Origin of the sequence: Streptomyces lincolnensis, assembly GCF_021173675.1 — a bacterium.
GTDB classification, from domain to species: Bacteria; Actinomycetota; Actinomycetes; order Streptomycetales; family Streptomycetaceae; genus Streptomyces; species Streptomyces lincolnensis_B.
This window is the reverse complement of record NZ_JAIHON010000007.1, coordinates 1-224,734: the sequence shown is the minus strand read 5'-3', so window position 1 is coordinate 224,734 and position 224,734 is coordinate 1. Positions and strand designations below refer to the sequence as shown.

Sequence of the window (224,734 nt, the reverse complement as noted above, 5' to 3'; positions counted from 1 at the left end):
TCCGGGTCCTCCGTCCGCGCCACGGCCGCCCGCCGCCTCCGCGAGGAGTTCATGTGCCCGCTCCGCGCCCCACCGGTCCTGCGGGTTCTTCGCCAGCAGCCCCATGATGACCCGGCCGAGCGGCTCGCTCGCCCGCCGCGGCACGGACGGTTCCGTGGTCAGGACCGCCAGGAGGGCCGCGTCGAGGGTGTCCCGCTCGAAGGGTCCGGTGCCCTCGACGGCGTAGTAGAGGGTGACACCGAGCGAGAACAGGTCGGAGTCCGCGGTCGCCTCGCCGCCGGACAGCCGTTCCGGTGCCACATAGCCCGGGGTGCCGACGACCATGCCGCTCTGGGTCACGCGGGTCTCGCGCGGGCGCAGCGAGATGCCGTAGTCCGTGAGGAGGACGCGGCCGTCCGCGGTGCCCGAGTGGTCCGGTGCCAGCAGGATGTTGGAGGGCTTCACATCGCGGTGGATGATGCCGAGCCGGTGCCCGGCCCCGAGTCCGTCGAGCGCGGCCGCCCCGATCCGGGCAGCCTCCTCGCTGGACAGCGGGCCGCGCTCCTTGACCACCGCGCGCAGGTCGCGCGTACCGGGCAGGTACTCCATCACGATCCACGGGCGGTCGTCGTGCTCCACCACGTCGTAGACCGTGATGACGTTCGGGTGCTCGCGCAACTGGGCGGCCTTCAATGCCTCGTTGCGGCCCCGGTCGGCGAGGTCGCCGACGGCCGGGTCCGGTGCGGGCGGTACGTCGATCTCCTTGACGGCGACCTGCGCCCGGAGTCTGTCGTCCTCGGCCAGCCAGACGCTGCCGCCGCCACCGGCGCCCAGCCGCTGCCGCAGCCGGTACCGCCCGGCGATGACGCGCTCCCGTTCCGTCGCCATCAGGGCTGTTCTCCTTTCCCGCGCGTCGGCGCGTCGCGGTGAGGGCTCGCGAGACCGGTCATCGGACCACCAGCGGTTCGAAGGCGGCGCGGACACCGGACTTGGAGGTGGTGACGTACCTGGTCGACGGCGGGGCCGTGTCGCCGTCACCGGTGGCGAAGTACGAGAACCTCGACGGGCAGCTCGTGCCGCCGATCTGGATCCTGCGGTCGGTGACCAGCCTGCCGGTGCGCACCTCGTAGACCTTCACGGGAATCGCGACCTTGTGGAAACTCACGTAGGTCACCGCGCCGGTGGACTCGTTCTCGTACGGGCAGGTCTCGACGGAGGTGCCGAAGGTGTCCTCGCCCATGCACACCACCAGTGCCGCGTCGGAGGCGTCGCCGGCCTTCCAGGAGCCGGGGAGCTGCTTCACGTAGTCGCGCAGGACGCTGTACTCGTCCCCGCCGTAGAACAGCGCGCGGTTGGTGCCCTTGCCCGCGGGCCTGGCGCCGCTGTACTTCGCCGGGTCGGAGCAGTACGCGGGCTGCCCGTCGGCGCTGTCGACGAGCAGTTTGCGGACGGTGTCCAACTCGATGCTCAAGGTGGCCTTCCTGGCGCCCTTGCGGGCCCGGTCGGCGAGGTCGCCGCCGGGGTACCGGTCGAGCAACTGCTCGTACCGGGTGCGGGCCTCGTCCCAGCTGTCGTCCGCCATGAGGTCGTCGCCGCAGCCGACGAGCGCGGCGGGCGCGGTCCGTTCGGCGGTGGCGGTCGAGCGGTCCAACACGTCCTGGCTGGGCGCCCGTTGGCGCAGCCAGTCGGTGAGGGCGACGGTGGTGCAGGGGTCCTCGGTGGGCAGGCCGCGCAGGAATCCGTTCAGGGTCGTCTCGACCGTCCTGGCGTTGCCCGGTTCGGCGAGCACCCGCGCGAGGGTGCCGAAGCCCTTCTCCAGTGCCTCGGTGTCCCCGGTCAGCGCGCTGTTCAGTTCGGCCGTGGCCGTCTCCAGCCGCTCGCACGCCCGGACCATCTCGTCGCCGGACGCGGTCAGCGGTGCGTCGCCGACGCGGTCGCCCCACCACACGTCCCGCTGCGCGCTCACCACCCGTGCGCAGTCGCCGTCCCGGCGGGCCTCGGCGACGTCGTCCGCGATCCGGTGCGCGTCGTGGCGCAGCAGCCCCGCGGTGAGCAGCACCGTCAGCGTCATCGCGAGCCCGAGCAGGCGTTGCCGTCGTACCGCGACCCTGTGCGTGGCCCGATGGGCCAGGAACCAGCCGTGGGCGATGCCGAGCACCCACCACACGGCCACGGCGATCTCGTACGACGTGCGGGCCCGGGAGACGACCAGGAGCACCAGCACGAGCGAGGTCGTCGCGGCGGCGAGCGCGAGCTTGCGCCGCCCCAGCATCAGATAGCCGATGCCGAGGAGGGAGGCGTTGCCGAGGGCCGCGGCCAGCGGGTCGTGCGGGCGGGGCCGAGGAGGTACGGGGTGGAACACGGCGAGTTGGTCGGAGGGCGGTGGGGCGAAGTCGCCGGGGGGCTGTCCGGTGGGCTGAGGTGGATCTGTGGGCTGAGGCGGATCTGTGGGCTGAGGCGGGCTCGTGGGATCGGGTGATCCGGTGGGCTCGGGCGGGCCCGTGGGATCGGGTGTGGCAGGCGGTTTCGGGGTGTCCATCCTGGTCTCCCCCTGTGACGGAACGGATCTGGTTGTCTCAGGGTGCGGCCCTGTCTGCGGGAGGGGTCCCGGAGCGGGAGGGGCGGCCGGGAAGGGCGTGGCCTCGCCGGGCGTCGTCCTAGGGTGCGGCTGCCTCGGTCATCCGCAGCACCGCCCGCTTCCCTCGCACGGTGACGTTCAGTTCGTGCCCGCCGATGTGCAGCCCGCCCGGCGAGAACAGCGTGACGGTGCTGCGGGATCCGTCGGTGCGCCGCCATTCGAGCGTGGTCTCGTCGCCCTTGATGCTCGTCACGTGCATGACGGGCGTGCCGAACGCCGCCTCCGGAACCGGGACTTCGGCGCCCTCCCCGACGCTGACCTCGCACTCGCCGTCGGCGCACGCCGACAGCCGGGTTCCGTCGGCCGGGGAGGCCGAGGAAGGAGTGGGAGAGGTGGAGGCGGAGGCGCTGGGAGTGGCCGGGGGCTTGGACGGTCGTGGGCTCGGCGAGGACACCGGCGTGGACGCGGAGCGCCGGGACGGCGGGTCGGAGGGAGACGCCGTACCGGACGACGTGGAACATCCCACGAGCGTGACGAGTGCGCCGACGGTCAGTGCTGCGTGACGAACGGAGTGGGCCATGACGGAAGGGTGCGGTCACACCGCGGGACCGGTCCCGGCCGTGCGACCGGCCGGCGTCAGTCGGACCTCTCGACGTACGACGCCAGGTTGGCCAGCGAGGAGGCGATCCCGGCTTCGTGGTCCGCCTGGTCGATGCCGGGTGGCACGTCCACGGCGGTGACGGTCACCTCGGTCCCGTCGGTCCCGTCACCTGTGGGTACGAGGTGCCAGGTCATCGTCATGGTGCCCGCGTACGCCGGGTCCTCGGCCTCGAACACCGCCCGCTGCACCACGCGTTCCGCCGGCACCAGGTCGGCGAACTCGACGTCCACGACGTCCGTCGCGTCGGAGGTCTTGCCCGGGCTGTCGGACGCGTCGAGGTACGTGAGGATCATCCGGAACCCGCCGCCGGGACGCGGATCCCACCGCTCCACCCGGCCCCGCATGCCCTCCGGCGGCATCCAGACCTCAAGGGACTCGCGGTCGAGCAGGGCACCGTAGACGGCCGCCGGTGATGCCGCGATCACCCGGCTGGCGCGGTCGATCCTGTCCATGGGCGGACTCTACCGGCCGCCACCCGACTCGACCTCGGCACGACGACGTTGGATACCATCCCCGGGCGATCTTCTCGCTGCCGACGACGACGGTGTCGTCCTCCTTCCGCCCCCCACCCGACGACCTCTTCAGAGGGGAAGCCCGTGCTCCTCAAGACCTTCGGCTGGTCGTTCGCGGTCACCGCGCTGGCTCTGACGGCGGCGGTGTTCTACGACGGCTGGACCGCACTCGGGGTCGTGGCGATCCTCGCCGTCCTCGAGATCTCGCTGTCCTTCGACAACGCCGTCGTCAACGCCGGAATCCTGAAGAAGATGAACGCCTTCTGGCAGAAGATCTTCCTCACCGTCGGTGTCCTGATCGCGGTCTTCGGCATGCGGCTGGTCTTCCCGGTCGTCATCGTCGCCGTCAGCGCCCAAATGGGCCCCGTCGAGGCCGTCGACCTCGCCCTCAACGACAAGGACCGCTACCAGCAACTGGTCACCGACGCCCACCCGTCCATCGCCGCGTTCGGTGGCATGTTCCTGCTGATGATCTTCCTCGACTTCATCTTCGAGGACCGTGACATCAAGTGGCTGGCCTGGCTGGAACGTCCGCTGGCCAAGCTCGGCAAGGTCGACATGCTGTCGGTGTGCATCGCCCTGATCGCCCTGCTGACCACCGCGTTCACCTTCGCCACCCACGCCCACCAGCACGGCGGCACCCACGTGGACAAGGCGGAGACGGTCCTGATCTCCGGTATCGCCGGGCTGATCACCTACCTGGTCGTCGGTGGCCTCTCCGGCTTCTTCGAGAGCAGGCTCGAAGCGGAGGAGGAGGCCGAGAACACCGGCAAGCAGCAGTCCGCCGTCCTGCTGGCGGGCCGGGCCGCGTTCTTCATGTTCCTCTACCTGGAGGTCCTGGACGCGTCCTTCTCCTTCGACGGTGTGATCGGCGCCTTCGCCATCACCAACGACATCGTGCTGATGGCGCTGGGCCTGGGCACGGGCGCGATGTACGTCCGGTCGCTCACCGTCTACCTGGTCCGCCAGGGCACCCTCGACGACTACGTCTACCTGGAGCACGGCGCCCACTACGCGATCGGCGCCCTCGCGGTGATCCTCATGGTGACCATCCAGTACCAGATCAACGAGATCATCACCGGCCTCATCGGCGTCGTCCTGATCACCTGGTCGTTCGTCTCGTCCGTACTGCGCAACCGTGCCCTCGCGGCAGCGGACGGACGACCACTGGAGCGCCTCTCCTCGTGAGCGAGGCCGTGGACAGGTCGCCGGCACCGCCGGTTCGAGAAGGGCACAGCACGATGACGAGCGGGGATGCCGCCGTACTGGACGACCCGGTGGGTGAGTCGCTGCGCGGCCGACACGAAGCTCTCGGCCGCCGGATCCGCCGGGCCGCCACCTTCCTGCCGGACGTCGCGACCTTCTCGGCGGTGCCCCTCGATCCGGACGCGGCGGACTGGGCCGACCTGGCCCGGCTGCTCGGCCGGGGCGGGTTCGCCGACATGTTCGGTTGCCCGGCGAGCCCGCCGCCGGACTGGGCGCCGGTCTTCGTCCTCGAAGGCCGCCAGATGATCTGGGCCGGCGGCGACCGGCCCCGTCGGGCCCGTGCCGCGATCGACTCCGGCGTGGTCGAACTGGGTGCGGCCGATGTGCCCGAGATGCTCGACCTGGCCGCGCGGACCCGACCCGGGCCGTTCTGGTCGCGCACCCACGAACTCGGCACCTACCTCGGCATCCGCCACGGCGGCAGGCTGGTGGCCATGGCGGGCGAACGGCTCCGCCCTCCCGGCTGGGCCGAGATCAGCGCCGTCTGCACGGCCCCCGAGGCACGCGGGCGAGGCCACGCCGCCCTCCTGGTGAACACACTCGCCGCCCGCATCCTGGCCCGCGGCGAACGCCCCTTTCTGCACGTGGCCGAGACGAACACCGCCGCGGTCGCACTCTACGAACGGCTGGGCTTCGAGACCCGCACACACGTGACCTTTAGTGGGTTCCGCACCCCTTGAGCAGTGAAGCAGCCTTACGGAGTCCGACGCGAACGGTGGCTTGTCGACTCACGGTTCCAGGAGACGGACATGCACGGTCAGTCCCTCCGTACTGCGCAACCGCGCGACGGGACGGCCGGTCTCGTTGGAGCAGGCGACTGAGCCCGCGTCCTGTGCGCGTCCCCGTGCGAGAACGGCGTCCACATCGGCGACGCCCACCACGAGTTCCCACTGCGGGGCGGACGCGGAAGGTCCTGGGGCGGTTACGAAGTCGGCGTGGGCAAGGTGGGCCCCTGTCGTCGCGCGGTAGAAGTGCCTGGCGCGCTCCGGCTCCTCGCACGCCAGGACCATGCGTGTCGGAGCATGCGCCAGGCCGGGCGGGACGTCCCATCCGGTGAAGCGATGCGGCTCCCCACAGGGAGAAGGCGGCGCCGACCGGATCGATCAACGTCACCATGCGGCCCTGATCGCCCGCGTCGAACGGTGGGACGACCAGGCGCGCGCCGTTCGCCACGGCCGCCTCGGTACGTCGCTCGACGTCGTCGACCGCCAGGTAGTAGGCGATGTGGGCAGGGATGTCCGGTGGATAGACCGGGTCGGCCAGGTCGCTCACGCCACCGATCCGGCAGCCTCCGGCAGTGATCTTGGTGGCGCGGCGCCAGTCCTCCTCGTCCACCGCGAAGCGCCGGCCGAGAGTCCTGGAGAAGAAGTCGGCGGTGCCGGACGGGTCAGGGGTCCCGCCTCGCGGGACCCTGTACAGCGCACCCGGGGCCGGCTCAGCGTACGAGGCAGGGGCGTTTGGGGTCGAAGGCCCAGTCCTCGATCAGGTGGCGCATGCCCACCGCGTCGTCCCGGCCCGACACGGCGATCTCCTGGTGGAGTTCGTGGGCGGCGTGGAGCCGGTCGAGGTCGAGGCGGACGCCGAGGCCGGGGGTGTCCGGCACCGCGACCTCGCCGCCGCTGATGCGTGGGGGGTCGACGGTGAGCCGTTCCAGGCCCTCCTGCCAGATCCAGTGGGTGTCGAGGGCGTTGTACTCGCCCGGGGCGGCGGCGCCGCAGTGGGCCATCATCGCCAGGGAGATGTCGAAGTGGTTGTTGGAGTGGCATCCCCAGGTCAGGCCGGTCTCGTTGCACAGCTGGGCGACGCGGACCGAGCCCTGCATGGTCCAGAAGTGCGGGTCGGCGAGCGGGATGGACACCGACTGGAGGGCCAGGGCGTGGGTCAGCTGCCGCCAGTCCGTGGCGATCATGTTGGTGGCGGTCGGCAGGCCGGTGGCCCGGCGGAACTCCGCGAGGATCTCGCGACCGGAGTAACCGCCCTCCGCACCGCACGGGTCCTCGGCGTAGGCGAGCGTGCCGACGAGCGGGCGGCACAGTTCGACGGCCTCGCGCAGGGACCAGGCCCCGTTGGGGTCGAGGGTGATCCGGGCGTCGGGGAACCGCTCCTTGAGCGCGTGGACGGCCTTCACCTCCTCGCTGCCCGCCAGCACTCCGCCCTTGAGCTTGAAGTCGTGGAAGCCGTAGTGGGCGTACGTCGCCTCGGCCTGGCGGACGATCGCCTCCGGTGTCAGCGCCTCCTCGTGCCGGATGCGGTACCACTCCACGTCCGCGTCGGGCTCGCGGACGTAGTCCAGGTCCGTACGGTCCGGGTCACCGACGTAGAAGAGGTAACCGAGGACGCGTACGGCGTCGCGCTGCTTGCCGTCGCCGAGCAGGGCGGCGACCGGGACGTCGAGGTGCTGCCCGAGCAGGTCCAGGAGCGCCGACTCGACGGCGGTGACGGCGTGCACGGTGGTGCGCAGGTCGAAGGTCTGGGCGCCGCGGCCCCCGGAGTCACGGTCGGCGAAGGTGTCCCGCATCGCCCGCAGGACGCGCTTGTAGTCGCCGACACGGCTGCCCACGACCAGACGTTCGGCGTCGCGCAGGGTGCGGGTGATGCTCTCGCCGCCGGGCACCTCGCCCAGGCCGCTGCGTCCTTCGGAGTCCTCCAGGACGACGACGTTGCGGGTGAAGTACGGGGCATGGGCGCCGGAGAGGTTGAGAAGCATGGAGTCCCGGCCGGCGACCGGGTAGACGGTGAACTTGGTGACGACGGGCTGACTCATGACCGGCGATACCGCTCTCGTGAGATCCGACAGGACAGGGGGTGCTGCGGGTGATTCAGACCTTCAGGACGTCCAGGACCTGTTCCAGGACCAGTACACCGCCCAGGCCGAGGATCGCCAGCACCGTCGTATAGGTGGTACGGGCCTTGATCGCGTCGATGACGGAGAGGTTGAAGTACTCCTTGAACATCCAGAAACCCGGGTCGTTGACGTGTGAGAAGGCGATCGAGCCGCAGGAGACGGCGAGGACCATGACCTCGGCGTGGATGCCGCTGCCCGCGAGCAGCGGGAGCGCCACGCCGGAGGCGGTGACGACGGCGACGGTGGCGGAGCCGAGGGCGACGCGGAGGATGGCCGCGATCAGCCAGGCCAGGATGATCGGCGAGATGGACCAGCCGTCGGTGGTGTCCTTGATGTAGTCGGATATCCCGCCTTCGACGAGGACGTTCTTGAAGGCGCCGCCCGCACCGATCACCAGCAGGATCATCGCCATCGCCTGGGCGGCCTCCTTGCACGAGGTGCTGACCTCCGCCAGGCTGCGCCCCATCCGCGGTCCGAAGGCCCAGATGGCGACGAGCAGGGTGAGCAGCAGGGCGATCGGCGCGGACCCGATGAAGGCGACGAAGTGCAGCACCGGGCCGTCGCCCGACCCGGCCAGGTCGGTCACCGCGGCACCGGCGATCAGCACGACGGGCAGCAGGGCCACCGCCAGCGACCAGCTCATGCCGGGCATCTCCTCCTCCTCGAAGACCCGCTCGCTGACCAGGCCCTTGGGGATGGTGGGGTTCATCCGCCGGATGAACGGCAGGCGCGGCCACAGCAGGGCGATGAGCGCGCCGGCCGGGACGGCGATGAACAGGCCGTAGAAGAGGGTCAGTCCGACGGACGCGTGGAAGGTGGCGGCGACCGCGGTGGGGCCCGGGTGCGGCGGCAGGAAGCTGTGCATGGTGGACAGGGCGATCGACATCGGCAGGCCCACCCAGAGCAGGTTCGACCGGGTGACCCGGACGAGCGTGAAGGCGACCGGCACGATGATGACGAAGGCGACCTCGTAGAACATGGTCACGCCGATGAGCATGGCGGACAGCACCATCGCGACCTGCACCCAGCGTGGGCCGCAGAGGTCGAGGAGTCGGCCCGCGATCCGCTGGGCGGCTCCGGAGTCCCCCATCACGCGGCCGACCATGGCCCCGAGCCCGATGGTGAGCATGGTGTCGCCGATCTGGTCCCCGATGCCCTTCGAGAGCACGTCCGGGATCTCCTCCAGCCCGATCCCCTGCACCAGGGCGACACCCACGGCGACCAGGAGCAGGGCGGCGAAGCCGTTCAGTCTCAGCTTCGTCATCAGGAACAGCAGGACCAGGACGCTGATCGCGACCACGACGAGCGGCATGGGTCAGTTCTCCTTTGAACCGGCAGGCGGGTGAGGGGCCAGGGCCCATCGGGTTCACACCGATGAACCGGCTCCTCATACAAAGACAGCGTCTACATATGAAGACGGAGGCTAGATCTGTGGACCGCCCCGGTCAATGGGTGCGCACGAATTCCCTTACGATCGGCGCATGTCGCAGCGCGCGGGCGTACCCGAGGTCAAGTCGGCGGTCCGTACCGTCGCACTGCTCGAACTGCTCGCCGCCCGCGGCGACCGGCCCGCCCGGCTGCGCGAACTCGCCGAGGCGCTGGGCGTACCGCGCAGCAGCATGTACGCCCTGCTCCAGACCCTCGTGGAGTGCGGCTGGGTCCGCACCGACGCGACCGGTTCCCTCTACGGCATCGGGATCCGCGCCCTGCTCACCGGCACCGGCTATCTGGACAGCGACGTACGCGTCCGAGCGGTCCGCCCGTATCTCGACAAGGCCTCGGACACGCTCGGCGAGACCATCCACCTGGCCCGGCTGGACGGTTCGGACGTCGTCTATCTCGCCACCCGGGAGTCGCACGAGTACCTGCGCACGATCAGCCGCGTCGGCCGCCGCGTCCCCGCCCACGCCGGCGCCCTGGGCAAGGCGCTGCTCGCCGAGCGCCCCGACCACGAACTCCCGCTGCCCGACGAGCCGTTGAGCGCCCCCACGGACAACACGCACACCACCCGCGCCGCCCTGCTCGCCGACCTCGCGGAGACCCGGGCCCGCGGCCACTCCGTCGACCGGGAGGAAACGGTCGCGGGTATCGCCGGATTCGGGTTCGCCCTCCGCTACGACACGCCCGCCGTCGACGCCATCAGCTGCTCGGTGCCCGTCTCCCGCCTCACCGACGAGCACGAACGCCACATCGTCGCCGTCATGCGGGAGGTCCGCGCGGAGATCGAGCGGTCACTGCCGTCGAGTCGGGGGGAGATCGTGTGGCGTTAGCCCGCGAAGCTCAGCGCGACTTCCGGCTCCTGCCCAGCAGGTGAAGACCGGCCACGATCCGGTGGACGCCGTAGAGCGTCGGCACCCAGCCCACGAAGTACGCCACTCCGCCCGCTCCGCCCTGGTCCTCCCCGTGGATGACGGCGGTGATGAGCAGGCCCCCGATGAGCCAGGCCGTGCCGAACTCGAGCGCGCGCCTGCCTCTCGCTTCCCGTACGGCTCGTTGCTCCGGGGAGCTCCGCCGGCACGGAGCGGGTGAACTCCCGTACGGCCGTCCGCCGTTGTCAGTCAACGTTGTTTCCCGAGTCCCTTGCTGCCCGAGTTCCTCGCGCCCCGAGTTCCTCGCGCCCCGAGTTCCTTGCGCCCCGCGTCCCCTGCTTCCCGCGTCCAGTGAAGGTGTGCTGCCCGCCCACCGGGATCCGCGGGGCGCGCCGCACGGCCGGTCGGACGGTCCCCCGCGCCATCCGACCGGCCGCCGGTGTACACGCGGGGACGTTATCGGCCGGTGGCCGACCCGGTCTTGGACGAATTTGCACTCGCCGAGAGCGCCATGGCCCCTTCCACCCGGCGGGCGGCCATCATCCGTCCGGGTGTGGTGCCGGCGATGGCGCGGAAGTCGCGGTTGAGATGTGCCTGGTCGTAGAAGCCGCAGGCCGCCGAGATCTCGGTCAGGCTCCCGGTCCCGCGGTTGAGCATCGCCACGGCGCGCCGGAAGCGCAGCACCCGGGCGGACGCCTTGGGCGTCAGTCCGGTCTGTTGGGTGAACCGGCGGATCAAGTACCCCTGGCTCCAGCCCACTTCGGCTGCGATACGGGCGATCGGCACGGTCCCCGCGCTGCCGGAGAGCAGGTGCCAGGCATGGCACACCTCGGGTGTGGGTTCCGGGCCTTGATCCAGCCGGGCCAGCAGCGCCGCGTCCAACAGGTCGAACCTGACCGCCCAGTCCCGGGTGGACGCCAGCCGCTCCACCAGCACACCCGCTTCGGGCCCCAGCACGTCCCGGATCTCGACGGCCAGGTTCGTCAACTCGCTCATCGGCATGCCGAACAGCCGGTAGGCGCCCAGCGGGGTGAACTCGACGCGGATCGCCTCCTGGCCACCGGGATGGACGCAGATCGCGGGCCGGTCCTCCACCCCCACGACCAGTGACCCGATTCTCCCGCTGTCCCCGCCCGCCATGCCCAACCGACGGACCTGGGTGAAGGGTTCGGCGAGGTTGATCAGCAGGGTCGCGCATCCGGTCGGCACCAACCGCACCTCGTACGGTGAGGTCACCGCTTCCCAATAGCCGACGTAGCTGCGCAGGAACGGTCGCAGCCCCGGATGCCAGGGCCGTGTGACCCGCCACAGACCGCCGAGCCGCGCGATCTCGACGGCACCCGCGCCCGCGAGGCCGTCGCGTAAGGCCTGAACCACCAAGAGGCTCCCCTCACCTCCGAGGGACCGCCCGGAGCGAACCGCCTGGCCGCTCCGCCACACCCCCGTCGGCTGTCCGGTGCAGCAGCGGGTCGTTCCGCACGCTTCAGGATATCCATGGCGTCGCACCCCTCTCACGGGTCGGGCACGTGAAGCGGGCGTGCAAAGGGTGCGGATCCCGTGAGGGGCCGCGAGGGCCCTGGCCCCATGACCTGGGACGCCGAACAGTGCCTGACCGGACCAGCTCGGTGGGTACCGAGGTGGTCCGGCCAGGCACTGCCGGTTTCGGAGGGGAAGGGCCGAGGCCTTGTCACCGGTCCAGGTGGGCCAGTCGCCGGGCCAGCACCGGGATGATCACGGCGGCGGCCACGAGGTGCGACAGGGCCAGGACGATCTGGGTGGAGACGGCGGTGTGCGGGGCGGCGGCCGGGCCGGCCAGGGACAGCGCGGTGAGGACGACGGTGATCACCGTGAAGGTGCGGGCGGGGCGCTTGGCCCACCGGGCGAGCGCCACGGCCAGGACGATTCCCGCGAGCGACCAGAACAGCACGCCTCCGGCGAAGCCGCCGATCGGGATCTCCACCGCCGCGCTGTCCCCTGGACTGGCCGCGGCCATGGGGACTCCGGCCGCCCGGGTGACGAGTGCGAACGCCTCGGTGACGACCGCACCGGCGAGCATCGCCGCGATACCGACCAGCCACACGGGACGGGCCGCGAGCGAGCGGAGCGAGGAGGAGGAGTGGAGGGTCTGGGGCTGGGGCTGGGCCTGGCTCTGGGGCGAGGTCACGCTCATGGCACGGTCTCCTTGTTCGGTGTGCGTTCTCGGTGTGCCTTACGCAGGGTTAGACCGGGCGATCCCCCAGAACTCATCGGTCGTCGGGGGAACTTGTCGAATTCCGAGCGGCAGGGCACGACACCGCCGTCGACGGACAGTCGGGACGGACGGTGCGGGCGCGGCGGCCCTTACTTCCTTGCCCTCCCCCTCACGCCCACCTACCCTGACTTTGTGCCGCTAATAAACAAATCCCGAACGCACAACGCCGTGCCGGGCAACGGCAACAACCTCACCCGCCTCCGCATCGCCCTGACCACCTTCTTCGCCCTCGACGGCTTCATCTTCGCCGGCTGGGTCGTCCGCATCCCCGCCATCAAGCACCAGACCGGGGCCTCGGCGAGCGGCCTCGGGCTCGCCCTCCTCGGGGTCTCCGCCGGAGCCGTGGTCACGATGATGATCACCGGTCGGCTCTGCCGCCGTTACGGCAGCCACAAGGTCACCGTCGTCTGCGGGATCCTGCTCTCGCTCAGCGTGGCGCTGCCGCCGCTCACCCACTCCGCTCTCACCCTCGGCGCCGTACTCCTGCTCTTCGGCGCCGCATACGGCGGCATCAACGTCGCCTTCAACAGCGCCGCGGTCGACCTGGTCCGGGCCCTGCGTCGGCCCATCATGCCGAGCTTTCACGCCGCGTTCAGCCTCGGCGGCATGATCGGCGCCGGAGTCGGGGGACTCGTCGCCGGATCGCTGTCCCCCACCCGGCACCTGCTCGGCCTCACCCTGATCGGCCTGCTCGTCACCACCCTGGCGGGCCGCACCCTGGTGCGCATCGAGGCGCCGGCACCGGCGGAGAGCGCACCACGGGCGGAGTCCTCGCCCCGCCGCCCGGAGACCCGCACCCGCGGACTCGTCGTCATCTTCGGCCTGATCGCCCTGTGCACGGCCTACGGCGAGGGCGCCCTGGCCGACTGGAGCGCCCTGCACCTGGAACAGGACCTGGACGCCTCACCGGGCATCGCGGCGGTCGGCTACTCCTGCTTCGCACTCGCGATGACCATCGGCCGGCTCACCGGCAGCCGGCTGCTCCAACGCCTGGGCCAGACCCGCACGTTGGTGTACGGCGGTGCGACCGCCGCGATCGGCATGCTGCTCGGCGCGCTCGCCCCGGCCCTGTGGGTGGCACTGCTCGGCTTCGTCGTCACCGGGCTCGGCCTCGCCAACCTGTTCCCCGTGGCCGTCGAACGCGCCGGCACCCTGGCCGGGCCCGACGGAGTCGCGGTCGCCTCCACCCTCGGCTACGGCGGCATGCTCCTGGGACCGCCCGCCATCGGCTTCATGGCCGACTGGTTCTCCCTCCCCATCGCCCTGACCAGCGTGGCGGCACTCGCGGCGACGGCCGCGGCCATCGCCCTGCTGACCCGTCGTACGGCGACCGGCTGACGGTACGGCAAGGCTGACGCCGGGCCCGACCTCCTCGGGACGCCGGGCCGGGCCTCCTCGGAACGCCGGGCCGGGAAAGGCCTCTCAGAGCCGACGCTGTGCCGCTTCGACGCTGTCCCCGCCGCTGGTGTTGAACGCGATGGCGGCCTGCGGCGCGTGCCGGCGGACCAGGTTCACGACCTGCTCGAAGAGCGGGAGCAACTGCTCCGCCTTGCGGATCCCGCCGCCGATGACGACCACGTCCCACGGACGCTCGCTCAAGGATGAGATGAGGGCGGGCTCGGCCGACTCGTCGAACACGATCAGCGTCATGGCGGCGTCGATGCCGTGCTCGCCGAACCGCGCCAGCTCCGCGTCGAGGGCCGCGTACAGCGCCTCACCGTCGACGCCGGGGATCGCTCGTGGGTCATAACCGACCACCAGGACAGAGGACATGCGGTCAACCTATTACCCCCGGGGTAATCGACCGCCCTCGCCCCCACCGGCAGGATCGAGCACGTCGAGGAAAGCCCTCGAGAACAGGATTCCGCCCGCGGCCGCGAGGAGTGCTCCATGTCCGTCAAGTCCCCCGCAGCGAACGCTGATTCAGCCACCGTCGCGAGTTCCGTCGCCGAGGCGACCCGGGCCGTCGTGCAGGACTTCCTAGCCGCACGGCCGGCCGGGGGCACCGAGCGGCTCGTGGCGCTCTTCGCCGACGAGGTCGACTGGGTGCTCGCCGAGAACCCGTCCGTCCCGTGGATCCGCCCGAGGGCCACCGCCGCGGAATGCGCCGCCCAGGCAACGGAGTTGATGGAGCACACCGTGCCCGAGGACGCGCGCGCGTCGGTCGACACGTTCCTCGTCGACGGCACCGACGCCGTCCTGATGGGTCACCTGTCGGGGACCGTCCGGGCGACCGGGAAGTCCTTCGAGGGCCCTTTCGCACTGCACCTCACCGTCGAGAACGGCCGGATCACCCGACACCGGCTCTACGAGAACAGCCTGTCGATCGCCGAGGCGTGCGCTCGGTGAGAACGCGGGAGGGGGCGACTCATTCGCCGCCCGGCGAGAACACCGGAGAGGGCCGACTCATCCGCCACCCGGGGAGAACACGGGGGCCGGCCAGGGCACCGCTCGGCGCCGAGGGCTGAGGACCGGCTCACTCGCCTCCGTCGGCGGAGAAGATCCGGTCCAGGTGGTAGTCGAAGATCGCGCTCGCCGACTCCGGGTCGCGCTGGCCGACGAGGATGCTGGTGCCGAGTCCCGCGGACATGGCCAGCAGACTGACCGCCTCCGCCCGGGTGTCCACGCCCCGCCGCAGCAGCCCGGCCTCCTGCGCCTGCCGGAGGAGGCCGACGAGGGCGGCCTCCGCGGCGTCCGGGTCCTTGATGAAGGGCTGGGCCGCGAGCGCCTGGTCGTGGACGGCCAGAACGGCGTACGAGGTGTAGAGGTGGTGGAAAGTGCGGCTTTCGAGGTCGGTCGGCAGTGCCGCCGTCAGCAGCGCCTCGATCATCGCGCGCGGCCCTGGTTCCTCCCCGGCGGCCCGGATCCTGGCGGACACCCGCTCACCGAATCTCTCGGTCAGGTGCCGCAGCCCGAAGAGCAGCAGTTGCTCCTTGGTCTCGAAGTAGTACTGCACCAACCGCAGTGACACGCCCGCCTCGGCCGCCACGTCGCGCATGCCCACGGCATGCAGTCCGCGCCGGCCGGCGACCCTGACGAGCGCCTCCGCGATCTCGGTACGCCGCTCTGCGTGATCCACGCGCTTGGGCATCGTCGGGTTCTCCGCTCCTGGTTCGCGTCGTTCGCCGGTCGCCGGTGCGGGATCCGCCGGCACTTTTTATGGTACACCCGTACCACGGTTGTGGTACGGTCGTATCATGAAGACCGACTACCCCGGAGGTGGCCGTGCCCGACACCGCTGCAATCCGCACCCAGGCCGATGTCGGCCGCTATGTCAGCGACGCCTGGCGCGAGCGCTACTTCGCCGCCTGTGACGTGCTCTACGCGCTGGGGGCCACCGCGCTGGCGGAAGAGGACGTGGAGACGACCTTCGGCACCACGCACGTCTACCGCTACGGCCCCGCGGACCCGGCCGCCCGTGAGCGCACGCCCGTCGTCCTGGTGCATGGAGCGGGCTCCTGCTCCGCCATGTGGTACCCCAACACCCCCGCTCTCAGCGCCGAACGGCCCGTCTACGCGATCGACACCCTGGGCGACCCCGGCCGCAGCGTGCAGTGCGAACCCATCCACCAGCCCGAGCGCGCCGCCCAGTGGCTGGACGAGACGCTCGACCAACTCGGTCTCGACCGGGTCCATCTCGTGGGCGCCTCCTACGGCGGCTGGCTGGCCCTGAACCAGGCGCATCTGCGGCCCGACCGCCTCGTCTCGGTCACCCTCCTCGACCCCGGCGGCCTGGAGAAGGTGGGACTGCGCTTCTTCGTCTGGCTCTTCGCCGGCCTCTTCGCGACCTTCGCCCCCAAGGCCCTCCGCCCCAAACTGGCCGCCTGGCTGGAGCAGCCGGTCCTCGTCATGCCGGAACTGCGCACGATGATCAGGACGGCCGTCCGCGCCTACCGCATTCGCCGTCCGGCACCCGTCCCGCTGACCGAGAGCGAACTGTCCACGGTCCGCACCCCCCTCTACCTGGTGCTCGGCAAGCGCAGCCTGCTCGTCCACCCGCAACGTCAAGTGGAGCGCGTGCCCCGCCTGATACCGGGCGCCCGCGCGGAGATCATCTCCAACACCGGCCACGGACCGTGGATCGACCACGCGGAGGAGGTCGGCCGCCGCATGCTGGAGTTCATGAGCACCGCCGACTGACACCTGCCCCGTCCGCCCGTGCCGGGGTCTCGCGCTCCGGTGGCATGCTGGGGCGGTGTTCTCCTCCACTCCTGCGGGCGCCGTGTTCTTCGATGTCGACGGCACCCTCGTCCCCGGCACTAGTACGTCGCTCTTCCTGACCGGTTTCCTCGGCCATCGGGACGAGTTGGCCAGGGCCGAGGACGCCTACGCCACCGGCGCCATGGACAATCGGCAGGTCTCCGAACCGGACGCCGCGGGGTGGGCGGGAGCCTCCGAGGACCAGGTCTCCGGATGGCTGGACGGGCTTCCCCTGGTCGCGGGCATCGAGGAGACCGTGGACTGGTGTCGGCAGAACGGCTTGGTGCCCGTGCTGGCGACCCTCGCCTGGTCGGCGGTCGGCGGCTGTCTGATGGACCGGTTCGGCTTCCAGGGGTTCTGCGGGCCTCAATTGGCCACGGCCGGGGGCCGGTTCACCGGCCGGGTCGCCCGGCACTTCGACGAGCACGACAAGCGGGACTTCGCCCTCGCCCGGGCGCGGGAACTGGGCCTGGATCCCCGCTCGTGCGGTGCCGTCGGAGACAGCCGTTCCGACCTGCCGCTCTTCGCGTCCGTGGGGGTGAGCGTGGCATTCAACGCCTCGGCGGGAGCGCGAGCGGCCGCCACCGTCGCGGTGGACGACGACGACCTGCGCAGCGTCCTGCCCGCCCTGAACCGCTTGGTCACAGCCAGTCGTTGACGACCTGTCAGGTCCGGGCCCGGGTACCGCACCGGCGGTCCGATGACGCTCAGTCGTCGAAGTAGGCCTTGGCGACGGCGTAGCTGTCCTCGTAGAGGTGGTAGCGGGTGATCAGCCCGTCCTCGACCGTGGTGTGCAGGGCGAACGCGGTGTCGATGTCCCGGCCCGTCTTCCTGACCTCGGAGACCATGCGCCCGATCAGGACCACGTCGTCGCCGTCGGCGATGACCTGACGGAGGTCGAACTCCTTGGGCCGCACGTGGGTCCGCAGCAGTTCGAAGAAGGTCCGCATGTCCTCGGCCGAGCCGACCTCCGGCACCCAGGGAATGCCTGGCGGGTGCGGGATCGAGAACGACACCGAGTCGGCGAACAGGGCCGCCGCCTCTCCGGTCTTCCCCTCGGCGAGCAACGGGAACAAACCTTGGACGATCTGCGCCGGCGACTCTGTCGTCATGTCTCTCGACACTACACGCCGGCCCATCTCGGCGGCCCTCAACAGAGCGATCGGGGACCTTCCTTCGGCGGCCCCGGGTGCGCGACCCGCAACCGGCAGGAACCCGTTTCAGGCCGTGGGAGTCGCCGTGAGCCGTCGCGCCAGTGTGGCCGCGAACTCCTCCGCCCGGGACATCTGGGTGCGCAGGTCCTCGACCCGCTGCCGGGTGGCGTGCTCGAAGCCGCGGATCCGCTCCAGCAGCGCTTCGCGTTCCTCGGGCGGCAGTTCCTCGTCGGCGTCGAGGCGGTCGGTGGCCTCCAGCAGAGCGCGCATCTCGTCCAGGGTGAAGCCGAGCGGCTTCATACGGCGGATGACCATCAGGCGGGCGACATCGGCCTCGGTGTAGAGGCGGAAGCCGCCCTGGGAGCGGGCGGAGGGGACGACGAGGCCGGTGTCCTCATAGTGCCGGATCGTCCGCAACGACAGCTCGGTCCGTGCGGCGACCTCGCCGATCTGCATGTGCTCGCTGGTCACGCGGGGTGTCCTCCTCGTCCCTGGCCGCAGTCGGGGACCGCCGACGCCGATCCCTACCCTAACGTCAGGGTAGAGTTTCCCCGGTGTCGGGCTCGCCGTCTGCCGTGCCCGTTGCCGTGGTGCGGGACGTCGTGGTGCGGGATGCCGTCCCGTGGCCGTGAGCCGTGTCAGGGCCGACGAAGCCCCCGGCGAAGACCCGCGAAGACCGTGGTCCCCCCAAGCAGGAGAGAGCGTGCGCATGTCTGTGATGCCCGGCGCCGCTGCCTGCCCACCGTGACCCGTCGCCCCCGAGCAGCGCCCGCTTGCCTCAGCGGTTGCCCGGCGGCCGCCCCCTGACCTCGGTCCGCCGTCCGCCGACCGCCGACTTCGTGACCGGCCCGGCCGTCCACGCCTCCCCACTTCCCCACCTCCCCGCGCGCCCGCCGCCAACCCGGGTGTGCCCGAGCACGACAGGTTCCTCGTCTCTTGTCCTCCTCCGCTCTGTCCCCGTCCACCTGGCTGCAGGCTCCCGACGTCCGTCCTGGCTGTCCGACCCGAAGGTGCTGCGCACCGAGGTGCTGGCCGGGCTCGTGGTCGCGCTGGCGCTGATCCCGGAAGCGATCTCGTTCTCGATCATCGCGGGGGTCGACCCGGCGGTGGGCCTGTTCGCCTCGTTCACCATGGCCGTGACCATCGCGCTCGTCGGCGGCCGACCGGCCATGATCTCCGCGGCCACCGGTGCCGTCGCCCGTCATCGCCCCGCTGAACCGTGAGCACGGCTTCGGCCATCTCGTCGCCGCCGTCATCCTGGCCGGCGTCTTCCAGATCGTCCTCGGCGCGCTCGGCGTCGCCAAGCTGATGCGGTTCGTGCCGCGCAGCGTGATGGTCGGCTTCGTCAACTCCCTCGCGATCCTCATCTTCATGGCGCAGGTGCCGGAGATGACGGACGTGCCCCGGCCCGTCTATCCGCTGATCGCCGCCGGGCTGGCGCTGATGGTGTTCTTCCCGAGGATCACCACGGTCGTCCCGGCTCCCCTGGTGTCCATCGTCATCCTCACCGTGATCACCGTCGCGGCCGGCATCGCGGTGCCGACCGTGGGCGACAAGGGCGAACTGCCCTCCGCCCTCCCCATGCCGGGCCTGCCGGACGTGCCGTTCACCCTCGACACGCTGACGACCGTCGCCCCGTACGCGCTCGCCATGGCGCTGGTCGGGCTGATGGAGTCGCTGATGACCGCCAAGCTGGTCGACGAGATCACCGACACCCACTCCTCCAAGACCCGCGAGTCCGTCGGCCAGGGCGTCGCCAACATCGTCACCGGCCTCTTCGGCGGCATGGGCGGCTGCGCGATGATCGGCCAGACGATGATCAACGTACGGGTCTCCGGCGCTCGCACCCGGCTGTCGACGTTCCTGGCGGGTGCGTTGCTGATGGTGCTGTGCATCGTCTTCGGGCCGGTCGTCTCCGACATCCCCATGGCGGCGCTGGTCGCGGTGATGGTCATGGTGTCGGTGGCCACCTTCGACTGGCACTCCATCGCCCCGAAGACACTGAAGCGGATGCCGGCCGGGGAGATCACCGTCATGGTGGTCACCGTCGTGTGCGTCGTGGCCACCCACAATCTCGCCGTCGGCGTCGTCGTGGGCTCCGTCACCGCCATGGTCATCTTCGCCAAGCGTGTCGCCCGTCTCGCCGAGGTCACCGCCGTCACCGACCCCGACGGAGCCACCGTCGTCTACCGGGTGACCGGCGAGCTCTTCTTCGCCTCGTCCAACGACCTCGTCGGCCGGTTCGACCACGCCGCCGACCCCGACAAGGTCGTCATCGACCTGTCCGCCGCACATGTCTGGGACGCCTCCTCAGTCGCCGCCCTCGACGCCGTCGAGACCAAGTACGCCCAGCGCGGCAAGACCGTCGAGATCATCGGGCTGAACGAGCACAGCACCCGGATCCACCAGACCCTCAGTGGCGAGCTCACCGGGGGCCACTGACCGCGAGACACATGAAGCGCAGTTCGGACCGTCCCCCGACAACCGGCCATTGCTTACGAGAGTCTGACGCGGCCCGCGTTCCCACCCACCCCACAGCTCCCCCTGGCCACGCTTGTCACGTCCACGAACACCCACACGGACGCACCGGCGCCGACAGCGGCACCGGCGTCGGCACCGGCGTCGGCACCAGCGCCATGAGGAACGAAGGAGCGGGACGTGAGCCACAACCGGCACGACGCGAAGACCAGGACCCACCACGGTCACCGGGCCAAGTCCAGGACCCGGCGGATCGTGATCGGCGCGAGCGCCCTCGCCACCGTCGCGGCGGCCACCGTGGCCGTCTCCCTCGCCTCGGCGAACCAGTACGGGACGTCCGGGGCGGGAACCGGTCGTGCGGTCTTCGTGCAGGGCAACGAGCTGAACGGCAACACGATTCACGTCTTCGCACGGGACGCGCAGGGCCGGCTGAAAGCCTCGGGCACCTACGCGACGGGCGGCAAGGGAGGGGATCAGGTCGACGCGCCCACGGACTCCCTCGCCTCACAGGACTCCCTCGTCTACGACGACACCTCCCGGACCCTGCTGGCAGTCAACGCCGGCAGCGGCACGCTGACCTCCTTCCGCGTCGAGGGGACGAGGCTGAAGGACCGTCAGGTCATGGACACCGGCGGCGAGTTCCCGTCCAGCATCGCGGTGCGGGGCAGGCTGGCCTACGTCATGAACGCGGGCGGCGCCGGCAGTGTCCAGGGCTTCCGGATCACGGCGAAGGGGCTCGTGCCGATACCCGGGTCCTTCCGCTCCCTGGGGCTGGCCAACGAGGACGTGCCCCGGTTCGACACCTCGCCCGGCGAGGTCGAGATCACCCCGGACGGCCGCAGCATGGTGGTCACCACGAAGGGGAACAACACGATCCAGGTCTTCCCCCTGAAGCGGAACGGCCTGCCGGCCGTCGCCGAACCGGTCGTCAACAAGTCCGTCGGGAACGTGCCGTTCGCCGTCAGCTTCGACAGGTCCGGCGGCCGGATGCTGGTCGCCGAGGCCGAGAAGTCCACGGTGACCACGTACCGGGTCGGCCACGACGGCAGGCTGAAGGTCCTTCAGAAGCCCCTCGCCAACGGCCAGGAGGTCCTGTGCTGGCTGGCACGCGCGGGCTCCTTCTTCTACGGCGGCAACACCGGCAACTCGACCGTCAGCGGATACCGCATGGACAGGCACGGAAAGCTCGCCCTGACCAACCAGGTGGGCGTCGCCACACCGCCCTCCGCGAAGTCGCAGGGTGTCATCGACATCGCCGTGACCGAGGACGAGAAGTTCGTCTACGTCCAGAACGCCGTCTCCGGCACGGTCGACGGCTTCCGCGTCGAGAGGAACGGATCCCTCACCAAGATCACCACCGCCGAGGGCCTGCCCGCCTTCGCCGAGTCCGGTATGGAGGGCATCGCCGCGATGTGACGATCTGCGGAGTGACTCGTCCGCGGAGTGACTCATGGCCGTCGAAAAAAATCTCGGACGGCGGTGTCGAGAATCCCCGACCGGCTCCGTCCCCGGGGTGAACACGACCACAATGGGTCGCACCGGCATCGAGGAGAACACCATGGCCAAGTACCTGCTGCTGAAGCACTACCGCGGTGCTCCGGCTCCGGTCAACGACGTGCCGATGGAGAAGTGGACGCCGGAGGAGATCTCGGCGCACGTGCAGTACATGCGCGACTTCGCGGCCCGGCTCGAGGAGAGCGGCGAGTTCGTCGAGAGCCAGGCACTGGTCCCCGAGGGCACGTTTGTTCGATACGACGGTGAGGGGCGCCCGCCGGTCACCGACGGTCCGTTCGCCGAGACCAAGGACCTCATCGCCGGCTGGATGGTGATCGACGTCGACAGTCACGAACGGGCCCTCGAACTGGCCGCGGAGCTGTCGGCCGCCCCCGGAGCCGGGGGGAAGCCGATCCACGAGTGGCTGGAGCTCCGGCCGTTCATGGCCGAGCATTCCACCTGCATCACGGAGTGACGTCATCGATGGACGAGGCCCTGCTGCGCAGCCTCACACCGAGCGTGCTCGCCGTCCTCGTCCGCCGCGGAGCCGACTTCGCGGCGGCCGAGGACGCCGTCCAGGACGCGCTGGTCGAGGCGGTCCGCGTCTGGCCGGCCGATCCGCCGCGGGACGCGAAGGGCTGGCTGATCACCACGGCCTGGCGCAAGTTCATCGACCAGGCCCGGTCGGAGGCCGCCCGCCGCCGGCGTGAGGACCTCGTCGACGAGCAACCGGAGCCCGGTCCGGCCCCCTCGGCGGACGACACACTCCAGCTGTACTTCCTGTGCGCCCACCCCTCGCTGACGCCGTCGTCGGCGGTCGCGCTCACACTGCGCGCCGTCGGCGGGCTCACCACCCGCCAGATCGCCCAGGCCTACCTGGTGCCCGAGGCGACCATGGCCCAGCGCATCAGCCGCGCCAAGCGCACCGTCTCCGGCGTGCGGCTCGACCGGCCCGGCGACGTCGCCACCGTGCTGCGCGTCCTCTACCTGGTCTTCAACGAGGGCTACGGCGGCGATGTCGACCTGGCCGCCGAGGCCATCCGGCTCACCCGGCAGCTCGCGGCCGCCATCGACCACCCGGAGGTGGCGGGGCTGCTCGCCCTCATGCTGCTCCACCACGCCCGGCGCGCCGGGCGGACCGCGCCCGACGGCAGCCTGGTGCCCCTCGCCGAGCAGGACCGCACCCGGTGGGACACCCGGCTGATCGCCGAGGGCGTCGCGATCCTTCAGGTCGCCCTCTCCCGCGACCGGCTGGGCGAGTTCCAGGCCCAGGCGGCCATCGCCGCCCTTCACGCGGACGCGCCGGCCGCGGAGGAGACCGACTGGGTGCAGATCGTCGAGTGGTACGACGAACTCGCGCGCCTGACCGACAACCCGGTCGTGCGGCTCAACCGCGCGGTGGCCGTCGGGGAGGCCGACGGACCCCGCGCCGGTCTGGCGGCACTCGCCGAACTGGACGCCTCGCTGCCCCGTCACACCGCGGTGGCGGCGCACCTCCACGAGCGCGACGGCGACCTGGCGACCGCGGCACGGCTGTACGCCGAGGCGGCCCACAAGGCGCCCACGCTCGCCGAGCGTCAGCACCTGACACGTCAGGCCGCCCGGCTCAACGCCCACCGGCGTCACTGACGGCTCCCCGCCGGGCCCTCACCGGGAACCGTGACGGGCCGGCCGAGTCCGCCGACGGCACCGAGGACGTGCGGCCGCGGCGACCCCCGCGTCTCAGGCGCCGGCCGACGGCGGAGCGAGGTCGGCCGCCACTTCTACGGCGATGGCAACGGCCCGGCCGGCGAGGGGCGAGTGGATCCGTCCGGCCTGCCAGTGCAGGTAGATCTCCCGTGGCGGCAGGGACGGCAGCAGCTCGTGGACGCGGAGCCGGTCGTCGGAGGCGACATCGGCGCCGCGGATCGCGAGCCAGGGCAGCACGGCCGATCCCAGACCGGCCCGCACTATCGACAGCAGGGTGTCGTTGACCGCGCTGCGGAACACGAACTGCGGGCGGGCGCCACCGCGGGCCATCGCCTGCTCCATCACGGGCTGGTCGCAGATCAGCGGCCAGGCCACCATCGGCGCGCCGTCGAGCCGCGCCAGCGGGACCGGCCCCTCGGGGAAGGCGCCGGGGGCCGCCACCAGCAGGTAGGGATCGTCCAGCAGCTTGCGGTGCTCCAGGTCGCCGTCGAGGCGGCCGTCGTAGAACAGCAGGTCGAGGTCGCCGATCCGCGGCTGCTCCGGCTCCTCCTCGAACAACCTGATGTCGCAGCCGGGGTGTTCGTCCCGCAGTCGGCGTACGACCGACGGCAGGATCACGTTGGACACGCTCTGGAACGTGCCGATGTCGATCCGGCCGTCTCCCGCCTTGAACCGGTCCACGGCATCGGTCAGCGCCTCCGCCTTCGCCAGCAGGGCGCGACCGTGCTCCAGGACCACCGAGCCGAGCGGGGTGAGCCGCACCGGCCTCGGACCGCCCGGCCGGTCGAACACCGGACCGCCGACGGCCCGCTCCAACGCGGCGACCTGCTGGCTCACCGTCGACTGGGTGTACCCGAGGCGGGCGGCGGCCCGTCCGAACGAGCCCTCCTCGGCGATGGCGGCCATCGCCGCCAGATGGCGCAGCTCGACGTTGCTCACGCGCGCCAGCGTAACGGCACCCCTGGCCCGTCCATGGGCCCTTTCATCGCCTCCAGCGATCGCATCGATCGGAAATCATCGCTTTTCAGCATGGAGTCGCGGGCTCTAGCGTGCTGGACATGACCTCACACCCATCGCACGGCGAGCACCTGCTCGGGATCAACGGCGTCGAGCTGTGTGCGGAGGCCTTCGGCGACCCCGCGGCCCCGGCGATCATGCTGATCGCCGGATCGGCCGCCTCGATGCTGTGGTGGGACGCCGGCCTGTGCGAACAGATCGCCGCCCACGGCCGGTTCGTGATCCGCTACGACCAACGGGACACCGGCCGCTCGACCTGCTACCCGCCGGGGCAGCCCGCCTACTCGTTCTCGGACCTGGCCCTCGACGTGCTCGGCCTTCAGGACACGTGGGGCATCGAGCGCGCCCACCTGGTCTGTCAGTCGATGTTCGGCGGGCTCGGCCTCGTCCTCGGTGTGGACCATCCCGACCGGGTCGCGTCGCTGACGTTCGTCTCGACCTCGACCGGTGCCGACGACCTGCCGCCACCGTCGAGCGAGCTGGCCGTGCCGGCCGAGCCGGACGTCTCCGACGAGGCCGCGGTGGTCGAGTACGTGGTGGCCGGCGCGAAGGCGTACGCCGGTGGCTCGCCGTACTTCGACGAGGCCGCGATCCGGGCGCTGGTCGAGCGGGACGTGACGCGCGCCAGGAACTACGCGTCGACCCTGGCCAACCACTACCGCATCGCGTTCGACGGGCCGGCGCGCGGCGGCTTCGGCGACATCACCGCGCCGACGCTCGTGGTCCACGGCGACCACGACCCGGTGCTGCCGCTGCCGCACGGCGAGGCGCTGCGCGACGCGGTCCCGGGTGCGGAGCTGCTGGTCCTCAAGGGAGCCGGACACGACCTGCCGAGCGCGGTGTGGGACGAGTTCGTGTCGGCTCTGGTGCCGCACACGGAAGGAAGTCGCCCATGAACCGGCTGCGCTCCGCTCTCTGGCTGCCGCTCTTCGAGGAACTCGCCGACCCGCGGGCGGTCGCGCGCCTCGCCGCCGACGCGGAGGAGGCCGGGTGGGACGGCTGCTTCGTGTGGGACCAGTTGTCCTGGCGGGAGCCGGTCCGGCAGGTCGCCGACCCGTGGATCACGCTGGCAGCGATCGCGACCGCGACCGAACGGATCCGGCTCGGCCCGATGATGTCGGTGCTGCCCCGCCGACGGCCGGCCAAGGTCGCGCGCGAGAGCGCGACCCTGGACCGGCTCAGCGACGGCCGTCTCACCCTCGGCGTCGGGCTCGGCAGCGACCGGTTCGCCGGCGAACTGTCCAAGACCGGCGAGGAACTCGACGACCGGCGGCGCGGGCGCATGCTCGACGAGTCCCTGCAGATCCTGACCGCCGCCTGGTCGGGCGAGCCGGTGCGTCACCGCGGCGAGCACTACACCGTCGACGGCATCACCTTCCTGCCGCGGCCGGTTCAGCGGCCGGGCGTCCCGGTGTGGGGCGCCGGATTCCCGGGCAACGCCAAGCCGATCCGCCGTGCCGCCCGCCTCGACGGCTTCTTCCCGGCCAATCTCGAACACCCGGACCAGCTCGCCGACGTCGTCGCCTCCCTCACCGAACTGCGCCATGGTGAGATGGCCTCGTACGACATCGCCGTCGCGCTGCCGCTCGGCGTCGATCCCGCACCGTACGCGAGAGCCGGCGCGACGTGGTGGCTGCCGGAGCTGGACCCGGGGATACGGCTCGACGCCGTGCGGGGAGTCCTCCGCGACGGCCCCGCGATGTGAGGAGACGCTCGCCTTGTTCGACTACGACTCGGAGCTCGTCCGATACCAGAAGCGGCTGTGGGAGGCCCTCGACGTCCGACCCGGCGATCATGTCCTCGACATCGGCTGCGGCTCCGGCACCACCACCCGGGACGCGGCACGGGCCGCCTCGCCGGGCACCGCGCTCGGCGTCGACGTCTCGGGCCCGATGCTGGCACACGCCCGCCGGCAGGCCGAGGCCGAAGGACTCCGCACTGTCGAGTTCGTGCAGGCCGACGCCCAGACCCATGCCTTCCGGCCGGAGCACTTCACCCTGGGCGTCAGTCGGTTCGGCACGATGTTCTTCGCCGACCCGGTCGCCGCGTTCGCCAACATCGGGCAGGCCCTGCGCCCGGGCGCGCGCTTCGTCCAGCTGGTCTGGCAGGCCGCCGACCGCCAGGAGTGGCACACCGCGATCCGGACCGCGCTCTCCGGCGGGCAGACGTCCTCGACACCGGCCCCGGCGGCCGCCAACGCCTTCGCCCTGGCCGACCCGGACGTCGTGGGCAGCGTCCTGACCGCGGCCGGCTTCACGGAGATGGACATCGTCGACGTAGCGGAGCCCGTCTGCTACGGCCCGGACGCCGACCGCGCGCATGCCGCCGTACTCCAGCTGGGCATGGCGAAGGAACTGGTCGCCGATCCGGACGCCGCGTCCGCCGAGCGCGCCCGCGAACGGCTTCGCGCGATGCTCGACGCGCACGACACCGGCGACGGCGTGTGGTTCGACTCCCGAGCCTGGCTGGTCACCGCGCGCCGCCGTTGACCACCGGCGAGCGCGCGGCGGCCCGGACCCCGTCATGGGCCGACGCCGTCGGGCGGTCGGGGATGTGGTGAGCGACGCCGCAGGAGAGTGATCCCGAGGGCGGGACCCCCCAGGGTGAGCATCCGCGGCCTCCTCTTCAAGGACACCGACCCCACCGAGATCCTGCGCGCGAACGCGACGTGCTCGCCCTCAGCCGAACCGCAGGACGCGGGGCGCGAAGGTGTTCTCGGGGCCGGTGGCGCGGCCGACCGACCAGACCGTCTGCGTGCCCGGCACCGGGGCCAGTCGGAACGTACGGGAGTCGCCCTCACCGGCCACGGCCGGTTCGCTGTACTCGGTGAAGGACTGACCGTTCCAGGAGAGGAAGTCCGGGCCGGGGACGAACGGCGGGGAGCTGCCCGGCGGGCCCCACTTCTGCGAGTTGGCCACCGAGACCCAGGCCAGTTCGCCGGACGGGCCGGGCACCAGTGAGGTGATCCCGCCGAAGTCGGTTGGCATGGTCACCCGGTTCCACGCCTGCCCGTCCCAGCGGAGCAGCAGGGGCGGGATGGGCCGGCCCACCGGGCCGCCGACGAACCCGGCCGTGCCACCCGCCCACACCTCGGTCGGCGAGACCGCCAGCACACTGCCCACGGCCGATCGCGGGAAGCCGTTGACGAGCGTCTGCTGCCACGCGTGCCCGTCCCAGTGCGACACGGTCGCGCCCGAGACGGTTTCGCCCGCCGCCCAGACGTCGTCGGCCGCCTTGATGTGCAGGCCGTACACGGCTCCGGGCGGCGCCGGCAGGTCCTGCCAGCCGCCCCCGGCCCGGCGCAGCAACACCTGCGCGCCGTCCCGCGAGCCGATCAGCCAGGTCTCACCGCCGCCGGCGACGACCTTCGTCAGGACGACACCGCTCGGCGGCCGGCTCTCGCGCCAGGCCTTGCCGTCGAAGCGGAGCAGGTGGGCGCCGCCCGCGGAATCGCGGCCGACGGCCCAGGCCGCGGTCGGTGAGGTCGCGGCGATCGACAGCAGCTCTCCCTGCCAGTCGACCCCGGGCAGGCTCTGGCGCTGCCACGCGGTTCCGTCCCAGCGCAGCACCAGCGGGAAGCCCGGCGCCTCGCGGCCGACGGCGTCGGCGCCCACCGCCCACGCCCGGTCCGGCCCGAGCGCCACGGCCTCGTTCAGCCCGGCCTGCGGGCGCAACTGCGCCGGGACCGGAACGTGTTGCCAGGACAGGGTGTCCGCCGCGGCCGAGCTCATCACGGTCATGATGGTCATCACGACGGCGAGGGCCGCGACGAGAAGTCTTCGTGCCATGGTCAGCCTCCCAGCCGTTCACTCATCAGGTTGGGTTTCGAGCCGTAGATCTCGACGGTTCCGAAGGACAGCAGCGAGGACCCGGCCCTCGTCAGGGCACGCGGTCTGACGTCGATCGCGTCGGTGCGCTCGGGGCCGTAGGAGAAGGTGGTGCGGGGGCCGTTCACCCGCGCGTACTTCGACTGGAACGCGCGGTCGCTGCGCACCGGCAGCCACAGCGCGCCGTCCGGGCCGCGCACCATGGCCTCGGTGTAGGTGTCGCCCAGGGGCGGGTAGGTGGTGCGCCAGGTGCGCCCGTCGAAGGTCATCAGGTAGGTGTGGGGCACGCCGTCGATGTACCGGCTGCCGCCGATCGTGGCCCGGCCCGACGGTTCGAGCAGGAGCGTGTGCACGTTGCTGTCGGGCGGCAGGGGCACCCGCGCGTCCCGCCAGGCCGTGCCGTCCCAGCGCAGGACGGTGGTCCCGGTGGTGGTGTCCGCCCAGGCCCAGGCGTCGGTGGCGGTACGGGCGGTGATGCCCATCAGGTACAGCACACCCTCCGGGGTGGACTGTGTGGTCCAGCCGGAACCGTCGTGGTGCAACACCTTCAGCCCGGTGTCGTCCTCCCCCACCACCCACGCGGCCCCGGGTACCGCGGCGAAGTCCTGGTAGGTCCACAGGGTCTGCGGCAGCGGCAGGGAACTCCATCCTCCCGCCGACCTGCGCAGGATCTGCCCCACGCCCACGTGGTTGTGGAGGATCCACACCTCCTCGCCGACGAACTGCACCTTGCCGAGCCAGCCCAGCTCACCGGCGCCGGGGAAGGCGGTCTCCCGGTGCCACGCCCTGCCGTCCCACCGGTACAGCATCGGCCGGAGTCCGTCGGCGGCGTGCTCGTACCCGCTCGCCCATGCCTCGCCCGGCCCGCGGGCGGCGAGATCGGACACGGTCACCGGCGATGCGGCCGCCGGCGGCACCGGCAGCGCCGACCAGCCCGGCGTCACGGCCGCGGCCGGCGTGACCACCGCGGCACACGCGACGACAAAGCAGACGACGAGCGCACGGAGACCGTTCACGGAACCTCCCCAGACCGCGAAGGGCGCACAGCCTAAGGGCGTTGACCCCAACTGTGAACACACGGCACAGGGTCGATCAGGCGCTCCGCGACGCGCGGGGGTGTTCCGGGCCCCTCGGTTCTCGGCCATCAGCCCGCCGAGGCTGTAGAGGGTGAGGTTGCGGCGCAGCGGCATCCGCCCGCCTTGGCGGGTCTGTTACGCCTCCGTGACCTCGCGCGGTGTTCACCAGTTGATTCCGGCCGCCACCGGCAGATGGTCGCTTCCGGTGGCGGGGAGTACCCAGGAGCTCTCCGGACGGACGCCGCGGACCAGGATCTGGTCGATCCGCACCAGCGGGAAGTCGGCCGGGTAGGTGAAGCCGAAGCCGTCTCCTGCCGCGGCCTGGGCGGAGTGCAGCTGCGAGGTGATTCCGTCGAGCGCGCGGTCGTCCGTGGTGCCGTTCAGGTCGCCGAGCAGCACCACCCGCTCGTTCCGCTCGTCGGCGAGGGCCTCGCCGAGCGCCTGGGCGTTCCGGTCCCGCGTGTCGGTCCAGAAGCCCGACCTGGGGTTCACGCGTACGGACCCCAGGTGGGCCACGTACACGGCGAGGGGCCCGTGGTCCGTGGCCACCGTGGTGCGCAGTGCCCGGTTGTCGGCCATCTTGGCCTCGGCCGGTTTGGTGGCCCCCAGCGGCCCGACGTCCTGTTTGATGTCGACCGGCCGGGTGTCGGACAGCGGCAGCCTGCTCCACAGCCCGACCGTGCCCATCACGGCGTGGTACGGGTACGTCGTCGCCAGTTCCTTCTCGTACGTGCCCCGGGCCCGCGGGGTGATCTCCTCCAGGGCCAGCACATCCGCCCCGGATCGGGCCAGGTCGCGGGCGGTGCCGGCCGGGTCGGGATTGTCGGCGCCGACGTTGTGGCCGACCACGGTGAGCTCGTGGCCCGTCCCGGACTTGTCGGTGAGCAGCCCGCCGAAGAGGTTCAGCCACACCGTGACCGGCAGCAGCAGCGCGACCACCGCGGAGGCGGAGCGGCGCCACAGCGCCCCGGCCAGCAGTACCGGGACGAACAGGCCGAACCAGGGCAGGGAGGTCTCCACCAGGCTGCCGAGGCCCCCACGGTCCGTGATCCGCGCGTGCAGCAGCATGACCAGGCCGAGCAGCAGCGCCGGCGCGGCGAGGACCGTACCGCGCTTCCAGGGCCCCGGCCGGGAGCCGAGGAGGATCACCCGGCGGAGGCCCGCGCGCCAGGTCCCGGAGCCGGTGTCCCGGCCCGGTCGCGGGCGGCCGGCGCCGTTCTGTCCGGTCTTCGCCGTATCCCCCGTATCCCCCGCACCCCTCGTATCCCTCGTATCCTCCGCACCCCCCATATCCGCTGTATCCGCCGTATCCGCCCGCGCCACCATCGTCCGGCCTCGCTCACTGTCGGTCACTGCTGCATCCTCGGGTCCTGGGTGGGGTCGGCATACATACGCGGGCAGTCGTGACCGACCGCTTCGGGGCGCAGTTCGTAGTGCCAGGGTTCGTTGCGGTAGATCTGGCACAGCCCGTACGCGGCGCCGTGCCTGGACAGCCACGCCATCGCATCGGAGCGCCCGATGTCGACCGCGTCCCCCGACACGTGCGGCGAGGTCTCGGGGGTGGCCACCCACCGGACGGCCTCCTCCGCGGACCCGTACTCGGCGACCGCGTCGCGCAGCAGCCGGTTCTGGTAATCCGCGGAACGCCAGCCGCTGTTGACGTAGAAGTCGACTCCGTCGTCCGCCGCGTCCGTCGCGGCCCGGCGGAGGGCCTTGAGCAGCTCCGGATCGAGGTTCGCCACGGCCGGGATCGTGTCGTCGAAGACCGTCACGCGGTCGGGGACGGCACCGTGGGCCTCACCCTGCGCACCGCGCTGCTCGGTGCGCAGGGAATTCAAGGGTGATACGGCCGAGGGGGACGCGGATTTCGGGAGCTGGGAGACGAGGGCCGCGGTGATCGCCGTGATGACGATCAGGAGTCCGACGCCGAGGAGCCAGTGAAACCGGCGACCCGCTGTCCGAGCCGATGGCGGGGTTCCAGTCATGCTGCCCAGTCAAGGCAGGGTGGTGTTGTCGGCGCGTATGCGGTTTTCGATACGCCGACGATATGTGTCGGCTCGTAGCATCGACGGCATGCGTGTGCTGATCGTCGAGGACGAACCCTTTCTGGCGGACGCCGTCCGCGACGGCCTGCGCCTGGAAGCGATCGCGTCCGACATCGCGGGCGACGGCGACACCGCCCTGGAACTGCTGAGCGTCAACAGCTACGACATCGCCGTACTCGACCGCGATGTCCCAGGACCCTCCGGTGACGAGATCGCCCGACGCATCGTCGCCTCCGGCAGCGGCATGCCCATCCTCATGCTCACCGCCGCCGACCGCCTCGACGACAAGGCCACCGGCTTCGAACTCGGCGCCGACGACTACCTCACCAAACCCTTCGAACTCCAGGAACTCGTCCTCCGGCTCCGGGCACTCGACCGCAGACGCGCCCACAGCAGACCGCCCGTGCGGGAGATCGCGGGCCTGCGCCTGGACCCCTTCCGCCGCGAGGTCTACCGCGACGACCGCTACGTCGCGCTGACCCGCAAGCAGTTCGCCGTACTGGACGTACTCGTCGCCGCCGAAGGCGGTGTCGTCAGCGCCGAAGAACTGCTGGAACGGGCCTGGGACGAGAACGCCGACCCCTTCACCAACGCCGTCCGCATCACCGTCTCCGCCCTGCGCAAACGCCTCGGCGAACCCTGGATCATCGCCACCGTGCCGGGCGTCGGCTACCGCATCGACGCGCGACCGGAGGCCCTCCGTGAGGGAGACGACCGTGGATAGGCAGGCCGGGCTGAGCGTTCGCGTCAAGCTCACCCTCAGCTACGCCGGGTTCCTCATGGTCGCGGGCTTCCTGCTGCTCGCGGCGGTGTGGGTGTTCCTCCTGCGGTACGTCCCCGAACGGGCGATGCTCATCAACGCCGAAGACAACGCGCACCTCAACGGTGTGTTCCCCGTCCGGTCCTCCCTGCTGAACGTCTTCCTGCCGAGAGCGGCCGCGGTCCTGGCGTTCCTGCTGGTGTTCGGTCTCGTGGGAGGGTGGATCCTCGCCGGCCGCATGCTCGCCCCGTTGACCGGCATCACGAACGCCGCGCGCATGGCCACGAGCGGGTCGCTCTCCCACCGGATCCGGCTGCCGGGCCGGAAGGACGAGTTCCGCGAACTCGCCGACGCCTTCGACGCGATGCTCGCCCGGCTCGAAGCACACGTCGCCGAGCAGCAGAGATTCGCGGCCAACGCCTCGCACGAGCTGCGCACCCCGCTGGCGGTCTCGAAGGCCCTTCTCGATGTGGCCCGCGCCGATCCGACCCGCGACACCGGCGAACTCGTCGACCGCCTCCACGCCGTCAACACCCGGGCCATCGATCTCACCGAGGCACTGCTCCTGGTCAGCCGTGCCGACCGGCGGTCCTTCACCCGAGAACGCGTCGACCTGTCCCTCATGGCGGAGGAAGCCACCGAAACGCTCCTCCCCCTCGCGGAGAAGCACGGCGTCACCATCGAGACGCGCGGCGACATCACGCCCACGACCGGATCGCCGGCGCTCCTGCTGCAACTGACCACGAACCTCGTCCACAACGCGATCGTCCACAACCTGCCCGAGGAAGGCGCCGTGTGGGTCACCACCGGTGTCCGCCCCAAGACGGTGGTCCTCACCGTCGAGAACACCGGCGAGCAGCTCACCCCGGAGCTGGCCGCGACACTCACCGAACCGTTCCAGCGCGGCACCGAGCGCGTGCACGGCGACCACCCGGGCGTCGGCCTCGGCCTGGCCATCGTCAAGACCATCACCCACGCGCACGACGGAACGCTCACCCTCACCCCGCGCCCGGCCGGCGGGATCCGCGTCACCGTGGAACTACCCGCCGTATCCCCCCACTCCGGCCCGGTGTCCGAAATCGGCCACGTCCCGCGGTGAGCGGCGAGCGGGTGTGCGACGAGCGATCTCCCGTTCCACTATGGTCTGGTGGCCTGCTTCGCAGGTGAACGGGATGTCCCTGTCCGGAAGAGGTAACCAGCTTGCGCACGCACCGCCTTGCCATGGCAGCGGCCAGTTCCGCCGTCCTGGCGCTGACCCTGGCCGCCTGCGGAGAAGGCGACGCCGAGTCGCGGTCCGTCGAATCGACGACCACGGAATCCACCGACCCGGCCCTCACCCCCTCGGCCACCTCGCCGTCACCGTCGCCGTCGACGACGACGTCGGCCACCGCCACGGAGGACAGCGCGAAGGACGCGGATGCCGAGAACTCCGCAGGCGGTTCCGGAAAGGACGGCGGCACCGGGGCGGGCGACTCCAACTCCCCGTCCAGCGGCACAGTCCCCGGCGGCGCCAAGCCCGTGGACTGCACCACCGGTTCGCTGAAATTCGCCATCAAGAAGGTGAAGAACCCCGTCGACCACGTCCTCATCACGGCGACCAACACCGGTTCCAAGGCCTGCCATCTCTACAGCTACCCGGCCCTGCGCATCAGCGAGAACTCGCAGGCCGTCACCGCCAGGGTCGGCGAGAGCAAGCCGCGGACCGTCGTCACCCTCGACCGCGGTGCCACCGGGTACGCGGGTCTGATCACCGCCTCCGCCGACCGCAACAGCGAGACCAAGGTCACCACGCCCTCGATCGGCCTGAGCCTGTTCGGCCCCGACGAGGGACCCACCGGGTCCGCGGTGGACATACCCGTTCCCGGCGGTTCCCTGTACGTCGAGGAAGACAACGCCCAGGTCACCTACTGGCAGGACAACCCGGGCGACGCTCTCGCCTGGTGACCTCCAACAGGCCGTCGGGGCAAGGGCTTTGGCCTAAGCTGGGCCGCTGATCCGCGTCGGAAGAAGGTGTCACGGTCCATGCCGTTGCGAGAGGGTGATCCCGCGTCCGTAGGGGGCTATGCCCTGCTCGACAGGATCGGCGCCGGCGGCATGGGCACCGTGTTCCTGGGCCGCTCGGCCGCCGGACGCAAGGTCGCCGTGAAGCTGGTGCACCCCCAGCTCTGCGAGAACGAGGAGTTCCGCGCCCGTTTCCGGCAGGAGATCGCGGCGGTCCGCCGGGTCAGCGGGGCGTTCACGGCACCCGTCGTGGACGCCGACCCGGATGCCGAACAGCCGTGGATGGCCACGCTGTTCGTGCCGGGCCGGAGTCTGTCGGCCCAGGTGGAGAAGGACGGCCCGGTGACCGGGCCGGAGCTGCGCATCCTGGCGCTGGGGCTCATCGAGGCGCTGCGTGAGATCCACCGGGCCGGCGTGGTGCACCGCGACCTGAAGCCGGGCAACGTGCTGATGGCCGAGGACGGCCCGCGTGTCATCGACTTCGGCATCTCCCGCGCCGCCGACAGCCAGACGCTGACCGTCACGGGCAATGTGATCGGCACGCCGCCGTTCATGTCGCCGGAGCAGCTGCGCTCGCCGCGCGATGTCACCTCCGCCTCGGACGTGTTCTCACTCGGCTCGCTGCTGGTCTACGCGGCCACCGGGAACGGCCCGTTCGACGCGGACACCCCGTACATGGCCGGCTACCAGGTGATGTACGAGGAGCCGGCGCTGGAGGAGGTTCCGCGACCGCTGCGCTACATCGCCGCACGCTGCCTGGACAAGGACCCGGCGGCACGGCCCGGACTGGCGGAACTGCACGAGTGGTTCCTCGCACTGCCGGAGAGCGGGACCGGCGCCGCCGAGGCCGCCCTTCGTATCCCGCCCCCGGGCGGCTCCAACTCCACCTCCGATTCCAACTCCGGCGACACCGGCGACCGCGCACTCTTGGGGGCCACCACCGAACCCGTCACCCACGGGGGTCTGCCCCGAAAGCGTCGTCGCCGACGGCTCACGCGAGTGCTCACGGCCGTCGGTACGGCGGTCGCCGTGACCGGGGCGGGTCTCGCTGCGGTCAACGCCTTCGGCGGCGACGACCAGGGCTCCGCGCCCACCGCCTCGCTGCCCGCCGGCTGGCGGCCCTGGCAGACGACGCTCCGCCAGTCCTCCGGGTCCGACACCATGATGGATTCCGGCCCGCCGGGGTGCGTGTCCGCGGGCACCGTCCTCTACTGCGGCGGCGAGGGCTTCACCGTCGCGAAGGTCGATGCCGCCACCGGCCGCGTCCTGTGGCGGTCCGGCGACTCCGTGCAGAACGGGACGCCGTACGGCGTGCGGGACGGAGTCGTCTACGTCGCCGAGCAGACCCAGGGCGAGTTCCGGACCGCGGCCGTGGACACCGCCACCGGGAAGCGCCGGTGGGCGCGAGACACCCCGAACGACGACTCGGCCGTGTTCAGCGGCGGGCTGCTGACCACCACGGGCGACATCAACGGATTCATCGCGTACGACACCTCCGGGAAGAAGCTGTGGCAGTCGCGGAAGGCGGCGTTCTGCGACCCCTTGTCCCTGGCCGGCGTTCCGTACGCCGAGTGCACGATCGCCGGCGAGCCCGGCCATGTGCCCGTCACGCTGCTGCGCCTCGACCCCGCCGACGGCACGGCGCGCAAGCTCGCGGCCCTGCCGATCGGGTCGAAGGGCCTCGGGCAGTCCGGGGGTGAACCCGTCTACGCCCAGCCCGCGGCGGCCGCCAACCAGGACGGGGAGATCGAGAGCGAGCGCCGGTACACCACGCTGCTGCGGGTCGACCCGCGGACCGGCGCCGTCCGTCCCGTGCCGCTGCCCCGCACCCTGCGCGGCACGCCGACCCTGCTCGGTGGCGACGTCGTGGTCTTCGCCCAGACCAACGGAACGGTCACCGCGGTGTCCGCCACCGACGGCAAGCAGCTGTGGCAGCGGTCCACCGGCATGGAGGGCCTGTCGCAGCCGGTCCTGTCGGCTGCGTACGGGCGGATCTACTTCTCCAACCGCATCGGCCGCGTGCTGGCCCTGGAGCGGAGCACAGGGAAGGAACTCTGGCGCACCCCCGCCGTCGACCTTCTGGGGGACGCGTCCCAGGACTGGGTGCCCAGCGTGACCCTCGTCCGGGACGCGGTCGTGGCGATGACGGGCAACACGCTGTTCTCCGTCGGCCCGGACGGCCCGGACAGCCCCGGGACACCGGCCGCCGACGGGCGTTGAGCTGCTCATCAACAGCGGATGAATCAGGCGCCCGTTGACTCCCGTCAGCTCCCGTTGACTCCCGTCAGCTATGTGCCGGCCGAGCCTCCGGCTCGGGGGTCCACCCACAGCGCCGAGGCGATACCGCAGAGGTCGCCCGCCGCCGTGGTCAGGGCGACACCCATCCAGTGCTTCCGCCCTTCCTCCCGGAGGACCCACGCATGGGTCACCAGCGGAGCGGAGACCGGCACCGGCCGGAGCAGCCGCGCCGTGAGGGAGGCCGTCACCGCGCCCGCCCGCATCGTCCCCAGCTGCCGGCCCGCCGCGTTCCCGGGGCAGTCGAGGGCGCCCCACACCAGTGCCTCGGGCAGCTTCCCCGCCGTGTCGGCGAGCGCGGGGCCCGCGGTCCACGCCGTGGCCACCAGATCCCGTCCCGGCACGACTCCGCAGTGCTGGCGCAGGCCGGTGTCCGGCGTACGGTCGAGTCCGCACCCGAAGCAGTCCACGACTCCCCCGGGAGCGGCCGCGCGGTACGCCTCGGCCGCCGCCGACGCCTCCTCCCAGGAGGGCGGTTCGGGTACGTCGAGATCCAGTTCGTCGGGCGTGGCCACCGCGAGCACCCCGTCCGCACCGCTCAGCACGGCCCCGCCGCCGTCCGTCCCCGTGAGCTCCACCGGCACCTCCACCGGGGTCGGCCTCCGGAAATCCACCCGTACGGCCCCGGCCGCCGCCCGCCCGGCGAGCACCCCCGCCACGTATCCGCCGAACGCCACCCCGGGGTACCCGCGCAGGTGGTCGGGCACCGTGATCATCTCGCTGTCGGTCATGGCGCCCACTCCACCACACGGTCGGCGCGGGTGAGTTGACCGGCTTGTCCGGGACGCCCGGCACGTCGTGCCGCCGCGGCGACAATGAGAAGGCGACGGAGTCCAGGGCTGGAGTCCGTCGGCTGAAGTCCAGGGCTGGACTCCAGAGTTTGGGGGAACGGGATGCTGACCGGGATCGTGATCGACGCGCTGGACGTCGCGCGCCTGGGCCGCTTCTGGGGGGAGGCGACGCGGGGCCGGACGGGCGGCCTGCGGCTGCGGTTCGTGGCGACTTCGGAGCCGAAAGGGGCGTACAAGAACCGGCTCCACCTGGATCTGGCCGGGGGGCCGGACCGGGTGGCGGAGGTGGCGCGTCTGCTCGCTCTCGGTGCGACGCCGGTCGACATCGGACAGGGGGACGTCCCGTGGGACGTGCTGGCCGATCCGGAGGGCAACGAGTTCTGTGTGCTGCGTCCCGGTCATCCGGGCGTGCTCGCCGACTCCGGCCTGGTCGCGGTCTGCCTGGACGTCGCCGAGGAGGACCGTTCCGCGCAGGCGGCCTTCTGGGAGTCCCAGGCCGGGTGGCGGGTGGTGGAGTCCTGCGACCGGGGTTTCCGGCTCCGCAGTACACCCACCGGCACGGTCTCGCTGGTGATGGGGCCGCCCGCGGCGCCGAAGTGGACGCGGAACAGGCTGCGGTTGGAGGTCACGCGTGGCGACCGGGAACCGGGCGAGTTCCTCGACGCCGCGGGCAACGAGTTCCACGTCACGCGCTGACCGAGGGCGAGAGCACGTGCGTGCCAGGGGGGGACGGTGGGTAACGCATCGCGGGCGGTGGGCTCTCCGCTTTATGATGATCGAATGCTGACGTTCACCGATGTCATCCTCGACTGTCCCGATCCCTGGAAGCTTGCCAGGTTCTACGCCGACGTCCTGGGCTGGGAGATCAACACCGACATCAGCACCGAGACCTGGGTCAACCTGCGCAACGACGGCATCGAACTGTCGTTCCAGCAAGTGGAGAACTACCAGCCGCCCAGCTGGCCGGGCCAGGAGCATCCGCAGCAGTTCCACCTCGACTTCGAGGTGGACGAGTTCGAGCCCGAGCATCGCCGGGTGACCGAGTTGGGCGCCACCTTCCAGAAGAGCTTCGTCGGCGAGGCGGGCTACGGCTGGCAGGTCTACACCGACCCCGCGGGACATCCGTTCTGCCTGTGCCGCAACCGCCCCTCGTCCTGACCGCCGTCGCCCGGGAGCGGACCTGCGGACCTGCCGTCCCCTCAGGCCGGCAGGGTGGTGTCGACCACGACACTGATCTCGACGGCCTGGCCGGGGAAGGTCAGTTCACTGACGCCGACGACCGTGCTGACCGGGCGGTGGTCGCCGAAGTACGCCAGGTTGCCCGCCATCGTCGCGTCGGAGTTCCGCCGCAGGTTCACCACGTACAGCGTCTGCGAGACGATCTGGTCGCGGGTGACGCCGTAGTGGTCCAGCACCTTGTCGATGTTGGCGTGGGTCAGCTGGAGCTGGGCGGCGAAGTCGTCCGGGTGGACGAACTGACCCGCCTCGTCGAGCGCGAGCTGTCCTGAGACGTGGATCAGATCGCCGGACCTGATCGCCTGTGAATAGCCGAAGTCGCTCTCGGCCGACACGTTGTGGTTGAACACGTGGTGGTTGACGACGTTGACCGTGGCCATGCTCGCTGGTCTCCTTTGCTGTACGTGCTCTCTTGTGGTTACTCGGGAACTGTAGGAGAGTCCTTGCTGACCTGGAAGAACGCACTTTTCGGTGACTGGGGAACCTGATGGTGACGAAACAGTTCACGGGCTCGCCCGAGGACGCGGACCTGCGCCGCGCGGACTCTCTGGCGCGCGAGATCTTCTCGGACGTCGCCAACAAGTGGGCGTTCCTGATCATCGAGGCCCTCGGTGAACGCACCGCCCGCTTCAGCGAGTTGCGCGACGAGGTGGAGGGCATCAGCCACAAGATGCTCACCCAGAACCTGCGCATGCTGGAGCGCTACGGCCTGGTCGAGCGCACCGTGTACCCCACGGTGCCGCCGCGCGTGGAGTACACCCTCACCGAGCCGGGCCACGGCCTGCGCGCCACGGTCGACACGATGTGCGGCTGGACCCACCAGTACCTCGGCGACATCGAATCCGCCCGCCGCCGCTTCGACGCCGGCCGCGACGAGTAACGGGTTCCGGATCGGCCGGGTGAACTCCGTCCCCGGCTTTGAGAGCCGGCGGTGAGCCGGAGGCATGGCGGCCTGACAGCAGGCGTTGCCGCCCGGGCCGTGGACACCACCGTCGTAGGTGACCCGGTACGGGCGGGCGCGGGACCAAGGCGGTGGACCGCCCTCGACGACCTCAGCACCTGCCTGAGCGGCGTCACTTTGCCGGAAGGTGAGCCCCCAGCTATCCTCATACTCAAAAATGCGACTAGGTGCCTAGTTGTTTAGTGATGGCCGTGTGCCACTTCCATCAGCAGCGTTGACGAGAGGCGGTCGGCCCGGTGTCGAGCAGTGGGTATCTGCGCTATGTCGCCCTGGGGGACAGTCACACCGAGGGACTCGGGGACGGCGACGACGTCCGTGGTCTTCGGGGCTGGGCGGACCGGCTGGCCGAGCAGGTAGCCCGCCACAGCCCCGGTCTGCTCTACGCCAACCTCGCGGTGCGCGGCCGCAAGGCCGGTCAGGTGCGCGCCGAGCAGCTGGCTCCGGCTCTCGCGATGCGGCCCGACCTCGCCACCGTGGTGGCCGGGGTCAACGACGTGCTGCGTCCGGGCTGCGACCTCGACGAGGTGGCCGGCCATGTGGAGGCGATGTTCGCCGCCCTCACCGCGCAGGGCGCCACCGTCGCGACCCTCATGTTTCCCGATGTCGGCCGCATCACGCCGTTGGCCCGCCCGATCGGTCACCGTGTTCTCGCACTCAACGCGCGCATCCGGGAGGCCGCCGACCGCCACGGCGTGCTGGTGGCGGAGACGGCCGCGCACGCGGCGGCCACCGATCCGCGGCTGTGGAGTGCCGACCGGCTGCACGCCGGCCCGCTGGGACACACGCGCATCGCGGCCGCCGTGGCCCAGGCGCTCGGTCTGCCGGACAGCGACGACACATGGACCCTCCCCCTTCCGGCCGAGAGGACGGACACCTCCGCCTGGAGGACCGTGGGGGCCGAACTGCGCTGGGCCGGTACCTTCCTCGGCCCGTGGGTCGGCCGCCGCCTGCGTGGCCGCTCCTCCGGCGACGGCCGCCACGCCAAGCGGCCGACGCTGCTTCCGGTGGCCGCGTCCGCCGGGGACACCTCCCCATCGGTGTGATGCTCTACCGACGTCCGGCGCCAAGGACACCTGGCCCGGGCTTGGGACTCGCGGTCGCGTGCCTCATCGGCTTCGACGCGACCCGGTCTACGAGCGCGAGGGACTGCCTTGGTCAGCCGTCGGCCCGGAGCGCGGCCGTGCGCTGTTCGAGCCTGCGCAGCGCCATGTCCCCCCACTGGAGGTTCTCCCGCTCGAACGACATCCCGCGCAGCAGGGTGAGATACGGGCCGATGCGCTCGGCCTCGGCGAAGTACGCCTCCTCGGAGCGCCCGTCGAGCAGGCGCTGCCGGAGCCGCTCGTAGCGGGCCAGCTTGACGGTGGCCCACTCCATGCGCTCGGTGATCGCGGTCCGGACCGCTTCCACGTCGCCCTCGTCCAGGCACTGCACCTTGACCAGCAACTCGTCCCGGATCACCGCCGGTTTGCCCAAGGGCTCGGCGGTGTAGGCGTGAACGGCCTTCCGCCCGGCCTCCGTCAAGGAGAACAGCCGCTTGTTGGGGCGGCGCTGCTGCTCCACGACGCGGGCCGTGACGAGCCCATCGGCCTCCATGCGCTCCAGCTCCCGGTAAAGCTGCTGAGGCGTCGACATCCAGAAGTTGGCGACCGTCGCGTCGAACGCCTTCGCCAGGTCATATCCGGACGCCTCGCCCTCCAACAGCGCCGCCATCACCGCGTTCCGCAAAGCCATGGATAAAAGCTAGCAGAGTAATCAACAACGTGACTAAAAGTCACCCCTTCCCTGTAGACAAGCCCATACGGCCTCTCTACCCTCAATCACACCTATTCAACTTGATGACTATCAGAGGTGGGCTCATGCATCCCTTCCGCAAGGCCGTCGAGAGCCGCGACCTGGACGCCGTGGCCGCTCTGCTGGCCGACGACGTCGTCTTCACCAGCCCCGTCACCTTCAAGCCGTACCCGGGCAAGGCCATCACCGCCGCGATCCTGCGCGGCGTGCTCCGCGTCTTCGAGGACTTCACCTACGTCCGTGAGATCGCCAACCCCGACGGCCGCGATCACGCCTTCGTCTTCACCGCCACCGTCGCCGGCAAGCAACTCCAGGGATGCGACTTCCTGCACTTCGACGACGACGGGAAGATCGACGAGTTCACGGTGATGGTGCGCCCCCTCTCCGCCGCCCAGGCACTCGGCGAGGCCATGGGCGCCCAGTTCGAGCAGATCGCCCGAGAGGCCGCCGAACAGTAACCACGACACCGGACCGACCGCCGCCACCCTCCAAAGCCGAGGCGCCGAGCGGGCCGCGTTCTTCGAAGGCTGGCCGAGTGTGCCGGCCCGGCAGGCGGTCGTGGCGCAGCACGCCGCGGTGCGGCCGACAGGCCGGCACGAGCACGGCCGCGCCCTGGACGAAGTGGTCACCGGCCGGCCCGCGCGAATCGTGCGGCACGAGACCGACGACCTCCACGGCGTGCTTCACCTCACCGGGCAGAGCCGCCCTCGCCTTCGTCGAACGCGGCGATCGATGTCGGGCACTGGACACAGGCGACACCCGAGGAGGCCGCCAAGGCGCTCGGCTTCGACCTGCCGTAGCCGTGGACGGCCCTGGGGGTGTGCTCATGGTGCCAAGACGGGGTGGGAACGCGTCAGCTCCTGCCGGAGGTCATTGAGGCGCTGTTGGTAGCGGGCGACGTTGTCGAGCTTGATCTGCTCATAGCCGCGGACCTCGTCCGGCAGGCCGGCGATGGTCACGGCGAGGGCGTGATGCTCAGGAGCGAGGGACCCGAGGACTTCTTCGATCACTCGGCGGTATTCGACGATCAACTCTCGCTCCACCCGCCGCACATGGGCGTACCCGAAGAGGTCGAACGGTGTGCCGCGCAACCGTCGCGCCTTGACCAGCAGGCGGAACACGGGGGTGAACCAGGGTCCCAGGGAGATCTTCTTACGCACGCCCAGGGTGCGGAGGATCGGCGGGTGGAGGCGGTGGGACACCCGTGTGCCCGGTCCGAACCGGTCGCGCACGGTGGCGAGGGTGGCCGGGTCCAGGGACAGTCGGGCGACTTCGTATTCGTCCTTGTACGCCATGAGTTTGTAGAGGTGGCGGGCGACTGTCTCGGCGAGTTCGCCGGATCCGGGAACACGCTCCGCCTCCGTCTCGCGCACGCGCCGGACCAGTTCGGCGTATTGCCTGGCGTAGGCGGCGTTCTGATAGGCGATCAGGTCGGGGATGCGGATCTCGACGAGACGGGCCAGCTCGGAACCGGCCCGGGCGCCCACCGCCGCGATCAGTTCCCGGGCTGCGTCGGACAGGGGCTCGCGTTCGGCGGGGCTGGTGGAACGGAGTGCGTCGACGGCCGCCGCGAATTCCTGAGGCGCCGCGACGGCCTGCCGGCCGCGGCGGAACGCCTGGATGTTGGCCTCGGCCTTCACTCCGTTGAGGGTGATGGCCTCCTCGATCACCTCGGCGGGCAGCGGCAGCGCACCGGCCTGGAAGGCGGCCCCGGCGAGCAGGATGTTCGCGAACTGGTCCTCGTCGAAAAGGACTTCGGCGACGTGGCGGGCGTCGATGAAGACGCCGCGGTCGGCGCGGGTCGCCCGGCGGATCCGGTCGGTGACCTCTGACGTGTCGGGGAAGGTCTGGGACGTGTCGACGATCATCCGCCCGGTGGGGACCTCGCTGGTGGAGACGACGGCGACGGTCCGGGCCGGATCCGCGACAGCGAGGTTCGCCGCGTCGGCCGCCACCAGGAGGTCGCAGCCCAGGTACAGGTCGCATTCGCCGGCCGCGGCCTTGTTGGCCGGCGCGGTGTCCCCGGTGGTGATCTTCACGTCGGAGACGACCGCGCCGCCCTTCTGCGCGAGGCCTGTCTGGTCCAGGGAGCGGACGCCGCGTCCGGCAAGGGTCGCCGCCATGCTCAGGATCTGCGAGAGAGTGACGACTCCGGTGCCGCCGACGCCCAGGATCCGGATGGTGTGGGTGTCCCCGCAGGGCATCGGGGTGGGTTCGGGGAGTGCGGTGGCCGTCAGGGGAGCGGAAGAGCGACGGACAGCGGGTGCGGTCGCGGACCTCCGGCCTCGGTGGCGCCGCCGGTCCTTCGCCGGGACGACCGTCAGGAAGGACGGGCAGTCGCCCTCCAGGCAGGAGTAGTCCTTGTTGCAGGAGGACTGGTCGATCCGTGTCTTGCGCCCGAACTCCGTCGGTACGGGCTGAACGGACAGGCAGTTGGACTTCTGTCCGCAGTCGCCGCAGCCCTCGCACACCCGCTCGTTGATCACCACGCGCTGTGCCGGGTCCGGGGCGAGGCCGCGCTTGCGCTTGCGCCGTAGTTCGGTGGCGCACTCCTGGTCGTGGATGAGTACGGTCACGCCGGGGGTCTTCGCCAGGGTCTCCTGTGCCTCGACGAGCCGGTCCCGGTGCCAGACCTCGGTGCCGTGGGCCAGCTTGGTCCGGCGGTAGCGGCGGGGATCCTCAGTCGTGATGATGATCCGCCCCACCCCCTCCGCGCGCAACGAGCGGGTGATCTGCGGGACCGTCATCACTCCGGCCGGCCGCTGACCGCCCGTCATCGCGACAGCCGAGTTGTAGAGCAGCTTGTACGTGATGTTGACCCCGCCTTCGACGGCGGCCCGCACGGCCAGGCTTCCGGAGTGGTGGAACGTGCCGTCACCGAGGTTCTGCAGCAGGTGCTCCCGGTCGAGGAAGGGTGCCATGCCGACCCACTGGGCTCCTTCCCCGCCCATCTGGGTCAGCCCGGTCACCGTCCCCGTCTGCTTCTCGTCCATCAGCAGGACCATCGCGTGACAGCCGATCCCGGCGCCCACCAGCGATCCGTCCGGCGTCTTGGTGGAACTGTTGTGGGGGCAGCCGGAGCAGAAGTAGGGCGTGCGCGGTGTCAGCGGCACCAGGGGAAGGTCGATCCGTCCGCGCCGGGAGCGCCGGTCGTCCTGCCGCTGCCGCCACCGCTGCACCGACGGGAAGTCCTCGTAGGTCGCCAGCCGCGCCGCGAGCCCCTTGGCGATGGCGTCCGCGTCCAGCTCACCGTACGGGGAGAACAGGGTCCTGCCGTCGGGGTGCCGCTTCCCGGTGATGCCGGGGGCATCGCGGCGGCCGTACAGCAGTTCCTTCAGCGCTGTTTCGACGAACGGCCGCTTCTCCTCTACGACGATGATCTCGCGCAGGCCCGCGGCGAACCGTTCGGCGACGGAAGGCTCCAGCGGGTGGATCATGCCGAGCCGCAGCAGCCGGATCCCGCGGCGCTCCAGTTCCGCGTCGTCGAGGCCGAGGGCGGTGAGTGCCTGCCGTACGTCGAGGAAGGTCTTGCCCGCGGCGACGATGCCGATCCGGTCGCCCGGCCGCGCACACTCCGTACGGTTGATCCGGTTGGCCGCGGCATAGCGGCGGGCCATCTCCAGCCGTACGCCGTCTCTGCTGCTTTCCAGGGCGGCGAGGTGGGGGCCGATCAGGCGGGCGGTGACCTGGTGGGCGAACGGGGCGCCGTCCACCTCGAAGTCGGGCAGCACGGGGACCACCCGGTCCGGGTGCACCTGGACCGTGCCGGAGCCGTCCGCGACATTGGTGACGATCTTCAGCGCCGTCCACAGCCCGCTGGCCCGGGACAGGGCGATGGCGTGCAGGCCCAGGTCCAGTGCTTCTTGCGGGTCGGCCGGGTACAGGGTCGGGAATCCGAGGTCCGCCAGGAGGAGTTCGGAGGCTCCGGGGACGGTCGAGGACTTGGCGCCGGGGTCGTCGCCGACCAGGGCGAGTGCGCCGCCGGAGGAGTGTGTGCCCATCAGGTTGTTGTGCCGCAGGGCGTCGGCGGCCCGGTCGAGGCCGGGGGACTTGCCGTACCAGATACCGGTCACGCCCTCGAAGCGGCTGTCCGGCGATGCGGAGGCCAGTTGGGATCCCTGGACCGCGGTGGCCGCGAGTTCCTCGTTCACCCCGGGCCGCAGGACGATGTCGTGTTCGTCGAGCAGGGTGCCGCGGCGGGCGAGCTCCAGGTCGTAGCCGGCCAGTGGGGAGCCCTCGTAGCCGGAGATGAACACCGCCGTACGGCGTTTCGCGCGACGATCCGCACGGCGCTGGTCCAGCGGGAGCCGGGCCAGGGCCTGGATTCCGGTGAGGTGGACGAGACCGTCCTCCAGCGTGTACCGGTCATCCAGCCTGGTCTGCGGGTCTCGTTCGGCCACGGCACCCATCTCCCTAGCGAAGTCGTGCATAGTCGGGGATCTCACAAGAATCGCCAGGGACGTCTCGCATCTACAGCGAGAGAATCCCGAATCTGGACCCGCTTCTTCGCGGATTCCACAAGGAGCTCGTGGATATGCCCTCAACCCCGGACGGCGCCCCGCGCCCCCTCGGCCCGGACCGGGCCTCGCATCCCGTCACCGCGGTCACCGGTCGGCTGGCGGACTTCTCGGCGACCGTCACCGACCGGATCCGGGCCGAGATCCCGGGCTACGCGGCCGTCCCGTACGCGGAGCACCGCCGAGACGTCCGCACGCAGATCGAGTACATCATCAAGGGGCTGCACGTCCGGCAGCCGCCGTCGGGTGCCGCGATCGAGCACGCGCGGTCGTTCGGTCGCCGGCGCTCCACGCAGCAGTTGGCGCTGGCCGATGTCATCGAGGCGTTCCACATCGCCTATCGGGAGCTCTGGAACGAACTGTTGCTGGAGACCCGCAGCCGCGACGACCTCGCCCTCGCGCTGGTGGGCGAGGTGGGCCTGCTGTGGAACTGGTTCCACCGGCTCAGTGCCGTCGTCGCCGAGGCGCACTCGGAGGAGTTCCGCAGCCGGCAGGCCACCCGGCAGACACTGCGGAGGCAGTTGCTGAAGATGGTCTCGGGCAGCCCACTCGGCCATGAACAGCAGGAAAGCCTCGCGCGGTCCCTCGGTTTCGAGCCGGACGGCGACTTCGTCGTGGCCTGCCTCGACGGGGTGACGGAGGCTCAGGTGGAGCCGATCAACCGGGCCCTGGGCGCCCTGGAACGAGGAGTGGCGCACTGCTGTCATGACGCGGGGAACGCGGCGGTCGTGGCGCAGGGCTGCGCGGCGGAGGATCTGCTGGCGGCCGTGCACCGCGGCGAGCCCGCCGTGTTGGTGGGTGTGGGGCTCGCGCGCGGCGGGCCGGCGGGAGCGGCGCTGAGTTTCGCCGACGCGACCCAGGCACTGGAGCGGGCCCGGCAGGTGCGCCAGGACGTGCAATTTGCCGACGACTGGCTCCTGGTCACGCTCGGCGGTGCCGGTCATCGGCTCGACGCGCTGTTCACCGACGGGGCCGCGACAGCCCGGAAGCATCCGAGGCTGGCGGAGACCGTACGGGCCTACGCGGCCCACGGTTACTCGCTCACCGCGTGCGCGCGGGCCCTGCAGATCCATCCCAACAGTGCCAAGTACCGGCTCGACCGGTGGCGGGAACTGACCGGATGGGACGTGCAGACCTTCGACGGGCTGGTGTCCTCGATGGTCTGCCTGGAACGTCGACAGGACGGTCGGAGCTGAACCGCGGGCACGGCAGGCCGCTTCAGGGCTTCCCGGTGCCGTCCCGCAGCATGCTGTCGATGAGGGCCGTGGCGCGCGGTTCGACCCGGCGCTCCAGCACAATCTCCGAGCGGGTCCGCTGCACGCCGCGCGTCCCGATGATCCGCTGCAGGACCGACTGCAGGTGCACATGGTCCCGGGCGATCACCCGGCAGATCAGATCGGCGTCGCCCGCGACCGAAGAGGCCTCCAGCAGCTCCGGGATGAGAGCGAGCTGGGGGAAGATCTGGTCCACTTCGCCCTGCGACACGTGCACATGGACATACGCCATCACCGGAAACCCCAGCGCGGCGGGCGACAGCTGCGGCCGGTAGTCGGTGACGACGCCCTCGCTCTCCAACCGGGACACCCGGGCCTGCGCGGTGCCCCGGGCGATGCCCAGCCTGCGCGCGTACTCACGCACACCGAGTCTGGGTGCAGCGACCATCAGCCGCAGGATCTCCAGATCGGCTCTGCTTGGCGGCATCCGCGTCCCCGTTCCCGAAGGGATGACCGGTCGACCGCTCCGGCCCTGGACCAGGTGCCCAACCCGGTACACACCCGCGGTTTCACGATTGGACACCTGGCCCAACTTTAGAACGCACTCTTGGCTGGGTGAACCGTCTCATCCCTATCCTCTGCGCTACCTGGCAGGACCGAGACGCCGATCGGTCGTCCAGGTGCCCAAAAGGAGGAGCCGATGGGCCGCACTCTGGCCGAGAAGATCTGGGACACCCACCTCGTGCACCGCGAACCGGGACAGCCCGACCTGCTGTACGTGGATCTGCAGTTGCTGCACGAGGTCAATACACCGCAGGCGTTCGAGGGATTGCGCGCGGCAGGCCGTACGGTCCGGCGGCCGGAGCTGACACTCGGCACCGAGGACCACAACACCCCCACCGACGACCCGCTGCGGGAGCTCACCTCCCCCGGCGCCCGCGAGCAGGTCGGCGCGATGCGGCGCAACTGCGAGGAGTACGGCATCCCGCTGTACCCCCTGGGCTCGGACCGGCGTGGCATCGTGCACGTCATCGGTCCCGAACTGGGCCTCACCCAGCCCGGAATGACCGTGACGTGCTGCGATTCGCACACCACCACGCACGGAGCCTTCGGCACACTGGCGTTCGGCATCGGCACCAGCCAGGTCGAGCACGTCCTCGCCACCCAGACGCTGCCGCTGGAGCGGCCGCGCTCGATGCGGATCACCCTCGACGGCCGACTCCCCGCCGGGGCCACGGCCAAAGACCTGATCCTCGCGGTCATCGAGCGGATCGGCACGGCCGGGGCGCAGGGGCACATCGTGGAGTTCGCCGGTGACGCGATCACCGCGCTGTCCATGGAAGGCCGTATGACGGTGTGCAACATGTCCGTCGAGGCAGGCGCACGGACCGGGATCATCGCTCCGGACGAGACGACCATCGACTATCTGCGAGGCCGTCCGCACGTGCCGCGGGGCGACGCCTTCGAGGAGGAGGCCGCCTACTGGCGGACCCTTGCCGGCGACCCGGACGCGGTCTTCGACAAGGAAGTGCGCCTGGACGCCTCGACGGTGAGTCCCCGGGCCACCTGGGGGACGAACCCGGCACAGAGCGTGCCCCTCGACGCCGTCGTGCCGCACCCCGAGACGTTCACCGACCGCGAGGAACGGGAGGCTGCCGAACGCGCCCTGGCCTACATGGACCTCTCGCCCGGCACCCGGCTCACCGACCTCGCGGTCGACGTCGTGTTCATCGGCTCCTGCACCAACGGCCGGATCGAGGACCTGCGCGAGGTGGCCCGGGTGCTGCACGGCCGTCATGTGGCCTCCACCGTACGGATGCTGCTGGTTCCGGGTTCGGAGCAGGTACGCAGGCAGGCGATCGAGGAGGGCCTGGACCGGATCTTCGCCGACGCGGGGGTCACCCTGCGCTACTCCGGCTGCTCCATGTGCGTCGGCCTGAACGAGGACCGGGTCGAGCCGGGCCTGCGTGCCGCCTCGACCAACAACCGCAACTTCGAGGGCCGGCAGGGACGCGGCTCGCGCACCCACCTGGTGTCACCGGCCGTGGCCGCCGCCACCGCGGTGGCCGGCCGACTGGCCGCTCCGGCCGACCTGGGCTGACGGACCGCCGTCGGCCCGCAGGGCGCTCACATCGGGAGCACCCACTGAACGCCTCACCCGAGGAGCTTCGTTGGACCCGTTCACCACCCACACCGGCATCGCGGCGCCGCTGCGCCTGACCAACGTCGACACCGACCAGCTCGTTCCCGCCCGCTTCGGCATCCGGACCACCCGCACCGGCTGGGCCGACGCGCTGCTGGCGGACAAGCGGTCCGACCCCGACTTCGTCCTGAACCACCCCGTCCACCGCACCGCCACGATCCTGCTCGCGGGCTCGGACTTCGGCACCGGATCTTCCCGGGAGATGGCCGTGTGGGCCCTGCTCGACCATGGGTTCCGGGCCGTCGTGGCTCCCCGTTACGGCGACATCTTCCGTGGCAACGCCCTGAAGAACGGACTGCCCGCGGTCACGCTGGCCCCGCACGAGATGGAGCGGCTCTGGGAACTCGTGGAGCGGGAGCCGACCTGCCCGGTCACCGTCGACCTGGAGCGCTCCGAGGTGCGCGGGGGCGACCTGCGTTTCGGCTTCACTCTCGACGACCACAGCCGCTGGCGGCTGCTGAACGGCGTCGACGACATCGCGCTGACCCTGCGCCACTCGGATGCCATCGACCGCTACGAACGCGGCCGACGGCACACCCTTCCCACCACCCGACCACGCGGAGAGGCCGGTGCGCGATGACGGCCGAGCCGTCCCAGCTGGCAGCACTGGCACCGCGGCTGCCCGGAACCGTGTCGGCCGACCGCATCGCGGCCGTGTCCGTCCGCCGCCACGCCTCGTCCCTCGTCGCGCCTCTGCTGGCGGTGCCGGACCTCTGCTCCGCCGTCGCCGACACGCTCGACGAACTCGGGACCGGCTCCGTCGTCCCCGGCCACGTCCTGAACCGAACCGCGGGCGGCGGACCGGTATGCGGCCCGGCGATCACCCTGCGCTATGTCGCCGTGGGCGGTGACGTCTCGGCCAACCGGGCGGCCGGCCGCGGCCTCCTGGTCGGCGACCGCGACCTGTACGGGCTCGCTCAGCCCGGTGACATAGCCGTCATGGACGCCTCCGCGGCCCACGGCACCGCCGTACTCGGCGGCCTGTCGGCGCGCTGGGCCACCCTCGCCGGGCTGGCCGGATGCGTCGTGGACGGAGCCGTGCGCGACACCGGCACGCTGCGCGAGGTCGGGCTGCCGGTATGGAGCGCGGGCCGCAACCCGGCCTGCGGGCGCTACCGCATCGAAGCCGTCGAACTCAACGGCTCCGTCTCGTTGTTCGGATGCCTCGTCCGCCCGGGCGACTACCTGGTCGCCGACGACGACGGCGTCTGCGTCATCCCCCACGACGACGTCCCCACGGTCGTGGAACGCTGCCTGTCCTCCGCCGAGGCGGAACACGAACTGACCGCGCTGCTGGCCTCCGGACGCAGCGTGGAGGAGGTGGTCGGCATCCTGCGCGGGCGCCGGACCCCCGCCTGACCGAACGGCGTACACGCGCACCCCGCTCCCGCTCCCCCGCGAGCCGCTCATCCCACGACGGTGCCCCGGTACTGTCGCGCACATCGGAGTCGACGATGACTTACCTGATATCCCTCCTCGCGCTCGCCGCCCTGTTCGCCCTCGGCACCGCCACCCCGGTCAACATGGGAGTGCTCGCGTTCGCCGCCGCCTTCACCATCGGCCCCCTCCTGTCCGACATGCCGCTCGACGACGTCGTCGGCTCCTTCCCGGCGAACATCTTCGTCGTGATCGTGGGCATCACCCTGCTGTTCGGTATCGCTCGCACCAACGGCACGGTCGACCTCATCGTCACCGGATTGCTGAGGCTCGTACGAGGGCGCAGGTGGGCGATCGTCTGGCTGATGTTCGTGCTGGGGGCCGTCCTGATGGCCCTCGGCGCCGTTCTCGCGGTCGGCATGCTCGCGCCGATCGCGATGCCCATAGCCCGCAAGCACAAGATCGATCCGCTTCTGATGGGCATGATGATCAGCCACGGGGTGCTGGGCGCCGCGTTCTCACCGATCAACCTCTACGGCGCGTTCATCAACGGCTGGCTCGACGATGCCGGGCTGCATGCCGACTCCCTCGCGCTCTTCCTGATCCCACTCGGCCTCAACTTCCTCATCGCCCTTGTCCTGTTCCTGCTGCGGGGCCGTCACCTGCTTCATGAAGACACCACCGAGGAGGCCGAGGAGGTGGGCGAGGAGGTGGGCGAGGACGCGGATTCCGGCCCGGCCGCCGCGAGCTCGGGAAGCGGGCCCGTCGCGGGTGCCGACGCCGCGGGCGGTGTCCCCACCGGTGGCGGTGCGGGGACCGGGGTGGCCTCACTCGTGACCGGAGCCGCCGTCCCCGTGCGCGAGGCAGGCGCCGCCGGTGAGAAACCGGGGCTCACCCCGATCAGGGCACTGACGCTGGTCGGCCTGGTCGGCCTGCTCCTCAGCGCGGCCTTCTACGACCTCGACGTCGGCATCTCCTCGATGTGCATCGCGGCCGTCCTGCTGGTGGTGGCACCGCGTCGGCACAAGGAGGCGATCAACAACATCACCTGGTCGGCGGTTCTGCTGGTCTGCGGAATGCTCACGTACATGAACGTGCTGGAAGCCAACGGCACATTGAAATATCTCGGCGATGCCGCCGCCGACCTGGGCTCTCCGTACCTGACCGCCTTCGTCCTCTGTCTCGCGGTGGCCGCGATCTCGGCGATCGGCTCCTCGATCGGCACCCTGGGCATCGTTCTCCCGCTGGCGGCGCCCATCCTGGCGCAGGGCGACCTGGGAGTCACCGCACTCGTCGCGGCGCTCGCCTTCTGCACCGTGGTGGTCGACGTCAGCCCCTTCTCCAGCAATGGCGTCATGGTGCTCGTCAACGCCCAGGTCGACGACCGGGACGCGTTCCAGCGCAGGCTGCTGCGCTACTGTGCCGCGATCGTCGGCGTCGCACCTGTCCTTGCGACCGCCTTTGTCCTGGTGACAGCGGTCCTGTGATGAGCCCCGGGTGAACCGGGTCCGTCTCAGCACCGCTTGAGGCGAACCGGCCTCCGCGGTCCGCCAGGGGTGACGGTTCAGTCGTGGGGCACCACCGCGACCGGCGTCGCCACCTCCCGCAGCACGTGGTGAGTCACCGGCCCGGCGTGGGGGCCGGCGGTACGGGGTGCGGCCTGCGGCCTGGGACGACGAGTGAGACGTGGTGGGACATGTGAGCCTCCTTCAGGACTTGCTCCACCGGCGGGCGCGACTGAGACCGGGGCTCAGCTCACCCCAGAGGGGTCCGTACCCGCCCCGCGACCGTCCCGCGCCCTGCCGGGGCAAGCGCGTCGAGGTGTGCCCGGATGTAGGGGACGGCGACGGATTCGAGCTCGCCGTCCACGAAGGCCGGTTGGACGTTGACCTCGAAGACGACGCCGCCGTTCTCGACGGCCAGGTCGACGCCGGCGAAGGGCAGTCCGACCGACGCGGTGGCGGCGACGGCGAGTTGGGCGAGGCGTGGGGGCAGGTCCTCGGGAGCGATGTGGACGGGCGTCGCTCCCCGGCAGGTGTTGCAGGGGACGTCGGGTGCCGGCTGGATGTGCTCCCGGGCGTGGACGATCCGCTCCCCCAGCACGAACACGCGGAACTGGTGACGGTGGCCCTCGGCGGTGATGTTCCCCGCGTCGCGGGACAGGAGCCAGTCGGTGCCGCGCTCGGCGTAGAAGTCGACCGCCTGCCGAAGCCCCGGCTCCGTCGTGATGTGGAAGGTGTCGTCGCCGCCGGTGCCGACGACCGGTCGCGCCCAGGTGTCGCGCCCGAGCCTGTCGAAGACGGCCAGAGCGTCCTGGGGACCGGGCCGGGACAGCACGACGGTCTCCATCTGCGCCACTCCGTCCCGGGCGAGGCGGGCGACGGTCAGGTTCTTCTCGGTCGCCGTCCGCCAGGCGTCGGGGTCCGCCGCTAGGGTCACCACGCCGTGACGCCGCAGCAGGAGCTGAAAGGCCGCGAGGGGGCGGCGCCGGTGGGGCGGGATCTCGTAGAGGACCACCGCGTCGGGCGCGACGTCCAGGTCCTGTTCGGGGACCCGCAGACGTAAGCGTCCGCCTTCGGGGACCCCGTGGCCGGATCCGCCCGCCGCGAAGTGCCGGGCGTCGATCCGCACCGGGGGTGTGCCGGTGAGGAGTTCGACGGCCTCGGCCAGGTACTCGCGGCAGCCCTCGGGCGAGGTGGGGTCGGCGATCAGGGCGATGCAGGGTCGGAACACGGCTGCCTCCACGGAAGCTTTCGACGTCCCCCGTGCCGTGGGCCGGTGACGGTTCGGCACGAGCGGACTCACGAGTGGTTCACGGTGGTGGTTCAGGGGTGGTTCCTGTCACGCGTCGGTGACCACAGGAGGTTCCGCCCTGCCGCATCCCTTCCGCAGGGCCGTGGCGCCACGGTAGGCGCCCGGCGGGAGCCCCGACAGGGCGCACACGGGCCGTCCGCCTGCTCCCGGCCCTGCGCCGTCCGCCCCCGCCCGTGCGCCCTGAAGGCGCGCACGGGCAACGGGCGCCGCCTGGTGAGGGACCAACTCCTCACCAGGCGCCGCCCGTTGCGACCGGTCCGGTGCCGCTCAGCCGTGCCAGGTGAACCCCTTGCGACCGGTCCGGTGCCCGTCAGCCGTCCCAGGTCCAGTCGGCGACCTCGGGCAGGTCGGTGCCGTGTTCGCGGATCCAGGCGTGGTGGCGCAGCCGGACGTCCTCCATCCGCTGCCGCAGGGCCGCGGCGCGCACCGCGAGGCCGGGGACGCGGTCGATGACGTCCATGACGAGCCGGTAGCGGTCGAGGTCGTTGCGGACGACCATGTCGAACGGGGTGGTCGTCGTACCGATCTCCTTGTAGCCGCGTACGTGCAGGTTCTTGTGGCCGGTGCGGCGGTAGGCCAGGCGGTGCACGAGCCAGGGATAGCCGTGGTAGGCGAAGATCACCGGTTTGTCGGGGGTGAACAGCGCGTCGTACTCCGCGTCCGGCATACCGTGCGGGTGCTCCTCCCGCGGCAGCAGCCGGGCCAGGTCGACGACGTTGACGACCCGGACGGACAGGTCCGGCAGCTGATGGCGCAGCAGCTGCGCCGCGGCCAGTACCTCCTGGGTGGGCACGTCACCCGCGGCCGCGAGCACCACGTCGGGCTCGCGGGAGCCGTCCTCGGTCCCGGCCCAGTCCCAGATCCCGGCGCCGCGCGCGCAGTGCGCCCGGGCCTGGTCCATGGACAGCCAGTCGAAGCAGGGCTGCTTGCCGGCCACGATCACGTTGACGTAGTCGCGGCTGCGCAGGGCGTGGTCGGCCACCGACAGCAGCGTGTTGGCGTCCGGCGGCAGGTAGACCCGGACGACCTCGGGGCTCTTGTTGAGGACGTGGTCGACGAAGCCGGGGTCCTGGTGGGAGAAGCCGTTGTGGTCCTGGCGCCACACGTGTGAGGTGAGCAGGTAGTTGAGGGAGGCGACCGGGGCGCGCCAGGGCAGCCGGCGGGTCACCCGCAGCCACTTGATGTGCTGGTTGACCATCGAGTCGACGATGTGCACGAACGCCTCGTAGCAGGAGAACAGCCCGTGCCGCCCGGTCAGGAGGTATCCCTCCAGCCAGCCCTGGCAGGTGTGTTCGGAGAGGATCTCCATCACCCGGCCGTGCCGGTCCAGGTGCTCGTCGACCGGCAGGGTCTGCGCCTGCCAGGCCTTGCCGCTCGCCGCGTAGACCGCCTGGAGCCGGTTGGAGGCGGTCTCGTCGGGGCCCACGATCCGGAAGTCGCGGCGGTCCTGCGTCCTGCGCATGACGTGTTCCAGGACGTCGCCCAGGACGCGGGTGGGCTCGTGCATCGAGGCGCCGGGCTTGTCGACCGGCACGGCGTACGTCTCCAGCTCCGGCAGCGGCAACTCGCGTAGCAGCAGGCCGCCGTTGGCGTGCGGGGTGGCGCCGAGCCGGCGGGTGCCGTCGGGCACGCAGGAGAGCACCTGGGCCCGGGGGCGGCCCTGTTCGTCGAACAGTTCCTCCGGACGGTAGGAACGCAGCCATGCCTCCAACTGCCGCAGGTGGTCGGGGTTGTCGCGGACGGCGGACAGCGGGACCTGGTGGGAGCGCCAGGTCCCCTCGACCGGCAGGCCGTCGACCTCGGCCGGGCCCGTCCACCCCTTCGGGGTGCGCAGCACGATCACGGGCCACGCGGCGCGCTCTCCTGTCCCTTCCTCGCGTGCGGCGCGCTGGATGGCGTCGATGCGCTCCACGGCCTCGTCCATGGCGGCGGCCATGGCCCGGTGTACGGCGACGGGGTCGTCGCCGGTGACGTGGATCGGCTCGTGGCCGTAGCCGCGCAGCAGGTCGTCGAGTTCGGACTCGGGGAGGCGGGCGAGCACCGTCGGGTTGGCGATCTTGTAGCCGTTCAGGTGCAGGATCGGCAGGACGGCGCCGTCGTGCACCGGATCCAGGAACTTGTTGGAGTGCCAGGAGGCGGCCAGCGGCCCGGTCTCCGCCTCGCCGTCGCCGATGACGCAGGCCACCAGCAGATCGGGGTTGTCGAGGGCGGCGCCGTAGGCGTGCGACAGGGAGTAGCCGAGTTCGCCGCCCTCGTGGATGGAGCCGGGTGTCTCCGGGGCGACGTGGCTGGGCACTCCGCCGGGGAACGAGAACTGCTTGAACAGGCGGGCCATTCCGTCGGCGTCCCGGGTGATGTCCGGGTACGTCTCGGTGTACGACCCCTCCAGCCACGCGTTGGCGAGCACGGCCGGGCCGCCGTGGCCGGGGCCCCATACGCACAGGGCGTCGCGGGCACGGGCCTTGACGACGCGGTTGAGGTGGGTGTGCACCAGGTTCAGTCCTGGTGAGGTGCCCCAGTGGCCGAGAAGTCGCGGTTTGACGTGTTCCGGGAGCAGCGGCTCGGTCAGCAGCGGGTTCGCCATCAGGTAGATCTGGCCGACGGACAGGTAGTTCGCGGCGCGCCAGTGGGCGTCCAGTGCCTGTACCTCGTCGTCCGTGAGCTCGGCGGGCGCCTTCTGGGTGTCGACGGGCATGAGGATTGCCTTCCGGGTCTGGGCTCGGGGCGGGCAGCGTGCGGGTCCCCGCCTTCCCCACTCTCACCCGTCGCCGGGATCCCGGACAGGGCCGAACGGGCCCACCGTGGTGGCGGTACGGTCCTGATCCGCGTCGACACGGACCGGACGGGCGCGCACGACCAGCACGTCCTGGTGGAGTTCGTCGGCGGCGATGTCCAGTCCTGCCCACAGCGTGGCCGCGGCCACCAGGTTGAAGGGGCGGTGCGGCGCGCAGCGCACGTCGGAGGCGAGGTCGGACGGTCGTCGCAACCGCTCGGCCAGGGCGCGGCAGGCCGCCTCCGCGTCGGCGGCGTGCGGACCGGCGGCCGTGGGGACGGGCTTGCCCGTGCCGGAGACCAGCGCCTCGGCCACCAGCAGTCGGGGGCCGTGCGGGGCGGTCCAGCGCTCCGGCCGCGTGGTCACCGTCGTACCGGGCGCGGCGTCGGCGAGCCTGCCCAGCATCCACGCGGCCTGCGCGACACCCGTGGCCAGGACACCCGCACCGGCGCCCGCCGACCACGGGCGGTTCCCCTCCCCCGCGCGCGCCCGGCCCAGCGCGCTCCACCCGTCGGCCCGGTCGGTGGCGGGAACCGGCACCGACATCGGCGCCTCCAGCACCAGCGCGGCCCGGCGGTCCGCCCCCAGACCCGCCACCAGGGACTGAACGGCGCCCTCGGGGTCGCTCCCCTGCCCGGCGACGGACAGGGCCGGCGTGTCGAGCGCGGCCCAGGCGAACCGGCCCAGAGCCACCGAGCCGACGTCCACTCCGACCACGCGTGCGTCCATGGGCCCAAGTCCAGCACACGCCGGGCCGAAAAGACCCTCCCCAGCTAATCAACTTTGACTAATCTAGCGGCCATGAGCGAGAAGACCATTCCGATGCTGCCGTGCCACGCCCTCCAGCCCGTCCTCGACTTCTACACCGCGCTGGGGTTCGAGGTGACCTTCCGGCAGAACAGCCCCAATCCCTACGCGGTCGTGGAGCGCGCCGACATCCACCTGCACTTCTTCGGGATGAAGCGGTACGAGCCGGCGCAGTCCTACAGCACGTGCTACATCCGCACCGACGACGTCGACCGACTGCACGAGGACTTCCGGTCCGGCCTCAAGACGGCGTACGGAAGCATCCCGACCCGCGGCCTGCCGCGCATAGGGGCGCTCAGGGACACCTCGCACGGCGTCCGGCAGTTCCTCATGACCGACCCGGGCGGCAACTGCCTGCGCGTCGGGCAGCCGACCAGCCCCGACCAGCGCCACCGGCCCGCACCCACGGAACCCTTCGCCCGCGCCCTGCACCACGCCTCCCTCTTCGCGGACTCCCGGGACGACCCGGCCGCCGCCGCGAAGATCATCGACCGGGTGCTGCGCGGCGAGGACGCGCCGCCCGCTCCCGTGCAGTTGTTCCGCCTGCTGGTGCTCCGGGCGGACGTCGCCGGGCGCCTGGGCGACGAAGGGACCGCGACGTCCGCGCTCGCGAGAGCCGCCGCGACCCCGCTCACCGCGCAGGAGCGGGAGTCGTTGCGCGACGAGCTGGAGCGCCTTGAGGAGCTGAGGTGCTGAAGCCCGCCCCCGGGGATGCGGCGCCCTTGGGTCTCGACTCGCACCCAGGTCTTGACTCGGGACCCGCCCGGAGGTGATTTTTATCGATACAAACAACCTCACCCAGGAGCGCCTACGTGCCGGACGCCACCGCGGTCATCAACCTCGACATCGAGGGCCCGACGATCAGCCGACACCTCTACGGCCACTTCGCCGAGCACCTCGGCCGCTGCGTCTACGGCGGTTTCTGGGTCGGCGAGGACTCACCGATCCCCAACGAGGGCGGCATCCGTCTCGACGTCGTCGAGGCCCTGCGGGCCCTGAACATCCCCAACCTGCGCTGGCCGGGCGGCTGTTTCGCCGACGAGTACCACTGGATGGACGGCATCGGTCCCCGCGAGCAGCGCCCCCGGATGGTCAACACCCACTGGGGCAACGTCGAGGAGAACAACCACTTCGGCACCCACGAGTTCATGGCCCTGTGCGAACTCCTCGGCACGGAGCCGTACATCAGCGGCAACGTCGGCTCCGGCACGGTGCGGGAGATGAGCGAGTGGGTCGAGTACCTCACCCGCGACGGCGACAGCCCGATGGTGCGGCTGCGCAAGGCCAACGGCCGCGAGGAGCCCTGGCGGGTGAGGTTCTGGGGCATCGGCAACGAGACCTGGGGCTGCGGCGGCAACATGCGCGCCGAGTACTCCGCCGACCTGGCCCGGCAGTACGCCACGTACTGCCGGGACCACGGCGACAACAAGCTCTACCGCATCGCCTCCGGCGCGTCCGACGCGGACTACGCCTGGACCCGCACCCTGATGGAGCAGATCAACTGCTTCGGCTGCGAGGCCACCCCGCGCACCTTCTTCCAGGGCATCTCCGTCCACCACTACACGCTCTCCGGCCCCTGGGAGGCCAAGGGCAGCGCGACCGGATTCGACACCGACGACTACTACCGGACGATGGTCTCCGCCCGGAAGATCGACGAGATCCTCACCGGCCACTCCACGGTCATGGACCTCTACGACCGCGGCCGTACGGTCGGACTGGTCCTGGACGAGTGGGGCACGTGGTGGGACGTGGAACCGGGCACCAACCCGGGTTTCCTGTTCCAGCAGAACACCCTGCGCGACGCGCTCGTGGCGAGCACCCACTTCGACATCTTCCACAAGCACGCCGCACGCCTGTACATGGCCAACATCGCCCAGACCGTCAACGTCCTGCAGGCGATGGTCCTCACCGACGGCGACGCGCTGGTGCTGACCCCGACGTACCACGTGTTCGAGATGAACAAGGGCCATCAGGACGCCACTTCGCTCGCCGTCCACCTGCGCGCCCAGGGCGTCCGCCGTGTCGGGGACGCCGAGTTGGAGACCCTGTCCGCCTCGGCGAGCGTCAAGGACGGGAAGGTACTCGTCTCCCTGTCCAACCTGGACGCCGAGGAACCCGCCGAGGTGACGCTCGACCTGCGCGGCGGCGGAATCGGCGAGCCGACCGCCCGGCTGCTGACGGCCGACACGCTCCAGGCCCACAACACCCCGGACGCCTCGGCGGCCGTCGCCCCGCGCCCCTTCGACGCCCTGAAGATCACCGACCGGGGCCTGACCCTGACGCTGCCGCCCCACTCGTTCGTCACCGTCCAGGCACCGCTGGTCTGATCCGTCCGGGAGGTTCCTCTCCGATAATGGTGCCGGGCGATCTCGGCACCGCAGACCCGGGGGTGATCATGGCGACGATCCAGGACGTGGCGAAGGCGGCCGGCGTCTCGGCGATGACCGTCTCCAATGTCATCAACGGCCACCCCAACGTGCGCGAGACGACACGGGCGAAGGTCCTCGATGCGATGGCCCGGCTCGGCTACCGCGTCAACGTCTCCGCCCGCAACCTCCGCAAGGGCCGCACCGGCACCATCGGTCTGGCCGTGCCCGAGGTGAACCGCCCCTACTACGGCCGGCTGGCCGCCGCCATCGTCAACGCGGCCGCGCCACTCGGCCTGCACGTGAGCATCGAACAGACCCGCGCGCGACGGGAGAACGAACTGGAGGCCCTCTCCCTGTCGCGCAACCGCATGTACGACGGCCTCATCCTCAGCACCGTGGGCATGGGGCCGGCCGACGCCGACTGGCTCAAGGTGGACCACCCGGTGGTCATCCTGGGCGAGCGGATCTTCGGCGGGCCCGTGGACCACGTGGCCATGCCCAATGTCGAGGCGTCCCGGGCGGCGACGCGGCACCTGGTCGAACGGGGCTGCCGGCGCGTCGCGTTCCTGCGCGGGTCGGTGGGCGAGGACGTCGACGTGTCGAGCCTGCGCCGGACCGGCTACCGGCAGGCGCTGAAGAGCGCCGGTCTGCCCCTGGATCCGGGTCTGGAGCAGTGTCTGACGTCGTTCACCATGGCCGAGGGGGCCCGGTGCGCCCGGCGGATGGTCGAGAGCGGACTCGACTTCGACGGCGTGTTCTGCGTGACGGACACCGTGGCCATGGGCGTGCTGCGCGGCCTGGCCGACACCGGGGTGCGCGTGCCGGAGCAGGTCAAGGTGATCGGCTTCGACAACATCGAGGAGAGCGAGTTCCTCGTCCCCGCGCTGTCCACCGTCGATCCGGACCACGACACGATGGCCGAGCGCGCGGTCACCCTCCTGGCCCGCCGGATCGAACAGCCGGACCTCCCGAGGGAGCCGGAGGAGTTCGTCGGCCGGTTCTCGGTGGTGGTCCGGGAGTCCACCGGCGGCCACCGGCGCCCCTGAGCCGACTCGCGCTGACCCGGGCGACCCTGAGCCGACTCGCGCCGCGCCATCCGTCGGTCAGGACACCACGGCCGTAAGCGCGAGGATGGCGCCGAGGGACGTCAGGGACAGCAGCGTGTGGGAGACGGTCCAGGTGCGCAGGGTGCCGCTCACGGTGAGCCCGAAGTACTCCTTGAACATCCAGAACGAGGCGTCGTTGACATGCCCCAGGAAGGCCGCGCCCGAGCCGAGCGCGAGGGCCAGCAGAGCCGCGTGGGTGGAGTCCAGACCGTGCGCCAGCGGACCGATGATGCCGGCCGCGGCGACGGTGGCCACCGTGCCGGAACCCGTCGCGGTGCGCATGAGCGCGGCGACCAGCCAGGCCAGCAGGATCAGCGGGATGTGCAGATGGGTGGCGGCCCGGCCGATCGCGTCGTTGACGCCGGAGTCATGCAGCGCCTGGGAGTAGCCGCCGCCCGCTCCGACGATGACCAGGACGCCGGCGATCGGCGTGAACGAACGCGACAGCGTCTCGTGGACCTGCCGGCGCGAGGCGCCCACCGACCAGCCGAAGGTGAACAGGGCCACCAGTACGGCGACCAGCAGGGCGACGACCGGGGTGCCGAGGAACTCGATCGCGCTGAGCAGCCCGCCGCCGGCCCAGTGGAAGGTGTCGCAGGACGCCTTGAGCATCATCAGCGCGAGCGGCAGCAGGATCGTCGCGAGCGTCACCGAGAAGCGCGGCATACGGCGGTTGTCCCCGGGCAGTCCCGCCCCGCCGTCGCCGGTCTCGCGAACCGCTCGCGGGGGCTCGGCCACGGCCGTGCCCGCGGCGGCCACGGCGCCCGCCGGCACACGGGCCCCCGGCCCCGGCATCGCGCCCGCCGGGCCGGACCCTGCCACGCCTGCCGTCAGCGCGCCGCCGGCGGTCCGGGACACCGTGGTGGTGAACGCCTCCAGCGCCGCCTCGGGAGGACTCGCGGTGACCCGCGGCCAGACGTACGCCGTGAACAGGGGCCCGACCACGACGGCACAGGGGACGGCGACGAGCAGGCCGTAGGCGAGGGTGAGGCCGATGTCGGCGTGTACGGCGGTGACGGCGACCAGGACACCGGGGTGCGGCGGTATCAGGGCGTGCACGGTGGCGAGGCCGGCCATGGCGGGGATCCCCACCCGCAGCACCGGCTGCTCGGTGCGCCGGGCGAGTTGCAGGACGAGCGGGACCAGCATGACGAAGCCGACCTCGAAGAACATCGGCAGGCCGACGACGCACGCGACGGCGGTGACGGCCCACGGCAGGTGTTTCGGCCCGGTGAGGCGGGTCAGTGTCGTCACGATCTGGTCGATGCCCCCGGAGTCCGCCATCAGGCGGCCGAGAACCGCGCCGAGGACGATGAGGATTCCGACCTTTCCGGTGGTGTTGCCGAGACCGGTGGTGAAGGAGTCCGCCGCTTTGTCCAGGCCCGCTCCCGACAGCAGGGAAACCGTGAAGGCGCCGAGCATCAGGGCCAGGAAAGCGTGGACTCTCGCCCAGCTGACGAGGAGGACGACCACCACGATGGAGAGGCCCACCAGGGCCAGCAGCCAGGTGTCGTGGCCGGACCAGGGCACGCCCGTGGAGGCCGCCTTCGCGGACTGTGATGCCAACGCTGCCATCATGCGCATTCAGCTTTCCCTAGTTTCCGGGACGGGGACCCGGGACCTTTTCGCGAACGCGTTCCGCCGAATGCCCCGGGAATTCTGCCGGGCACCGTACGCAGAAAGGAACCCGCGCCACCAGAGGCGTAACGGTTGCGTTAATTGATGGAGCCGGAAATCTTTCCGCGCATTCTGCTCGTTTTGCGCACGGCCCGATTTCGGTGTGCGTGCTTATACGCTACTGCCATGTCCCGTTCCCGGATCGCCACGCAGGCGCTGCTCGCCCAGGTCGTCGTCCTCGTCGTCGTCCTGGGCGCCGGATTCGCGGTGACGGCACATCTGCTGCGGCAGTCCGCCGAGCGGCAGTACGAGCAGCGCGCGCTCGCGGTGGCCAGGACCGTCGCCCAGAACCCGGTCCTGGCGCGGCGGGTCTCCGCCGGGTCGGATCCGGGCGGCGAGGTGCAGCGCACGGCGCAGGCGGTGCGGCGGCGCACCGGCATGCTCTTCGTCGTGGTGACCGACCGGAAGGGGATCCGCTGGTCGCATCCGGACTCCGCCGAGGTCGGCAAGAAGGTCAGTACGCCGCCCACCGCGCTGGACGGCCACGAGTCGGTGTCCATCCAGCGCGGCACGCTCGGCGACTCCGCGCGGGCCAAGGTCCCCCTGCGGAGCGTGGACGGCTCGGTCGTCGGCGAGGTCAGTACGGGCGTGCGGGTCAGCACGGCGTTGCGGGCGGCCGTTCCGCTCGTGCGGGAGCAGGGCGCGCTGTCGGCGGGGGCGCTGCTGATCGGCGTGGCCGCGGCGGTCCTGCTGGCCCGGCGGCTCAAACGGCAGACCCTCGGCCTGGAACCGGCGGAGCTGACCGAGCTGGTGCGGGAGCAGCAGGCCGTCCTGCACGGGGTGGGCGACGGGGTGGTCGCCGTCGATCCCGCGAACCGGGTCACGGCGTGCAACGAGGAGGCGGCCCGGCTGCTCGGCGGCCCGGTGGCGCCCGGTACCCCGCTCGACCGGGCGGAGCTGCCGGCGGCGGTGCACCGCGCCCTGGCGGGGCGTCAGGAGCTGCGCCAGAGCGTGGCGGTGGTCGGGCCCCGGCTGCTGGTGCTGACCGCGCAGTCGGTGCGGCGCGAGCAGGAGGACCTCGGTCATGTGCTGACCCTGCGGGACCGTACCGAGGTCGACGAGCTGGAGCGGGAGCGGTCGGCGCTGCGCGCGTTGTCGGACGCCCTGCGCGCCCAGGCGCACGAGTACACCAACCGGCTGCACACGCTCGCCGGCATGCTCGGCGCCGGAGACATCACGGAGGCACAGGCCTATCTGCGCGAACTCGCCGCCGCCCCGCTGGCCACCGAGGGCCGCGACGGCGCCCGGATCGCCGACCCCTACCTGCGCGGGCTGCTGGCGGCCAAGACGGCGACCTCCTCCGAGCACGGCGTACGACTGCGCCTGGACGAGGACTCCTACCTGCCGGTCCGGCTCACCGAACCGCTGGACGTGGTCAGCGTGATCGGCAACCTGATCGACAACGCCGTCCGGGCGGCGCGGGGCGGCCGTCGGCAACCGGCCTGGGCGGAGCTCGGTGTGCTGGCCGAGGGGGATACGCTGCACGTGGCGGTGGCCGACAGCGGCGACGGGGTCCGGGCCGAGGACGCCGAGCGGCTCTTCCACCTCGGGTTCACCACCCGGCATCCCGAGGAAGGCGCCGGCCACGGCATCGGGCTCGCCCTCGCCCGCCAGCTGGTGGCCAAGCACGGCGGCGAACTGCGCCTGGGCCAGGCCGGTGGAGACGAGCACGGCGCCGTCTTCCTGGCCCGCATACCCGGCGTACTGGAGCGCCGGCCGCCCGCCGGGACGGAGCGGGCCGGAACCCACGGAGGCGAACAGTGATCAGGGTCCTGGTCGTGGACGACGACTACCGCGTCGCCGAGATGCACGCCCGCTTCGTCACGGCGACCGACGGGTTCACCGTCGTGGGCACCGCGCACTCCGCCCTCCAGGCCGTGGAGCTGTGCCGCGCGCTGCGCCCGGACCTGACCCTGCTCGACCTGTATCTGCCCGACCGCCTGGGGTCGGAGGTACTGCCGGAACTGACCGGTGACGTGCTGATGGTGACGGCGGGCGCGGAGGCCGCCCAGGTGCGGGCGACGCTGAGCGGTGGCGCCATCGGCTACCTGATCAAGCCGTTCGACGACCGCGACCTCAGGGACCGTCTGAGGGCCTACGCCCGCTACCGCACCCAGCTGGCCGCCGACCGGCCCCTGGCCCAGGACCAGGTGGACCGGGCGCTGCGCGCCCTGCACGGCGCCGACCGCACCGGCCGGGTCCGCCACCCGCGCACCACCCCCACCGGCAAGCTCGTGGCCGACACGGTCCGCTCGATGAACGGCCCGCTCACCGCCAGTCAGGTCGCCGAGCACCTGGGCATCTCCCGCGCGACGGCCCAGCGCTACCTGGCCTCCATGGCCGCGGACGGCACCCTGCGCGTCGAGTTGCGCTACGGCGCCGCGGGCCGGCCCGAGCACCTGTACTCGTGGGCCGGTCGGAGTGACCGAACCGACGAGGACCGACCGGACGGACGAGGACCGGGCGCGGCCTGAGGGCCGGGCGCGGCCCCCAGAGGATCGCCAGACCGGGTCCTGCCCGCCGTCCTGCCGAGGGCCGGCGTCGCCCTGACGGGTCCGGCTCAGGGACAGGAGCGCCGCGACGAAGCCCCCGAAGGCCAGGGCCACCCCGACGGCGCAGACGATCATCCCGAGTGCCATCGCGACGATCACGCCGTCGCCGGTGTCGTCGGCGCCGGTGGAGTTCAGGTGCCGGAACATGACCACGAGGGGTACGGCGAAGGCCGCGCCGACCAGCGGCAGCGTCCCGAGCCAGATCAACGGGCCCTTGCGCGCGCTCTTCACGGGGACCGCGTCGGGGCGCCGGGCGAGCAGCGTCCGGGCGATGACGGGTCCATCGGCGGTGTACCCGTCGATCCTGATCCGGGATCCGTCGGTGAACCGCACCGCACAACGGAAGTTCCGGCCCAGGCTCCGGGACAGGCGCACGTACGGGATCTCGGCGGGCGCCTCGCCCGCGGCGTCCGGGGCGGCGCGCACCACGGCCACCTGCTCCCAGGTCCAGCTTCGGACCCTGCCCGGCCTGCGGTGCGCGAGGCCGTTCTCGTACAGCTCGTAGGTCTCGCCCCGGCCGCCCCGCAGGGCGCGGGTCAACTGGAGCGCGGCGATGGGCAGTCCGGCGATCGTGGGGATCACCGCGATGCCGAGCAGCTTCCCCACGACGAAGTCCGGGCGGGCGATCAGGACGGCCATGAGGAGGACGCCGCCGAGGCCGAACGCCAGCGCCTTGAGCCCGGTGTTCCAGTACCGCCCGCCGGCCACCGGGTGGGTGCTGAGCAGACGGCCGAGCCGTTCGTCGACCGGTTCCGACGTGACCACCACGGTCTTCCTCCACCCCATCGGCAGCGCGTCACCAAGGACGTACGCAGTGTGGCACCGCTGCTCGGGACCGGTCCCGGAAGGCAAAAATTTGCTTGCGTACGTAACTTTTAACTTGCGTGCGCGAGTAATCAATCGTAGAACGGGAGGCATGAAGCACAGCGACCAGCCCGGTCCCCTCACCGCGGACCCACGGGCCGCGGAGCACGCAAGACCCTCCGCACCGCCGGGCCCTGGCGGGTCCAGGGCAGGCCTGCTGCTCGTCCTGGGCCTGCTGACCGCGGCCGGCCCGCTGGCCATCGACATGTACGTGCCGGGCTTCCCCGCGATGGGCGCCTCACTGCACACGGGCGGCTCGGCCGTCCAGCTCACCCTGACGGCGTTCCTGGCCGGAGTGGTGGTCGGGCAGCTCGTCATCGGCCCGCTCAGCGACGGTCTCGGCCGCCGCCGGCCGTTGGTCGCCGGCTGTCTCGGATTCGCCCTCGCCGCGCTGGCCTGCGCGCTGGCTCCCGGCGTCGAGGCACTCGTGGCCGCGCGCTTCGTCCAGGGTGTGGCCGGCGCCGCCGGCATGGTGCTCGCCCGGGCGGTGATCCTCGACCGCTTCCACGGCCATGACGTGGCCCGGTACATCGCCCTGCTCGGCCAGATCCTGTGCGTGGCTCCCGTCGTGGCACCGGTCATCGGCGGCGGGATCATGGCGGTCTCGTCGTGGCGGGCCGTGTTCCTGGCGCTCTGCGTGATCGGTGTGCTGCTGGCCGTCGGCGTGATCGTCGGCGTGCCGGAGTCGCTTCCGCCGCGGCGGCGACACCGCGGCGGTCTGCCCGGCACGTTCCGCGCGATGGGCCACCTGGTGCGCCACCGGGCCTTCCTGGGGCACACGCTGGTGCTGGGCCTCAGCTCGGCGGCGCTCTTCGCCTACATCAGCGGCTCCAGCTTCGTCTTCGAACGCATCCACGGCCTGTCCGCCGGCATGTACGCGGTGGTCTTCGCCGTCAACTCCGCCGGCCAGCTCGCCGCCGGTACCGTCTTCTCCCGGCTGGCCCACCGCGTGCGGATGAACACCCTGCTGACCTGCTCCGTCGCCCTGGCCACGGGGGGTGCGCTCGCCCAGGTGCTGCTCACGGCCACCGTGGGCGAGAGTCTCACGGCGGCCTGGATCACCCAGTTCGTGACCGTGGCCGCGTTCGGCACCACCGTCCCGGCCGCCATCACCCTCGGACAGCACCTCGGCCGCACGGCGCCCGGAGCGGCCTCCGCGCTCCTGGGCGGCCTCCAGTTCCTGTGCGGCGCGCTCGCCTCCTCACTGGTCGGGCTCTTCGGGCAGGCCAGTTCGCTCCCCATGGGCCTGATCATGCTCGGCGCCCTGGTCCTCTGCGCGCTCGCCCTGCTCACGCTGGTCCGCCCCTGGCAGGGCCACGGCGAGGTCACCTCCCACCGGGCCTCCCGGTGAACAAGCCACCGGCGCACGTTCCCACCCCTCCCGCGCCGGCCCCTCCCCACCCACGGAATCGAGCTCTCATGAAGGACAACGCCGGAGCCGGTCGCGGAACCACACGACGCCATCTCCTGCGCGGTGCCGCCGTCGGCGCCACCGCTCTCACCGCGACCTCACTCCTCTCCCCCGTCGAGGCGTGGGCGGCACCACGAGGACGCGGCGGCTCCCAGTACGTCGAGGGCGTCGACGTACTGCCCGACACCTCCCACGCCACCCGGGCCCTGGCCGCGCACATCCGCGGCTACTACCAGGCCAAGAGCGACAAGAACCTCGACTGGCAGATGTCGTACTTCTCCCGCACGCGGTTCACCTACATCGACGCGATCCTCGGCTGGCACTGGTACGCCTGGAAGGACATGCGCGACGCGCTGGCCGGGTGGTACCCGACCTGGCCGAAGGACAGCAGGTCCTACCCCACCCGGCTGCTCGGGGACACCACCAGCGCGATCCTCGTCTTCACCGACACGCCGGGCATGTTCGGCCCCGGCCAGGTCCGCAACTTCGGCGCGGTCGACTTCGGCCCCGACGGCAGGATCGAGCGCTGGGTCGACTACTGGGACGCCCGTCAGTTCGGCGTGGCCGGCTGGCGGAAGGAGGAGGAACCCCCCGCCCAATGGCCCTCCGACTTCCGGCAGTCCACCGTCGGGGAGACGGCCTCACCCCTGATGCGGCGCGTCGCCACCGGGCTCGCGAACGCCCTGCGCAGCGGCGACATACCCGCCGCCATGCGGTTCTTCGCCACGGACGCCGTCTACGAGGACGTACCGGCACACCTCCAGATCACCAGCCGCTCCAGCATCCAGACCTTCCTGACCAAGGCCGCCGCCCTGCTGCCCTACGTCGGCGCCGGCACCGGCGTGCGGCACGTCCTGGGTAACGACACGGGCGGAGGCTACGAATGGACCGCCGCCGACGGTCCGGTCCCGCGCGGCATCACCGCCCTCGAACTCGACCCCTGGGGCAGGATCGAACGCCTCACCGCCGTGTGGAACGGGGCCTACGCCGACGCCTCCCTGCTCACCGGCCTCGCGGCGAAGACCGTCGAGCAGTGACACCCGGTGGCGTCGTACGGCGCGAAGAACCGTGCGGCTCAGTCGTTCTGCGCGATGCGCTGGAAGGCGAGGGCGAGTCTGCCGAGGTCGATCCCGTCGAGCTGGTCGAAGAAGTGGCGGCGGACGCTGGCGATGTGGACCGGTGCCGCCTGCTCCAGGCGGGCGAGACCGGCGTCGGTCAGTACGGCGTTGACGGAGCGGGCGTCCAGGACGGACTGCTCGCGCCTGACCAGCGCCTCGGACTCCAGGCGCTTGACCGTGCGCCCTATCGCCGACGCGGACTGCTGGCACAGCTCGGCCAGATCGCTCAGCCGCATGGTGCGCTCGGGTGCCTCGGACAGGAACATCAGCGCGATGTACTCGGCGTGGCTCAGCCGTAGAGCCCTCTGCAGGTCGTCGTCGAAGTCCCGCATCAGGGCCGCCATGGCCGGTCGCAGCGCCCGGATCAGGTGCTGCTCGTCGGCGGTGAGGCGGACGGTGTCGTCTTCGCGCATGGCGCGAGTGTAGACATGCTTACTGGCGCAAGCAAACAGATATGGCCTGCTTCCCCCACTCGCCCTTCACCACGGCGGGCGTGAGATTCGCGCTCCCCGACCGCCGCCCCGAGCCGACGGCCACGACGGCCGCCGCCGGCTCGGGGCGTGCGCTGCGTGCCGCGGATCTCCTCGCTCGACGGCGTCGGTCGTGGGGCAGCCGCCGATCCGCGGCGGACCCGCTCAGTGGGGGCCGTCCAGCGGGGTGAGCAGGACGACCGGGATCTCGCGGTCGGTCTGGCGCGCGTAGTCGTCGTAGAGCGGGAAGATGCCCACCATCCGAGCCCACAGGGACGCGCGTTCGGCCGGGGTGGCGACGCGGGCGCGGGCGGTGAACCGGCGGGTGCCGACCTGCACCCCGACATCGGGGTCGGCCTCAAGGTTCATGAACCACGCCGGGTCCTTGTCGGCACCGCCCTTGGAGGCGACCACGACGTACTCGGCGCCCGAGGTGCCGTAGATCAGGCAGGTGCGGCGCGGTGTGCCGGTCCGGCGTCCGGTCGTGGCGAGCACGAGGGTGTGTACGCCGTTGTTCTCATGACCTTCGGTGCCGCCCGAGGCCAGGTACGTGCGGGTGTGCTCGGCGACCCAGTCCCACTGCGAGTCGGTGGCGCGGTCGAGGTCCTCGGCGATGGCCATGGCGGCTGTCCTTCCGGTACGTGACGGTGCGGCCACGCCGGCCGCGTCTGCCCCTGGGACGGAGCCGCCCCGCCGGTCTCGACATCCCGTACGCGCGGCTTCCCACGAGGCGCTCGAAAACGAGTGGAACAGCGCCGCCGGCCGCCCTTACCGTGTGGCCGAACCGAGTCGTCCAGGAAAGGACGTGCCGTTGTACACCGTGTGAGACCTCCCGAGAGCTGACTCGTCGCGCGTCGCACGTGTGCGCCGCGCTGCTTTTTGCTGCGGACTTCTCACTGAAACCGGTGTACTTCTGTGCTCGAAAACTGGGTGGTCATGCCCACCTGCCTGCCGCTCGTTCTCCGGCGTTGCCACGCGTGCGCGTCCGGGCGCTTCCGGACCGACGGAAAATTCCGTGTCAACGCGAACCACAAGCTCCTCGACGTCTGGCTCCTCGCGCTCTGCACCGGCTGCGGGACGACAACGAAGCTCACGGTCCTGGAGCGGATGAACGTGCGGTCCGTACGACCCGGGCTGCTGGATCGGCTGCACGCCAACGACCCCGGCCTGGCGGCGGAACTGCTCCAGGATCCGGTGGTACGGCGTCGTAATCGCATCGCCCTCGACTGGGACGGCGCCTGGCGCCTCGACACCGGCGGAACGGGCCATCTCGACCGCGAGGTGATCGACGTCCGGGTCCGCTTCGCGGCGCGGATTCCGGTCCGGCCGGTGCGCGTGGTCGCGGAGGGGTGCGGTCTGTCACGGGCCGCCGTCGACCGGTTGATCAGGGAGGGGAAGCTCGTTTCGGCGGTCCGGCTGACCGGCAGACTCTCCGGCGACTTCACCTTCACGCTCAAGCGCTGAGCCCTTGGTGGGACCGGGGGCCTGTCCGGCAAGACCTGCCGGACAGGCCCCCGGTCGCGTCCCCTCCCGCTGTCGGCGGCCAGGTCCGCCGGACCCGTCACCCGGGCAGCGCGCCGCTCTGTTCCGCCTTGCGGTGGCGTGCGGCCAGGCGGGAGCCGGACTCGCGGCGGGCGGATCGACGGAGCAGGGGCACCGCGAGGAGGAAGCCGAGGACCGCCCAGGCCGTCAGGACCAGGGCCACCAGGGGCAGTTCCCAGGCGCCGGCCGCCTCGGCGGTCCGTGCCGCGTCCGGGAGCAGCGCCGAACGCAGACCCTGCGCCATCCACTTGAGCGGGAAGACCGCGGCCACCTGCTGGACCGGCACGGGCAGCGAGGTGAACGGGAACACCGTCCCGGAGATGAACAGCAGCCCCATCACCGGCAGCATGATCAACGCCAGCGCCTCGCGGGGATTGGGCAGCACGGCGCCCACGGCCGCGCCGAGCGGTACGACGGCGAGCAGCCCGAGCGTGGTGACCCACAGCAGTGTCAGCCAGCCGCCCGGACCGTGCGGCAGGGGCCCGTCCACCAGCAGCGCCGCGGCCGCCAGGAGCAGGGCCAGGGTGCCGAACGCCATGGCGACCACCAGCAGGCACTTGGCGACGAGGTAGGCCGGTATCCCGCCGGGTGTGGCGCGCAGCCGCAGCAGGGTGCCCTCCTCCCGCTCGGTGACGAGGATCTGCGGGAGGTTGATCAGCCCGACCTGGAACAGCAGGTAGGCGGCGAAGCCCGCGATCATCAGGTGGGCCATCGGGGTCCGGGTGCCGGGCACGTCGTCGCCGACGTAGGCGACGACGACCAGCACGACGACCACGTTGGTCAGATGGCCGGACATCTCCTTGCCGTTGCGCAGCAGGTGCCGCAGTTCGATGCCGCCGCGCTGGAGCCCGGCCCGCCAGGTGTTCGTCATGGGTGTCCCCCTCATGCGGCCGGCACCTCCTCGTGCGCGGCCCCGTCGGCTCCGGCGGCCTCCTGGTTCACCATGTGCAGGTAGGTGTCCTCCAGCGTCGGGCGGCGCACCTCCAGGTCGGGGATCGGGGAGTCCGCGAGCCGGTGGAGTTCCCAGACCAGCCGGGAGGGGTCCTCGGTCCGTTCGCGCCGGGGCGTCCCGTCGTCGGCGGTCCAGCGGACCTCGGCCCGGGCGGCGGCCCGCCGGGCCAGTTCCGCGGGTGTGCCGCAGGCCCGGATCCGGCCGCCGACCAGCATGGCGATCCGGTCGGCGAGCCGCTCGGCCTCCACCAGGTCGTGGGTGGTGAGCAGGACGGTGACGCCCTCGTCGCGGGCCAGTCGTTCGACCAGGACGTGGAAGTCGTGCCGGGCCTCCGGGTCGAAGCCGGTGGTCGGCTCGTCCAGGAAGAGGAGTTCGGGGCGGCCGACGATGCCGAGCGCGACGTCCAGCCGTCGACGCTGACCGCCGGAGAGCCGGTCCACCCGCTGGGCGGCCTGGTCGGTGAGGCCGACCAGATCCAGCAGTCCGGCCGGGTCGCGCGGGTCGACGTAGTACGTCGCGAAGTGGGTCAGCAGTTCGCCGACCTGCCAGCGGCGGTGGTCGCGCCAGGACTGCAGGACCAGTCCGATCCGGCCCCGCCAGGCGTCGTCGCCGCGCTCCGGGTCCGTGCCGAGGACGCTCACCTCGCCGGCGGAGCGCCGCCGGAAGCCCTCCAGGATCTCGACGGTGGTGGTCTTCCCGGCACCGTTGGGGCCGAGCAGCGCGAAGACCTCGCCGTGGTGGATGTCCAGGTCGACGCCGTGCAGGACGTCGATGTCGCCGTACGTCATCGTCACGTCGCGCGCGCGGACGACCGGCAGGGTGTCCCTCGGTGTCATCGGCCTGCCCCCGAGTGGTGTCGCCGTTCCGACGGTGTGTCGTCCGCCGGGCGGCCGGCGCCCTCCACGATCGCCCGGAGCGCCGCGACGTGCCCCTCGAAGGCGGTGCGGCCGCGGTCCGTCAGCCGCACCCTGGTGCGGCGGGTGCGGCCGCCGCCCTCCTTGTGGAGCTCCAGGTATCCGGCCTCCTCCAGGGTGTGCAGCTGCTTGGAGAGCGCGGAGTCGCTGAGCGAGAGGCTGTCCCGGACGAACGCGAAGTCCGCCCACTCCGTCGCGGCGAGCAGCGCGACCACCGACAGCCGGGTGGCGGGATGGATCAGCTCGTCGAACCCGGCGGGGGTGCTCATCGACCCGTCGCCTCGTCGACCGCCGGTTCGCCGCCGCTACGCACCGAGTCCGCCGCCCAGCGGTTGGCCGGACCGAGGGAGAGCAGGTACACGGCCACCGCGGCCGTGGCCTGGACCGGGCCGGCGCAGACCGGCGCCAGTGACTCGGTCAGGTGGTCGGCCAGCACGATCGTCCCGCCGACCAGGACCGCCACCGCACCGAACGCGGCCCACATACGCCCGGTGCAGCGGGAGCGGTGCAGTTGCATCCGGGTCCTGCGGCCGTTCCTCACGCACAGCGCGCCCAACAGGCCGACGTAGACGGTCATGAACAGCCCGACGCCCCACCAGGGCGGGTCCATGCCCACGCCGGTCAGGAACACCCACATGAGCGCGGCCGTGCCGTAGGCCGTGCCGCGTCCGCCGGACGCGGTGCGCTCGAACTCGTCGTAGACCCGCTCCTGGGGCACGCGGATGCGCTGGAGATCTTTCCATGCCTGTTCGGCGTCGACCGGCGTACTCATGACTCTCGCTCTCCCGTCCGCGTTCGACTTTCCCAGGAGGAAAGTTACCTTTGACTTTCCTGGTGGGCAAGTCGGATCGTCGCGGTCGACCGTCCGTCACACGTGGCCACACGTGGCAAGCGGGGTGGTTGTTAGGATGTCGGCGACGTTGTTCGTGTATCGAGGAGACACAGACGTGGTGGGTGACGACGACATCTCCGGGTGAGATCCGGATCTGACGGCCACCGGACGCGCCGAGGAGCGCCGCCGATGTGGCCGGTTCGTCGTACCCCTTTGCCCATGTCAGTCCAGGGCGGGACGCTGTCCGCCCACCGCCTTCTCGAGGTCATCTCCATGTCCGACGCCGCCATCGTCTGCTCGAACCTCTCCTTCGCCTGGCCGGACGACACCCCTGTCTTCCACGACCTGTCGTTCTCCGTGGCCGGCGGCCGCACCGGTCTGGTCGCCCCCAACGGCTCCGGCAAGAGCACCCTGCTCAAACTGATCGCCGGTGAACTCAAGCCCGCCACCGGCTCGGTGACCGTCGGCGGTACTCTCGGCCACCTCCCGCAGAACCTGCCCCTGACCGGTGACCTCACGGTCGCCGAAGTCCTCGGCATCGCCGCGGTGGTCCGCGCCCTGGACGCCGTGGAGTCCGGGGACGTCTCCGAGGAGCACTTCACCGTCATCGGCGACGACTGGGACATCGAGGAGCGCACCCGCGCCCAGCTCGACCGCCTGGGCCTGGCCGGCCTCGCCCTGGACCGCCGCCTGGACACACTCAGCGGCGGCCAGGTCGTCTCGCTCGGCCTCGCCGCCCAACTCCTCAGGCGCCCCGACGTCCTGCTGCTGGACGAGCCGACCAACAACCTCGACCTCGACGCCCGCCACAAGCTCTACGACGTGCTGTCCGACTTCAACGGCTGTCTGCTGCTGGTCAGCCACGACCGCGCGCTGCTCGACCGCATGGAACGCATCGCCGAACTCGGCCGCGACGAACTGCGCCTGTACGGCGGCACCTTCACCGCGTACGAGGAGGCCGTGCGCGCGGAGCAGGAGGTCGCCGAGAAGAACGTCCGCAACGCCGAACAGGAACTGAAGCGGGAGAAGCGCGAGTTGCAGCAGGCCCGCGAGCGCGCCGAGCGCCGGGCGAGCAATGCCGCCAAGAACCTCAAGAACGCCGGCCTGCCCAGGATCTTCGCCGGCACCATGAAGCGCGGCGCCCAGGAGTCCGCGGGCCGGGCCGGCCAGATGCACGCCTCCCGGGTCGGCGAGGCCAAGGCCCGCCTGGACGAGGCCGGACGCGCCCTGCGCGACGAGCAGCGCCTCACCGTGGACCTGCCCGACACCCAGGTGCCCGCCGGACGCACCCTCTTCCTCGGCGAGGGCATGCAGGTCCGCCTCGGAGACCGGCCCGTGTTCGCCGAAGGCGGCGTGGACTTCAGTGTCCGGGGCCCCGAGCGCATCGCCCTGACCGGGCCCAACGGCGCCGGAAAGACCACCCTGATGCGTCTGGTCACCGGCGAACTCGCCCCCGACGGCGGGGAGATCAAACGCAACGACGGCCGGATCGCCTATCTCTCGCAGCGCCTGGACCTGCTGGACCTGGATCGGACCGTGGCGGAGAACTTCGCCGCCTTCGCCCCCGAACGGCCCGAGGCGGAGCGCATGAACCTGCTCGCCCGCTTCCTCTTCCGTGGCCCGCGGGCGCACCTGCCGGCCGGCGTCCTCTCCGGCGGTGAACGGCTGCGCGCCACCCTGGCCTGCGTCCTGTGCGCCGAACCCGCCCCCCACCTGCTCCTGCTGGACGAGCCGACCAACAACCTCGACCTGGTCGGCGTGGGCCGGCTGGAGGATGCGCTCAACTCCTACCAGGGCGCCTTCATGGTGGTCAGCCACGACGAGCGGTTCCTCGCCGAGATCGGGGTGAGCCGCCGCCTGCGGCTGGCCGACGGAACACTCACGGAGACGGGAGCCCTCGGGGTGTGAGCCGCCGGCATGTGCAGTGGCCCGTGTCCGCGGCCGTGTTCCCGGCGGGCCGATCACCGATCACACACATGTGAGGGACAGCTGTGCCCCAGCCCGCTCTGCTCGCCCACGACCTCGTCCGCGACCTCGGCGGCCGCCGCGTCCTCGACGGCATCTCCCTGACCGCCTCCCCCGGCCACCGCATCGGCCTTATCGGGGAGAACGGCGTCGGCAAGTCCACCCTGCTGCGGGTGCTCGCCGGCGTGGACGAACCCGACGCGGGACACGTCACGCGCCCCGCCGAACTCGGCTTCCTGCACCAGGAGTTGCCGTACGACGCGGACGCGACCATCGCCACCGTGCTGGACGACGCGCTGCACGAGGCCCGGGCGGACCTCGCCGAACTGGAACGGCTCGGCGCGGAACTGGCCCGTGTCCCCGAGGACGCCCCCGGCCACCCGGAACTCCTCGACGCCTACGGCAGGCGCCTGGAGCGCGCCCAGGACCGCGAGTCCTGGGACGCCGACCGCCGTGCCGTCCTGGTGCTGGAGGGCCTGGGCCTCGGCGGTTTCGGACACGACCGCACACTCGGTTCGCTCTCCGGCGGGCAGCGCGGCCGGCTGGCCCTGGCCGCGCTGCTCGTCCGACGGCCACCGGCGCTGCTGCTGGACGAGCCCACCAACCACCTCGACGACGGCGCGGCCGCCTTCCTGGAGGAGCAGCTCCGCGCCCTGCCGGGGACCGTGGTGCTCGCCGGCCACGACCGGGCCTTCCTCGACGCCGTCTGCACCGACCTGATCGACCTCGACCCGGCGGTGGACGGCCCGGTCCGCCACGGCGGCGACTACACCGCCTACCTCGCGGAGAAGCGCGCCGAACGGGAGCGCTGGGAGCGGCGGTACGCCGAGGAGCAGGAGGAACTGGAGGAGCTGCGCCACTCCGCGGGGGTCACCGCGCGCCGGGTCGCCCCGGACCGGGGCCGCGCGACAACGAGAAGATGGGCTACGGCCACCGGGCGGGCCGGGTGCAGAGCCAGATCTCCCGCCGGGTCCGCAACGCCACCCGGCGGCTGGAGGACCTGGAGCGCACCCAGGTCGCCGAACCGCCCCGGCCGCTCCGGTTCGCCGCCGGGGACCTCGCCGCACGGGCGACGGAGAGCCCGGGGCCCCTGGTGTCCCTGGGCGGCGTACGGGTGCCCGGCCGGCTGGAGCTGGACGCTCTGGAGGTGTCGGCGACCGACCGGCTGCTGGTCACGGGCGGCAACGGGGCGGGCAAGTCCACGCTGCTCGCCGTGCTCGCCGGACACCTCCCGGCCGAGGGCGAGGTGCACAGGCAGCCCGGTCTGACGGTGGGGCTGCTCACCCAGGACACCGCCTTCGAGCGGCCCGACCGCACGGTCCGCGACACCTACGCGTTGTCACTGGACCCGGAGCGGGCGGAGAAGGTGCCGCTGGGCTCGCTCGGTCTGATGCACGAGGCGGACCTGGACAAACCGGTCGGACAGCTGTCCGTGGGGCAGCGCCGCCGGCTCGCACTGGCGCTCCTGGTGGCCCGTCCGCCGCAGCTGCTGTTGCTCGACGAACCCACCAACCACCTCTCACCGCGCCTGTGCGACGAACTGGAAGCGGCCCTGGGTGCCGGTCCGGGTGCGATCGTGGTCGCCAGCCACGACCGCTGGCTGCGCCGACGCCGGCAGGGCCGCGAACTCCGCCTGTGACGGCGAGGCGCTCGCGGCCGTCGGCACTCCCTGGAACGGTGACGAGCCTTGCGTTCCCCGGCAGTCACCTGTCAGGATGGTGATGTGAATCTTGACCATGTTTTCGTCTGCGGGCATCCCGCCCTCGACTTCGCGGCCACTCTTCGTGCCCGGCGCTCGACCCGGTTCGAGATGTTCGTGACACCGGAACGGCTGAACGCCTGGTACCTGGAGTCCGGACTCGTGGACACGATCACGCCGGGCGGGGAGGACGACGTCCGCGAGGCGATCAGCGTGCGCGAGGCCGTCTACCGGCTCGTCACCGACCGACGCCTCGGCGAGGAGTTCGACCCGGACGCGCTCGACGTGGTCAACGCCGCCGCCCGCAAGACCCCCGTGACGCCTCAGCTCACCCCGGCCGGACGCCTCACCGAGGCGACGCCCGACCAGGCCCTGGCCACCGTCGCCCGACAGGCGGTCGAACTGCTCAGCGGCCCGGACGTCCCCCTGATCAAGGAGTGCGGCAACCCCGAGTGCACCCGGGTCTACATCGACCGCTCCCGGGGCATGCGGCGCCAGTGGTGTGGCATGGAGTCCTGCGGCAACAAGATCAAGGCCGCCGCCTACCGCGCCCGCAAGAAGACGGCGACGCCGGTGGGACACGGATAAGGTGACACCCATGGGAAACACACGTTCGACAGGGGCGACGGGCTTCAGGTAGCCCGCCAGGAGATACCTGGCGGTTGCCGCGAACGGAGTCCCGTGTCACGCACCGCCCACCATCCGCCCCCTGCACGCGGCCGGAGGACACCCGGCCCCTCATCGAGAAGGCCCTGGCGTTCCGTGGTCCTCCATGACCTCCGGTACAGCGCACAGAGCCTCACCGACGCGGCACGAGAGTCCAGAAGGCCTCGACCTCGCCCGGTCCGCCGCACGGTGGACGTCTACTCCTTCCCTCGGTACCAGCAGGACCGCTCCGTCGCCGTGTGGTCCGCACTGGAGGAACGCCGGGCGCGACAGCGACTCCGCACCCAAGTAGGCACTCTGCTGCGGCTGCTGAACTCCACCACCGACGAACTCGCGCTCGATGCCGCGGACGCCGTGGACATACCTCCGGCGCGCCATCGGCGCGGCTCGCTCTGGCTCGCGTAGGCGGGCGGGCGCCTAGGGGCGGCGGGCGTGACCGAGATACGTGACGACGGGCTTGCCGTCGGGTTCGAGGACGAAGCCGGTCATCGCGGGGATGGCCGCATCGGTGATCTTCCCGCTCCGGCGCGCGATGACGGCACGCACGAGGCCGAGGACGCTCTCGGGCTTGAAGGAGCAGACGCCCTCGTGGCGCAGGCCGTTCGCGGCGAGCGCGGCCTCGACCTCGCCGGGCGTACGCAGCCGCGCGGCCGCGTAGCGGTGACGGGGCATGATCCGTGTGAACGGCAAGGTCTGGAAGGCCCCGAGGTAGATCAGCCGGGACACCGGTGTGCGGTTGACCGTGTCGTAGAACAGGACACCGTCCGGTCGCAGCAGGCGGGCAGCGTGCGCGAGGACCCCGTCCAGGTCGTCGGTGATCTCGAAGGTGTCGGTACAGAAGACGACGTCGAAGGACGAGCCGGCCAGGCCGGGGTCCTCGGCCGGCGCCGTGGCGTATTCGACGGCCCCGCCGCCCTCGACGCCCCCGCCGGTCTCGACAGTCCCGCCGGTCTCGACGGCCTCATCCTCGGATGCCTGTCGCGCCAGGGCCGTGGCCTTCGGGGACGGGTCGAGGGCGACGACATGGAAGCCGAGCTCCGCCAGGCCACGGGCGAGGACGCCCCGCCCGCTGCCGATGACCAGCGCGTCCCGGCCCGCCGCGTCGATGCCGAGCCCGCGCAGGGTCGAGGTCAGGTATTCCAGGCGTACATCCTGGAAGGTGAGGGCCCGGATATGGCGGCCGTCCACCGCTTCGGAGGTGGGCGAGTCGAGTTCGATGATCGGAGCCACGGCATCCTCCCCTGTGGATTCCCGGGACAACCCACCCTAGTTCCCTGGGGGAACTCGACCGCCAGCCGCGTCACCAACCTCTCCGAACAGCACACCTAGACGGTGTAGCCGCCGTCGATGCTGATCGTCGCCCCGGTCAGAAACGCCGACTCCGGCCCGGCGATGTAGGCGATCAGACCGGTCAGCTCGTCCGGAGAGGCGTACCGGCCCGCCGGGGTCAACGCGGTCATCACCTGGGCGAGTTCACCGTCGCGGGGGTTGGAATCGGTGTCGACCGGACCGGGCTGGACGTTGTTCACCGTGATCGCCCGTGGCCCCAGCTCCCGGGCCGGCGCGCGGGTGAAACCGCCGACGGCGGCCTTGGAGAGGGCGTACAGCGTGCCGTACGGGATCGGGATCCGCTCGGCGTAGACGCTGCCGATCGAGATGATCCGGCCGCCGTCCCCCATGTGCCGCAGCGCTTCCTGGGTGGCGACGAACATCGAGCGCACGTTGACCGCGACGGACTGGTCGAACTCCTCGAGCGTGAGGTCGTCGATCGGCCCGAAGGGACCACCACCCGCGTTGTTCACCAGGATGTCCAGGCGGCCCAGGTCCTCGACGGTGCGCTCGACCACCGCACGGACCGCCCCGGCGTCGGTGGCGTCGGCCGCGATCGCCACGGCCCTGCCGCCCTCGGCCGTGATCTCCGCGACGATCTTCTCGGCTCGCTCGGGGGACGAGTGGTAGGTGAGGGCCACGGCCGCACCCTCGCGGGCCAGCCGGCGGGCGATGGCCGCGCCGATGCCGCGGCTCGCGGCGGTCACCAAGGCGGCTTTTCCGGTGAGCGGTAGGCCCCGTGTGCTGTGCGGTAAGCCCTGTGCCCCGTCACGACCGGACGCGGATGTCTGGCTCATCCTCAACCCACCTGGATCCGGGAGGCGTTCTCGGCCAGCCAGGTGTCGAAGTCCTTCAGCGCCGGGTTGATCTCGCGCAGCCGGTCCAGATCGCGGGCGCCGGTGAACTCGCGGTCGAAGTCGCCGTAGTACTGGAACATGTTGGCGATCTCATCGCCCGCCGGGACGCCCAGGGAACGGAAGACGTCGTAGGGCACCGGCTGGAATCGCACCGGCTCGCCGAGCGCGCCCGACAGCTTCTCGGCGTACTGGGCGCCGGTCAGGTGATCGCCGGCCAGGCCGATGGTGTGGCCGATGAACTTCTCGCCGCCCTGGAGGATCGCGTAGGCCGTGCGGCCGATGTCGTCGACGTCCACACCGGCGAGCAGCTTGCCGTCCTCGAACGGCAGGGTCAGCGTCAGCACCCCGTCCTCGGCCCGCTTCGGCGCCATCGCCGACAGGAGGCCCTGGAAGAAGAAGGTGGTGTTCAAGAACGTGGTGGGCACCCCGGCCTGCCGGAACAGCTCGTTCGCCTCGCCCTTCACGTCGAAGTGCGGCACGTTGTACTTCTCCTGAAGCACCGGCATCCGCTCGTCCTCCAGCGGCAGCAGCTCCCGGGTGTCCTCCAGCGTCGACCACACCACGTGCTTCAGACCGGCGGCCTTCGCGGCCCGCACGAGGGTCTCGACCTCCTGGACCTCCTTGGCCGCCGAACCGTGCGCCCAGAAGTTGGTGACCAGGAAGGCACCGTAGGCACCCTCGAACGCCCGGTGCACGCTCGGCTCGTCGTAGAAGTCCGCCCGCACCACCTCGGCCCCGAGGGCGGTGAGTTCCTTGGCGGCCGGCGAGTCGGGGTTGCGGGTCAGTGCACGCACCGCGAAACCGGAGTCCGGATCGGCCAGGATCGCCCGCACGGCACCGCCGCCCTGCGCACCCGTGGCTCCGGCGACCGCGATGACCTTCTTCTCGCTCATGACACCTTCTCCTGTCCCAGGAAAGGAACCTGTTGATGCATCAACTAAATCACTCGTCCGTTGACACGTCAACTTCCGGGGGAACCCTGCCGTTCCTCGGCCGGAAGTTCGGACGGGCGTCGCGTGGGTACGGGGCCTGTCTCCCTGTCCCACCCGCACAGGAGGCGAGAACGATCGACACTGCGGCCCTCAGGACCGTGCACCGATACGCGGACGTCGACGGAGTCCGCGTCTTCTACCGCGAGGCGGGTCCCCCGGACGCGCCCGTCGTGCTGCTCCCGCACGGCTATCCGTCCTCCTCGTTCCAGTTCCGTGCCTTCATGCCGGCGTTGGCCGACCGGTGGCGGCTCGTCGCGCCGGACTTCCCGGGTTTCGGTTACAGCGACACCCCCGACCCGGCCGACTTCCCGTACACCTTCGACGGGTACGCCGGGTTCCTGGAGCGGTTCACCACCGCGCTGGATCTCCAGCGGTACGCCCTCTACCTGCACGACTACGGATCGCAGATCGGGCTGCGGCTGGCCATGCGCGCGCCGGAACGCGTCGCGGCCCTCGTCATCCAGAACGGGGACATCTACGAGGACGAACTCGGCCCGAAGTACAAGACGCTCCGCGAGTACTGGGACCACCCGACGCCCGAGGGGCGGACCCGGCTGCTGGAGGCCGTGACCGAGGAGGGGCTGCGCGACGAGTTCGTCGGCGAAATCGACGAGCGCCTGGTGGGGCGGATCAGCCCCGACCTGTGGAAGCTGTCCTGGCCGCTGCTGGACACCCCGCGACGACGCGAGATCATGGTCGGGCTGATGGAGGGGCTGCGGGAGAACCTCGACTGGTTCCCGACGTACCAGGAGTACCTGCGGGAGCACCGCCCCCCGACGCTGATCGCCTGGGGGCCCCAGGACGGCTACATGCCCGAGGGCGCCGCCCGCGCCTACCTGCGCGACCTGCCGGACGCCGAACTCCATCTGCTCGACGGCGGGCACTGGCTGCTGGAGACCCATCTGGAGGAAGTCGTCTCCCTGGTGCGGGACTTCCTCGGCAGGGTGCACGCCCGGCGGCCGGCCGGGTCCGGACCCTGACGTGCCGTCCGCACACATCATGATCGGCCTGCTCAACACATCATGATCGGCCTGCTAAACACATCGGGATCGGCCCGCCCCACACGTCGGGATCGGCCTGCTCACCACCTGCCACAACGGTGTCCCGCTTAACGACCGCAGCCGCACACTCCCGAGGCGACAGGTGTCTCAGGTTCCCCACGACCCGGCTAGACTCGGTGCGGTGAGAGCCGACGCCGCACGCAATCTGGAAGCCGTCCTGACCACCGGGGCGCGGATGCTGGCCGCCGATCCGGGCGCGAGCATCGCGAGCATCGCCGCCGAGGCGGGTGTGGACCGGCGTACCGTCTACCGGCGCTTCGCCTCACGTGAGGATCTCCTCGCCGCCATCTACGAAGCACGTCTGACGGCCATCGAACACGCCATCGAGGACGCACGGCTGCGCGAGGCACCCGTCGCCGTCGCCCTGCACCGCTACGTCGAGAACATCATCGCCGTCAACCGCACCTGGCCGGTCGACCTCGCCCGCATGCTCGCCGACGAGAGCGTCCACGCCCGCCGTGACGCCTCCATCCGCGAGGTCGACACGTTTCTCCAGCGCGCCACGGACGACGGGCTCCTGCGTCCCGACCTCCCCCAGGGATGGGCGAGCGCGCTGCTGCCCCAGCTCATGCACCTGGTGTCCCGGGAGATGCCCCGGCTGAGCCCCGGGCAGGCGGCGGACGTCGTCGTCGACACGCTGCTGCGCGGCCTCGGGACGCCCTGACGCACCGGACCGGCGCGGGTCCGCCTTCCGTCTCGCCCCCGCCGGCCGGGCCGCCGTCGGACAGGCCGCTCCGGGGCATCGGTGGAACTACCGGGGAGAACCGGCGCGCAGGCCGCGCAGGGCATCGCCGACGACGGTGATGCCCTCGTCGATCTCGTGGGCGGCTCCGGCCGCGTAGCCGAGGACCAGGCCGGGAGGGCCGGGGTTGATCCGGTGCCAGGACAGGGGGTGGACCTTGACGCCCCGTGCGAGGGCGGCCGCGGCGAGGTCGGTGTCGTTCGGGCCGCTCCCCCGACGGTCCTCGAAGGTGACCATGAGGTGCAGCCCGGCGGCCGCCCCGTGGACGCGGGCGCCGGGCAGGTGGGCCTCGATGGCCCGCAGCATCACGTCCCGGCGCCGCCGGTGGCGCAGCCGGACATGGCGCAGGTGCCGTTCCAGCTCGCCGGAGTCCATCAGCCGGGCCAGGACCAGCTGGGTGAGGATGCCGTTGCCGAGATCGGCGTACCGCTTGGCCGTCACGGCGGCGTCCAGCCGGTTCGGGGGGACGAGCAGCCAGCCCACCCGGAGCGCGGGCGCCAGGAGCTTGGAGACGCTGCCCGCGTAGCAGACGCCGTCGGGCATCAGTGAGCGCAGCGCCGGCACCGGAGGCCGGTCGTAGCGGTGCTCGGCGTCGTAGTCGTCCTCGATGACCACCCCGCCCTCGGCCGCCCAGCGCAGCAGCTCGCGCCGGCGTTCCCCGTCGAGGACGACACCGGTGGGGAACTGATGCGCCGGGGTCATCAGCACCGCCCGGGCGCCGCCGGCGCGCAGCGCGCCCACGTCGATGCCGCCGGCGTCCACGGGGACGGGGACGACGGTGTGACCGCCGTACTCCAACTGCTGCCGCGCCCCCAGCGATCCGGGGTCCTCGACGGCCACACGGAGGATGCCGTCCGCCCGCAGCAGCTGCCCCAGCAGGGCGAAGGCCTGCGCCACCCCGGCGACCACCACGACCTCGTCCGGGTCGGCGCGGATGCCGCGGTTGCGGGCCAGCCAGCCGACGACGGCCCGACGCAGCGCGGGGGCGCCGCGCGGATCGCCGTAGCCGAAGTCGGCCGGCGTGACGCCCGCGAGGACGGAGCGTTCGGCGCGCAGCCAGGCGGTGCGTGGAAAGGCGGCGAGGTCGGGGACGCCCGGGGAGAGGTCGATACGGCAGGGCAGGGAGCGCAGCGCGTCGATGACGCCGTCGCGGTCGGCGGAGCCGAAGAGCGCGGGCCCGGGTTCCTCGGGGGCGTGGTCGCGGTCGCGGGGCGCGGCGGGGGCCGCCACCACCACCGTGCCGAGCCGCCCGCGCCCGGCGATCTGCCCGGACTCGGCGAGCCGGCGGTACGCCTCGGTGACCACGCCCCGGGTGACCCGCAGCTCCTCGGCCAGCACCCGGCTGGCCGGCAGCCGCGCTCCGACCGGGAGCCGGCCGTCCGCGATGGCCGAGCGCAGCCGGTCGGCGAGCCAGGCGGTACGCCCGCCGGGCGGCGCCTGGCCGATGTCCAGCTGGAGGAAGTCCGACCCGAGGGACGGCTCGCCGACACTCGGACCGGACGGCATCGGAGGCGGCGTTTTGGACCCCTCGGACGGTGACTTCGTGGACCTGCCCATGGCGTCCATTGTGCGGGCAGGGTGGACGCCATGAACACTCCTTCCACCTCGTTCGCCCGGCTCGTGCCCGGCATGATCGGCATGACACTGGTCGGCAGCAGCGTCACCGTCTCGCACGCCCTCGTCGACGCCCCGCTGTTCACCACGCAGGCCGTCCGGTACGCGGCCGCGACCGCCCTTCTCGTGGTCATCGCCCGGTTCGCCGGTGCCCGGCTGGTGTGGCCGCGCGGACGGGAGTGGCTGTGGCTGACCGGGCTCGCGCTCACCGGGCTGGTGCTGTTCAACGTGGCCGTGGTCCGAGGCGTCGCCCATGCCGAGCCCGCGGTGATCGCCGTCGCCGTGGCGTGCGTCCCGCTGCTCCTCGGGGTGATGGGACCTCTCCTGGAGGGCCGCAGTCCCAGTCGTCAGGTCCTTCTGGCGGCGCCCGTCGTCATGGCGGGTGCGGTGCTGGTGGAGGGCACGGGCCGCACCGATGCCGTGGGCGTGGCCTGGGCGGCCCTCGCCCTGGGCTGCGAGGCCGGGTTCACCCTGCTCGCGGTGCCGGTACTGCGACGGCACGGCCCGTGGGGGGTGTCCGTGCACGCGGCCTGGCTGGGCGGCGTCATGCTGGCCGTCCTGGGTGTGACCCTCGAAGGGCCTTCGGCCGCACGGGAGTTGACCGGCGGGCAGTGGGCGGCCGCCGGATACCTGGCGCTGATGGTGACGGCGGTCGCCTTCGTCCTGTGGTACTCGACGGTACGTTCCGTCGGCGCCGGGCGGGCCGGTCTGCTCACCGGCATCGCACCGCTGGCCGCCGCGGTCGTCGGAGCCGCGGCGGGCTCCGGGGTACCGGGGCCGTCGGTGTGGCTGGGCATCGCCGTCGTGATCGTGGGCCTGGTCGCGGGCCTGTGGACGCGGGCCGTGCCCGCCGGTGAGGACACGCACCCGGTGCACGCGACCGTGCCGACTCCCCCGCCCGCCCCGGACACGCCGGTCGACGACGGCCGGCGACGGCCGGGAGGCACGCGTACGAGCTGATCCCCGGCGGAGGACCACCCCGAGCCTGCCCTGACCGAAGACGCCCTCGACGCCCCGCCGACTGCCGACCTGCCCTCCGATCGATCGGACGCGCCGCCAATCCGTCGCCCGACCTGCTCCGGATTACGCCCGGACACCTGATCTCGATGGGCAGGAGAAGCGGCGATGGAGCGGACGTCGAGGGACGGCCGGCACGACACCGGGGACGCCGGGGCGACCGAGGCGCGGCGTACGGCGGTGGTGGGCGCCGGGGTGGCGGGGCTGACCGCCGCGTACATCCTGGCGCGGACCCGTCACGTCACCCTCTACGAGGCCGACGACCGGCTCGGCGGGCACGCGCACACCCACGAGACGACATCGCCGTACGACGGACGGGTGCACCGGGTGGACTCCGGGTTCATCGTGCACAACCGCCGTACGTACCCGAACCTGCTGCGGCTCTTCGACGAACTCGGTGTCGCCACGCAGGAGTCGGAGATGAGCATGTCGGTGCGGTGCGAGGGATGCGGCCTGGAGTACGCGGGCGCCCGCGGCCCGTCCGGACTGTTCGCCCGGCCCCGCAACCTGCTGCGCGGCCCCTATCTGCGGCTGCTGACCGAGGTGCCGGCCTTCCACCGGGCGGCCGGACGGCTGATGGCCGAGGGCGGCGACGACCGGCTCACGCTCGGCGAGTTCCTGGACCGGGAGGGCTTCTCCGCCTATTTCCGCACCCACTTCATGACGCCGGTGGTGTCGGCGGTGTGGTCCTGCGACGCGGTCATCGCCCAGCGCTACCCGGCCGCCTATCTGTTCCGCTTCCTGGAGCACCACGGGATGCTGTCGGTGGGCGGCTCACCGGTGTGGCGCACGGTGACCGGGGGGTCGCGCGAGTACGTCGACCGGATCGCCAAGCACATCCCCGAGGTCCGTACCGCCACCCCGGTGCGGTCCGTGCGACGGCACGCCGACGGGGCGGCCGTCACGGCCGGGGACGGCACAAGCGCGTCGTACGACTCGGTGGTGATCGCCGTGCACCCGGACCAGGCGCTGCGGCTGCTGGCCGACACCACCGACCGGGAACGGGAGGTGCTGGGGGCGTTCCGCTACTCCCGCAACAGCACCCTTCTGCACACCGACACCGGGCTGCTGCCGCGCGCCCGCGGCGCCCGTGCCTGCTGGAACTACCTGATGCCCTCGTGTGCCGCGGGCGCGGACCGGGTGCGGGTCAGCTACGACATGAACCGGCTGCAACGCCTCGACGCCGCCGAGACGTTCGTGGTCACGCTCGGCGGCGAGGACCGCGTCGCCCCCGACCGGGTACTGGCCCGGATGGTCTACGAACACCCCGTCTACACCCCCGAGTCGGTGGCCGCGCAGCAGCGGCTGCCCGAACTCGACAGCCGGGTCTGTGTGTTCGCGGGGGCGTACCACGGCTGGGGCTTCCACGAGGACGGCTGCCGTTCCGGTGTCCGGGCCGCCGCCGCGCTCGGGGGACGCTGGTGAACGCCGTACCGGCTCTGTACCCGTGCACGATCACGCATGTGCGGGCGGCTCCGACGCGGTACACGCTGCGGCACTGCAGCTACCTGTGGCTGGTCGATCCGGACCGCCTCCCCCGACTTCCGCGTCCGCTCAGGCCGTTGGCCCGGTTCGACCCGCGTGACCACTTCGCCGGTGACCAGCCGTCCGTGCGGGCGGGGCTGGACGCCTTCCTCGCCGCGCACGACGTGTGCCTGGACGGCGGGCGGGTGGTGATGCTCACCCACGCGCGCGTGCTCGGGTACGTGTTCAACCCGCTCACCCTGTACTGGTGCCACGGCCCCGCCGACGAGCTGCGCTGTGTGGTCGCCGAGGTGCACAACACCTATGGCGGCCGGCACTCCTACCTGCTGCGCCCCGACGCCACCGGGACCGCGCGCACCGACAAGGAGTTCTACGTCTCGCCGTTCTTCCCGGTCGACGGCCGCTACCGCATGCGGCTGCCGGAGCCCGGGAAGCGGCTCGACCTGACCGTGCACCTGGACCGCGAGGGCGGCCGGGCCTTCTCCGCGACCGTTCGCGGCACCCGGCGCGCGGCGCGCCCGGCGGCCCTGCTGCGGCTGGCCCTGCGGCACCCCTGGCCCACCCTCGCCGTGTCGGCCGCGATCCGCGTCCACGGCATCCGCCTGTACCTGCGGGGACTGCCCGTCCAACCGCGCCCCGATGATCACCGCACTCCGGAGAACCCGACATGAGAACTGCCGACCCCGGCACCGCCCGCCACGGGCACACCGCCGCCGTCGATTCCTCCCGCTGGCCCGACGTCGCCGCCGTACCCCGTGCGTCGCGGTCCCGTACCGCCGTGACCGAGGCCGTCGTACGACGCGCCCTGCGCGGGCTTCCCCTGCTGGTGCGGTTCGCCGGTTCGGATCCCGTGGGCCGGGGCGGTCCGCTGATCGAGGTGCACGACCCGGACCGCTTCCACGCTCGGGTGGGGACCCACGGGCTGGTCGGCTTCGGCGAGTCCTACATGGCCGGCGAGTGGGACGCCCCCGATCTGGTGGCCGCTCTCACCGTGCTCGCCGCGCACGCCGCCGAGCTGGTCCCGGCCCCGCTGCAACGGCTGCGCGGTCTGTGGGCCCTGCGCCACCCGCACCACGAGCGCAACACCCCGGACGGCTCCCGGGCCAACATCAGCCGCCACTACGACCTCTCCAACGACCTGTTCGCCCTCTTCCTGGACGACACCCTCACCTACTCCTCCGCCCTCTTCCGCGGCTTCCCGGCCGGCGGTGACCTGCTCGCCGCGGCCCAGCACCGGAAGATCGACCGGCTGCTCGACCTGGCCGACGTGGGCGAGGGCACCCGGCTGCTGGAGATCGGGACCGGCTGGGGCGAACTGGCTCTGGGGGCCGCCGCCCGCGGCGCCCGGGTCACCTCGCTGACCCTGTCCCGGGAGCAACAGGCCCTGGCGAGGGAGCGGGTGGCCGCGGCGGGGCTCGGCGACCGGGTCCGCATCGAGCTGTGCGACTACCGCGAGGCGCGTGGGGAGTACGACGCCGTCGTCAGCGTGGAGATGATCGAGGCGGTCGGCGCCGAGTTCTGGTCCGAGTACTTCCGCACCCTGGACGCACGGCTGGCACCGGGAGGCCGGGCGGCGCTCCAGGCCATCACCATGCCGCACGACCGGATGCTCGCCACCCGCTCCACCTTCACCTGGATCCACAAGTACGTCTTTCCCGGCGGGTTCATCCCGTCCACGCGGGCGATCGAGGAGACCGTCCGCGACCACACCGGGCTGCGTCCGGCCCGCCGTGACGGTTTCGGCGCCCACTACGCCGAGACCCTGCGGCTGTGGCGGGAACGGTTCACCGAGAACTCCGACGCGGTCCACGCGCTCGGCTTCGACGAGACCTTCCGCCGCCTGTGGACCTTCTATCTGGCCTACTCCGAGGCCGGGTTCCGCTCCGGCTACCTCGATGTCCAGCAGTACCTGTTCACCAAGGACCGGATGCCGGGCGTACGGCCCGCGAGTACCGGCGGCATGCCGGGAACCGCGCGCCGGCGGGACGTGGGACCGTGAACGGCTTCCCGTGGAGCGCGTTCGCGCCGGCCCTCGCCTGGGCCGCCGCGGCGGCTCTGACCGTCATGCTGGTGACCTTCGCCGTGGCGGTGCGCACGGGTGTCCACCGGATCGTGGACACCGCCTGGGGGGTCGGCTTCACCGCCGTCGCCGTGGTGACCCTCGTCGCCTCCACCGGCCACGGCGACCCGGCCCGGCGGATCCTGGTGACCGTACTGACCTCGGTGTGGGGGCTGCGGCTCGCGGCGCACATCGCCCGCCGGGGCCGGGGCCACGGCGAGGACCCGCGCTACGAGGCGATGCTCGCCAAGGCTCCCGGCAACCGGAACGCGTACGCGCTGCGGATGGTCTACCTCTTGCAGGGCGCTTTGGTCTGGCTGGTGTCGCTGCCCGTCCAGGCCGCGCAGTTCGTGCTCGGCCCGCTGTCGGCGTTCGCCTGGGCCGGCGCGGCGCTGTGGGCGGTGGGCCTGGCGTTCGAGGCGGTCGGCGACGCCCAACTCGCCCGGTTCAAGGCGGATCCCGCCCACCGGGGCCGGATCATGGACCGGGGGCTGTGGTCGTGGACGCGGCACCCCAACTACTTCGGGGACTTCTGTGTGTGGTGGGGTCTGTTCCTGATCGCCTGCGACGCGCCGGAGTCGGCCGCCGTCTCCGTGGTGTCGCCGGTCGTGATGAGTCTGCTGCTGGTGAGGGGAAGCGGAAAACGCCTGCTGGAACGGCACATGGCCGACCGGCCGGGCTACGCCGAGTACCGGGCCCGCACCAGTGGCTTCTTCCCCCGGCCGCCCGGGCGGCGATGACGGACGATGGGACGGCACAGGACGATGGGACGGGAACGGATCGACAAGGGGGTGCCCGCCGTGCACCAGGACGAGACCGGCTTCGTCCCGTCTCCGGGCGGTGCGCTCGTGCCCCGATTCCTTCCCGCGAGCCCCCGGGCCGCGGTGCTGGTGCTGCACGGCGGCCGTGAGACCAGCGGCCGGCCGTCACGGCCCTGGCACCTCGCGGGGCTGCGCATGCTTCCCTTGCACCGCGAGATCGAGGCCGGGCTGCCCCACCAGGACGTCCTGCTCGCCCAGGTGCGGTACCGCCTGCGCGGCTGGAACGGCACCCGGGCCGACCCCGTGGCGGACACCCGGGAGGCGCTGCGCCGTCTCACCGAACTCGCCGGGCCGGTGCCGACGGTGCTCGTCGGGCACTCGATGGGCGCGCGGGCGGCCCTGCGCGCCGCCGACCATCCGCAGGTGCGGGCCGTCCTGGGGCTGGCGCCCTGGTGGCCGTCGGGCGAGCCCGTGGCACACCTGGCGGGCCGTCACGTGGTCGCCCTGCACGGCGACCGGGACCGCGTCACCTCGCTCTCCGAGACGGCGGACTGCGTACGCCGGGCACGCGGCGCGGCGGATCGGGCGGGGCTCGCCGTCGTCGGTGGCGGCGACCACGCCATGCTGCGCCGCCACGCCTTCTGGCACCGCACCGCCGCGGCCGTCGTGGCCCATCTGCTGGCCCCCGAGGCCCGCCCGAGCCCGCTGCCGGAGGAGTCCTACGGGGCGGGGGACGTCCCGCTGCTGTGACCGCGGGTGCCCTCGGCGGACGGGCGGCACAGACGGGCGGCCCGGCGTCCCGCTCGCCGCTTCAGCAGACACGAGGAACTCGGTGCGACGGCGTGCTGAGGCGGATCCGGGTGTGGGTGGTGCAGGGCGCCACCGCCTGCTCCGCTTCCGCGGTCACCGCGCAGAGGGCCGGCAGGACGGTGTCCGGGGACGCGTCCGGTTGCAGCCGGACCCGTAGCCGGACCTCCAGCCGCCGCCGGCGCCGGGGCAGGACGCGGGCGCGCGTGCGGGCGACACCCGGGACGGCTGCCGCACGCAGGGCGAGCGCCTCCGCCAGCGCCTGGCAGCGGACGGTTCCGCCGGGAGCGGGAAGGGGCAGGTTCCGGGTCGGGCCGACGCGGAACTGGGCGAGGAACCAGCACGTGAAGAGCGCGGTCAGGACGATCGCGGCGGCCATGGCGGTGGGTACCCACCAGTCCTCGCCCCGCAGTCGGACCAGCCGGTCGCGGTCCAGCAGGACGCCGCCCGTGGCGGCGGGCCACCAGGACGGCAGTCGTTCGGCGACGGCGGGCGCCGTGGCGGTGAGCCACCCACCCGCGAGGAGAAGGGCCAGGCCCGCGGCGCCGAGGAGCGACCGGTTGGGCGCGGTACGGGTCTGTCGCATCACGCCTCACCCTCCTCGGGCAGGCCGGGGCCTCGATCGGCCGTCGGCATCGCGGAAGGCGGCGGCTGCCAGGCGGCCTCGGGGGTGACGACGACCCGCAGCCGCGGGGGACGCCGCAGACGGCAGGACGCCAGGGCGTCGCCGGCCGCCGCCGTGACGTCGGCGCGCGCGCCCGCACGGTCCCCGAAGGCCAGCCCAGCACGCACCGTGAACCGGCGGCGCCGTACCCGTACCCGCACCGCCCCGATACCGGCCACCTCGCTCACCGCGTCGCGGACCAACGCCCGCACGGCGGAGCGGTCCACCGTCGCCTCGACGCGCGGTGCGGGGACGCGGACGGTCGACCGCCGACGCAGTCCGGGTGTGACGGCGAGCAGGACCATCCCCAGGCCCAGCAGGGCCGTCGCGGCGCCCGCGACGACCACGGACGCGTCTCCCGGACCGTGTCCGGACAACCAGTGCACGGTGGAGACCCGCCAGGCGGCGGCCGGGCGGTGCGCGAGGTGGACCCGGACCAGGTCGAACGCCAGGGCGCCACAGGCCGTGGCGGCCGCCGCGGCGAGCAGCGCGGCCGGAACCCGCCGCCGCGACCAACAACGCCTGGGCGTACGGCTGTCCGGTGCCTGCTCGTCGGCCGGATCGGCCGGATCGGCCGGGGGCACAGCGCCGCCGGTGGCTCGCGGCGGCGCGAGGGAGGTGACCTCGATGCCCACGGTGGGCACGTCCAGCCCGGTCAACTGCCGTGTCCGGCCCGTCACATGCTGCTGGACACTCCTGACCGTCCCGGCCAGCGGAGCCGGATAGGGCAGCGTGACCCCGAGGGAGACCTGCGCTCTTGTTCCGCGTACGGACGCGGCGCCCTTGGCCGGCCGGCCGTGCGCCCCGTCGGGCAGCGCCTCGGTGGCCGCCCGCTCGGCGACCTTGCGCACGGCCCGTTCCGCGACCGTGGTGGTCCCGGGCCGCCCGGCGGCGGTCATCGGCGGCTCCGCTCGAACATGTCCCGCACGTCCTGGGCCCGGCCGCCGCCCTCGATCCACCGGCCCACCGCCCAGCCGAGGCCGCCCAGTGCGGCCACCAGCAGGGAGGCGCCGAAGCCGCCGAACCAGCCGGCGAACGCCAGGGCCATCCCCGCGATCATTCCTACCAAGGGTGTGCTCACGTCCCTCCACCTCTCATCGGGATCCGGTTCCGGATCCGCCCGTCCGTGCCGAAGTACGGCTACTCCACCCGGGAGTCGGACCCGATCGAGGAGTCGTCGTCCTCGGGCAGCCGGACGTCGTTGACCGTGATGTTCACCTCGACGACCTCCAGCCCGGTGATGCGCTCCACCGCGCCGATCACGTTCTCCCGCACGTCGCGTGCCACGTCCGTGATGGGCACGCCGTACTCGACGACCAGGTCCAGGTCGACGGCCGCCTGACGCTCGCCCACCTCGACCTTCACCCCGCGCCCGACGTTGGGGCGGCCGCCGGGCACCCGGTCCCGCACGGCGCCGATGGTGCGCGACAGTCCGCCGCCCATGTCGTGGACGCCCGGGATCTCACGGGCCGCGCTGCCGGCCACCTTCACGACGACGAGATCGGCGATCGAGGTCCTGCCCCGGTCGGCGGCCGGCTGGTCCGCGCCGGTGGCACCGCCCGACACGGCCGTGGTCGCCTGGGCCGTGGACCCGGTCCGCGGCGCCGAGAGGTCCTTGGTGAGGGCTGCGTTCTGTGTGGTCATGGCATGTCCCCTTCTGGCTGAGCCGGTTGGCTCGGTGCCTTCACTTCGTCAGGCCCCGTCACTCCGTCAGACCCCGCCCGGCGCCGCCTGTGACGCGGTGACGCCGGGAAACCCGCACGGGTCCGGCGCGACGACGGCCGCCCCGGCCACTGGTGGTCGGGGCGGCGTACGGCGCTCGGCCGGTGCTCGCGGACAAGATGCCCGCGACCGGCGTCCGGTCAGGCGGTGGGCATCAGCACGCTGTCGATGATGTAGACGTTGGCGTTGGCGGTCTTGACGTTGCCGCAGACGACCTTGGCGCTGTCGTTGACGGTGTAGGACTCGCCGGAGCCGGAGGTGGTCAGCTTCGACTTCTCCAGGGTGTCGAAGGAGCCGTTGTCGAGGTCCTTCGGGGCGAGCTTCTGGCCCACGACGTGGTAGGTGAGGATCTTCGTCAGCTGGGCCTTGTCGTTGAGGACCTTGTCCAGGGTGGCCTTGGGGATCTTCGCGAAGGCGTCGTTGGTCGGCGCGAACACGGTGATGTTCTCGGCGTTGTTGAGGGTGTCGACCAGGCCGGCCTTCTTCACCGCGGTCACCAGGGTGGACAGGGCGGGATTGTTGGAGGCGGCGGTGGCCACGGGGTCCTGGGCCATGCCGTCGAAGGAGCCGGCACCGTCCTTCGGCACCGTCGCACAGGCCGGGCCGAACGGCGCGTCGGCCGAGGCGGCGGAGCCGGTGTCGCCCATGCCGTCGTCGGACGGGGTCGCCGAGGCATTGGTGGACGCGTCCGCACCGGAGGAGTCACCGCCGTTGTCGGAGCAGGCGCTGAGGGCGAGGGGCAGAACGGCGGCCGCCGCCAGGGTCACGACGATACGACGGGAACGGGTGATCATGGTGTTTCTCCTGTTGGTCACGGCAGCGGGAAGCTGCCTGCATAAAGGGATGGGGACAGTTGGTCAGGGGGGTCAGGGGAGGGTCAGTCGACGGTCACGACCACGGAGTGCCATCCGGAGGCACCGTCGGGGACCGTGCGGGTGCGCCGTTCGGTCTGCACCGCGCCGGTGCGGTCGGTGGCGCGCACGGTGAGGGTGTGGGCGCCTTTGGTCGCCTGCCAGGGAAGGGACCACTGGCGCCAGGTGTCGCGTGAGTCCTCCGCGGCGAGCCGGGCCTCCTGCCAGGGGCCGTCGTCCACGCGGACCTCGACCCTGTCGACACCGCGGTGCTGGGCCCACGCGACTCCGGCGATCATGACCGTGCCGGTCCGGGGGCGGGCGAACGGCTTGGGCGTGTCGATGCGCGACTGGGTCTTGACGGGAGCTTCGCGCGCCCAGCCGCGCCTGACCCAGTACGGGTCGTAGGCGTCGAACGTGGTGAGTTCGAGCTCCTTGATCCACTTGCAGGCGGAGACATAGCCGAAGAGGCCGGGTACCACCATGCGGACCGGGAAGCCGTGTTCGAAGGGGAGCGGTCGGCCGTTCATTCCGACGGCGAGGAGGGCGTCGCGGCCGTCCATGACGTCCTCGACCGGGCTGCCGATGGTCATACCGTCCACCGACCGGGCGATCAGCTGGTCCGCCGCGCCTCCCCGCGAGGGCGGCCGCACCCCGCACTCGGCCAGCAGCGCGGTCAGGGGTACGCCGATCCAGCGCGCGGTGCCCACGTACGGGCCGCCGACCTCGTTCGACACGCAGGTCAGTGTGATGTCGCGCTCCACCAGCTCCCGCCGCAGCAGGTCGTCGAAGGACAGGGTGACCGGCCGGACGACGCCCTCGCCGTGTACCCGCAGCCGCCAGCTGGTCGCGTCCACCTTGGGCACCACCAGGGCGGTGTCCACGCGGTAGAAGTCGGAGTTCGGCGTGATGAAGGGGCTGACCCCGGGGATCCGCAGCCCGGCGCCCCGGGGGATCGCGGGGGCGGCGGAGGCGGGTGCCGGCAGCACCAGAGCGTTGCGTGCGGCGACCGCGTCCCGGGTACGGGCTCCGCCCAGCGCTCTGCCCGCCGCACCGGCTCCCGCGGAGGCCACGGCAGCGGCCGCCGCCGCGATCACGAACCCACGGCGGTCCCATCCCGATTCGGTCGGTTCGGGTCCCGCGGGCCGTAGCGCGAGACGCCCGGCGAGGACGTACAGCAGTACGGAGCCGGCGATCCCGCCCGCCACGGAGGGCAGGGCGTCGGACGGACCGGCCGTATCGGGCCTGCTGACGGCCGCCACCGCCCCGACCGCGCCGAAGAGCAGCACTCCCGCGGAAGCCGTGCGCCGGAATTTCGGCGCGACAATTCCCAGCGCCACGGCGAAAAGCGTCAACACGGCCAGAATTCCGAGCTGAAGAACCAGCTTGTCCTGAGTACCGAAATTCCGGATCGCCCAGTCCTTCATGGCCGCCGGAGTGCGGTCGATCGCCGCGCCGCCCACCGCGACGACCGGACCGGCCTGCGGGCGGACGGCGGCCGAGGCCAGTTCGGCCGTGGCGAGCGCGGCACAACCTGCCAGAACACCGCTGAGCGCACCCGCCGCGAGCCGTGTCACGTCACGCGGATTTCGCCGTTCCTTCTCGTCGTCGATCACGTGGGGAATCCGGCTCCGCGCACCGGGCGGATTGGTCGTCTCCCCGATCGAATGAATTTTTCTTTCGGACCAATCCGTCCACGCTTCGGCTACGGATGAATCATATTGACGACGTTCATTTCCGGCCTGTGCGCCGGGCCGGCGCATCCGGTGGGGCGTTCCGCGCCGAAGTCGTGCGTAACAGGCACGGCACACGGGTGTCCAAGCCTTCGTACACCGCACGAGAGGAGCCGCCCAGTGGCGGGGGCCCGCACACAGAGCGCACCACCGGACGCCGGAGACGACACGGACGACACCCTGCTGGCGATCCGCGCCGCGGAGGGCGACGAGGACGCCTTCTCCGTACTCGTCCGCCGCCACGCGCCCGCACTGATCCGGTTGGCCACGCGCCTGCTCGGCAGCCGGGCCGAGGCGGAGGACGCCGTACAGGACGCCTTTCTCAGCGCTTGGCGCAGCCTGCCGGAATTCCACGGGCGGGCGTCCTTCGGCACCTGGATGTACCGGATCGTCACCAACCGCTGTCTGAACGTGCTGCGGGCCCGCAAACCCGTGGCGCCCCTGGAGACGGTGGGTGACCTGCCGGCGGCCGAGCACGCCACGTCCCCGGTCCGCATCACCGAGGCCCGCGACGCGGTCCGTGAGCTGCGGGAGGCTCTCGACCTGCTGTCGGCCGAACAGCGTGCCTGTTGGGTGCTGCGAGAATTGGACGGCCGCTCCTACGAGTTCGTCGCGGACGCGGTCGGCATCAGCCAGGAAGCCGTCCGTGCCCGCGTCTTCCGCGCACGCCGTTGTCTCACACAAGCACTGGGGGCCTGGCGATGACAGCCCACACCGACCCGCCGAACCACACGCCGGTCCAAGGCGACGACGAGCAACTGCCCTGCGGACGGCTGCTGTTCGAGGTCTGGGACGCCTGGGAGCGGCAGGCGGCCGATCCCCACCTGCGCTCCTGCCCGCACTGCCGGCAGGCCGTGCACGGACTCGACCAGCTGGAGTCGGCGGTGCGCGGGCTGCGGGAGGACGCGGCGGACGCCTCCGCCTACGACGCCGAACCACTGACGCGGCGGGTCATGGACGTCGTCCGCCTCGAACTGCGCCCCGGCCGGCCCCTGCCCCTGGGGGAACCCGACGAGGACCTGTGGATCATGGAAGCGGTCGCCGCGCGCAGCCTGCGCGCGGCCGCCGAGACGGTGGAGGGAGTGCGGGCGGGCTCCTGCCGCCTCATCGATGTCGCCGCCGACGCGGATCCCGACTCCGGCGCGGTCACGGTCCGCCTCGACATCCATGCCCCGGCCGGCGCCGTCCTGCCGCACCTGGCCGACCGGGTGCGTGAACGGGTACGGCAGGCCGCGGACCGCGAGTTGGGCATGGTCGTGGCCGCCGTGGACATCCGTGTCACCGACCTCGTCGACACCTCGGCCGACGGCCAGGAAGGTCGTACCTCATGACCGCGCACACCACCCGCACCGCGCACACTCCGCGTACCGCGCACACAACGCTCGTCGAGGACGTCGCCAGGGCTGCCGAGAGCGCCGAAGGGGTCGCCTTCCTCACACCGGGGCTCGCCGCCCGGCTGCGCTCGGCGGTGTCCCGGCCGGAGCCGGGCACGGGCGGAGCCGACCCCGCCGGGGTGCGGATGACCCGACCGGACGGCACCGGCGTCTGGCACGTCGAGATCCACGTCGTCGCACTCCGCCGGGCCCGGGCGGTGGACGTGGCGCGAGCCGCCCGGGAGTCCGTCGAGCGGCGCCTGACCGCCCTCTTTCCCGAGCAGCCCGCGCCACGGGTCACCGTGACCGTCACGGGCGTCGTCTGACCTGCCGTCCGTCAGGCGGGCAGGTCCATCAGCGCGAGCGGTGCGGACGTGGGCCGGCGCGAGCCGCCGGCCGGTTCGACGGTGACCCCCATGCCGGAGGCCCCGTCGACGGCACCGCGCATCAGGACCGTCTGGTCGGTGCGGGCGGGATCCATCAGACCGGCCGACCGCATGGTGCCGTCGTCGTCGAACCACAGCTGGTAGACCTTGCCGCCCGGGGGACGCGCCATCCCCGTGACGACGAACACGGCCTTGTCCCGGCTCCGGGAGACGACGACCGAACCGGTGGCGCCGTCGCCCAGGGCACCGGCCCGGGTCCGGGCGTCCGGCGCCGCCAGTACGGCGGCGATATCGTCCGCCGCGCGCTCGGCCCGGCTCGCCCGGTCGAGGGCGTCCTGGGCACGCTGGTGCTGCCATACCGTCGACCCGCCCAGCGCGGCGGCCGCCGCGAGACAGGCGGCCAGCGCCCAGCGGGACAGCAGCCTGCCCCGCGGAACCGTACGGCCCGCGCGGGCGGTCACCGGCGCGGTGGGCGACTGCTGGCGGACGGTGGTGATCCGGCGCAGCACCTGCTCGCGCAGGGCCGCGGCGGGTGCCACGGCGACGGCGAGTCCCAGACGGGCCGCGGTGGCGGACAGTTCGGCGGTCTCCTGTGCGCACGTCTCACAGCCGGCGAGGTGACGCTCGAACACCTCGCGTTCCTCGTCGGGCAGGGCGTGCAGGGCGTAGGCACCCGTCATCAGGTGCAGGTCCATGGCGGTCACGCGGTCACCCCCAGGCAGTCGCGCAGTCGGATGAGTCCGTCCCGCAGCCGGGTCTTCACGGTGCCCAACGGCACGGTCAGCGCGTCCGCCACCTGGCGGTAGGTCAGCCCGCGGTAATAGGCCAAGGTGACCGCCTGACGCTGGATCTCGGTCAGCGTGCGCATGCAGCGCCGCACCTGCTCCCGCTCCAACCGGGCCTCGACCTGCTCGGTCACCTCGTCGTACTCGGGCGTCCGGTCCAGCAGCGCGGCCTTGTGGTCCCGTGCGGCGGCGGCCTCCACCGAGCGCACCCGGTCCACCGCCCGGCGGTGCGCGAGCGTGAGGATCCAGTTGATGGCCGTTCCGCGGTCGGCACGGTAGCGCGGGGCGGTGCGCCACACCTCGACCAGCACCTCCTGGGCGACCTCCTCGGACTGGGCCTGATCACGCAGGACGGCGCGCACGACACCCAGGACCGGGCTCACGACCATGTCGTAGACCGAGGCGAACGCCTTTTCGTCCCCCAGGGCCACGCGGCCCACCAGTTCCTGAAGGTCGGAATCAGGTGAGGGATTTCTGCCGATATATACGGCTTCTTTCACAGGGGCCTCCGCAGCTCGGACATCTCCGGACGTAATCCGATCCCGGCGAGGCGGCGGATTGGTCCTGGTGGCGATGTAATCGCAGGTACCCCCAGATGGCACGAACAGCACGAACGAGCCATGCTCACGGGATTGGCGTAGACCTTTCCATGATCACCGGTTAGGCTCTGCCGCGCACGCCACGAGAGCGCTCTCAAAGCTCTGCTGTTCCACCCCACTTTGCTGGAACAACGAAGGGGCCATCCCTTGAGACGCACCACAGCCATGCGCACCGGACTGTCCGCACTCCTCCTGCTCGGCACCTGGGCGACGGCGAGCGTCCTGCCCGCCTCCGCCGCCGACACTCCCCCACGCTCCACCGAAGCACCGGCCTCCGCCGGTCTCCTCTCCGCGATGCAGCGCGACCTGGGCCTGACGAGGAGTCAGGCCGAGGAGCGGCTGTCCGCCGAGAAGAAGGCGACGGCCGTGGAACGCAAGGCGAAAGACGTCGCCGGTTCGTCCTACGGCGGCTCCTGGTTCGACGCGGAGCGCGGCACGCTGACCGTCGCCGTCACGCGTGGAGCGAGCGTGGACGCCGTGCGCGCGACCGGCGCGGACGTACGGCTCGTCGAGCACAGCGCCCGGCGGCTCGATGCCGTGAAGAACCGCATCGACACGCTGAACGCGCCTGACGGCGTCGCCAGTTGGTACGTCGATGCCGAGGCCAACAAGGTCGTCGTGAACGTCGTCGACGCGCAGCGGGCCGACAACGATGTCCGGAACTTCGTCGCCCAGGCCCGCGAGGCGGGCCCCGTCACCGTCCGGCACACCGCCTCCGCGCCGCAGACCCTCGCCGCCGGCACCGTGGGCGGCGACCCCTACTACACCGGCAACGTCCGCTGCTCCATAGGCTTCTCGGTGCACGGCGGGTTCGTCACGGCCGGGCACTGCGGCGGGACGGGTGCCGCCGTGTACGGCTGGGACCGGTCTTATGTCGGCACCTTCCAGGGGTCGTCGTTCCCGGGCGACGACTACGCGTGGGTGAGTGTCGGCAGCGGCTGGTGGACCGTGCCGGTGGTGCTCGGCTGGGGCACCATCCCCGACCGGCTGGTCCGCGGCTCCGCCGAGGCGCCCGTGGGTGCCTCGATCTGCCGGTCCGGCTCCACCACGCACTGGCGCTGCGGAACCGTTCTGGCCAAGAACGAGACCGTCAACTACAGCCAGGGTGCCGTCCATCAGATGACGAAGACGAGTGTGTGCGCCGAGGGCGGTGACTCCGGCGGCTCCTTCATCAGCGGCGACCAGGCCCAGGGCGTCACCTCCGGCGGCTGGGGCAACTGCTCCAGCGGCGGCGAGACCTGGTACCAGCCGGTCAACGAGATCCTCAACCGGTACGGGCTGCGGCTCCACACGGCCTGACCCGCACCACCTGATGCACACCGCCTGATCCGCACGGCCTGATCCGCGTCGCGGCGGGCGCGCGGGCTCCGTGGCGCACGACGGTCCACGGAGCCCGTTCGGTCGCGCCCCCTACCAGGCCACGGGCAGCTCCCGTACGCCGTGGATCGCGCGGCCCTCGAAGGCGTACTCCTCGGGAGCGGTGCCGGTCAGGCGCAGTCCGGGCAGCCGCCGGAAGAGCATCGGCAGCGCGATCTGGAGTTCGGCCCGGGCCAGCGACTGGCCCAGGCAGTGGTGCAGTCCGTGCCCGAAGGCCAGGTGCTGTCCGGCGTCCCGGGTGAGGTCGAGGGTGTCGGGGCCGGCGAAGACGGCCGGGTCGCGGTTGGCCACCTGGAGGGCGACCACCACGCCCTCGCCGGCCCGGACGGTGACGCCGCCGATCTCGACGTCCTCGGTGGCGATGCGGCGCATGCCGATGTGGACGACCGTCAGATAGCGCAGGAGTTCCTCCACCGCGCCCGGCACCAGGTCGTCGTCGGCGCGCAGCGCGGTGAGTTGGTCGGGGTGGCGCAGCAGGGCGATCGCGCCGAGGGAGAGCATGCTGGCGGTCGTCTCGTGTCCGGCGATCAGCAGCTGGACGAGCATCCCGGCCGCTTCCGCCGGGGTGGCCTCGCCGGTGGCGACCCGTTCCGTGGCGAGTTTGCTCATCAGGTCGTCGCCCGGTTCGCGCGACTTGGCGGCGAGGAGTTCCTGGAGGTAGCCGAAGAGGGCTGCCCAGCCGGCCCGCATCGCCTCGGGTCCGGCGGTGACGGTGGCGAAGGCGGCGGCCTGCCGGTGGATGAAGTCCCGGTCGGCGTAGGGCACTCCGAGCAGCTCGCAGATGACCAGCAGGGGCAGCGGCAGGGTGAAGTGCTCGACGAGGTCGGCGGGTTGCTCCTGTTCGACGAGGCTGTCGAGGAGCTCGCCGGTGATGGTCCGGATCGCCGGCCGCAGTTGCTCGACCCGGCGGAAGGTGAACTCGGGGATGAGCATGCGCCGCAGCCGCGTGTGGTCGGGCGGGTCCATCGAGAACAGCTGCCCGGGGGTGGGTGGCGGGGGCGTCGGCTGGAGGCCGGGGAAGCCCGGCCGGGTGTTCCGGGAGCTGAACCGCGGGTCGCTGAGGACGGCGCGGGCGTCCTCGTGCCGGGTCACGAGCCAGGGGTGCGTGTCGCCCCACAGGCTGATCCTGACGAGGGGCCGTTCGGCGAGCCAACGCCCGTACTCGGGGGCGGGATCGAGGAGGGGGCGGCGGGTGGGCAGGGGTGGCGGGGTGTCGGTCGTGTGCATGTGGGGGGCTCCGGTGCGTGGTGCGGGGGTCAGGGTGCGGGGATGCCGGCCAGGGTCAGGAGGAGGTCCTTGACCTCGGTCGCGTCGATGTCGTCCCGGGCGAGGTCGGGCCGGGAGCAGAGCAGGACGGGGCTGTCCTGCGGATCCCGCGGGAGACGGCCGTGACTGCCGCGTACGCCGGACGGGTCCAGGGGGACGGTCTTGATCCGGTAGCGCAGGCCGGCCTTCTTGCGGGCGACCTGGCCGATGGCGCGGGCCTTCACGCCGGGCACGGCGGGGTCGTAGAGGAGTTCGGCGGGGTCGTAGCCGGGTTTGCGGTGGATCTCGACCTGGCGGGCGAAGTCGGGGGCGCGCTCGTCGTCCAGCCAGTAGTAGTACGTGAACCAGGCGTCCGGGTCCGCCACGGCGACCAGCTCTCCGGAGCGTTCGTGCGCGAGTCCGTGGCGGGCCTTGCCGTCCTCGTCGAGCACCTCGTCCACGCCGTCGAGGCCGGCGACGATCTCCGCGGTCTTGGCGAGGTCGGCCGGGTCACGGACGTAGACGTGGGCGATCTGGTGGTCGGCGACGGCGAAGGCACGGGAGGTCCACGGGTCGAGGTACTCCATGCCGTCCTGGGTGTGGACTTCGAGCAGTCCGGCCCGGCGCAGCGCGCGGTTGATGTCGACGGGGCGGGAGACGGGCGCTATGCCGTACTCGCTGAGGATCACGACGGTGGCGTCCTCGCGGCGGAAGTGCTCCAGGAGGGGGCGCAGCGCCTCGTCGAGCCGTCGGGCCTCGCGGGCGGACTGCGGGGAGCCGGGGCCGGAGCGCTGGGGCTCGTAGTCCAGGTGCGGGACGTAGACCAGGGTCAGGTCGGGGCGGTGCTCGTCGAAGATCTGGCGGGCCGCGGCGAGGATCCACTGGCTGGAGGGCATGCCCGCGTTGGGTCCCCAGTAGGTGAACAGGGGGAACGGGCCCAGCCTGTCGGTGAGTTCGTCGTGCAGGGCGGGCGGGCGGGTGTAGCAGTCGGGTTCCTTGCGGCCGTCGGAGTAGTAGACGGGGCGCGGGGTGACGGTGAGGTCGACGTCGGCGCCCATGGCGTACCACCAGCAGACGTTGGCGACCTTGTAGTCGGGCCGGGAACGGCGGGCGGTGTGCCAGATCTTCTCCCCGCCGACCAGGGCGTTGTGCTGCCGCCACAGCAGCACTTCGCCCAGGTCGCGGAAGTACCAGCCGTTGCCGACGACACCGTGCTCGGAGGGCCGGGTGCCGGTGAGGAGGGTGGACTGCACGGAGCAGGTCACGGCGGGCAGCACGGTGCCCAGGCGGGCCTGGAAGCCCTGGTCGGCGACGGCCGAGACGGCGGGCATGTGGCGCAGCATGCGGGGGGTGAGTCCGACGATGTCGAGGACGACCAGTCTCGTCATGAGAGGCGTTCCTTTCGCGGGAGGGACTGCGGGAGCGGCTGTGGGAGCGGCTGTGGGAGGGATTTCAGGCCGAGGTCCTCGAAACGGTCGCGGGTCCAGGCCAGTTCGGCGGCCAGGCCCGCGACGAGGCCCGCGCGGTCCTTCGGGCGCAGGTGTGCGGGCAGCACCGACCAGGTGTAGGTCTCGACCTCGATGTGGTCGGTGAGCGCCCGCGGTCCGCCGACCAGCTCCCTCAGTGCGGCGGTCAGTTCGGGCGCCGTGGTGCGCAACGGCGGTTCGGGGTCGGCGTGCAGGGGTGCGTGGAAGTGCACCCGCCAGGCGGAGCCGCTGTCCAGGCCGCCGGCGAGGGCGTCCGGGAGGTCGTCCACTCCGGTGACCGCGCCGGTGACCGCGCCGCCGGTGGCGGTACGGGTCTGGTGCAGGAAACGGGGCTCGGCGAACCGGGCGAGGGCGCGCCGGGCCTCGGGGTCGGCCGGGTCGTCGGCCTGGAGGGCGCTGGACGCCTGGACCTTGACGACCGGAAGGCCGGCGTCGGCGAGGCGGCGCAGCGCCTGGGCGGGTTCCTCGAACTGTACGGCGAGATGGCAGGTGTCCAGGCAGATCCCGAGCCGTTCGGGGTCCACTCCCCCGAGTTCCCGGGCGGCCTGGACGGTGTTCTCCACCACGCAGCCGGGTTCGGGCTCGAAGCCGACCCGGACCGCTCTGCCGGTCTCGTTCTCCAACCGCGCCAGTTCCGAGGCGAGTTGATCCGTGGCCCGGCGGGCCGCGTCCCGGGCGGCGGTCGGCCAGGGGGCGCGCCAGGCCAGGGGCAGGGTGGAGACACTGCCGCGGCGGGCGTCGTCCGGCAGGAGGCCTGTCAGGACCCGGGCGCAGTCGACGGTGTAGCGCAGGCGGGCGGGGTCGGTCCAGTCGGGCAGGTAGACGTCCTTCTTGACGACCTCGCGGTGGAATCCGCCGTAGGGGAAGGCGTTGAGGGTGACGGTCTCCAGGCCGCGGGTGGTCAGCTCCGCGCGTAGACGGCGTACGGCGTCGGGGTGCTCCGACAGTTCGGTGACCACGTCACGGGCCAGCCACAGGCCGATGCCGAGCAGGTCGGCGCCGAGGGTGTGCCGTACCGGCTCGGTGTGGGAGGCGAGTTGGGCCACCACGCCGTCGAGGTCCTCGGCCTGGTGGACGTTGCTGCAGTAGGCGAGGTGGACGGTGGTGCCGTCGTTGTGCCGGAAGCGCACCGGAGGCTCACTCCCCGCCGCGTTTGATCGAGTTGCCCTCGAAGAGTGCCGTGTCGTCCTGCTTGACGTCTTCGAGGTCCAGGCGGCCGCTCTGGCCGTAGAAGGCCACCGGGTTGCGCCACATGACCTGGTCGACGGTGTCGTCGTCGAAGCCGGCGGCGAGCATCGCGTCGGCGGTCTTCCTGGTCTTGAGGGGATCGCTGCGGCCCCAGTCGGCGGCCGAGTTGACGAGCATCCGGTCGGTGCCGTGCTCCTTCAGGATCCGCACCATGCGGTCCTCGCTCATCTTGGTGTCCGGGTAGATGGAGAAGCCCATCCAGCAGCCGCTGTCGGCGACCTTGTCCACCGTGAGTTCGGTGAGGTGGTCGACGAGGACGTGCTCGGGCGGGATGCCGGACTCGCGGACCACGTCGAGGGTGCGGCGGGTGCCGACGGCCTTGTCGCGGTGCGGGGTGTGGACCAGCACGGGCAGCTCGTGCTCGACGGCGAGCTGGAGCTGGCGGGCCAGCGCCTCGTCCTCCTCGGGGGTCATGGAGTCGTAGCCGATCTCGCCGACGGCCACCACGCCGTCCTTGGCGAGGTAGCGGGGCAGTACGTCCAACACCCCTGTGCAGCGGGGGTCGTTGGCCTCCTTGGGGTTGAGGGCGATGGTGCAGCGGTGCTGGATGCCGAACTGGGCGGCGCGGTACGGCTCCCAGCCGAGCAGGGCGTCGAAGTAGTCGGTGAAGCTGGCCACCGAGGTGCGCGGCTGGCCGAGCCAGAACGACGGCTCGACCACGGCCCGAACGCCGGCCGCGTACATCGCCTCGTAGTCGTCGGTGGTGCGGGAGGTCATGTGGATGTGGGGGTCGAAGATGCGCATCAGACGGCTCCTGCGGGCACGGCGGCCCGGTGATCGGCGAGGGCCCGCTGCGCCGCGGCGCGGCGCTCGGGCACGGGTGAGTCGGTCTCGGCGGGCAGTCCGGAGGCCTCCAGGACGCCCGGGTGGGCGCGCACGAGCGGCCAGATGTCGGCGGGGACGTCACGGCCGGCGGCGACCCGTTCATGGGCGAAGTCGGCCAGCATGCGGGCGAGTTCCCGGTCCGCGCGGTCGGTCAGACCGGCGACCCGGTCCAGGGGGAGGCCGCAGAAGACGCACTTCAGTACGGCCTGCCGGTACCCGGCGTGGTCCAGGTGACGTGCGGCGTACGGGCCGAGGGCCGCCGCCATCAGGTCAGTGTCGTTGCCCCGCAGGGCCTCGCGCACCAGGGGCAGGCCCAGGTCGGCGAAGGAGGCGTCCTTGTCCTCCAGCAGCGCCAACGACCGCAGCACCACGCGCTGTTCGGCGACGTCGCCGTGATGGTGGAGGGCGGTGACCTCCTCGGCGAGCGTCGCGCCGCGCAACGGCAGGGCGGCCAGCAGCCGGGCGCGGGCGGCGTCGGCCACCGTCCAGTCGGCGAGGAGCGGTCCACGCCCGCAGCGTCGGCCGACGGCGGGGAAGACGGCGTGTACGGCGGCCGGGTCCTGTCCGACGCGGGCTTCGGCGTCCGTCAGCCAGCGCCGTGCGTCGGGGGTGAGATGTCGGTCCAGGGCTGTGGAGATGTGGGGGTCCACGGCAGGTACCTCCTGCTTTGCTGTGGGTACGGCGACGGCCGCACCGATGGGGATGTGCGCCGGGGCGGGCGGGCGTGCGTGCCGGGGCGGGGGGGCACGGCGGGGCGGGCGTGCCGGGGCGGGGGTGCGCGCCCGAGCGAAAGGGCGGTTCCGCGTCACAGCGGCTCGGCGGCCTTCAGGAACTCCAGGGAGCGGCGGGCGACTTCGGGGGCGTCGAGCGCGGCTCCCTGGATCTCCACCGAGACCGGCCCCTGGTAGCCGACGGCCTTCAGAGCGGCCAGCACCGGCGGGAAGTCGATCTCACCCGTGCCGAGTTCGAGGTGCTCGTGCACCCCACGCCGCATGTCCTCGATCTGTACGTTCACCAGATGCGGCGCCGCGAGACCGACGCAGTCCAGCAGGGGCAGGTCCTCGACGCAGTGGGCATGACCGATGTCCAGCGTGACCCCGAACAGGTCGGGCTCACCGAGTCGGCGGCGCAGTTGAAGCACCTTGTCCACGGTGTCGACGAACATGTTCGGCTCCGGCTCGAACGCCAGGGCCACACCGTGCTCCCGGGCGATGTCCAGGACCTCTTCGCACCCCACGGTCAGCTGCTTCCAGGCGTCCTCCGCCGACACGCCCCGCGGCGCCGGGCCGCTGCACAGGTGCACCGCCGGGGCGCCCAGATCCGCCGCGACGCGGATCGCCCGCGCCAGCAGATCGACGCGCCGCCCGGCGTCCCTGGCCGACATCAGCGTGGGGACGTGCTTGTGCCACGGATCCAGCAGGTAGGGCGCACCCGTCTCCACCATGACCGCCAGCCCCAGCCGCTCCAGCCGCCCCGCCAGGCGCTCGACCCGCCGGGGCAGGTCCGCGGCGAACGGGTCGAGATGAATGTGGTCGAGCGTGAGCCCTACCGAGTCGTACCCCAGGTCGGCCAGCACGGTCAGCACGTCGCCCAGCCGGTGCTGCGCGAACCCGTTGGTCCCGAAGCCGTACCGGAGCCGGCCGGTGGGGGTGGGGGGTGAGGGCATGTCGGGGCCGGGGACCGTGTCGGGGGCCGCGACGGCGGCCGGGGGTCGCTCGGGGCTCGGGTCGGTACCGGGACTCGCGCCCGCTTCGAGCCGCGGGGCGCCCTCGGAACCGGGGGTGTCCCTGGGGCTCCGGGCAGCCGCCGCCGGGTTGGGACCCGCCACGAACCCGGGGGCGGCCACGGCCATCCGGCGCCACGCGGTACCGACAACCGCCGCCGGCCTCACGAGCGCCCCGGGTCCAGGGGTCACCCCAAGCCCCGCCGCCGGAGCCGGACTTGATAACGCCCCCGACACTGAGGACGCCCAGGCTCCTGTCGGCGCCGGACTCAACATCACCCCGAGCCCCGAGTGACCCCCGGCTCCCGCCCCCGCCCCCGCCCCCGAAGCCGACCCGGACAACTCCCCGCGTCCCGAAGCCACCCCGAACCCCACCTCCGCAACCGCCCCCGATATCGCCCCGGATCCCGAAGCCACCCCACCCCCCGCTGCCGCCGAAGACCCCGCTGCCACCGCAGCCCCCGGTGCCGTCTCGTGTTGTGGAATCACGTCGGTGACACCTTGCGGGCGAGGCGTCGTGCCAGGGGATGGGCCAGGGCCAGGGCGCCGGCCGGGAGGGCGCTGCCGGCGGCCGCGGTGAGGGCCGCCTGGAGGGGCATCAGGGACATGATCCCGGTGCCGACGGCGGTGCGGACGTTCGTCGCGGAGGGCTCACGTACCGCGCGGACCTGCGCGGCGCCGTAGGAGGCGAGATAGCCGAGCGCACCGGTGGCCGCGCCAATGCGGGCGGTCCGGCCGCGGCGCCGTAGGCCGGGAAGGGCCGCGGCGGTCAGGGCGGTGGCGGTGCTGCCGGCGAGGGTGGCGGCGGGCAGGGCGCGGGGCGCGCCGGAGATCTCGTGGCGGCTCAGCGCCGTGACGGTGTAGGTGTGCGCGCCGATCAGGAGGGCGGCGGGCAGGGCGGTGGTCCTGCGTCCCGGCTCGGCGCCCGCCAGGACGTTCAGCGCCCTGGTGCCCGCCATCGCGGCGGGACCGGCCGGGGTGGACTTCAGGCCCAGGTCGTAGGCCCAGACCAGTCCGGTCAGGGGCAGGGCCACGCCGAGCGCCCGGCGTCCGCCCGTCAGGGCGGCCAGTCCGAGGCCGGCGGCGGTGAGTCCGGTCGCGGTGGCCAGTGCGGTGCGGCGGGCAACCCGGCCGGAGGGTATGGGGCGTTCGGGGCGCTCGACCGCGTCGACGGTCGCGTCCGCGTAGTCGTTGAGCGCCATTCCGGCCCAGTAGAGGGCGACGGAGGAGGCCATCGTGCCGAGGACGCGGGGCCGGGGCGGGCCGGCGCTCGCCACGGCACCGGCGAGTACGTCACCGGGCACGCTGAGCGCGGCGGGCAGACGTATCAGGTGCGCCAAGTCGGCGAGGCGCGGGGAGCGTTCGAAGTCGTTCGAGCCTGGCATGATCGGACCCTACGCCTCCGTTTCAATTTTGAGACAGCTCACCAGCCTCACTTCTTGTGAAGAATCCGTGTGTCCGACGCGTCGAACTGTCCGAAACTTTCGCAGAATCGGATCCCCCTTTCGTAGCGGCGAGCCACCGGCGCATAGTGATGGACGCTGTTCCACGACGTCGAAGGAACGCTATGACGCGTAAGAAAGCCCTGGTGGTACGAGGCGGCTGGGAGGGACACCGACCGGTCGAGGCAACGGAGTTGTTCCTGCCGTTTCTCCGAAACAACGGATACGACGTCCGGGTCGAGGAGTCGACCGACGTCTACGAGGACGCCGAGGAGATGGCCGGCACCGATCTCGTCGTGCAGTGCGTGACGATGTCGGCGATCACCTCCGAGCAACTGTCGGGCCTGAGCGCGGCGGTGGTCGCGGGCACCGGTCTCACCGGCTGGCACGGCGGCATCGCGGACTCCTTCCGCGCCTCCTCCGACTATCTCCACCTGGTGGGCGGGCAGTTCGCGACCCATCCGGGCAAGGAGCCGTGCGAGCGGCGGGGCGACGAGACGGACAACTTCCTGCCGCACGTCGTCTCCGTCACCGACCTCGGCCGCGAGCACCCGATCACCGCGGGCATCGAGGACTTCGAGCTGGACACCGAGCAGTACTGGGTGCTGCACGACGACCTGATCGACGTCCTGGCCACCACCACGCACCCGGTCCGGGCATGGCATCCCTGGCACCGGCCCGCCACCTCACCGGCGGTGTGGACCCGCAGGTGGGGCGCCGGGCGGATCGTGGTGACGACCCCCGGGCACAGTCTCGACGTCCTCCAGGAACCCAACGTCCGCACCGTCATCGAGAGGGGCATGCTGTGGGCGACACGCACCGCATAGGCGTCGTGGGCCTCGGGGTGATCTCCCGCGCCTATCTGGACACCCTCGTCGGCCATCCCGCCGTACGCGTCACCGCCGTCGCCGACCTCGACGCCTCCCGCTCGGCCGCGGTCGCCGCCGAACTGCCCGGCGTCGCGGCGCTGCCCGTCGGGGAGTTGCTGAGCAGCCCGGACGTGGACACGGTGCTCAACCTGACCGTCCCGGCGGCGCATGCCGAGATCGCGCTCGGCGCCATCGCCCACGGCAAGAGCGTCTACGGCGAGAAGCCGCTGGCCGCCGGCTTCACCGACGCCCAGGCCGTCCTGGCGGCGGCGACGAAGGCGGGCGTCGGTGTGGGATGTGCGCCGGACACCGTCCTGGGTACCGGGATCCAGACCGCGCGGGCGGCCGTGGAGGCGGGCGAGATCGGGCGCCCGCTGTCCGCGTCGGCCGTCATGGTCACCGCGGGGCACGAACGCTGGCACCCGCACCCCGACTTCTACTACACAACCGGGGGCGGCCCCCTGCTGGACATGGGGCCGTACTATCTCGCCTCCCTGGTCCACCTGTTGGGACCGGTGCGTGCCGTGATCGGCGCGTCCAGCCGGCTGCGCGCCGAGCGCGTCATCGGTTCCGGGCCGCGCGCGGGCGAGCGGATACCGGTCGAGGTGGACACCCATGTCTCGGGTGTGCTGGAGCACGCGGGCGGGGCGCTGACCACGATCACGACGAGCTTCGACGGCGTGGCCACCACGGCGGCACCGATCGAGGTGCACGGCGAGAGGGGGACGCTCGCGGTGCCCGACCCCAACCACTTCGACGGCGAGGTACGTCTCTTCCGCCTCGGCGAGACGCAGTGGCTCCCGTTGCCGCCCTCGGCGGGGTACGTCGGCGGCACCCGGGGCGTCGGCCTGCTCGACTTCGTCGCCGCCGACGCGGGCCGGCCGCCGCGCGCCGGCGGCGAACTCGCCCTGCACGTCCTGGAGACGATGACCGCCCTGCTCCGCTCGTCGGCCGAGGAACGCCGCATCGAGCTGACGACGTCGGCGGAGCCTCCCGCGCCCGTCCCGCTCACGGCCACCGAGAAGTGGAGGGGCCCGCAGACGGCCTGACGGAACGTCACCTATGGCGGCTGCGGGCCAGGACCTCGCGGGACGCCGCCGCCATCGCCTCGTCGACCATGCGGCCCTCGAAGCGCACCGCCCCCGCCCCTTCGGCCTGCGCCCGCTCCACGGCGGCGATCAGCCGTGCGTGGCGGGCGAGTTCGTCCTCGCCGGGCGTGAACACATCGTTGACAACCGGGACATGGGACGGATGGATGACCATCATGCCCTCGTAGCCGAGAGCCCGGTTGTCGGCGGCGAAGCGCTCCAGCCCCGTCAGGTCGGGGATGTCGGCCCACAGTCCGGCCACCGGGTGGGGGCGACCCGCGGCACGTGCGTCGAGCAGGACGCGGGCGCGCAGGTCGCGGGTCTCGGTGCCCTCGGGGCTCCACCGGTAGCCCACGGCACGCTCGACGTCGCCGCCCGGTGCGGTCAGCGCGCCGAGGTGGGCGACGCGGTCCGCGGCCCGTCCGATGTCGTAGGCCTCCCGCAGGGCCCGTGCCGTCTCCAGCAGCGGCAGGAGCGCGAAGTGCCCCTGGGGCAGGCCCTGTTCACGCTCGCACCAGGACAGCAGTCGGTCGGCCAGCCGGATGTCGTCGGCGGACGACACCTTGGGCAGGACGACGCCGTAGAGGCCCGGCCGGGCGACGGCACGCAGGTCGTCGGCGCCGCGCCAACCGCCGTCCGTGGAGAGCGGGTTGACGCGGACGAGCAGCCGCATCGGACCGTACGAGGCGGCGAGGGCGTGGGCGACGGAGTCCCGTGCGGCGTCCTTGGCGTCCTCCGGTACGGCGTCCTCCAGGTCCACAACAGCCGCGTCGGCGCCCGCAGCCGCGGCCTTGGGCAGCCAGTCGGTCCGGTTGCCGGGCACGAACAGCAGGGAACGCAAGGCGGTACGGCGAGGCGGCTCAGATGACACCGAGGTCCTCCAGCTTCGCGCGCCGTCCGGCGTCGATGCCGAGCCAGTCGCCGTAGACGAGGTCGTTGTCGGCGCCGAGGGCCGGGCCCGTGCGCCAGACCGCGCCGGGGACGCGGCGGAAGTGCGGCAGGACGGCCTGCATCCGGACCGGGCCGAGGTCGGGGTCGTCGACGGTGACGATGTCCTCGCGTTCGGCGTAGACCGGGTCGGCGGCGATGTCGGCGGCGTCGAAGACGCGGGAGGCGACCACCTCGGCGCGCTCGAAGGCGGCCAGGCACTCCGCGGATGTGCGTTCCGCGATCCAGGCGCACAGACCCTCGTCCAGGCGTTCCCGTCCGGCGTGCTGCTGTTCCGTCGTGGCGAACTGTTCCTCCGGCAGCCCGAGCAGCCGGGCCACGTTCTGGACCGAGCGCACGGTGGCGGAGGTGACGGTGAGCCAGTCGTCGTCGCGGGTGCGGTAGGTGTTGATGACGGCGGCCGGGGCGACGGCGAGCTGGTTGCCGGCCCGCTGCGGTGCCGTACCGAGCTGGTCGTGTGTGATCACCTGCCATTCGACCAGCCGGAACAGCGGTTCGAAGAGGGCGAGGTCGATCCACTCGCCGTCGAAGGCGGGATCGGTGTGGCGGCGGTGCAGGGCGGCGAGGACGGCGTAGGCGCCCATGAGGCCGGTGACGGCGTCGCCGTGCGAGAAGCCGGTGTGCACGGGCGGCCCGTCCGGGAAGCCGGTCAGGTGGACCACCCCGCTGCGGGCCTCGCCCATCTTGCCGAAACCGGGGGCGTCGGCCTTGGAGGACGTGGCGCCGAAGCCGGAGATCTGGAGCAGCACCGCGCGCGGGTTGAGGGCGTGCACGGCCTCCCAGTCCAGCCCCCAGGTGCGCAGCCGGCCCGCCCGCAGGGTCACGATCACCACGTCGGCCCAGGCGACCAGACGGTGGGCGATCTCCCGGCCCTCCTCGTGGTGCAGGTCCAGCGTCACGGACCGTTTGTTGCGGCCGGCGACCTTGAACCACAGGGGTACGCCGTCGCGTTTCGGTCCCATCGCGCGGGCCGCGTCGCCGGTGCCGGGCGGCTCCACGTGCACCACGTCGGCGCCCTGGTCGGCGAGGAGTGATCCGGCGAGCGGTCCGGCCACCACATGGGCGAACTCCACCACCTTCAGTCCCGTCAACTGCCCCTGTCGCGCACTGCTGCGGTCGTCCATGCCGTCCAGGCTGCGGGGCGGCTCGTATGCCCGTCCAGCAAGGAAGGGCGATCAATTCATGCGGATGCCGCATGAGTCGGTGCCGTCGTCCCGTCCTCCCAGGCCACGCCGTCCGGCAGCTCGTACGACGACGTCCTGAACTCCTCCAGCTGCTCCAGGAAGCCGCGTGCCCCGGGCGGCAGGGTCCGGCGGACGGGCAGGACGACGTACAGCCGCCGTTCGACGACCGGGTCCACGAGCGGGCGGCGCACCCATCGGCCGGGCGGCACCAGCGGGTGCACCAGTGCGGGCATGGCGGACACCCCGAGTCCGGCGGCGACCAGTCCGCCGACCGTGGCCACGTTGCCCGCCTCGGCCGCCGGACGCGTCTCGACGCCGGCCTGGGCGAAGGCCTCGTCGGTGATGCGGCGCACGCTGGAGTCGGCGCCCACGGCGAGGAAGGGCTCGCGGCCCAGCTCCTGCCAGGTCACCTGCTCCCGCTCGGCCAGCGGGTGCCCTTCGGGCAGGACGGCGTCGAAGCGGTCGCGGACCAGCGGGCGCAGGTCGAGTCCGCGGGTGCGGGGCCGGGCCACGGTGGTGATCGCGAAGTCCGCCTCGCCGTCCACCACCCGTGCCAGCGCGGCCCGTTCGAGGCCGTCGAGGATCCGCACGGTCACCTCGGGGCGGCTCTCCCGGAAGGCCGAGATGACCGGCGGCAGCAGGACGGCGGCGAGTGAGGGCAGAGTCGCCAGAGCCACCGTGCCGCGCTCGCCGGCCACATAGCGGCCGAGCTGGGCGATGCCCGCCCGGTGCGTGGCGAGGATCTGGTCGGCGATGCGCAGCGCCTCCGCGCCCGCCGGGGTGAGCTGCACATTGCGGGTGTCGCGCTCCAACAGCCGCATACCCAGGGTGCGTTCGAGTTCGGCGACGGCCCGGCTGAGCGAGGACTGGGACACGTGCAGCTCGGCGGCGGCGGCCGTGAAGCTCACGGCGCGGGCGACGGCGGCGTAGGCGGTGAGCTGGCGCAGGGTGACGTCCATGGTGCGCGAGCGTAGGCGTGCCGGTCGTCCGGGGGAACTGTTGCGCCAAACGCATGGACAGATGCGTGTTCGATGCTGGACGCGGATCTTTCCGCGCTCGGACACTCGTCGGCAACACCGGCCGGACGAGGAAGTGGGCGGGATCATGCTGGCGGCACTCGGCTTCTGCACCATCGGCGCGTTTTTGCTGCTCACCATGACCAAACGGGTGTCGGTCCTGGTCGCCCTGGTGCTGTTGCCGGTGCTGGCCGCGCTCGTCGGCGGGCACGGGGGCGACATCGGGCCGATGGCCCTGGACGGTCTGACCAAGGTCGCGCCCACCGGCATCATGATCGCGTTCGCGGTCCTCTACTTCAGCCTGATGATCGACGCCGGTCTCTTCGAACCGCTGATCCGCGCGATCCTGCGCTCCGCCCAGGGGGACCCGGTGCGCATCGCGGTCGGCACCGCGGTGCTGACGATCTGCGTCGCCCTCGACGGCGACGGCGCGTCCACCTTCCTCATCACCGTCTCCGCGCTGCTGCCGGTCTACCGGCGCCTCGGCATGAGCCGTCTGGTGCTCGCCGGGATCGTCGCCCTCGGCGCGGGCCTGATGAACCTGGTGCCGTGGGGCGGTCCGACCGCTCGGGCCGCCGCCGCGCTCAAGCTCGACACCTCCGACATCATCACGCCGTTGCTCCCGGCCCTCGGGGCGGGCATCGTGTGGGTGCTGCTGGCCGCCTACCTCATCGGCCGCCGCGAACGCACCCGCCTGGGCAGCCTGGCCCCCGAGGAGCGCGCGGAAGCGACGGCGGCCGTCGGCGACGGGCCCGGCACCCCGCGGGTGACGGCCACTCCCCCGCGCGCCCTGACGGTGTTCAACCTGCTGCTCACCGTCGCCCTGCTGGTCTGCCTGGTGCTGGAGACCATGCCGCTGCCCGTGCTGTTCGTGGTCGCCTTCGTGATCGCACTGCTCGTCAACCACCCGCGCTGGGAGGACCAGCAGACGCTGCTGGAGAAGCACAGCAAGAGCGTCGTCCTGGTCACCGCCATGATCTTCGCGGCCGGCGTGTTCACCGGCGTCCTCACCGGCACCGGCATGATCGGGCAGATGGCCGAGGCGATGGTCGAGGTCCTGCCGGACAGCGTCGGCGGGCACCTCCCGGTCATCGTCGCCGTCACCGGCATGCCGCTCAGCCTCGTCTTCACCCCGGACGCCTACTACTTCGGCGTCCTGCCCGTCCTGGCCGGCACCGCCGAGGCCTTCGGCACCGGCCACGCGGAGATCGCCCGCGCCGCCGTCCTCGGCCAGATGACCACAGGCTTCCCGCTCAGCCCGCTCACCGCCGCCACCTTCATCCTCATCGGCCTGACCGGCGTCCAGCTCGGCGAGCACCAACGGTTCATCTTCCGCTGGGCGTTCGGCACGACGCTGGTGATGACGGCTACGGCCGTGGCGACCGGTGCCCTTCCTCTGTGACTGACCGTCAGGAGTCCTGATGCGCACCGGACTTGCCCTGTTCCTCGCCATCACCGCGGCCGTCACCACCCTCCCCGCGACAGCCCACACCGCCCGTCCGAGTTCTCATGTCCCGTCGTACATCGATGAGTTGACCTCCATCCGCTACGACGACGGCCAGGGCGACGACCTCCTCACCGGCGGCCTCGGCTTCGCCGGCCTGCGCGCCGCCACCCCACCCCCGTACGCGGACCCCGACCACCCCACCGCCGCCGAACTGCGCCGCCGCGCGCTGTGGGCGTCGGCGGGCCTGTCCGCCGGAGACGGCGGCGGCCTGGGGCGGCTGTACGGCGCGAACGTCGACCGCGGACGGCCCGTGCCGGGCGACGGCAAGGCGGCCGGTGTCGAGTACCGCGCGACGGCGGACCGCACCGGCATCGTCGTCCAGATCCCCGACGCCTTCGACCGGGCCCGCCCCTGCGTGGTCGCCGCGCCCGCGACCGGCCTGGCGGGCGTCTACAGCACGGCCGGTTCGGCCGGAGCGTGGGCCCTGCACCGCCGCTGCGCCGTCGCCTACACCGACAAGGGCATGGGCCCGGCCTTCGAGGACCTGCACTCCGGCACGGTCATGTCCTACGACGGGACCACGGGCCCGCGCGCGAGCATCGGCGACCGCGCCGCGTTCGACGCGGGCCTGAGCGAGGAGGAACGCGCCCGGTTCGACACCCAACGCCCCTACCGGGTGGCGTCCAAGACGGCCCACGGCGGAGCGAACCCGCAGGCCGGCTGGGGCCGTGACGTGCTGCGTTCGGTGGAGCTGACCCTCGCCCTGCTCAACCGCGACCGCCGCGCCGGAGCCCCACCCGGCGGCTACACCCCGGCCACCACGACGGTCATCGCCACCGGCGTCTCCAACGGCGGCGGCGCGGCGATCGCGGCGGGCGAGGAGGACCACGGCGGGCTCCTCGACGCGGTCGTCGCCTCGGAGCCGCAGCTGAACCTGGCCCCGCTCCGGGGCGTCCGGGTCCTGGAGGGCGACCGCCTGATCCGGTCGGCGGGCCTGCCCCTGCTCCGGTACGGCGCTCTAGCCTCGCTGCTCCAGCCGTGCGCCGCGCTCACGGAACCCACCGCGCCCGGCTACGCGGCCCTGGACACCGACGCGGCCCGGCGCCGCTGCACCGCCCTGGTCGGGGACGACCCGCGCCTCATCACCCGCCGTGCCGCGGCCCGGGCCGGCACGGCCGGACTGCCCCGACTCGCACAAGAGGCCCTGGTCCGGGCGGGATTCCAGCCGCAGTCGGCCTATCTCCAGGTCGCGCACTACGACCCGCAGACCCCGGCCTCGTACGCCATGAGCTTCGCCCGCGCCTCGGTGACCGACTCGCTGTGCGGATACGGCTGGGCCCGCACCGACGGCGACGGCAGGCCGGCCCCGTACACCGCGGCCGAACTGGCGGGCGCGTTCGTCACCAACGCGGGCCGCGCCCCCGCCCCCGGTGTCCTCATCGACGAGAACTCACCCGGCGGTCCCGTCGCCGACACCAGGTCCCGCGGCGCCGACGGCCGCCACGACTACAACCTGCGCGGCGAACGCTGTGTGCTCCGCCTCGCCTTCCCCCGGCCCGACGCCCCGCCCGCCGAACGCGCCTGGGCCCGCCGTGTCACCGCCGGCCTGGACGCCACCCGCCGCACCGGCGACCTGCACGGCACCCCCACCCTCGTCGTCCAGGGCCGCGACGACACCCGCGTCCCCGTCAACCACAGCTCACGCCCCTACCTGGGCCTCAACTCCCGCACCGGACACGGTGAGATGAGGTACGTCGAGATCACCCACGCCCACCACTCCGACTCCACGCAACCCGGCTGGGACACCCGCTACATACCCCTCGGCCACTACTACCAGCAGGCCCTGGACCTGATGTGGGACCACCTCCGCCACGGCACCGGCCTCCCACCCAGCCAGGTCGTCCACACCACTCCCCGGGGCGGCATCCCTGGCCGGGCACCCGCCCTCACGCCCGCTCACGTCCCGCCCATGACCACCACACCGCCCGCCGACGACCGCATCGAGGTGAGCGCCGGAACGGTCCGGGTCCCGTAGCGATCGACGGCCCCGCGCTCCAGAAACAGCAGCGCTCCGGCCTGCTCGTCCAGCCACAGCCGATGTCGGTGCCCACTCCGGCGTCGGCCGGACATGCTCATCCGGGCGGTCACGGTCCTTGTCGAAACGTCATGACAAACCGATTGACAAGCCTGGAGAGCGGTCTCATAGTACCTGCTACTAGAGCGCGCTAATGACGCGCTCTAGTAGCTCATCGCAACGCAGGCGGTCGCACCCATGACCGCTTCCGCGCGACCGCTTCCCTGCAACCGCTTCCGCGCGACCGCTCCCCCTGACCGCCCCCACGGCGCACCGCCGTCACCACGGCATCGGCGACCGCGGGCCGTCGGCACCGTCGGCCGCTCCCCCACCGCGACACGGATCCCGACGAGCACGAGCACAAGCACGACCCCAACGAGCACAGTGAGGTGCGAGGGACATGCACAGACACCATCGGACCGCGGCCCTGACCGCCACCGTCCTGGCGGGCGCCCTGTTCGCCGCCGGCTGTTCCAGCGGCTCCGGCGGCAAGAAGGCCGAGGAGGGCGGAGCCGCCGTCTCCGCGGGCAGGGCCGACACCCCGCGCATGACGGTGGCCATGGTCACGCACGCCGCCCCCGGTGACACCTTCTGGGACCTCATCCGCAAGGGCGCCGCGGCGGCTGCCGCCAAGGACAACATCAAGCTCGTCTACTCCAGCGACCCCAGCGCCGGCAACCAGGCCAACCTGGTGCAGAACGCGATCGACCAGAAGGTCGACGGCATCGCGCTCACCGCCGCCAAACCGGAGGCCATGAAGGACGTGGTGGCCAAGGCCGAGGCGGCCGGCATCCCGGTCGTCGGCTTCAACTCCGGCGTCGGCGCCTGGAAGGAACTCGGCATGCTCGAGTACTTCGGGCAGGACGAGAACATCGCGGGCCAGGCCTTCGGTGAACGGCTGAACCGGCTCGGCGCCCGGCACGCCCTGTGCGTCATCCAGGAGCAGGGACAGGTCGCCCTGGAATCCCGTTGCGCCGGTCTCGAGCAGGGCTTCAGCGGCAGGACCGACATCCTCTACGTCAACGGCACCGACATGCCGTCCGTGAAGTCGACGATCACCGCCAAGCTCAAGCAGGACTCCTCCATCGACCAGGTCGTCACCCTGGGCGCCCCGATCGCCCTGACGGCGGTGCAGTCGCTCGGCGACGCGGGGTCCAAGGCCAAGATCGCCACCTTCGACCTCAACAAGGAGCTGGTGAAGGCCGTCCAGAACGGCACGATCCAGTTCGCCGTGGACCAACAGCCCTACCTCCAGGGCTACTTGGCCGTGGACGCGCTGTGGCTGTACAAGACCAACGGCAACTTCAGCGGCGGCGGCACCGCGCCCGTGCTCACCGGACCGGCGTTCATCACCAACGACAACGTCGATGCGGTGGCCGAGTTCGCGGCCAAGGGAACCCGGTAGCCGTTCTCCCGCCGCCTCCTGCCTGCCCAGTGCCCCGGAACCGTCCGTCCGGCCCCTCGAAGACCGCGCTCAGGCCGACGTTTCCGGGGCAGGTCCGCTGCTCCCCCGCACCACCAGCTTGGGGTCCAGCACCGCCTCCCGCGGCTCCGACTCCGGGTCCCGCAACCGCTCCACGGCGAACCGCACCGCGTGTTCCGCCATCAACCCCGCGTCCTGACGGACAGTCGTCAGCCCGATCGGCATGAGATGGGAGAGGTGGCTGTCGTCGTACCCGACCACGGACAGGTCACGCGGCACCTCCACCCCGGACCGCGTCAGCGCCATCAACAGGCCCATGGCACATCGGTCGTTGCCCGCCAGGACCGCTGTCGGCAAGGACTGCCCCCGGTCCCGCTCGGCGAGCAGCAGGCGGCCGGTTTCGATACCGGACTCCTCGGTGTGCGCCCCGGGAATGACCCGCGCCTCGGCCTCCAGCCCGTGCCGACGCATCGAGGCCCGGTACGAACGCCGCCGCTCGGCCGACCCGGGACCGCGCCCGCCGTCGACGTGCACGATCCGGCGGTGCCCCAACTCCACCAGGTGGTCCATCGCCTGCCGCACACCCTTGCCCTCGGCGCTGTGCACGAAGTCCACCCGGGCCCCGGGAACGCGTCGGCTCACCGAGACGGTGACCGCCCGCTTCCCCAGCTCGTCGAGATAGCCGGGCTCCGCGTCCGGGCCGAGCAGGATCAGCGCCTCGCACCGGTGCCCGAGCAGCGCCTCCACGGCCTTCTCCTCGCTGCGCCCCTGAGCGGCCGCGGAGAGCAGCACGTCGTAGCCGAGGCGTTCCGCCTCCGGATAGATGCCCTCGATGAGGTCCGTGTGGAAGGTCTGGTGCACGGTGAACATCACGCCGATGGTGCGGCTGCGACCGCGCGCCAGCAGCCGGGCCGCACTGTCGGGCCGGTAGCCGATCTCGTCGGCCACCCGGAGCACCCGCTGCCGGGTCTCCTCGCTCGCCCCCGGCTGGTTGCGGAACACGATCGAGACGAGCGCCCGGGAGACGCCCGCCTTCGCGGCGACGTCCGCCATCGTGGGCCGCTGCTTGCCCGATGCATCCACCTGTGACCCACCCTTCGACGGAGCCCACCCTGGGCCGGCCGAGAGATGCCTCGGCAACAAGGTATTGACATGACATTTGGACAGGGGTCATCGTACTCGCACTAGAGCGCGCTAGTAGCGCGCGGCAGCGAAAGGGATTCCACTCCCCCACCCTCAACCGACCCCCGTCCCCTTCCCCCAAGGACACTCCATGGCAACGGCGCCACCGACCCCGCCCCGCACCACCGCGGGCAACCTGTACCTGGGATCCGCCCCCGACTCCTGGGGGATCTGGTTCCCCGAGGACGAGCACCAGGTGTCGTACACCCGCTTCCTCGACGAGCTCGCGCAGGCCGGGTACACGTGGCTGGAGCTCGGCCCCTACGGCTACCTCCCCACCGACCCGCGCGTGTCGCCCTCGGCCGGTGTGCCGGACCCCGCCGGTGTGGTCGCCGAACTCTCCGAGCTGGACGCCGAGTTGTTCGTCATCGTCGAGCAGGACCTGTACCCGTGCGCTCCCGAGGCACCGCCGCCCGTCGCGATCGGTACGCGTGAGCATCCGACCGGCTGCGGCCTGTCGGGTACCCGACGCCCGATCATCAACCGGTAGGAGGCGGCCATGGATGTCAGGGACGACGCGGCGCAGGCCCCCGTTCCGGCCCCGCCCGCCGCGGACGCGGCATGCCGGAAGGTCTCACGGCGGCTGCGGCTCATCACCGTCATCGCCACCTTCGGCGGACTGCTCTTCGGCTACGACACGGGCGTGATCAACGGCGCTCTGCCGTACATGACCGACGACCTCGGTCTGACGCCCTTCACCGAGGGCATGGTCACCAGTTCGCTGCTGCTGGGTGCCGCCCTGGGCGCGGTCACCGGCGGGCGGCTGTCCGACGCGCGGGGCCGCCGCCGGACGATTCTCGTCCTGGCCGTGGTGTTCTTCGTCGGCGCGCTCGGCTGCACGCTCGCGCCGAACACCGCGGTCATGGTGGTGGCCCGCTTCGTGCTCGGTCTCGCGGTCGGCGGCGCCTCGGTGACCGTCCCGGTCTACCTCGCCGAGGTGTCCCCCGCCGAGCGGCGCGGCGCGCTGGTCACCCGCAACGAACTCATGATCGTCAGCGGGCAGTTGCTCGCCTTCACCTCCAACGCGGCCATCGCCCGGGTGGGCGGTGAGTCCGGCGGGGTGTGGCGCTGGATGCTGGTGATCGCCACGATCCCGGCCGTGGTGCTGTGGTTCGGCATGCTGGTCATGCCGGAGAGCCCGCGCTGGCTGGCCTCCAGGACCCGCTTCACCGAAGCCCTGGACGTGCTCAAGCAGGTGCGCTCGCGGCAGCGGGCCGAGGCCGAGCTCGCCGAGGTGTCCGCGCTCGCCGTCAAGGAGGAGCGGGAGAAGCTCGGCGGCTGGCAGGACATGCGGTCCACGCCGTGGGTGCGCAGGCTGATGTTCGTCGGCTTCGGCATCGCGATCGTGCAGCAGATCACCGGCGTCAACACGATCATGTACTACGGCACCCAGATCCTGGAGGACGCCGGCTTCACCTCGGACACCGCGCTCACGGCGAACATCGCCAACGGCGTCATCTCGGTGCTGGCCACCTTCGTCGGCATCTGGCTGCTGGGCCGGGTCGCCCGCCGACCGATGCTGATGACCGGTCAGATCGGCACCACCGCCGCCCTGTTGTGCATCGGCGTCTTCTCCCTCGCGCTGCCCTCGGGCGACGCCCGCGCCTACGCCGTGCTCGCCATGACCGTCACCTTCCTCGCCTTCCAGCAGGGTGCGATCTCGCCGGTGACCTGGCTGATGCTGTCGGAGATCTTCCCGATGCGGATGCGCGGCTTCGGGATGGGCGTCGCGGCCGTGGTGCTGTGGCTGACCAATTTCGTGATCGGGCTGGTCTTCCCGTCCCTGGTCGACGGGATCGGGGTCCCCAACACGTTCTTCCTCTTCGTGGTGGCGGGTGTCCTCTCGCTCACCTTCGTGAAGCTCTACGTCCCCGAGACCAAGGGCCGCACCCTCGAAACCCTCGAAGCCGAACTCCGGGCGCGCTTCTCCTAGTGAGGACTCCGAACCATGACTGTACGTGTAGGAGTGATCGGCGCCGGCTGGATCGGCCACGAGCACATCCGGCGCCTCACCCACACCGTCACCGGTGCCCGGGTCACCGCGGTCACCGACATCGACACCGCCCGCGCGGCGGAGGCGGCGGCCCCGGTCGGCGCGCGGGTGCTGCCCGACGGCGCGTCCCTGATCGCGGCGGACGACGTCGACGCCGTCCTCGTGACCTCGTGGGGACCCACCCACGCCGAGCACGTGCTGGCCGCGACAGCCGCCGGCAAACCGGTGTTCTGCGAGAAGCCGCTGGCCACCACGGCTCAGGACTGCCTGCGGATCGTCGAGGCCGAGTCGGCGCACGGCCGCCGGCTGGTCCAGGTCGGCTTCATGCGCCGCTACGACGCCGGCTACCGCCAGATGAAGCAGGTCATCGACTCGGGCCGGATCGGTGAGCCGCTGATCGTGCACTGCGCCCACCGCAACCCGACCGTCCCCAAGTCGTACACCTCCTCCATGGCGGCCCTGGACACGGCCGTGCACGAGGTGGACGTGCTGCGCTGGCTGCTGGACGACGAGATCGTCTCCACCCAGGTGATCACCCCGCGCGCCACGAGCAGGCGGTTCGCCCACCTCAAGGACCCACAGATCATGCTCTTCGAGACCGCGAAGGGCGTCCGCATCGATCTGGAGGTCTTCGTCAACTGCCGGTACGGCTACGACATCCAGTGCGAGGCGGTCGGGGAGGAAGGCCTCGTACGACTGCCCGACCCGGCCACCGTGGGTGTGCGGACCGCCGGCCGGCACAGCACCGAGGTGCTCACGGACTGGGTGGGTCGTTTCGCGGACGCCTTCGACACCGAGTTCCGCGAGTGGATCGCGAACCTCGCGGCCGGCCGGGAACCCACCGGCCCCTCGGCCTGGGACGGCTACGCCGCCACCGTCATCACCGCCGCGACCGTCGAGGCCCTGGAGTCGGGCCGCGTCGTCGCCACCGACCTCAAGCCCCGCCCGTCCTTCTACGGAGGTGCCGCGTGAAGATCGCCCTCGACCCGTACATGTTCCGCGCCCTGTCCATCGATGACATGGTGCGCACGGTCGCCGAACTCGGCTACGAGTACATCGAGTTGTCGCCCCGCGACGACTTCATGCCGTTCTTCCTGCACCCGAGGGCGGACGACGGGCGGATCGCGGAGCTGAAGAACTCCCTGCGCACGCACGGCGTCCAGCTCTCCTCCGTACTGCCGCTGTACAGGTGGTCCTCGCCCGACGAGACCGAGCGGCAGGCCGCCGTCCGCTACTGGAAGCGGATGATCGAGATCACCGCGGATCTCGCATGTCCCTTGATGAACAGCGAGTTCAACGGCCGCCCCGAGCGTGCCGCCGAGAGCGAGGCGGCGTTCTGGCGGTCGTTGGAGGAGCTGCTCCCGCTGTTCGAGCGCGAAGGCATCGCTCTGAACCTGGAGGCCCACCCGAACGACTTCTGCGAGGAGAACACCCCCGCGGTCGACCTGGTCCGCGCGATCGACAAGCCCTGGGTGAACTACCTCTACTGCGCCCCGCACTCCTTCCACCTCTCGGGCGCCTCGCAGGTGGGCGCCGACATCGCGGCGATGATGCGCTACGCCGGCGACAAGCTCCGGCACGTCCACATCGCCGACTCCTTCAACCACAAGGGCTCCTCCGGCCTGCGCTACATCCTGAACCCGCCCGGCACCACCGCCCGCATCCACCAGCACCTCGACATCGACCAGGGCGAGGTCGACTGGAACGCCTTCTTCGGCACCCTGCGCGAGCTGGACTTCGACGGCGTCGCCACCGCCTGCGTCTTCGCCTGGGAGGAACGCGCCCGCGAGTCCTCGTCCTTCATGCTCGACCGCATCACCAAGGAACTCGCCGCATAGACATCGCCCTGGACGGTTCCCCTTGGAGTCCGCTCCATCCGGCACACTCCCCCCATGGAGACTGCTGAGTTCCTGTCGATCCTGGACCGGGAGGGCCGGCTGCTGGTGGCGGCCGCCGAGGAGGCCGGCACCGGCGCGAAGGTGCCGACGTGTCCGGGATGGCAGGTGACGGATCTGCTGCGGCACACGGGGGCGGTGCACCGTTGGGCGGCGGGGTTCGTCGCCGAGGGGTACGGCGCCCGCCGCCCCATGGAGGAGCCGCCGGGCCTCGACGGGGCCGAGCTTCTCGACTGGTACCGGCACGCGCACGCGCACCTCGTCGGCACCCTGCGCGGCGCGCCGGCCGATGTCGCGTGCTGGTACTTCCTGCCGGCGCCGTCACCGCTGGCGTTCTGGGCGCGGCGGCAGGCGCACGAGACGGCGGTGCACCGGTTCGACGCGGAGGCGGCCAGGGGTGGTACGCCGAGCGGGATCGCCGGGGACTTCGCGGCGGACGGTGTCGACGAGTTGCTGCGCGGCTTCCACGCCCGTGCCAGGAGCCGGGTGCGCAGCGCGGAGCCGAGGGTGCTGCGGGTGCGGGCGACGGATGTGGAGGGTGCCGTGTGGACCGTCCGGCTGACGTCGGAGCCGCCCGCCGCCGAGCGGGGCGAGACCGCGGACGCCGACTGCGAGGTGTCCGGGCCCGCCTCGCAGGTGTACCTGTCGCTGTGGAACCGGGTGCCGTTCCCCGCCGTCACCGGTGACGCGTCGCTCGCCGAACTGTGGCGCGAGACCTCGGGGGTGGGGTGACCGGGGGAATCAGCCCGAGGCCAGCATCCGCGTGAGCACCTCGCGCTGCACCGGCAGTACGTCGCCGTGCAGCGCGCGCCCCTTCTCCGTGAGCGAGACCCGCACGCCCCGCCGGTCCTCGGGGCACATGCAGCGTTCCAGGAGCCCGTCCTTCTCCAGGCGGGCGATCAGCCGCGAGAGGGCACTCTGACTGAGGTGGACCCGCTCGGAGATCTCCTGGACGCGATAGTCGCACGCGTCACCGGCCAGCACGTCCAGCACCTCGAAGTCGCTGGCACACAGGCCGTGTTGATGCAGGGCACGGTCCAGTTCGCACTGGGTGCGCGCGTGCAGCGCCAGCATTTCCCGCCACTGTTCCGCGAGCGTGCGCTCGGCCTTCTTCGCCGCCATGGAGCGCACCGTAGCAGAGAAACCAGTTTATTGCATTGGAATTAAATGCGTTTGCATTCGATGCATACGCATGTAGCCTCTCCGGCATGACCTCTCCGCTCACCACTTCCGCGGACCGCTCCTCGACGGTCCGCTGGACTCCCCGGCTGTGGGGCACCCTCCTGGTGCTCTGCGCCGCGATGTTCCTGGACGCGCTGGACGTGTCGATGGTCGGCGTCGCCCTGCCGTCCATCGGCTCCGACCTCGGCCTGTCCACCTCGACGCTGCAATGGATCGTCAGCGGCTACATCCTCGGCTACGGCGGCCTGCTGCTCCTCGGTGGACGGACCGCCGACCTCCTCGGCCGCCGTCAGGTCTTCCTGATCGCCCTGGGTGTCTTCGCGCTCGCCTCGCTGCTCGGCGGGCTCGTCGACTCCGGGCCGCTGCTGATAGCCAGCCGCTTCATCAAGGGCCTGAGCGCGGCCTTCACCGCACCGGCGGGCCTGTCGATCATCACCACGACCTTCCCCGAGGGCCCGCTGCGCAACCGCGCCCTGTCCATCTACACCACCTGCGCCGCCACCGGCTTCTCCATGGGCCTGGTCCTGTCCGGCCTGCTCACCGAGGCCAGCTGGCGCCTGACCATGCTGCTGCCCGCGCCCATCGCCCTGATCGCCCTGATCGCCGGTCTGAAGCTGCTGCCGCGCAGCGCCCGCGAGAAGGACCACAACGGCTACGACATCCCCGGCGCCGTCCTCGGCACCGCCTCGATGCTGCTGCTGGTCTTCACCGTCGTCCAGGCTCCGGAGGTCGGCTGGACCTCGGCCCGCACCCTGCTGTCCTTCCTCGCCGTGGCCGTCCTGCTGACGGTTTTCGTCCTGGTCGAGCGGCGCTCCGCGGGCCCGCTGATCCGGCTCGGCGTGCTGCGCTCCGGCATCCAGATCCGCGCCCAGCTCGGCGCGATGTTCTTCTTCGGGTCGTACATCGGCTTCCAGTTCCTGGTCACCCTGTACATGCAGTCGCTGCTCGGCTGGTCGGCTCTGCACACCGCGCTGGCCTTCCTGCCCGCGGGCGCGCTGGTGGCGTTGTCCGCGACGAAGATGGGCTCGATCGTCGACCGGTTCGGCACCCAGCGGCTGCTCCCGGTGGGCTTCGGGCTGATGGTCGTCGGATACGCCCTGTTCCTGCAGGTCGACCTCGACCCGGTGTACGCCGCCGTGATCCTGCCGTCGATGCTCCTCATCGGCGCCGCCTGCGCGCTGGTCTTCCCCTCGCTCAACATCCAGGCCACCAACGGCGTCGACGACCACGAGCAGGGCATGGTCTCCGGTCTGCTGAACACCTCGGTCCAGGTCGGCGGGGCGATCTTCCTGGCCATCGTGACCGCGGTGGTGACCGCGGGCGCCCCCGAGAACGCCACCCCGCAGGCCGTCCTCGACAGCTACCGGCCCGGACTCGTCGTGGTCACCGCCGTCGCCGCCGCCGGACTGCTGATCACCCTCACGGGACTGCGCGCCGCGCGCCGCCCGCAGCAGTCCGTCGTGGTCGCCAGGTCCACCGCCCAGGAGGAGGAGACGGAGCGCGTACCCGTACGCGACTAGGAGGGGACGTCTCCTGACACCGTGTGCCCGGCGGAGCCGCTTGCTTGCTCCGCCGGGCACACGCCTGTGAGACTCGCAGGATGGAGACTTACGGGGGACGGCGCGGTCAGGCCGAACGGGACGCGATCACCGTCGAGATCGGGTACGCGCTGGTCAGCGCGGTGTTCCTGGCGGCGGTGTGCTTCGGGGCGGTGGCCGGTCCGGCGCTGCTGTTCGACCTGCCGCGCACGCTGGAGCTCGTGCTGCTGCGCGTCGGCATGGTGGTGGCGCCCGTCCTCTTCGCCGCGCGGGTGATCAGCGTGCTGGTGCGGTTCCGCGAGGAGCGTCCTCAGCCCAGCCAGCCCGGCCGCACCAACCCCGACTCGTAGGCCAGCACGACGAGTTGGGCCCGGTCCCGGGCGCCCAGCTTGACCATCGTGCGGCTGACGTGGGTCTTGGCGGTGAGCGGGCTGACCACCAGGCGGCGGGCGATCTCCTCGTTGGACAGACCGATGCCGACCAGGGCCATCACCTCCCGTTCCCGCTCGGTGAGTTCGGCCAGCGCGTCCCCGGCCGCCGGCTCCTTGGAGCGGGCGGCGAACTCGGCGATCAGCCGGCGCGTCACCCCGGGTGAGAGCAGCGCGTCGCCGCCGACCACCGACCGTACGGCGCGCAGGAGTTCCTCGGGTTCGGTGTCCTTGACCAGGAAGCCGGAGGCGCCCGAGCGGATCGCCTCGAAGACGTACTCGTCGAGTTCGAAGGTGGTCAGCATGACCACCTTGACCTGCCCGAGCGCGGTGTCCTCGGTGATGCGCCGGGTGGCGGCCAGTCCGTCGAGCAGCGGCATACGGATGTCCATCAGGACGACATCGGGGCGCAGTTCACGCACCGCGCGCACGGCCTGCTCGCCGTCGGCGGCCTCCCCGGCCACCTCGATGTCCGGCTGCGCGTCGAGCAGCGCCCGGAAGCCGGCCCGCACCAGTGACTGGTCGTCGGCGAGCAGTACACGGATCACCGGTCGTCCCCCTCGGCCTTGACGTTCAACGGCAGTACGGCCAGCACCCGGAACCCTCCGTCGGCGCGCGGACCGGCCTCGATCGTGCCACCCAGCGCGGCCGCCCGCTCCCGCATTCCGGCCAGACCGTTGCCGCTGCCGCCCGCGTCGGCGCCGGTCGCGGGTCCGTCGTCGTCGATCCGCAGCCGGAGCGTGGTCCCGTCGGCCCGGTCGAGCCGCACGCGCGCGTTCCGCGATCCGGAGTGCCGTACGACGTTGGTCAGTGCTTCCTGGACGATACGGAAGGCCGCGAGGTCGGTGCCGGGCGCGAGGCGGGGCGGGTCGCCCTCGACGTCGACGGTGAGGCCCGCGCCCGCCGCCTGCTGCACCAGCTCGGGCAGCCGGTCGAGGCCGGGCGCGGGCGCGCGCGGCGCGTCGCCCGGTGTGCGCAGCGTGTCGAGGACCTGGCGGACCTCGCCGAGCGCCTCCTTGCTGGCAGCCTTGATGGTGGTGAGCGCGGTGCGGGCCTGTTCGGGGTCGGTGTCCAGGAGCGCGAGGCCGACGCCCGCCTGCACGTTGATGACGGAGATGCTGTGCGCGAGCACGTCGTGCAGTTCGCGGGCCATGCGCAGCCGCTCCTCGTCGGCCCGCCGCCGGGCCGCCTGCGCCCGCTCGGCCCGCTCGCGGACCCACTGCTCACGGCGGGTGCGGGCCAGCTCCGACACGGCCAGGATCGCCACCATCCAGGTGACGACCACGACCTCCGCGCCCCAGGAGGCCGCGTCGTCGCCGGACGGCGGCAGCCACCGGTACAGCCAGTGAGCGACCAGCACGTGTCCGGCCCACAGCATCCCCACCGCCGCCCAGGCGGCCCGGCGCCGCCCTGTGACCACAGCGCTGAAGCAAGCGAGGGCGACGGCCAGGAAGATCGGCCCGTACGGGTATCCGGCGCCGAGATAGAGCATGGCGGCGGCGGACGTGCCGAAGACGACCAGGACCGGGTTCCGGTGCCGCCACAGCAGCAGGAGCGATCCGGCGAGGAGCAGCAGCCGGGCGAAGGGATCGAGGGCGGCCCGCTCGTCGATCTGCTGTTCGGCCGCGTAGTTCGACCCGCCCATCACGAAGAGCGTCAGCAGCACGGTGGACAGCCAGGGCCACCGGGTGCTCCGGTCCACCTCGTCCCCGCCCGTCAGCCACGGCGGGCTGTGCCGCCACCACCGGGGCGGACCGCTCCCGCCCACCTGCCGCTCGTCCATACCGGCCACGCTAGACGCCCCGGGCCCGGCCGGCGTCCGCCCGGCGAGGTGATCACACGTACTCCCCGCGAAGTACGTCGACCCCCGCGCCGGGCTCCTTCACTCGCAGCCTGCGCAGCGGCCGCGGCGCCCACCAGTTCGCCCGTCCCGCCAGTCGCATCGTCACCGGGAGCAGCACGACGCGGATGAGGGTGGCGTCGACCAGGATCGTCAGGGCCGTGCCGATGCCGAGTTCCTTGAGGAAGACGACGCCGCCGGTGGCGTACGACAGGAAGGACAGCGCGAGGATCCCGGCCGCGGCGGTGATCAGCGGGGCGCTGCGCCGGATGCCCTCGGCGACCGCCCGCTCGGTGTCGCCGGTCCGGTCGTGCTCCTCCTTGATCCGTGCCAGCAGGAAGACCTCGTAGTCCATGGACAGGCCGTAGGCCACGCAGAACATCAGCACCGGGATGCTCGGCTCGATCGACCCGGTGGGGGTGAAGCCGAGCAGCCCGGACAGGTGGCCGTCCTGGAAGACCCACACCAGGCAGCCGAACATCACGGACAGGCTCAGCAGGTTGAGCACGGTCGCCTTCAGGGGCAGCAGCACGCTGCCGGTCATCAGGAAGAGGATCACGTACGTCGCCCCCAGCACGAGCCCGACGGCGAGCGGCAGCCGGTCCAGGAGCGTGGCGCGGAAGTCGGTGGTCTCGCCCGGGTAACCGCCGACGAGGGCGGTGGCGGGGGCCGGGGTGTCCCGGATGCGGTCGACGAGGGCGGGGACGTCGTCGTACAGGGCCTGCTGGGTGGGTACGACGGCCAGGCGCGCTCGGCCGTCGGGGGCCGTCAGCCGGTCCTGGCCGGGGGCGCCGGTGTACCGGCCGTCCTGGTAGCGGCCGTCGGGGGCGTCGACCTGGAAGATGCCGGGGATACGGGAGAGCCGGGCGGCGTAGGCACCGGTGTCGGCGGGTTCGGCGAGCACGATCTGGACGGTGTCGGTGGGCTCGGCGGCGAACTCGCGGTGGATGGTCTCGGAGGTGGTGCGCGCGGAGGTGCCCGCGGGCAGGGTGCGTTCGTCGGGGAGGCCGAAGCGCAGGCCGAGCACGGGTGAGGCGGCGACGAGGAGGACGGTGAGGACGCCGGCGCCGGCCAGGAGGGGGCGGCGCATGGCCGCGAGGGCGGTGCGGTGCCAGAAGCCGGAGGCCGGCGCGGTGGGGCGCTCGACCCGGTGGCCCAGCGGGCCAGCGCGGCCGGCAGCAGGATCACCGCGCCGCCGATCGCGCTGAGCACGACGAGCACTCCGGCGTACGCGAACGAGCTGAGGAAGAAGAACGGGAACACCAGCAGCGCGCACAGCGACACGGCGACCGTCACCCCGCTGAAGACCACCGTGCGGCCGGCCACGGCCGTCGCCCGGACCACGGCCTGCTGCTGGGCGTGTCCGGCCGCGCGTTCCTCGCGGTAGCGGTTGATGACGAACAGGCTGTAGTCGACGCCCAGTCCGAGACCGAGGACGAGCGCGATGTTCGCGGCGAATGTCGAGACCTCGGTGACCTGCGCGATCGCCCGCAGCCCGGCGAGCGTGGCCACGACGGACAGCAGTCCCACGGCGATCGTCAGCAGGGCGGCCGTGGTGCGCCGGTAGACGAGGATCAGCAGGAGCAGGACGGCGGGCAGGGCGAACGCCTCCGCGCGCAGGAAATCGCTGCGGGCCTCCTGTCCGACCTGCCGCGAGATCTCCTCCTGGCCGCCGACCCGGACGTCGAGATCGGCGGTGGTGCGGGTCAACCGCGGGGACAGCGTGACGAGTTCCTCGCGGGTCTCGGTGGCGGTGCCTTCGAGGCGGGCGAGGATCAGGGCGTGGCGCCCGTCCTCGCCGCGCAGGGCGGGGCTGTCGGCGTCCCAGTAGGAGGTGACGTCGGTGACGAGCGGCAACCGCCCCACTTCCGCGGCGAGTTCGCGGCCGGCGCGCTCGGTGCGCGAGCTGTCCACGTCACCGTCCCCGGCCGTGACGAGCAAGGCCAGATTGGGGTTGCCGGTGCCGAAGTCGTCGCGCAACAGGTCGCCGGCCCGCACCGATTCGGTGCCCGGCGCGCTCCAGCGCGAGAGGTCGAGGTCGTCCTGCGCACCGGCGCCGTACACGCCGAGGCCGATGAACAGGAGCAGCACGCCGATCAATACGGCACGGCTGTACCGCACGGCCAGTCGGCCGAGGCGGGTGAGCATGGGCGGACCCTTCGTCAGGAGATCGGGACGGGCACCCGGGGTGCCGCCGCCCACCGTCCGCCCGTCCGCTGGAAGACCCGCTGGAAGATCCACTGGAAGACGGCGTCCGGGTTAGTCTCGATCCCATGGGCGAGGGGGAGGGCCGAGGCGATGGCTGAGCGCACGAGCGGGGCGTCCCACGCCCTGCGCATGGAGCTGCTGGGACCGCTGCGCGCCCTGCGCGACGGCGTGGAGATCCCCCTCGGCCCGCCGAAGCAGCGCGCGATCCTCGCGGTCCTGCTCCTCCAGGAGGGGCGCCCGCTGTCCTACGACGGTCTGGTCGAGGCCGTGTGGGGCGGCGCACCGCCCGTCCATGTGCGCAACCTCGTGCAGAAGTACGTCTCAGGGCTGCGCCGGGCGCTCCGGGACGGGCCGGAGCTGTCGTGGACCGGTGCCGGATACCGGCTCACCGGCGTGCGGGCGGACGACCTTCACGAGCGGCGCCTGCTGGTGGACGAGGCGCTGGCGGCACGGGACGCCGGGGAGTGGGAGCGGGCGGGTGAACTCGTCGACCGGGCGGAGGAGTTGTGGCGCGGGGAGTTCGCCGAGGGCCTGCGGGCGCCGTACCTGGCGGCGGAGCGGCTGCGCTGGACGGAGAAGCGGATCACCGTCCTGGAGGCGCGCCTGGCCGGGGCGATCGAACTGGGCCGCTCCTTCGAGTACGTCCATGAACTGGTCCGGCTCGTCGCGGTCCACCCCTTGCGGGAACGCCTCGTCGAGCTGCTGATGCTCGCCCTGTGCCGCACCGGCCGCCCCACGGACGCGCTCGCCGCCTACGAGTCCGCACGGCGACGCCTGGCCGAGGCGATGGGCACGGACCCCGGCCCCGCACTCCGCTCCCTGCACGAACGGATCCTGCACCAGGACCCGATCCTGCTGCCGCTGCCGGTGCCCTAGGACTCGGTCCTCGCGGCGCTCACTCGTCCGGCAGGCCCACGCCGTGGGCGAGTCGGGCGGCCGCGTGGTGGAAGAACGTCTCGCGGTCCTCCACGACCCGGTGGAACTGGCCGAACAGCTCGAAGCCGATCAGGCCGAACAGCTGGGCCCAGGCCGCGACGAGGGCGGCCGCCACGGCCGGGGGCAGGTCGGGGGCGATGTCGGCGGCGATCCGCTCGGCCTCGGGGCGTAGGTCGGCGGGGAACGGCGGCTCGCTCAGGCCGGTGCCCTGGTGCGTCTCGCGCACGATGCCGATCAAGAGGAGGGCGACCCGGGCGGCGGCCGGGACCGTGGAGTCGGGGGCCTTGTAGCCGGGGACCGGTGTGCCGTAGATCAGCGCGTACTCGTGGGGGTGCGCGAGGGCCCAGCCGCGGGCGGCCTCGCAGACGGCCGTCCAGCGCCGGGCGGGACCGGCGTCGGCGACCGCGCCGTGCGCCTGCTCGGCCGCCTCGCCGAGGGAGTCGTAGGCGTCGATGATGAGTGCGGTCAGCAGGTCGTCGCGGCTGGGGAAGTAGCGGTACAGGGCGGAGGAGACCATGCCGAGCTCACGCGCCACGGCCCGCAGCGAGAGCTTCGCCGCTCCGTCCGCGGCGAGTTGCCGGCGTGCCTCGTCCTTGATGGCGGCGGTGACCTCGATCCGGGCGCGCGCCCGGGCGCCGCGCGTCGCGCTTCCGTGTGCGGTGCTCATGCGGACCAGTCTTCCACGAAAACAGATCAGTGCACAGAAACGAGAGCAGTGCTCTTGCGCCGACAGGTGACGGGGTGCAGACTGAAGCACGAAACGAGAGCAGTGCTCACAGACGAGAGCACCCCTCTCCCACACCTGGGGGTTCCCATGTCCACGCACGTCCAGAAGCCCGGCTGGTTCACCGTCAACGTCTTCAACCGGGCCGTGTCCTGGCTGACCCGCCGTGGTCTGAGCGTCTGGGGCTCCCGGGTCCTGGCGGTCCGCGGCCGCAAGAGCGGCGAGTGGCGGACCACCCCGGTGAACCTGCTGACCGTGGACGGCGCGCAGTACCTGGTCGCCCCGCGGGGCCATGTGCAGTGGACCCACAACATGCGCGCGGCCGGCGGCGGCGAGCTGCGGCTCGGCAAGGCCGTGGACGTCTTCACCGCGACCGAGGTGACCGACGACGAGAAGGTCCCGCTGCTGCGCGCCTACCTCAAGCGCTGGAAGGCCGAGGTCGGCGTCTTCTTCAACGGGGTCGGCCCCGACTCCCCCGACGCCGACCTGCGCCGCATCGCGCCGGACCACCCCGTCTTCCGGATCACGCCCGCCAAGTGACCACCGGGGACCACCAAGGGGCCACCGGGCAGGGGCGGCCCCCGCGCACGGTCAGGAAGCCGCCTCGTCGCCCGCCGGACGCTCCGGCTGCTCGGGACGCTCCGGACGCGGGTCCAGCGCCGCCAGGGCCCGCTGGGCCATCGGCCGGCCCCGGACCATCTCGCCCAGTGTGGTCGCGCCCTGGGTGATGTCCTTGAACGCGTTCCACGCGGGCCGGAATCCGGTCAGGGCCGCGTGGAACAGTCCGGGGCGGCGCTCGAACACGGTCAGCAGCCGCTTGCCGACGCTCATCTCGACGCCGAGCCCCGCCTTGATCGCGAACGCGTAGTTCAGGGCCTGGCGCCGCGTGTCCACCGCGTCGTGCGCCTCCGAGATCCGCACCGCCCACTCCCCCGCGAGCCGGCCCGAGCGCAGCGCGAAGGAGATGCCCTCGCGCGTCCACGGTTCAAGAAGCCCGGCCGCGTCCCCGCACACCAGCACCCGCCCGCGCGACAGCGGCGAGTCCTCGGCACGGCAGCGGGTCAGGTGGCCGGAGGAGATGCTCGGTTCGAAGCCGGCGAGTCCCAGCCGCCCGATGAAGTCCTCCAAGTACCGCTTGGTGGCCGCGCCTTCGCCGCGCGCGGAGATCACCCCGACGGTCAGGGTGTCGCCCTTGGGGAACACCCAGCCGTAACTGCCGGGCATCGGGCCCCAGTCGATGAGCACCCGCCCCTTCCAGTCCTCGGCGACGGTCTCCGGCACCGGGATCTCCGCCTCCAGGCCCAGATCCACCTGGTCGAGCTTGACCCCGACGTGCGCTCCTATCCGGCTGGCGCTGCCGTCGGCCCCGACCACAGCCCGGGCCAGCACCGTCTCGCCGCCCTGGAGCACCACGGCGACCGTGCGCCGGTCCGGGACCGCCGAGCCGTGCTGCTCGACGCGCTGGACGGTGACGCCGGTGCGCAGCTCGGCGCCCGCCTTCTGGGCGTGCTCGACGAGCTGCTGGTCGAACTCCGGCCGGTTGATCAGCCCGAACAGCATGTGCTTGGAGCGGCGGGTCCGGGTGAAGCGGCCGTTGTTGGAGAACGTGACCGCGTGCACCCGGTCACGGAACGGCAGCTCGAAGCCGGGTGGCAGCGAGTCGCGGGAGGGTCCGATGATGCCGCCGCCGCACGTCTTGTAGCGGGGCAGCTCCGCCTTCTCCAGCAACAGCACGCGCCGTCCCGCGACGGCCGCCGCGTAGGCGGCCGAGGCCCCCGCGGGTCCCGCGCCCACCACGACGACGTCCCACACCCGCTGCACGTCGTCCGCCGAAGAGTTCTCGCTGCTCACGATGGTCTACTGCTCCCGGTCAAGCCGCTCTGGCACCTGTCCCCCGCATCCTACGGCGGACGTCCCCACAGGCCACTGTGGGAGGATCTACGGCACTCATCGGTACAACGTCGCACCCACAAGGAGCGTGCCCATGTCGTCGAATCCGGTCGCCGAGACCGTCGCCTCGCTGATGCCCCGCGCGCGGGCGGAACTCACCGAGCTGGTGGCCTTCAAGTCGGTGGCGGACTTCGACCAGTTCCCCAGGAGCGAGAGCGAGGGCGCCGCCCGCTGGGTCGCCGACGCGCTCACCGCCGAGGGCTTCGAGGACGTGGCCCTGCTCGACACCCCCGACGGCACCCAGTCGGTGTACGGCTACCTGCCCGGCCCCGAGGGCGCCAAGACCGTCCTGCTCTACGCCCACTACGACGTGCAGCCGCCGCTGGACGAGGCCGCCTGGACCACCCCGCCCTTCGAGCTGACCGAGCGCGACGGCCGCTGGTACGGGCGCGGCGCCGCCGACTGCAAGGGCGGCGTGATCATGCATCTGCTCGCCCTGCGCGCGCTCAAGGCCAACGGCGGCGTGCCGGTGCACGTCAAGGTGATCGCCGAGGGCTCGGAGGAGATGGGCACCGGCGGTCTGGAGCGCTACGCCGAGCAGCACCCCGAGCTCCTGGAGGCCGACACCGTCGTCATCGGCGACGCGGGCAACTTCCGCGTCGGCCTGCCGACGGTGACCGCCACGCTGCGCGGCATGACCCTGCTCCGGGTACAGATCGACACCCTCGCCGGGAACCTGCACTCCGGTCAGTTCGGCGGCGCGGCCCCCGACGCGCTGGCCGCGCTGATCCGCGTCCTGGACTCGCTGCGCGCCGAGGACGGCTCGACGACCGTCGAGGGGCTGGCTCCCGAGTCCCGCTGGGAGGGGCTCCAGTACGACGAGGAGCAGTTCCGCAAGGACGCCAAGGTCCTGGACGGCGTCGAGCTGATCGGCAGCGGCACGGTCGCCGACCGCATCTGGGCGCGCCCCGCCGTGACGGTCCTCGGCATCGACTGCCCGCCGGTCGTCGGCGCCACCCCGTCGGTGCAGGCCAGCGCCCGTGCACTGGTCAGCCTCCGCGTGCCGCCGGGCGTGGACGCGGCCGAGGCGACCAAGCTGCTCCAGGCCCACCTCGAGACGCACACGCCGTGGGGCGCCCGGGTGCGCACCGAGCAGATCGGCCAGGGCCAGGCCTTCGCGGCCGACACGACCAGCCCGGCCTACGCGGCGATGGCCGACGCGATGGCGGTCGCCTACCCGGGCCAGGAGATGCAGTACGCCGGCCAGGGCGGCTCCATCCCCCTGTGCAACACCCTCGCCGCGCTCTACCCGCACGCCGAGATCCTCCTGATCGGCCTGAGCGAGCCCGAGGCCCAGATCCACGCCGTCAACGAGAGCGTGTCCCCGCAGGAGTTGGAGCGCCTGTCGGTGACCGAGGCCCTGTTCCTGCGCAACTACGCGGCGAGCTGACGGGCAGTCATGGAGCCATGACCTCCAGCGCGCGTCTCACCACCCATGCCGACACCGCCGCCGCCCTCGCCCTCCTGAGCGACGGCGGCCTCGCGGACCTCGTGGCCTCGGGGACACCCTCCGCGACCGGTGTCGGCGGCCGGTGCGTGCTGGTGGACGTGGACGGCACCCGCGTCTTCGTGAAGCAGGTGCCGCTCACCGATCGTGAACTGCTCCCGCACCACGTCCGCTCCACCGCGGACCTCTTCGGCGCGCCGCCGTTCTGCCACTACGGCATCGGAGCCGTCTGCGGCCCCGGCTTCGGCGCCTGGCGGGAGCTGGCCGTGCACGAGATGACGACCGACTGGGTGCTGTCCGGGCGCTGTTCGGGCTTCCCGCTCATGCGTCACTGGCGCGTGCTGCCCCACCCGCCACGTCCCCTCCCCGACGAACTGGCGGACGTGGACGCGGCGATCGCGTACTGGGGCGCACGCCAGGTCGGCGAGCACATCGAGGCGCTGCGCACGGCCTCCGCGAGCCTCACCCTGTTCCTGGAGCACGTCCCGCACACCCTGCACGACTGGTTCCACGCCCGGTTGCGCACGGACGGCGCCGAGGCCGCGTGCGCCCTGGTGGAGAAGCAACTCGTGGAGCTCACCGACTTCCTGCACGGACAGGGCCTCGTGCACTTCGACGCCCACTTCCGCAACGTCCTCACCGACGGCCGCCGGCTCCACCTCGCCGACTACGGCCTCGCCGTCTCGGACCGCTTCCGGCTCACCGCCGAGGAGCGCGACTTCCTCGACCGCCATCGCGGCTACGACCGCGCCTACGTCCGCTCGTACCTGGTGCACTGGCTCGTCGTGGACCTGTACGGGTACGCCAGGGACGAGCGCGAGGCCTTCATCCGCGACTGCGCCGACGGGCGGCGCCCCGAGGGGATTCCCCGGGCCGCCGCCGCTCTGATCTCACGGCACGCACGAGTCGCCGCGACGCTCGGCGGCTTCCACCGCCGCATCGAGCGGCACAGCAGGCTTACGCCGTACCCCTACGAGGAACTGGCAGGGCTCTCCGCCGACCCGCTGAGCGCCGGGTCCAGGACGATGTCCTGCGCACGGGCCTCGACGGACGGCTCCTCCGGGAAGTGACAGGCGGTCAGGTGCCCGTCGGGGTTCCCGGAGATACGGACCAGCGGCGGTTCCTCGGCGGCGCACTTGGCCTGGGCCTTCCAGCAGCGGGGGCGGAAGCGGCAGCCCGAGGGCGGGTCGACCGGGGAGGGTACGTCCCCGGCCAGCCGGATGCGCTCACGTCGCCGGGTGCCGTCCGGGTCGGGCTCCGGCACGGCGGACAGCAGGGCGTGGGTGTAGGGGTGCCGCGGCCGGGTGTAGAGGGTCTGCCGGTCGGCGACCTCGACGACCTTCCCCAGGTACATCACCGCGACCCGCTCGCAGAAGTGCCGTACGACGGCGAGGTCGTGGGCGATGAAGACGAACGCGATGCCGAACTCCCGCTGGAGGTCCTGGAGCAGGTTGACGATCTGCGCCTGGATGGAGACGTCCAGCGCGGAGACGGGTTCGTCGGCCACGATGAGCTTGGGCCGCAGGGCGAGCGCGCGGGCGATGCCGATGCGCTGACGCTGGCCGCCGGAGAACTCGTTCGGGTAGCGGTTGTAGTGCTCGGGGTTGAGACCCACCGTCTCCAGCAGTTCCTGGGCGCGCTTCTTGTGGCCCTGGGGCGGGTTGATGCCGTTGAGCCGCATCGGGGTCTCGACGATGGTGCCGACGGTGTGCCGGGGGTTCAGCGAGGAGTAGGGGTCCTGGAAGATCATCTGGAGGTTCCGGCGGGCCTCCTTCATCCGTGCCTCGGGCGTGTGGGTGATGTCCTCGCCGTCGAACAGGACGCTGCCCGCGGTGGGTTCCAGCAGCCGGGTGACCAGCCGGCCCGTGGTCGACTTGCCGCAGCCGGACTCACCGACCAGGCCCAGCGACCGGCCGGCCCCGACGGTGAAGTCGACGCCGTCGACCGCTCGTACGGCTCCCACCTGCCGCTGGAAGACGATGCCCTGCCGGATGGGGAAGTGCTTGGTGAGACCGCGGACCTCCAGCAGGTTCTCGCCGGCCGAGGGCCCGTCGGCGGGAACGGCGGTCTGTCCGGGAAGGTGCTGGGTGCTGCTCACGGCATGCTCCTGTTCGTCCGCCGCCGTCACTGGGCGGCCCTACGTCCGCGGATCTCCCGCTTGGTCTCCGCGGTCAGATGGCAGGCCGCGATGTGCCGGTCGGTGCCCGCCACCGCCAGCAGTTCGGGCCGCTCCGCCGCGCACAGGCCGTGGGGCACCCACCCCTTGAAGGTGCAGCGGGGGTGGAAGGCGCAGCCGCTCGGCAGGTCGATCAGGCTGGGCGGGGATCCGGCGATCGGGTTCAGCCGCCGCTCCACGTCCCCGCCGATGTGCGGCATCGACTCCAACAGGCCCCAGGTGTAGGGGTGTTCGGGCCGGGTGAGGACGTCCCGCACACTGCCGTACTCGATGCGGCGGCCGCCGTACATCACCAGGATGTCGTCGGCGATGTCGGCCACCACCCCGAGGTCGTGGGTGATGAGGATGACGGCGGAGCCGAACTCCTCCTGGAGATCGCGGATCAGGTCCAGAATCTGGGCCTGGACGGTGACGTCGAGGGCGGTGGTGGGTTCGTCGGCGATGAGCAGCGCCGGGTCGCAGACCAGGGACATGGCGATCATGGCGCGCTGCCGCATGCCGCCGGAGAACTGGTGCGGATAGTCCTTCGCCCGCCGGTCGGGCTGCGGGATGCCGACCCGCTTCAGCATCTCCACGGCCCGGTCCCGGGCCTCCTTCTTGGAGACCCTGTGGTGCACCTGGTACGCCTCGGCGATCTGGGCGCCGACGGTGAAGTACGGGTGCAGGGCGGACAGCGGGTCCTGGAAGATCATGGAGACCGTCCGGCCGCGCAGCGCGCGCATGTCGTGCTCCGGGAGGGCGACGAGGTCCCGGCCCTCCAGGCGGATCTCGCCGGAGACCTGGGCGCGGGTGCCCTTGTGCAGGCCCAGCAGGGCCAGCGAGGTCACCGACTTCCCCGAACCGGACTCGCCGACGATGCCGAGGGTGCTCCCCTTCTCCAGGGTGAAGGAGACGCCGTCGACGGACTTCACGATCCCGTCCTCGGTCGGGAAGTGCACCCGCAGGTCGCGTACGTCGAGGAAGGGGGCGGACGCCGGGGCGACCTGCGCGGGGTGGGGAGATGTCTGGAGGGACACGGGGCTTTCCTTAGAGAACGAAACGGGCCTCAGGCGAGGCGGACACGCGGGTCGACCAGGCCGTAGACCACGTCGACGACCACGTTGGCCAGGACGACGAACGTGGCGGCGAAGAGCGTGGTGCCGAGGATCACCGGCAGGTCGGAGTTCTGCACGGAGTCCACCGCGAGCTTGCCGATGCCGTTGATGCCGAACACCGACTCGGTGATCACCGCGGAGCCGCCGATGAGGGAGCCGACGTCCATGCCGAAGATGGTGATGATCGGGGTGATCGCGGCCCGCAGCCCGTGCTTGAGGACGACCTTGCGGGCCGGCAGTCCCTTGGCGCGGGCGGTGCGCATGTAGTCCTCGGCGAAGACCTCCAGCATGGAGGAGCGCGTGAGCCGGGTGTACATCGCGAGGTAGACGATGACCAGGGTGATCCAGGGCAGGATGAGCCCCTGGAACCAGGCGGCAGGGTCCTGGGTGATCGGGGTGTAGCCGGAGGCGGGCAGGATCTGCCACTTGTCGACGAACAGGAAGAGCAGCAGCAGGCCGATGAAGTAGATCTGCACGGAGACGCCGACCAGCGCGAAGCCGACCGCCGCCTTGTCGGCCGCCTTGCCCCGGCGGACCGCGGCCACCATGCCGAGGCCGACGCCCAGGACCAGGAAGACCACCGCGGCACCGAGACCGAGCGAGAGGTCCGCCGGGAAGTCGCCCAGCAGGGTGGTGAGGACCGGGGTGTCGGTCTGGAAGGAGAGCCCGAGACAGGGCGCGCCGCAGTGCACGCGCAGGCTCTGGTCGCCGTAGTCACGGCCGACGAAGAGCCCCTTGAAGAACTCCCAGAACTGGGTCATGAAGCTCTGGTCGAGGCCCAGCGAGTGCTTGATCTCCGCCAGCCGGGAGGGCGAGCAGGTCTTGCCGCAGGCCAGGAGGGCGGGATTGGAGGGCAGCGCGTAGAAGATGACGAAGGTGATCACCGTGATCACCAGCAGGATCACGGCCGCCGCCAGCAGGCGTCGGATGAGATAGCGAAGCATGGGGTGCTGGACCTGACGTGAGGACGGGTGCCCGCCGGCCGGGGTGTGCCGGCGGGCCTTCGAATGGGGTGCGTCAGCTCTTGACGTAGACGTGGACCAGGCTGGGCTCGGCGACCACCGGGTCCGGGATGACTCCGCCGACCTTGGAGCCCGCCAGTTCGGTGAACTTCATGTACATCAGCGGGACCACGGAAGCCTCCTTGAGGACCTGCTCGTCCAGAGCCCCGTAGGCGGCGTTGGCCTGAGTGATGTCGGTCATCTTCGCGATCTTGTCGATCTGCGCGTTGACCGCCGGGTCGTTCAGGTACGACTGGTCCTGGTTGGACTGCGGCAGCTTCGCGATCTGCCGTCCGTCGAACAGCACGGGCAGCACGGTGGAGGCGTTCGGCCAGTCCGCGATCCAGTCCATCCAGGTCAGGTCGTACTGGTTCTTGACGTTGTCGACGGTGCTGAAGTAGTTCGACGCGTCGATCGGGGTGATGTTGACCGAGATGCCGATCTTCCCGAGCGAGGTCTTGACCGCGTCGGCGAAGTGCTCCTCGGTGGGTGTGTTCTCCACGGCCAGCGACATGGTGAGCTTCGGGTTCCCGGCCTGCTTCATCAGCGCCTTTGCCTTGGTGACATCACCGGCGGGGTTGGTGCTGTAGAGGTTGAACTTCTTGTAGCCGCCGATGCCGGGGCTCAGCATCGTGCTGGCGTAGTCGCCGTACGCGGCACCGCCGAAGGCGCCGCGCGCGGTGGTCTTGTCGATCGCGTACTCGATCGCCTGACGGACCTTCAGGTCCTTGACCCGGGTGGTGTTGATCGCGAGGTAGTTGATGCCGGGTGCCGGGATCTTGTAGTAACGCGACTTCAGAGAGGGGTCGTTCGCGATCGTCGTCAGATCGGAGCCCGCGATCGGCCACTGCATGATCGAGGTCTGGGCGGTGCCGGCGTCGGACTTGATCTGCTGGTCGATGGCGGCCTGGTCCTGACCGAACCTCACATCGATCTCATTGACGTTCTGCTCGCGGATCGGGTCGGTGGACTGCGTCCAGTGCGTGTTCTTGACGAGGACGAGTTCCTTGTTCTTGGCATACGACTTGAGCATGTAGGGCCCGTCGGACCAGACGTGGGTGTCGTACGTCGATCCCGTGTCGTGGGCCTTGGGCACCGCCGACCAGCCCGGCATGGTGGTCGTCTGGTTGAAGTCCGCGACGGGCGCGTTCAGATGGAAGACGAGGGTGTACTTGTCCGGTGTCTGGATGGAGGCGAGCTCCTTGCCCTGGTAGGGGCCCTTGTACGTGGAGCCGCCGACCAGCCACTGACTCGCGTACGGCGGGCCGCCGTTGATGTCGGGCGAGAAGGTCCGCTCGATGCCGTACTTGACGTCCTGCGCGGTGACCGCGCTGCCGTCCTGCCACGTGACGCCGTGGCGCAGGTGGAAGGTCCACACGGTGGCGCCCTTGCTGGGCGTGCCGGTGTCGGTGGCCAGGTCGCCGACCAGCTTCGGCTGGGAACCGGTCTCGTCCCAGCCGGTGAGGGTGCGCACGAACTCCTGGGCCATGCTCTCGCCCTCGGTCGTGTAGATCCGCTGGGGGTCGAGATGGTCGAAGTCCGCGTGGTCGAGGATCGTCAGCGTGCCGCCCTTGGTCGGGGAACCGCTGCCGGTGGTGCTGGAGGAGCCTCCGCATGCGGTGGCCCCCAGGGCTATCGCCACGGCGGTGGCCGTCAGCGCGAAGGTGCGCGATCTGCGCGTCATCGGAAACGCTCCGTTCTTGTGCGTACTGGGTCTCGGCGGTCCGTGTGGGGGCCCGGCCGGCCGGGGTTCGGGGGCGGCGGCTCAGCCACGGCTCGCGCGGGGATCGAGGGCGTCCCGCACGCCGTCGCCGAGGAGGTTGAGTGCCAGGACGAGGATCAGGAGCAGGACACCGGGCACGAAGAGGTACATCGGGTCCTGGAGGAAGTACTGGGAGGCGTCCGAGAGCAGGGCGCCCCAGTCCGGGTTGGGCGGGATGACACCGACGCCCAGGTAGGACAGCGCCGCCTCGGTGGTGATGTTCTGCGGGACGGCGAGCGCGAAGGAGATCAGGATCGGCGCCCACAGGTTGGGCAGCAGCTGCCGGAAGAGGATGTGCGCCCGGCCCGCACTCATGATCCGCGCGGCGTCGACGAACTCCCGTTCGCGCAGGGACAGCACCTGGCCGCGTACCAGGCGGGCGGTGTAGGCCCAGGCGAACATGGCGATGTTGAGGACCAGGACCAGCAGCCGCAGGTTCTCGTCGGTGCCGCCGTGGTCGTTGGTCTGCAGCGCGTTCTGGATGACCGGGGTGAGCGCGATGATGAACAGCAACTGCGGGAAGGCCAGCATCACGTCCATCACCCGCGAGAGCACCGAGTCGACCCAGCCGCCGGAGTAGCCCGCCGCCAGCCCGGCGACGACGCCGACGACGGTCGACAGCACGGCCGACGCGAAGCCGACGAAGAGCGAGGTGCGCAGGCCGTGGACGACCCGGGCGAACAGGTCGTATCCGGTGCCGGGTTCGACGCCCAGCAGGTGGGTGAGGCTGATGCCGCCCAGCGATCCGTACGGGAAGTTGCCCGTATCCGGGTCGATCGCCTTGCCGTCGGGGGTGATCGGGCCCCAGCCGGTCATCGCGGTCAGGACCGGGGCCAGCAGCGCGATCACCATGAACAGGACGGTGACCACGAACGCGATCAGGGTGACCTTGTCCCGTCGAATGCGGTTCCAGGCCAGGCGGGCCGGTGAGCGTCCGGCGACGGCGGGGCGGCCGGCCCGGGGGTCCCGCGCCGGTTCGGCCTCGGGCGCGGTGCCGGTCGGGGTCTGGACCTGCTGGTGCTGCGTGGTCATCGTACGGACGTCCCGGAGGTGAGCTGGGGCTGTCGCGGGGTTGCCGCGGCGGGCGTGGGTAGGGAGGCGCCAGAGGACGGACCCCTGGGCGAAAATCACTTGACGGCGTCCGGTGTCGGCGCCGTGAAGACTGAGCGGACTTTCGCAACGCTCCGTGACCCCGGTCAAGGCCGTTCAGGACCGGAAAAGTGATTGTTTGCGCAGGTTGCCAAGAGTTGACGAGAGCGAGAGGTTTCGTTAGCTCTGGCATAGAGGTAATGGGACGCTCTCTTGGGGAGTTCGCGGTGCGGGCTTCCGCGGCGCGGGAGTCCGGAAACGCCGAAATCCCTGTCGGCACCACGGCGCGGCAGGGATCTCACAGCGGGTTTCCCGGCAGGTCAGCCGATCGGAGTCCCGGCCTCCAGATAGAGCGCGGCTCCGCGTTCCCGGGCCCTGAGGGCCCAGCGCAGCCGTTCGTAGCGCACCGGCGGCAGCAGGTCGGCGGCCTCCTCCTCGGTGACGAACCGCCAGGCGCGCAGCTCGGGCCCGGGCAGCAGGAGTCGGCCGGCCTCGGTGGAGTCGAGGCGGCCGCCGTCGAAGATCAGGCGCATCCCGCCGTAGCCGGGCGGCGCGGGCCGTTCCCAGTCGACGACGAGGAGGCGGGGCATGGCGTCGAGGTGGATGCCGGTCTCCTCGGCCACCTCCCGGACACCGGCGCGGGCGGGGGCCTCGCCGGGTTCGACGACACCGCCGGGGAACTCCCAGCCCGCCTTGTAGGTGGGGTCGACCAGCAGGACCCGGTCCCGCTCGTCGAAGAGGAGGACGCCGGCGGCGAGGGTCTCGGCGGTGGGTTCGGGGGTCTGCACGATGTCGCAGACGGGTACGGTGCCCGCGGTGACCGCCTCGGCGATCCGGGCGGCCGTCTGGTAGGGCGTGAGGGCGCTGTTGTCGATCGGGTGGGCGTCGGCGGTGAGCCAGGCGGCCAGGGCGCCGCGGTAGGGCTCGATGTGGTCGTAGGCCCACTGCCGGACGCGCATGTCGCCGTCGGGGAGATCGGGTGGGACCTCCCGGCCGGCTATTCGCTCGCGCAGGATCGTTTCCGCCGGGGTGAGGAGCACGTGCCGGACCCCGATGCGGCGGGCGGCGAGGCCGCCGAAGATCTCGTCGCGGTACTCCTGGCGCAGGAGGGTCATCGGGACCACCAGGGTCCCGCCCAGCTCGGCGAGCATCGCGGCCGCCGTGTCGATCACGAGGCGTCGCCAGATCGGCAGATCCTGGTAGTCGCCGACCTCGGCGAGGTGCTTGGGCGGGAGCAGGTGCGGGAGTGCTCCGCCGATGATCTCGGGGTCGAAGAGTGTGCTGTTCGGGATCAGCTCGATCAGTTCCCGTGCGGTGGTGGTCTTCCCCGCACCGAACGCACCGTTGATCCAGACGACGGTCACAGGTCCCCCTCTTCTGTTGGCCCCCTGTGGCTTGCCCGCTCCACCCTGCCACGGAAACCAGCCGCAGTTGAGGGCGCACACGCGTGGCGCCGGCGCCCCCTGCCACGGGGGGGCCGGCGCCACGTGTGTGCGGTGCTTCGCCTCGTCAGCCGTTCTGCCCGAGCGTGCCGTCCTCGACCCCGGCCAGGCTGTCGTCGGCGATGGTCTGGTCGAGGCTGCTGAGGGTCTTGTCGACGTCGATGTCCCCCAGGTTCTCGCCCAGGGCGTGGGAAGGGGTGACCGCCGCGACGACGAAGCCGGTGGCGAGGGAGGCGATGGCGAGCATGCTGCGCTTCTTCATGCCGGGCTCAACTGGCGAACGGCCCGGAGGTCACGCCCGGCGCCGAAGTCAGCCGGACACCGTCGGCGCGAGGTGCCCCTCGTGCGCTCCGGGGCCGCCGCGCGCCCGCCGCGCCAGGTCCGCCGCCGCTTCCGGCCACGCCGCGTGATCGAAGGCGAAGCCCGCGGCCGCCAGACGACGGGGCACGACCCGGCGGCTCTTCAGCAGGAGTTCGGTGTCCGAGCGCAGCGCGAGCGCCCCGATCTCCGCCATCCACCGCGTGGCGGGCAGGCCCACCGGGACTCCCCACGCGGAGCGCAGCGCCCGCATGAACGCGCGCTGCGGCAGGGGGTGGGGCGCGGCGAGGTTCACCGGGCCGGTGAGCTCCTCGTGGTCGATGAGGAACGCGACCGCGCGGACGAAGTCACGGTCGTGGATCCAGGAGACGTACTGGCCGCCGCCCGCGACCGGGCCGCCGAGGCCGAGCCGCGTCAGCCTCGTCAGGACGTCGAAGACGCCGCCGCGGTCGGGGCTCATCACCATGGCCGAGCGCAGGGCGACCTTGCGGGTGTGCGGGGTGTCGGCCTCCTCCTGGGCCCGCTCCCAGTTCCTGGCGATCTCGACACTGTAGGCCCAGTAGCCGGGGACGCCGGGCTCCTCGCCGCCCAGAACTCCCGTGATCTCGTCGTTCGGCGCGTCGAAACGGTGGGCGTAGACGGTGGCCGTACTCATCTGCAACCAGACCCGCGGCGGACGGGCGGCGCGGGCGACGGCCTCGCCGACGGCCCGGGTGGAGCGCACCCGCGAATCCATCATGGCCTGGAGATTGGCCGGGGTGTACCGGCAGCTGACGCTGCGTCCGGCGAGGTTGATCACCACGTCGCTGCCGTCGATCTCCTCGGCCCACGGGCCCAGCGACTCGCCGTCCCAGGCGACCTCGCGCTCGCGCCGCGGCCGTCTGGTGAGGACGACGACCTCGTGGCCCGCGGCGGTCAGCGCGCGGTTCAGGATCGCGCCCACCTGCCCGGTCCCGCCGGGTATCACGATCTTCATGGCGTTCCCCCTTCGTGTGGGGACAGCCTAGCGCACTTTTTTGAACGCGTTCAAAACATCGGCATGCGTGCACACGGGAAGCTCGGCCCCCTCTACAGGCCGGCCGAGCTTCCCGGCGGAACGATCCTTCCGGGGGTCAGACCCCTGCCGCGGCCGGGTCCTCCCGGTCCGCGCGCCGGGCGAGGGCCGCCGCGGCCGCCCCGACCAGTCCCGCGTCCGTGCCCATCTGGGCGGGCACGACGACCAGGCGCTGGACGAAGGACAGGGTCGCGTAGTCGCCCAGCGCCTTGCGCAGCGGCGCGAACAGCACGTCGCCCGCCTTGCCCACGCCGCCCCCGATGACCGCGATGTCGATCTCCACGAGGGTCGCGGTGGCCGCGATACCGGCGGCCAGCGCCTGGGCGGCCCGCTCGAAGGAGGCCACGGCGACCGGATCGCCGGCCCGGGCCGCGGCGGCCACGGCGGCGGCGGAGGTGTCCCCGTCCGGACCGGGCAGCCAGCCGTTCTCGACCGCCCGGCGGGCGATGTTGGGGCCACTGGCGATGCGTTCCACACAGCCGCGCGCGCCGCACGGGCAGGGGTCCCCGTCGAGATCGACGCTGATGTGACCGATGTGGCCGGCGTTGCCGGTGGGACCGGGATGCAGGCGGCCGTTCAGGACCAGACCGCCGCCGACGCCCGTCGAGACGACCATGCACAGCGCGTTGTCGTGACCGCGGGCGGCGCCCTGCCAGTGCTCGGCGGCCGTGATCGCGACCCCGTCGCCGATCAGCTCCACCGGCAGCCCACCGGCCGCCGCCCGCACCCGCTCGACCAGGGGGTAGTCGCGCCAGCCGGGTACGTTCACCGGGCTCACCGTGCCCGTGGAGGCGTCCACCGGTCCGGCACTGCCGATGCCGAGGGTGGTGGCGCGCCCCCACAGCGGCGACGCGGACAGCTCGGCGAGGACCTCCTCGACGGCCCGCATGACGGTCTCGCCGTCCTCCCGGGCGGGCGTGGCGCGCTGCGCGCGGACCTGGAGCCGGCCGTGGCCGTCCACCAGCGCTCCGGCGATCTTGGTGCCGCCGATGTCGAGAGCGGCCACGAGGTCGGTGTGCATCAGTGTCGGATCTCCCCATCGGGTGTGAGAACAACCATCGGAACTAACCACGAGGAAACAGCAGGCCGGTCTCGCGGTGGGGGCGCGGGCCGGAGATTGCGGTGGACAGTGTCTCCCGCATCTGACAACGTTGTCCAGGCTCTATGCTCGACGCCACATCCTCGTACAACATCATGGACCTACGCATCCACGTGGACGACAGGACAGGACGCCGCATCGTGCCCGACACCGAACGCCGAGCAGACCGCCTCCCCGGGAACCGCTACGGCAACCGTCCGACCATGAAGGACGTGGCCGCCCGGGCCGGAGTCGGACTCAAGACGGTCTCGCGGGTGGTCAACGGCGAACCGGGCGTGACGCCCGAGACGGAACGCCGGGTGCAGGAGGCCATCGACGCGCTCGGCTTCCGGCGCAACGACAGCGCGCGGGTGCTGCGCAAGGGCCGCACGGCCAGCATCGGCCTGGTCCTGGAGGACCTCGCCGACCCGTTCTACGGCCCGCTCAGCCGCGCGGTCGAGGAGGTGGCCCGGGCCCATGGCGCGCTGCTCATCAACGGCTCCAGCGCCGAGGACCCCGAGCGCGAGCAGGAACTGGTGCTGGCGTTGTGCGCGCGCCGGGTGGACGGCCTGGTCGTCATTCCGGCCGGCGACGACCACCGGTATCTGGAGCCGGAGCTGAAGGCGGGCGTGGCCACGGTGTTCGTGGACCGTCCGGCCGGGCAGATCGACGCCGACTGCGTGGTCTCCGACAACTACGGCGGCGCCCGCGACGGCGTCGCCCACCTCATCGCCCACGGCCACCGGCGCATCGGCTTCATCGGCGACATGCCCCGCATCCACACCGCGGCCGAGCGGCTGCGCGGCTACCGGGCGGCCATGGAGGACGCGGGCATACCGGTGGAGGACGCCTGGATGTCGCTGGGTGTGACCGACCCCGAGCGGGTGCGCCGGGCGACCGAGGAGATGCTGTCCGGTCCCGCCCCGGTCACCGCCGTCTTCGCGGGCAACAACCGGGTGACGGTCACCGTGGTCCGTGTCCTCGCCGAACAGACCCGCCCCGTGGCCCTCGTCGGCTTCGACGACATCGAGCTGGCCGACCTGCTCCAGCCCGGCCTGACCGTCGTCGCCCAGGATGCGGCGACCATCGGCCGCACCGCCGCCGACCGCCTCTTCCGCCAGCTCGACGGCACGCTCCTCACCCCGGAGCGGATCGAACTGCCGACCCGCCTGATCACCCGCGGCTCGGGCGAGCTGCCGCCGGCGGACTGAGCGGCCCGTGGAGGACCGTGTGCCCCGGTCCGGGGAGACCGGCCGTGCCCCGTCCGCGTCCGAGCCCTCGCCCTCGCGGGGGACGCCGGGCCCGCCCGACGGACAGACGCTGGAAGCGCTCGGCCTCGCCGAGGCGCCGCGTGATCATCCCTTGCTCTACCCGGGTGCGTGGCCTCAGGACTCCGGGCTGCTCGACGGGGACCGGATGCTCCCCCTGGACGTCCTCGTCCACCAGGACCGGGTTCCGGTGCTGGCCGTCGGGTCCAACGCCAGCCCTGCCCAACTGCGGCACAAGATGGCCGAGTTCGGGATCAGGTCACCGATCCCGATGGTCAGGGCCCGGGTCACCGGCATCGACGTGGGCGTCTCGGCGCATGTGAGCCGGCTCGGTTATGTGTCCGCCTCCCCCTTCGACGCCCCGGACGTCGTACGGGAGTTGTTCCTCACCTGGCTCGACGCGGAGCAGCTCGCGGTGATCGACGCGAGCGAGGGCGTGCCGCTGCCGAACGGCAACTACCGGCGCGTCTGGCTGCCCGCGCCGGAGGTGCGGATCGAGGTGGGGGCGGAGACGGGAGCCGGGGTGCTGCTTCCCGGTGTGTTCGTGTACGTCAACCGGCACGGCGTCCTGCACAACGGCACGGAGGCGCCGCGCACGCACCCCGGCCAGCGGGCGTTGCTCACCGAACTCCTCGTCGGGTCGGCCCGGTTGAGGGAGCTGTTCGGCGTGACGCCGGAGGAGTTCTGCGCCAGGGCGCGGGCGGACCGGGCGTTGTGCGAGCGCGGTACCCGGCTGTTCAAGGAGGAGAAGCTGGTCACGGTCTCCGGTCTGGAGCGGTTCGTACGGGGTCAGCAGACCGGGAGTCCGGGGACCGGCGCGTCGTTGTCGCCGCCCTTGACGTAGACGTCGCTGACGTAGACGCCGGTGTTGCCGCTGTCGTCGTCCGTCTTGGCCCACCAGACGTTGGTCCACTCGCCGTAGGTCTCCCGGCGGCCCAGATTCGCCTGGCAGTAGAAGTAGTTGGTGCCCGCCTTGAGGACGCCGACCTCGCTGCCGGAGGCGGTGTAGGACGTGGCGGTGCGCCAGACCTCGCAGTTGTACTTGCCGCCGCCGATGGACACGCAGGCGGGGGCGGGCGTGGTCTCGCCGCCTCCACCGCCGCCTCCGCTGCTGCTTCCGCCTGTCGTGCCACCGTCGCCGGAGCCGCCGCCCGTGGTCCCGCCGCCTCCGGTCGTACCGCCGCCCGCGGTACTGGTCGGAGTGGGTGCGGCCCCTCCGCCACCCGAGGACGACGACGTTCCGCTCTCCTTGTCCGGCGTGCCGCTCGGGGACGGCGTCTTCTTGCCGGCCGGTCCGGTGGACTCCAGTGAGGGCGAGGCGGAGCCGTTCGCGGAGTCCGGCGTCGCGGCGGTCGCCCCGGTGGACGCCTTGCCCGCCTCGGCGCCCGTCCCCGCCTCCGCGTCCCCGGAGTCACCCACCAGGGAGACCGTGACTCCCGCCGCCGCGAGGACGACCGTCACGGCGAGGGCGGCGAGGAGCGCGCGGCCCTTGCGCCGGGCGGGGCGGTCGGTGCCGGGGGCGGGCAGGCGGCCGGTGGGTGCGGAGCCGGAGTCCGGGGAGGCGGAGGGCACGCTCCCGTGACCGTACTCGGCGGCCCCGCCGGGTGCGGACTGTCCCGCCGGCCCGAACACTCCGGGCGCGCCGAACGCGTGGGGCGCGGGCAGCCCGTGACCGGGAGCGCCCTGGCCCTCCGGGGTGCCGGGGGTGTGACTGCTGCCGTGAGCCGGGGTGCTGAAGGACGGGGTGCCATGAGCCGGAGTGCCCTGGCCCGGGGTGCCGTGGGCGGGAGTGCCATGCCCCGGCGTGTTCTGGTGCTGCGCGCCGAACCCTGACGCCGGCGGCGTGACGTGCTCCGCAGGACCGAAGCCCGGCGCTCCGGGGGCGCCTTGGGCCGGCGTGCCGGGGGTGGGGGTGTTGTGGGCCGGCGTGCTGTGGTCTTGGGTGCCCTGAGCCGGCGTGCCCTGCGCCTGGGTGCCGTGGCCCGGTGTGCCCTGTCCTGGCGTGCTCCGGTCGTGCGGGCCGAAGCCGGGTGCCGACGGCGTGCCCTGGCCCGCACCCCCGACAGCCCCCGCCGCCCCGGACATGCCCTGCCCCTCAGGCCCGAAGCTCTGTGCCGCGGCGGTCTCGTGCCCGTGCCCCGAAGCCGCCCCCGGGGTGGAGCCCCCGTTCGGGTCGGTGGTGTCCTGGTGCGCTCCCCCGTTTCCTGGGGCCGCCGGGCCGCGGAGGGTGGTCGTAGGGAGATCCGTGCCGGTGGTGTCGGCGACGGACTGGAGCAGTGCGCGGGCCTCCTCGGCGCCCGGGCGGCCTTCGGGGCGCTTGTCGAGGAGGCGTTGGAGGACGGGGCCGAGGTGGCCGGCGCGGCGGGGCTCGGTCAGGGGCTCGGTGACGATCGCGGTGAGCGTGGAGAAGGTCGACGTACGGCGGAAGGGCGAGGAGCCCTCGACGGCCGCGTAGAGCGTGGCACCCAGGGCCCAGATGTCGGAGGCGGGGCCCGGGTCGGCGCCCTGGGCGCGCTCGGGGGCCAGGTAGTCCAGGGAGCCGACGAGTTCGCCGCTGCGGGTGAGGTGGGTGGCCGAGCCGTCGCCCGGGTCCTCCATGGTGGCTATGCCGAAGTCGGTGAGGACGACCCGGCCCGAACGGTCGAGCAGGATGTTGCCGGGCTTCACGTCGCGGTGCAGGACGCCGACGCTGTGGGCGGCGGCCAGCGCGTCCAGGACCTTGGCGCCGATGCCCGCCACCTCGCGGGGGTCGAGGGTGCCGCGCTCGCGCAGGACGTCGTCCAGGGAGGGACCGTCGACCAGTTCCATGACGATCAGGGGGCGGCCGTCGACCTCCGTCACGTCGTGCACGGCCACGACTCCGGGGTGGCGCACCCGGGCCGCCGCACGGGCCTCGCGCTGCATGCGCAGCCGTAGACCGTCCAGTTCGGGACCGTCGGCGTCGGTGTAGGTGCGCAGTTCCTTGACGGCGACCTCGCGGCCGAGGACCTCGTCGGCGGCCCGCCAGACCACGCCCATGCCGCCGCGCCCGAGCTGGGCCAGGATGCGATAGCGCCCGGCCAGCACTCGGCCGGCCTCGTCCGTCTGTCCGTACTCCCCCGATGGCACCGGTGCCCCGTTCTTTGACCTGTCTTTGCGTGCGTACAGACTAATCCGTCACGCGCGGCACCTCAGGCCCATGCGTCACTCTTGGTCGAGCACCGCCCGCTAGGTGCCGGAGATCGTCAGATCGCCCCTCCGCGGTGTCGCGAAGCTCTCCAGGTCGGCGCGGGTCAGGCCGGTCAGCCGGGCGACCTCGGCGATGTCGAGGGCGCCGCAGTCCAGGCCGCGCAGCAGGTAGCCGCCGAGGGCCTTGGCGGTGGCGGGCTCGTCCATGACGTCGCCGCCGACGCGGCCCGCGTAGCGGGCGAGGCGTCCGGCGGCCTGTTCGAACCCCTCGCGGTAGAAGGCGAAGACGGCGGCGTAGCGGGTGGGGATGTGGCCGGGGTGCATGTCCCAGCCCTGGTAGTAGGCGCGGGCCAGGGCGCGGCGGGTGAGGCCGTAGTGCAGGCGCCAGGCGTCGTGGACCTTGGCGGTGGGGCCGACGGGGAGGACGTTGGTCGAGCCGTCCGACAGCCGGACTCCCGTCCCCGCGGCCGCGACCTGCATGATCGCCTTGGCGTGGTCGGCGGCGGGGTGGTCACTGGCCTGGTGGGCGGCGGAGACGCCGAGGCAGGCGCTGTAGTCGAAGGTGCCGTAGTGCAGGCCGGTGGCGCGTCCCTCGGCGGCCTGGATCATGCGGGCGACCGTGGCCGTGCCGTCGGTGGCGAGGATGGACTGGCTGGTCTCGATCTGGATCTCGAAGCCGATCCGGCCCGGCTCCAGGCCGCGTGCCTTCTCGAAGGCCTCCAGGAGCCGCACCATGGCGGTGACCTGTTCGGCGTAGGTCACCTTCGGCAGGGTCAGCACGAGCCCGTCGGGCAGGCCGCCGGCCTCCATCAGGCCGGTGAGGAAGATGTCCAGGGTGCGGATGCCGCGGTCGCGGACGGCCGCCTCCATGCACTTCATGCGGATGCCCATGTACGGGGCCGCCGTGCCGTCCCGGTACGCCTCGGCGATCAGCCGGGCCGCGCGGGCGGCGGCCTCGTCCTCCTCGGCGTCCGGGCGCGGGCCGTAGCCGTCCTCGAAGTCGACGCGCAGGTCCTCGACGGGCTCCTGCTCCAGCTTGGCGCGGACGCGGGAGTACACCGGCTCGGCGAGGTCGTCGGACAGGCCGAGGACGGCGGCGAAGGAGGCGGCGTCCGGGGCGTGTTCGTCGAGGGCGGCGAGCGCCCGGTCGCCCCAGGAGCGGATGGTGTCGGCGGCGAAGACGTCACCGGGGACGTAGACGGTGTGGACGGGCTGGCGGGTGCCGGGGTCCCCGGGGTAGCGGCGCTCCAGTTCGGCGTCGACCGGGGCGAGGGAGGCGCTGATCTCCTCGCCGACGGCGCCCGCGAGGCTCGTCGCCACCTGCTCCTGCTGGCCCTGACCCATCCCACAGCCTCCTATTTTCCGCTCTACGGAATCAACAATCCGTAGAGCGAAGTTATCCGTGATGCTTCCCGCCGGTCAACACCCCGTCCACGGCACGGTCCCCCGCGTTCACCGCCGCCACCGAGAACCTCTACACCCTCTTCCGCACGACGACCCGCACCTTCATCCTGAGCTCTGGGGAGGGAATCACATGGTGAACACGACCAGCATGTCGCGCCGCATGGGTCTGCGCTCCGCGGTGGCGGCCGCGCTCACCGTGCCGCTGGTGGGCGCGGTACCGGCCTCGGCCGCCAAGGGGAGGAGCCGCCGTCTGGAGGTCATGACGTTCAACCTGCGGTTCGCGAGCGCCGCCGAGCCCAACAGCTGGGCGGTCCGCCGTCCGGTGATGCGGGAACTGTTCCGGCGCGAGGCCCCCGACGTCATCGGCACCCAGGAGGGCCTCTACCAGCAGCTGCGCGACATCCACGCCGACCTCGGGGAGCACTACGACTGGATCGGCACCGGCCGCGAGGGCGGCAGCCACGACGAGTCCACGGCGGTCTTCTACGACACCCGGCGCCTGGCCCCGACCGAGCACGACACCTTCTGGCTCTCCGACACGCCCCGGGTGATCGGCTCCAACACCTGGGGTGCCAAGCTCCCCCGCATCGCCACCTGGGTCCGCTTCCGCGATCTGCGCCACGGCGGGCGGGAGTTCTACGTCCTCAACACCCACTTCGACCACATCGGACAGTTCGCCCGAGAACGCTCCGCCGCGCTCGTCGCCGAGCGGATCGCCCAGCTGGACCGCTCCTTACCGTCCGTCCTGACCGGCGACTTCAACGCGGCGGCCCACGCCAACGAGGCCTACGACACGCTCCTGCGCGCCGGGTTCGTCGACACCTGGGACACCGCGGCCGAGCGCGGCAGGCTCTACGCCACCTTCCACGGCTACCGGCCGCTGGTCCCGGAGGGCGACCGTATCGACTGGATCCTCACCACGCCGGGCGTCACCACCCACCGGGCGTCGATCAACACCTTCGCCCTGAACGGCCAGTTCCCGAGCGACCACCTGCCGGTGCAGGCGTCGCTCACCCTGGGATGAGCCGAGGCCCCCGCGACCGCCCCTCCCGGGGTGGGGTCGCGGGGGCCTCGGCATGGCCCGGTGTCGGGGATCAGCCCTTGCGGGCCTTGATCTCCTCGGTCAGCGCCGGGACCACGTCGAAGAGGTCGCCGACGACGCCGTAGTCGACCAGGTCGAAGATCGGGGCCTCGGCGTCCTTGTTGACGGCCACGATGGTCTTCGAGGTCTGCATACCGGCGCGGTGCTGGATGGCACCGGAGATGCCGTTGGCGATGTAGAGCTGCGGCGAGACGGACTTGCCGGTCTGGCCGACCTGGTTGGTGTGCGGGTACCAGCCGGCGTCCACCGCGGCACGCGAGGCACCCACGGCCGCGCCGAGGGAGTCGGCGAGGGCCTCGATGATCGCGAAGTTGTCGGCGCCGTTGACGCCGCGGCCGCCGGAGACCACGATCGCGGCCTCGGTCAGCTCCGGACGCCCGGTGGACTCACGCGGCGTGCGCGCGGTGACCTTGGTGCCGGTGGCCTGCGCGGAGAAGGACACCTCCAGCGCCTCGACGGCCGGGTTGGCCGGGGCGGCCTCCACGGCTGCGGAGTTGGGCTTGACCGTGATGACCGGGGTGCCCTTGGAGACACGGGACTTGGTGGTGAAGGACGCGGCGAACACCGACTGGGTGGCCACCGGGCCCTCGTCGCCGGACTCCAGGTCGACGGCGTCGGTGATGATGCCGGAGCCCAGACGCAGCGCCAGACGGGCGGCGATCTCCTTGCCCTCGGCGGAGGAGGGCACCAGCACGGCGGCCGGGGAGACGGCGGCGACCGCGGCCTGCAACGCGTCGACCTTGGGCACGACCAGGTAGTCGGCGTACTCGGCGGCGTCGTGGGTGAGGACCTTGACCGCGCCGTGCTCGCCGAGGACGGCGGCGGTGTCGGCGGCACCCGCGCCGAGCGCGACGGCGACCGGCTCGCCGACGCGGCGGGCCAGGGTCAGCAGCTCCAGGGTGGGCTTGCGGACGGCACCGTCCACGTGGTCGACGTAGACGAGAACTTCAGCCATGGGATTGCTCTCCTGCTTGGATCAGATGAGGGGCGGTCGGCGGAGTCGAGCTCAGATGAACTTCTGGCTCGCGAGGAACTCGGCGAGCTGCTTGCCGCCCTCGCCCTCGTCCTTGACGATCGTGCCGGCCGTGCGGGCCGGGCGCTCCGCGGCGGAGTCGACGACCGTGTAGGAGCCCTCCAGGCCGACCTCCTCGGCCTCCAGGTCCAGGTCGGACAGGTCCCAGGCCTCGACCGGCTTCTTCTTGGCCGCCATGATGCCCTTGAAGGAGGGGTAACGCGCCTCGCCGGACTGGTCGGTGACCGACACGACGGCCGGCAGGGAGGCCTCGAGCTGCTCGGAGGCGGCGTCGCCGTCGCGGCGGCCCTTGACCGTGCCGTCCTCGACGGAGACCTCGGAGAGCAGGGTGACCTGCGGGACGCCCAGGCGCTCGGCGAGCAGGGCCGGGACGACGCCCATGGTGCCGTCGGTGGAGGCCATGCCGGAGATCACCAGGTCGTAGCCGGCCTTCTCGATCGCCTTGGCCAGCACCAGCGAGGTGCCGATGGCGTCGGTGCCGTGCAGGTCGTCGTCCTCGACGTGGATGGCCTTGTCGGCGCCCATGGACAGCGCCTTGCGCAGCGCGTCCTTGGCGTCCTCGGGACCCACGGTCAGGACGGTGATCTCCACGTCGTCGTCGGAGTTCTCGGAGATCTGAAGCGCCTGCTCGACCGCGTACTCGTCCAGTTCGGAGAGCAGACCGTCGACGTCGTCCCGGTCGACGGTCAGGTCATCGGCGAAGTGCCGGTCGCCAGTGGCGTCGGGCACGTACTTCACAGTGACAACGATCCTCAAGCTCACGCCGGCTCTCCTACTGCATCGTCATTTTTCGGCTGCCTCTTGCAGGCAGCATAGGCGCCTCAAGCGGCCGATCCCGGTCGGGGCGGCCCGCGCTCCGAACGAAATATTACTCGCCAGTACACCCAGTTCGTTCCCGCTAAGCAAGCGCTTTGAACTGTGACCTGTGCAACGCAGCGTAATCGGAACCCGACGCCTTCGCAGAAGGGAGGTCCGCCCCGTCAGTCGCGCAGGCCGTTGAACCGTCCCCCGTGGTAGAGCAGGGGACGGCCGGGGCCGGCGGGGTCGCCGAGGACGACCTCGGCCAGCACGATCCGGTGGTCACCGGCCGGTACACGCGTGACGACCCGGCACACCAGCCACGCCAGGACGTCGTCGAGAACGGGAACCCCTTCGGGGCCGTCGCTCCAGGCGGTGGCCCCGCCGAAGCGGTCGGCGCCGCTGCGGGCGAACGTGGCCGCCAGCTCCTCCTGGTGCTCACCGAGTATGTGGACGCCGACATGGTCGGCCCGGGACACCGCGGGCCAGCTGGAGGCGCCGGTGCCGATACCGAAGGAGAGCATCGGGGGCTCGGCGGAGACCGAGGTCAGGGAGGTGGCGGTGAAGCCGACCGGGCCGGCCTCGCCGCGCGCGGTGACCACGGCGACTCCGGCGGCGTGCCGCCGGAAGACGGAGCGCAGGAGGTCGGGAGAGGCGAGCCGGGGGGTGCGGAGGCCGGGCGTGACCGTCATGAAGGAGTCCTTCTGCGAGGAGTGGCGTGGAGGTCCGTCGCTGCTCAACAGCTCGGACAACACGCGCTCGCGGTGCGGGCCAGGTCGACGTGGGCCCGGCCGACGAGAAGGAGTTCCGAAGGCATGGGGCCAGGCTGGCGATACGTGGTGCACACAGTCAAGTACGTTCCGGAATATGGGAGATGACTCACCGCGCCTGCGACACGGATCACACGGCCTCCCCCAGCGCGGCGATCACGTCGGCCTTGCGGGGCTGGCCGGTGGCCCGCCGTACGACTCTCCCGTCCGCGTCCAGGACCAGAACGGTCGGCGTCTTGAGGATGTCGAGCTCGCGGACGAGGTCGAGGTGCTTCTCGGCGTCGATCTCGACATGGGCGACGCCCGGGACCATGCCGGCCACCTCGTCGAGGATCCGCCGGGTGGCCCGGCAGGGGGCGCAGAACGCGCTGGAGAACTGGACGAGCGTGGCCCGCTCTCCGAGGTCCCCGCCCAACTCGGCCGGGCCGAGCAGCTTTCCGTCGTCGCGCACGCGCACCCTCACCCTCCCGCTCCGCCGCCGTTGCAGCACTCCGTAGGCGCTCGCCATCGCGAGCACCGCCACGCACACCACGAGTCCGGTCATCTCCCGCACAACCATTCACACGACTGCAAAGATTCCCGCCTCCCCGATCTCTCCCCCGTGCGGAATGCTTGATTCCCATGGACATCGATGCAAGAGGGCCGCGTTTCGGCGCGGCCGTGACGACCGTCGTCCTGGCGGTCGTGCTGATCACGGGCAGTGCCTGGCTGCTGGCCTGGCAGACGCTGGCGTTCGCCCTGGGCGCGGCGGGCGGTGTCGGCCGTTCCCCCTATGGCCTGCTCTTCCGTACGGCGGTCCGCCCGCGGCTGGGGCCGCCGACGGAGTTCGAGGCGCCCGAGCCGCCCCGGTTCGCGCAGGCGGTGGGTCTGGTCTTCGCGGGCCTGGGGCTCGTCGGCTACGCGTTCGGGCCCGAGTGGCTGGGTCTCGCGGCGACCGGGGCGGCGCTCGCGGCCGCTTTCCTCAACGCCGCGTTCGGTTACTGCCTGGGCTGCGAGATGTACCTGCTTGTACGGCGCGCGACGGTACGCGCGGAGTAAAGGCGGCTTAAAACACCGAGGTGGATCACCGGGTGACGTGACGAGAATCTCGCCACCCGCGGGCACGAGGACTAGCTCCCCGTCCGTTCTTGGGGCACGATCTGCGACATGCCGTAAACCTACGGCTGCGTAACTTCCGCCGGGGAGATCCCTTCCCGGGCAGAGAAGGAAGGGCCCACCCCGTCCATGGCAGAGCTTGTCTACCGTCCCGTCGTCGGATTCGCCCAGGCCTTGTTCAAGGCCTGGGACCTCAAGATCGACTGCAAGGGGTCGGAGAACATCCCGCGCTCGGGCGGTGCCGTCCTGGTGAGCAATCACATCAGCTACCTGGACTTCGTCTTCAACGGGCTGGCGGCACTCCCGCAGAAACGTCTCGTGCGCTTCATGGCGAAGGAGTCCGTCTTCCGCCACAAGATCTCCGGCCCGCTCATGCGCGGGATGAAGCACATCCCCGTGGACCGCAAACAGGGCGAGACGGCCTACGCGCACGCGCTGGAGTCGCTGCGGTCCGGTGAGATCGTGGGGGTCTTCCCGGAGGCCACCATCTCCCCCTCCTTCACGCTGAAGTCCTTCAAGTCCGGCGCCGCGCGCATGGCCCAGGAGGCGGGCGTCCCGCTGATCCCGATGGCCGTGTGGGGCACGCAGCGCCTGTGGACGAAGGGACACCCGCGCAACTTCAAGCGCAGCCACACCCCGATCACCATCCGCGTGGGCGAGGCGATCGAGGCCTCCCGCGACAAGTACGCGGGTGCCATCACCCGGCAGGTGCGCGAGCGGGTGCAGGAACTGCTGGAGGCCGCACAGCGCGCCTACCCGGTCCGCCCCAAGGACGCGCAGGACACCTGGTGGATGCCGGCCCACCTGGGCGGCACGGCACCGACACCGGAGCAGGTGCGCGAGGCCGAGGCGCGGTAGCCGACCGGCCGCGGGTTCGCCGTGGCCGATCGCGCACACGCGACGGAGCCGCACACCGTCACAGCCCCGGTGCGGCCCCGCGCCCTTCGGGCGGGCTACCGCACCGTCAGTGCGATCCGTGCCCCCGGGCTGAACTTCTCCAGCAGCTCGGCGAGTTCGGCGCCCGCCGCCTCGGCCTCGGCGGCCGGCATCGGTGCCAGGCTCTCCAGGAGGAAGATCCCGGAGACGGTCTTCTCGGTGAGCCGGGTGCGGGGGCCCTGGCGCCAGTTCCAGCGGCGGCAGGTGACGCCCGTGTCGTCGCGCCACACGACCTCGCCGGCGTCGGGGTGCTCGACGACCTCCTCGCCGCCCGCGACCGTCACGAAATCCTCGTCGCCGGTGGCCCGGACCAGGCGCATGCCGCCCTGGATGTGGTCGATGTCCTCGCCGCCGACGGGGATCAGATGGGCGACGCTGATGGCGTTGTAGAGGTCCACGAGGAGATTGATCCGGGGCAGCCCGGCCTCCGTCAGCGCCCGCTTGGCCAGCGCCTCGGCCGAGTTGCGGCTGCGCGACGGCTTCGAGCCGAACGCCGTGTAGACCTCGCGCCAGGCCGCCATGTGCGGGTCCTCGTGCGGGGCGCGGCCGTCCAGGCGTACGGCGAGGCGGCGGGCCGCGTCGTCCAGGAGCGCCGCGCTCGCTTCCGTGCTCGGGCCGTTGACCAGGCCGTGGGCCTCGACGACGACAGGGGTGAAGCCGGGCGCGAGCGCGCGTACCTCGTCGGACACGGTCAGGGAGAGAGTCATCGCCTGCCTCAGAGTGCGGTGGGGAGGGTCTTCCACAGATACGGCCGGTCGAGGGCGGCCTTGAGGACGTCCAGAACAGCCGGGTGAGGTGCAGCATACAAGACCGGGTAGTCCATCTCATTGGACGCCGGATCGGGCGTGAAGGCCAGCCGCTCTCCCTCCAGGGAGAACCGGGCGTCCACGCCCGGCTTGTTGCCCCGGGGGTCCTGACGATGCCAGGCCCCGTTGAACCGCACGGCGATCAGGCCGTGCACGACGTCGAACTTCTGATAGCAGAGCGCGGTCGGGATGTCCTCGGCCCGCAGCAGAGCGGTCAGCGCGTGGGCCTTGGCGTAGCAGATGCCGGTGCCCTGTTCCAGGACGTCCGAGGCGCGCCAGGTGACGCGCGGATCGCCGGAGTCCTGCGAGTGGGGGATGGTGTCGCGCACGAACTCGAAGGCCACCCGTGCATACTCATACGAGTCCGCCGCCCCATCGGCGAGCCTGGCCGCGGTCTCGCGGACGATCGGATGCTGGTGGTCGATCACCTCGTCAGCGGCCAAGTAAGCGGAGAGGTCAGCGGTTTGCTGGATCATCTGCATGACAGCAGAGCGTAGGCGGCAGCCCGCTCGGAGGTCAATCAAATTTCCGCTCATCGCATATTTATGCGTCGACACGGGAGAGTGCCCCGCCACTCGGAGAACGGCTGAACATCGCCGCAACCACGGCCCCGGCTACAACCCCTCCGCCCTGCCGTGGGTCTCGACCGCGACCGAACACCGATGAGGGGGAACTCATGAAGCATCGTCTGCTCGGAGCCGCGGTCGCCGGCTGTGCCCTGGCCGCGATCGGGGCCGGGCCCGTGCACGCCCTGTCCGACCAGCTGTGGATCGGCGTGCCGTACGAGACGGTGCTGCCGGGGCCGGACACGGACGGCAGCACACGGGAGCGCACCCTTGAGGTGCGGATCACCCACGACAACCTCGACAACGACGTGCCGGCCGGCCGGCTGAGCGTGGACGCGAGCGAGATCGCCTCCTTCGCGGTGGTGTCGTGGCCCGCCAACTGCCTGCCCGAGACGCCGACCAAGGCGGTGTGCGACGTCCCGGCGATGCCGGCCGGCATGGAGGGCGTCCCGGCCGCCCTGATCGGTCTGCGCGCACTGCCGGACGCGGACCTCAGCGCGTCCGGGACCGTGCGGTACACGGCCACCGCGGGAGAGCTGTCCGCGGCCGACACGGAGACCCGGATCACGGTGGGCAACGGCCCGGACCTCGGGCTCAGCCAGGCCCCGTGGCAGCGGGGACTCACCCCCGGAACGGACCACACCGTCCGGGCGACTGTCGCCAACAACGGCAACCGCGCCGTGGAGCGGACGCTGCTGTGGGTCTACTCCTCGTACGGCCTGCGGTTCAAGGAGCGGCACGCCAACTGCGAGTACCGGGAGGGCGCCACCGGTACAGGCGCGCTGTGCGTGCTGGACGAGGCGGTGGCTCCCGGGCAGCGGTACGACCTGGTGACCAGGCTCGGCATCGGCCGTAATGCGCTGTACGAGCGGTTCGACCACTCCGTCCTGCCCTATTCGGACGCGGCGCTGGAAGAGGCCCGCGGCGACTACACGTGGACCCGGGGAGCGGGCCCCGAGCTGGATCTGCTGCCCGTGACCGGGCAGCGGGCGGCGGCCGACGAGGACGACGTCGACCTGTCCGACAACTACCGGGCCGTCGTCCTCGACGCCAAGAACAGCGCCGACCTCAAGCTCACCGGCAACAGGATGCGTGGGGCCGCGGGGGACACGGTCACCGCCCGGATGACCGTGCTCAACCGCGGCCCGGCCTGGGTGGCGTCACTGGGTGCGGGCTCGCCCGTGGCCGTCGTGCGCTTCCAGGCACCGGCGGGCACCTCGGTCGTAGGACTGCCGGAGGACTGCTGGACTCAGCCGCCGTCCGAGGAGGGCCCCTCGGAGGCGACCTACTTCTGCGGGACGCCGATCTACCTGCACGACAAGGCGTCCTACACCTTCAAGGTCCAACTCCGGATCGACAAGGTGATTCGCGGGGCGCGGGCGGTCGTCGAGACCATCCGTGACAGCGAGCTGCCCGTCGAGCGGTTCGACCCGAACCTGCGGAACAACGTCTCGGCGATCGTCGTCAACGGCTGACAGGAGCGAAGGGAGGGGATGCGCCCGCGGCCGACCTGGTCCGAACGACAGGCTCTAGCGGGCCATCTCCTCCTTCAGCGCCGCCACGAAGGCGTCCACGTCGTCCTCGGTGGTGTCGAAGGCGCACATCCAGCGCACGACACCGGCGGCCTCGTCCCAGAAGTAGAACCGGAACCGTTGCTGGAGCCGCTCGCTCACGTCGTGCGGGAGCTTGGCGAAGACGCCGTTGGCCTGCACGGGGTAGAGGATCTCCACGCCGTGGACCGCGCGGACGCCCTCCGCCAGCCGCTGGGCCATCTCGTTGGCGTGGCGGGCGTTGCGCAGCCACAGGTCCTTGGCGAGCAGGGCCTCCAACTGCACCGAGACGAAACGCATCTTGGAGGCGAGCTGCATGGACAGCTTGCGCAGGTGCTTGAGGTGGCTGACGGCGTCCTGGTCGATGACGACGACGGCCTCGCCGAACAGCGCGCCGTTCTTCGTGCCGCCCAGCGAGAGGATGTCGACGCCGACGGCGTTGGTGAAGGTCCGCATCGGCACGTCCAGGGAGGCCGCCGCGTTGGCTATGCGGGAGCCGTCCAGATGGACCTTCATGCCGTGGGCGTGGGCGTGGTCGCAGATCGCGCGGATCTCGTCCGGGGTGTAGAGGGTGCCCAGCTCGGTGCTCTGGGTGATCGAGACGACCTGCGGCATCGCGCGGTGCTCGTCCTCCCAGCCGTACGCCTGTCGGTCGATCAGCTCGGGGGTGAGCTTGCCGTCGGGCGTGGGCACGGTGAGCAGCTTCAGTCCGCCGACCCGCTCCGGCGCCCCGCACTCGTCGACGTGGATGTGCGCGCTCTCGGCGCAGATCACCGCGCCCCAGCGGTCGGTGACCGCCTGGAGCGCGACGACGTTGGCGCCGGTGCCGTTGAAGACCGGGAACGCCTCGGCGGTGGCGCCGAAGTGGCTGCGCACGATCCGCTGGAGGTTGTCGGTGTAGTCGTCCTCGCCGTAGGCGACCTGGTGCCCGCCGTTGGCCACGGCCAGGGCGGCGAGCACCTCCGGGTGGGCGCCGGCGTAGTTGTCGCTGGCGAAACCGCGGATCTGCGGGTCGTGGTGGCGGCGGGCGTCGGTCTTCGGTGGGTTCACGGCTTCTCGGTCAGCCACAGACGGTTTCCGTTCAGTTCGGCGGCGGGCTTCTCCCAGACCCCGGCGACCTCCTCGGCCAGATCCCGGACGTCGGTGAAGCCCGCGAACTTCGCGTTGGGGCGCTCGGCGCGCATGGCCTCGTGCACCAGTGCCTTCACGACCAGGATGACAGCGGCGGAGGTCGGCCCTCCGGCGCCCCCGGCCTTGCGGAAGGCGTCGGCCAGGGCGAGCGTCCAGGCCTCTGCCGCGGCCTTGGCGGCGGCGTACGAGGCGTTGCCCGCGGTCGGCCGAGTGGCACCGGCGGCACTGATCAGCACGTAGCGTCCGCGGTCGCTGCGCTGGAGGGCCTCGTAGAAGGCCAGCGAGGTGTGCTGCACGGTGCGGATCAGCAGCAGTTCGAGGAAGTCCCAGTCGTCGAGGCTGGTCTTGATGAAGGTCTCGCTGCCGCGCCAGCCGCCGACGAGGTGGACCACGCCGTCGACGCGCCCGAACTCCTTCTCGGTGCGGGCGGCCCAGTCCCGGGTGGAGTCCAGGTCGAGCAGGTCGACCGTCTCGCCGGTGACCGTGGCGCCGCCGGCGCCGTAGCGGGCGGCGTCCACCGCCTCCGCCAGCCGCTCGGGGTCGTTGTCCGCGCCGACGACGGTCGCTCCCGCCTCGGCCAGTCGCAGCAGCGCCGCCCGGCCCGCGGGCCCGCCCGCGCCGGCCACCGCGATCACCGCACCGCTGAGCGCTCCGTTCCCCGCCATCTTCTTCGCCTCCTGCTGAGCAGTGTTCTCGGTCGCGCGAAGGTCCCCGCCGCTCACGCGGCGATCCGCTCGGCGCTCTCCGCCGTGATGCCCCGGGTCGAGGCGATCACATTCTTCAGCTTCTTGGAGAGGGCCTCATAGAACATGCTCAGCGGAAACTCGTCGGGAAGCACGTCATCGACGAGTTTCCGCGGCGGCAGGCTCAGGTCGAGGGCGTCGGGGCCCTTGGCCCACCTGGAGCCCGGGTGCGGGGCGAGGTAGGTGGAGACCAGCTCGTACCCGGCGAACCAGTGGACGAGCTTGGGGCGGTCGATGCCGTCGCGGTAGAGCTGCTCGATGTCGGCGCACAGCTGGTTGGTGACCTGCGGGGCGCGCTGCCAGTCGATGAAGAGCTTGTTGTCGGTCCAGCGCACGACGTCGTGCTTGTGCAGGTAGGCGAAGAGCAGCTGGCCGCCCAGACCGTCGTAGTTGCGGACCCGCTCGCCGGTGACCGGGAAGCGGAACATGCGGTCGAAGAGCACCGCGTACTGCACGTCACGGGCCTGCGGGACGCCGTCGGCCTGGAGTTTCACGGCCTCCTTGAAGGCGGTGAGGTCGCAGCGCAGCTCTTCGAGGCCGTACATCCAGAACGGCTGGCGCTGCTTGATCATGAACGGGTCGAAGGGCAGGTCGCCGTGGCTGTGGGTGCGGTCGTGGACCATGTCCCACAGCACGAAGGCCTCCTCGCAGCGCTTCTGGTCGTGGACCATCGCGGCGATGTCCTCGGGCAGCTCCAGGCCGAGGATGTCGACGGCGGCGGCGGTCACCCGGCGGAAGCGGGCGGCCTCGCGGTCGCAGAAGATGCCGCCCCAGCTGAACCGCTCGGGGGCCTCGCGCACGGCGATGGTCTCCGGGAAGAGGACCGCGGAGTTGGTGTCGTAGCCGGCGGTGAAGTCCTCGAACTTGATGCCGCAGAACAGCGGGTTGTCGTAGCGGGTGCGCTCCAGCTCGGCCAGCCAGTCGGGCCAGACCATGCGCAGCACGACCGCTTCGAGGTTGCGGTCGGGGTTGCCGTTCTGCGTGTACATCGGGAAGACGACGAGGTGCTGGAGGCCGTCCGCGCGGTTCGCGGCGGGCTGGAAGGCGAGCAGCGAGTCCAGGAAGTCCGGCACCCGGAAGCCGCCGTCCACCCAGCGGTGCAGGTCCTTGACCAGGGCCTCGTGGTAGGCGCGGTCGTGCGGGAGCAACGGGGACAGCTCCTCGACGGCATGGACGACGCCGCGGACGGCGAGTTCGGCGTCCGCCGGGTCCGGGGCGCGCTCCGCCTCGAAGTCGATGGAGCCGTCCTTGGACTGCCATGGCCGGATCTGCTCCACGGCATCCTTGAGCACGGCCCATGCCGGGTGCTCCACCACCCTGGTCGCGGGAGAAACCTGCTCCCCCGAAGCCGACTGCACAAGAATTTCCGTCATGTCCCATCCTCCACAGGAGAACCTCGCGTGAGGAGACCGTACACATACACAGTTTCTGCCAGCAAGAGGAGACTCGGGAGATTATCCTGTCCCACCCGCATGGTCACCGAATATTTTACTGCCACCTACCCGGATCACGCCCGCTTATGCTTCGTACACCCGCACCCCTCGCAGGTGCGGTTTCATCCCCGGTCAGGGCGGTTAGGCTGCGGATCGGCCCGCGCGGCCGTCCGCCCAGGCTCGCGCGCGGCTCCGAGCCGCCGTCGACGGAAGCGAGTCGAGCCTTGAACTTCCTCACCATCGGTCACCGCGGAGTCATGGGTGTCGAGCCCGAGAACACCCTCCGCTCCTTCGTCGCCGCCGAGCAGGCGGGCCTCGACGTCATCGAACTCGATCTGCACCTGAGCAAGGACGGCGCCCTGGTCGTCATGCACGACGCCGACGTGGACCGCACGACCGACGGGAACGGTCCGATCGCCGCGCGGACCCTCGACGAACTGCGCGCGCTGGACGCCGGCCGGGGCGAGCGGGTGCCGGTGTTCGAGGAGGTCCTGGACACCGTGGCCACGCCTCTCCAGGCCGAGATCAAGGACGTGGCGGCGGCCCGCGCGCTGGCCGAGGTCATGCACGCCCGGAACCTGGTGGGACGGGTGGAGGTCTCCTCGTTCCACGACGAGGCGATCGCCGAGATCGCCCGGCTGGTCCCAGGCGTACGCACCGCGCTGATCGCCAGCCGCTACGGCACCGACATCGTGGACCGGGCCGTGGAGGTCGGGGCCGCGACCGTCTGCCTCAACATCCGCCGGGTCACCCTGGAGATCGTGGAGCGCGCCCGCAAGGCCGACCTGAAGATCATCGGCTGGGTGGTGAACACCCAGGACCACCTGCGCCTCGTACGGGCCCTGGGCCTGGACGGCGCGACCACCGACTACCCGGAGATCAAGCGCACCGGCCGCTTCACCGCGTAGCCACCGCACCGCACGGCCGCTTCACCGCATAAACGTCACGCCTGCCGTACCCGCCTCACACCAACGGCTTGACCAGCAGCTCGAACCGCAGGTCGTCGCGCTGCGGGATGCCGAAGCGCTCGTCGCCGTACGGGAAGGGAGTGGTCTTTCCCGTACGGCGGTAGCCGCGGCGCTCGTACCAGGCGATCAGGTCCTCCCGTACGGAGATCACGGTCATGTGCATCTCCGAGACGCCCCAGTCCTCGCGGACCTGCCGCTCGGCCTCCGCGATGATCACCTTGCCGAGGCCGCCGCCCTGCTGCGTGGGACTGACCGCGAACATCCCGAAGTAGGCGTGCTCACCGCGGTGTTCGAGCTGGCAGCAGGCGACGAGCCGCCCGTCCCGCTCCACGGTCAGCAGCCTGCTGTCCGGTGCCTTGATGACGGCGAGCACACCTTCGGGGTCCGTCCGCTGCCCTTCCAGGATGTCCGCCTCGGTGGTCCATCCCGCCCGGCTGGCGTCCCCGCGGTACGCCGACTCGATCAGCGCGACCAGATCCTCCACGTCGGCGTCGGAGGCGTCGCGGAAGGTCAGTCCGTGGGCGGCGTTTTCCATGGCGGGCATCTCCGGTTCTTCGGCACGGCGCGCGGGCACCGATGAGGGTAACGCGCCACCACTAGGCTCCGGGTGCATGGTGCATGTACTGAGCGGCCGTACTCTGCTGCGGCCCGCTGATCCGGAGCGGTCCCGTCGGTTCTACGGCGAGCAGCTGGGCCTCGCCGTCCACCGGGAGTTCGGCACGGGCCCCGAGCGGGGTGTCGTGTACTTCCTCGGCGGCGGGTTCCTGGAGGTGTCGGGGCGGTCGGAGGTGCCGCCGTCGCCGGCCGTGCGGTTGTGGCTGCAGGTCGAGGATGTGATCGCCGCCGAGGAGGAGCTGCGGGGCAAGGGGGTTCAGATCGTGCGGCCGCCGGTGAAGGAGCCGTGGGGCCTGGTCGAGATGTGGATCGCCGACCCGGACGGGACGCCGATCGTGCTGGTGGAGATCCCGGCGGACCATCCGCTGCGCTACCGTCCCGGCGTCTGAGGTCCGCCCGGGCGGTGCTCCCAGCCCCGGTCGGTCCGCGTCAGCTCCCGGAAACCGGCCTTCGCCAGCAGGTCCAGCGCCTCCCGGTCGGTGGCCGCCTCGTAGGCGACGAGGCGGTCGACCCCGCACAGCCGCAGCCAGTCCCCGGCCCGGCCCAGGAGCTCGTGCTCCAGGCCCTCGCCGTGGTGGCCCGGGTCGATGTGCAGATTGCCGATGTCGGCCAGGCCCGCGGCCCGGGTGTGGCGTTCCGGGCGGGCCAGGGAGGTGTCGACCTCGATGAAGCCGAGGGCGCGTCCCTCGGCGTACGCGGTGAAGCGGGTGCCGCACTCCCCCACGGTGCGCTCGACGGTGACCCCCGACCGGGTCTCGGGCCCCGGCAGGTCGGCGACGCGGGCGATCAGGATCACCTCGGTGTCGCCGACGTGCCGGAAGCCGGCGCGTTCGTAGGCGGCGCGGATGTGCGGCCAGTTCCGGGGCAGGCCGTAGACCATGGGGGCGGGCAGGGCGGCGTCGGCGTACCGCACCCGGACGTTCCAGCGGGCCAGTTGGGCCAGGCACGCCGCCATCAGCAGATCGGCGGCCTCCTCCGCGTCCGGCCGGGAGGACGCCGTCGGACGGCACACGAACCAGTCGATCTCGCCCGCGTCCCGGTAGCTCTCGCCGACCTCCGCGTCGGCGCGGTAGCGCAGCAGATGGGCCGCGGCGACGACGGACCGGCGCTGCTCGGCCACGAGCGTCACCCGCTCGCTCACCCAGGGGTCGGTGATGAACTCGCCGGGCTGCCGCTCCAGCTCGCTCAGCACGGTGTTCACGGACACGGAGACACCGGGGACGACGGCGGCGACATGCGCGTTCACCAGGTCGGTGAGCTGGTCGCGGTCGGCTCGGTGGAAGGGGCGCACCGTGGGCGCGGGCATGGCGGACCTCCGGGGTCGTCGATGAGGAGACCGGGCCGCCATGCGCTGCGGTACGACGACGAGGCTACGGCCTTCCGCGTCCCCGCGGCCACCCTCGCGCCGCCGGACGGCCGGACCGCCGCCGGATGGCCGGGCCCGCGGTCCGGGGCTAGCGTGCGAGAGGGGGAACGCCTCACGTCGGCAGGAGGGCCGTGACGCCATGAGACTCGACAAGCCGGTGACCGGCGGGCCGTGCTGGGCCGAGGTGGGAGCCCCGGCCCTGGACGTGGCCAAGGAGTTCTACTCGACGCTCTTCGGCTGGCGGTCCGAGACCGACAGCCGGGAGGAGATGGGCGGCTACACCATCGCCTACGTGGGGCACCTCCCGGTCGCCGGTCTGGTGCCGCTGGGCGAGGAGCCGCAGCAGCCCGTCGTCTGGTACGTGACGTTCGCGGTGTCGGACGTGGACGCCGTGGTGGCGAAGGTGCGGTCGGCGGGCGGCTCGGTGGCGTTCGAGCCCGGGGACGTGCCCGGCATGGGGCGCTTCGCCTCCGTGTCCGACCCCCAGGGTGCCGCCTTCCAGCTGTGGCAGGCGGCGGGCTTCGAGGGTGCGGGGCTGCTCAACGCCCCTGGTTCGCTGGGCTGGGTGGAGCTGATGACCCGGGCGCCCGAGCGCGCCGTGGACTTCTACACGACCGTCTTCGGCTGGAGCGTCGACGCCTCCGCGCGGTACACGCAGTGGGGCCTGGACGGCGCGGACTTCGGCGGCATGGTGACGATGGACGACAAGTTCCCGCCGGAGGTGCCGCCGCACTGGCTGCCGTACTTCGCGGTGGAGGACGTGGACACGGCCTCGGCGACGGCGACCGAGGCGGGCGGCACCGTCCTCATGGAACCCACCGCCGTGCCCGACGGTCCGCGGATCGCCGTGCTGCGGGATCCGCACGGGGCGATGTTCGGCGTGTACCGCGCGCAGGACGAGGCCTGACCGCGCACGGACCATCACCGGGGCCCCTCAGAAGTCCCCCTGGGCCCGGGACTCCTGGAACAGGGGCGTCACCGTCACCCGGTCGATGACGGGGGCGTGTGCGGAGCGTTGACCGTGCCGGTTGCGGAACCGGCCGTCGAAGTCGGGGAGTTCGTCGGCGGTGAAGGTGACCGTGTTGGCGCCCCGGTCGAGGGTGACGGGGACGGAGAGGGTCCAGAAGTTGTTGAAGTGGAAGGTGGTGGGGAACAGGACGCGGTGCGGCGCGGCGTCGTTGACGCGGATGTCGGCGTGGCGGCAGACCGGGTCGGGGTTGTAGTGGGTGGCGGGTGCCTGCTCGCCGTTGGAGTAGCGGATGGTGAGCGCGTGTCGTCCGGCCCGGTCTGCCGTCACCGTCAGGGCGAGCGCGTTGCCCGGCCCGCGGCCGATGCCGTCGACCGCCTTGCCGCCGGTGGCGTGGACGCGGCCGGTGACCTTGGCGGTGCCGGTGAGGGCGCCCGTCTCGGCGGCGTACGACGTGCTCGGCAGCAGGCCGCGGGACGGGCCGACGCGCAGCCGGTCCACGACCAGGCGCTCCGAGGTGCCGGTGACGGTGATCTTGTTGACGCCTCCGGCGAGGAAGAGCGGGACGGCGCCCCGCTCGACGTGTCCGGCCGGTTCGCCGTTGACCGTGAGCAGGCCCTCGCCGGGGCCGAGGACGTCGACGGTCACGCTCGCCTCGCCGTCCTCGTCGGCGTGCGCCCAGAAGGTGACGGTCCCGCCGCGCGGGAGGACGGCCGCGCCCGGGCCCGAGGCACCGCGGTGCGCGTGGCTGACCACCGCCCCGCCGGACAGGGCCGCGTACTCGGCCTCGTACAGCGCGGTCGGGTCGGCGCCGCGCAGGACGAGGTCCAGCTTGTCGACCACCGCGTCACCCCGCGTGACGCCGAGCTCCGGGTCCTGAGCGGCGAGCGTGATCCGGTGCTCGCCCGCGGTGAGCTCCACCCGGGTGTCGGTGTGCCCCCACACCGCCCACTTGTAACCGAGCGGCAGCAGCAGCTCGCGCGGGTCCTCGCCGTCGACCCGCAGGAAGACGTTGGTGGGCCCCTGCTCGCGGACGAGGTCGGCCAGGTTGTGGGAGTTGGCGAAGACCCGGACGTCGTAGATGCCGTCCCGCGGGGCCTCGACGTCGAAGGTGAGCACACCGTCGGAGCCGGTGCGCAGTCCGCCCACGTGATGGCCGCCGGAGGTGGCGAACCGGTCGACGGCGGACGGCGATCCCTCGGGGCCGTTCCTCGTGTAGCCGTCGCCGGTGTACGTGGCGTCCTCGGCCTCGTACGTCCGCCGCCAGAGGACCGACGGCGGCACGGGCGCAGCGCCGTTGCCGCCGGGCGACAGGATCGCCTGGTAGGCGGACATCGCGTCGAGGTCGCTCACCGGCAGGGTCACCCGGCCCTCGGCGACCGGGAGTTCGCCGTCCCACACGGTCGACGGCTGCGCGCAGACGCCCACTTGGCCGGTCCAGGGGATCTCCTCCAGCCGTATGTGCACGCTCTCGCCGAAGAGGGCCGCCTCCACCGCCTCGAAGACGACCTCCACGGCGCCGCCCGCACCCCCGAACAGCACCCGGGCCTGCCGCTTGCCCCGGTCCAGCGTGGCCAGTCCCTGCAGGGTGTACTGCGTGTCGGGGTGCGGGGCGGTGACCCGGACGGTGTGGCCGGTCATCCGCCCGTAGGCGTTGAACAGCCACCACTGGCCGTTGCCCCCGGTCCCCTCCACCACCGAGTCGTTGAGGTTGCCGGCGATGTTCCAGTACGCCAGGTCGGCGTCGACCTTCGACTCCTCGATGGCGGCGATCCACTGCACCATCTGGCCGGGCACGGACAGGTGGTAGTTGTGCGCGTACTCGTTGAGGTTGACGGGCAGCGGCCCGATGCCCAACTCCCGTTCCAGTGCGCGGTACTCGGCCACCTTGACGCGGACCTCGGCCGGTGAGGACAGCTCGTGCCAGGTGATCACGTCGGGCAGGACGTCGTGTTCCCGCGCGAACTCCAGGAAGTCCCGGACCTCCGGGTACAGGACGCAGGTGTTGGGCCCGGCGATCCGCGCCTCGGGGTCGAGGCCCTTGATGAGTTCATACGCCGCCTTCCAGGCCGCGAAGTAGGAGCTCGGGTCGGTGCGCCAGGAGGTGCGGTCGTAGCTCCACTCCCCCTCGCCGAACATGTTGCCCTCGGGTTCGTTGAACGGCACGTACACCACATGGGACTTGAGCTCGCCCAAGGTGAGCACGTACGCGACCTGCCGGCGGACGACCTCCAGGAAGCCGGCGAGCTTCTCCTCGCCGGTGGCGCCGGGCCACTCGTAGGGGAAGCCGCGGTAGAAGTCGGGCAGATAGACGTAGACGTCCTCGCCGCCCGCTGCGACGAAGGCCGGAAGGATCTCCAGGGCGTCGCCGCCGGGGTGCTGGACGCCGTCCTGGGCCTTGGTCGTGACCGTACGGACGTACATGCCCTCCACCAGTGTGCGGCCGGGGACGCCGTCGCCGTAGAGGCCGTAGAGCGTTCCGCTCGCGCCGCCGTGGAAGGGGCCCGTCCCGGTGCCGAGGTCGACGGTGAGCTTCTCGGGTACGGAGGCGTCGGCGGTCACGGCATCCCTCTTTCGTCCGGCATGTCGTACGCCGGACGAAGATCCGAACCGGCCTTGATCGAACGTAGGAAGGCCGGGTCGGTCGCGTCAATGGTGCGACGATCACGAAAACTTGCGAGGTGACCCACTGCGCTCCGTCGAGTGCTCCCCGTGTACCTCCCTGCGCTCGCGTGCGCGCCGCCGGGCCGGGGCATCGCCTCCCTGACGGACCGTCGAGCGGGGAGGTGGGTGTGCACGGACCGGTTTCGCCCGGCTGGCTGCTGGTGGTGGTGTGCGCGGCGACCGGGGCGTACTGCCTGCTGCGGATGCGGAGCAGCGACGAGGAGCAGCGCCGGGCCGCGGGCGGCGAGGCGCTCATGGGCTTCGGCATGGCCGCCATGGCCGTTCCCGCCGCCGTGTTCACGCCCCCGTCCTGGGCCTGGTCCTGCTACGCGGCCGTCTTCGGCGCGGCCGCGCTGCGGGCCCTGTGGGCGGCCCGCACGAGCGCCCATCACGTGCACCACCTGGTGGGCAGCTCGGCGATGGTCTACATGGCGGTGGTCATGGCCGCCTCCCCCGGCGGGCACGCCGGCCACGGCGACGCCGGGGTCCCGCTGCTGACGGGAGCGCTGCTGCTGTACTTCGCGGTCTACGTCCTGCGCTCCGGCGTCCGGCTGGTGCCCGTGGCCGCCGGGAGCGGGGCCGTGGGGTGGGGGGACCGGCCGGAGCTGGCCCGGGCGTGCCGGCTGTCGATGGGGATCGCGATGGTGACGATGCTGCTGGCCATGTGAGGCGCCGGGCGTCCTCAGCCCGCCGGTCGCACCACAGCGAGGCGCCGTACTCACTGATGGCCAGGTCGAAGGTGTCGTCGTCGTAGGACACCCGCCCGGGCCGGCCGTGCGGGCGTTTCACAACGGATTTACCCCCGCACCGGGTTCCGCTTCGGCTCTCGCGCCGCGATGTCACCCCGCGATCTCCCCGAAGTCTCCCCGGGATCACCCGGGATTGGCCTCACTCCCCCTCGGTCGGCGAGGATCGCCGTATGCACACCCCGCCCGTCGACTCCCCGCCCCGTCCGCAGGCGCACCGCACCGCCGCCCGCGTCACGGGCCTTCTCGCGCTGTGCTCCGTGCTGCTGCTCGCCCTGGTCGCCGCCGAGTGGCATCCGCTGATGACCTTCGACGAGGACATCGCCGACACCACCCACCGCTGGGCGGTGGACGAACGGGGTATCACCCACGCGTCCCGGATCCTGACGGACTGGGTCTGGGATCCGTGGACGATGCGCATCCTCTGCGCGGTCGTCGTGGTGTGGCTGGTGTGGCGCAGAGCGGACTGGTGGACGGCCACCTGGCTGGCGGTGACCTGCGCGCTGGGCACGCTGGTGCAGCAGGGCCTGAAGGCCGCGGTCGACCGCGCCCGGCCCGTCTGGCCCGACCCCGTCGACTCCGCCCACTACGCGGCCTTCCCCTCGGGCCACGCCATGACCGCCGTGGTCGTCCTCGGCCTCCTCCTGTGGCTCCTGCACCACCACGGCGTCGGCCGCGCCCTGTGGCGTACGGCCCTGTCGGTGGCCGCGGTCTCCGTCGTCGGCGTCGGCCTGACCCGCGTCTGGCTCGGCGTCCACTGGTCCACGGACGTCCTGGGCGGCTGGCTCCTGGGCGCCCTGACGGTGGCCGCCGCGGTGCTGATCCACCTCCGCCGCAGCGCCTGACCGCCAGCGGGCGCCGCTACTCCTACGTCGGTCCGCCCGAGTTGCGGCCCACGGAGCCGAAGAACGGCTCGGGCCGCGCCGTCCGCTCCCCCACCGACCTGGACGCCTGGCTGGTCGAGCGGGGGACGGCCGAGTCCAGGAGGTCACCCACCAGTCGGCCGGATACTGCCCGGATCTCGACTCCTGGCACTCGGTGGCCGCGGCCCTGGACCGGGCGGGCATCGACCGCCCCGACGGCTTCACGCGTGAGGTGGTGTTCCGGCGGTGTGTGCGGTGCCGGGAGTGCTCGGTGGTGCGGGAGGGCGACTTCGTCCGCGTGTTCTGCGGCAGCGATCTTCCCACCGCCTGGAACATCACTTCGTAGGATCACCTCATGAGTGCCGTGTTGTTCGACTTCTCGGGAACGCTGTTCCGTATCGAGTCCACCGAGTCCTGGCTGCGGGCCGTGCTGGCCGAGGCCGACGTGCCCCTCGCGGAGCCCGAGTTGCTCCGGGCGGTGCGGGCGCTGGAGCGGTCGGGGGCGTTGCCGGGCGGGGCCCCGGCCGTGGAACGGGTCCCCGAGGAGCTCGCCGCCGTGTGGGAGATCCGGGACAAGAGCGCCGAGCTGCACCGGGCCGCGTACACCGGGCTCGCCCGGCAGGTCCCGCTGCCGGACCCCGCCCTGCACGACGCGCTGTACGCGCGGCACATGACCCCGGCCGCCTGGGCGCCGTACCCCGACGCCGTCGAGGTGCTGGGAACGCTGCGCGAGCGCGGGGTCGCCGTGGGTGTGGTCAGCAACATCGGCTGGGATCCGCGCCCGGTGTTCCGCGCACACGGCCTCGACGACTATGTCGACACCTACGTCCTGTCGTACGAGCACGGCATCCAGAAGCCGGATCCCCGGCTCTTCGCGACCGCCTGCGCCGCACTCGGCGTGGCCCCGGGCGACACCCTCATGGTCGGTGACGACCGACGGGCGGACGGCGGCGCGGCGGCCCTGGGGTGCGGGGTGCACTTCGTGGACCATCTGCCGGTGGCACAGCGGCCGGACGGGCTGCGGCCGGTCCTGGACCTGGTGGGCTGATCCGGCCACCCGGTCCACCACCGGAAAACGCTCGCCCGCCTCGGACGATCCCCCGCGTCGCCCGAGACGGACGGCTGCCGTGACCGGGCCGTACCCGGGTCCGGTCCGGACGTACTGAGTATAGTTGGCTGGCAGCCAGTCAACGCAGGAGTTACAGCATGTCCCCGCGCAGCGCCTCGGTCAATGAAGAGTTGCGCCGACGTTCCCGGGAGCGGCTTCTCCAGGCCGCGGTGGAGCTGGTGAGCGAGCGCGGCTACGAGGCGACGACGCTCGGGGACATCGCGGACCGGGCGGGCTCGGCGCGCGGCCTGGTGTCGTACTACTTCCCCGGCAAGCGCAGGCTCGTGCAGTCGGCCGTGCACCGCCTGATGCACCGCACGCTGGAGGAGGCGCTGGAGCGCGAGCCGCGCACCGAGGACGGCGCGGAGCGGATGGCGCGGGCCATCGACGCGATCCTGGGCCTGGCCCGGGACCGGCCCGTGCTGATGCGCCAGCACATGGCGGGGATCCTCCTGGGCGAGGGCTTCCAGCAGTGCCCGGAGCAGCAGCGGCTGGCCCAGTTGCTGCGCGACACCATGGCCCGGCACGGCTCGCAGGATGTCGACGCGGACTATCCGATGATGCGCGCCCTGCTGATGGGCGCGGTCTTCGCGGCGCTGGTGCCGGGGGTCCCGATGCCGGTGCCGGTGCTGCGGGCGGAGCTGTTCAAGCGCTACCGGCTGGACTGGGACCTGGGGGTCCCGCCGAACACCGGGAGGGTGCCCGACGGGACGGGTGACACGGACCTGTCGAGGTTCTTCGCGACCGGGGCCGTGTCCGGGCCGAGCGCGGACGGTCAGTCGAAGTAGTCCGGCTGCGTCTGGACGTTCAGCTCGTTCATCCGGACCCACTTCGCGGGATCGGTGCGCCGGTCGTTGATCTTCAGGACGTCGAAGCCCCTGGCGTACTCGTTGGAGTAGATGTAGCCGTTGTAGTAGTACGCCGACCACGAACCGCCCGACTTGATCGTGTCCGTGGTGAGCGGACCCCGGTCGAAGTAGGCGATCTCCTTCGGGTTGCCCGAGTCGGTGAAGTCCCAGACGGAGACGCCGCCCTGGTACCAGCCCTGGACCATGATGTCCCGGCCCTTGACCGGGATCAGCGAGCCGTTGTGGGCCACGCAGTTCTCGGTGTTCGCCTGGTGCCGGGGGATCTTGAAGTAGCTGCGGAAGACGAGCTTGCGCTTGTCCCCCTTGCCGACGATGTCGTAGATGCCGTCGGCGCCGCGGTTCGGGCCGATCTCCGCGTTGCAGGTGGCCGCGCCGCCGCCGCCCAGCTCGTCGGTGAAGACGACCTTGTTCGCCTTCTGGTTGAAGGTCGCCGAGTGCCAGAACGCGAAGTTCACGTCGTCCCGGACCCGCTCGATGACCTTCGGCCGGGCCGGGTCCTTGATGGACAGCAGGATGCCGTCGCCCATGCAGGCGCCGGCGGCCAGGTCCTGGGAGGGCAGCACCGTGATGTCGTGGCAGCCGGTGGTCTTGCGCACGCCTCCGGGCGGACCCGGGTTGCCGCCGCCGTCCGGGCCCTCACCGGGGAAGAGCACCGGGAAGTCCACCACCGCCGCCTTGTGCGGTGCCTTGCGCGGCACCTTGATGACGGAGATGCCGTCGTGCGGGGGCTGGCAGTCGGGGTACGTGGCGTCCGGCGAGTACGAGGAGACGTACAGGTAGACGTTCTTGCCGTCCGGCACCAGCGTGTGGGTGTGCGATCCGCAGGCGGTCTCGACCGCGGCGACGTACCTCGGGTTGCGCTTGTCGCTGATGTCGAAGACCTTCATGCCCTCCCAGGAGGACTTCTCGGTCGGCGGCTGTGTCGTGCTGCTGCAACTGCTGTCACTGCGCGAGGAGTCGGTGGACAGGAAGAGCAGGTTCCCGGAGACGGAGATGTCGTTCTGCGAGCCCGGACACAGGACCTGGGACACGGTCCTGGGTGCCTTGGGGTTGCTGATGTCGAAGATGCGGAAGCCGTCGTAGTTGCCGGCGAAGGCGTATCTGCCCTGGAAGGCGAGGTCCGAGTTGGTGTCCTTGAGCGCGTCCTTGGGGACGAACGCCAGGTGCTCGATGTTCTTGGAGTGGACGATCTCGTTCTGGCCGGGTATGTCGCCCTCGGCTATCGCCGCCTCCACCTCGGCCCGGGTGCTCTGGGACACCTCCTCGCTCGCGGCGGGGCCGTCCCCCGGGTCGGGGGTCGCGGCGGCCGGACCGGCGGTCAGCAGCGCGGCCAGGAGGCCGACGGCCGTCGCGGCAACTCCCAGGCGTCTGTGACGCGTTCGGGACTCTTTCAACAGGATCACTGTTTCCTCCATGGTTCCGTTCGGGTGGGAACGGTTCACGCACCACGAAGTATCGTCTTCGCCATGCGCATATCAACAGACGGCAACGAAGACGTAATAAAGCTTTTTGATCAGTCATGCATGCGAGCGTGCTAGGACGGTCACCAACACTCACGAGGTGTGCCCCGTCCCGCCTGCCACAGGAGGTCGCAGTGCTCTTCCGTCGCGCAACCCGCAGACCCCTCTCCGCGGTCGCCCTGACCACGCTGGCCGTCCTCGCCCTCGGGGCCTGCGAGTCCGGATCGGACGCCAAGTCGGCGACCGCGACCGGGCCTTCGGTGCTCGTCCCGGGCAAGCCCGGCGAGGCGAACCGGACCATGTCGGCCGAGGACGCCCAGGCGCAGCGCGTCGACGACGACAGCCCCAACTCGGCGGACGTCACCTACGCCCGGACGATGATCACGCACCACGCCCAGGCCCTGGAGATGACCGAACTGGTCCCGGACCGGGCCGGGTCGGCGAAGCTGAAGTCCCTCGCCGAGCGGATCTCCGCGGCCCAGGGACCCGAGATCGACGCCATGCGGGGCTGGTTGGCGGAGCACGGCGAGGACGAGAAGAGCCATGGCGGCCACGGACACACGGACATGCCCGGTATGGCGACCGAGGCCCAGCTGAAGACGCTGCGCGCCGCCCGGGGCGAGGCGTTCGACCAGCTCTTCCTCACCCTGATGATCACCCACCACGAGGGCGCCATCACGATGGCCACGCGGGTGAAGTCGCAGGGCAACAACATCCGGATCGAGGAGATGGCCGACGACGTGGTCGCGCAGCAGGCGAGCGAGATCACACGGATGCAGGGCATGCGGTAGGCGGAACCCGCCGTGGGTCACGGCCCGCGTCAACGGGCCTGCTCAGCGGCGTGCGTGACGTGGTGTCAGATATCCCGCGTCGCGCGCCTGGGCGATCATCCTGAGTGACTTGCGGCGGCTGTGCCCGGTCGCGCACATCACCGCGAGCACGGGGTCGACGCCGTCCTCCTGGGCCGCGCGGTACTCCTGGGCGACGAGCCACCGGCCCTCGATCCCGCGCGGCCAGGCGGGCCGGGCGCGGCCGGATCCGGTGGTCTCCTCCGCGGAGGGGGCGGGGCCGAGGCCGCAGGCCTCGAAGAGCGGATCCTCGATCCAGTCCGCGAGCACGGTCAGATCGTCCAGCGAGAGCGCCGGCCGCGCCCGGACGTCCTCGACCGAGACACCCCCCTCGGCCACCACGGCGAGCGCCTCGACCAGCGCCCCGTCGGGGAACGCGAGGCGGACACCGAACCACGCGGTCGCGCCCGCGTCCTCCCGCACTTCCCACGCGGGCCACACGGACACGGTCCCGTCCGTCGGACAACGATCAGAAAGGTTGAGAAAGGATGCTTCTAGCATAAACGCAACGTAACCGCATGATCACTTTCCATACGAACGGACACGCGTGCCCGGCCTGCGCACAGCACCCTGACAGCGGAGTACAGACGGTGCGATCCTGGAATCATCAGCGATCTCCCGTGGATCCCCGGATCCCTCGAGCGAGGAGTTCCGCCGTGCTCCGTGTCGCCGTCGTCGGTTCCGGGCCGAGCGGGTGCTACACCGCCCAGAGCCTGGTCCAGCAGCATCCCGAGGTCCTCGTCGACGTACTGGACCGGCTGCCGTGCCCGTACGGCCTGGTCCGGTACGGCGTGGCTCCGGACCACGAGAAGATCAAGTCGCTCCAGAACAACCTGCGGACCGTGCTGGAGCACGAGCGGGTGCGCTTCCTCGGCGGGGTGCGGGTCGGCCCCGGAGGTGTGCCGACGGCACGGCTGCGGGAGCTCTACCACGCCGTGGTGTACTGCGTGGGCGCCGCCACCGACCGGCGTCTGGGCATCCCGGGCGAGGATCTGCCGGGCAGCTGGTCGGCGACGGAGTTCGTCTCCTGGTACAGCGCGCATCCCGACGCCGCCACCGACGGGTTCGTGGTCGGCGCCCGGTCGGCGGTCGTCATCGGCGTGGGTAACGTCGCCGTCGACGTCACCCGGATGCTGGCCCGGGGCCTGGCCGAGCTGAGCCCCACCGACATGCCCCAGGCGGCCCTGGCCACGCTGGCCGCGAGCCAGGTCACCGACGTCCACATGGTGGGGCGGCGCGGCCCCTCGCAGGCCCGCTTCACCACCAAGGAGCTGCGCGAACTGGGCGGTCTGCCCGGCACCGACATCACCGTCGACCCCGCCGAGTTGTCCCTGGACCCCGCCTACCCCGACCCGTCCGGGCTGCCCGCCCGGCAGCGCCGCAACGTCGAGGCGCTGCGCGGCTGGGCCGGGACCCCGCCGGACGACACCGCGCCCCACCACATCCACCTGCGGTTCTTCCTGCGCCCCGTCGAGCTGCTCGCCGACGCGGGACGGGTGGCCGCGGTGCGCTTCGAGCGGACCGCACCGGACGGGCGGGGCGGTGTCACCGGAACAGGCGTGTTCGAGGAGATCGAGGCCCAGTTGGTGCTCCGCTCGGTGGGCTACCGCGGTGTGCCGCTGGAGGGCCTGCCCTTCGACTCGGCCACCGGCACCGTCCCCCATCGGGGCGGCCGGGTCCTGCGCGAGGGCACGGTGACCCCGGGCGAGTACGTGGCCGGCTGGATCAAACGCGGCCCCACGGGCGTCATCGGCACCAACCGTCCCTGTGCCAAGGAGACGGTGACCTCGGTCCTGGAGGACGCCGCCGCGCTCGCACACCGGCACCTCCCCGACGACCCCCTGGCGGCCCTGCGCGCGGAGGGCGTCCGCCCGGTCGAGTGGGCCGGCTGGCAGGCCATCGAACGAGCCGAGGCGGAACTGGGAGCGGCGCTGGGCCGGGGCGTGGTGAAACTCCCGGACTGGCGGTCACTGATGAACGCGGCGTACGGCAGCGCCCCCTGAGGCGGGGCACTCGTTGCTGACCGCTGGTGGGGATACCGACCTGAAGGCGCCGGCGGTTCGTGGGGTTCTCCCAGAACCAGTAGGTCCGCCGTTGACCTGCCGGTGATCCTCGACCCGGATCGTCGCCCACCGCTCGACGCCCTGGGCGGCACCGGGAAACGAACCGGCAACACCCCCGCAATCAACAAACTGTTCAAGGAGCTTACGGTCTCGGACATGGCTCGAACCGCCCCTGTGCACCCCGTCGACGAAGTACCCCCCGTACGTCACCTCGCCGCCTTCGGCCTCCAGCACGTCCTCGCGATGTACGCCGGTGCCGTGGCCGTCCCCCTGATCGTCGGCGGCGCGATGAAGCTGTCGCCCGCGGATCTGGCGTATCTGATCACCGCGGACCTCTTGGTGTGCGGTATCGCCACGCTCATCCAGTGCATCGGCTTCTGGCGCTTCGGGGTCCGGCTGCCGATCATGCAGGGCTGCACGTTCGCGGCCGTGTCCCCGATGGTGCTCATCGGTACGACGGGCGGCGGGCTGCCGGCGATCTACGGCTCGGTGATCGTCGCGGGGCTCGCGATCGTACTGCTCGCCCCGGTCTTCGGGCGGCTGCTGCGCTTCTTCCCGCCGCTGGTGACGGGCACGGTGATCCTGATCATCGGCATCTCGCTGCTGCCGGTCGCGGGCAACTGGGCGGCGGGCGGCGCCGGTTCGGCGGACTTCGGCGAGCCGAAGAACATCGCGCTGGCCGCGTTCGTCCTGCTGGTGGTCCTGTGCGTGCAGCGCTTCGCGCCGGTCTTCCTGAGCCGGATCGCGGTGCTGATCGGCATCGTGGTGGGCCTGGCGGTCGCCGTGCCCTTCGGGTTCACGGACTTCGGCGGGGTCGGGGACGCCGACTGGGTCGGGATCAGCACGCCGTTCCACTTCGGGGCGCCGACCTTCGAGGCCTCGGCGATCATCTCGATGCTGGTCGTGGCGCTGGTGACGATGACGGAGACGACCGGTGACTTCATCGCGGTCGGCGAGATGACGGACCGCAGGATCGATGCGCGCTCCCTCTCCGACGGGCTGCGCGCCGACGGCCTGTCGACCGTGCTGGGCGGCGTCTTCAACACCTTCCCGTACACGGCGTACGCCCAGAACGTCGGCCTCGTCGGCATGACCCGGGTCCGAAGCCGCTGGGTCGTCGCCACCGCCGGCGGCATCCTCGTCCTGCTGGGCCTGCTGCCCAAGCTGGGCGCGGTGGTCGCGGCGATACCCGCGCCGGTGCTGGGCGGTGCGGGCCTGGTGATGTTCGGGACGGTGGCGGCCAGCGGGCTGCGGACCCTCACCCAGGTCGACTTCAAGGGCAACAACAACCTGACCGTGGTGGCCGTGTCGGTCGCGATGGGCGTGCTGCCGGTCGGCGTGCCGACGATCTACGAGAAGTTCCCCGACTGGTTCCAGACGGTGATGAACAGCGGTATCAGCGCGGGCTGCGTGACGGCGATCGTGCTCAACCTGCTCTTCAACCACCTGCCCGCGAAGGGGACTTCGCCCGCGTCAGGGACTTCAGGCGCTTCCGAGACGGACGGCCTGCCGGGCGGCGGCGTCGAGGAGGGCGTCGAGAAGCCCCGGGAAGAGACCGTCTAGGTCGTCCCGGCGCAGGCCGTTCATCTTGGCCGTGCCCCGGTAGATCTGCTGGACCACGCCGGCCTCGCGCAGCACCCGGAAGTGGTGCGTGGTCGTGGACTTGGTGACCGGCAGATCGAAGTGCGAGCAGGTGAGCTCGCCGCTCACGGCGGCGAGCTCCCGCACGATCCGGAGCCGCATCGGATCCGAGAGCGCGTGCAGGACACCCTCCAGGCGGATCTCGTCGCGCGCCGGGTGCGGAAGATCGCGGGTGCTGACGGCGGGGGAGGTCACGGCGGCTCCACTCGTTCGGGGACATCCATTGTACGAGACCCCTCGTAGTTTGACACTCTACGTACTACGATGCCTATCGTACGAGCCGACAACCGGTCCCGTGACGAATGGAGCCCGCCGTGAGCGCACTCTTCGAGCCCTACACCCTGCGCGACGTGACGTTCCCCAACCGGGTGTGGATGCCGCCGATGTGCCAGTACTCCGCGGCACCCGAGGGCCGGGACATCGGCGCCCCCAACGACTGGCACTTCGCCCACTACGGGGCCCGCGCGGCCGGCGGTACGGGCCTGATCATCGTCGAGGCCACCGGCGTCAGCCCGGAGGGCCGCATCTCCCCCTACGACCTGGGCATCTGGAACGACACCCAGGTCGAGGCGTTCCGCCGGATCACGCGCTTCCTGGTCTCCCAGGGCACCGTGCCGGGCATCCAGCTCGCCCATGCCGGGCGCAAGGGATCCACCGACCAGCCCTGGAAGGGCGGCGCGCCACTCGGGCCGGACGCGCTCGGATGGCAGCCGCTGGGGCCCAGCCCGATCGCGTTCGACGAGAGGCACCCGGTACCGACGGAGCTGACGGTTGATCAGATCCAGGAGATCGTCGGCCAGTTCGCGGACGCGGCCCGCCGCGCCCTCGCCGCCGGCTTCGAGGTCGCCGAGATCCACGGCGCCCACGGCTACCTGATCGGCAACTTCCTCTCGCCCCACTCCAACCACCGCACCGACGCCTACGGCGGCTCCTACGAGAACCGCACCCGCTTCGCTCTTGAGGTCGTCGACGCCGTGCGCGCGGTGTGGCCCGAGGACAAGCCGCTGCTCTTCCGCATCTCGGCGACGGACTGGCTGGACGAGGGCGGCTGGACGCCGGACGACACCGTCCGCCTCGCCGCCGACCTCAAGTCCCACGGCGTCGACCTCCTCGACGTGTCCACCGGCGGCAACGCCTCGGGCGTCCGCATCCCCACCGGCCCCGGCTACCAGGTCCCCTTCGCCGCCCGCGTCAAGGCCGAGACCTCCCTCCCGGTCGCCGCGGTCGGCATGATCACCGAGGTCGAACAGGCCGAGAAGATCATCGCCAACGACGAGGCCGACGCCGTACTCCTCGGCCGCGAACTCCTGCGCAACCCCTCCTGGGCCCGCCACGCGGCACGGGAACTGGGCGGGGACGTGCGTGTGCCGGACCAGTACCACCGGTCGGTGTGACCATCCGCCTCGTGCCTGTGGCCCCGGACGGTCATCCGCGGCCACAGGCACGAGGCGGGTCGCGCGTCAGGTGCAGACCGTCCCGTTCAGCTTGAAGGCGGTCGCGGCCCCGCTGTTACCGCCGTGGTTCGCCTGGTAGCCGATGGTCACGCTCGCGTTGGGGGCGAGGGTCGCGTTGTAGGCGGCGTTGGTCGCCGTCACGGTCCCGGAGGCCGGGGCGTAGGTGGCGCCCCAGCCGTTGGTGATGGTCTGCCCGGTGGGCAGGGTGAAGGCGAGCTGCCAGCCGTTGAGGGTGGTGGTCCCGGTGTTGGTGAGGGTCACCGAACCGGTGAGGCCCGTGCTCCAGGCGCTGGTGGTGGCCGTCACCTTGCAGGCGCCGGGCTGGGGTTGGGGCGCGGGACCCGAGGAGTCCAGGCCGAAGAAGGTCAGGGCCCGGGAGGCCATGCCGTTGACGTAGAGGTTGTGGCCGACGCCCTGGAGGCTGATCGCCTCGACCGGGGCCCGGTCACCGATGCCGCCGTAGCGGGTGCGGTTCCAGCCGGAGACGGGCGTGTCGGAGGCGGCCGGGGTCTGGCTGACGCCGAGGACGTTGGTCCACTGCTTGATCTGCTCCCCGAAGTTGGGGTAGCGCAGCACGTCGTCCTGGGTGCCGTGCCAGGTCTGCATACGCGGCCGGGGACCGGTGTAGCCGGGGTAGGCGGCGCGGACCAGGTCGCCCCACTCCTGCGGGGTGCGGCTGATGGCGCCGTTCGCGCACTCGCTGTTCCACTCGGAGCCGTTGGTGGTGGCGAAGCAGCCGAACGGCACACCGGAGAAGGCGGCTCCCGCCGCGAACACGTCGGGGTAGACGCCGAGCAGGACGTTGGTCATCATCGCGCCGGAGGAGATGCCGGTGGCGAAGATCCTGCTCGTGTCGGCGGAGTAGGTGCGGACGGTCCAGTCGATCATCGACTTGATGCCGACGGGATCGCTGCCGCCGCCCCGCGTCAGCGCCTGCGGCGAGGCGACGTCGAAGCACTTGCTGGCCCGGGTGACCGAGGGATACACGACCACGAACCCGTAACGGTCGGCCAGTTGGGCCCACTCGGTGCCGTTGTACATGGCCGGCCCGGAGCCCGTGCAGTAGTGCACGGCCACCACGACCGCCGGTTTGGCGGTGACGTTGTCCGGCACGTACAGGTACATCTGGAGATTGCTGGGGTTGGTGCCGAAGTTGGTCACCTCGGTGAGTGCCGCGGTGGGGGCCGCGTCGGCCGCGCGGGGGCGGGCCACGGCCGTGGGCGCGGTCAGGACGGTGGCGGCGAGCAGCGGCACCAGCGCTCCGAGGAGCGCCACGAGCGCCGTACACAGGAGTGGTCTCCTGGTGGTGCGGGGGGTGGTGGTCACGTCCGGTCCCTTTCTGGTCGCGGCTCGGGGGACGTGGTGCGGGGTGGAGCGGTCAGCGGGTGGAGTCGGTCCGGGCCACCGGCCCCGGCGCCCGGTCCGTCGGGCTCGCGAGCGGCAGCGTGAACACCGGCGCGCCGGTGAACGTACGCGTGGGGGGAGCCCTCATCGGGTCGCACCTCTCGGAAGGGAGGCGTCCGGCGAGCATCGTGGCATGGACATGCCTGCCATGGAAGCGCTCCCACGCGTCGAAAGAATTCGCTCGCCGCGCCCACCAGGATCGACCCGGGTCGGCCGAATATGTTCTGCGCGAAGCGTTGACTAGAAAGCGCTTGCCCCCTACGTTCCGTTCAGCAGTGTGACCGACCCGCACCGCTCCGGGGCTCCATGGTCATGTTGCTTGCACGTGGCGTTCAGAAATACGCACAACGTTCAGCTACATGACCAACAGGCACCTGAAGGGACGCATCCGCATGCGCGTTCTCCCCCCACACGTACGCCCGGTCTCACCGGGGACGGACACGCCCCGGTGACGAGCGGCGCGGGAGCCGGACAGCCCTGACCACCCCCCAACCAGGAAGAAGGAATCGGGACATGACTTCTTCGGCACGTCCGCGCCTCCGCAGGCGCGCACTGACCAGTTCGCTGGCCGTTCTCGGCCTTTCCACTGTCATGATCACGACAATCGGAGCACCGCCGGCCGCTGCCGCCACATGGCCGACGGCCAACGGCAGCCAGGGGACCTCCGCCACCATCTCCGTGTCCGGCACCAAGGACTACGCGATGAAGAAGTTCTACGGCACCGGCGCCCTGGCCGGTGACGGCCAGGAGGAGGGCCAGGACCCGATCTTCAAGCTCGCGGCCGGCGCGACGCTGAAGAACGTCATCATCGGCGCGCCCGGGGCGGACGGCATCCACTGCGAGGGCAGCTGCACGCTCCAGAACGTGTGGTGGGAGGACGTCGGCGAGGACGCCGCCACCTTCCGGGGCGGCTCCACGTACAACGTGATCGGCGGCGGCGCCAAGAAGGCCGCCGACAAGGTGTTCCAGCACAACGGGCCCGGCACGGTGAACATCTCCAACTTCGCCGTCAGCGAGTTCAAGACGCTCTACCGGTCCTGCGGCGACTGCTCCACGCAGTACACGCGGCAGGTCAACCTCAGCAACATCGAGGTCACCGGCACGGGCTCGACCGCGCGTCTGGTCGGCATCAACGTCAACCGCAACGACGTGGCGACGTTGAGGGGCATCACGATCCTCAACGACTCCGGCCGCAAGGTCATCCCCTGCCAGAAGTACAACAACAACACCGCGGTCGGCACCGGCCCGGACAGCACCAACTGCAAGTACGCCACCTCGGACATCACCTACAGGTGAGCCGTCCCCCGCGGTAGGTGAAGGCGGTCGTACGAAGCGTCCCCCCACGGCGCTTCGTACGACCGCCGCGTCATGCGCGCCGGGCGTGCTGCGGGACCGTCTCCGCCAACTCGTCCTGGTAGTCCGTGTACGCGGCGCGCAGCTCCTCCCCCGGCCAGCCGTCCGGCAGGAGTTCGGCCGGCAGCACGGGGTCGGCGAGCAGATGGCGTACGACGGCCGCGAAGGCGGTGAGACGGTCGGCGGGCCGGTCCGCGCGGGCGATGTGCGCCAGCAGCGCCCGGGCCGTGTCCGCCCACGCGTCGAGGGGCCACAGCTCCGCCGCGAGGCCGGGCGCGGGACGGCCGGGGCGTGCGGTGCAGCGCTCGGCCACCTGGTCGAGCTCGTCCGGGAGCGGGCGGCGCAGATTGGCGGGGCGCAGCCACACGCCCTCACGGAGTTCGGCCAGCCGCAGCGCGGTCAACCGGGTGCGCAGGTCGGCGCGTTCGGCGGGGCCGCGGCCCGTCGCGGTGATCACGAGCAGCTCCCAGTCGCCGTCCCACGCGCGCGTGCGGGGGCGCACCGCCTCGTCCTGACGGCCCTGGCGGGCGAGCAGGCGGTCGCTGAGGCGGTGCACGGAGTCCGTGCGCCGCAGATCACCGGCGGCCACCATGCGGCTGAGCGCGGCCCGCAGGGTGGATCCGCCGACCCCGAACGGCTCCACCGCGCGGACCAGGTCCTTCACCGCCATCTCCGGCGGATGCGCGCCCAGCAGCAGGCTCAGCACGACCGACCGCGCGGACAGCGGCCGCAGGTCGACCTCTCCGGGCTGCACTGACACGTTCCTCCGCATGGTCACGTACTGTACGGGCGCCTTTGTGTTGCGTCATTGCTACAGCCGCAGCGAGAGTGCAACATGGAGGGCATGGTCTCGACACTCCCGCACGAGCGGTCCCGCACCCACGACGTCACCAACCAGCCCCCTCCCCTGGCCCCCTACGACGCCTCCGAGGACACGGCCCTGCTGGAGGGGCTGCGCCGGGAGGGCGCGGGGTGGGCCGAGCAGGACATCCGGCGGCTCGGCCGCGTCGCCGGCAGCGCCGAGGCCCAGAAGTGGGCCGACCTCGCCAACCGGCACGAGCCCGAACTGCGCACCCACGACCGGTACGGCAACCGCGTCGACGAGGTCGACTTCCACCCGAGCTGGCACCACCTGATGCGGGTCGCGGTGACCGAGGGCCTGGCCGGCGCCCCCTGGGCCGACGAGTCGGCCGGCGCCCATGTGGCCCGTACGGCGGGCGGGCTGGTGTGGGGGCACACCGACGCCGGTCACGGCTGCCCCACGTCGATGACGTACGCGGCGATCCCGGCCCTGCGCAAGGAGCCGGAACTGGCGAAGGTCTACGAGCCCCTGCTCACCGGCCGCGAGTACGACCCCGTGCTGCGGGTGCCGACCGAGAAGCGCGGCCTGCTCGCCGGCATGGGGATGACCGAGAAGCAGGGCGGCTCCGACGTCCGGACGAACACCACCTCGGCCACCCCCACCGCCGAGTCCGGCGTGTACACGCTGCGCGGCCACAAGTGGTTCACGTCGGCGCCGATGTGCGACGTGTTCCTGGTGCTGGCCCAGGCGCCCGGCGGCCTCTCGTGCTTCCTCGTGCCGCGCGTCCTGCCCGACGGCGGCCGCAACCCCTTCCGCATCCAGCGCCTCAAGGACAAGCTGGGCAACCGGTCGAACGCCTCCTCCGAGCCCGAGTTCGACGGCACCGTCGCCTGGCTGGTCGGCCCGGAGGGACAGGGCGTCAAGACCATCATCGAGATGGTCAACTGCACCCGGCTGGACTGCGTGATGATGTCGGCGACGCTGATGCGCAAGACGCTCGTCGAGGCCGGACATCATGTGCGGCACCGCGGCGCGTTCGGCGCGCGCCTGCTCGACCAGCCACTGATGCGCAACGTCCTGGCCGACCTGGCCCTGGAGTCCGAGGCCGCGACGACCCTCACGCTACGGCTGGCCGGTGCGGCCGACCGCGCGGTGCGCGGGGACTCCAGGGAGGCGGCCTTCCGCCGTATCGCCACCGCCGTCGGCAAGTACTGGGTCACCAAGCGGGGTCCCGCCTTCACCGCGGAGGCCCTGGAGTGCCTCGGCGGCAACGGCTACGTCGAGGACTCCGGCATGCCCCGCCACTACCGCGAGGCTCCCCTGCTGTCGATCTGGGAGGGGTCGGGCAACGTCAACGCGCTCGACGTCCTGCGGGCGTTGCGGCGGGAGTCCGGTGCGGCGGAGGCGCTCTTCGGCGAACTCGCCCTCGCCGAGGGGGCGGACGCCCGGCTGGACGCGGCCGTGACGCGTCTCGAGGGGCAGCTGACCGGGGCCTCCGAGAGCGGTGCGCGACGGCTCGTGGAGCTGATGGCCCTGACCCTCCAGGCCGCCCTGCTGGTCCGGCACGCGCCGCCCGCCGTCGCCGACGCCTTCTGCGCGACCCGGCTCGGCGGCGACTGGGGACACTCCTTCGGCACCCTGCCCGACGCGGCCGACCTGGACGCGATCCTGCTGCGCGCTCTGCCCGAAAGGGGCCAAATCCCGTCGTAATTCCGCTCGGTGGCGCCTCTTGGCCTGGTTCGCACAGAGTCACATCCCGATTCCGCTTCGTTGTCAGTGCCGTGGTGCAGACTCCGATCAGTGGGTACTTCGCCGGGGGAGGACAACGTGTTCACGGGGATCGACTTCACGGGGATCGACGAGGTCGACTGGGCCTCGCTGCGGCATGCGCACGGCAGCGCGGAGGACGTGCCCGCGCTGCTGCGGGGACTCGCCTCCCCGGACCGGACCGAGCGGGAGGACGCGCTGGACCGGATGTACGGCGTGGTGCACGACCAGGGGGCGGTCTACGACTCGACACTGGCCTGCGTTCCGTTCCTCCTCGCGCTCGCGGCGAGCGAGGAGGTGCCGGAGCGGGGCGGGATCGTCGAACTGCTGGTGAGCATCGGGCGGGAGCCCGAGGACGGGCACGGCAACGCAAACGGGAACGGGAGCGGAGCGGTCGGGGACCGGAGGAACGGCGACAGTGCGGCGAGAGCGGGCAGCGCTTCCTCCCGGGCCGGCGCCCTGATCCGCTCGCGGGCCGAGGTGTTCGTGCGGTCGGCCGGGGACGAGGACGCCGAGGTGCGCTGGACGGCCGTGTCCGCGCTCGTGCGGTTCCTCGACGAACCGGCCCGGGTTCTGGGCCTGTTGCGCGAACGGTTCACCGTGGAACGGGACGACCGGGTCCTGCTGGCCCTGACGGAGAGCCTCGGGCTGTTCGCTCGACGGCACCCCGCGCATGCCGCCGAGGCGCTGGAGCTGCTGGTCGCCCAGAGCGCGCCGATGTACGACCCAGGGGTGCGGCTCGCCGCGCTCGGGCAGCTCGCCGACCGTGCTCCCGACCGCCTGCCGCCGGACCTGGTGCCGCTTGTCGTCCGATTGCTCGGGCAGCGTTCGGCGGCCCGCCCCGTCAGGCGGGAGGAGGTCGGGTCGCCCGGGGCGAACACGCTCGTCGGCCGTCTGGAGCGGCTGCGCCCCTCGGACGAGGAGGGCTCGCGGCTGCTGCGGACCCTGCACGCCGGACTCGGTGACCGGGTGGACGACCGGATCGCCCTCCTGGAAGGACAGTTGACCGGCCCGGACCCGACCGACCGGTGCAACGGTGTGTGGATGGCGGCGGGCCTGCTCCGGGAGTGGCGCGTCGACCACACCCGTCTCGTCTCGCTGATCGGGGAGCAACTGGCGGCGGAGGAGGGCCGGTTGCGCGATGCGGCGGTGTCCGTCCTCACCGATCTGTTCGGCCTCGCCGCCCCCGCCACCGACCGACTGGCCACGCTCGTCACCTCGCGTCCGGACCGATGGGTGCGCCGGTGCGGGAGCGGGGCGCCCACCCTCGGCGGCCCCCTCAAGGCCCTGGCCCGGAGCGGGGATCCACGGGCCGTGCCGGTCCTCGCCGAGGTGCTGGCCGGACCTGCGGTACCGGCGGATCTGGGACAGGTGATCGTCCCCCTCGGCCCGGCCGCGGCTCCGCTCGCGCCCCTCGTGCGGCGGCGGTTGGGCGCGATATCCGTCGACTCGCCCGCCGGACGTGCCCTCGCCGTGCCGCTGCTGTCGGCGGTCGTCGCCCTGGGCGACCGGGAGGCCCTGCCGGAGGTGATGCGGCTGGTGCGCGGCACGGCGGCCGGCCTCCTCCCCGGTGAGCCGTACACGGGACACGTGATCCGGGCGCTGGGCTCGTTCGGGCCGACCGCGCGGGAGGCCGTACCGGTGCTGCGGGGGCTGCTGGACTCCGGGTGCGCGGGGGCGGCGGCCCGGGCGCTGTGGGAGGTGGAGGGGGACGCGTCCGTCGTCCTGCCGGTGCTGCTGCGGGAGTTGGCGGACGGCGACACCCGGCGCCGTCGGTCGGCCGCGGAGGTGCTGGCGCGGCTGGGTCCGCAGGCTCGCCCCGCCTCGGCCGCGCTGCGGCGCGCCACGCGGTCGGACGTCCCGGCGGAACGCGTGGCGGCCGGCCACGCCCTGTGGCGGATCGAGGGAGACGCCGAACCCGTCCTTCCGGTGCTGCGCCGGGCCTGGTCCCAGGCCCCGTCGACCCGCCGCACGGTCGCCGGGCATCTCGTCGGGATGGGTCCGGCCGCGACGCCCCTGCGCGATCTGGCCGACGCGGAACTGTCGTCGCGGCGGCGGCACTTGTCCTCCCCCGAGGCTTTCGGCAGTCGCGACATCCTGGAGGACGAGCGGTTGCTGCGTCTGTGCCGGGAGGTGATCGCCGGCGGGTGAACACGGCCGGTTCGAATGCCGCTCACGCCCGCGGGCCGCCGACACGCGCCCGTGGGCGGCCGTCCCGGTCCGTGGTGATGCGGAGTATTACTTATGGTCATCCCGTGACGAGTAGCAGCGCGCCGCGTCCCGATGTCCTCGACGACGTCCGTCCGACCGCGGCACCCAGCGACTGGCAGGCACGGCTGCGCCTGTTCGGTCATGCCGGACTCCCCCGGACCGACACCCGGGCCCGTCTGGTTCCGCCCTTTCCCGAGCCGCGAACCGGCCTCTGGGAGCTCTTGGGCCTCAGGCCGCCCGCACCGGCGGGGCGGGTCGCGCGGGCGACGAGCTGGCTGGGGCCGGTGCTCGTCGCCGTCCTGGCCGGGGCGCTCCGCTTCTGGCGGCTCGGCAGTCCGCACGCGGTCGTCTTCGACGAGACCTACTACGCCAAGGACGCCTGGTCCGTCCTGCGGCTCGGCTACGAGGGCACCTGGCCGGACCGCAAGATCGCCGACCCGCAGATCCTGGCGGACCCTCAGGTGATCTCCCTCTCCGACACCGGCAGCTTCGTCGCGCACCCGCCGACGGGCAAGTGGGTGATCGCCCTCGGCGAGTGGATGTTCGGACTCGATCCCTTCGGCTGGCGCTTCATGACGGCCCTGCTGGGCACGCTGTCGGTGCTGATGCTGTGCCGAATAGGCCGCCGTCTGTTCCGGTCGACGGCGCTGGGCTGCCTGGCCGGTGCGCTGCTGGCGGTGGACGGGCTCCATCTGGTGATGAGCCGGACCGCCCTGCTCGACCTCGTCGTCATGTTCTTCGTCCTGGCGGCGTTCGGCAGTCTGCTGATCGACCGGGACCGGGCGCGGGCCCGGCTCGCGGCGGCCCTGCCGGTGGACCGGGACGGCCGGACGCGCCCGGACCAGGACACCGGCGACCGCGCCGGGACCGGAGCGCGTCCGTGGCGGCTCGCGGCCGGCCTCTTCCTGGGACTGGCCGCCTCGACCAAGTGGAACGGCCTGTACTTCCTGGCCTTCTTCATGATCCTGACCCTGCTGTGGGACGTCGGCGCCCGCCGCGTCGCCGGGGCACGCCACCCGTACCGCGCGGTGCTGCGCAAGGACCTCGGCCGGTCGGTCCTGTCCCTCGCCCCGGTCGCCGTGGTCGCCTATCTCGTCACCTGGACCGGCTGGTTCCTGTCCGACGACGGCTACGGACGTCACTGGGCGGACGACCGGGGCGGCCCCTGGTCGTGGATCCCGGACCCGCTCCGGAGCCTGTGGCACTACGAACAGGGGGTCTACCGGTTCAACGTGGACCTGCACGCCGCACACAAGTTCGAGTCCAACCCGTGGAGTTGGCTCGTCCTGGGCCGGCCCGTGCTCTTCCACCACCAGTCCTCGAAACCCGGCACCGACGGCTGCCACGCCAGCACGGACTGCTCGCAGACGATCCTCGCCCTGGGCACGCCGCTGCTGTGGTGGACGGCGTGCTGCGCCCTGGTGTACCTGCTCTACCGCTGGGCCCTGCGCCGCGACTGGCGCGCCGGCGCCGTCCTGTGCGCGGTGGGCGCCGGCTATCTGCCCTGGTTCCTGTACCAGGACCGCACGACCTTCTCCTTCTACGCCGTCGTCTTCGTGCCCTACCTGTGCCTGGCCGTGACCATGCTGATCGGCGCGCTGCTGGGGCCACCGGGGGCGAACGTCGATCGCCGGGCCCGGGGCGCGGTGGCCGCGGGTGTGCTGGTCCTGCTCATCGCCTGGAACTTCATCTACATGTTCCCGATCTACACGGCGCAGACGATCCCGTACGCGGACTGGCGCGCCAGGATGTGGCTCGACACCTGGATCTGAGGCGGATCCCGTCCCGGAAGGGATCCGGACGGCTTCAACTTCCCGCCACGGCGCTCCAGAAGTCCCGCATCAGCGGCGTCGGGGTCGGGCTCTCCATCGCCATCTGCGTCATGAGGATCGCGATCGTCCCCGTGGACGGGACGATGTGCGCCGTCGTACCCGTGCCGCCCACCCAGCCGTAGCGGCCGGGGACGGTCCACGGGGCGGACGCGGTGACGTCGACCTGGCCGCCGTAGCCCCAGCCCTGGCCCTCCAGGAAGAGAGTGGCGGCGGCTCGCTGTCCGGCCGTGAGGTGGTTGCTGATCATGCGGGTGACCGAGGTGGGGGTGAGGAGGCGCCGGCCGTCGGCTTCGCCGGCGTTGAGCAGCAGGCGGGCGAAGGACAGCCAGTCGTCGGCGGTGGAGACGAGGCCCCCGCCGCCCGAGTGGAAGCGCGGCATGCGGCTCCACTGCCCGTCGGGGGCGTCCACCAGCTGCGGGGAGCCGTCCGGAGACGGGGCGTAGGCCGAGGTGAAGCGGTGCCGCTTCGCCTCCGGGACCTCGAAGGCCGTGTCCTTCATGCCCAGCGGCTCGAAGATCCGTTCCGCGAGGAAGTCGGGGAGAGTACGGCCCGACACCCGGGCCACCAGGATTCCCTGGAGGTCCGAGGAGGTGCCGTACAGCCAGGCCTGTCCCGGTTGGCTCACCATCGGCACCTGCGCGAGGAGACCCAGCCAGGTGTCGTGGTCCGGCCAGTCCTGGGGGAAGCGGCCGTCCTTCTGCACCGTGAACAGCGACTGCACCGCGGGGAGGGAGAAGTCGTCGGGGAAGCCCCAGCCGGCGCGGAAGCTGAGCAGGTCCTCCACCGTGATCGGCCGGTCCGCCGGGACGACGTCCTCGACCGGGGCCTGCGGGGTGCGCACCACGCTCGGCCTCGCCAGCTCCGGCAGCCACCGCTCGACCGGCTCGTCCAGGGCCAGTCGCCCTTCGTCCACCAGCATCAGGACCGCCGCCGCCGTGATGGGCTTGGTGATGGACGCGATCCGAAAGAGCGAGTCCCTCGCCATCGGTGCGGTGCCCTCGGCGTCCATGGAACCGGCGGTCACCACCTGGACGTCGTCGCCGCGCGCGACGAGGGCGACGGCGCCGGGCACCCTCCCTGTGTCGACGTACCGGTGCAGGGTGTCGCGCAGAGTCTTCATCGGGGGCCTTCCGGTCGGGGTGGTGGGGTCGCGGGGAGTACGACCTCCGACGCCGCGAAAAGTCATCGGCCATGCGCCCGGCCGTACCGGAATCGGCGGCCTCGGGGAGTTCCGCGGTGGGGGCGTGCACGGCCTCGGCGGGGTCCCCGGCGCTCTCCGGCCGCGCTGCGCGCTCCCTGGGTCGGCCCCCTTCCGGCAGGCCCTCACCCGCCCACCCAGGGCGTCGGCGAGACGGCTCTGACCTGGTGTTTTCCTGGTTCTTGGCTAGCCTGAGGGGTCAACCGGACATCGTAGGAGGGGGCTTTCATGAGGGGGGACGGCATGGGGTACGACGTTGCCCGGATCGAGGTTCTGGAGGGGCCGGACGCCTTTCGCAAACGGCCGGGGATGTGGGTCGGCTCGGTCACGGAACGCGGCCTGCATCAGCTGGTGTTCGAGGTCGTGAGCCGGGCGGTGAACGAGGTGCCGGGGGCGGGGGCGTGCTCCGTCGACGTCACGCTCACGGCCGACGGCGGGGTGCGGGTCGCCGACCACGGGCCGGGGGTTCCGTTCGAGGCGTGGGGCGTCGGGGAGAGCGGTGGGACGGGGCTCGAAGCCCGGTTGACCGGCCTGTGCGCCGAGCCCGCACCCAGCGGCCGACACGTCGTGGCGGTGGCTCATGTCGGTGGGGGGATCCGGGTCGTCAACGCCCTGTCGAGCCGGCTGACGGCCGAGGTACGGCGCGACGGGGTCCGCCGGGTCCAGGAGCACGCGCGCGGTGCGGCGCTCGCCCCGCCCGCCGCCGTGGGGCCCGCGACCGGCACGGGGACGACCATCGCCTTCTGGCCCGACGTCGAGATCTTCGAGACGACGATGTGCTCGTTCGCCGTGCTGGCGGAACGTTTCCGGCAGTTGGCCTTCCTCAACCCGGGGCTGGGGATCTCGCTGACGGACGAACGCCCGGCCCGAGGGGCCAGGGAGGTGCGCTTCCGGTTCCCCGGCGGGGTGCGGGACTTCGTGGCCGCCCTCGACGCGGAGACGGGGGCGGGCCTGGAGCCGGACGTCATCGGCTTCGAGCGGGAGGACCCGCGCATGGCGGGGACGATGGAGGTGGCGCTGCTGTGGAGCCGCCTCCGCGAGGAGAGGGTGCGCGGCTTCGCCAACAGCCGGGCCACCGCCGAGGGCGGGACGCACCTCGACGGCTTCCGCGACGGGGTGCTGGCCGCGGTCACCGCCCACGCGCGCCGGCGGGGACTGCTGAGGGATGCGGTTCCCGCTCCCGCGGCCGACCGGATCGGCGAGGGCCTCACGGCCATCGTGTCGGTGAAGCTGGACCGTCCCGAGTTCCTCGGCTCCACGCACGGACTGCTGGGCGACGTCACGGTGCGCACGTGCGTGGAGGAGGCCGTTCGGGACCATCTCGGCGGCTGGTTCGAGGAGCACCCGGAGCGGGCCGCGGAGATCGTCGAGCGGATCCTTCGCACCGAGCCGTATCCGGTCGCGTGAACCGCTGCGGCAGGGCGCCGCGGCACGGCACGGCACGGCACGGCACAGGCGCGACGAGCCCGTTGCGCCTGCTGAAACCTTTCCCTCAACCGGTCGTACGCCCCCACAAGGGACCGAACAGGGCCCACTCCGCGTCCCATTGCTCCATGCGGCGGCGTTCCAGGCGGGCGCGCAGGACGCGGCCGCCGACGAAGGGGACGGTCGCGGTGCCGAAGCCGATGAGGGCGCCGATCATGGCGGCGCGGAGGCGGGCCTCGTCGGGGGTGGCGGGCTGGGTGACGAGGCGGCCCTCGGGGTCGGTCCAGACGGTGACCGGGGTGCCCGAGGCACTCCCGGGCTCGACGCGGGCCTGGCCGGTGTGCGCGGATCCGTCCGGCACGGTCCAGCCCACCTTGGCCCACACCCGTTCGCCGCTCGACGTCACGGCGTGCCCGGTGGCCGTCCCGGGAGCCTGTTCGGTGAGGTGGGCGGTGACGGGGCGCCACTCGACGCGTTCCCGGGCCAGCTCGCGCTCGACGGAGCGGGCGATGCCCAGGCCGGCGAGCACTCCCACGACGACGGTGAGGGTCCATGTGCCGAGCACGACCCAGGCCTCCACCACGTCGGCCCGGCGTTTGAGCGGATTGCGCCGCCAGCGCCAGAGCCACACCTTCGAACCACGGAACGCCATCGAAGGCATCCTCCTCACGAGCGCGCGAACATGCCGGACCTCCCTCCCATACGGGAGCCGTGTCCGGGTTGCTCACAGTGGGCTTCCCGATCGACGGTGCCACTCCTCCCCCACCCCCTGCGGCATCTTCCGCAAAGCGGCCCGCGAACCGCCCCGGCCCGCTACCATCGCCGCGCTGACCTGCGGTGAAGCCCTTTCCAGGGGTGACTGTCAGTGGTGGGGTGCAGACTGGCGGGTGTCTGGGACAACGACGTCGCGGAGGTGTTCGGCATGACCGAGGTACTGCTCGCCGTGGGCACACGCAAGGGCCTGTTCATCGGGCGCAGGCGGGGCGCGGCCTGGGAGTTCGACGAAAGCCCGTATTTCAACGCACAGGCCGTGTACTCGGTCGCGATCGACACCCGTGGGGACCGACCCCGTCTGCTGGCCGGCGGGGACAGCGCGCACTGGGGGCCCTCCGTCTTCCACTCGGACGACCTGGGCCGCACCTGGACCGAACCGGCGCAGCCGGCCGTCAAGTTCCCCAAGGACACGGACGCTTCGCTGGAGCGGGTCTGGCAGCTGCACCCGGCGGCCGCCGAGCCGGACGTGGTGTACGCGGGCACGGAACCGGCCGCGCTGTACCGCTCCGAGGACCGCGGCGAGAGCTTCGAGCTCGTCCGTCCGCTCTGGGAACACCCGACACGGTCGAAGTGGGTGCCGGGCGGCGGCGGTGAGGGCCTGCACACGGTACTCACCGACAGGCGGGACCCGCGCGCGGTGACGGTGGCGGTGTCCACGGCCGGGGTGTTCCGCACCAAGGACGGGGGCGCCAGCTGGGAGCCGTCCAACTCCGGTGTCTCCGCGGTGTTCCTGCCGGACCCGAACCCGGAGTTCGGCCAGTGCGTCCACAAGGTCGCCCGGGACGCGGCGAATCCGGACCGGCTGTATCTCCAGAACCACTGGGGCGTATACAGAAGCGACGACGCGGGCACCCACTGGACCGACATCGGCGAGGGTCTGCCCTCGACGTTCGGCTTCGCGGCCGTGGCCCATCCCCACCGGGGCGACACGGCGTACGTGTTCCCGATCAACGCGGACGCCGACCGGGTGCCCGCCGGCCGGCGGTGCCGGGTCTTCCGGACGGCCGACGCGGGCAAGAGCTGGGAGCCGCTGACGGCGGGCCTGCCGCAGGAGGACCACTACGGCACGGTGCTGCGGGACGCGATGTGCTCGGACGACGCCGATCCGGCCGGCGTGTACTTCGGCAACCGCAACGGCGAGGTGTTCGCGTCGGCCGACGACGGCGACAGCTGGCGGCAGTTGGCGTCGCACCTGCCGGACGTGCTGTGCGTCAGGGCCGCGGTGGTCGGATGAACCGCACCGCGTTACGACCGCTTCCGACCGGGTCGAGGCCGGGTGCCGGTCATCGGTTGATCTCCCTGCCGTGTACGGCAGTAGGGTGACGCCCGTGGCACCACGACCCTTGCATGAAATCGTCGAACCGGGCTGGGCGAAGGCCCTGGAACCCGTCGCCGGGCGGATCGCCGAGATGGGCGACTTCCTGCGCGCGGAGATCGCCGCGGGACGCACCTACCTCCCCGCCGGACCGAATGTCCTGCGGGCCTTCCAGCAGCCCTTCGACGAGGTACGGGTCCTCATCGTGGGACAGGACCCGTACCCGACGCCGGGGCACGCGGTGGGGCTGTCGTTCTCGGTCGCGCCCGAGGTGCGTCCGCTGCCCGGCAGTCTGATCAACATCTTCCGCGAGCTGGGCACCGACCTGGGGCTGCCGCAGCCGTCGAACGGTGATCTGACGCCGTGGACGCAGCAGGGCGTGCTGCTGCTCAACAGGGCGCTGACCACCGCCCCGCGCAGCCCGGGGGCCCACCGCGGCAAGGGCTGGGAGGAGGTCACCGAGCAGGCCATCCGCGCCCTGGCGGCGCGCGGGAAGCCGCTCGTGTCGATCCTGTGGGGCCGTGACGCCCGCAATCTCCGCCCGCTCCTCGGCCCGCTGCCGTCGGTGGAGTCCGCGCATCCTTCGCCGATGTCGGCGGACCGCGGGTTCTTCGGCTCGCGCCCCTTCAGCCGGGCGAACGACCTGCTGATCGGGCAGGGCGGACAGCCGGTGGACTGGCGCCTGCCGTGACCGGTGCGGGGGACGGATTCCTCGCCGTCGACTCCGGCGGCTCCGGCCTCCGTGTCGTCGTGGGGTCCGTCGTGGGCGGTGCGCGGGCCGGACGGGAGTCCCGCGAGCCGGTGCGCACCGGTGAACGGGGCATCGATCCGGGCCACTTCATGGAGCGGCTGACTCCCCTGGTCCGCGCGGCGGTCAGCGAGGCCGGCGTCACCGGGCTGGACACGGCCGTCATCGGGGCGGCCGGTCTGGCCACCCTGGGCGATGCCCTGCGGGCCGACCTTCCCTCGGCCCTGGGCAGGGAGTTCGGTGTCCGTACGGTCGCGCTCGTCGCCGACGCGGTCACCGCCTACACAGGCGCCCTGGGTCTGCGTCCCGGGGCGGTCGTCGCCGGCGGCACCGGGCTGATCGCGATCGGCACGGACCTGAAGCGGTGGCGGCGGGCGGACGGCTGGGGGCATCTGCTCGGCGACTGCGGCGGGGGCGCCTGGATCGGGCGGGCCGGGCTGGAGGCGGCGCTGCGAGCCCACGACGGCCGACCGGGCGGCTCCGCGCGGCTGCTGGCCCGCGCCGAGGAGATGTTCGGATCCGCGCGCGAGCTGCCCGGCAAGCTGTACCCGCGCACCGACCGGCCGGCCGTCCTGGCGTCCTTCGCCCCGCGGGTGGCGGAGTGCGCCGGACACGACACCGTCGCCGCCGGCATCCTGCGGTCCGCGGCCACGCACCTGGCCGACTCCGCGGCCGCCGTCTGCCCCTCCGACGGAGAGCCCCGAGTCGCCCTCACCGGTGGCCTGTTCCAGCTGGGTGACGCCCTCCTCGTACCCCTGGAGAAGGAGTTGGCCGAGCGGCTGCCGCATGCACGCAGAGTGACGCCCGAGGGCGATCCGCTGCACGGCTCGGTCCGCATCGCGACCGGCCTGGCCACCGGTTCGCTCACCCTGCCGGGCGACGCGGCGATGCTGCACGTGGTGAGCACCGGGCGTGAGGATCCCCTCCGAAAAACCGCTGATCAGTTCTGATCCGTACGTAACTCATCAGACAAAACCGGACGGATACCGCTCACCTGCACCCTCCCCGAACAGGGGAACCCAGGAAACCAGTAACATGCGACGCCATGAGCTCCCCCACTGGGCCCGCGTCCGGCCTGCCAGTACGAATGCCGCGCCCCCGCCAGCCCGGGCGTCACCGCCGCCCGGAGCCCCTGGCGGCTCCTGAGGGTGCCCCCGCGCTCGTCCTCGCGGTGCCGGGCACGCCGGGCGCCGCCACGCGCAGTCTCGCCGAGGAGGTCGTGAGCATCGCGCGCTCCGAGCTCCCCGGCCTCGACGCCCGGATCGCGTACCTCGACGGCGACGACGCGGAGTTCCCCACGCTCCAGGCCGTGCTGACGCACGCCGCCGAGGAGCGCACCGCCCGGTACGAGCAGGCCAGGGCCGCCGGACTGGACGTCAGGGAGCCGGACGGCCCGGTGGCCGTCGTCGTGCCGCTGCTGGCCGGCCCGGACGGCGCGCTGCTGCGCCGGGTCCGCCAGGCCGTGATGGAGAGCCGTATCGCGGCCGACCTGACCGATGTGCTCGGCCCGCACCCGCTGCTCGCCGAGGCGCTGCACGTACGGCTGTCGGAGGCCGGGCTGGCCCGCGCCGACCGCGCCCGGCTGTTCACCGTCGCGACCGCCGCCGACGGCATCATCCTGGCCTCGGTGGGCGGCGAGGAGGCCGTGCAGGCCGCCGGGATCACCGGCATGCTGCTCGCCGCGCGTCTGGCCGTGCCCGTGATGGCCGCGGCCCTGGACCAGGACGGTTCGATCGCCTCCGTCGCCGAGCAGCTGCGGAACGCGGGCTCGCAGCAGCTGGCGCTGGCGCCGTACCTGATAGGGCCGGAAATCGACGCGGGCCTGATCGAGGAGGCGGCCAAGGAGGCGGGCTGCTCCGCCGCCGAGGCGCTCGGCCCCTACCCGGCCATCGGAAAGCTCGCGCTGGCCAAGTACACGACCGCGCTGGGCATCGCCCCGCAGCAGCCCCAGGGCGCTCCGGTCCGCTGACGCGGGCGCACCTCGGGTCAGACGTTGGTACGGCGAAAGGGCCTGCTTCCCACGGAGCGGGCCCTTCGCCATGCCCGTGGGCTCGTTCGGGAGGTTGGGAGGTTCAGCCGACGACCACGCAGGAGGCCGCGGTGACCTCGATCGCGCCCTCGCGGCGCGGCACTCCGGTCTCCGGGTCGAGGGTGAACCAGGTGACGTCGCCGGAGCGCTCGTTGGCGACGTAGAGGAAGCCGTCCGCCTCGGTGAGCGCCCGGGGCCAGTGCCCGCCGCAGGGCACCGTGCCGACCAGGCGCAGGCCGTCCCCCTCGACGGCGAGCACGGACAGGACGTCCTCGCCGCGGGTGGCGGTCCACACGAAGCGTCCGTCGGGCGAGCAGACGATGCCGGAGGGGTAGGCGTCGCCGGCCGGAGCGCCCGGCAGGACCGGTGTCTCGGTCAGCGGCTTCAGCGTGCCGTCGACGGCGTCCCAGTGACAGACGGTGACGGTCGGGGAGAGTTCGTTGACGACGTAGGCGTGCGTGCCGTCCGGGTGGAAGGCCAGATGGCGTGGCCCGGAGCCGGGGCGCAGCGCGGTCTCCCGGTGGAGGGTCAGGTCGCCGTCGGTCAGGGCGCACACGCGCACCGAGTCCGTGCCCAGGTCGACGCTGACGGCCCACCGGCCGCTCGGGTCGGACCGCACGTGATGCGCGTGCGGACCCTGCTGGCGGGGCGCGCACGGGCCCGAGCCGGTGTGCCGGAGCATGCCGGCCGGCGCGTCGGCGAGGGTGCCGTCGGAACGGAGGGGGACGGCGGTGACGCTGCCGGAGCCGTAGTCCGCGGTCAGGACGTGACCGGCGTGCAGGCCGAGGTGGGTGGGCCCGGCGCCGACCGGCACGGCGGGACCGGCCGATCGCGGTGTGTCTCCGGTGACGTGGTACGCGGCGACCGCGCCCCCGGTCGTCTCGCGGACGGCGTAGAGCATGCCGCCGTCGGGCGAGAGGGCCAGGTAGGAGGGGTCGGGGAGGTGATCCAGGCTGCTCAGGACGGTCAGGGCGCCGGTGGAGGGGTCCACGGCCGCCGTGACGATGCCCGGGCCTCCGGCCGCCGTGAAGGAGCCGATGAAGGCCCGCCGTCGCCGCCTGCCGTCGTCTGCCACCGCAGTCCCCTCTCGGTTCGGAGCCGTGGGGGCTGACGGTAGCAGCCGATCATGCGAGGTCTAGACCAAAGCGGCGGAAAGTCCGGCGGGCCGCGGGAGCCCACGCGGATTCAGGCGCCGCAGGTTGAGTCCGTGCCGGTTCAGTCCGTGCCGCTTCAGTCCATGCCGATTTAGTCCGTGCCGTCTCAGTCCGTGCGGTTCAGCCCGAGCGAACGCAGCCCGGGCGAATGCAGTTCGCGCCGCTTCAGGCGCCCACGAGGGGCGAGCCCGAAGGCGCCCGCAGCGGCGAGGCCAGTTCCGCGAGGGCGTGTTCGAGGCCGTGCAGATGAGCCAGCGCCGGTCCGTGCGGCTGCGCCACGGTCGGGCCCTGCGGTTGATCGAGCGCGGGGCCGTGCGATGGAACGGGCGCGGCGTCGTGCGGATGAGCCGACGCCGAGCCGTGCGGATGAGTGCGCCCAGGACCCTGCGGATGAGCCGGCGCGGCCGGGGTGCGGGCCGCGAGGTCGGTGGCGTCCCGCGCCGTCGGGGGCACCGGGTCGTCACGGCGGCCGTGCCCGCTGCCCCCGGTGAGCGCCTCGACCGCTGTCTCCACGCGTCGGCAGGCGGTGGTCAGGCGGGCGTCGTGCGAGGCGGCCGGGTCGGCGGCGACGGCGGTGAGGCCGCGGATCTCGCGGGCGCAGTCGTCGAGCAGGGCCAGCACGCGGCGGGCCCGGCGCTTGCGCCGGAGCATCGGGTTCAGCGGGTGCACCAGCGGGGCCACGGACAGCCGGACCCGGCCGAGCAGGTGCTCCAGTTCGGCCACGCGCGGCGCCGGGTCGGCGTGCGCGTCGCCCGCCAGACGGGCGGCGGCCTCGGCGGTGCAGGCGTGGACACAGCGCAGCGCGCGCTGGATCCAGGCGTCGGTGACGGTGTGGGTGGTGATGGGCAGCACGAACAGCACGGCCAGGACGGCACCGAGCGCGCCGACCCCGGTCTCCGCGAACCGCAGGGCCAGCAGCGCGGGGTCGAGGACGCCGAGCAGGCCGTAGAGGAGCTCGGCGAGGAGGGTCACGCAGAGCATCATCCAGGTGTACGACACGGCGGCCGTGTAGAAGATGCCGAAGACGCAGAGGGCCAGGAGCGCGGCCGTCGGCAGCGCGGCGCCGTCGAGCGGGACGGCGAGGAGCAGGCCCAGGCCGATACCGATCACCGTGCCCAGGACCCGGCGGAAGCCGCGGACCAGGGTCTCGCCGCGCGAGGTGGTGTTGACGAAGATCCACCAGGTGGCGCCGACGGCCCAGTACCAGCGCTGTCCGGACAGCAGTTGGCCCACGACGAGGGCGAAGCCGGCGCCGGCGGTCGCCTGGATCGCCTGGCGGGTGGTCACCCGGGCGAGGCCGGTGCCGGCGGGCGGGGCGGGCACGGGGGCCGGGGGCAGGCGGCGCTCGTAGCACCACAGGCCGAAGCGGACGGTCGCCGCGGTGAGCAGGGAGAGCACGACGGCGGCGTACAGCTCGGGCAGCTGGTCCGTGGTGGCGTGCAGGAACTGCGCCACGAAGAAGGTCATGAAGGCGAATACGCCGAGGCTGTGTCCGCGCGGGCCCCAGCGGCGCGCGTACACGCCGGCGCCGATCACCGCGAGAAAGGTGAGGTCGCGGGCGACGGGGTGGTCGTGCAGTTCGGCCGCGGCGGCGAGCACGGGCAGGCCGACGCAGGGCAGCAGGGCGGTGGTGACGGCCTGTCCGCGCACGGTGGCGTCGGTGACGGTGAACAGGGCCAGCAGCGCGGCGAGTCCGCCGGTGACGGCGGCGGCGAGCGGGAGCCCGGCCACCCCGCACAGTACGACCGCCGCCGTGATGCCGAGCACGGCCCGCACCGCGAAACGCAGGCGCGCCCGCCCCGGGTCCGGCGCCACGAACACCCTCTTCAGCACTGCTTCTCCACCCCTGGACATCGCCTGGACATCGGCATGAAAAAGGCGCCGCGGGATCCGCAGCGCCATCGACCGCTCCATTGCAGCACCCCTGGCACTGCTGGCTCAAGCGATGCCGAATACGCTGGGCCATTGGCACAGACATATCGGTCCCGCCCTGTCCACCGACGGGCCATCGGACCACGCACGAGGAAGGGCGCACACGATGGCCGTGGACGAGCTCGACACCCGCATCCTGCGACTGCTGCTGGAACAGCCCCGCACCAGCGTGCGCGAGTACGCCCGCGTCCTCGGGGTCGCCCGGGGCACCCTCCAGGCCCGCCTCGACCGGCTGGAGCGGGACGGGGTGATCACCGGTACGGGGCCCTCGCTCTCCCCGGCCGCGCTCGGTCATCCGGTGCTCGCGTTCGTGCACATCGAGGTCACCCAGGGGCACCTGGACGACGTCGGCGACGCGCTGGCCGCCGTACCGGAGATCGTCGAGGCCTTCTCGATCACGGGTGGCGGCGATCTGCTGACGCGGGTGGTGGCGCGGGACAACGCGCATCTGGAGGACGTGATCCAGAAGCTGATCAGCCTGCCGGGGGTGGTCCGCACCCGCACCGAGGTGGCGTTGCGCGAGCGCGTTCCGCACCGGCTGCTGCCGCTGGTCGAGGCGGTGGGGCGTGGGGCCGGAAAGCGATCATCGGCCCGGCCGTCCGGAAACGACCTTTGACATCCTGACCGTATGAGCACTATCGGTACGACCGCGGTCATCTTCGATCTCGACGGAACGCTCGTGGACAGCGAGCCCAACTACTACGAGGCGGGCCGCCAGGTCCTCGACGAGCTCGGTGTCCCGGGGTACTCCTGGTCGGACCACGAGCGGTTCGTCGGCATCAGCACGCTGGAGACGGTCGCCGTCTGGAAGGACCAGTACGGGCTGCGGGCCTCCGTGGACGAGCTGTTCCTCGCCAAGAACCGGCGGTATCTCGAACTGGCCCGCGCCGCCACGCCCGCCTACCCCGAGATGCGCGAGTTCGTGGAGCTGCTGGCCGGCGAGGGGGTGCCGATGGCCGTGGCCTCCGGGTCCTCTCCAGAGGCCATCGAGGCGGTGCTGGCCGGCACCGGCCTGGACGCGTATCTTCGGCTCGCCGTGTCGGCCGACGAGGTCGCCCGCGGCAAGCCCGCCCCCGACGTGTTCCTGGAGGCGGCCCGCCGGCTGGGCGCCGATCCGGCCGACTGCGTGGTGCTGGAGGACGCCGCCCCGGGCGCCGTCGCCGCGCATGCGGCCGGGATGCGCTGCATCGCGATCCCGTACCTCTCCGCACAGGCCGACGCCCCGGAGTTCGCCACCGCCGCGCTGCTCCTGCCGGGAGGCCAGGCGGAGTTCACGGCACGCGCCGCGTACGCATGGCTGACACAGGCCGTTTAGCATCTTTTGCGGGGTGATGCAACCAATGCGAAGCTTGAGGGGATGAGTGAACTTCCAGGAGAAACAAGTGACATCAGGGCAGGCTGACGCGCCCGACGACGAGTTCGTCGAGGCCCTGGTCGACCTGCGGGCCGGCGCCTCGGCCGACGACCTGGTCCCGTGGTGCTCCCGTCAGGGCATCGACGTCACGCCCATGGCCGCCGGAGCGCTCCTCACCGGATCGGGACGGGCGTTCGCCGGGGCGTTCGGCCTCGCTCGGTCCGAGGACCGCTCCCGTCCGCGGACCCTGCCCGTGCCGCCGGCTCTCGCGGACACCGCGAGGTCCGTCACCGTGCTGCCGACCCCCACGCCCGGAGCTCGTGACCGGATGCCGTGACACGTGCGTCCGGGCCTCCCCTCTCTGGAGGAGCGATGACCAGCCCGACAACTCCCCGATACGGGCAGGACGTTCCGGACACCGTGTACGGCTACATCTCCGCCCGTTCCCGGGGCGGGACACCGATGACCCGGGCGACCCGGCTCGACTCGGCCGGTCCGTTCCGCGCCGAGCCCGACGCCCAGGAGCGCGCCAAGGAGTACGCGCGGACGGCGGGGCTGACCGTGACCGCCGAGAGCCGGCTGGGATTCACGGTCGCCGGCACCCCGGCCGCCTACGAGCAGCTGACCAGCGGACGGCTCGCCAGCTACGAGGTGCGCCGGCGGGTGTCGATGAACCGGACCCGTGCCGTCACCCACCTCGACATCGTCGGTGACCGGCAGCCGGACGCCCTCGGCATCGGTGCCGCGCCCGGCGAGGACGCCATCGAGGCCGTCGCCCTGGAACGGCCCCGCACCCCCATGCGCGTCCTGCCGGCCGCCGCCGAACCTCCGACGGTCACCGCCTTCCACCTCACGCTCCCCGACGACGTGGCCCGGCTGCTGCACGCGACCCCCGCGCACGACGCCGGGGAGATCGGGCGCGGGGTCCAGGTCGCCATGGTGGACACCGGACAGGCCCCGCACGCCTACTTCGCCGCCCACGGCTACGACGTCGACCCGACCGTCGCGCTCGTCCCGGGCACCCGTCCCACGGAGGACCCGGTCGGGCACGGCACCGGCGAATCGGCGAACATCTTCGCCGTGGCGCCGGGAGCGCGGCTGCGGCCGTACCGCGCGAGCGACCGGCAGGGCCACCTCACCGCGGCCACGGCGGGTTTCCTGCGCGCGAAGGCCGACGCCCCGCAGGTCCTGACCAACTCCTGGGGCGGAGACGGCGAGTTCCCTCCGCCCGGACCGCCGAGCCAGCTCGATGTGATCTTCGCACTGGAGATCCTGGACGCGGTGGAGCAGGGCATCGTGGTCGTGTTCTCGGGCGGCAACGGACAGTTCTGCATCGAACCGCAGGTCCCCGGTGTGATCGCGGCCGGTGGCGTGTTCGCCGGCCCGGACGGCCGACTGCGGGCGTCGGACTACGCCAGCGGATACGCCAGCCCCTGGATCGACGGTGTCGTCGTGCCGACGGTGTGCGGTCTGGTCGGCCTGCTGCCCCGCGCCCAGTACCTGATGCTGCCGGTGCCGCCCGGCTGCGCGATCGACGTGGACGAGAGCCTGCCGGACCCCGAGGATCCGGACGCCCTCGCGGACGGCACCCGGCGGGACGACGGCTGGGCCCTGTTCTCGGGTACGTCGGCCGCGGCGCCGCAGATCGCGGGAGCGGCGGCCGTGCTCCTGGGAGCCCGGCCGGGGCTCACTCCCGCCCAGGTCGCCGAGGCGCTCGTCAGGACCGCCGCCGACGTCACGGCCGGGACCTGCCATCCGCGGTTCGGCAGCCGCGCCCGTCTCGGCCCCGACAGGGCCACGGGTGCCGGGCTGGTCGATGTCAGCGCGGCCCTGGACTTCGTCCTCACCCAGAACCCGTGACGCCACCCGGAACCCGTGACGGCCACCCGAAACCCGTGAGTACCGCACGCCTCAAGGACGGGCCTCGTACCGAGGCTTCGGCGCCGGCCGGATGTTCTGGTTGAGCCGGAAGACGTTGTCCGGGTCGAGGTCGGCCTTGATGCGGGCCAGACGGTCGTAGTTGCCGCGGTAGCTGGCGCGGACCCGCTCCTGGCCCTCGTCCATCATCATGTTCACGTAGGCGCCGCCCGCCGAGTACGGGTGCAGGGCGTCGAAGTAGTCGACGCTCCAGCGCCTGACGAGGTCGGCGTTGGCGGGGTCGGGGTCGACGCCCGCGAAGACGGACGCCCAGCGGGCGTCGCGGTAGGCCCAGGGCGTCTCGTCCCCGCCCACGTCGTGGGCGGCGCCGTCGATCGGGTACAGGTGCATGGTGGAGTGCAGCGTGGGCACTTCGGCGGCGAACTTGGCGTGCAGCTGGACGGCGTCGTCCGGGACCTCGTCGACGAAGTCGGCCCGCCAGTACCACTGGTGGCCGGGCGGGTAGAGCCCGTCGAACATGGACTGCATGTCCGGGTACGGCATGGGACCGGCGGCGTGCAGCAGCGGCTCCGGCAGCGCGTCGAGCAGCGGGGCCATCTCCCGGGCGGCCGCCTCGGCGTCGCCGCCCGTGTAGCACCACACGACGCCCGCGGTCTTGCGCAGGTGGAGTTCCTCGGGGAACGGCGGGGCGGGCGGGACGGTGCCGATGAGGAAGAAGCCGTTCAGTTCGCGGGGCGCGGTCGGCAGGAAGTCCCGGTAGGCGGCGAGGACTTCGGCGGTGATCTCGACGGGCCAGAAGGTGGGTCCGGCCACGACCGTGCCGATCTCGTGCAGCCGGAAGAGGAAGGAGGTGGCGACGCCGAAGTTGCCGCCGCCGCCGCGGATCGCCCAGAACAGGTCGCTGTTCTCGTCGGCGCTCGCCCGCACCTGGCGGCCGTCGGCCAGGACGACGTCGGCCTCCAGCAGGTTGTCGATGGTCAGCCCGCACCTGCGGGTCAGGTGTCCGAGCCCGCCGCCGGTGGTGATGCCGCCGACGCCGGTGGTGGAGATGATGCCGCTGGGGGTGGCCAGGCCGTGCGCGTGGGTGGCGCGGTCCACCTCGCCCCAGACGCAGCCGCCGCCGACCCGGACGGTGCGGGCACCGGGGTCGACCTGGACGTTCTTCAGCGGCGACAGGTCTGCGACCACTCCTCCGTCGACGGTGCCGAGGCCGGCGCCGTGGTGGCCGCCGCCGCGGACCGCGAGGGGCAGCGCGTGGGTGCGGGCGAAGCCGATCACGCGGGCCACCGCGTCCGCGTCGGCGCAGCGGGCGACGAGCGCGGGGCGCCGGTCGATCATCGCGTTGTAGACGGTCCGGGCCTCCTCGTAGCCGGCGTCGTCCGGGCCGATCAACTCCCCCGCGAATCCGGTCAGTTCACTGCGTGCCGCCTGGGCGGGCGTGCTGGACATACGGTTCCCCCGTCATCGAATCGGGCTGATTCGCCCGTTTCTAGTCCTGAAGCCGCGTGACGGCATCCGTGCCCGTCACCCAGGTCGGGCCGCTCGGCTACCTAGCTTTCGCCCCGGCCGGACAGCAGCCCCAGTTTGGCGGCCCGGCCCGCGGCGTGGCGCCGGGTGGGTGCGTCGAGCTTGTCCAGGACGGCCCGTACGTGGTTGTCGACGGTGCGGACCGACAGGACGAGCCGGGCGGCGATCTCCGCGTTGGTCAGGCCCTGGGCGAGCAGCCGGATGACCTGCAGCTGGCGTTCGGTGAGGCCGGCCGGGTTCCGGCGGGTCGCGGCGAGGGGGCCGCGCGGGACGTGGCGCACGCCCCGGGCGCGCAGTTCGGCGCGGAGCAGCCGGGCAGCCGGCTCGGCGCCGAGGGCGTCGAACGCGGCGAGGGCGGTGAGCTTGTCGGCGGAGTCCGGGCTCTCGGCGAGCGCGGCGGCGTACTCGTAGGGGCAGCCCGCCTCCTGCCAGCGCGTGGCAGCGGTCCGCCACCGGCCGCGGGCCTGCTCGGCGTACGGGTGCTCCGAGCCGTCGGCGGGCGCGGGGCCGCCGGCCTTGGCGAGCCAGTAGGCGAGTTCGTCGCGGCACGGGGAGCCGGGCAGCCCGTACGCCTGGGCGTGGACGGACGCCACGGCCTCGGCCACGGCGGTGAGGTCCCCGCGCAGCCACGCCGCTTCCGCCCGGGCGGCCGCGACGGGCCCGGTGCGCTGGAGTTCCTTCGTGCGTACGGCGATCTCCCAGGCCTCGGCGAGGAGTTCGTCGGCGCCGGGCCGACCGCATCGGATACGGACCCGAGCGAGGACGGTGAGGGCGGGGCAGCGGGCCGGTACGAAGTCGTGCATGCCGAACTCGGCGTGTTTCTCGGCCTCGTCCCAGTCACCGGCGGCGAGCCGGCGCATGGCCAGTTCGACGTGCAGGTAGGTGAGGAAGCCGAGGTGCTCGGCGCGGTCGGCCAGTTCCATCGCCGGGCGCAGGAACGTGTCGGCCTCGTCGTACCGGAGGTGGTCGAGCAGGTTCCAGATGAGGTTGGCGTAGGACCGGCAGGCGTGCTCGACCTCGCCGGCGGCGAGGGCGACGTCGAGGCTCTCCTGCACCTGGAGCCGCCCGTCGGCGTCCCCGGCACGCCAGCGGGCCGTGCCGACGTTGTTCAGGGCGTGCGACAGGATCGCCGCGTCACCCGCCTTGCGGGCCAGGGCGATGGCGCGTTCGCCGTGCTCGACGGCTTCGGCGTACCGGTCGGACAGCATGCGCAGTTGGGCGGTGTTGCTGACGGCGAGGGCCAGCAGGCGGTCGTCACCCGCGTGTTCGAGGACGGCGACGGCCTCGCGGGCGGCCTCCTCCGCCTGGTCGGCGTCGCCCGCCCACCAGTGGATCCTGGAGAGCCAGCGCAGGTCCGCGCCGAGGGCGAGGACGTCCCCCAGGGAGCGGCGCAGGGTGACGGCGTCCCGCTGGGCCGCGACGGCGGCGGCCGAGTCGGCGATGGTGTAGCTCTCCACGGCATAGCGTTCCAGCAGGTCGGCGAGGTCGGCCGGGGCGTAGCGGTGCCGTTGCCGCAGCACGAGGCGCAGTTGGGCGGCCGCCTCGCGGTGGGCTCCGGCGTCGGCGGCGTCCCGGGCCGCGTCGGGACCGTAGCGGGCGATGGCGTCCTGGTCGCCCGCCCGGGCGGCGTGGTGGACGATCCGGGCCGTGTCGGCGCCGGGCCGGGCGACCAGTGCGGCCAGGACGTTGCGGTCGAGGTCGATGCGCCGGGCGGCGGGCAGTGAGTCGGCGACGGCCTGCCGGATCAGTTCGTGCCGGAACGCCACCCGTTCCGGGTCCACGGCCAGCAGGCCCCGTTGTTCGGCCGCCGCCAGGACGGCCACTCCGTCCGTGAGCAGCGCGTCGACCAGCGGACGTTCGACCGCCGAGGGGACGACGGCGAGCTGCTCCAGCGCGTCCACGGTGGCGCCGCCCAGGCCCCGCAGTCGCGCGAGGACGGCGTCGACGACCGTCGGGGGCACTGCCCCGGTGCCGCCGGCGGCCACCACCTCGGCGACGAAGAAGGGGTTGCCCGAGGTCACCTCGTACACCTGGGCCGGGTCGAGTCCGCCGGGCATGCTCAGCGTGCGCACCGCGTCCAGCGAGAGGCGCGCCAGGGGCAGCCGGTGGACGCGGGGTGCGCGGGAGACCTGGCCGAGGAGGTGGCGCAGGGGGTGGCCGCGGCTCAACTCGTCGTCGCGGTAGGTGAGGACGAGCAGGGCGGGCAGCCGTTCCATCCGCCGGACCAGGAAGCGCAGGGCGTCGAGCGAGGCCTCGTCGGCCCAGTGGACGTCCTCCACGACGAGCACCGCCGGGTGCGGTGTCACGGCCAGCTCCTCCAGCAGGGCCTCGTGGATGCGGTGCCGGTCGCCGCCCGCCGTGACGGCCCGCGCGAGGCCGGCGCCGACCCGGCCGACGAGGTCGCGGAACGGGCCGAGGGGGCGTCGGGTGGCGAGGTCGTCGCACTGCCCGACGAGGATCCGGGACGAGTCGGGCAGCCGGTCCGGCATCGCCCGCACCAGGCTGGACTTGCCGATCCCCGCCTCCCCGAAGACGAGCGCCACGGATCCGGCCCCGTCCGTCGCCTCCCGCGCGGCCGCGGCCAGTCGCGCCAGCTCGGGCTCGCGCTCGAGGATCCCCCGGTCCACGCGGCAGATTCTGCCACCAGGCGGGCCGGGTCGGGTGGGCGTCGGAGACGAGCGGTCGGCGGGAGCGACCGGGAACCGACCCCTCCGGAACCGTTGACGCTCACCTGCCCCCTCCCTATCGTCTGGTCGATCACTCGCACGCCATTCGACATACCGAACATGCCGTTTCCCGACGTCCCGACCGTCCTCCAGACCCTTCCCAGGCCGTTCCCCGACCGTTTCGGATCCCCCGGAGGAGCACACATGGCACCGCCCCTCTCCAGACGGCACCTTCTCCAGGCCGCGGCCCTCACCGCGGTGACACCGACGTTCTCGTACGCGGTGACCGCCCGGCCCGCCGCAGCTGCGGAGGCACTGCCCGTGTGGACCGTCCAGCCCTTCTCCCTCGACGAAGTCGCCCTGGGCCAGGGCCTCTTCGCGGACAAGCGGCAGCTCATGCTCGACCACGCCCGCGGCTACGACGTCAACCGGCTGCTGCAGGTCTTCCGCGCCAACGCCGGGCTCGCCACCGGCGGCGCGGTCGCCCCGGGCGGCTGGGAGGGCCTGGACGGCGAGGCCAACGGCAACCTCCGGGGCCACTACACCGGCCACTTCCTGACCATGCTCGCCCAGGCCTACGCCGGCACCGGCGAGCAGGTGTTCGTCGACAGGACCCGCACCATCGTCGAGGCGCTCACCGAGGTGCGCGAGGCCCTCCACCACGAGCCCCGAGTGCTGAGCACCGCCGGGAGGTTCGGCACCGCCGCGGAGAACGTCCGCGGCTCCTACCAGTACGTCGACCTGCCCGCCCAGGTCCTCGGCGGAGCCGCGGCGATCACCCTGTCCGCCTGGGTGAAACCCGCGCACGACGCCGCCTGGACCCGGATCCTCGACTTCGGCGACGACACCACCCGCTATCTGTACCTGGCCGCGCGCAACGCCAACGGCGTACCCCGGTTCGCCGTCACGACCAGCGGCGCGGGCGGCGAGCAGGGCCTCGACGGCACGGCCCCGCTGCCGCTGAACCGGTGGAGCCACCTGGCGGTGACGATCGCGAACGGCACCGGAACCCTCTACGTCGACGGCGCCGCCGTCGCGCGCAACACCTCGATGACGCTCACCCCGGCGGCCCTGGGCACCCTCACCCACCACTGGCTGGGCCGCTCGGCCTACGCGGCCGACCCCGTCTTCGCGGGCGCCTACGACGAGTTCAACGTCTGGTCGCGCGCCCTGACCGCGGCCGAGATCACCGCGTTGCAGGACAGCCGGGCCGCCGACGCCGCCCCGGGCCGCGGCGACCTGGCCTCGTACGCCTTCGACGAGACGACCGGCGGAACCTTCGCGGACGCCTCGGGCCGGGGCCTGACCGCCACCCTGCGCCGCACCTGGGGCGCGCCCAGCCATCCAGGGTTCCTGGCGGCGTACCCGGAGACGCAGTTCATCGACCTGGAGTCGCGCACGAGCCCCGACTACACCAAGGTGTGGGCGCCCTACTACACGGCGCACAAGATCCTCAGAGGGCTGCTGGACGCGTACAGCGCGACCGGTGACGAGCGGGCGCTCGATCTCGCGTCCGGGATGTGCGACTGGATGTACTCCCGGCTGTCGCGGCTGCCCGACGCCACGCTCCAGCGCATGTGGGGCATCTTCTCCAGCGGCGAGTTCGGCGGCATCGTCGAGGCGATCTGCGATCTGCACGCGCTGTCCGGGAAGGCCGAACACCTCGCGCTGGCCCGCCTGTTCGACCTCGACAGGCTCATCGACGCGTGCGCGGCGAACACCGACATCCTCGACGGGCTGCACGCCAACCAGCACATCCCGATCTTCACCGGACTGGTCCGGCTGTACGACGCGACCGGCGAGGAGCGCTACCTGACCGCCGCGAAGAACTTCTGGGGCATGGTCGTGCCGGGCCGCATGTACGGCATCGGCGGCACCAGCACGGGCGAGTTCTGGAAGGCGTCCGGGGTCGTGGCGGGCACGATCGGCACGACGACCGCCGAGACCTGCTGCGCGTACAACATGCTGAAGCTGAGCCGGATGCTGTTCTTCCACGAGCAGGCGCCGAAGTACATGGACTACTACGAGCGGGCCCTGTACAACCAGGTGCTCGGCTCCAAGCAGGACAAGGCGGACTCGGAGAAGCCGCTCGTCACGTACTTCATCGGACTGACGCCCGGTCATGTCCGGGACTACACGCCCAAGCAGGGCACCACCTGCTGCGAGGGCACCGGCATGGAGAGCGCCACCAAGTACCAGGACTCGGTGTACTTCAAGCAGGCCGACGGCAGCGCCCTGTACGTCAATCTCTACAGTCCCTCGCGGCTGACCTGGGCGGAGAAGGGCGTGACGGTCACCCAGAGGACCGACTACCCGAGGGAGCAGGGCAGCACGCTGACCGTCGGTGGCGGCAGCGCCGCCTTCGAACTGCGGCTGCGCGTGCCGTCCTGGGCGGACGCCGGCTTCCGCGTGACGGTCAACGGCCTTGCCGTGCCCGGCACTCCGCGTCCCGGCAGCTACTTCGCGGTCTCCCGCACCTGGCGCTCCGGCGACACCGTACGCGTCGACCTGCCCTTCCGGCTGCGCGTGGAGAAGGCGCTCGACGACCCCTCGCTGCAGACCCTGTTCCACGGCCCGGTCAACCTGGTCGCCCGCAACTCCGCGACGGACCACCTGCGGTTCGGCCTGTACCGCAACGCCGGGCTCTCCGGGAACCTGCTGCCCACCCTGACCCCGGTGTCCGGCAAGCCGCTCCACTTCACCCTGGACGGAACGGAGTTCGCCCCGTTCTTCGAGGGCACCGAGGATCCCACGCACGCCTACTTCCGGCGCTCCGAGCCCCGGGTGGTCTTCGGTACGACCGACTCGGGTGTGGCCAACCCCGCCAGGGCCGACGGCACCACGCTGCTGGACGAGATCTGGGCCGGGGCGCCGTTCGGGAGCAAGGGCGCGCTGGTCACGCGGGTGCGGGCCACCGTCGACGCGTGGGTGTCCGCCGGACTGCTCACCCGGGCCGACGGCGACAAGGTGGTGAGCACGGCACAGCGGGCGAGCTACGCGCCCTGACCCGCGCCGCGCGAAGTGCAGGACCCCGGTGCCGTACCCCCGTTCGCCCGGCACCGGGAGTCCTGCGGCTCCCCACGGCCATGGTGCCCGCTCCGGTCACCGCGGCGCATTGCCGCTTTCCGGCAAGGTTGACTACGCTCCCGGTGCCGGGATCACGTCAACAAGGCGTCAAGGGCGCGTCAGGAACAGTGGGCCGGGGACTGGGGGGTCAGTGGATGAGCCGGTGACGGTCGAACGGTATCTGGACGGGTACGCCGAGTTGCTGGCCGAGGTCTCCGCCACCGGACGCCGCCCGACGCGCGCCGAGCTGGAGGCGCGCCGCGCGCTCGGGGAGCGGGCCGCCGACGACGGGCTCAGCCTGCGCACCCTCGTCCGGCACCATCTGGAGGCCACCCGAGCGGCGTGGCCCGGCGCCCCCGGCGCGGCGGACAGCGTCCTGGCCGCGGTGACCGTGGCCGTCGACGCCTTCGCGGAAGGCTACGAGCGGGCCCAGCGGATGGCGGTGCGCCAGGAGGAGGCGGCCCGCCGCGAGTTCATCGACGACCTGCTCTACGGCCGCAGCGACCTGGGGCGCCTGGCCGAACGCGCCGAGCGGTTCGGCCTCCTGCTGTCCCGCGCGCACGCGGTCGCGGTGGCCCGGGGGCCCGAGGCGTACGACGACACCGCGCCCGTCATCCGTCAGGTGGAGGCCGCGCTCAACGCCCGCTTCGGGGACCGCAGCGTCCTGCTCGCCACGAAGAACGGGCTGCTGATCTGTGTGGCTCCCGGTGACCAGGAGGAAGTCCTGACGTTCTTCGCGAAGCAGGCCCACGCGGCGACGGACGGCAGCCGGGTCGCCGTGGGCCGCCCCCAGCCCGGTCCGGGCGGCGTGGTGCAGTCCTATGAGGAGGCCCTGAGCGCGCTCGACCTCGCGGACCGTCTGGGCCTGGACGAGCCGGTGGTGCGCACCGCCGACCTGCTCGTCTATCCCGTCCTCACCCGGGACCGGCAGGCGATGGCCGACCTGGTCCTCAGCGCGCTGGGGCCGCTGCGGGGCGCCCGGGGCGGCGCCGAGCCGCTGCTGCGGACGCTGGAGGTGTACTTCGAGTCCGGGTGCACGGCCGCCGAGGCCGCCCGCCGTCTGACGCTCAGCGTGCGGGCGCTCACCTACCGGCTGGACCGCATCCACCAGCTTACCGGCGCCGACCCGGCCGATCCGACCCACCGGTACACGCTCCAGACGGCGGTGATCGGGGCCCGGCTGTTGGGGTGGCCGACGCAGGAGCTCTGAGCGAGGGGGCCGCTTGCCGGGGTACGGCAAGTGCGCGGACACCTCGAAGCAGGGTTAGGAGCGGCGGCGGGGCTTGCCGCGCCGAGCGTTCTTGGCGGCTCCGGCGCCACCGGCGCGACCGGAGCGCGCGCCGCCGCCGGACCGGCCTCCGCCGCTCTTGGTGCCCTGGCCGGCCGACCTGCCGGTGGCCGGCTTGCGTCCGCCGGCCCCGCTCTTCGGCTCGGACCGCTTGCCGTCCGAGCCGGCCGCCGGCTGGGTGCGGCCCCGGGTGCTGTTGACCGTACGGCCGCGGACGATGCCGATGAGGTCCTCGACGAGGTCGGTGGTGGCGTCCTCGGGCCAGGACAGGGCGATCTCGGATCGGGGGGCGTCCACGAGAGGCCGGTAGGTGAGGTCCCGGCGGTGGTGGAGGCGGGCCAGCGACTGGGGGACGACGAGGACGCCGATGCCGGCGGCCACGAGTTCGACGGCGTCCTCGGTGGTGGCGGGACGCTCGAAGGCGGGCTCCCCCGGCGGCCGCTCCCAGCCGATGACGTCGTCGAGGGGGTGCAGCACGACCTCCTCGGCGAGATCCGCGCACGCCACCTCGTCCACCGCCGTCACCAGGTGGTCCTTGGGGACCACGACGACCGTCGTCTCGGTGTAGAGGGGGATCGCGCTGAAGACCGTACGGTCGACGGGCAGCCGCACGAAGGCCGCGTCCGCGTCCCCGCGCCGCAGCACCTCGGACGCCTCGGCGGCCGGTACGGCGACCAGCTCCAGGGGGGTGTCCGGCAGGCGCTCCTGCCAGATCCGCACCCACTTGCCGGGGGTCACTCCAGGAACGTACGCGAGCCGGAACGAAGGGGATGCTGCCGAGCCTGTCACCTCGCCAGGCTACCCGGCGTGGTCGGAGGTCCCGCACACGGCCGATAGGCTGGACACCATGAAGTCGCAGCAGACCACCCAGACGATGAAGCCCGCGACCGCGGCCAAGAAGCTGGGTGTATACCTTCCCGCCACCCCGCAGGAGTTCCAGGAGGGCGTGGTCACCCGCGCCGAGCTGAACGAGTTCCAGGCGAACCCGCCCGCGTGGCTTCAGGAACTGCGACGCAACGGCCCGCACCCCCGCCCGGTGGTCGCGGCCAGGCTCGGCGTCTCCATCGCGGGGCTGGCCCGCGGCGGGGTGACGGACCCGCTCACCACGGAGCAGATCGAGGCGCTCAGGCAGGAGCGGCCCGAGTGGCTGGAGAAGGAGCGCGCCACCCAGGCCGAGGTCCGCAAGGAGGCCGCGCGCATCAAGGAGAAGCAGGCTCAGGAGGGCTGACGGCCTCCCGAAACTCCGGTGCGCCGGATCGAACACCTCTGCGACCATTCCGGCATGGTCCACCGTCTCGAATCCCTGGTCGTCCGGCATGCCCTGCGGCTGCCCCTGCCCGCGGCCCCCGCCGGCGAGGGCGACGTCGCGGCGCGACAGTTCGACGCCGCGCTGATGTCCGTCGGCTTCAAGCTGTCGGCGGACGCGCTCAAGCGGCTGTCGGGGCTGTCCGAGGACACGGTCGTCGACACCGCCGTGCGCACGCTGGCCACCGTCCGCGAGATGGTCGGCGACCATGTGCGGCACAACGTCTACTTCATCGACTTCCCGGCGAACGTCCCGGACACGTTCGAGTTCTGGATGCGGTGCGTGACCGAGGCGCTGGAGGACCGCACGGCCCGCCCCGGCGTCCTCGCCCAGCTCCGCACCGGCGTGATCAACCTGCTCACGCTGCCGTCGTACGGCCACTACCGGCACACCTACGACGAGATGCTCGCCGCGCACGACGAGCTGACCGCCGCGGTGGGCGACCGGCTGACCGTCCTGCACCTGGGCGGGACCCTGGAGGACGAGGTCACCGCCCTGTATCTGGCGCTGGCCGGCAGCACCACGCCGCTCGGCGACGAGCACCTGGCCGACCTCCGGGTGCTCGCCGAGCACTGCGCGGACGGCCCGCAGCCGGAGACGTTCCCGGTGCGGGAGAACCGTGCCGTCGTCAACGCGGCCCGGCTGAAGGCGTGTTCGGGTCCGCTCCTGGACACCGTCACCGATGTGCTGCGGCTGGCCTGCGTCCTGTCGGGCGGGGACGTGTCCCTTCAGGAGGCCACCCGGTTCCGGGCACTGTCGCGGCCGGTCCGCCGGGCCCTGCTCGCGGGGCTGGACTCGGTCGTCGCGGCGGCCCCGGCCAAGGTGGCCGACGTCCTCGCGCACCGGGAGGCCTTCAAGCGGCTCGGTGAGCGTCTGCACCCGCACGAGTACCCGCAGTGGCCGCACGCGGCCGAGGTGTTCGCCGTCGCCCGGGGCGAGAAGAAGGCGTACACCTTCGAGGGCCGGGTCGAGGCGCTGCTCGGCGCGGACGACGTCACCGGGGCCGCGGAACTGCTCACGTCCGCGCCCGGCAGGCTGTTCCGCGCGCTGGACCGGCTGCTGCGCACCGCCGCCACGCAGGACGAGCGGGACGCCGTGGTCGCCGCCGTCGAGCGGGTCGCCCCGGACGTCTCCGGGCGGGTCGTGCTGTCGGTGCGCGAGTATCTGCACAACCGGGCCGCGGAGGCGGGCCGCAAGCGGGTGTTCATCAACCGTGCCGGCCGCGCGCATGTCGCCGACGACACGCGGGCGGCCGTGCCGGAGGCGGACCGCAAGCGTCTGATCGCCGCGCTCGACGCGGAGATCGGCCGTCGGCTCCCCTCCCCGGAGCGGCTGGTGGTCGACCCGGATGTCCTCGCCGTGGCCCTCCCGCTCAGCGGGCGGGCGACCTCTGCCGGGCTCGGGGTGCTGCCCCGCGGTTCCGTCTCGCCGGTCGACGGGGAACTGCTGCGGTTCTTCGTGTACTGGAAGCAGGCGCAGCGGGTCACCGACTACGACCTGTCGGCGCTGCTGCTGGACGCGAGGTACGAGACGGTGTCGTGGCTGTCGTACACCAATCTCCGCGAGGTGGAGGGCGAGCACTCCGGCGACATCACCGACGCCCCCGACGGCGCCTCGGAGTTCATCGATCTGCGGCTCGGGGCGGTGCGGGGCACCTACATCGTGCCGCAGGTCAACATCTACTCCGGGGAGAGGTTCGAGGAGGCGGAGGAGTCGTTCTTCGGGTTCATGCTGCGTGAGGCCGAGCAGAAGGGGCGGCCCTTCGAGGCGCGCACCGTGCGCATGAAGTCGGAGCTGCGGGGTCCTGGCCGGGTGGCGCTGCCGCTGGCGTTCCGGCGTGCGCGGGACGGGAGTTGGCACGCCAAGTGGCTGCACCTCTATCTGAAGGGGCAGCCGGCGTACAACCGCGTCGAGGGCAACCAGGTGTCGGTGGCGACGCTGCTGCGCTCCATCGTCGAGCGCGAGCAGCTGACGGTCGGCCATCTGACCGCGCTGATGGCGAACGGCGGTACGGAGGTGGTGACTTGGGACGCCGCGTCGGTGCCGGACGGGCCCGTGACCTACATCGGTCTGGAGCGCCCCGAGGGGCTGCACCCGGACTCGGTGGTCATCACCCCGGAAAATCTGCGCGACCTGATCCCCGAGTAACTGTTAGCGTGTGTCGTGGCGAGGCCATGAAGGGGCTTCCTTCTCACCGGTTCATGACCGGGCCTCTTAAGCTCCAGCCCCTTCGCTTTCCTCGCCCTCGACACGCGCACGGGCGGCCCCGGATCGGTGCACTCACCGTTCCAGGGCCGCCTTCGCCGTACTGAGCGCCTGCTGCGCGTACCCCCGCCCGAACAGCACCGCGTGCACCAGGAGCGGGAAGAGCTGGTGCAGCCCGACGCGGTCCGCCCAGCCGTCGGCGAGCGGGGCCGCCCGGTGGTAGCCCTCCAGCACCTGGTCGAGGTGGGGGCAGCCGAAGAGGTGGAGCATCGCGAGGTCGGTCTCGCGGTGGCCGCCGTGGGCGGCGGGGTCGATCAGCCACACCTGGTCCGGACCCCACAGGACGTTGCCGTTCCACAGGTCCCCGTGCAGCCGGGCCGGGGGCTCCGCCGGTCCCGCCAGGTCCGGGAGCCGTTCGCAGACCCGCTCGAACACGGTGGCCTCGGCGGCGCGGAGGGTGCCGGCGTCGACGGCGAGGCGCACATAGGGCAGGACCCTGTGCTCGGCGTACCAGGAGGGCCAGTCGGTGCCCGGTACGTTCCGCATGGGGGCGCGGCCGATGTACGCGCCGCGCAGGCCGCCCGGTGGTGGGGCGCCGAACGCGGGAGCGCCGGCGGCGTGCAGGGCGGCGAGGTCCCGGCCGAACCGGAGGGCCGCGTCGGCGCTCGGCCGTCCGGACGGAACCCGGTCGATGACCAGCCGGTGCCCGTCGTCGCCGTGGACGGTGGGCACGGCGACCGCTCCGGCGGCGGTCAGCCAGCGCAGCCCCGCCGCCTCGGCCCGTGCCGCGCCGGGGCCGTCGCCCCGTTTGACCACGACCGGGCGCCCGTCGTCGAGCGTGACCTCGGTGAGCGTCCCGGCCAGCGGGCGGACGGCCCGCGCCTGCCGTCCGGTGAGCCGCGCCGCCACGGCACCGGGCTCCTCGGTCCCTCCCCTGTGGTCCGTCATGCCGCACCGAACCATGCCTCGGCGAGGGCCGTGAGGGTTCCCTCGGCGGGGGCGCCGAGCTCGCGCAGGTACCGGGGGAGGTTGCTGTACACGTGCAGCAGTGTGTACGCGAGCAGCTCGGCCGGCGCGAAGGCCTGGCCGTAGGACGCCGTGAGGCGGGTCATCAGGTGCGGGTCGCCGCGGGTGACGAACAGGCCGACGCCGACGAAGTCGTAGGCGCGGTGTCCGATCATGGCGGGTTCGAAGTCGAACAGGCCGGTCAGGCGGGGGCCGTCCGGGGCGACGAGGAGATGCTGCCGCATGACCTCGGTGTGCAGCAGGCAGGGGGCCGGGTCGCGCGGCAGGGGCACCGAGGCGAGGAAGTCGGGGATCTGTTCCAGCCACGCGGCGGGCAGTCCGTGGCCGCGCTGCTGCTCGACGGCGACCGCGCGGCGGCGGTCCAGGAAGGCGCCCCAGTCCCCGGGCCCGAGGTCGGCGAGCGGGCCGGGGGCCACGGCGTGCAGGACGGCGAGGGCCTCTCCTACGTCGGCGGCGAGCCGTTCGTGGTCGGGCCTGGAGAGGCGGTTCCAGGCGTGGGCGAGGTTCTCGCCCGGCAGCCGGGACATCAGGACGTAGCGCCAGCCGTTCTCGTAGACGCCGGCGTCGTGCACCCGCGGTGTGGGGACGGGCAGCCGTCCGTGCAGGTGGGAGAGGACCCGGGCCTCGGTGCGGCCGTCCTCCGCCGCCGCCTTGGGGAACAGCTTGAGGACGAGGGCGTCGCCCACGGCGTAGACCGGCTGCGAGCCGTCCGCGAAGCGGGTCAGCGGTGCTCCCGCCAGGCCGAGGCGTGCGCAGAGGTCCCGTGCCCCCGCCCGCATGACCGTCTCGTCGGGGACGATCGCGTCCCATTCCTCGTCCGTCTCGACCACAGGCAGCATGACCGGGACGGTAGGCGGCCGTCCCGGACCGCGCCACCGCGTTTTCCCCTGCCGCCCCTCGGCGCCCTGTGGCCGTCTCCCGGCTCCGGTGTGACACCGGTGAAACCTTCCAGCCATGTATTGACATACGGCCGAAACCATCCGTAGCTTGGCCGATCATTTAGATTCGTGAAGCGAGTTCACGGATATGAACGGAGAGTGCCCATGGGCGATCGCCGACGACACCGACGGCTGGCTGCCGCGGTCACCGTCGCGGGGTTGGTGTTCGGAACGGCCGCCTGTGGCTCGGGTTCCGACAGCGCCGACAGCGGCGACCCGAACACCCTGGAGGTGTGGACCCGGAGCAATCCGGACGCCGCGGCCACCTACGACCGCGTGTTCGCCGCCTTCACCAAGAAGACCGGGATCAGGATCGACTATCAGCCGGTCATCAACTTCGACCAGCAGCTCCAGAGCCGGGCCTCCACCAAGGACCTGCCGGACGTCATGATCAACGACACGGCGCTGATGGGCAGCTACCAGAGCCAGGGTCTGCTCAAGCCGATCGATCCCGCCTCGATCGCGGGCGGCGGCCAGATCACCGACAAGTCCTGGTCCTCCACCGTGGGCATCGACGGCAAGCACTACGGCGTCCCGTACTCCCGCCAGGCCCAGACCCTGATGATCCGCACGGACTGGCTGAAGAAGCTCGGTCTGAAGGCGCCCACGACCTGGCAGGAGATGCTCTCCGTCGCCAAGGCCTTCGCCACCAGGGACCCGGACGGCGACGGCAAGGCCGACACCTACGGCATCGTCGCGCCCGGCAGCGCCCAGAACGGCTACGCCGCCTGGTGGGGCGCGAGCTTCCTGTGGCAGGGCGGCGCGCGGATCATCGAGCCGGCCGGCCGGGGCACGTACCGCCCGGCCATGGACTCGGCGGCCGCGGTGAACACCGTGACCTGGATGAAGGACAACCTCTTCTGCGGCGCGAAGAGCGTCCTCCAGCCCGGCGCGATCACCGCCGTCACCGCGACGGCCACCAACTTCCAGGACGGCAACGCCGGGATGTACATGACCGGCCCGTACAACATCACCACCTTCGACGCCACGCTCGGCAAGGACAAGTACGAGGTCGTCCCGGCGCCCGCGGGCCCGGCCGGCGGCGACGTCCTGGCCGACGGCGAGAACGTCTACCTCGGCGCCAAGACCGGCAAGGACAAGCAGGAACTGGCGCTCGCCTCGTTCCTGGTCTCGCCCGAGGGCCAGAAGATCGCCATGACCAGCGTCGACGGCCACCAGCCCGTCGTCCGCATCCCCGTGAACTCCACGCTGGACGCGGCGAAGGTCCGTGGCGACGCCCGCTGGAGCGTCGTACAGAAGGCCTACGAGGACGCCTCCCAGCAGTTCCCGAACGCCCCGGACTTCGCCCCGATCAAGCAGGACACCGCCGACAGCCTCAACGCGATCTTCACGTACTGCGGCGGCGACGTCCGCTCCCAGCTGAGGGAGCTCAACGACACCCTCGCCGGCGACCTCAAGGACCAGGACCTGCTGAAATGACCGCTACCCTCCCCGCCCCCGCGGCGCGCAGAGGCCTCGACGAGAAGGCCGCCGGCAAGAAGACCTTCGACAAGAGGGCCGTCGTCCCCTGGCTGTTCCTCGCCCCGGGCCTGCTGCTCGCCCTGGTCTTCAAGTTCTGGCCGATGGCCAAGGGCGTCTGGCTGAGCTTCTTCGACGTACGGCCCTTCCTCGGCGACCGGTGGATCGGCCTCGACAACTACACGAGGGTCCTGAGCGACCACCGCTTCCAGGACGCCATCGGGCACACCCTGATCCTGGGCATCGGCCAGTCGGTCGGCGCGATCCTGCTCGGGTTCGCCCTCGCGCTGCTCCTGGAGGGCCAGGCCCACTCGCTGAAGATCCTGCGGACCGCCGTCTTCCTGCCCGCCGTCACCGCCACCGCGGTCGTCGGCGAGCTGTGGCGGCTGATGTACTACCCGACCTCCGACGGCCTCCTCAACAGCGGCCTGCACCTGTTCGGGCTCGGCCCGGTCCAGTTCCTCGACAACCCGAACATCGCGCTGTACTCGACGATGGCCATGGGCATCTGGATCTGGGCCCCGTACAACATGGTGATCCTCCTCGCCGGTCTCGCGGGCGTGGACCGCTCGCTGTACGAGGCGGCGGCGATGGACGGTGTCTCGCTGTGGCAGCGGCTTCGCCACGTGACGCTCCCCGCGATCCGCCCGGCGCTCATGATCGTGCTCACGCTCGCCACGATCCGCGGACTGCGCGTGTTCACCGAGGTCTACGTCCTGACCGGCGGCGGCCCCGCCGGGTCCACCGACGTCTGGATGACCCGCGCCTACACCCTGGGCTTCACCCGCAACGACATCGGCGGCGCCTCGGCCGCCTCGGTGGTCCTGCTCTGCGTGACGCTGCTGCTCACCGTCATGGTCAACTACCTCCGCAAGAGGGGAGAAGCGCGATGAGCGCCCCCGTCATCGACCCCGTCCGGCCCGCGGCACCCGGTGCCCCGACCCGCCGGAGCGGCAAGGCGCAGCGGACCACCCCGGCCCGCTTCGACACCGCTCTCGGCTGGAACGACAAGCCCGGTGTCGCCTGGACCCTGCGCGTCCTGCTCTGTCTGATCGCCCTCGCCGTCTTCGCGGCGCCGTTCCTGACGATCTTCTCGGGCGCCTTCACCACCAACCCGAGCGGATCCTCGCTGTCGTTCCTGCCGCACGAGAGCACGCTGTCCAACTTCACGGTGGCCGGCGAGCGCGGCATCTGGGACTACCTCGGCAACTCACTGGTCATCGCGGGCGGCGGACTGCTGCTCCAGCTCGTGGTGTGCACGCTCGCCGCGTACGCGCTGGCCCGGCACCGGTTCCGCGGACAGGCCCTGATCATGCTGCTGTTCATGATGACGCTGATGCTGCCCGAGGAGGTCATCGCGATCCCCCTGTCGCTGGTCCTCGGTGATGTGCCGGTGGTGCACCTGGACCTCAAGGGCACGGTCTGGGGCGTCATCCTGCCGCTGGGCGCCTGGGGCTTCTCGGTGATGATGCTGACCGAGTTCATGCGGGACATCCCCGCCGAGATCGAGGAGGCGGCCCGGCTCGACGGCGTCGGCGAGCTGAGGATGCTGTGGCAGATCATCCTGCCGCTGTGCAGGCCCGCGCTCGGCGTGGCCGGTGTGCTCGGCTTCATCATGATCTGGGACCAGTACCTGCTGCCCCTGATCGCCGCCAAGGACCCCACCGACTACACGGTCACCGTCGCCCTGTCCATCCTGCGCACCGACCCCGAGGTCGGCTCCGGGGTGGTGCTGGCCGGTGCGGTCATCGCCCTCGTCCCCAGCCTGATCGTCTATCTGCTCCTGCAACGCTCGCTGGTCACCGGCATCGCCGCCGGCGCCACCAAGGGCTGACGCAGTGTCAAGCGCCACCCCCCACACCGTAGTTACGAGGGAGACATGAAGTTCCACGGAGTGCTGTTCTTTCCGGTCACGCCGTTCGCCGCGGACGGCTCACTGGACGAGGAACGGCTCGCCCAGCACATCGACAACGGTGTCGCGGCCGGCGCGGGCGGTGTGTTCGTGGCCTGCGGCACCGGTGAGTTCCACGCCCTGACCTCGGACGAGATCGAGCGAGCCACCCGGATCGCGGTCGAGACGACCGCGGGCCGGGTGCCCGTCCTGGCCGCCGCGGGCGGTCCCACCCCCGTCGCCCGCGACCAGGCCGTCCGTGTCGAGCGGGCCGGTGCGGACGGCATCCTGCTGCTGCCGCCCTATCTGGTGACCGCACCGCAGGAGGGTCTGGTGCGGTACGTCGAGGACGTCACCGCCGCCACCGAACTGCCCGTCGTCTTCTACCAGCGCGGCACCGCCCGCCTCACCGAGGCCACGGCCGCCCGGCTCGCCGCGCTGCCGAACGTCGTCGGCCTCAAGGACGGTCTCGGGGACGTGGAGCGGATGCACCGCATCGTCCGGGCGGTGCGTGCCGTACCCGGCGGGCAGGACTTCCAGTTCTTCAACGGCCTGCCCACCGCCGAGATGACCGCGCCCGCCTACCGCGGCATCGGCGTCGGCCTGTACTCCTCCGCGGTGTTCGCCTTCGCCCCGGAGATCGCCCAGGCCTTCCACCGGGCGCTCACCGAGGACGACGAGGCCCTGGTGAACACCCTCCTCGACGAGTTCTACGCCCCGCTCGTCGCCCTCCGCGACGAGGTGCCCGGTTACGCGGTCGCCCTGGTCAAGGCCGGTGTGACGCTCCGCGGCCTGGACGTCGGCGGGGTCCGGGCGCCGCTGCTCGACCCGACGCCGGAGCACCTCGCCCGGCTCGCGAAACTCATCGACCACGGCCTGGAGGTGGTCGCCGCATGAACCCCACCACGATCAAGGAACTGATCGTCACCCCGATCGCCTTCCGCGACCCGCCGCTGCTCAACTCCAACGGCGTCCACGAACCTCTCGCGCTGCGCGTGATCCTCCAACTCGTCCTGGAGGACGGCACGGTGGGTCTGGGCGAGTCCCCCGGCGGCGTCGCCCGCCTGGAGCGACTTCAGGCCGCCGCCGAGGTGGTCGTCGGCATGGACGTCTTCGACACCACTGCCCTCTCGGCCGCAATCGACGCCGCCCTGCTGCCCACGGTGCCTTCGAGTCACGAGCGCGGCTGGACCACCTCCGCCGTCGAGGTGGCCTGCCTGGACGCGCAGGGCAAGCTGCTCGGGCGTCCGGTCAGCGACCTGCTCGGCGGCACGGTCCGCGACACGGTGCCCTTCGCCGCGTACCTCTTCTACAAGTGGGCCGAGCACCCCGCCCTCGACGGCCGCGCGGCCGTGGGCGACGACTGGGGCGAGGCGCTGGACCCGGCCGGCATCGTCGCGCAGGCCCGGCTGATGCAGGAGCGGTACGGCTTCAGCTCGTTCAAGCTCAAGGGCGGTGTCTTCCCACCGGACGAGGAGATCGCCGCGATCAAGGCGCTGGCGGAGGCGTTCCCCGGGCAGCCGCTGCGGCTCGACCCCAACACGGCCTGGACGGTGGAGACCTCGAAGTACGTCGCCCGTGAACTGGACGGAGTCCTGGAGTATCTGGAGGACCCGACCAAGGGCATCGAGGGCATGGCGGAGGTGGCGAAGGACGCGCCGATGCCGCTCGGGACCAACATGTGCGTGATCGCCTGGGAGCACCTCAAGCCCGGCATCGAGCAGGACGCGATCCAGGTGCTGCTCACCGACCACCACTACTGGGGCGGGCTGCGCCGTACCCGTGAACTGGCCGCCGTCTGCGAGGCGTTCGGGATCGCGCTGTCCATGCACTCCAACTCGCACCTGGGCATCAGCCTCGCCGCGATGACCCATGTGGCCGCGGCCATCCCCAACCTCGACCACTCCTGCGACACGCACTACCCGTGGAACTCGGCCGACGACGTGATCGTCCCCGGTGTCCTGGAGCTGCGCGACGGCGCGGTCAAGGTCCCCACCGGTCCCGGCCTCGGCGTCGAACTCGACCACGACGCCCTGGAGCGGCTGCACCGGCTGTACCTGGACTCCGGGATGCGCGCCCGCGACGACACCGGCTACATGCGGCGGATTCAGCCCGACTACGAACTCAGGCTGCCCCGCTGGTAACAACTCCCCCATCGGACAAGGCGCCCGGCGACCCCGGGCGCCTTGTCCGTTTTCAGCCCTGGGAGCGGTACCACTCACGGCCGACACTGGGATTCAGCCATCCCCCACCGGAGCCACGGCCACCGCTCACTCGGCCGGAAAGGACCGGAGACATGACCACGGAAACCATCAGCACGCCCGCGCCACCCGCACCGCATCCGGCACAGCTGACGGCACGTCTGGATTCCGGGCTGTCCCGCTGGCTGTGGCTGGTGAAGTGGCTGCTCGCCCTCCCGCACCACATCGTGCTGGCCCTGCTGTGGATCGCCTTCATGCTGGTCGGCTTGGTGGCCTTCTTCTCGATCCTCTTCACGGGCCGCTATCCGCGCCCCCTGTTCGACTTCACCGCGGGGGTGCTGCGCTGGGACTGGCGGGTGTCCTACTACGCGTACGGCGCTCTCGGCACCGACCGCTATCCGCCGTTCAGCCTGGCCGACTCCCCCGACTACCCAGCCCGTTGGGACGTGGCGTATCCGGAGCGGCTGTCCCGGGGGCTCGTGCTGGTGAAGTGGTGGCTTCTGGCCATCCCGCACTATCTGGTCCTGGGCCTCGTGGGCGGCGGCATCCGCGCCCTCATCGGCCTGCTGAGCCTGTACGCGGGCATCGCCCTGGCCGTGACCGGACGCTATCCGCCCGGCATCTTCGACCTGGTGGTCGGCCTGAACCGCTGGGTGTTGCGGGTGTTCGCCTACGTGGCCCTGCTCACCGACGAGTATCCACCGTTCCGCCTGGACCAGGGCGGCTCGGAACCACCGGCGGCCACTCCCCGGTGAGCCGGAGGACACCCCGCGCGTCAGGCGGGGTGGAGGGCGGTGTGCAGGGTGGTGACGGCCTGGGTGATGGCGGCCTGGGCGGCGTGGGTTTCGCGCAGGGCGTTGAGCATGACGAAGTCGTGGATGATGCCCTGGTAGCGCACCGCG

Annotated in this window: 211 protein-coding genes and 4 pseudogenes (1 of these 215 cut by a window edge); 111 read left to right on the top strand and 104 right to left on the bottom strand. The window is 72.0% G+C overall.

Annotated features, from left to right (window positions below; all coding sequences use genetic code 11):
• The 4 genes from K4B79_RS22025 to K4B79_RS22010 all read right to left on the bottom strand — a co-directional run.
• A protein-coding gene (locus tag K4B79_RS22025) for a serine/threonine-protein kinase (protein WP_232028558.1) crosses the window boundary here: on the bottom strand, window positions 1-867 show its 5' end (the start). The gene continues 1,020 nt to the left of window position 1, outside the view; 867 of the gene's 1,887 nt are visible here — the first part of the coding sequence; its start codon is at window positions 865-867; its stop codon lies beyond the left edge, outside the window.
• Between the two features lie 58 nt (window positions 868-925).
• Window positions 926-2,341: a hypothetical protein gene (locus tag K4B79_RS22020; protein WP_232028557.1), complete on the bottom strand. Its 1,416-nt coding sequence runs from the start codon at window positions 2,339-2,341 to the stop codon at window positions 926-928.
• A gap of 295 nt (window positions 2,342-2,636) precedes the next feature.
• Window positions 2,637-3,137: a hypothetical protein gene (locus tag K4B79_RS22015; protein ID WP_232028556.1), complete on the bottom strand. Its 501-nt coding sequence runs from the start codon at window positions 3,135-3,137 to the stop codon at window positions 2,637-2,639.
• A gap of 56 nt (window positions 3,138-3,193) precedes the next feature.
• Window positions 3,194-3,670: an SRPBCC family protein gene (locus K4B79_RS22010; RefSeq protein ID WP_232028555.1), complete on the bottom strand. Its 477-nt coding sequence runs from the start codon at window positions 3,668-3,670 to the stop codon at window positions 3,194-3,196.
• Window positions 3,671-3,814: 144 nt separating this feature from the next.
• Here K4B79_RS22010 and K4B79_RS22005 point away from each other — a divergent pair, with 144 nt between their 5' ends.
• Window positions 3,815-4,918 (top strand): DUF475 domain-containing protein, encoded by a 1,104-nt coding sequence (locus K4B79_RS22005; protein WP_232028554.1) that lies wholly within the window; start codon window positions 3,815-3,817, stop codon window positions 4,916-4,918.
• Window positions 4,919-4,971: 53 nt separating this feature from the next.
• Entirely contained in the window at window positions 4,972-5,676 is a 705-nt protein-coding gene (locus K4B79_RS22000) for a GNAT family N-acetyltransferase (RefSeq protein ID WP_232028553.1), read from the top strand.
• Here the strand turns inward: K4B79_RS22000 and K4B79_RS21995 are convergent.
• The 3 genes from K4B79_RS21995 to K4B79_RS21985 all read right to left on the bottom strand — a co-directional run bounded on the left by K4B79_RS21995 (window position 5,654) and on the right by K4B79_RS21985 (window position 9,153).
• Complete coding sequence (locus K4B79_RS21995) at window positions 5,654-6,331, bottom strand: hypothetical protein (protein ID WP_308280461.1); 678 nt, start codon at window positions 6,329-6,331, stop codon at window positions 5,654-5,656. The two genes, K4B79_RS22000 and K4B79_RS21995, sit on opposite strands and share 23 nt — an antisense overlap.
• Before the next feature lie 100 nt (window positions 6,332-6,431).
• Window positions 6,432-7,760: an enolase C-terminal domain-like protein gene (locus tag K4B79_RS21990; protein ID WP_232028552.1), complete on the bottom strand. Its 1,329-nt coding sequence runs from the start codon at window positions 7,758-7,760 to the stop codon at window positions 6,432-6,434.
• A gap of 55 nt (window positions 7,761-7,815) precedes the next feature.
• A complete protein-coding gene (locus K4B79_RS21985) occupies window positions 7,816-9,153 on the bottom strand; it encodes a gluconate:H+ symporter (RefSeq protein ID WP_232028551.1) in 1,338 nt (445 codons plus the stop codon).
• Window positions 9,154-9,322: 169 nt separating this feature from the next.
• On the opposite strand from K4B79_RS21985, the gene K4B79_RS21980 reads away from it, so the two are divergent.
• Window positions 9,323-10,111 carry an IclR family transcriptional regulator gene (locus K4B79_RS21980; RefSeq protein ID WP_232028550.1) on the top strand — a complete coding sequence of 263 codons (789 nt, stop codon included), beginning with the start codon at window positions 9,323-9,325 and terminating at the stop codon, window positions 10,109-10,111.
• Between the two features lie 10 nt (window positions 10,112-10,121).
• Here the strand turns inward: K4B79_RS21980 and K4B79_RS21975 are convergent, their stop codons facing one another.
• The 3 genes from K4B79_RS21975 to K4B79_RS21965 all read right to left on the bottom strand — a co-directional run bounded on the left by K4B79_RS21975 (window position 10,122) and on the right by K4B79_RS21965 (window position 12,320).
• Complete coding sequence (locus K4B79_RS21975; protein ID WP_232028549.1) at window positions 10,122-10,403, bottom strand: hypothetical protein; 282 nt, start codon at window positions 10,401-10,403, stop codon at window positions 10,122-10,124.
• Window positions 10,404-10,606: 203 nt separating this feature from the next.
• Window positions 10,607-11,527 (bottom strand): helix-turn-helix domain-containing protein, encoded by a 921-nt coding sequence (locus K4B79_RS21970; RefSeq protein WP_232028548.1) that lies wholly within the window; start codon window positions 11,525-11,527, stop codon window positions 10,607-10,609.
• A gap of 310 nt (window positions 11,528-11,837) precedes the next feature.
• A complete protein-coding gene (locus tag K4B79_RS21965; RefSeq protein ID WP_232028547.1) occupies window positions 11,838-12,320 on the bottom strand; it encodes a DUF6069 family protein in 483 nt (160 codons plus the stop codon).
• A 249-nt stretch (window positions 12,321-12,569) separates the two neighbouring features.
• Here K4B79_RS21965 and K4B79_RS21960 point away from each other — a divergent pair, with 249 nt between their 5' ends.
• Window positions 12,570-13,739: an MFS transporter gene (locus K4B79_RS21960; RefSeq protein ID WP_232028546.1), complete on the top strand. Its 1,170-nt coding sequence runs from the start codon at window positions 12,570-12,572 to the stop codon at window positions 13,737-13,739.
• Between the two features lie 84 nt (window positions 13,740-13,823).
• Here the strand turns inward: K4B79_RS21960 and K4B79_RS21955 are convergent, their stop codons facing one another.
• Complete coding sequence (locus tag K4B79_RS21955; RefSeq protein WP_232028545.1) at window positions 13,824-14,174, bottom strand: hypothetical protein; 351 nt, start codon at window positions 14,172-14,174, stop codon at window positions 13,824-13,826.
• 117 nt (window positions 14,175-14,291) lie between these two features.
• Here K4B79_RS21955 and K4B79_RS21950 point away from each other — a divergent pair, with 117 nt between their 5' ends.
• Complete coding sequence (locus K4B79_RS21950; RefSeq protein ID WP_232028544.1) at window positions 14,292-14,750, top strand: nuclear transport factor 2 family protein; 459 nt, start codon at window positions 14,292-14,294, stop codon at window positions 14,748-14,750.
• A gap of 127 nt (window positions 14,751-14,877) precedes the next feature.
• Here K4B79_RS21950 and K4B79_RS21945 read toward each other — a convergent pair whose 3' ends face one another.
• Entirely contained in the window at window positions 14,878-15,492 is a 615-nt protein-coding gene (locus K4B79_RS21945) for a TetR/AcrR family transcriptional regulator (RefSeq protein WP_232028543.1), read from the bottom strand.
• Between the two features lie 134 nt (window positions 15,493-15,626).
• On the opposite strand from K4B79_RS21945, the gene K4B79_RS21940 reads away from it, so the two are divergent.
• A complete protein-coding gene (locus tag K4B79_RS21940; protein ID WP_232028542.1) occupies window positions 15,627-16,541 on the top strand; it encodes an alpha/beta fold hydrolase in 915 nt (304 codons plus the stop codon).
• A gap of 55 nt (window positions 16,542-16,596) precedes the next feature.
• Window positions 16,597-17,259, top strand: coding sequence for an HAD family hydrolase (locus K4B79_RS21935; protein ID WP_232028541.1), 663 nt, complete (start codon window positions 16,597-16,599; stop codon window positions 17,257-17,259).
• Window positions 17,260-17,308: 49 nt separating this feature from the next.
• Here the strand turns inward: K4B79_RS21935 and K4B79_RS21930 are convergent, their stop codons facing one another.
• Window positions 17,309-17,713 carry a nuclear transport factor 2 family protein gene (locus K4B79_RS21930; protein WP_232028540.1) on the bottom strand — a complete coding sequence of 135 codons (405 nt, stop codon included), beginning with the start codon at window positions 17,711-17,713 and terminating at the stop codon, window positions 17,309-17,311.
• Between the two features lie 108 nt (window positions 17,714-17,821).
• On the bottom strand, window positions 17,822-18,226 hold the full coding sequence (locus tag K4B79_RS21925; RefSeq protein ID WP_232028539.1) for a MerR family transcriptional regulator: 405 nt from the start codon (window positions 18,224-18,226) through the stop codon (window positions 17,822-17,824).
• A 465-nt stretch (window positions 18,227-18,691) separates the two neighbouring features.
• On the opposite strand from K4B79_RS21925, the pseudogene K4B79_RS21920 reads away from it, so the two are divergent.
• From K4B79_RS21920 to K4B79_RS21905, 4 genes and pseudogenes are all read left to right on the top strand, one after another.
• Window positions 18,692-20,197: pseudogene (locus tag K4B79_RS21920) on the top strand (SulP family inorganic anion transporter).
• Window positions 20,198-20,413: 216 nt separating this feature from the next.
• Entirely contained in the window at window positions 20,414-21,649 is a 1,236-nt protein-coding gene (locus K4B79_RS21915) for a lactonase family protein (protein WP_232028538.1), read from the top strand.
• 142 nt (window positions 21,650-21,791) lie between these two features.
• Window positions 21,792-22,202, top strand: a complete 411-nt coding sequence (locus tag K4B79_RS21910) for a YciI family protein (RefSeq protein ID WP_232028897.1) — start codon at window positions 21,792-21,794, stop codon at window positions 22,200-22,202.
• 8 nt (window positions 22,203-22,210) lie between these two features.
• Window positions 22,211-23,356 (top strand): RNA polymerase sigma factor, encoded by a 1,146-nt coding sequence (locus K4B79_RS21905; protein WP_232028537.1) that lies wholly within the window; start codon window positions 22,211-22,213, stop codon window positions 23,354-23,356.
• A 93-nt stretch (window positions 23,357-23,449) separates the two neighbouring features.
• On the opposite strand, the gene K4B79_RS21900 is transcribed toward K4B79_RS21905, so the two are convergent.
• Window positions 23,450-24,355 (bottom strand): LysR family transcriptional regulator, encoded by a 906-nt coding sequence (locus K4B79_RS21900; protein ID WP_232028536.1) that lies wholly within the window; start codon window positions 24,353-24,355, stop codon window positions 23,450-23,452.
• Between the two features lie 119 nt (window positions 24,356-24,474).
• On the opposite strand from K4B79_RS21900, the gene K4B79_RS21895 reads away from it, so the two are divergent.
• From K4B79_RS21895 to K4B79_RS21885, 3 genes are read left to right on the top strand one after another with little or no spacing between them, the layout of a single operon-like run.
• The gene (locus K4B79_RS21895) at window positions 24,475-25,329 is read left to right on the top strand and encodes an alpha/beta fold hydrolase (protein WP_232028535.1); all 855 of its coding nucleotides are present in this window, start codon (window positions 24,475-24,477) and stop codon (window positions 25,327-25,329) included.
• The gene (locus tag K4B79_RS21890) at window positions 25,326-26,138 is read left to right on the top strand and encodes an LLM class flavin-dependent oxidoreductase (RefSeq protein WP_232028534.1); all 813 of its coding nucleotides are present in this window, start codon (window positions 25,326-25,328) and stop codon (window positions 26,136-26,138) included. Before K4B79_RS21895 ends, K4B79_RS21890 begins: the two co-directional genes overlap by 4 nt.
• A gap of 13 nt (window positions 26,139-26,151) precedes the next feature.
• Entirely contained in the window at window positions 26,152-26,922 is a 771-nt protein-coding gene (locus K4B79_RS21885; RefSeq protein ID WP_232028533.1) for a class I SAM-dependent methyltransferase, read from the top strand.
• Between the two features lie 189 nt (window positions 26,923-27,111).
• On the opposite strand, the gene K4B79_RS21880 is transcribed toward K4B79_RS21885, so the two are convergent.
• The 4 genes from K4B79_RS21880 to K4B79_RS21865 form a co-directional block, all read right to left on the bottom strand.
• Window positions 27,112-28,221: a hypothetical protein gene (locus tag K4B79_RS21880; RefSeq protein WP_232028532.1), complete on the bottom strand. Its 1,110-nt coding sequence runs from the start codon at window positions 28,219-28,221 to the stop codon at window positions 27,112-27,114.
• 2 nt (window positions 28,222-28,223) lie between these two features.
• Complete coding sequence (locus tag K4B79_RS21875) at window positions 28,224-29,276, bottom strand: hypothetical protein (protein WP_232028531.1); 1,053 nt, start codon at window positions 29,274-29,276, stop codon at window positions 28,224-28,226.
• 222 nt (window positions 29,277-29,498) lie between these two features.
• Complete coding sequence (locus K4B79_RS21870; protein ID WP_269463764.1) at window positions 29,499-30,626, bottom strand: endonuclease/exonuclease/phosphatase family protein; 1,128 nt, start codon at window positions 30,624-30,626, stop codon at window positions 29,499-29,501.
• Between the two features lie 59 nt (window positions 30,627-30,685).
• On the bottom strand, window positions 30,686-31,321 hold the full coding sequence (locus tag K4B79_RS21865; protein WP_232028529.1) for a M15 family metallopeptidase: 636 nt from the start codon (window positions 31,319-31,321) through the stop codon (window positions 30,686-30,688).
• Between the two features lie 88 nt (window positions 31,322-31,409).
• On the opposite strand from K4B79_RS21865, the gene K4B79_RS21860 reads away from it, so the two are divergent.
• The 4 genes from K4B79_RS21860 to K4B79_RS21845 all read left to right on the top strand — a co-directional run bounded on the left by K4B79_RS21860 (window position 31,410) and on the right by K4B79_RS21845 (window position 36,362).
• A complete protein-coding gene (locus tag K4B79_RS21860; RefSeq protein ID WP_232028528.1) occupies window positions 31,410-32,105 on the top strand; it encodes a response regulator transcription factor in 696 nt (231 codons plus the stop codon).
• On the top strand, window positions 32,098-33,240 hold the full coding sequence (locus K4B79_RS21855; protein ID WP_232028527.1) for a sensor histidine kinase: 1,143 nt from the start codon (window positions 32,098-32,100) through the stop codon (window positions 33,238-33,240). The genes K4B79_RS21860 and K4B79_RS21855 overlap by 8 nt, the downstream gene beginning before the upstream one ends.
• 122 nt (window positions 33,241-33,362) lie before the next feature.
• A complete protein-coding gene (locus tag K4B79_RS21850) occupies window positions 33,363-34,085 on the top strand; it encodes a DUF4232 domain-containing protein (protein WP_232028526.1) in 723 nt (240 codons plus the stop codon).
• A 78-nt stretch (window positions 34,086-34,163) separates the two neighbouring features.
• Window positions 34,164-36,362, top strand: coding sequence for a protein kinase domain-containing protein (locus tag K4B79_RS21845; RefSeq protein ID WP_232028525.1), 2,199 nt, complete (start codon window positions 34,164-34,166; stop codon window positions 36,360-36,362).
• Between the two features lie 68 nt (window positions 36,363-36,430).
• On the opposite strand, the gene K4B79_RS21840 is transcribed toward K4B79_RS21845, so the two are convergent.
• Window positions 36,431-37,168 (bottom strand): PaaI family thioesterase, encoded by a 738-nt coding sequence (locus tag K4B79_RS21840; protein ID WP_232028524.1) that lies wholly within the window; start codon window positions 37,166-37,168, stop codon window positions 36,431-36,433.
• Window positions 37,169-37,330: 162 nt separating this feature from the next.
• On the opposite strand from K4B79_RS21840, the gene K4B79_RS21835 reads away from it, so the two are divergent.
• Complete coding sequence (locus tag K4B79_RS21835) at window positions 37,331-37,924, top strand: VOC family protein (RefSeq protein WP_232028523.1); 594 nt, start codon at window positions 37,331-37,333, stop codon at window positions 37,922-37,924.
• A gap of 84 nt (window positions 37,925-38,008) precedes the next feature.
• A complete protein-coding gene (locus K4B79_RS21830) occupies window positions 38,009-38,386 on the top strand; it encodes a VOC family protein (protein ID WP_232028522.1) in 378 nt (125 codons plus the stop codon).
• A 41-nt stretch (window positions 38,387-38,427) separates the two neighbouring features.
• On the opposite strand, the gene K4B79_RS21825 is transcribed toward K4B79_RS21830, so the two are convergent.
• On the bottom strand, window positions 38,428-38,844 hold the full coding sequence (locus tag K4B79_RS21825) for a RidA family protein (protein ID WP_232028521.1): 417 nt from the start codon (window positions 38,842-38,844) through the stop codon (window positions 38,428-38,430).
• Between the two features lie 107 nt (window positions 38,845-38,951).
• On the opposite strand from K4B79_RS21825, the gene K4B79_RS21820 reads away from it, so the two are divergent.
• Both K4B79_RS21820 and K4B79_RS21815 read left to right on the top strand, forming a co-directional pair.
• Window positions 38,952-39,344 (top strand): winged helix-turn-helix transcriptional regulator, encoded by a 393-nt coding sequence (locus tag K4B79_RS21820; protein ID WP_232028520.1) that lies wholly within the window; start codon window positions 38,952-38,954, stop codon window positions 39,342-39,344.
• A gap of 317 nt (window positions 39,345-39,661) precedes the next feature.
• Window positions 39,662-40,468, top strand: coding sequence for an SGNH/GDSL hydrolase family protein (locus tag K4B79_RS21815; RefSeq protein WP_232028519.1), 807 nt, complete (start codon window positions 39,662-39,664; stop codon window positions 40,466-40,468).
• Between the two features lie 112 nt (window positions 40,469-40,580).
• On the opposite strand, the gene K4B79_RS21810 is transcribed toward K4B79_RS21815, so the two are convergent.
• Window positions 40,581-41,156 (bottom strand): PadR family transcriptional regulator, encoded by a 576-nt coding sequence (locus tag K4B79_RS21810; protein WP_232028518.1) that lies wholly within the window; start codon window positions 41,154-41,156, stop codon window positions 40,581-40,583.
• Between the two features lie 125 nt (window positions 41,157-41,281).
• Between K4B79_RS21810 and K4B79_RS21805 the strand changes: the two genes are divergently transcribed.
• Together K4B79_RS21805 and K4B79_RS21800 are read left to right on the top strand one after the other, a co-directional pair.
• Entirely contained in the window at window positions 41,282-41,674 is a 393-nt protein-coding gene (locus K4B79_RS21805; RefSeq protein ID WP_057616073.1) for a nuclear transport factor 2 family protein, read from the top strand.
• A gap of 40 nt (window positions 41,675-41,714) precedes the next feature.
• Window positions 41,715-42,016, top strand: a pseudogene (locus K4B79_RS21800) (peptide deformylase); the annotation flags it as partial.
• A gap of 24 nt (window positions 42,017-42,040) precedes the next feature.
• On the opposite strand, the gene K4B79_RS21795 reads toward K4B79_RS21800, so the two are convergent.
• Window positions 42,041-45,616 carry an indolepyruvate ferredoxin oxidoreductase family protein gene (locus K4B79_RS21795; RefSeq protein WP_232028517.1) on the bottom strand — a complete coding sequence of 1,192 codons (3,576 nt, stop codon included), beginning with the start codon at window positions 45,614-45,616 and terminating at the stop codon, window positions 42,041-42,043.
• 134 nt (window positions 45,617-45,750) lie between these two features.
• Here K4B79_RS21795 and K4B79_RS21790 point away from each other — a divergent pair, with 134 nt between their 5' ends.
• On the top strand, window positions 45,751-46,929 hold the full coding sequence (locus K4B79_RS21790) for a PucR family transcriptional regulator (RefSeq protein WP_232028516.1): 1,179 nt from the start codon (window positions 45,751-45,753) through the stop codon (window positions 46,927-46,929).
• A 22-nt stretch (window positions 46,930-46,951) separates the two neighbouring features.
• On the opposite strand, the gene K4B79_RS21785 is transcribed toward K4B79_RS21790, so the two are convergent.
• Window positions 46,952-47,434, bottom strand: coding sequence for an Lrp/AsnC family transcriptional regulator (locus K4B79_RS21785; RefSeq protein ID WP_232028515.1), 483 nt, complete (start codon window positions 47,432-47,434; stop codon window positions 46,952-46,954).
• Window positions 47,435-47,647: 213 nt separating this feature from the next.
• Here K4B79_RS21785 and leuC point away from each other — a divergent pair, with 213 nt between their 5' ends.
• The 4 genes from leuC (at window position 47,648) to K4B79_RS21765 (ending at window position 52,014) form a co-directional block, all read left to right on the top strand.
• Entirely contained in the window at window positions 47,648-49,048 is a 1,401-nt protein-coding gene (gene leuC / locus K4B79_RS21780) for a 3-isopropylmalate dehydratase large subunit (RefSeq protein ID WP_232028514.1), read from the top strand.
• A gap of 70 nt (window positions 49,049-49,118) precedes the next feature.
• Window positions 49,119-49,730: a 3-isopropylmalate dehydratase small subunit gene (gene leuD, locus K4B79_RS21775; RefSeq protein WP_232028513.1), complete on the top strand. Its 612-nt coding sequence runs from the start codon at window positions 49,119-49,121 to the stop codon at window positions 49,728-49,730.
• A complete protein-coding gene (locus tag K4B79_RS21770; protein ID WP_232028512.1) occupies window positions 49,727-50,509 on the top strand; it encodes an RraA family protein in 783 nt (260 codons plus the stop codon). Before leuD ends, K4B79_RS21770 begins: the two co-directional genes overlap by 4 nt.
• Window positions 50,510-50,604: 95 nt before the next feature.
• The gene (locus K4B79_RS21765) at window positions 50,605-52,014 is read left to right on the top strand and encodes an SLC13 family permease (protein WP_232028511.1); all 1,410 of its coding nucleotides are present in this window, start codon (window positions 50,605-50,607) and stop codon (window positions 52,012-52,014) included.
• A 268-nt stretch (window positions 52,015-52,282) separates the two neighbouring features.
• Here the strand turns inward: K4B79_RS21765 and K4B79_RS21760 are convergent, their stop codons facing one another.
• From K4B79_RS21760 to K4B79_RS21750, 3 genes are all read right to left on the bottom strand, one after another.
• Window positions 52,283-53,260 (bottom strand): ATP-grasp domain-containing protein, encoded by a 978-nt coding sequence (locus K4B79_RS21760; RefSeq protein ID WP_232028510.1) that lies wholly within the window; start codon window positions 53,258-53,260, stop codon window positions 52,283-52,285.
• Between the two features lie 391 nt (window positions 53,261-53,651).
• The gene (locus tag K4B79_RS21755; protein ID WP_232028509.1) at window positions 53,652-56,036 is read right to left on the bottom strand and encodes a phosphoketolase family protein; all 2,385 of its coding nucleotides are present in this window, start codon (window positions 56,034-56,036) and stop codon (window positions 53,652-53,654) included.
• 63 nt (window positions 56,037-56,099) lie between these two features.
• Complete coding sequence (locus K4B79_RS21750) at window positions 56,100-56,843, bottom strand: hypothetical protein (RefSeq protein ID WP_232028508.1); 744 nt, start codon at window positions 56,841-56,843, stop codon at window positions 56,100-56,102.
• A 72-nt stretch (window positions 56,844-56,915) separates the two neighbouring features.
• On the opposite strand from K4B79_RS21750, the gene K4B79_RS21745 reads away from it, so the two are divergent.
• The 3 genes from K4B79_RS21745 to K4B79_RS21735 all read left to right on the top strand — a co-directional run bounded on the left by K4B79_RS21745 (window position 56,916) and on the right by K4B79_RS21735 (window position 60,336).
• Window positions 56,916-57,617, top strand: coding sequence for a bleomycin resistance protein (locus K4B79_RS21745; RefSeq protein ID WP_232028507.1), 702 nt, complete (start codon window positions 56,916-56,918; stop codon window positions 57,615-57,617).
• 116 nt (window positions 57,618-57,733) lie between these two features.
• The gene (locus K4B79_RS48320; protein ID WP_232028506.1) at window positions 57,734-59,248 is read left to right on the top strand and encodes an alpha-N-arabinofuranosidase; all 1,515 of its coding nucleotides are present in this window, start codon (window positions 57,734-57,736) and stop codon (window positions 59,246-59,248) included.
• Window positions 59,249-59,316: 68 nt separating this feature from the next.
• The gene (locus tag K4B79_RS21735; RefSeq protein WP_232028505.1) at window positions 59,317-60,336 is read left to right on the top strand and encodes a LacI family DNA-binding transcriptional regulator; all 1,020 of its coding nucleotides are present in this window, start codon (window positions 59,317-59,319) and stop codon (window positions 60,334-60,336) included.
• Window positions 60,337-60,393: 57 nt separating this feature from the next.
• On the opposite strand, the gene K4B79_RS21730 is transcribed toward K4B79_RS21735, so the two are convergent.
• Window positions 60,394-61,962, bottom strand: coding sequence for a GntT/GntP/DsdX family permease (locus K4B79_RS21730; protein WP_232028504.1), 1,569 nt, complete (start codon window positions 61,960-61,962; stop codon window positions 60,394-60,396).
• A 237-nt stretch (window positions 61,963-62,199) separates the two neighbouring features.
• Between K4B79_RS21730 and K4B79_RS21725 the strand changes: the two genes are divergently transcribed.
• From K4B79_RS21725 to K4B79_RS21705, 5 genes are all read left to right on the top strand, one after another.
• Complete coding sequence (locus K4B79_RS21725; protein ID WP_232028503.1) at window positions 62,200-63,837, top strand: sensor histidine kinase; 1,638 nt, start codon at window positions 62,200-62,202, stop codon at window positions 63,835-63,837.
• On the top strand, window positions 63,834-64,547 hold the full coding sequence (locus K4B79_RS21720) for a response regulator (RefSeq protein WP_232028502.1): 714 nt from the start codon (window positions 63,834-63,836) through the stop codon (window positions 64,545-64,547). Before K4B79_RS21725 ends, K4B79_RS21720 begins: the two co-directional genes overlap by 4 nt.
• 223 nt (window positions 64,548-64,770) lie before the next feature.
• Window positions 64,771-65,130, top strand: coding sequence for a hypothetical protein (locus tag K4B79_RS21715; RefSeq protein WP_232028501.1), 360 nt, complete (start codon window positions 64,771-64,773; stop codon window positions 65,128-65,130).
• Window positions 65,131-65,541: 411 nt separating this feature from the next.
• The gene (locus K4B79_RS21710) at window positions 65,542-66,840 is read left to right on the top strand and encodes a multidrug effflux MFS transporter (protein ID WP_232028500.1); all 1,299 of its coding nucleotides are present in this window, start codon (window positions 65,542-65,544) and stop codon (window positions 66,838-66,840) included.
• 68 nt (window positions 66,841-66,908) lie between these two features.
• Complete coding sequence (locus tag K4B79_RS21705; protein ID WP_232028499.1) at window positions 66,909-67,937, top strand: hypothetical protein; 1,029 nt, start codon at window positions 66,909-66,911, stop codon at window positions 67,935-67,937.
• Window positions 67,938-67,975: 38 nt separating this feature from the next.
• On the opposite strand, the gene K4B79_RS21700 is transcribed toward K4B79_RS21705, so the two are convergent.
• Together K4B79_RS21700 and K4B79_RS21695 are read right to left on the bottom strand one after the other, a co-directional pair.
• The gene (locus K4B79_RS21700) at window positions 67,976-68,431 is read right to left on the bottom strand and encodes a MarR family winged helix-turn-helix transcriptional regulator (protein ID WP_232028498.1); all 456 of its coding nucleotides are present in this window, start codon (window positions 68,429-68,431) and stop codon (window positions 67,976-67,978) included.
• Between the two features lie 222 nt (window positions 68,432-68,653).
• On the bottom strand, window positions 68,654-69,109 hold the full coding sequence (locus tag K4B79_RS21695) for a nitroreductase family deazaflavin-dependent oxidoreductase (RefSeq protein WP_232028497.1): 456 nt from the start codon (window positions 69,107-69,109) through the stop codon (window positions 68,654-68,656).
• Window positions 69,110-69,424: 315 nt separating this feature from the next.
• Between K4B79_RS21695 and K4B79_RS21690 the strand changes: the two genes are divergently transcribed.
• Window positions 69,425-69,952 (top strand): DUF1062 domain-containing protein, encoded by a 528-nt coding sequence (locus K4B79_RS21690; protein ID WP_232028496.1) that lies wholly within the window; start codon window positions 69,425-69,427, stop codon window positions 69,950-69,952.
• A 97-nt stretch (window positions 69,953-70,049) separates the two neighbouring features.
• Here the strand turns inward: K4B79_RS21690 and K4B79_RS21685 are convergent, their stop codons facing one another.
• Genes K4B79_RS21685 through K4B79_RS21670 form a run of 4 tightly spaced genes read right to left on the bottom strand, consistent with a single transcriptional unit; the run spans window position 70,050 to window position 72,668 of the window.
• Entirely contained in the window at window positions 70,050-70,901 is an 852-nt protein-coding gene (locus K4B79_RS21685; protein ID WP_232028495.1) for an ABC transporter permease, read from the bottom strand.
• 11 nt (window positions 70,902-70,912) lie between these two features.
• Window positions 70,913-71,818 carry an ABC transporter ATP-binding protein gene (locus tag K4B79_RS21680; protein WP_232028494.1) on the bottom strand — a complete coding sequence of 302 codons (906 nt, stop codon included), beginning with the start codon at window positions 71,816-71,818 and terminating at the stop codon, window positions 70,913-70,915.
• Window positions 71,815-72,165 (bottom strand): transcriptional regulator, encoded by a 351-nt coding sequence (locus tag K4B79_RS21675; protein WP_232028493.1) that lies wholly within the window; start codon window positions 72,163-72,165, stop codon window positions 71,815-71,817. Before K4B79_RS21675 ends, K4B79_RS21680 begins: the two co-directional genes overlap by 4 nt.
• Window positions 72,162-72,668 (bottom strand): hypothetical protein, encoded by a 507-nt coding sequence (locus tag K4B79_RS21670; protein ID WP_232028492.1) that lies wholly within the window; start codon window positions 72,666-72,668, stop codon window positions 72,162-72,164. Before K4B79_RS21670 ends, K4B79_RS21675 begins: the two co-directional genes overlap by 4 nt.
• Before the next feature lie 333 nt (window positions 72,669-73,001).
• Between K4B79_RS21670 and K4B79_RS21665 the strand changes: the two genes are divergently transcribed.
• From K4B79_RS21665 to K4B79_RS21645, 4 genes and pseudogenes are all read left to right on the top strand, one after another.
• Window positions 73,002-74,636 (top strand): ABC-F family ATP-binding cassette domain-containing protein, encoded by a 1,635-nt coding sequence (locus K4B79_RS21665; RefSeq protein ID WP_232028896.1) that lies wholly within the window; start codon window positions 73,002-73,004, stop codon window positions 74,634-74,636.
• Between the two features lie 83 nt (window positions 74,637-74,719).
• A pseudogene (locus tag K4B79_RS47850) lies at window positions 74,720-76,332 on the top strand (ABC-F family ATP-binding cassette domain-containing protein).
• An 84-nt stretch (window positions 76,333-76,416) separates the two neighbouring features.
• On the top strand, window positions 76,417-76,980 hold the full coding sequence (locus tag K4B79_RS21650; protein ID WP_232028490.1) for a CGNR zinc finger domain-containing protein: 564 nt from the start codon (window positions 76,417-76,419) through the stop codon (window positions 76,978-76,980).
• 267 nt (window positions 76,981-77,247) lie between these two features.
• On the top strand, window positions 77,248-77,463 hold the full coding sequence (locus K4B79_RS21645; RefSeq protein WP_232028489.1) for a hypothetical protein: 216 nt from the start codon (window positions 77,248-77,250) through the stop codon (window positions 77,461-77,463).
• A 12-nt stretch (window positions 77,464-77,475) separates the two neighbouring features.
• Here K4B79_RS21645 and K4B79_RS21640 read toward each other — a convergent pair whose 3' ends face one another.
• The 3 genes from K4B79_RS21640 to K4B79_RS21630 form a co-directional block, all read right to left on the bottom strand.
• On the bottom strand, window positions 77,476-78,288 hold the full coding sequence (locus K4B79_RS21640; RefSeq protein WP_232028488.1) for a class I SAM-dependent methyltransferase: 813 nt from the start codon (window positions 78,286-78,288) through the stop codon (window positions 77,476-77,478).
• Between the two features lie 95 nt (window positions 78,289-78,383).
• Window positions 78,384-79,094 (bottom strand): SDR family NAD(P)-dependent oxidoreductase, encoded by a 711-nt coding sequence (locus K4B79_RS21635; RefSeq protein WP_232028487.1) that lies wholly within the window; start codon window positions 79,092-79,094, stop codon window positions 78,384-78,386.
• A gap of 92 nt (window positions 79,095-79,186) precedes the next feature.
• A complete protein-coding gene (locus K4B79_RS21630; protein ID WP_232028486.1) occupies window positions 79,187-80,137 on the bottom strand; it encodes an NmrA/HSCARG family protein in 951 nt (316 codons plus the stop codon).
• Between the two features lie 197 nt (window positions 80,138-80,334).
• On the opposite strand from K4B79_RS21630, the gene K4B79_RS21625 reads away from it, so the two are divergent.
• Window positions 80,335-81,216, top strand: coding sequence for an alpha/beta fold hydrolase (locus tag K4B79_RS21625; protein WP_232028485.1), 882 nt, complete (start codon window positions 80,335-80,337; stop codon window positions 81,214-81,216).
• A 256-nt stretch (window positions 81,217-81,472) separates the two neighbouring features.
• Window positions 81,473-81,961 (top strand): TetR/AcrR family transcriptional regulator, encoded by a 489-nt coding sequence (locus K4B79_RS21620; RefSeq protein WP_232028895.1) that lies wholly within the window; start codon window positions 81,473-81,475, stop codon window positions 81,959-81,961.
• 87 nt (window positions 81,962-82,048) lie between these two features.
• Here K4B79_RS21620 and pdxR read toward each other — a convergent pair whose 3' ends face one another.
• Window positions 82,049-83,545, bottom strand: coding sequence for a MocR-like pyridoxine biosynthesis transcription factor PdxR (pdxR, locus tag K4B79_RS21615; RefSeq protein ID WP_232028484.1), 1,497 nt, complete (start codon window positions 83,543-83,545; stop codon window positions 82,049-82,051).
• 81 nt (window positions 83,546-83,626) lie between these two features.
• Between pdxR and K4B79_RS21610 the strand changes: the two genes are divergently transcribed.
• The 6 genes from K4B79_RS21610 to K4B79_RS21585 all read left to right on the top strand — a co-directional run bounded on the left by K4B79_RS21610 (window position 83,627) and on the right by K4B79_RS21585 (window position 89,725).
• Window positions 83,627-84,613, top strand: a complete 987-nt coding sequence (locus tag K4B79_RS21610) for a DMT family transporter (RefSeq protein WP_232028483.1) — start codon at window positions 83,627-83,629, stop codon at window positions 84,611-84,613.
• A gap of 165 nt (window positions 84,614-84,778) precedes the next feature.
• Window positions 84,779-86,095: an NAD(P)/FAD-dependent oxidoreductase gene (locus tag K4B79_RS21605; RefSeq protein ID WP_232028482.1), complete on the top strand. Its 1,317-nt coding sequence runs from the start codon at window positions 84,779-84,781 to the stop codon at window positions 86,093-86,095.
• Entirely contained in the window at window positions 86,092-86,826 is a 735-nt protein-coding gene (locus K4B79_RS21600; RefSeq protein ID WP_232028481.1) for a DUF1365 domain-containing protein, read from the top strand. The genes K4B79_RS21605 and K4B79_RS21600 overlap by 4 nt, the downstream gene beginning before the upstream one ends.
• Window positions 86,823-88,154 (top strand): class I SAM-dependent methyltransferase, encoded by a 1,332-nt coding sequence (locus K4B79_RS21595; RefSeq protein WP_232028480.1) that lies wholly within the window; start codon window positions 86,823-86,825, stop codon window positions 88,152-88,154. Before K4B79_RS21600 ends, K4B79_RS21595 begins: the two co-directional genes overlap by 4 nt.
• Window positions 88,151-88,954, top strand: coding sequence for a DUF1295 domain-containing protein (locus K4B79_RS21590; protein WP_232028479.1), 804 nt, complete (start codon window positions 88,151-88,153; stop codon window positions 88,952-88,954). Before K4B79_RS21595 ends, K4B79_RS21590 begins: the two co-directional genes overlap by 4 nt.
• Window positions 88,955-88,978: 24 nt before the next feature.
• Window positions 88,979-89,725 carry an alpha/beta family hydrolase gene (locus K4B79_RS21585; protein ID WP_232028478.1) on the top strand — a complete coding sequence of 249 codons (747 nt, stop codon included), beginning with the start codon at window positions 88,979-88,981 and terminating at the stop codon, window positions 89,723-89,725.
• 61 nt (window positions 89,726-89,786) lie between these two features.
• Here the strand turns inward: K4B79_RS21585 and K4B79_RS21580 are convergent, their stop codons facing one another.
• From K4B79_RS21580 to K4B79_RS21555, 6 genes are all read right to left on the bottom strand, one after another.
• On the bottom strand, window positions 89,787-90,368 hold the full coding sequence (locus K4B79_RS21580) for a hypothetical protein (protein WP_232028477.1): 582 nt from the start codon (window positions 90,366-90,368) through the stop codon (window positions 89,787-89,789).
• Complete coding sequence (locus K4B79_RS21575) at window positions 90,368-91,345, bottom strand: DUF6286 domain-containing Asp23/Gls24 family envelope stress response protein (protein ID WP_232028476.1); 978 nt, start codon at window positions 91,343-91,345, stop codon at window positions 90,368-90,370. Before K4B79_RS21575 ends, K4B79_RS21580 begins: the two co-directional genes overlap by 1 nt.
• On the bottom strand, window positions 91,342-91,527 hold the full coding sequence (locus K4B79_RS21570) for a SoxR reducing system RseC family protein (protein ID WP_232028907.1): 186 nt from the start codon (window positions 91,525-91,527) through the stop codon (window positions 91,342-91,344). Before K4B79_RS21570 ends, K4B79_RS21575 begins: the two co-directional genes overlap by 4 nt.
• A gap of 59 nt (window positions 91,528-91,586) precedes the next feature.
• Window positions 91,587-92,090: an Asp23/Gls24 family envelope stress response protein gene (locus K4B79_RS21565; protein ID WP_232028475.1), complete on the bottom strand. Its 504-nt coding sequence runs from the start codon at window positions 92,088-92,090 to the stop codon at window positions 91,587-91,589.
• A 218-nt stretch (window positions 92,091-92,308) separates the two neighbouring features.
• A complete protein-coding gene (locus K4B79_RS21560; RefSeq protein ID WP_232028474.1) occupies window positions 92,309-92,962 on the bottom strand; it encodes a fasciclin domain-containing protein in 654 nt (217 codons plus the stop codon).
• An 83-nt stretch (window positions 92,963-93,045) separates the two neighbouring features.
• The gene (locus K4B79_RS21555; protein ID WP_232028473.1) at window positions 93,046-94,635 is read right to left on the bottom strand and encodes a molybdopterin-dependent oxidoreductase; all 1,590 of its coding nucleotides are present in this window, start codon (window positions 94,633-94,635) and stop codon (window positions 93,046-93,048) included.
• Window positions 94,636-94,872: 237 nt separating this feature from the next.
• Here K4B79_RS21555 and K4B79_RS21550 point away from each other — a divergent pair, with 237 nt between their 5' ends.
• The 3 genes from K4B79_RS21550 to K4B79_RS21540 are packed head-to-tail and all read left to right on the top strand — an operon-like array spanning window position 94,873 to window position 96,451.
• A complete protein-coding gene (locus K4B79_RS21550) occupies window positions 94,873-95,457 on the top strand; it encodes an RNA polymerase sigma factor (RefSeq protein WP_232028472.1) in 585 nt (194 codons plus the stop codon).
• On the top strand, window positions 95,454-96,083 hold the full coding sequence (locus K4B79_RS21545; RefSeq protein ID WP_232028471.1) for an Asp23/Gls24 family envelope stress response protein: 630 nt from the start codon (window positions 95,454-95,456) through the stop codon (window positions 96,081-96,083). The genes K4B79_RS21550 and K4B79_RS21545 overlap by 4 nt, the downstream gene beginning before the upstream one ends.
• Window positions 96,080-96,451 (top strand): hypothetical protein, encoded by a 372-nt coding sequence (locus tag K4B79_RS21540; RefSeq protein ID WP_232028470.1) that lies wholly within the window; start codon window positions 96,080-96,082, stop codon window positions 96,449-96,451. The genes K4B79_RS21545 and K4B79_RS21540 overlap by 4 nt, the downstream gene beginning before the upstream one ends.
• An 11-nt stretch (window positions 96,452-96,462) precedes the next feature.
• Here K4B79_RS21540 and K4B79_RS21535 read toward each other — a convergent pair whose 3' ends face one another.
• The gene (locus K4B79_RS21535; RefSeq protein ID WP_232028469.1) at window positions 96,463-97,215 is read right to left on the bottom strand and encodes an anti-sigma factor; all 753 of its coding nucleotides are present in this window, start codon (window positions 97,213-97,215) and stop codon (window positions 96,463-96,465) included.
• Window positions 97,212-97,796 (bottom strand): sigma-70 family RNA polymerase sigma factor, encoded by a 585-nt coding sequence (locus K4B79_RS21530; RefSeq protein WP_232028468.1) that lies wholly within the window; start codon window positions 97,794-97,796, stop codon window positions 97,212-97,214. The genes K4B79_RS21535 and K4B79_RS21530 overlap by 4 nt, the downstream gene beginning before the upstream one ends.
• 264 nt (window positions 97,797-98,060) lie before the next feature.
• Between K4B79_RS21530 and K4B79_RS21525 the strand changes: the two genes are divergently transcribed.
• A complete protein-coding gene (locus K4B79_RS21525) occupies window positions 98,061-99,194 on the top strand; it encodes a S1 family peptidase (RefSeq protein WP_374208504.1) in 1,134 nt (377 codons plus the stop codon).
• A 111-nt stretch (window positions 99,195-99,305) separates the two neighbouring features.
• Here K4B79_RS21525 and K4B79_RS21520 read toward each other — a convergent pair whose 3' ends face one another.
• The 7 genes from K4B79_RS21520 to K4B79_RS21490 all read right to left on the bottom strand — a co-directional run bounded on the left by K4B79_RS21520 (window position 99,306) and on the right by K4B79_RS21490 (window position 107,185).
• On the bottom strand, window positions 99,306-100,499 hold the full coding sequence (locus K4B79_RS21520) for a cytochrome P450 (protein ID WP_232028466.1): 1,194 nt from the start codon (window positions 100,497-100,499) through the stop codon (window positions 99,306-99,308).
• A 29-nt stretch (window positions 100,500-100,528) separates the two neighbouring features.
• On the bottom strand, window positions 100,529-101,905 hold the full coding sequence (locus tag K4B79_RS21515; RefSeq protein ID WP_232028465.1) for an alkaline phosphatase family protein: 1,377 nt from the start codon (window positions 101,903-101,905) through the stop codon (window positions 100,529-100,531).
• A complete protein-coding gene (gene eboE / locus K4B79_RS21510) occupies window positions 101,902-103,134 on the bottom strand; it encodes a metabolite traffic protein EboE (protein ID WP_232028464.1) in 1,233 nt (410 codons plus the stop codon). The genes K4B79_RS21515 and eboE overlap by 4 nt, the downstream gene beginning before the upstream one ends.
• 7 nt (window positions 103,135-103,141) lie before the next feature.
• Window positions 103,142-103,996, bottom strand: coding sequence for a TatD family hydrolase (locus K4B79_RS21505; RefSeq protein ID WP_232028463.1), 855 nt, complete (start codon window positions 103,994-103,996; stop codon window positions 103,142-103,144).
• Complete coding sequence (locus tag K4B79_RS21500) at window positions 103,996-104,727, bottom strand: EboA domain-containing protein (protein WP_232028462.1); 732 nt, start codon at window positions 104,725-104,727, stop codon at window positions 103,996-103,998. The genes K4B79_RS21505 and K4B79_RS21500 overlap by 1 nt, the downstream gene beginning before the upstream one ends.
• A 155-nt stretch (window positions 104,728-104,882) precedes the next feature.
• Window positions 104,883-105,743 (bottom strand): sugar phosphate isomerase/epimerase family protein, encoded by an 861-nt coding sequence (locus K4B79_RS21495; protein WP_232028894.1) that lies wholly within the window; start codon window positions 105,741-105,743, stop codon window positions 104,883-104,885.
• A 542-nt stretch (window positions 105,744-106,285) separates the two neighbouring features.
• Window positions 106,286-107,185: an SCO3242 family prenyltransferase gene (locus K4B79_RS21490; RefSeq protein ID WP_232028461.1), complete on the bottom strand. Its 900-nt coding sequence runs from the start codon at window positions 107,183-107,185 to the stop codon at window positions 106,286-106,288.
• Window positions 107,186-107,367: 182 nt separating this feature from the next.
• On the opposite strand from K4B79_RS21490, the gene K4B79_RS21485 reads away from it, so the two are divergent.
• Entirely contained in the window at window positions 107,368-108,069 is a 702-nt protein-coding gene (locus K4B79_RS21485; protein ID WP_232028460.1) for a ThuA domain-containing protein, read from the top strand.
• Entirely contained in the window at window positions 108,048-109,160 is a 1,113-nt protein-coding gene (locus K4B79_RS21480) for a Gfo/Idh/MocA family protein (RefSeq protein WP_232028459.1), read from the top strand. Before K4B79_RS21485 ends, K4B79_RS21480 begins: the two co-directional genes overlap by 22 nt.
• A 7-nt stretch (window positions 109,161-109,167) precedes the next feature.
• Here the strand turns inward: K4B79_RS21480 and K4B79_RS21475 are convergent, their stop codons facing one another.
• From K4B79_RS21475 to K4B79_RS21465, 3 genes are read right to left on the bottom strand one after another with little or no spacing between them, the layout of a single operon-like run.
• Window positions 109,168-110,070, bottom strand: coding sequence for an HpcH/HpaI aldolase/citrate lyase family protein (locus tag K4B79_RS21475; protein WP_232028458.1), 903 nt, complete (start codon window positions 110,068-110,070; stop codon window positions 109,168-109,170).
• Window positions 110,060-111,271: a CaiB/BaiF CoA transferase family protein gene (locus K4B79_RS21470; RefSeq protein ID WP_232028457.1), complete on the bottom strand. Its 1,212-nt coding sequence runs from the start codon at window positions 111,269-111,271 to the stop codon at window positions 110,060-110,062. The genes K4B79_RS21475 and K4B79_RS21470 overlap by 11 nt, the downstream gene beginning before the upstream one ends.
• A gap of 56 nt (window positions 111,272-111,327) precedes the next feature.
• Window positions 111,328-112,290, bottom strand: coding sequence for a LysR family transcriptional regulator (locus K4B79_RS21465; protein WP_232028456.1), 963 nt, complete (start codon window positions 112,288-112,290; stop codon window positions 111,328-111,330).
• A 145-nt stretch (window positions 112,291-112,435) separates the two neighbouring features.
• Here K4B79_RS21465 and K4B79_RS21460 point away from each other — a divergent pair, with 145 nt between their 5' ends.
• From K4B79_RS21460 to K4B79_RS21450, 3 genes are all read left to right on the top strand, one after another.
• Window positions 112,436-113,749 (top strand): CitMHS family transporter, encoded by a 1,314-nt coding sequence (locus tag K4B79_RS21460; RefSeq protein WP_232028455.1) that lies wholly within the window; start codon window positions 112,436-112,438, stop codon window positions 113,747-113,749.
• Window positions 113,750-113,768: 19 nt separating this feature from the next.
• Entirely contained in the window at window positions 113,769-115,829 is a 2,061-nt protein-coding gene (locus K4B79_RS21455; protein ID WP_232028454.1) for a D-(-)-3-hydroxybutyrate oligomer hydrolase, read from the top strand.
• 439 nt (window positions 115,830-116,268) lie between these two features.
• Window positions 116,269-117,273 (top strand): substrate-binding domain-containing protein, encoded by a 1,005-nt coding sequence (locus tag K4B79_RS21450; RefSeq protein WP_232028453.1) that lies wholly within the window; start codon window positions 116,269-116,271, stop codon window positions 117,271-117,273.
• A 69-nt stretch (window positions 117,274-117,342) separates the two neighbouring features.
• On the opposite strand, the gene K4B79_RS21445 is transcribed toward K4B79_RS21450, so the two are convergent.
• Window positions 117,343-118,344, bottom strand: a complete 1,002-nt coding sequence (locus K4B79_RS21445; protein ID WP_232028893.1) for a LacI family DNA-binding transcriptional regulator — start codon at window positions 118,342-118,344, stop codon at window positions 117,343-117,345.
• A gap of 220 nt (window positions 118,345-118,564) precedes the next feature.
• On the opposite strand from K4B79_RS21445, the gene K4B79_RS21440 reads away from it, so the two are divergent.
• Genes K4B79_RS21440 through K4B79_RS21420 form a run of 5 tightly spaced genes read left to right on the top strand, consistent with a single transcriptional unit; the run spans window position 118,565 to window position 123,093 of the window.
• Window positions 118,565-118,963 (top strand): hypothetical protein, encoded by a 399-nt coding sequence (locus K4B79_RS21440; protein ID WP_232028452.1) that lies wholly within the window; start codon window positions 118,565-118,567, stop codon window positions 118,961-118,963.
• 9 nt (window positions 118,964-118,972) lie between these two features.
• Complete coding sequence (locus K4B79_RS21435; protein ID WP_232028451.1) at window positions 118,973-120,406, top strand: sugar porter family MFS transporter; 1,434 nt, start codon at window positions 118,973-118,975, stop codon at window positions 120,404-120,406.
• A 15-nt stretch (window positions 120,407-120,421) separates the two neighbouring features.
• On the top strand, window positions 120,422-121,438 hold the full coding sequence (locus K4B79_RS21430) for a Gfo/Idh/MocA family oxidoreductase (RefSeq protein WP_232028450.1): 1,017 nt from the start codon (window positions 120,422-120,424) through the stop codon (window positions 121,436-121,438).
• A complete protein-coding gene (locus tag K4B79_RS21425) occupies window positions 121,435-122,304 on the top strand; it encodes a sugar phosphate isomerase/epimerase family protein (RefSeq protein ID WP_232028449.1) in 870 nt (289 codons plus the stop codon). The genes K4B79_RS21430 and K4B79_RS21425 overlap by 4 nt, the downstream gene beginning before the upstream one ends.
• A 54-nt stretch (window positions 122,305-122,358) precedes the next feature.
• Window positions 122,359-123,093 carry a maleylpyruvate isomerase family mycothiol-dependent enzyme gene (locus K4B79_RS21420; RefSeq protein ID WP_232028448.1) on the top strand — a complete coding sequence of 245 codons (735 nt, stop codon included), beginning with the start codon at window positions 122,359-122,361 and terminating at the stop codon, window positions 123,091-123,093.
• 9 nt (window positions 123,094-123,102) lie between these two features.
• Here the strand turns inward: K4B79_RS21420 and K4B79_RS21415 are convergent, their stop codons facing one another.
• Window positions 123,103-123,483 carry a MarR family winged helix-turn-helix transcriptional regulator gene (locus K4B79_RS21415; RefSeq protein ID WP_232028447.1) on the bottom strand — a complete coding sequence of 127 codons (381 nt, stop codon included), beginning with the start codon at window positions 123,481-123,483 and terminating at the stop codon, window positions 123,103-123,105.
• 86 nt (window positions 123,484-123,569) lie between these two features.
• Between K4B79_RS21415 and K4B79_RS21410 the strand changes: the two genes are divergently transcribed.
• Both K4B79_RS21410 and K4B79_RS21405 read left to right on the top strand, forming a co-directional pair.
• The gene (locus tag K4B79_RS21410; protein WP_232028446.1) at window positions 123,570-125,063 is read left to right on the top strand and encodes an MFS transporter; all 1,494 of its coding nucleotides are present in this window, start codon (window positions 123,570-123,572) and stop codon (window positions 125,061-125,063) included.
• 80 nt (window positions 125,064-125,143) lie between these two features.
• The gene (locus tag K4B79_RS21405) at window positions 125,144-125,431 is read left to right on the top strand and encodes a DUF6332 family protein (protein ID WP_232028445.1); all 288 of its coding nucleotides are present in this window, start codon (window positions 125,144-125,146) and stop codon (window positions 125,429-125,431) included.
• Here the strand turns inward: K4B79_RS21405 and K4B79_RS21400 are convergent.
• The 5 genes from K4B79_RS21400 to K4B79_RS21380 are packed head-to-tail and all read right to left on the bottom strand — an operon-like array spanning window position 125,392 to window position 129,661.
• Window positions 125,392-126,057: a response regulator transcription factor gene (locus K4B79_RS21400; RefSeq protein WP_232028444.1), complete on the bottom strand. Its 666-nt coding sequence runs from the start codon at window positions 126,055-126,057 to the stop codon at window positions 125,392-125,394. The two genes, K4B79_RS21405 and K4B79_RS21400, sit on opposite strands and share 40 nt — an antisense overlap.
• Window positions 126,054-127,292, bottom strand: coding sequence for a sensor histidine kinase (locus K4B79_RS21395; RefSeq protein ID WP_232028443.1), 1,239 nt, complete (start codon window positions 127,290-127,292; stop codon window positions 126,054-126,056). The genes K4B79_RS21400 and K4B79_RS21395 overlap by 4 nt, the downstream gene beginning before the upstream one ends.
• A 52-nt stretch (window positions 127,293-127,344) precedes the next feature.
• Window positions 127,345-128,193 carry an MMPL family transporter gene (locus K4B79_RS21390; protein ID WP_232028892.1) on the bottom strand — a complete coding sequence of 283 codons (849 nt, stop codon included), beginning with the start codon at window positions 128,191-128,193 and terminating at the stop codon, window positions 127,345-127,347.
• Window positions 128,118-129,497 (bottom strand): MMPL family transporter, encoded by a 1,380-nt coding sequence (locus tag K4B79_RS21385; protein WP_232028442.1) that lies wholly within the window; start codon window positions 129,495-129,497, stop codon window positions 128,118-128,120. The genes K4B79_RS21390 and K4B79_RS21385 overlap by 76 nt, the downstream gene beginning before the upstream one ends.
• A 14-nt stretch (window positions 129,498-129,511) precedes the next feature.
• On the bottom strand, window positions 129,512-129,661 hold the full coding sequence (locus K4B79_RS21380; protein WP_232028441.1) for a hypothetical protein: 150 nt from the start codon (window positions 129,659-129,661) through the stop codon (window positions 129,512-129,514).
• Here K4B79_RS21380 and K4B79_RS21375 point away from each other — a divergent pair.
• Entirely contained in the window at window positions 129,648-130,433 is a 786-nt protein-coding gene (locus K4B79_RS21375; protein ID WP_232028440.1) for an AfsR/SARP family transcriptional regulator, read from the top strand. The two genes, K4B79_RS21380 and K4B79_RS21375, sit on opposite strands and share 14 nt — an antisense overlap.
• Window positions 130,434-130,452: 19 nt before the next feature.
• Here K4B79_RS21375 and K4B79_RS21370 read toward each other — a convergent pair whose 3' ends face one another.
• The gene (locus K4B79_RS21370; RefSeq protein WP_232028439.1) at window positions 130,453-131,160 is read right to left on the bottom strand and encodes a TetR/AcrR family transcriptional regulator; all 708 of its coding nucleotides are present in this window, start codon (window positions 131,158-131,160) and stop codon (window positions 130,453-130,455) included.
• A 147-nt stretch (window positions 131,161-131,307) separates the two neighbouring features.
• Here K4B79_RS21370 and K4B79_RS21365 point away from each other — a divergent pair, with 147 nt between their 5' ends.
• Window positions 131,308-131,757, top strand: a complete 450-nt coding sequence (locus K4B79_RS21365; protein WP_232028438.1) for a nitroreductase family deazaflavin-dependent oxidoreductase — start codon at window positions 131,308-131,310, stop codon at window positions 131,755-131,757.
• 51 nt (window positions 131,758-131,808) lie between these two features.
• Here K4B79_RS21365 and K4B79_RS21360 read toward each other — a convergent pair whose 3' ends face one another.
• A complete protein-coding gene (locus K4B79_RS21360; protein WP_232028437.1) occupies window positions 131,809-133,068 on the bottom strand; it encodes a geranylgeranyl reductase family protein in 1,260 nt (419 codons plus the stop codon).
• Window positions 133,069-133,201: 133 nt separating this feature from the next.
• Here K4B79_RS21360 and K4B79_RS21355 point away from each other — a divergent pair, with 133 nt between their 5' ends.
• Complete coding sequence (locus K4B79_RS21355) at window positions 133,202-134,557, top strand: dipeptidase (RefSeq protein WP_232028436.1); 1,356 nt, start codon at window positions 133,202-133,204, stop codon at window positions 134,555-134,557.
• 17 nt (window positions 134,558-134,574) lie between these two features.
• A complete protein-coding gene (locus K4B79_RS21350; RefSeq protein WP_232028435.1) occupies window positions 134,575-135,684 on the top strand; it encodes a protein kinase family protein in 1,110 nt (369 codons plus the stop codon).
• Here K4B79_RS21350 and K4B79_RS21345 read toward each other — a convergent pair.
• The 9 genes from K4B79_RS21345 to K4B79_RS21305 form a co-directional block, all read right to left on the bottom strand.
• Window positions 135,585-136,712 (bottom strand): ABC transporter ATP-binding protein, encoded by a 1,128-nt coding sequence (locus K4B79_RS21345; protein ID WP_232028434.1) that lies wholly within the window; start codon window positions 136,710-136,712, stop codon window positions 135,585-135,587. The genes K4B79_RS21350 and K4B79_RS21345 overlap by 100 nt on opposite strands.
• A gap of 26 nt (window positions 136,713-136,738) precedes the next feature.
• The gene (locus K4B79_RS21340) at window positions 136,739-137,806 is read right to left on the bottom strand and encodes an ABC transporter ATP-binding protein (RefSeq protein WP_232028433.1); all 1,068 of its coding nucleotides are present in this window, start codon (window positions 137,804-137,806) and stop codon (window positions 136,739-136,741) included.
• Between the two features lie 29 nt (window positions 137,807-137,835).
• Window positions 137,836-138,828 (bottom strand): ABC transporter permease, encoded by a 993-nt coding sequence (locus K4B79_RS21335; RefSeq protein WP_232028432.1) that lies wholly within the window; start codon window positions 138,826-138,828, stop codon window positions 137,836-137,838.
• Between the two features lie 73 nt (window positions 138,829-138,901).
• Window positions 138,902-140,569 (bottom strand): ABC transporter substrate-binding protein, encoded by a 1,668-nt coding sequence (locus K4B79_RS21330; RefSeq protein WP_232028431.1) that lies wholly within the window; start codon window positions 140,567-140,569, stop codon window positions 138,902-138,904.
• Between the two features lie 81 nt (window positions 140,570-140,650).
• On the bottom strand, window positions 140,651-141,679 hold the full coding sequence (locus tag K4B79_RS21325) for an ABC transporter permease (RefSeq protein ID WP_232028430.1): 1,029 nt from the start codon (window positions 141,677-141,679) through the stop codon (window positions 140,651-140,653).
• A 377-nt stretch (window positions 141,680-142,056) separates the two neighbouring features.
• Window positions 142,057-143,100, bottom strand: a complete 1,044-nt coding sequence (locus tag K4B79_RS21320; RefSeq protein ID WP_232028429.1) for an NUDIX hydrolase — start codon at window positions 143,098-143,100, stop codon at window positions 142,057-142,059.
• Between the two features lie 145 nt (window positions 143,101-143,245).
• Window positions 143,246-143,440: a hypothetical protein gene (locus K4B79_RS21315; protein WP_232028428.1), complete on the bottom strand. Its 195-nt coding sequence runs from the start codon at window positions 143,438-143,440 to the stop codon at window positions 143,246-143,248.
• A 48-nt stretch (window positions 143,441-143,488) separates the two neighbouring features.
• Complete coding sequence (locus tag K4B79_RS21310) at window positions 143,489-144,472, bottom strand: TIGR01777 family oxidoreductase (protein ID WP_232028427.1); 984 nt, start codon at window positions 144,470-144,472, stop codon at window positions 143,489-143,491.
• A gap of 136 nt (window positions 144,473-144,608) precedes the next feature.
• Window positions 144,609-145,571 (bottom strand): ROK family protein, encoded by a 963-nt coding sequence (locus K4B79_RS21305; protein ID WP_232028426.1) that lies wholly within the window; start codon window positions 145,569-145,571, stop codon window positions 144,609-144,611.
• A 173-nt stretch (window positions 145,572-145,744) separates the two neighbouring features.
• On the opposite strand from K4B79_RS21305, the gene K4B79_RS21300 reads away from it, so the two are divergent.
• Both K4B79_RS21300 and K4B79_RS21295 read left to right on the top strand, forming a co-directional pair.
• Window positions 145,745-146,839, top strand: coding sequence for a LacI family DNA-binding transcriptional regulator (locus tag K4B79_RS21300; protein ID WP_232028891.1), 1,095 nt, complete (start codon window positions 145,745-145,747; stop codon window positions 146,837-146,839).
• Window positions 146,840-146,990: 151 nt separating this feature from the next.
• A complete protein-coding gene (locus K4B79_RS21295; protein WP_232028890.1) occupies window positions 146,991-147,740 on the top strand; it encodes a hypothetical protein in 750 nt (249 codons plus the stop codon).
• Here K4B79_RS21295 and K4B79_RS21290 read toward each other — a convergent pair.
• A complete protein-coding gene (locus tag K4B79_RS21290; protein ID WP_232028425.1) occupies window positions 147,686-150,004 on the bottom strand; it encodes a serine/threonine-protein kinase in 2,319 nt (772 codons plus the stop codon). The genes K4B79_RS21295 and K4B79_RS21290 overlap by 55 nt on opposite strands.
• A 99-nt stretch (window positions 150,005-150,103) precedes the next feature.
• Entirely contained in the window at window positions 150,104-151,408 is a 1,305-nt protein-coding gene (locus tag K4B79_RS21285) for a DUF6986 family protein (protein WP_232028424.1), read from the bottom strand.
• Between the two features lie 190 nt (window positions 151,409-151,598).
• Here K4B79_RS21285 and K4B79_RS21280 point away from each other — a divergent pair, with 190 nt between their 5' ends.
• Entirely contained in the window at window positions 151,599-152,492 is an 894-nt protein-coding gene (locus K4B79_RS21280; RefSeq protein ID WP_232028423.1) for an endonuclease/exonuclease/phosphatase family protein, read from the top strand.
• A gap of 70 nt (window positions 152,493-152,562) precedes the next feature.
• On the opposite strand, the gene K4B79_RS21275 is transcribed toward K4B79_RS21280, so the two are convergent.
• The 4 genes from K4B79_RS21275 to K4B79_RS21260 form a co-directional block, all read right to left on the bottom strand.
• Window positions 152,563-153,525, bottom strand: coding sequence for an electron transfer flavoprotein subunit alpha/FixB family protein (locus K4B79_RS21275; RefSeq protein WP_232028422.1), 963 nt, complete (start codon window positions 153,523-153,525; stop codon window positions 152,563-152,565).
• Window positions 153,526-153,576: 51 nt separating this feature from the next.
• Window positions 153,577-154,365, bottom strand: a complete 789-nt coding sequence (locus K4B79_RS21270) for an electron transfer flavoprotein subunit beta/FixA family protein (protein ID WP_232028421.1) — start codon at window positions 154,363-154,365, stop codon at window positions 153,577-153,579.
• Between the two features lie 218 nt (window positions 154,366-154,583).
• Window positions 154,584-155,093 (bottom strand): flavin reductase family protein, encoded by a 510-nt coding sequence (locus K4B79_RS21265; RefSeq protein ID WP_232028420.1) that lies wholly within the window; start codon window positions 155,091-155,093, stop codon window positions 154,584-154,586.
• A gap of 208 nt (window positions 155,094-155,301) precedes the next feature.
• On the bottom strand, window positions 155,302-155,715 hold the full coding sequence (locus K4B79_RS21260) for a TlpA family protein disulfide reductase (protein ID WP_232028419.1): 414 nt from the start codon (window positions 155,713-155,715) through the stop codon (window positions 155,302-155,304).
• A 77-nt stretch (window positions 155,716-155,792) separates the two neighbouring features.
• On the opposite strand from K4B79_RS21260, the gene K4B79_RS21255 reads away from it, so the two are divergent.
• The gene (locus tag K4B79_RS21255) at window positions 155,793-156,209 is read left to right on the top strand and encodes a DUF4395 domain-containing protein (RefSeq protein WP_232028418.1); all 417 of its coding nucleotides are present in this window, start codon (window positions 155,793-155,795) and stop codon (window positions 156,207-156,209) included.
• Window positions 156,210-156,395: 186 nt separating this feature from the next.
• Window positions 156,396-157,124 carry a lysophospholipid acyltransferase family protein gene (locus K4B79_RS21250; RefSeq protein WP_232028417.1) on the top strand — a complete coding sequence of 243 codons (729 nt, stop codon included), beginning with the start codon at window positions 156,396-156,398 and terminating at the stop codon, window positions 157,122-157,124.
• Between the two features lie 95 nt (window positions 157,125-157,219).
• On the opposite strand, the gene K4B79_RS21245 is transcribed toward K4B79_RS21250, so the two are convergent.
• Window positions 157,220-157,909, bottom strand: coding sequence for a B3/B4 domain-containing protein (locus tag K4B79_RS21245; protein WP_232028416.1), 690 nt, complete (start codon window positions 157,907-157,909; stop codon window positions 157,220-157,222).
• Between the two features lie 8 nt (window positions 157,910-157,917).
• Window positions 157,918-158,490, bottom strand: a complete 573-nt coding sequence (locus tag K4B79_RS21240; protein WP_232028415.1) for a transglutaminase-like domain-containing protein — start codon at window positions 158,488-158,490, stop codon at window positions 157,918-157,920.
• 194 nt (window positions 158,491-158,684) lie between these two features.
• Between K4B79_RS21240 and K4B79_RS21235 the strand changes: the two genes are divergently transcribed.
• Entirely contained in the window at window positions 158,685-160,049 is a 1,365-nt protein-coding gene (locus K4B79_RS21235) for a hypothetical protein (protein ID WP_232028414.1), read from the top strand.
• 54 nt (window positions 160,050-160,103) lie between these two features.
• Here K4B79_RS21235 and K4B79_RS21230 read toward each other — a convergent pair whose 3' ends face one another.
• The 3 genes from K4B79_RS21230 to K4B79_RS21220 are packed head-to-tail and all read right to left on the bottom strand — an operon-like array spanning window position 160,104 to window position 163,371.
• Window positions 160,104-161,174, bottom strand: a complete 1,071-nt coding sequence (locus K4B79_RS21230; protein ID WP_232028413.1) for a threonine aldolase family protein — start codon at window positions 161,172-161,174, stop codon at window positions 160,104-160,106.
• Window positions 161,171-161,920, bottom strand: a complete 750-nt coding sequence (locus K4B79_RS21225; RefSeq protein WP_232028412.1) for an SDR family oxidoreductase — start codon at window positions 161,918-161,920, stop codon at window positions 161,171-161,173. The genes K4B79_RS21230 and K4B79_RS21225 overlap by 4 nt, the downstream gene beginning before the upstream one ends.
• 53 nt (window positions 161,921-161,973) lie before the next feature.
• On the bottom strand, window positions 161,974-163,371 hold the full coding sequence (locus tag K4B79_RS21220) for a DUF6421 family protein (RefSeq protein ID WP_232028411.1): 1,398 nt from the start codon (window positions 163,369-163,371) through the stop codon (window positions 161,974-161,976).
• 284 nt (window positions 163,372-163,655) lie between these two features.
• On the opposite strand from K4B79_RS21220, the gene K4B79_RS21215 reads away from it, so the two are divergent.
• Window positions 163,656-164,339: a glycerophosphodiester phosphodiesterase gene (locus tag K4B79_RS21215; protein ID WP_232028410.1), complete on the top strand. Its 684-nt coding sequence runs from the start codon at window positions 163,656-163,658 to the stop codon at window positions 164,337-164,339.
• A 55-nt stretch (window positions 164,340-164,394) separates the two neighbouring features.
• Here K4B79_RS21215 and K4B79_RS21210 read toward each other — a convergent pair whose 3' ends face one another.
• Window positions 164,395-164,934 carry a GNAT family N-acetyltransferase gene (locus tag K4B79_RS21210; RefSeq protein ID WP_232028889.1) on the bottom strand — a complete coding sequence of 180 codons (540 nt, stop codon included), beginning with the start codon at window positions 164,932-164,934 and terminating at the stop codon, window positions 164,395-164,397.
• Window positions 164,935-165,010: 76 nt separating this feature from the next.
• On the opposite strand from K4B79_RS21210, the gene K4B79_RS21205 reads away from it, so the two are divergent.
• Complete coding sequence (locus K4B79_RS21205; protein ID WP_232028409.1) at window positions 165,011-165,403, top strand: VOC family protein; 393 nt, start codon at window positions 165,011-165,013, stop codon at window positions 165,401-165,403.
• Here K4B79_RS21205 and K4B79_RS21200 read toward each other — a convergent pair.
• Complete coding sequence (locus tag K4B79_RS21200; RefSeq protein WP_232028408.1) at window positions 165,385-166,320, bottom strand: GNAT family N-acetyltransferase; 936 nt, start codon at window positions 166,318-166,320, stop codon at window positions 165,385-165,387. The genes K4B79_RS21205 and K4B79_RS21200 overlap by 19 nt on opposite strands.
• A gap of 199 nt (window positions 166,321-166,519) precedes the next feature.
• Here K4B79_RS21200 and K4B79_RS21195 point away from each other — a divergent pair, with 199 nt between their 5' ends.
• A complete protein-coding gene (locus K4B79_RS21195; RefSeq protein ID WP_232028407.1) occupies window positions 166,520-167,287 on the top strand; it encodes a VOC family protein in 768 nt (255 codons plus the stop codon).
• 27 nt (window positions 167,288-167,314) lie between these two features.
• Here the strand turns inward: K4B79_RS21195 and K4B79_RS21190 are convergent, their stop codons facing one another.
• Window positions 167,315-169,909: a cellulosome protein gene (locus K4B79_RS21190; protein WP_232028406.1), complete on the bottom strand. Its 2,595-nt coding sequence runs from the start codon at window positions 169,907-169,909 to the stop codon at window positions 167,315-167,317.
• A gap of 230 nt (window positions 169,910-170,139) precedes the next feature.
• On the opposite strand from K4B79_RS21190, the gene K4B79_RS21185 reads away from it, so the two are divergent.
• Complete coding sequence (locus K4B79_RS21185; protein WP_232028405.1) at window positions 170,140-170,679, top strand: DUF5134 domain-containing protein; 540 nt, start codon at window positions 170,140-170,142, stop codon at window positions 170,677-170,679.
• Between the two features lie 251 nt (window positions 170,680-170,930).
• Entirely contained in the window at window positions 170,931-171,602 is a 672-nt protein-coding gene (locus tag K4B79_RS21180; RefSeq protein WP_232028404.1) for a phosphatase PAP2 family protein, read from the top strand.
• 22 nt (window positions 171,603-171,624) lie between these two features.
• Here the strand turns inward: K4B79_RS21180 and K4B79_RS47845 are convergent, their stop codons facing one another.
• Entirely contained in the window at window positions 171,625-171,753 is a 129-nt protein-coding gene (locus tag K4B79_RS47845; protein ID WP_269463758.1) for a hypothetical protein, read from the bottom strand.
• Between the two features lie 42 nt (window positions 171,754-171,795).
• Between K4B79_RS47845 and K4B79_RS21175 the strand changes: the two genes are divergently transcribed.
• From K4B79_RS21175 to K4B79_RS21165, 3 genes are all read left to right on the top strand, one after another.
• Window positions 171,796-171,966 carry a hypothetical protein gene (locus K4B79_RS21175; protein ID WP_232028403.1) on the top strand — a complete coding sequence of 57 codons (171 nt, stop codon included), beginning with the start codon at window positions 171,796-171,798 and terminating at the stop codon, window positions 171,964-171,966.
• A gap of 9 nt (window positions 171,967-171,975) precedes the next feature.
• Window positions 171,976-172,668 (top strand): HAD family hydrolase, encoded by a 693-nt coding sequence (locus K4B79_RS21170; protein ID WP_232028402.1) that lies wholly within the window; start codon window positions 171,976-171,978, stop codon window positions 172,666-172,668.
• Window positions 172,669-172,826: 158 nt separating this feature from the next.
• The gene (locus K4B79_RS21165) at window positions 172,827-173,516 is read left to right on the top strand and encodes a TetR/AcrR family transcriptional regulator (RefSeq protein ID WP_232028401.1); all 690 of its coding nucleotides are present in this window, start codon (window positions 172,827-172,829) and stop codon (window positions 173,514-173,516) included.
• Here K4B79_RS21165 and K4B79_RS21160 read toward each other — a convergent pair.
• Window positions 173,504-175,000 carry an LVIVD repeat-containing protein gene (locus tag K4B79_RS21160; RefSeq protein WP_232028400.1) on the bottom strand — a complete coding sequence of 499 codons (1,497 nt, stop codon included), beginning with the start codon at window positions 174,998-175,000 and terminating at the stop codon, window positions 173,504-173,506. The genes K4B79_RS21165 and K4B79_RS21160 overlap by 13 nt on opposite strands.
• A 191-nt stretch (window positions 175,001-175,191) precedes the next feature.
• Between K4B79_RS21160 and K4B79_RS21155 the strand changes: the two genes are divergently transcribed.
• Window positions 175,192-175,848 (top strand): DUF305 domain-containing protein, encoded by a 657-nt coding sequence (locus tag K4B79_RS21155; RefSeq protein ID WP_232028399.1) that lies wholly within the window; start codon window positions 175,192-175,194, stop codon window positions 175,846-175,848.
• A 42-nt stretch (window positions 175,849-175,890) separates the two neighbouring features.
• On the opposite strand, the gene K4B79_RS21150 is transcribed toward K4B79_RS21155, so the two are convergent.
• Window positions 175,891-176,352: a DUF6214 family protein gene (locus tag K4B79_RS21150; RefSeq protein ID WP_232028398.1), complete on the bottom strand. Its 462-nt coding sequence runs from the start codon at window positions 176,350-176,352 to the stop codon at window positions 175,891-175,893.
• Window positions 176,353-176,561: 209 nt separating this feature from the next.
• Here K4B79_RS21150 and K4B79_RS21145 point away from each other — a divergent pair, with 209 nt between their 5' ends.
• Window positions 176,562-177,908, top strand: coding sequence for an FAD-dependent oxidoreductase (locus K4B79_RS21145; RefSeq protein WP_232028397.1), 1,347 nt, complete (start codon window positions 176,562-176,564; stop codon window positions 177,906-177,908).
• 216 nt (window positions 177,909-178,124) lie between these two features.
• Window positions 178,125-179,531, top strand: coding sequence for a nucleobase:cation symporter-2 family protein (locus K4B79_RS21140; RefSeq protein WP_232028396.1), 1,407 nt, complete (start codon window positions 178,125-178,127; stop codon window positions 179,529-179,531).
• Here the strand turns inward: K4B79_RS21140 and K4B79_RS21135 are convergent.
• Window positions 179,451-179,804 carry an ArsR/SmtB family transcription factor gene (locus tag K4B79_RS21135; protein WP_232028395.1) on the bottom strand — a complete coding sequence of 118 codons (354 nt, stop codon included), beginning with the start codon at window positions 179,802-179,804 and terminating at the stop codon, window positions 179,451-179,453. The two genes, K4B79_RS21140 and K4B79_RS21135, sit on opposite strands and share 81 nt — an antisense overlap.
• Window positions 179,805-179,923: 119 nt before the next feature.
• Between K4B79_RS21135 and K4B79_RS21130 the strand changes: the two genes are divergently transcribed.
• On the top strand, window positions 179,924-181,003 hold the full coding sequence (locus tag K4B79_RS21130; protein WP_232028394.1) for an NADH:flavin oxidoreductase/NADH oxidase: 1,080 nt from the start codon (window positions 179,924-179,926) through the stop codon (window positions 181,001-181,003).
• Between the two features lie 66 nt (window positions 181,004-181,069).
• Here K4B79_RS21130 and K4B79_RS21125 read toward each other — a convergent pair whose 3' ends face one another.
• Complete coding sequence (locus K4B79_RS21125) at window positions 181,070-182,389, bottom strand: extracellular catalytic domain type 1 short-chain-length polyhydroxyalkanoate depolymerase (RefSeq protein ID WP_232028393.1); 1,320 nt, start codon at window positions 182,387-182,389, stop codon at window positions 181,070-181,072.
• A 591-nt stretch (window positions 182,390-182,980) separates the two neighbouring features.
• Between K4B79_RS21125 and K4B79_RS21120 the strand changes: the two genes are divergently transcribed.
• Window positions 182,981-183,763, top strand: coding sequence for a pectate lyase (locus K4B79_RS21120; RefSeq protein ID WP_232028392.1), 783 nt, complete (start codon window positions 182,981-182,983; stop codon window positions 183,761-183,763).
• 70 nt (window positions 183,764-183,833) lie between these two features.
• Here K4B79_RS21120 and K4B79_RS21115 read toward each other — a convergent pair whose 3' ends face one another.
• Window positions 183,834-184,592 carry a PaaX family transcriptional regulator C-terminal domain-containing protein gene (locus tag K4B79_RS21115; protein ID WP_232028391.1) on the bottom strand — a complete coding sequence of 253 codons (759 nt, stop codon included), beginning with the start codon at window positions 184,590-184,592 and terminating at the stop codon, window positions 183,834-183,836.
• Window positions 184,593-184,664: 72 nt separating this feature from the next.
• On the opposite strand from K4B79_RS21115, the gene K4B79_RS21110 reads away from it, so the two are divergent.
• The 3 genes from K4B79_RS21110 to K4B79_RS21100 all read left to right on the top strand — a co-directional run bounded on the left by K4B79_RS21110 (window position 184,665) and on the right by K4B79_RS21100 (window position 190,372).
• Window positions 184,665-186,332: a DNA alkylation response protein gene (locus K4B79_RS21110; RefSeq protein WP_232028390.1), complete on the top strand. Its 1,668-nt coding sequence runs from the start codon at window positions 184,665-184,667 to the stop codon at window positions 186,330-186,332.
• Between the two features lie 264 nt (window positions 186,333-186,596).
• Entirely contained in the window at window positions 186,597-188,540 is a 1,944-nt protein-coding gene (locus tag K4B79_RS21105; RefSeq protein ID WP_232028888.1) for a HEAT repeat domain-containing protein, read from the top strand.
• 77 nt (window positions 188,541-188,617) lie between these two features.
• Window positions 188,618-190,372, top strand: a complete 1,755-nt coding sequence (locus K4B79_RS21100; RefSeq protein WP_374208499.1) for a dolichyl-phosphate-mannose--protein mannosyltransferase — start codon at window positions 188,618-188,620, stop codon at window positions 190,370-190,372.
• A 34-nt stretch (window positions 190,373-190,406) separates the two neighbouring features.
• On the opposite strand, the gene K4B79_RS21095 is transcribed toward K4B79_RS21100, so the two are convergent.
• On the bottom strand, window positions 190,407-191,552 hold the full coding sequence (locus K4B79_RS21095) for a serine hydrolase domain-containing protein (protein WP_232028388.1): 1,146 nt from the start codon (window positions 191,550-191,552) through the stop codon (window positions 190,407-190,409).
• A gap of 321 nt (window positions 191,553-191,873) precedes the next feature.
• Here K4B79_RS21095 and K4B79_RS21090 point away from each other — a divergent pair, with 321 nt between their 5' ends.
• Window positions 191,874-193,037: an ATP-binding protein gene (locus K4B79_RS21090; RefSeq protein ID WP_232028387.1), complete on the top strand. Its 1,164-nt coding sequence runs from the start codon at window positions 191,874-191,876 to the stop codon at window positions 193,035-193,037.
• A gap of 85 nt (window positions 193,038-193,122) precedes the next feature.
• On the opposite strand, the gene K4B79_RS21085 is transcribed toward K4B79_RS21090, so the two are convergent.
• Entirely contained in the window at window positions 193,123-193,707 is a 585-nt protein-coding gene (locus tag K4B79_RS21085; protein ID WP_232028386.1) for an Rv1733c family protein, read from the bottom strand.
• Window positions 193,708-193,977: 270 nt separating this feature from the next.
• Between K4B79_RS21085 and K4B79_RS21080 the strand changes: the two genes are divergently transcribed.
• From K4B79_RS21080 to K4B79_RS21065, 4 genes are all read left to right on the top strand, one after another.
• On the top strand, window positions 193,978-195,063 hold the full coding sequence (locus K4B79_RS21080) for a WD40/YVTN/BNR-like repeat-containing protein (RefSeq protein ID WP_232028385.1): 1,086 nt from the start codon (window positions 193,978-193,980) through the stop codon (window positions 195,061-195,063).
• 94 nt (window positions 195,064-195,157) lie between these two features.
• Window positions 195,158-195,835: a uracil-DNA glycosylase gene (locus K4B79_RS21075; RefSeq protein WP_232028384.1), complete on the top strand. Its 678-nt coding sequence runs from the start codon at window positions 195,158-195,160 to the stop codon at window positions 195,833-195,835.
• Window positions 195,832-196,842: an N-acetylglucosamine kinase gene (locus K4B79_RS21070; RefSeq protein ID WP_232028383.1), complete on the top strand. Its 1,011-nt coding sequence runs from the start codon at window positions 195,832-195,834 to the stop codon at window positions 196,840-196,842. Before K4B79_RS21075 ends, K4B79_RS21070 begins: the two co-directional genes overlap by 4 nt.
• A gap of 95 nt (window positions 196,843-196,937) precedes the next feature.
• Window positions 196,938-197,861, top strand: coding sequence for a sirohydrochlorin chelatase (locus tag K4B79_RS21065; protein ID WP_232028382.1), 924 nt, complete (start codon window positions 196,938-196,940; stop codon window positions 197,859-197,861).
• A gap of 103 nt (window positions 197,862-197,964) precedes the next feature.
• Here K4B79_RS21065 and K4B79_RS21060 read toward each other — a convergent pair whose 3' ends face one another.
• On the bottom strand, window positions 197,965-198,996 hold the full coding sequence (locus K4B79_RS21060) for a lactonase family protein (RefSeq protein ID WP_232028381.1): 1,032 nt from the start codon (window positions 198,994-198,996) through the stop codon (window positions 197,965-197,967).
• 244 nt (window positions 198,997-199,240) lie between these two features.
• Window positions 199,241-200,908, bottom strand: coding sequence for an FUSC family protein (locus K4B79_RS21055; protein WP_232028380.1), 1,668 nt, complete (start codon window positions 200,906-200,908; stop codon window positions 199,241-199,243).
• 205 nt (window positions 200,909-201,113) lie between these two features.
• Between K4B79_RS21055 and K4B79_RS21050 the strand changes: the two genes are divergently transcribed.
• The 4 genes from K4B79_RS21050 (at window position 201,114) to K4B79_RS47840 (ending at window position 204,221) form a co-directional block, all read left to right on the top strand.
• Entirely contained in the window at window positions 201,114-201,623 is a 510-nt protein-coding gene (locus K4B79_RS21050; RefSeq protein WP_232028379.1) for an Lrp/AsnC family transcriptional regulator, read from the top strand.
• Between the two features lie 12 nt (window positions 201,624-201,635).
• Entirely contained in the window at window positions 201,636-202,322 is a 687-nt protein-coding gene (locus tag K4B79_RS21045; protein ID WP_232028378.1) for an HAD family hydrolase, read from the top strand.
• A 67-nt stretch (window positions 202,323-202,389) separates the two neighbouring features.
• Window positions 202,390-202,698 (top strand): hypothetical protein, encoded by a 309-nt coding sequence (locus tag K4B79_RS21040; RefSeq protein ID WP_232028377.1) that lies wholly within the window; start codon window positions 202,390-202,392, stop codon window positions 202,696-202,698.
• 35 nt (window positions 202,699-202,733) lie between these two features.
• Complete coding sequence (locus tag K4B79_RS47840; protein ID WP_269463754.1) at window positions 202,734-204,221, top strand: S8 family serine peptidase; 1,488 nt, start codon at window positions 202,734-202,736, stop codon at window positions 204,219-204,221.
• Between the two features lie 51 nt (window positions 204,222-204,272).
• On the opposite strand, the gene K4B79_RS21025 is transcribed toward K4B79_RS47840, so the two are convergent.
• Together K4B79_RS21025 and K4B79_RS21020 are read right to left on the bottom strand one after the other, a co-directional pair.
• Window positions 204,273-205,688 (bottom strand): FAD-binding oxidoreductase, encoded by a 1,416-nt coding sequence (locus K4B79_RS21025; protein WP_232028376.1) that lies wholly within the window; start codon window positions 205,686-205,688, stop codon window positions 204,273-204,275.
• 101 nt (window positions 205,689-205,789) lie between these two features.
• Window positions 205,790-208,393, bottom strand: coding sequence for an ATP-binding protein (locus tag K4B79_RS21020; RefSeq protein ID WP_232028375.1), 2,604 nt, complete (start codon window positions 208,391-208,393; stop codon window positions 205,790-205,792).
• Between the two features lie 243 nt (window positions 208,394-208,636).
• Between K4B79_RS21020 and K4B79_RS21015 the strand changes: the two genes are divergently transcribed.
• Both K4B79_RS21015 and K4B79_RS21010 read left to right on the top strand, forming a co-directional pair.
• Window positions 208,637-211,438 carry a beta-L-arabinofuranosidase domain-containing protein gene (locus tag K4B79_RS21015; protein WP_232028374.1) on the top strand — a complete coding sequence of 934 codons (2,802 nt, stop codon included), beginning with the start codon at window positions 208,637-208,639 and terminating at the stop codon, window positions 211,436-211,438.
• Window positions 211,439-211,661: 223 nt separating this feature from the next.
• On the top strand, window positions 211,662-212,708 hold the full coding sequence (locus tag K4B79_RS21010; protein ID WP_232028373.1) for a PucR family transcriptional regulator: 1,047 nt from the start codon (window positions 211,662-211,664) through the stop codon (window positions 212,706-212,708).
• A gap of 54 nt (window positions 212,709-212,762) precedes the next feature.
• Here K4B79_RS21010 and K4B79_RS21005 read toward each other — a convergent pair whose 3' ends face one another.
• Entirely contained in the window at window positions 212,763-213,575 is an 813-nt protein-coding gene (locus K4B79_RS21005; RefSeq protein ID WP_232028372.1) for a LysR family substrate-binding domain-containing protein, read from the bottom strand.
• A 58-nt stretch (window positions 213,576-213,633) separates the two neighbouring features.
• On the opposite strand from K4B79_RS21005, the gene K4B79_RS21000 reads away from it, so the two are divergent.
• Entirely contained in the window at window positions 213,634-214,014 is a 381-nt protein-coding gene (locus K4B79_RS21000) for a DUF5997 family protein (RefSeq protein ID WP_232028371.1), read from the top strand.
• 54 nt (window positions 214,015-214,068) lie between these two features.
• Complete coding sequence (locus K4B79_RS20995; RefSeq protein ID WP_232028370.1) at window positions 214,069-216,240, top strand: hypothetical protein; 2,172 nt, start codon at window positions 214,069-214,071, stop codon at window positions 216,238-216,240.
• Window positions 216,241-216,372: 132 nt separating this feature from the next.
• On the opposite strand, the gene K4B79_RS20990 is transcribed toward K4B79_RS20995, so the two are convergent.
• The gene (locus K4B79_RS20990) at window positions 216,373-217,245 is read right to left on the bottom strand and encodes a fructosamine kinase family protein (RefSeq protein ID WP_232028369.1); all 873 of its coding nucleotides are present in this window, start codon (window positions 217,243-217,245) and stop codon (window positions 216,373-216,375) included.
• Window positions 217,242-218,162: a phosphotransferase family protein gene (locus K4B79_RS20985; RefSeq protein ID WP_232028368.1), complete on the bottom strand. Its 921-nt coding sequence runs from the start codon at window positions 218,160-218,162 to the stop codon at window positions 217,242-217,244. The genes K4B79_RS20990 and K4B79_RS20985 overlap by 4 nt, the downstream gene beginning before the upstream one ends.
• Window positions 218,163-218,366: 204 nt before the next feature.
• Between K4B79_RS20985 and K4B79_RS20980 the strand changes: the two genes are divergently transcribed.
• The 6 genes from K4B79_RS20980 to K4B79_RS20955 all read left to right on the top strand — a co-directional run bounded on the left by K4B79_RS20980 (window position 218,367) and on the right by K4B79_RS20955 (window position 224,587).
• Window positions 218,367-219,701 carry a sugar ABC transporter substrate-binding protein gene (locus K4B79_RS20980; protein ID WP_232028367.1) on the top strand — a complete coding sequence of 445 codons (1,335 nt, stop codon included), beginning with the start codon at window positions 218,367-218,369 and terminating at the stop codon, window positions 219,699-219,701.
• Window positions 219,698-220,633, top strand: a complete 936-nt coding sequence (locus tag K4B79_RS20975; RefSeq protein ID WP_232028366.1) for a carbohydrate ABC transporter permease — start codon at window positions 219,698-219,700, stop codon at window positions 220,631-220,633. The genes K4B79_RS20980 and K4B79_RS20975 overlap by 4 nt, the downstream gene beginning before the upstream one ends.
• The gene (locus tag K4B79_RS20970) at window positions 220,630-221,574 is read left to right on the top strand and encodes a carbohydrate ABC transporter permease (RefSeq protein WP_232028365.1); all 945 of its coding nucleotides are present in this window, start codon (window positions 220,630-220,632) and stop codon (window positions 221,572-221,574) included. The genes K4B79_RS20975 and K4B79_RS20970 overlap by 4 nt, the downstream gene beginning before the upstream one ends.
• Before the next feature lie 45 nt (window positions 221,575-221,619).
• Window positions 221,620-222,528, top strand: coding sequence for a 5-dehydro-4-deoxyglucarate dehydratase (locus K4B79_RS20965; protein ID WP_232028364.1), 909 nt, complete (start codon window positions 221,620-221,622; stop codon window positions 222,526-222,528).
• The gene (locus K4B79_RS20960) at window positions 222,525-223,775 is read left to right on the top strand and encodes a glucarate dehydratase family protein (protein WP_232028363.1); all 1,251 of its coding nucleotides are present in this window, start codon (window positions 222,525-222,527) and stop codon (window positions 223,773-223,775) included. Before K4B79_RS20965 ends, K4B79_RS20960 begins: the two co-directional genes overlap by 4 nt.
• A 152-nt stretch (window positions 223,776-223,927) precedes the next feature.
• Window positions 223,928-224,587: a DUF4389 domain-containing protein gene (locus K4B79_RS20955; RefSeq protein WP_232028362.1), complete on the top strand. Its 660-nt coding sequence runs from the start codon at window positions 223,928-223,930 to the stop codon at window positions 224,585-224,587.
• Window positions 224,588-224,607: 20 nt separating this feature from the next.
• Here the strand turns inward: K4B79_RS20955 and K4B79_RS20950 are convergent.
• Window positions 224,608-224,734, bottom strand: a pseudogene (locus tag K4B79_RS20950) (esterase); the annotation flags it as partial.

Excerpts from the sequence above, each read along its gene's own strand:
- K4B79_RS21695 (WP_232028497.1), bottom strand. The coding sequence starts at position 69,109 with ATGGCCATCGCCGAGGACCTCGACCGCGCCACCGACTCGCAGTGGGAC.
- K4B79_RS20990 (WP_232028369.1), bottom strand. The coding sequence starts at position 217,245 with ATGACGGACCACAGGGGAGGGACCGAGGAGCCCGGTGCCGTGGCGGCG.
- K4B79_RS21770 (WP_232028512.1), top strand. The coding sequence starts at position 49,727 with ATGACGGCCGAGCCGTCCCAGCTGGCAGCACTGGCACCGCGGCTGCCC.
- K4B79_RS20995 (WP_232028370.1), top strand. The coding sequence starts at position 214,069 with ATGGTCCACCGTCTCGAATCCCTGGTCGTCCGGCATGCCCTGCGGCTG.
- K4B79_RS21565 (WP_232028475.1), bottom strand. The coding sequence starts at position 92,090 with ATGACCACACAGAACGCAGCCCTCACCAAGGACCTCTCGGCGCCGCGG.
- K4B79_RS21365 (WP_232028438.1), top strand. The coding sequence starts at position 131,308 with ATGTCCACGCACGTCCAGAAGCCCGGCTGGTTCACCGTCAACGTCTTC.
- K4B79_RS21710 (WP_232028500.1), top strand. The coding sequence starts at position 65,542 with ATGAAGCACAGCGACCAGCCCGGTCCCCTCACCGCGGACCCACGGGCC.
- K4B79_RS21325 (WP_232028430.1), bottom strand. The coding sequence starts at position 141,679 with ATGACCACGCAGCACCAGCAGGTCCAGACCCCGACCGGCACCGCGCCC.
- K4B79_RS21065 (WP_232028382.1), top strand. The coding sequence starts at position 196,938 with ATGAGCTCCCCCACTGGGCCCGCGTCCGGCCTGCCAGTACGAATGCCG.
- K4B79_RS21435 (WP_232028451.1), top strand. The coding sequence starts at position 118,973 with ATGGATGTCAGGGACGACGCGGCGCAGGCCCCCGTTCCGGCCCCGCCC.
- K4B79_RS21610 (WP_232028483.1), top strand. The coding sequence starts at position 83,627 with ATGAACACTCCTTCCACCTCGTTCGCCCGGCTCGTGCCCGGCATGATC.
- K4B79_RS21300 (WP_232028891.1), top strand. The coding sequence starts at position 145,745 with ATGGACCTACGCATCCACGTGGACGACAGGACAGGACGCCGCATCGTG.
- K4B79_RS21450 (WP_232028453.1), top strand. The coding sequence starts at position 116,269 with ATGCACAGACACCATCGGACCGCGGCCCTGACCGCCACCGTCCTGGCG.
- K4B79_RS21140 (WP_232028396.1), top strand. The coding sequence starts at position 178,125 with ATGGCTCGAACCGCCCCTGTGCACCCCGTCGACGAAGTACCCCCCGTA.
- K4B79_RS21385 (WP_232028442.1), bottom strand. The coding sequence starts at position 129,497 with ATGCTCACCCGCCTCGGCCGACTGGCCGTGCGGTACAGCCGTGCCGTA.
- K4B79_RS21580 (WP_232028477.1), bottom strand. The coding sequence starts at position 90,368 with ATGCGACAGACCCGTACCGCGCCCAACCGGTCGCTCCTCGGCGCCGCG.
- K4B79_RS22010 (WP_232028555.1), bottom strand. The coding sequence starts at position 3,670 with ATGGACAGGATCGACCGCGCCAGCCGGGTGATCGCGGCATCACCGGCG.
- pdxR (WP_232028484.1), bottom strand. The coding sequence starts at position 83,545 with ATGCCGTCCGGTCCGAGTGTCGGCGAGCCGTCCCTCGGGTCGGACTTC.
- K4B79_RS21830 (WP_232028522.1), top strand. The coding sequence starts at position 38,009 with ATGCTGACGTTCACCGATGTCATCCTCGACTGTCCCGATCCCTGGAAG.
- K4B79_RS21845 (WP_232028525.1), top strand. The coding sequence starts at position 34,164 with ATGCCGTTGCGAGAGGGTGATCCCGCGTCCGTAGGGGGCTATGCCCTG.
- K4B79_RS21790 (WP_232028516.1), top strand. The coding sequence starts at position 45,751 with ATGCCCTCAACCCCGGACGGCGCCCCGCGCCCCCTCGGCCCGGACCGG.
- K4B79_RS21015 (WP_232028374.1), top strand. The coding sequence starts at position 208,637 with ATGGCACCGCCCCTCTCCAGACGGCACCTTCTCCAGGCCGCGGCCCTC.
- K4B79_RS21260 (WP_232028419.1), bottom strand. The coding sequence starts at position 155,715 with ATGACCGGACTCGTGGTGTGCGTGGCGGTGCTCGCGATGGCGAGCGCC.
- K4B79_RS21630 (WP_232028486.1), bottom strand. The coding sequence starts at position 80,137 with ATGAGCGAGAAGAAGGTCATCGCGGTCGCCGGAGCCACGGGTGCGCAG.
- K4B79_RS21235 (WP_232028414.1), top strand. The coding sequence starts at position 158,685 with ATGAAGCATCGTCTGCTCGGAGCCGCGGTCGCCGGCTGTGCCCTGGCC.
- K4B79_RS21540 (WP_232028470.1), top strand. The coding sequence starts at position 96,080 with ATGACCGCGCACACCACCCGCACCGCGCACACTCCGCGTACCGCGCAC.
- K4B79_RS21955 (WP_232028545.1), bottom strand. The coding sequence starts at position 14,174 with ATGTCCTCTGTCCTGGTGGTCGGTTATGACCCACGAGCGATCCCCGGC.
- K4B79_RS21685 (WP_232028495.1), bottom strand. The coding sequence starts at position 70,901 with ATGACGAACACCTGGCGGGCCGGGCTCCAGCGCGGCGGCATCGAACTG.
- K4B79_RS21890 (WP_232028534.1), top strand. The coding sequence starts at position 25,326 with ATGAACCGGCTGCGCTCCGCTCTCTGGCTGCCGCTCTTCGAGGAACTC.
- K4B79_RS21895 (WP_232028535.1), top strand. The coding sequence starts at position 24,475 with ATGACCTCACACCCATCGCACGGCGAGCACCTGCTCGGGATCAACGGC.
- K4B79_RS21670 (WP_232028492.1), bottom strand. The coding sequence starts at position 72,668 with ATGAGTACGCCGGTCGACGCCGAACAGGCATGGAAAGATCTCCAGCGC.
- K4B79_RS21180 (WP_232028404.1), top strand. The coding sequence starts at position 170,931 with ATGCACACCCCGCCCGTCGACTCCCCGCCCCGTCCGCAGGCGCACCGC.
- K4B79_RS21280 (WP_232028423.1), top strand. The coding sequence starts at position 151,599 with ATGGTGAACACGACCAGCATGTCGCGCCGCATGGGTCTGCGCTCCGCG.
- K4B79_RS21825 (WP_232028521.1), bottom strand. The coding sequence starts at position 38,844 with ATGGCCACGGTCAACGTCGTCAACCACCACGTGTTCAACCACAACGTG.
- K4B79_RS21305 (WP_232028426.1), bottom strand. The coding sequence starts at position 145,571 with ATGCACACCGACCTCGTGGCCGCTCTCGACATCGGCGGCACCAAGATC.
- K4B79_RS21200 (WP_232028408.1), bottom strand. The coding sequence starts at position 166,320 with ATGCCCGCGCCCACGGTGCGCCCCTTCCACCGAGCCGACCGCGACCAG.
- K4B79_RS21080 (WP_232028385.1), top strand. The coding sequence starts at position 193,978 with ATGACCGAGGTACTGCTCGCCGTGGGCACACGCAAGGGCCTGTTCATC.
- K4B79_RS21205 (WP_232028409.1), top strand. The coding sequence starts at position 165,011 with ATGGTGCATGTACTGAGCGGCCGTACTCTGCTGCGGCCCGCTGATCCG.
- K4B79_RS21460 (WP_232028455.1), top strand. The coding sequence starts at position 112,436 with ATGCTGGCGGCACTCGGCTTCTGCACCATCGGCGCGTTTTTGCTGCTC.
- K4B79_RS21820 (WP_232028520.1), top strand. The coding sequence starts at position 38,952 with ATGGTGACGAAACAGTTCACGGGCTCGCCCGAGGACGCGGACCTGCGC.
- K4B79_RS21000 (WP_232028371.1), top strand. The coding sequence starts at position 213,634 with ATGAAGTCGCAGCAGACCACCCAGACGATGAAGCCCGCGACCGCGGCC.
- K4B79_RS21675 (WP_232028493.1), bottom strand. The coding sequence starts at position 72,165 with ATGAGCACCCCCGCCGGGTTCGACGAGCTGATCCATCCCGCCACCCGG.
- K4B79_RS21735 (WP_232028505.1), top strand. The coding sequence starts at position 59,317 with ATGGCGACGATCCAGGACGTGGCGAAGGCGGCCGGCGTCTCGGCGATG.
- K4B79_RS21575 (WP_232028476.1), bottom strand. The coding sequence starts at position 91,345 with ATGACCGCCGCCGGGCGGCCCGGGACCACCACGGTCGCGGAACGGGCC.
- K4B79_RS21455 (WP_232028454.1), top strand. The coding sequence starts at position 113,769 with ATGCGCACCGGACTTGCCCTGTTCCTCGCCATCACCGCGGCCGTCACC.
- K4B79_RS21220 (WP_232028411.1), bottom strand. The coding sequence starts at position 163,371 with ATGACGGAAATTCTTGTGCAGTCGGCTTCGGGGGAGCAGGTTTCTCCC.
- K4B79_RS21195 (WP_232028407.1), top strand. The coding sequence starts at position 166,520 with ATGAGACTCGACAAGCCGGTGACCGGCGGGCCGTGCTGGGCCGAGGTG.
- K4B79_RS21860 (WP_232028528.1), top strand. The coding sequence starts at position 31,410 with ATGCGTGTGCTGATCGTCGAGGACGAACCCTTTCTGGCGGACGCCGTC.
- K4B79_RS21560 (WP_232028474.1), bottom strand. The coding sequence starts at position 92,962 with ATGATCACCCGTTCCCGTCGTATCGTCGTGACCCTGGCGGCGGCCGCC.
- K4B79_RS21310 (WP_232028427.1), bottom strand. The coding sequence starts at position 144,472 with ATGAAGATCGTGATACCCGGCGGGACCGGGCAGGTGGGCGCGATCCTG.
- K4B79_RS21785 (WP_232028515.1), bottom strand. The coding sequence starts at position 47,434 with ATGCCGCCAAGCAGAGCCGATCTGGAGATCCTGCGGCTGATGGTCGCT.
- leuC (WP_232028514.1), top strand. The coding sequence starts at position 47,648 with ATGGGCCGCACTCTGGCCGAGAAGATCTGGGACACCCACCTCGTGCAC.
- K4B79_RS21870 (WP_269463764.1), bottom strand. The coding sequence starts at position 30,626 with ATGGGGGGTGCGGAGGATACGAGGGATACGAGGGGTGCGGGGGATACG.
- K4B79_RS21880 (WP_232028532.1), bottom strand. The coding sequence starts at position 28,221 with ATGGCACGAAGACTTCTCGTCGCGGCCCTCGCCGTCGTGATGACCATC.
- K4B79_RS21605 (WP_232028482.1), top strand. The coding sequence starts at position 84,779 with ATGGAGCGGACGTCGAGGGACGGCCGGCACGACACCGGGGACGCCGGG.
- K4B79_RS20955 (WP_232028362.1), top strand. The coding sequence starts at position 223,928 with ATGACCACGGAAACCATCAGCACGCCCGCGCCACCCGCACCGCATCCG.
- K4B79_RS21430 (WP_232028450.1), top strand. The coding sequence starts at position 120,422 with ATGACTGTACGTGTAGGAGTGATCGGCGCCGGCTGGATCGGCCACGAG.
- K4B79_RS20970 (WP_232028365.1), top strand. The coding sequence starts at position 220,630 with ATGAGCGCCCCCGTCATCGACCCCGTCCGGCCCGCGGCACCCGGTGCC.
- K4B79_RS21465 (WP_232028456.1), bottom strand. The coding sequence starts at position 112,290 with ATGGACGTCACCCTGCGCCAGCTCACCGCCTACGCCGCCGTCGCCCGC.
- K4B79_RS21245 (WP_232028416.1), bottom strand. The coding sequence starts at position 157,909 with ATGACTCTCTCCCTGACCGTGTCCGACGAGGTACGCGCGCTCGCGCCC.
- K4B79_RS21805 (WP_057616073.1), top strand. The coding sequence starts at position 41,282 with ATGCATCCCTTCCGCAAGGCCGTCGAGAGCCGCGACCTGGACGCCGTG.
- K4B79_RS21095 (WP_232028388.1), bottom strand. The coding sequence starts at position 191,552 with ATGAAGACTCTGCGCGACACCCTGCACCGGTACGTCGACACAGGGAGG.
- K4B79_RS21485 (WP_232028460.1), top strand. The coding sequence starts at position 107,368 with ATGACGCGTAAGAAAGCCCTGGTGGTACGAGGCGGCTGGGAGGGACAC.
- K4B79_RS21050 (WP_232028379.1), top strand. The coding sequence starts at position 201,114 with ATGGCCGTGGACGAGCTCGACACCCGCATCCTGCGACTGCTGCTGGAA.
- K4B79_RS21515 (WP_232028465.1), bottom strand. The coding sequence starts at position 101,905 with ATGACGAGACTGGTCGTCCTCGACATCGTCGGACTCACCCCCCGCATG.
- K4B79_RS21355 (WP_232028436.1), top strand. The coding sequence starts at position 133,202 with ATGTCGTCGAATCCGGTCGCCGAGACCGTCGCCTCGCTGATGCCCCGC.
- K4B79_RS20960 (WP_232028363.1), top strand. The coding sequence starts at position 222,525 with ATGAACCCCACCACGATCAAGGAACTGATCGTCACCCCGATCGCCTTC.
- K4B79_RS21495 (WP_232028894.1), bottom strand. The coding sequence starts at position 105,743 with ATGCCCTCACCCCCCACCCCCACCGGCCGGCTCCGGTACGGCTTCGGG.
- K4B79_RS21505 (WP_232028463.1), bottom strand. The coding sequence starts at position 103,996 with ATGCGCATCTTCGACCCCCACATCCACATGACCTCCCGCACCACCGAC.
- K4B79_RS21705 (WP_232028499.1), top strand. The coding sequence starts at position 66,909 with ATGAAGGACAACGCCGGAGCCGGTCGCGGAACCACACGACGCCATCTC.
- K4B79_RS21250 (WP_232028417.1), top strand. The coding sequence starts at position 156,396 with ATGGCAGAGCTTGTCTACCGTCCCGTCGTCGGATTCGCCCAGGCCTTG.
- K4B79_RS21520 (WP_232028466.1), bottom strand. The coding sequence starts at position 100,499 with ATGCACACGACCGACACCCCGCCACCCCTGCCCACCCGCCGCCCCCTC.
- K4B79_RS21415 (WP_232028447.1), bottom strand. The coding sequence starts at position 123,483 with ATGGCGGCGAAGAAGGCCGAGCGCACGCTCGCGGAACAGTGGCGGGAA.
- K4B79_RS21585 (WP_232028478.1), top strand. The coding sequence starts at position 88,979 with ATGGGACGGGAACGGATCGACAAGGGGGTGCCCGCCGTGCACCAGGAC.
- K4B79_RS21100 (WP_374208499.1), top strand. The coding sequence starts at position 188,618 with ATGCGGAGTATTACTTATGGTCATCCCGTGACGAGTAGCAGCGCGCCG.
- K4B79_RS21980 (WP_232028550.1), top strand. The coding sequence starts at position 9,323 with ATGTCGCAGCGCGCGGGCGTACCCGAGGTCAAGTCGGCGGTCCGTACC.
- K4B79_RS21690 (WP_232028496.1), top strand. The coding sequence starts at position 69,425 with ATGCCCACCTGCCTGCCGCTCGTTCTCCGGCGTTGCCACGCGTGCGCG.
- K4B79_RS21965 (WP_232028547.1), bottom strand. The coding sequence starts at position 12,320 with ATGAGCGTGACCTCGCCCCAGAGCCAGGCCCAGCCCCAGCCCCAGACC.
- K4B79_RS21810 (WP_232028518.1), bottom strand. The coding sequence starts at position 41,156 with ATGGCTTTGCGGAACGCGGTGATGGCGGCGCTGTTGGAGGGCGAGGCG.
- K4B79_RS21910 (WP_232028897.1), top strand. The coding sequence starts at position 21,792 with ATGGCCAAGTACCTGCTGCTGAAGCACTACCGCGGTGCTCCGGCTCCG.
- K4B79_RS21620 (WP_232028895.1), top strand. The coding sequence starts at position 81,473 with ATGCTGGCCGCCGATCCGGGCGCGAGCATCGCGAGCATCGCCGCCGAG.
- K4B79_RS21865 (WP_232028529.1), bottom strand. The coding sequence starts at position 31,321 with ATGACTGGAACCCCGCCATCGGCTCGGACAGCGGGTCGCCGGTTTCAC.
- K4B79_RS21045 (WP_232028378.1), top strand. The coding sequence starts at position 201,636 with ATGAGCACTATCGGTACGACCGCGGTCATCTTCGATCTCGACGGAACG.
- K4B79_RS21420 (WP_232028448.1), top strand. The coding sequence starts at position 122,359 with ATGGAGACTGCTGAGTTCCTGTCGATCCTGGACCGGGAGGGCCGGCTG.
- K4B79_RS21680 (WP_232028494.1), bottom strand. The coding sequence starts at position 71,818 with ATGACACCGAGGGACACCCTGCCGGTCGTCCGCGCGCGCGACGTGACG.
- K4B79_RS21115 (WP_232028391.1), bottom strand. The coding sequence starts at position 184,592 with ATGCGGAGGAACGTGTCAGTGCAGCCCGGAGAGGTCGACCTGCGGCCG.
- K4B79_RS21470 (WP_232028457.1), bottom strand. The coding sequence starts at position 111,271 with ATGGACGACCGCAGCAGTGCGCGACAGGGGCAGTTGACGGGACTGAAG.
- K4B79_RS20980 (WP_232028367.1), top strand. The coding sequence starts at position 218,367 with ATGGGCGATCGCCGACGACACCGACGGCTGGCTGCCGCGGTCACCGTC.
- K4B79_RS21255 (WP_232028418.1), top strand. The coding sequence starts at position 155,793 with ATGGACATCGATGCAAGAGGGCCGCGTTTCGGCGCGGCCGTGACGACC.
- K4B79_RS21370 (WP_232028439.1), bottom strand. The coding sequence starts at position 131,160 with ATGAGCACCGCACACGGAAGCGCGACGCGCGGCGCCCGGGCGCGCGCC.
- K4B79_RS21105 (WP_232028888.1), top strand. The coding sequence starts at position 186,597 with ATGTACGGCGTGGTGCACGACCAGGGGGCGGTCTACGACTCGACACTG.
- K4B79_RS21715 (WP_232028501.1), top strand. The coding sequence starts at position 64,771 with ATGACCACGAGGGGTACGGCGAAGGCCGCGCCGACCAGCGGCAGCGTC.
- K4B79_RS21440 (WP_232028452.1), top strand. The coding sequence starts at position 118,565 with ATGGCAACGGCGCCACCGACCCCGCCCCGCACCACCGCGGGCAACCTG.
- K4B79_RS21285 (WP_232028424.1), bottom strand. The coding sequence starts at position 151,408 with ATGGGTCAGGGCCAGCAGGAGCAGGTGGCGACGAGCCTCGCGGGCGCC.
- K4B79_RS21085 (WP_232028386.1), bottom strand. The coding sequence starts at position 193,707 with ATGGCGTTCCGTGGTTCGAAGGTGTGGCTCTGGCGCTGGCGGCGCAAT.
- K4B79_RS21165 (WP_232028401.1), top strand. The coding sequence starts at position 172,827 with ATGTCCCCGCGCAGCGCCTCGGTCAATGAAGAGTTGCGCCGACGTTCC.
- K4B79_RS21210 (WP_232028889.1), bottom strand. The coding sequence starts at position 164,934 with ATGGAAAACGCCGCCCACGGACTGACCTTCCGCGACGCCTCCGACGCC.
- K4B79_RS21375 (WP_232028440.1), top strand. The coding sequence starts at position 129,648 with ATGGCTGAGCGCACGAGCGGGGCGTCCCACGCCCTGCGCATGGAGCTG.
- K4B79_RS21265 (WP_232028420.1), bottom strand. The coding sequence starts at position 155,093 with ATGACGGTCACGCCCGGCCTCCGCACCCCCCGGCTCGCCTCTCCCGAC.
- K4B79_RS21330 (WP_232028431.1), bottom strand. The coding sequence starts at position 140,569 with ATGACGCGCAGATCGCGCACCTTCGCGCTGACGGCCACCGCCGTGGCG.
- K4B79_RS21840 (WP_232028524.1), bottom strand. The coding sequence starts at position 37,168 with ATGACCGACAGCGAGATGATCACGGTGCCCGACCACCTGCGCGGGTAC.
- K4B79_RS21745 (WP_232028507.1), top strand. The coding sequence starts at position 56,916 with ATGAGCGAGAAGACCATTCCGATGCTGCCGTGCCACGCCCTCCAGCCC.
- K4B79_RS20965 (WP_232028364.1), top strand. The coding sequence starts at position 221,620 with ATGAAGTTCCACGGAGTGCTGTTCTTTCCGGTCACGCCGTTCGCCGCG.
- K4B79_RS21275 (WP_232028422.1), bottom strand. The coding sequence starts at position 153,525 with ATGGCTGAAGTTCTCGTCTACGTCGACCACGTGGACGGTGCCGTCCGC.
- K4B79_RS21395 (WP_232028443.1), bottom strand. The coding sequence starts at position 127,292 with ATGGACGAGCGGCAGGTGGGCGGGAGCGGTCCGCCCCGGTGGTGGCGG.
- K4B79_RS21945 (WP_232028543.1), bottom strand. The coding sequence starts at position 15,492 with ATGCCCAAGCGCGTGGATCACGCAGAGCGGCGTACCGAGATCGCGGAG.
- K4B79_RS21490 (WP_232028461.1), bottom strand. The coding sequence starts at position 107,185 with ATGCCAGGCTCGAACGACTTCGAACGCTCCCCGCGCCTCGCCGACTTG.
- K4B79_RS20975 (WP_232028366.1), top strand. The coding sequence starts at position 219,698 with ATGACCGCTACCCTCCCCGCCCCCGCGGCGCGCAGAGGCCTCGACGAG.
- K4B79_RS20985 (WP_232028368.1), bottom strand. The coding sequence starts at position 218,162 with ATGCTGCCTGTGGTCGAGACGGACGAGGAATGGGACGCGATCGTCCCC.
- K4B79_RS21410 (WP_232028446.1), top strand. The coding sequence starts at position 123,570 with ATGACCTCTCCGCTCACCACTTCCGCGGACCGCTCCTCGACGGTCCGC.
- K4B79_RS21120 (WP_232028392.1), top strand. The coding sequence starts at position 182,981 with ATGACTTCTTCGGCACGTCCGCGCCTCCGCAGGCGCGCACTGACCAGT.
- K4B79_RS21445 (WP_232028893.1), bottom strand. The coding sequence starts at position 118,344 with ATGGCGGACGTCGCCGCGAAGGCGGGCGTCTCCCGGGCGCTCGTCTCG.
- K4B79_RS21765 (WP_232028511.1), top strand. The coding sequence starts at position 50,605 with ATGACTTACCTGATATCCCTCCTCGCGCTCGCCGCCCTGTTCGCCCTC.
- K4B79_RS21755 (WP_232028509.1), bottom strand. The coding sequence starts at position 56,036 with ATGCCCGTCGACACCCAGAAGGCGCCCGCCGAGCTCACGGACGACGAG.
- K4B79_RS21725 (WP_232028503.1), top strand. The coding sequence starts at position 62,200 with ATGTCCCGTTCCCGGATCGCCACGCAGGCGCTGCTCGCCCAGGTCGTC.
- K4B79_RS21110 (WP_232028390.1), top strand. The coding sequence starts at position 184,665 with ATGGTCTCGACACTCCCGCACGAGCGGTCCCGCACCCACGACGTCACC.
- K4B79_RS21405 (WP_232028445.1), top strand. The coding sequence starts at position 125,144 with ATGGAGACTTACGGGGGACGGCGCGGTCAGGCCGAACGGGACGCGATC.
- K4B79_RS21315 (WP_232028428.1), bottom strand. The coding sequence starts at position 143,440 with ATGAAGAAGCGCAGCATGCTCGCCATCGCCTCCCTCGCCACCGGCTTC.
- K4B79_RS21525 (WP_374208504.1), top strand. The coding sequence starts at position 98,061 with ATGCGCACCGGACTGTCCGCACTCCTCCTGCTCGGCACCTGGGCGACG.
- K4B79_RS21545 (WP_232028471.1), top strand. The coding sequence starts at position 95,454 with ATGACAGCCCACACCGACCCGCCGAACCACACGCCGGTCCAAGGCGAC.
- K4B79_RS21850 (WP_232028526.1), top strand. The coding sequence starts at position 33,363 with ATGGCAGCGGCCAGTTCCGCCGTCCTGGCGCTGACCCTGGCCGCCTGC.
- K4B79_RS22015 (WP_232028556.1), bottom strand. The coding sequence starts at position 3,137 with ATGGCCCACTCCGTTCGTCACGCAGCACTGACCGTCGGCGCACTCGTC.
- K4B79_RS21950 (WP_232028544.1), top strand. The coding sequence starts at position 14,292 with ATGTCCGTCAAGTCCCCCGCAGCGAACGCTGATTCAGCCACCGTCGCG.
- K4B79_RS22000 (WP_232028553.1), top strand. The coding sequence starts at position 4,972 with ATGACGAGCGGGGATGCCGCCGTACTGGACGACCCGGTGGGTGAGTCG.
- K4B79_RS21835 (WP_232028523.1), top strand. The coding sequence starts at position 37,331 with ATGCTGACCGGGATCGTGATCGACGCGCTGGACGTCGCGCGCCTGGGC.
- K4B79_RS21905 (WP_232028537.1), top strand. The coding sequence starts at position 22,211 with ATGGACGAGGCCCTGCTGCGCAGCCTCACACCGAGCGTGCTCGCCGTC.
- K4B79_RS21025 (WP_232028376.1), bottom strand. The coding sequence starts at position 205,688 with ATGTCCAGCACGCCCGCCCAGGCGGCACGCAGTGAACTGACCGGATTC.
- K4B79_RS21985 (WP_232028551.1), bottom strand. The coding sequence starts at position 9,153 with ATGCCGCTCGTCGTGGTCGCGATCAGCGTCCTGGTCCTGCTGTTCCTG.
- K4B79_RS21750 (WP_232028508.1), bottom strand. The coding sequence starts at position 56,843 with ATGGACGCACGCGTGGTCGGAGTGGACGTCGGCTCGGTGGCTCTGGGC.
- K4B79_RS21225 (WP_232028412.1), bottom strand. The coding sequence starts at position 161,920 with ATGGCGGGGAACGGAGCGCTCAGCGGTGCGGTGATCGCGGTGGCCGGC.
- K4B79_RS21090 (WP_232028387.1), top strand. The coding sequence starts at position 191,874 with ATGGGGTACGACGTTGCCCGGATCGAGGTTCTGGAGGGGCCGGACGCC.
- K4B79_RS21930 (WP_232028540.1), bottom strand. The coding sequence starts at position 17,713 with ATGACGACAGAGTCGCCGGCGCAGATCGTCCAAGGTTTGTTCCCGTTG.
- K4B79_RS21335 (WP_232028432.1), bottom strand. The coding sequence starts at position 138,828 with ATGCTTCGCTATCTCATCCGACGCCTGCTGGCGGCGGCCGTGATCCTG.
- K4B79_RS21595 (WP_232028480.1), top strand. The coding sequence starts at position 86,823 with ATGAGAACTGCCGACCCCGGCACCGCCCGCCACGGGCACACCGCCGCC.
- K4B79_RS21665 (WP_232028896.1), top strand. The coding sequence starts at position 73,002 with ATGTCCGACGCCGCCATCGTCTGCTCGAACCTCTCCTTCGCCTGGCCG.
- K4B79_RS21990 (WP_232028552.1), bottom strand. The coding sequence starts at position 7,760 with ATGAGTCAGCCCGTCGTCACCAAGTTCACCGTCTACCCGGTCGCCGGC.
- K4B79_RS21700 (WP_232028498.1), bottom strand. The coding sequence starts at position 68,431 with ATGCGCGAAGACGACACCGTCCGCCTCACCGCCGACGAGCAGCACCTG.
- K4B79_RS21240 (WP_232028415.1), bottom strand. The coding sequence starts at position 158,490 with ATGCAGATGATCCAGCAAACCGCTGACCTCTCCGCTTACTTGGCCGCT.
- K4B79_RS47840 (WP_269463754.1), top strand. The coding sequence starts at position 202,734 with ATGACCAGCCCGACAACTCCCCGATACGGGCAGGACGTTCCGGACACC.
- K4B79_RS21350 (WP_232028435.1), top strand. The coding sequence starts at position 134,575 with ATGACCTCCAGCGCGCGTCTCACCACCCATGCCGACACCGCCGCCGCC.
- K4B79_RS21170 (WP_232028402.1), top strand. The coding sequence starts at position 171,976 with ATGAGTGCCGTGTTGTTCGACTTCTCGGGAACGCTGTTCCGTATCGAG.